At 63.7% G+C, this 226667-nt stretch carries 194 protein-coding genes, 3 tRNA genes, 1 pseudogene and 1 riboswitch (1 of these 199 running past the window's edge); of the genes and pseudogenes, 118 read left to right on the top strand and 80 right to left on the bottom strand.

The annotated features are described in order from the left end of the window. Both hrcA and grpE read left to right on the top strand, forming a co-directional pair. Positions 1-681: the 3' portion of a heat-inducible transcriptional repressor HrcA gene (gene hrcA, locus AC6CIG_RS12725; RefSeq protein ID WP_003527730.1), read on the top strand. Its footprint begins 399 nt before the window's first position; only the last 681 of its 1080 coding nucleotides appear in the window; its start codon lies off the left edge, out of view; it ends in the stop codon at positions 679-681. Between the two features lie 158 nt (positions 682-839). Beyond that, complete coding sequence (gene grpE / locus AC6CIG_RS12720) at positions 840-1466, top strand: nucleotide exchange factor GrpE (protein WP_437407955.1); 627 nt, start codon at positions 840-842, stop codon at positions 1464-1466. 121 nt (positions 1467-1587) lie between these two features. Here grpE and ptsN read toward each other — a convergent pair whose 3' ends face one another. From ptsN to lptC, 6 genes are all read right to left on the bottom strand, one after another. After that, entirely contained in the window at positions 1588-2052 is a 465-nt protein-coding gene (gene ptsN, locus AC6CIG_RS12715) for a PTS IIA-like nitrogen regulatory protein PtsN (protein WP_018093985.1), read from the bottom strand. Between the two features lie 174 nt (positions 2053-2226). Beyond that, positions 2227-2799 carry a ribosome hibernation-promoting factor, HPF/YfiA family gene (gene hpf, locus AC6CIG_RS12710; RefSeq protein WP_100669775.1) on the bottom strand — a complete coding sequence of 191 codons (573 nt, stop codon included), beginning with the start codon at positions 2797-2799 and terminating at the stop codon, positions 2227-2229. Between the two features lie 264 nt (positions 2800-3063). Further along, positions 3064-4608 carry an RNA polymerase factor sigma-54 gene (rpoN, locus tag AC6CIG_RS12705; RefSeq protein ID WP_437407954.1) on the bottom strand — a complete coding sequence of 515 codons (1545 nt, stop codon included), beginning with the start codon at positions 4606-4608 and terminating at the stop codon, positions 3064-3066. A 174-nt stretch (positions 4609-4782) separates the two neighbouring features. After that, on the bottom strand, positions 4783-5589 hold the full coding sequence (gene lptB, locus AC6CIG_RS12700; RefSeq protein ID WP_419183647.1) for an LPS export ABC transporter ATP-binding protein: 807 nt from the start codon (positions 5587-5589) through the stop codon (positions 4783-4785). 19 nt (positions 5590-5608) lie between these two features. Beyond that, positions 5609-6169, bottom strand: coding sequence for an LptA/OstA family protein (locus AC6CIG_RS12695; RefSeq protein WP_018093989.1), 561 nt, complete (start codon positions 6167-6169; stop codon positions 5609-5611). Positions 6170-6200: 31 nt separating this feature from the next. Next, a complete protein-coding gene (lptC, locus tag AC6CIG_RS12690; RefSeq protein WP_018093990.1) occupies positions 6201-6869 on the bottom strand; it encodes an LPS export ABC transporter periplasmic protein LptC in 669 nt (222 codons plus the stop codon). A 339-nt stretch (positions 6870-7208) separates the two neighbouring features. On the opposite strand from lptC, the gene sppA reads away from it, so the two are divergent. The 3 genes from sppA to AC6CIG_RS12675 all read left to right on the top strand — a co-directional run bounded on the left by sppA (position 7209) and on the right by AC6CIG_RS12675 (position 9119). Then, positions 7209-8168: a signal peptide peptidase SppA gene (sppA, locus tag AC6CIG_RS12685; RefSeq protein ID WP_437407953.1), complete on the top strand. Its 960-nt coding sequence runs from the start codon at positions 7209-7211 to the stop codon at positions 8166-8168. A 105-nt stretch (positions 8169-8273) separates the two neighbouring features. Then, entirely contained in the window at positions 8274-8585 is a 312-nt protein-coding gene (locus AC6CIG_RS12680; RefSeq protein ID WP_003527713.1) for an integration host factor subunit beta, read from the top strand. Positions 8586-8774: 189 nt separating this feature from the next. Further along, positions 8775-9119 (top strand): hypothetical protein, encoded by a 345-nt coding sequence (locus AC6CIG_RS12675; protein WP_018093992.1) that lies wholly within the window; start codon positions 8775-8777, stop codon positions 9117-9119. A gap of 27 nt (positions 9120-9146) precedes the next feature. On the opposite strand, the gene AC6CIG_RS12670 is transcribed toward AC6CIG_RS12675, so the two are convergent. Next, on the bottom strand, positions 9147-9605 hold the full coding sequence (locus AC6CIG_RS12670; RefSeq protein ID WP_018093993.1) for an SRPBCC family protein: 459 nt from the start codon (positions 9603-9605) through the stop codon (positions 9147-9149). A 171-nt stretch (positions 9606-9776) separates the two neighbouring features. Between AC6CIG_RS12670 and AC6CIG_RS12665 the strand changes: the two genes are divergently transcribed. The 5 genes from AC6CIG_RS12665 to olsB all read left to right on the top strand — a co-directional run bounded on the left by AC6CIG_RS12665 (position 9777) and on the right by olsB (position 15644). Beyond that, positions 9777-10952: a class I SAM-dependent methyltransferase gene (locus AC6CIG_RS12665; RefSeq protein WP_437407952.1), complete on the top strand. Its 1176-nt coding sequence runs from the start codon at positions 9777-9779 to the stop codon at positions 10950-10952. After that, positions 10949-11809 carry a TrmH family RNA methyltransferase gene (locus tag AC6CIG_RS12660; protein ID WP_437407951.1) on the top strand — a complete coding sequence of 287 codons (861 nt, stop codon included), beginning with the start codon at positions 10949-10951 and terminating at the stop codon, positions 11807-11809. The genes AC6CIG_RS12665 and AC6CIG_RS12660 overlap by 4 nt, the downstream gene beginning before the upstream one ends. After that, on the top strand, positions 11806-12306 hold the full coding sequence (gene lspA / locus AC6CIG_RS12655; protein ID WP_018093996.1) for a signal peptidase II: 501 nt from the start codon (positions 11806-11808) through the stop codon (positions 12304-12306). Before AC6CIG_RS12660 ends, lspA begins: the two co-directional genes overlap by 4 nt. Before the next feature lie 47 nt (positions 12307-12353). Next, positions 12354-14636, top strand: a complete 2283-nt coding sequence (locus AC6CIG_RS12650; RefSeq protein ID WP_437407950.1) for a hybrid sensor histidine kinase/response regulator — start codon at positions 12354-12356, stop codon at positions 14634-14636. A 117-nt stretch (positions 14637-14753) separates the two neighbouring features. Continuing rightward, positions 14754-15644, top strand: coding sequence for a l-ornithine N(alpha)-acyltransferase (gene olsB, locus AC6CIG_RS12645; protein ID WP_018093998.1), 891 nt, complete (start codon positions 14754-14756; stop codon positions 15642-15644). A gap of 278 nt (positions 15645-15922) precedes the next feature. Here the strand turns inward: olsB and AC6CIG_RS12640 are convergent, their stop codons facing one another. Continuing rightward, entirely contained in the window at positions 15923-18208 is a 2286-nt protein-coding gene (locus AC6CIG_RS12640) for an NADP-dependent malic enzyme (RefSeq protein WP_437407949.1), read from the bottom strand. Between the two features lie 102 nt (positions 18209-18310). Here AC6CIG_RS12640 and mutS point away from each other — a divergent pair, with 102 nt between their 5' ends. The 18 genes from mutS to trmB all read left to right on the top strand — a co-directional run bounded on the left by mutS (position 18311) and on the right by trmB (position 40073). Then, positions 18311-21061, top strand: coding sequence for a DNA mismatch repair protein MutS (mutS, locus tag AC6CIG_RS12635; protein ID WP_437407948.1), 2751 nt, complete (start codon positions 18311-18313; stop codon positions 21059-21061). 101 nt (positions 21062-21162) lie between these two features. Further along, positions 21163-24012: a [protein-PII] uridylyltransferase gene (locus AC6CIG_RS12630; RefSeq protein ID WP_437407947.1), complete on the top strand. Its 2850-nt coding sequence runs from the start codon at positions 21163-21165 to the stop codon at positions 24010-24012. After that, positions 24009-25616, top strand: a complete 1608-nt coding sequence (gene murJ / locus AC6CIG_RS12625; protein ID WP_437407946.1) for a murein biosynthesis integral membrane protein MurJ — start codon at positions 24009-24011, stop codon at positions 25614-25616. The genes AC6CIG_RS12630 and murJ overlap by 4 nt, the downstream gene beginning before the upstream one ends. Further along, positions 25613-26002: a VOC family protein gene (locus tag AC6CIG_RS12620; protein WP_437407945.1), complete on the top strand. Its 390-nt coding sequence runs from the start codon at positions 25613-25615 to the stop codon at positions 26000-26002. The genes murJ and AC6CIG_RS12620 overlap by 4 nt, the downstream gene beginning before the upstream one ends. A gap of 91 nt (positions 26003-26093) precedes the next feature. Then, positions 26094-27158 (top strand): tryptophan--tRNA ligase, encoded by a 1065-nt coding sequence (gene trpS / locus AC6CIG_RS12615; protein WP_437407944.1) that lies wholly within the window; start codon positions 26094-26096, stop codon positions 27156-27158. Between the two features lie 52 nt (positions 27159-27210). Continuing rightward, the gene (locus AC6CIG_RS12610) at positions 27211-27702 is read left to right on the top strand and encodes a universal stress protein (protein ID WP_003527692.1); all 492 of its coding nucleotides are present in this window, start codon (positions 27211-27213) and stop codon (positions 27700-27702) included. A gap of 156 nt (positions 27703-27858) precedes the next feature. After that, positions 27859-28425, top strand: coding sequence for a NifU family protein (locus AC6CIG_RS12605; RefSeq protein WP_437407943.1), 567 nt, complete (start codon positions 27859-27861; stop codon positions 28423-28425). A gap of 235 nt (positions 28426-28660) precedes the next feature. Next, the gene (gene tsaB / locus AC6CIG_RS12600) at positions 28661-29317 is read left to right on the top strand and encodes a tRNA (adenosine(37)-N6)-threonylcarbamoyltransferase complex dimerization subunit type 1 TsaB (protein WP_437407942.1); all 657 of its coding nucleotides are present in this window, start codon (positions 28661-28663) and stop codon (positions 29315-29317) included. Positions 29318-29377: 60 nt separating this feature from the next. Then, a complete protein-coding gene (locus AC6CIG_RS12595; RefSeq protein ID WP_018094008.1) occupies positions 29378-29881 on the top strand; it encodes a GNAT family N-acetyltransferase in 504 nt (167 codons plus the stop codon). Positions 29882-30101: 220 nt separating this feature from the next. Then, complete coding sequence (gene olsA / locus AC6CIG_RS12590; RefSeq protein ID WP_437407941.1) at positions 30102-30971, top strand: lyso-ornithine lipid O-acyltransferase; 870 nt, start codon at positions 30102-30104, stop codon at positions 30969-30971. 113 nt (positions 30972-31084) lie between these two features. Next, positions 31085-32503, top strand: a complete 1419-nt coding sequence (gene miaB / locus AC6CIG_RS12585) for a tRNA (N6-isopentenyl adenosine(37)-C2)-methylthiotransferase MiaB (protein WP_018094010.1) — start codon at positions 31085-31087, stop codon at positions 32501-32503. 4 nt (positions 32504-32507) lie between these two features. After that, positions 32508-33563 carry a PhoH family protein gene (locus AC6CIG_RS12580; protein ID WP_100669754.1) on the top strand — a complete coding sequence of 352 codons (1056 nt, stop codon included), beginning with the start codon at positions 32508-32510 and terminating at the stop codon, positions 33561-33563. 16 nt (positions 33564-33579) lie between these two features. Beyond that, positions 33580-34086 carry an rRNA maturation RNase YbeY gene (gene ybeY, locus AC6CIG_RS12575; protein WP_100669753.1) on the top strand — a complete coding sequence of 169 codons (507 nt, stop codon included), beginning with the start codon at positions 33580-33582 and terminating at the stop codon, positions 34084-34086. Positions 34087-34098: 12 nt separating this feature from the next. Next, positions 34099-35262 carry a hemolysin family protein gene (locus tag AC6CIG_RS12570; RefSeq protein WP_437407939.1) on the top strand — a complete coding sequence of 388 codons (1164 nt, stop codon included), beginning with the start codon at positions 34099-34101 and terminating at the stop codon, positions 35260-35262. 153 nt (positions 35263-35415) lie between these two features. Next, a complete protein-coding gene (lnt, locus tag AC6CIG_RS12565) occupies positions 35416-37011 on the top strand; it encodes an apolipoprotein N-acyltransferase (RefSeq protein WP_018094014.1) in 1596 nt (531 codons plus the stop codon). Positions 37012-37147: 136 nt separating this feature from the next. Beyond that, positions 37148-37567: a helix-turn-helix domain-containing protein gene (locus AC6CIG_RS12560; RefSeq protein ID WP_003527670.1), complete on the top strand. Its 420-nt coding sequence runs from the start codon at positions 37148-37150 to the stop codon at positions 37565-37567. Between the two features lie 302 nt (positions 37568-37869). After that, positions 37870-39150, top strand: coding sequence for a methionine adenosyltransferase (metK, locus tag AC6CIG_RS12555; protein ID WP_100669750.1), 1281 nt, complete (start codon positions 37870-37872; stop codon positions 39148-39150). A 224-nt stretch (positions 39151-39374) separates the two neighbouring features. Beyond that, a complete protein-coding gene (trmB, locus tag AC6CIG_RS12550) occupies positions 39375-40073 on the top strand; it encodes a tRNA (guanine(46)-N(7))-methyltransferase TrmB (RefSeq protein ID WP_026168515.1) in 699 nt (232 codons plus the stop codon). 131 nt (positions 40074-40204) lie between these two features. Here the strand turns inward: trmB and AC6CIG_RS12545 are convergent, their stop codons facing one another. Together AC6CIG_RS12545 and AC6CIG_RS12540 are read right to left on the bottom strand one after the other, a co-directional pair. Then, positions 40205-40462, bottom strand: coding sequence for a BQ00720 family protein (locus tag AC6CIG_RS12545; protein ID WP_018094016.1), 258 nt, complete (start codon positions 40460-40462; stop codon positions 40205-40207). Between the two features lie 48 nt (positions 40463-40510). After that, a complete protein-coding gene (locus tag AC6CIG_RS12540) occupies positions 40511-40942 on the bottom strand; it encodes an Hsp20 family protein (protein ID WP_437407937.1) in 432 nt (143 codons plus the stop codon). A 164-nt stretch (positions 40943-41106) separates the two neighbouring features. Here AC6CIG_RS12540 and AC6CIG_RS12535 point away from each other — a divergent pair, with 164 nt between their 5' ends. Then, positions 41107-42051 (top strand): nucleoside hydrolase, encoded by a 945-nt coding sequence (locus AC6CIG_RS12535; protein WP_018094018.1) that lies wholly within the window; start codon positions 41107-41109, stop codon positions 42049-42051. 80 nt (positions 42052-42131) lie between these two features. Here the strand turns inward: AC6CIG_RS12535 and AC6CIG_RS12530 are convergent, their stop codons facing one another. The 3 genes from AC6CIG_RS12530 to AC6CIG_RS12520 form a co-directional block, all read right to left on the bottom strand. Beyond that, the gene (locus AC6CIG_RS12530) at positions 42132-44498 is read right to left on the bottom strand and encodes a methyl-accepting chemotaxis protein (protein WP_437407936.1); all 2367 of its coding nucleotides are present in this window, start codon (positions 44496-44498) and stop codon (positions 42132-42134) included. Between the two features lie 347 nt (positions 44499-44845). Then, positions 44846-45745, bottom strand: coding sequence for a ribokinase (locus tag AC6CIG_RS12525; protein ID WP_018094020.1), 900 nt, complete (start codon positions 45743-45745; stop codon positions 44846-44848). 106 nt (positions 45746-45851) lie between these two features. After that, positions 45852-47057 (bottom strand): DNA recombination protein RmuC, encoded by a 1206-nt coding sequence (locus tag AC6CIG_RS12520; protein WP_437407935.1) that lies wholly within the window; start codon positions 47055-47057, stop codon positions 45852-45854. Positions 47058-47205: 148 nt separating this feature from the next. Here AC6CIG_RS12520 and def point away from each other — a divergent pair, with 148 nt between their 5' ends. The 3 genes from def to truA all read left to right on the top strand — a co-directional run bounded on the left by def (position 47206) and on the right by truA (position 49524). Beyond that, positions 47206-47730, top strand: coding sequence for a peptide deformylase (def, locus tag AC6CIG_RS12515; RefSeq protein WP_003527648.1), 525 nt, complete (start codon positions 47206-47208; stop codon positions 47728-47730). Positions 47731-47845: 115 nt separating this feature from the next. Further along, complete coding sequence (gene fmt, locus AC6CIG_RS12510; protein ID WP_437407934.1) at positions 47846-48781, top strand: methionyl-tRNA formyltransferase; 936 nt, start codon at positions 47846-47848, stop codon at positions 48779-48781. Beyond that, on the top strand, positions 48781-49524 hold the full coding sequence (gene truA / locus AC6CIG_RS12505; RefSeq protein ID WP_437407933.1) for a tRNA pseudouridine(38-40) synthase TruA: 744 nt from the start codon (positions 48781-48783) through the stop codon (positions 49522-49524). Before fmt ends, truA begins: the two co-directional genes overlap by 1 nt. Positions 49525-49610: 86 nt before the next feature. Here truA and AC6CIG_RS12500 read toward each other — a convergent pair whose 3' ends face one another. From AC6CIG_RS12500 to AC6CIG_RS12480, 5 genes are all read right to left on the bottom strand, one after another. After that, positions 49611-50207: a hypothetical protein gene (locus AC6CIG_RS12500; RefSeq protein ID WP_018094024.1), complete on the bottom strand. Its 597-nt coding sequence runs from the start codon at positions 50205-50207 to the stop codon at positions 49611-49613. Next, entirely contained in the window at positions 50194-51387 is a 1194-nt protein-coding gene (dapE, locus tag AC6CIG_RS12495) for a succinyl-diaminopimelate desuccinylase (protein ID WP_437407932.1), read from the bottom strand. The genes AC6CIG_RS12500 and dapE overlap by 14 nt, the downstream gene beginning before the upstream one ends. A 188-nt stretch (positions 51388-51575) precedes the next feature. Continuing rightward, a complete protein-coding gene (locus tag AC6CIG_RS12490) occupies positions 51576-54761 on the bottom strand; it encodes an efflux RND transporter permease subunit (RefSeq protein WP_437407931.1) in 3186 nt (1061 codons plus the stop codon). Between the two features lie 131 nt (positions 54762-54892). Continuing rightward, a complete protein-coding gene (locus AC6CIG_RS12485) occupies positions 54893-56107 on the bottom strand; it encodes an efflux RND transporter periplasmic adaptor subunit (protein WP_437407930.1) in 1215 nt (404 codons plus the stop codon). A gap of 51 nt (positions 56108-56158) precedes the next feature. Beyond that, positions 56159-56974 carry an alpha/beta hydrolase gene (locus AC6CIG_RS12480; RefSeq protein ID WP_338277828.1) on the bottom strand — a complete coding sequence of 272 codons (816 nt, stop codon included), beginning with the start codon at positions 56972-56974 and terminating at the stop codon, positions 56159-56161. Positions 56975-57113: 139 nt separating this feature from the next. Between AC6CIG_RS12480 and AC6CIG_RS12475 the strand changes: the two genes are divergently transcribed. Further along, complete coding sequence (locus AC6CIG_RS12475; RefSeq protein WP_437407929.1) at positions 57114-58022, top strand: LysR family transcriptional regulator; 909 nt, start codon at positions 57114-57116, stop codon at positions 58020-58022. A gap of 10 nt (positions 58023-58032) precedes the next feature. On the opposite strand, the gene AC6CIG_RS12470 is transcribed toward AC6CIG_RS12475, so the two are convergent. Then, the gene (locus tag AC6CIG_RS12470; RefSeq protein ID WP_198516588.1) at positions 58033-58437 is read right to left on the bottom strand and encodes a winged helix-turn-helix transcriptional regulator; all 405 of its coding nucleotides are present in this window, start codon (positions 58435-58437) and stop codon (positions 58033-58035) included. 87 nt (positions 58438-58524) lie between these two features. Between AC6CIG_RS12470 and AC6CIG_RS12465 the strand changes: the two genes are divergently transcribed. Next, entirely contained in the window at positions 58525-58842 is a 318-nt protein-coding gene (locus AC6CIG_RS12465; protein WP_018094031.1) for a DMT family transporter, read from the top strand. Between the two features lie 64 nt (positions 58843-58906). On the opposite strand, the gene AC6CIG_RS12460 is transcribed toward AC6CIG_RS12465, so the two are convergent. The 3 genes from AC6CIG_RS12460 to dapD form a co-directional block, all read right to left on the bottom strand. Then, positions 58907-60799, bottom strand: a complete 1893-nt coding sequence (locus tag AC6CIG_RS12460; RefSeq protein WP_437407928.1) for a DEAD/DEAH box helicase — start codon at positions 60797-60799, stop codon at positions 58907-58909. 152 nt (positions 60800-60951) lie between these two features. Continuing rightward, positions 60952-61338: a DUF805 domain-containing protein gene (locus AC6CIG_RS12455; RefSeq protein WP_100669739.1), complete on the bottom strand. Its 387-nt coding sequence runs from the start codon at positions 61336-61338 to the stop codon at positions 60952-60954. 2 nt (positions 61339-61340) lie between these two features. Beyond that, positions 61341-62198, bottom strand: coding sequence for a 2,3,4,5-tetrahydropyridine-2,6-dicarboxylate N-succinyltransferase (gene dapD, locus AC6CIG_RS12450; RefSeq protein ID WP_026168518.1), 858 nt, complete (start codon positions 62196-62198; stop codon positions 61341-61343). A gap of 294 nt (positions 62199-62492) precedes the next feature. Here dapD and AC6CIG_RS12445 point away from each other — a divergent pair, with 294 nt between their 5' ends. Next, a complete protein-coding gene (locus tag AC6CIG_RS12445; RefSeq protein ID WP_018094035.1) occupies positions 62493-63392 on the top strand; it encodes an LOG family protein in 900 nt (299 codons plus the stop codon). On the opposite strand, the gene AC6CIG_RS12440 is transcribed toward AC6CIG_RS12445, so the two are convergent. Further along, positions 63393-64106, bottom strand: coding sequence for a pyrimidine 5'-nucleotidase (locus AC6CIG_RS12440; protein ID WP_018094036.1), 714 nt, complete (start codon positions 64104-64106; stop codon positions 63393-63395). A gap of 102 nt (positions 64107-64208) precedes the next feature. Here AC6CIG_RS12440 and AC6CIG_RS12435 point away from each other — a divergent pair, with 102 nt between their 5' ends. Genes AC6CIG_RS12435 through AC6CIG_RS12425 form a run of 3 tightly spaced genes read left to right on the top strand, consistent with a single transcriptional unit; the run spans position 64209 to position 67117 of the window. Next, positions 64209-65123, top strand: a complete 915-nt coding sequence (locus tag AC6CIG_RS12435) for an EamA family transporter (RefSeq protein WP_324762803.1) — start codon at positions 64209-64211, stop codon at positions 65121-65123. 58 nt (positions 65124-65181) lie between these two features. Next, positions 65182-66309, top strand: coding sequence for a bifunctional transcriptional activator/DNA repair enzyme AdaA (locus tag AC6CIG_RS12430; RefSeq protein ID WP_437407927.1), 1128 nt, complete (start codon positions 65182-65184; stop codon positions 66307-66309). A 37-nt stretch (positions 66310-66346) separates the two neighbouring features. Next, the gene (locus tag AC6CIG_RS12425) at positions 66347-67117 is read left to right on the top strand and encodes an isocitrate lyase/PEP mutase family protein (RefSeq protein ID WP_437407926.1); all 771 of its coding nucleotides are present in this window, start codon (positions 66347-66349) and stop codon (positions 67115-67117) included. A gap of 99 nt (positions 67118-67216) precedes the next feature. Here AC6CIG_RS12425 and argB read toward each other — a convergent pair whose 3' ends face one another. Further along, positions 67217-68104 (bottom strand): acetylglutamate kinase, encoded by an 888-nt coding sequence (argB, locus tag AC6CIG_RS12420; protein WP_018094040.1) that lies wholly within the window; start codon positions 68102-68104, stop codon positions 67217-67219. Between the two features lie 289 nt (positions 68105-68393). On the opposite strand from argB, the gene AC6CIG_RS12415 reads away from it, so the two are divergent. Both AC6CIG_RS12415 and msrB read left to right on the top strand, forming a co-directional pair. Continuing rightward, the gene (locus AC6CIG_RS12415) at positions 68394-69107 is read left to right on the top strand and encodes an anti-sigma factor (protein WP_018094041.1); all 714 of its coding nucleotides are present in this window, start codon (positions 68394-68396) and stop codon (positions 69105-69107) included. A 504-nt stretch (positions 69108-69611) separates the two neighbouring features. Next, positions 69612-70106 (top strand): peptide-methionine (R)-S-oxide reductase MsrB, encoded by a 495-nt coding sequence (gene msrB, locus AC6CIG_RS12410; RefSeq protein WP_498322767.1) that lies wholly within the window; start codon positions 69612-69614, stop codon positions 70104-70106. Positions 70107-70179: 73 nt separating this feature from the next. Here the strand turns inward: msrB and AC6CIG_RS12405 are convergent, their stop codons facing one another. The 5 genes from AC6CIG_RS12405 to rpmH all read right to left on the bottom strand — a co-directional run bounded on the left by AC6CIG_RS12405 (position 70180) and on the right by rpmH (position 74003). Further along, on the bottom strand, positions 70180-70719 hold the full coding sequence (locus AC6CIG_RS12405) for a DUF1269 domain-containing protein (protein ID WP_437407924.1): 540 nt from the start codon (positions 70717-70719) through the stop codon (positions 70180-70182). A 127-nt stretch (positions 70720-70846) separates the two neighbouring features. Continuing rightward, the gene (gene yihA, locus AC6CIG_RS12400) at positions 70847-71500 is read right to left on the bottom strand and encodes a ribosome biogenesis GTP-binding protein YihA/YsxC (RefSeq protein ID WP_018094044.1); all 654 of its coding nucleotides are present in this window, start codon (positions 71498-71500) and stop codon (positions 70847-70849) included. A 164-nt stretch (positions 71501-71664) separates the two neighbouring features. Beyond that, positions 71665-73449, bottom strand: a complete 1785-nt coding sequence (gene yidC / locus AC6CIG_RS12395; RefSeq protein WP_437407923.1) for a membrane protein insertase YidC — start codon at positions 73447-73449, stop codon at positions 71665-71667. Next, the gene (rnpA, locus tag AC6CIG_RS12390) at positions 73449-73847 is read right to left on the bottom strand and encodes a ribonuclease P protein component (RefSeq protein ID WP_018094046.1); all 399 of its coding nucleotides are present in this window, start codon (positions 73845-73847) and stop codon (positions 73449-73451) included. The genes yidC and rnpA overlap by 1 nt, the downstream gene beginning before the upstream one ends. Positions 73848-73868: 21 nt before the next feature. Further along, a complete protein-coding gene (gene rpmH, locus AC6CIG_RS12385; protein ID WP_003531576.1) occupies positions 73869-74003 on the bottom strand; it encodes a 50S ribosomal protein L34 in 135 nt (44 codons plus the stop codon). A 306-nt stretch (positions 74004-74309) separates the two neighbouring features. Between rpmH and AC6CIG_RS12380 the strand changes: the two genes are divergently transcribed. The 6 genes from AC6CIG_RS12380 (at position 74310) to AC6CIG_RS12355 (ending at position 80923) form a co-directional block, all read left to right on the top strand. Further along, on the top strand, positions 74310-76307 hold the full coding sequence (locus tag AC6CIG_RS12380) for a methyl-accepting chemotaxis protein (protein WP_100669729.1): 1998 nt from the start codon (positions 74310-74312) through the stop codon (positions 76305-76307). Positions 76308-76551: 244 nt separating this feature from the next. Then, positions 76552-77352: a TVP38/TMEM64 family protein gene (locus tag AC6CIG_RS12375; RefSeq protein WP_437407921.1), complete on the top strand. Its 801-nt coding sequence runs from the start codon at positions 76552-76554 to the stop codon at positions 77350-77352. A 22-nt stretch (positions 77353-77374) separates the two neighbouring features. Further along, positions 77375-78796 carry a dihydrolipoyl dehydrogenase family protein gene (locus tag AC6CIG_RS12370; protein ID WP_437407920.1) on the top strand — a complete coding sequence of 474 codons (1422 nt, stop codon included), beginning with the start codon at positions 77375-77377 and terminating at the stop codon, positions 78794-78796. A gap of 21 nt (positions 78797-78817) precedes the next feature. After that, entirely contained in the window at positions 78818-80299 is a 1482-nt protein-coding gene (locus AC6CIG_RS12365) for an ATP-binding protein (protein WP_018094050.1), read from the top strand. Positions 80300-80418: 119 nt separating this feature from the next. Next, a tRNA-Arg gene (locus AC6CIG_RS12360) sits at positions 80419-80495 on the top strand. A 59-nt stretch (positions 80496-80554) separates the two neighbouring features. Continuing rightward, positions 80555-80923: a VOC family protein gene (locus AC6CIG_RS12355; protein WP_437407919.1), complete on the top strand. Its 369-nt coding sequence runs from the start codon at positions 80555-80557 to the stop codon at positions 80921-80923. Between the two features lie 174 nt (positions 80924-81097). Here the strand turns inward: AC6CIG_RS12355 and AC6CIG_RS12350 are convergent, their stop codons facing one another. Then, entirely contained in the window at positions 81098-81796 is a 699-nt protein-coding gene (locus AC6CIG_RS12350; RefSeq protein WP_437407918.1) for a TetR/AcrR family transcriptional regulator, read from the bottom strand. 196 nt (positions 81797-81992) lie between these two features. On the opposite strand from AC6CIG_RS12350, the gene AC6CIG_RS12345 reads away from it, so the two are divergent. The 9 genes from AC6CIG_RS12345 (at position 81993) to AC6CIG_RS12305 (ending at position 99580) form a co-directional block, all read left to right on the top strand. Beyond that, positions 81993-82481 (top strand): RidA family protein, encoded by a 489-nt coding sequence (locus tag AC6CIG_RS12345; RefSeq protein ID WP_437407917.1) that lies wholly within the window; start codon positions 81993-81995, stop codon positions 82479-82481. Between the two features lie 174 nt (positions 82482-82655). After that, positions 82656-82919, top strand: a complete 264-nt coding sequence (locus AC6CIG_RS12340; protein ID WP_018094055.1) for an antitoxin — start codon at positions 82656-82658, stop codon at positions 82917-82919. After that, positions 82916-83332: a type II toxin-antitoxin system VapC family toxin gene (locus tag AC6CIG_RS12335; protein ID WP_018094056.1), complete on the top strand. Its 417-nt coding sequence runs from the start codon at positions 82916-82918 to the stop codon at positions 83330-83332. Before AC6CIG_RS12340 ends, AC6CIG_RS12335 begins: the two co-directional genes overlap by 4 nt. After that, positions 83329-83946, top strand: a complete 618-nt coding sequence (locus AC6CIG_RS12330; RefSeq protein WP_437407916.1) for a hypothetical protein — start codon at positions 83329-83331, stop codon at positions 83944-83946. Before AC6CIG_RS12335 ends, AC6CIG_RS12330 begins: the two co-directional genes overlap by 4 nt. Before the next feature lie 91 nt (positions 83947-84037). After that, a complete protein-coding gene (locus AC6CIG_RS12325; RefSeq protein WP_437407915.1) occupies positions 84038-85183 on the top strand; it encodes an alpha-hydroxy acid oxidase in 1146 nt (381 codons plus the stop codon). 679 nt (positions 85184-85862) lie between these two features. Beyond that, positions 85863-88550 carry a hypothetical protein gene (locus AC6CIG_RS12320; protein WP_437408051.1) on the top strand — a complete coding sequence of 896 codons (2688 nt, stop codon included), beginning with the start codon at positions 85863-85865 and terminating at the stop codon, positions 88548-88550. Between the two features lie 54 nt (positions 88551-88604). Continuing rightward, a complete protein-coding gene (locus AC6CIG_RS12315; RefSeq protein WP_498322761.1) occupies positions 88605-94517 on the top strand; it encodes a hypothetical protein in 5913 nt (1970 codons plus the stop codon). Positions 94518-94823: 306 nt separating this feature from the next. Beyond that, positions 94824-98000, top strand: coding sequence for a DUF7933 domain-containing protein (locus AC6CIG_RS12310; protein ID WP_437411821.1), 3177 nt, complete (start codon positions 94824-94826; stop codon positions 97998-98000). Between the two features lie 1082 nt (positions 98001-99082). After that, positions 99083-99580 carry a hypothetical protein gene (locus AC6CIG_RS12305; protein WP_026168521.1) on the top strand — a complete coding sequence of 166 codons (498 nt, stop codon included), beginning with the start codon at positions 99083-99085 and terminating at the stop codon, positions 99578-99580. A 46-nt stretch (positions 99581-99626) separates the two neighbouring features. Here the strand turns inward: AC6CIG_RS12305 and AC6CIG_RS12300 are convergent, their stop codons facing one another. The 9 genes from AC6CIG_RS12300 to AC6CIG_RS12260 form a co-directional block, all read right to left on the bottom strand. Then, a complete protein-coding gene (locus AC6CIG_RS12300) occupies positions 99627-100097 on the bottom strand; it encodes an aminoacyl-tRNA deacylase (protein WP_018094065.1) in 471 nt (156 codons plus the stop codon). A 184-nt stretch (positions 100098-100281) separates the two neighbouring features. Then, positions 100282-100959, bottom strand: coding sequence for a methyltransferase family protein (locus AC6CIG_RS12295; RefSeq protein ID WP_437407912.1), 678 nt, complete (start codon positions 100957-100959; stop codon positions 100282-100284). Positions 100960-101425: 466 nt separating this feature from the next. Continuing rightward, the gene (locus AC6CIG_RS12290; protein WP_437411820.1) at positions 101426-101857 is read right to left on the bottom strand and encodes a DUF1810 domain-containing protein; all 432 of its coding nucleotides are present in this window, start codon (positions 101855-101857) and stop codon (positions 101426-101428) included. A 22-nt stretch (positions 101858-101879) separates the two neighbouring features. Then, positions 101880-102866 carry an aldo/keto reductase gene (locus AC6CIG_RS12285; protein WP_437407910.1) on the bottom strand — a complete coding sequence of 329 codons (987 nt, stop codon included), beginning with the start codon at positions 102864-102866 and terminating at the stop codon, positions 101880-101882. Between the two features lie 84 nt (positions 102867-102950). After that, positions 102951-103535 (bottom strand): IMPACT family protein, encoded by a 585-nt coding sequence (locus tag AC6CIG_RS12280; protein ID WP_437407909.1) that lies wholly within the window; start codon positions 103533-103535, stop codon positions 102951-102953. Positions 103536-103657: 122 nt separating this feature from the next. Further along, positions 103658-107359, bottom strand: coding sequence for a trifunctional transcriptional regulator/proline dehydrogenase/L-glutamate gamma-semialdehyde dehydrogenase (gene putA, locus AC6CIG_RS12275; RefSeq protein WP_437411818.1), 3702 nt, complete (start codon positions 107357-107359; stop codon positions 103658-103660). Between the two features lie 182 nt (positions 107360-107541). Further along, positions 107542-107856: a YkgJ family cysteine cluster protein gene (locus tag AC6CIG_RS12270; protein ID WP_018094071.1), complete on the bottom strand. Its 315-nt coding sequence runs from the start codon at positions 107854-107856 to the stop codon at positions 107542-107544. A 58-nt stretch (positions 107857-107914) separates the two neighbouring features. Next, a complete protein-coding gene (spdA, locus tag AC6CIG_RS12265; RefSeq protein ID WP_102761797.1) occupies positions 107915-108721 on the bottom strand; it encodes a 2', 3'cyclic nucleotide phosphodiesterase SpdA in 807 nt (268 codons plus the stop codon). Positions 108722-108832: 111 nt separating this feature from the next. Next, positions 108833-109306, bottom strand: a complete 474-nt coding sequence (locus tag AC6CIG_RS12260) for a hypothetical protein (RefSeq protein ID WP_018094073.1) — start codon at positions 109304-109306, stop codon at positions 108833-108835. Positions 109307-109503: 197 nt separating this feature from the next. Between AC6CIG_RS12260 and AC6CIG_RS12255 the strand changes: the two genes are divergently transcribed. Beyond that, on the top strand, positions 109504-110118 hold the full coding sequence (locus AC6CIG_RS12255; RefSeq protein WP_018094074.1) for a FecR domain-containing protein: 615 nt from the start codon (positions 109504-109506) through the stop codon (positions 110116-110118). Between the two features lie 37 nt (positions 110119-110155). Here AC6CIG_RS12255 and cyaD1 read toward each other — a convergent pair whose 3' ends face one another. Next, the gene (gene cyaD1, locus AC6CIG_RS12250) at positions 110156-112027 is read right to left on the bottom strand and encodes an adenylate cyclase CyaD1 (RefSeq protein WP_498322757.1); all 1872 of its coding nucleotides are present in this window, start codon (positions 112025-112027) and stop codon (positions 110156-110158) included. Positions 112028-112088: 61 nt separating this feature from the next. Further along, positions 112089-112793, bottom strand: a complete 705-nt coding sequence (locus tag AC6CIG_RS12245; RefSeq protein WP_018094076.1) for a Crp/Fnr family transcriptional regulator — start codon at positions 112791-112793, stop codon at positions 112089-112091. Between the two features lie 235 nt (positions 112794-113028). Between AC6CIG_RS12245 and AC6CIG_RS12240 the strand changes: the two genes are divergently transcribed. Continuing rightward, complete coding sequence (locus tag AC6CIG_RS12240; protein ID WP_018094077.1) at positions 113029-113466, top strand: DoxX family protein; 438 nt, start codon at positions 113029-113031, stop codon at positions 113464-113466. 68 nt (positions 113467-113534) lie between these two features. On the opposite strand, the gene AC6CIG_RS12235 is transcribed toward AC6CIG_RS12240, so the two are convergent. Together AC6CIG_RS12235 and AC6CIG_RS12230 are read right to left on the bottom strand one after the other, a co-directional pair. Continuing rightward, on the bottom strand, positions 113535-113963 hold the full coding sequence (locus tag AC6CIG_RS12235; protein WP_437407906.1) for an RbsD/FucU family protein: 429 nt from the start codon (positions 113961-113963) through the stop codon (positions 113535-113537). Positions 113964-113966: 3 nt separating this feature from the next. Then, the gene (locus AC6CIG_RS12230) at positions 113967-115196 is read right to left on the bottom strand and encodes an ROK family transcriptional regulator (protein ID WP_100669701.1); all 1230 of its coding nucleotides are present in this window, start codon (positions 115194-115196) and stop codon (positions 113967-113969) included. Between the two features lie 356 nt (positions 115197-115552). Between AC6CIG_RS12230 and AC6CIG_RS12225 the strand changes: the two genes are divergently transcribed. From AC6CIG_RS12225 to AC6CIG_RS12195, 7 genes are all read left to right on the top strand, one after another. Beyond that, complete coding sequence (locus tag AC6CIG_RS12225) at positions 115553-116578, top strand: sugar ABC transporter substrate-binding protein (protein WP_018094081.1); 1026 nt, start codon at positions 115553-115555, stop codon at positions 116576-116578. Positions 116579-116858: 280 nt separating this feature from the next. Beyond that, positions 116859-117941 carry an ABC transporter permease gene (locus AC6CIG_RS12220; RefSeq protein WP_018094082.1) on the top strand — a complete coding sequence of 361 codons (1083 nt, stop codon included), beginning with the start codon at positions 116859-116861 and terminating at the stop codon, positions 117939-117941. Then, positions 117941-118723: an ATP-binding cassette domain-containing protein gene (locus AC6CIG_RS12215; protein ID WP_018094083.1), complete on the top strand. Its 783-nt coding sequence runs from the start codon at positions 117941-117943 to the stop codon at positions 118721-118723. The genes AC6CIG_RS12220 and AC6CIG_RS12215 overlap by 1 nt, the downstream gene beginning before the upstream one ends. Further along, on the top strand, positions 118720-119340 hold the full coding sequence (locus AC6CIG_RS12210; protein ID WP_018094084.1) for a nucleoside triphosphate hydrolase: 621 nt from the start codon (positions 118720-118722) through the stop codon (positions 119338-119340). Before AC6CIG_RS12215 ends, AC6CIG_RS12210 begins: the two co-directional genes overlap by 4 nt. 188 nt (positions 119341-119528) lie before the next feature. Further along, a complete protein-coding gene (gene pyrC, locus AC6CIG_RS12205; RefSeq protein WP_379941546.1) occupies positions 119529-120572 on the top strand; it encodes a dihydroorotase in 1044 nt (347 codons plus the stop codon). 17 nt (positions 120573-120589) lie between these two features. Then, positions 120590-121288 carry an orotate phosphoribosyltransferase gene (locus AC6CIG_RS12200; RefSeq protein ID WP_324762831.1) on the top strand — a complete coding sequence of 233 codons (699 nt, stop codon included), beginning with the start codon at positions 120590-120592 and terminating at the stop codon, positions 121286-121288. Positions 121289-121342: 54 nt separating this feature from the next. Further along, on the top strand, positions 121343-122269 hold the full coding sequence (locus AC6CIG_RS12195; RefSeq protein WP_437407905.1) for a carbohydrate kinase family protein: 927 nt from the start codon (positions 121343-121345) through the stop codon (positions 122267-122269). Positions 122270-122407: 138 nt separating this feature from the next. On the opposite strand, the gene pgi is transcribed toward AC6CIG_RS12195, so the two are convergent. Together pgi and AC6CIG_RS12185 are read right to left on the bottom strand one after the other, a co-directional pair. Next, positions 122408-124033, bottom strand: a complete 1626-nt coding sequence (gene pgi, locus AC6CIG_RS12190) for a glucose-6-phosphate isomerase (protein WP_437407904.1) — start codon at positions 124031-124033, stop codon at positions 122408-122410. Between the two features lie 316 nt (positions 124034-124349). Then, the gene (locus AC6CIG_RS12185) at positions 124350-126050 is read right to left on the bottom strand and encodes a long-chain fatty acid--CoA ligase (protein ID WP_437407903.1); all 1701 of its coding nucleotides are present in this window, start codon (positions 126048-126050) and stop codon (positions 124350-124352) included. 335 nt (positions 126051-126385) lie between these two features. On the opposite strand from AC6CIG_RS12185, the gene AC6CIG_RS12180 reads away from it, so the two are divergent. The 6 genes from AC6CIG_RS12180 to AC6CIG_RS12155 all read left to right on the top strand — a co-directional run bounded on the left by AC6CIG_RS12180 (position 126386) and on the right by AC6CIG_RS12155 (position 132228). Continuing rightward, positions 126386-127600, top strand: a complete 1215-nt coding sequence (locus tag AC6CIG_RS12180; protein ID WP_437407902.1) for an MFS transporter — start codon at positions 126386-126388, stop codon at positions 127598-127600. 212 nt (positions 127601-127812) lie between these two features. Then, positions 127813-128988 carry an AI-2E family transporter gene (locus tag AC6CIG_RS12175; RefSeq protein WP_498322752.1) on the top strand — a complete coding sequence of 392 codons (1176 nt, stop codon included), beginning with the start codon at positions 127813-127815 and terminating at the stop codon, positions 128986-128988. Between the two features lie 93 nt (positions 128989-129081). Next, positions 129082-129747: a CDP-alcohol phosphatidyltransferase family protein gene (locus AC6CIG_RS12170; protein WP_018094092.1), complete on the top strand. Its 666-nt coding sequence runs from the start codon at positions 129082-129084 to the stop codon at positions 129745-129747. After that, positions 129744-130355, top strand: a complete 612-nt coding sequence (locus tag AC6CIG_RS12165; protein ID WP_437407901.1) for a lysophospholipid acyltransferase family protein — start codon at positions 129744-129746, stop codon at positions 130353-130355. The genes AC6CIG_RS12170 and AC6CIG_RS12165 overlap by 4 nt, the downstream gene beginning before the upstream one ends. Before the next feature lie 7 nt (positions 130356-130362). Then, positions 130363-131304 (top strand): phosphatidate cytidylyltransferase, encoded by a 942-nt coding sequence (locus tag AC6CIG_RS12160; RefSeq protein ID WP_437407900.1) that lies wholly within the window; start codon positions 130363-130365, stop codon positions 131302-131304. Positions 131305-131430: 126 nt separating this feature from the next. Continuing rightward, the gene (locus AC6CIG_RS12155) at positions 131431-132228 is read left to right on the top strand and encodes an extracellular solute-binding protein (RefSeq protein WP_437407899.1); all 798 of its coding nucleotides are present in this window, start codon (positions 131431-131433) and stop codon (positions 132226-132228) included. 349 nt (positions 132229-132577) lie between these two features. Here AC6CIG_RS12155 and AC6CIG_RS12150 read toward each other — a convergent pair. Then, a tRNA-Thr gene (locus tag AC6CIG_RS12150) sits at positions 132578-132653 on the bottom strand. A 76-nt stretch (positions 132654-132729) separates the two neighbouring features. Next, positions 132730-133740: an NAD(P)H-dependent flavin oxidoreductase gene (locus tag AC6CIG_RS12145; RefSeq protein WP_437407898.1), complete on the bottom strand. Its 1011-nt coding sequence runs from the start codon at positions 133738-133740 to the stop codon at positions 132730-132732. Between the two features lie 391 nt (positions 133741-134131). Between AC6CIG_RS12145 and AC6CIG_RS12140 the strand changes: the two genes are divergently transcribed. After that, positions 134132-135283, top strand: coding sequence for a biotin transporter BioY (locus tag AC6CIG_RS12140; RefSeq protein WP_437407897.1), 1152 nt, complete (start codon positions 134132-134134; stop codon positions 135281-135283). Positions 135284-135300: 17 nt separating this feature from the next. On the opposite strand, the gene ppk2 is transcribed toward AC6CIG_RS12140, so the two are convergent. After that, complete coding sequence (gene ppk2 / locus AC6CIG_RS12135) at positions 135301-136203, bottom strand: polyphosphate kinase 2 (protein WP_437407896.1); 903 nt, start codon at positions 136201-136203, stop codon at positions 135301-135303. 213 nt (positions 136204-136416) lie between these two features. On the opposite strand from ppk2, the gene phoR reads away from it, so the two are divergent. The 7 genes from phoR to phoB all read left to right on the top strand — a co-directional run bounded on the left by phoR (position 136417) and on the right by phoB (position 144229). After that, on the top strand, positions 136417-137679 hold the full coding sequence (gene phoR, locus AC6CIG_RS12130; protein WP_018094099.1) for a phosphate regulon sensor histidine kinase PhoR: 1263 nt from the start codon (positions 136417-136419) through the stop codon (positions 137677-137679). Between the two features lie 194 nt (positions 137680-137873). Then, entirely contained in the window at positions 137874-138908 is a 1035-nt protein-coding gene (locus tag AC6CIG_RS12125) for a substrate-binding domain-containing protein (RefSeq protein WP_100669686.1), read from the top strand. A gap of 90 nt (positions 138909-138998) precedes the next feature. Further along, the gene (gene pstC, locus AC6CIG_RS12120) at positions 138999-140483 is read left to right on the top strand and encodes a phosphate ABC transporter permease subunit PstC (protein WP_018094101.1); all 1485 of its coding nucleotides are present in this window, start codon (positions 138999-139001) and stop codon (positions 140481-140483) included. Then, on the top strand, positions 140480-141802 hold the full coding sequence (gene pstA / locus AC6CIG_RS12115; protein ID WP_437407895.1) for a phosphate ABC transporter permease PstA: 1323 nt from the start codon (positions 140480-140482) through the stop codon (positions 141800-141802). The genes pstC and pstA overlap by 4 nt, the downstream gene beginning before the upstream one ends. 13 nt (positions 141803-141815) lie before the next feature. Next, complete coding sequence (gene pstB / locus AC6CIG_RS12110) at positions 141816-142631, top strand: phosphate ABC transporter ATP-binding protein PstB (RefSeq protein WP_437407894.1); 816 nt, start codon at positions 141816-141818, stop codon at positions 142629-142631. Between the two features lie 89 nt (positions 142632-142720). Further along, a complete protein-coding gene (phoU, locus tag AC6CIG_RS12105) occupies positions 142721-143434 on the top strand; it encodes a phosphate signaling complex protein PhoU (protein ID WP_003530180.1) in 714 nt (237 codons plus the stop codon). A 111-nt stretch (positions 143435-143545) separates the two neighbouring features. Further along, positions 143546-144229 (top strand): phosphate regulon transcriptional regulator PhoB, encoded by a 684-nt coding sequence (phoB, locus tag AC6CIG_RS12100; RefSeq protein WP_003530178.1) that lies wholly within the window; start codon positions 143546-143548, stop codon positions 144227-144229. A 107-nt stretch (positions 144230-144336) separates the two neighbouring features. On the opposite strand, the gene AC6CIG_RS12095 is transcribed toward phoB, so the two are convergent. Further along, entirely contained in the window at positions 144337-144858 is a 522-nt protein-coding gene (locus AC6CIG_RS12095) for a GcrA family cell cycle regulator (RefSeq protein ID WP_018094105.1), read from the bottom strand. 409 nt (positions 144859-145267) lie between these two features. Here AC6CIG_RS12095 and AC6CIG_RS12090 point away from each other — a divergent pair, with 409 nt between their 5' ends. The 3 genes from AC6CIG_RS12090 (at position 145268) to AC6CIG_RS12080 (ending at position 148813) form a co-directional block, all read left to right on the top strand. Continuing rightward, positions 145268-146467, top strand: a complete 1200-nt coding sequence (locus AC6CIG_RS12090) for an aspartate aminotransferase family protein (RefSeq protein ID WP_324762844.1) — start codon at positions 145268-145270, stop codon at positions 146465-146467. 74 nt (positions 146468-146541) lie between these two features. Next, positions 146542-147453 carry an ornithine carbamoyltransferase gene (gene argF / locus AC6CIG_RS12085; protein WP_018094107.1) on the top strand — a complete coding sequence of 304 codons (912 nt, stop codon included), beginning with the start codon at positions 146542-146544 and terminating at the stop codon, positions 147451-147453. A 367-nt stretch (positions 147454-147820) separates the two neighbouring features. Next, positions 147821-148813: an Hsp33 family molecular chaperone gene (locus AC6CIG_RS12080; protein WP_437407893.1), complete on the top strand. Its 993-nt coding sequence runs from the start codon at positions 147821-147823 to the stop codon at positions 148811-148813. Between the two features lie 27 nt (positions 148814-148840). Here AC6CIG_RS12080 and apaG read toward each other — a convergent pair whose 3' ends face one another. Beyond that, positions 148841-149233 (bottom strand): Co2+/Mg2+ efflux facilitator ApaG/CorD, encoded by a 393-nt coding sequence (gene apaG, locus AC6CIG_RS12075; protein WP_018094110.1) that lies wholly within the window; start codon positions 149231-149233, stop codon positions 148841-148843. 110 nt (positions 149234-149343) lie between these two features. Here apaG and AC6CIG_RS12070 point away from each other — a divergent pair, with 110 nt between their 5' ends. Then, entirely contained in the window at positions 149344-149955 is a 612-nt protein-coding gene (locus AC6CIG_RS12070; RefSeq protein WP_437407892.1) for a CDP-alcohol phosphatidyltransferase family protein, read from the top strand. Between the two features lie 39 nt (positions 149956-149994). Here the strand turns inward: AC6CIG_RS12070 and AC6CIG_RS12065 are convergent, their stop codons facing one another. After that, entirely contained in the window at positions 149995-151179 is a 1185-nt protein-coding gene (locus tag AC6CIG_RS12065) for an O-succinylhomoserine sulfhydrylase (protein ID WP_437407891.1), read from the bottom strand. A gap of 43 nt (positions 151180-151222) precedes the next feature. After that, a riboswitch (SAM riboswitch) is annotated at positions 151223-151301 on the bottom strand. Between the two features lie 75 nt (positions 151302-151376). Between AC6CIG_RS12065 and AC6CIG_RS12060 the strand changes: the two genes are divergently transcribed. The 3 genes from AC6CIG_RS12060 to AC6CIG_RS12050 all read left to right on the top strand — a co-directional run bounded on the left by AC6CIG_RS12060 (position 151377) and on the right by AC6CIG_RS12050 (position 153461). Then, positions 151377-152474: a 2'-deoxycytidine 5'-triphosphate deaminase gene (locus tag AC6CIG_RS12060; protein WP_018094113.1), complete on the top strand. Its 1098-nt coding sequence runs from the start codon at positions 151377-151379 to the stop codon at positions 152472-152474. A gap of 49 nt (positions 152475-152523) precedes the next feature. Then, positions 152524-152598, top strand: a tRNA-Gly gene (locus AC6CIG_RS12055). 77 nt (positions 152599-152675) lie between these two features. After that, positions 152676-153461 (top strand): transporter substrate-binding domain-containing protein, encoded by a 786-nt coding sequence (locus AC6CIG_RS12050; RefSeq protein WP_018094114.1) that lies wholly within the window; start codon positions 152676-152678, stop codon positions 153459-153461. Positions 153462-153485: 24 nt separating this feature from the next. On the opposite strand, the gene AC6CIG_RS12045 is transcribed toward AC6CIG_RS12050, so the two are convergent. The 4 genes from AC6CIG_RS12045 to AC6CIG_RS12030 form a co-directional block, all read right to left on the bottom strand. After that, positions 153486-154298 (bottom strand): sterol desaturase family protein, encoded by an 813-nt coding sequence (locus AC6CIG_RS12045; RefSeq protein WP_437411811.1) that lies wholly within the window; start codon positions 154296-154298, stop codon positions 153486-153488. A 70-nt stretch (positions 154299-154368) separates the two neighbouring features. Further along, on the bottom strand, positions 154369-154779 hold the full coding sequence (locus AC6CIG_RS12040; protein ID WP_018094116.1) for a tellurite resistance TerB family protein: 411 nt from the start codon (positions 154777-154779) through the stop codon (positions 154369-154371). A 112-nt stretch (positions 154780-154891) separates the two neighbouring features. Next, positions 154892-155698, bottom strand: a complete 807-nt coding sequence (locus AC6CIG_RS12035; protein ID WP_437407889.1) for a thermonuclease family protein — start codon at positions 155696-155698, stop codon at positions 154892-154894. A 9-nt stretch (positions 155699-155707) separates the two neighbouring features. Continuing rightward, positions 155708-156364, bottom strand: coding sequence for a S24 family peptidase (locus AC6CIG_RS12030; protein WP_018094118.1), 657 nt, complete (start codon positions 156362-156364; stop codon positions 155708-155710). A 225-nt stretch (positions 156365-156589) separates the two neighbouring features. On the opposite strand from AC6CIG_RS12030, the gene AC6CIG_RS12025 reads away from it, so the two are divergent. Beyond that, positions 156590-157675 carry a calcium:cation antiporter gene (locus tag AC6CIG_RS12025; RefSeq protein ID WP_437411810.1) on the top strand — a complete coding sequence of 362 codons (1086 nt, stop codon included), beginning with the start codon at positions 156590-156592 and terminating at the stop codon, positions 157673-157675. Between the two features lie 122 nt (positions 157676-157797). Here the strand turns inward: AC6CIG_RS12025 and AC6CIG_RS12020 are convergent, their stop codons facing one another. Continuing rightward, the gene (locus tag AC6CIG_RS12020) at positions 157798-158307 is read right to left on the bottom strand and encodes a winged helix-turn-helix transcriptional regulator (RefSeq protein ID WP_026168525.1); all 510 of its coding nucleotides are present in this window, start codon (positions 158305-158307) and stop codon (positions 157798-157800) included. Positions 158308-158430: 123 nt separating this feature from the next. Between AC6CIG_RS12020 and AC6CIG_RS12015 the strand changes: the two genes are divergently transcribed. Continuing rightward, positions 158431-158910, top strand: a complete 480-nt coding sequence (locus AC6CIG_RS12015) for an SRPBCC family protein (RefSeq protein ID WP_437407887.1) — start codon at positions 158431-158433, stop codon at positions 158908-158910. Positions 158911-158988: 78 nt separating this feature from the next. Here the strand turns inward: AC6CIG_RS12015 and AC6CIG_RS12010 are convergent, their stop codons facing one another. The 3 genes from AC6CIG_RS12010 to AC6CIG_RS12000 all read right to left on the bottom strand — a co-directional run bounded on the left by AC6CIG_RS12010 (position 158989) and on the right by AC6CIG_RS12000 (position 164336). Beyond that, complete coding sequence (locus AC6CIG_RS12010) at positions 158989-161202, bottom strand: 3-hydroxyacyl-CoA dehydrogenase NAD-binding domain-containing protein (RefSeq protein WP_437407886.1); 2214 nt, start codon at positions 161200-161202, stop codon at positions 158989-158991. Between the two features lie 21 nt (positions 161203-161223). After that, the gene (locus AC6CIG_RS12005; protein WP_437407885.1) at positions 161224-162432 is read right to left on the bottom strand and encodes an acetyl-CoA C-acetyltransferase; all 1209 of its coding nucleotides are present in this window, start codon (positions 162430-162432) and stop codon (positions 161224-161226) included. 107 nt (positions 162433-162539) lie between these two features. Next, positions 162540-164336 (bottom strand): acyl-CoA dehydrogenase C-terminal domain-containing protein, encoded by a 1797-nt coding sequence (locus tag AC6CIG_RS12000; RefSeq protein WP_437407884.1) that lies wholly within the window; start codon positions 164334-164336, stop codon positions 162540-162542. A gap of 449 nt (positions 164337-164785) precedes the next feature. On the opposite strand from AC6CIG_RS12000, the gene AC6CIG_RS11995 reads away from it, so the two are divergent. From AC6CIG_RS11995 to AC6CIG_RS11980, 4 genes are all read left to right on the top strand, one after another. Continuing rightward, positions 164786-168439 (top strand): peptidoglycan-binding protein, encoded by a 3654-nt coding sequence (locus tag AC6CIG_RS11995; RefSeq protein WP_437407883.1) that lies wholly within the window; start codon positions 164786-164788, stop codon positions 168437-168439. Between the two features lie 338 nt (positions 168440-168777). Then, positions 168778-169704: a sulfite exporter TauE/SafE family protein gene (locus tag AC6CIG_RS11990; RefSeq protein WP_018094125.1), complete on the top strand. Its 927-nt coding sequence runs from the start codon at positions 168778-168780 to the stop codon at positions 169702-169704. Next, the gene (locus tag AC6CIG_RS11985; RefSeq protein ID WP_018094126.1) at positions 169704-170507 is read left to right on the top strand and encodes a TIGR02186 family protein; all 804 of its coding nucleotides are present in this window, start codon (positions 169704-169706) and stop codon (positions 170505-170507) included. Before AC6CIG_RS11990 ends, AC6CIG_RS11985 begins: the two co-directional genes overlap by 1 nt. A gap of 99 nt (positions 170508-170606) precedes the next feature. Continuing rightward, positions 170607-170843 (top strand): Lrp/AsnC ligand binding domain-containing protein, encoded by a 237-nt coding sequence (locus AC6CIG_RS11980; protein ID WP_018094127.1) that lies wholly within the window; start codon positions 170607-170609, stop codon positions 170841-170843. Positions 170844-170908: 65 nt separating this feature from the next. Here AC6CIG_RS11980 and pdeM read toward each other — a convergent pair whose 3' ends face one another. Beyond that, positions 170909-171637: a ligase-associated DNA damage response endonuclease PdeM gene (gene pdeM, locus AC6CIG_RS11975; RefSeq protein WP_437407882.1), complete on the bottom strand. Its 729-nt coding sequence runs from the start codon at positions 171635-171637 to the stop codon at positions 170909-170911. A 240-nt stretch (positions 171638-171877) separates the two neighbouring features. Next, positions 171878-174427: a ligase-associated DNA damage response DEXH box helicase gene (locus AC6CIG_RS11970; protein ID WP_437411807.1), complete on the bottom strand. Its 2550-nt coding sequence runs from the start codon at positions 174425-174427 to the stop codon at positions 171878-171880. A 107-nt stretch (positions 174428-174534) separates the two neighbouring features. On the opposite strand from AC6CIG_RS11970, the gene AC6CIG_RS11965 reads away from it, so the two are divergent. Continuing rightward, complete coding sequence (locus tag AC6CIG_RS11965; RefSeq protein WP_026168526.1) at positions 174535-175041, top strand: Rrf2 family transcriptional regulator; 507 nt, start codon at positions 174535-174537, stop codon at positions 175039-175041. A 38-nt stretch (positions 175042-175079) separates the two neighbouring features. Then, positions 175080-175541 carry a carboxymuconolactone decarboxylase family protein gene (locus AC6CIG_RS11960; RefSeq protein ID WP_100669660.1) on the top strand — a complete coding sequence of 154 codons (462 nt, stop codon included), beginning with the start codon at positions 175080-175082 and terminating at the stop codon, positions 175539-175541. Positions 175542-175629: 88 nt separating this feature from the next. Here the strand turns inward: AC6CIG_RS11960 and AC6CIG_RS11955 are convergent, their stop codons facing one another. Together AC6CIG_RS11955 and AC6CIG_RS11950 are read right to left on the bottom strand one after the other, a co-directional pair. Further along, positions 175630-176265, bottom strand: a complete 636-nt coding sequence (locus AC6CIG_RS11955; RefSeq protein WP_437407880.1) for a YitT family protein — start codon at positions 176263-176265, stop codon at positions 175630-175632. 111 nt (positions 176266-176376) lie between these two features. Then, the gene (locus AC6CIG_RS11950) at positions 176377-177315 is read right to left on the bottom strand and encodes a class I SAM-dependent methyltransferase (RefSeq protein WP_437411806.1); all 939 of its coding nucleotides are present in this window, start codon (positions 177313-177315) and stop codon (positions 176377-176379) included. Here AC6CIG_RS11950 and AC6CIG_RS11945 point away from each other — a divergent pair. The 4 genes from AC6CIG_RS11945 to AC6CIG_RS11930 are packed head-to-tail and all read left to right on the top strand — an operon-like array spanning position 177305 to position 179648. After that, the gene (locus AC6CIG_RS11945; RefSeq protein WP_411923389.1) at positions 177305-177436 is read left to right on the top strand and encodes a hypothetical protein; all 132 of its coding nucleotides are present in this window, start codon (positions 177305-177307) and stop codon (positions 177434-177436) included. The genes AC6CIG_RS11950 and AC6CIG_RS11945 overlap by 11 nt on opposite strands. 25 nt (positions 177437-177461) lie before the next feature. Then, positions 177462-177728 carry a DUF6460 domain-containing protein gene (locus AC6CIG_RS11940; RefSeq protein WP_003530117.1) on the top strand — a complete coding sequence of 89 codons (267 nt, stop codon included), beginning with the start codon at positions 177462-177464 and terminating at the stop codon, positions 177726-177728. A 2-nt stretch (positions 177729-177730) separates the two neighbouring features. Further along, positions 177731-178234, top strand: a complete 504-nt coding sequence (locus AC6CIG_RS11935; protein ID WP_437407878.1) for a CAP domain-containing protein — start codon at positions 177731-177733, stop codon at positions 178232-178234. A gap of 46 nt (positions 178235-178280) precedes the next feature. Beyond that, a complete protein-coding gene (locus tag AC6CIG_RS11930; RefSeq protein WP_437407877.1) occupies positions 178281-179648 on the top strand; it encodes an MATE family efflux transporter in 1368 nt (455 codons plus the stop codon). Here the strand turns inward: AC6CIG_RS11930 and AC6CIG_RS11925 are convergent. Together AC6CIG_RS11925 and AC6CIG_RS11920 are read right to left on the bottom strand one after the other, a co-directional pair. Then, a complete protein-coding gene (locus AC6CIG_RS11925) occupies positions 179624-180712 on the bottom strand; it encodes a quinone-dependent dihydroorotate dehydrogenase (protein WP_437407876.1) in 1089 nt (362 codons plus the stop codon). The genes AC6CIG_RS11930 and AC6CIG_RS11925 overlap by 25 nt on opposite strands. Further along, the gene (locus AC6CIG_RS11920; protein WP_437407875.1) at positions 180709-181056 is read right to left on the bottom strand and encodes a DUF952 domain-containing protein; all 348 of its coding nucleotides are present in this window, start codon (positions 181054-181056) and stop codon (positions 180709-180711) included. Before AC6CIG_RS11920 ends, AC6CIG_RS11925 begins: the two co-directional genes overlap by 4 nt. A 120-nt stretch (positions 181057-181176) precedes the next feature. On the opposite strand from AC6CIG_RS11920, the gene AC6CIG_RS11915 reads away from it, so the two are divergent. Together AC6CIG_RS11915 and AC6CIG_RS11910 are read left to right on the top strand one after the other, a co-directional pair. Then, the gene (locus AC6CIG_RS11915; RefSeq protein WP_437407874.1) at positions 181177-181614 is read left to right on the top strand and encodes a hypothetical protein; all 438 of its coding nucleotides are present in this window, start codon (positions 181177-181179) and stop codon (positions 181612-181614) included. A gap of 140 nt (positions 181615-181754) precedes the next feature. Beyond that, the gene (locus AC6CIG_RS11910; RefSeq protein WP_437407873.1) at positions 181755-182402 is read left to right on the top strand and encodes a response regulator; all 648 of its coding nucleotides are present in this window, start codon (positions 181755-181757) and stop codon (positions 182400-182402) included. 179 nt (positions 182403-182581) lie between these two features. Here AC6CIG_RS11910 and AC6CIG_RS11905 read toward each other — a convergent pair whose 3' ends face one another. Continuing rightward, positions 182582-186088, bottom strand: a complete 3507-nt coding sequence (locus AC6CIG_RS11905; RefSeq protein ID WP_437407872.1) for a hybrid sensor histidine kinase/response regulator — start codon at positions 186086-186088, stop codon at positions 182582-182584. A 218-nt stretch (positions 186089-186306) separates the two neighbouring features. Between AC6CIG_RS11905 and mscL the strand changes: the two genes are divergently transcribed. From mscL to galE, 3 genes are all read left to right on the top strand, one after another. Then, on the top strand, positions 186307-186735 hold the full coding sequence (mscL, locus tag AC6CIG_RS11900) for a large conductance mechanosensitive channel protein MscL (protein ID WP_018094141.1): 429 nt from the start codon (positions 186307-186309) through the stop codon (positions 186733-186735). Positions 186736-186868: 133 nt separating this feature from the next. Next, positions 186869-188035, top strand: a complete 1167-nt coding sequence (locus AC6CIG_RS11895; protein ID WP_437407871.1) for a pyridoxal phosphate-dependent aminotransferase — start codon at positions 186869-186871, stop codon at positions 188033-188035. A 182-nt stretch (positions 188036-188217) separates the two neighbouring features. Continuing rightward, positions 188218-189246: a UDP-glucose 4-epimerase GalE gene (galE, locus tag AC6CIG_RS11890; protein ID WP_498322741.1), complete on the top strand. Its 1029-nt coding sequence runs from the start codon at positions 188218-188220 to the stop codon at positions 189244-189246. Between the two features lie 18 nt (positions 189247-189264). On the opposite strand, the gene AC6CIG_RS11885 is transcribed toward galE, so the two are convergent. From AC6CIG_RS11885 to AC6CIG_RS11850, 8 genes are all read right to left on the bottom strand, one after another. Next, positions 189265-189570 (bottom strand): chorismate mutase family protein, encoded by a 306-nt coding sequence (locus AC6CIG_RS11885; protein WP_437407869.1) that lies wholly within the window; start codon positions 189568-189570, stop codon positions 189265-189267. Positions 189571-189802: 232 nt separating this feature from the next. Next, positions 189803-190807 carry a cytochrome d ubiquinol oxidase subunit II gene (gene cydB, locus AC6CIG_RS11880; RefSeq protein WP_018094145.1) on the bottom strand — a complete coding sequence of 335 codons (1005 nt, stop codon included), beginning with the start codon at positions 190805-190807 and terminating at the stop codon, positions 189803-189805. Continuing rightward, complete coding sequence (locus tag AC6CIG_RS11875) at positions 190797-192278, bottom strand: cytochrome ubiquinol oxidase subunit I (protein ID WP_437407868.1); 1482 nt, start codon at positions 192276-192278, stop codon at positions 190797-190799. Before AC6CIG_RS11875 ends, cydB begins: the two co-directional genes overlap by 11 nt. 217 nt (positions 192279-192495) lie before the next feature. Continuing rightward, the gene (locus AC6CIG_RS11870; protein WP_275596812.1) at positions 192496-193665 is read right to left on the bottom strand and encodes a M20 aminoacylase family protein; all 1170 of its coding nucleotides are present in this window, start codon (positions 193663-193665) and stop codon (positions 192496-192498) included. A gap of 1 nt (position 193666) precedes the next feature. Beyond that, positions 193667-194491 (bottom strand): ABC transporter permease, encoded by an 825-nt coding sequence (locus tag AC6CIG_RS11865; protein ID WP_018094148.1) that lies wholly within the window; start codon positions 194489-194491, stop codon positions 193667-193669. Beyond that, on the bottom strand, positions 194488-195213 hold the full coding sequence (locus AC6CIG_RS11860; RefSeq protein WP_018094149.1) for an ABC transporter permease: 726 nt from the start codon (positions 195211-195213) through the stop codon (positions 194488-194490). Before AC6CIG_RS11860 ends, AC6CIG_RS11865 begins: the two co-directional genes overlap by 4 nt. Positions 195214-195319: 106 nt before the next feature. Continuing rightward, positions 195320-196102 carry a transporter substrate-binding domain-containing protein gene (locus AC6CIG_RS11855; RefSeq protein ID WP_437407866.1) on the bottom strand — a complete coding sequence of 261 codons (783 nt, stop codon included), beginning with the start codon at positions 196100-196102 and terminating at the stop codon, positions 195320-195322. A gap of 35 nt (positions 196103-196137) precedes the next feature. Next, positions 196138-196911 carry an ABC transporter ATP-binding protein gene (locus tag AC6CIG_RS11850; RefSeq protein ID WP_437407865.1) on the bottom strand — a complete coding sequence of 258 codons (774 nt, stop codon included), beginning with the start codon at positions 196909-196911 and terminating at the stop codon, positions 196138-196140. 269 nt (positions 196912-197180) lie between these two features. Here AC6CIG_RS11850 and AC6CIG_RS11845 point away from each other — a divergent pair, with 269 nt between their 5' ends. From AC6CIG_RS11845 to AC6CIG_RS11810, 8 genes are all read left to right on the top strand, one after another. After that, positions 197181-197795 carry a TetR family transcriptional regulator C-terminal domain-containing protein gene (locus tag AC6CIG_RS11845; RefSeq protein WP_437407864.1) on the top strand — a complete coding sequence of 205 codons (615 nt, stop codon included), beginning with the start codon at positions 197181-197183 and terminating at the stop codon, positions 197793-197795. A gap of 23 nt (positions 197796-197818) precedes the next feature. Next, a complete protein-coding gene (locus AC6CIG_RS11840) occupies positions 197819-199009 on the top strand; it encodes a pyridoxal phosphate-dependent aminotransferase (protein WP_018094153.1) in 1191 nt (396 codons plus the stop codon). After that, complete coding sequence (locus tag AC6CIG_RS11835) at positions 199006-200619, top strand: 5-guanidino-2-oxopentanoate decarboxylase (protein ID WP_018094154.1); 1614 nt, start codon at positions 199006-199008, stop codon at positions 200617-200619. Before AC6CIG_RS11840 ends, AC6CIG_RS11835 begins: the two co-directional genes overlap by 4 nt. A 158-nt stretch (positions 200620-200777) precedes the next feature. Beyond that, positions 200778-201200 carry a hypothetical protein gene (locus AC6CIG_RS11830; protein ID WP_018094155.1) on the top strand — a complete coding sequence of 141 codons (423 nt, stop codon included), beginning with the start codon at positions 200778-200780 and terminating at the stop codon, positions 201198-201200. A 93-nt stretch (positions 201201-201293) separates the two neighbouring features. Further along, a complete protein-coding gene (gene secD, locus AC6CIG_RS11825) occupies positions 201294-203828 on the top strand; it encodes a protein translocase subunit SecD (RefSeq protein WP_018094156.1) in 2535 nt (844 codons plus the stop codon). Between the two features lie 547 nt (positions 203829-204375). Further along, a complete protein-coding gene (locus AC6CIG_RS11820) occupies positions 204376-204594 on the top strand; it encodes a hypothetical protein (protein WP_018094157.1) in 219 nt (72 codons plus the stop codon). Between the two features lie 293 nt (positions 204595-204887). After that, entirely contained in the window at positions 204888-205349 is a 462-nt protein-coding gene (locus AC6CIG_RS11815; protein ID WP_437407863.1) for an RrF2 family transcriptional regulator, read from the top strand. A 178-nt stretch (positions 205350-205527) separates the two neighbouring features. Further along, on the top strand, positions 205528-206541 hold the full coding sequence (locus AC6CIG_RS11810; RefSeq protein ID WP_018094159.1) for a KpsF/GutQ family sugar-phosphate isomerase: 1014 nt from the start codon (positions 205528-205530) through the stop codon (positions 206539-206541). On the opposite strand, the gene AC6CIG_RS11805 is transcribed toward AC6CIG_RS11810, so the two are convergent. The 5 genes from AC6CIG_RS11805 to AC6CIG_RS11785 form a co-directional block, all read right to left on the bottom strand. Next, complete coding sequence (locus tag AC6CIG_RS11805; protein ID WP_437411802.1) at positions 206511-207836, bottom strand: capsule polysaccharide biogenesis protein; 1326 nt, start codon at positions 207834-207836, stop codon at positions 206511-206513. The genes AC6CIG_RS11810 and AC6CIG_RS11805 overlap by 31 nt on opposite strands. A 24-nt stretch (positions 207837-207860) precedes the next feature. Continuing rightward, positions 207861-209477 (bottom strand): LTA synthase family protein, encoded by a 1617-nt coding sequence (locus AC6CIG_RS11800; RefSeq protein ID WP_018094161.1) that lies wholly within the window; start codon positions 209475-209477, stop codon positions 207861-207863. An 81-nt stretch (positions 209478-209558) separates the two neighbouring features. Next, complete coding sequence (locus tag AC6CIG_RS11795; protein WP_018094162.1) at positions 209559-210362, bottom strand: SDR family oxidoreductase; 804 nt, start codon at positions 210360-210362, stop codon at positions 209559-209561. A gap of 39 nt (positions 210363-210401) precedes the next feature. Continuing rightward, a complete protein-coding gene (locus AC6CIG_RS11790) occupies positions 210402-211817 on the bottom strand; it encodes an aminotransferase class I/II-fold pyridoxal phosphate-dependent enzyme (RefSeq protein WP_379941630.1) in 1416 nt (471 codons plus the stop codon). Continuing rightward, positions 211814-219322, bottom strand: a complete 7509-nt coding sequence (locus AC6CIG_RS11785; RefSeq protein ID WP_437407861.1) for a type I polyketide synthase — start codon at positions 219320-219322, stop codon at positions 211814-211816. Before AC6CIG_RS11785 ends, AC6CIG_RS11790 begins: the two co-directional genes overlap by 4 nt. Positions 219323-219725: 403 nt before the next feature. On the opposite strand from AC6CIG_RS11785, the gene AC6CIG_RS11780 reads away from it, so the two are divergent. From AC6CIG_RS11780 to AC6CIG_RS11765, 4 genes are all read left to right on the top strand, one after another. After that, positions 219726-220913 carry a polysaccharide biosynthesis/export family protein gene (locus tag AC6CIG_RS11780; protein WP_018094165.1) on the top strand — a complete coding sequence of 396 codons (1188 nt, stop codon included), beginning with the start codon at positions 219726-219728 and terminating at the stop codon, positions 220911-220913. Positions 220914-221313: 400 nt separating this feature from the next. Continuing rightward, positions 221314-221913, top strand: coding sequence for a bifunctional nicotinamidase/pyrazinamidase (gene pncA / locus AC6CIG_RS11775; protein ID WP_018094166.1), 600 nt, complete (start codon positions 221314-221316; stop codon positions 221911-221913). 116 nt (positions 221914-222029) lie between these two features. Then, positions 222030-223334 (top strand): nicotinate phosphoribosyltransferase, encoded by a 1305-nt coding sequence (gene pncB / locus AC6CIG_RS11770; RefSeq protein ID WP_437407860.1) that lies wholly within the window; start codon positions 222030-222032, stop codon positions 223332-223334. 133 nt (positions 223335-223467) lie between these two features. Beyond that, complete coding sequence (locus AC6CIG_RS11765) at positions 223468-223680, top strand: hypothetical protein (RefSeq protein WP_004435886.1); 213 nt, start codon at positions 223468-223470, stop codon at positions 223678-223680. A gap of 44 nt (positions 223681-223724) precedes the next feature. On the opposite strand, the gene AC6CIG_RS11760 is transcribed toward AC6CIG_RS11765, so the two are convergent. Then, complete coding sequence (locus AC6CIG_RS11760) at positions 223725-223871, bottom strand: hypothetical protein (RefSeq protein WP_437407859.1); 147 nt, start codon at positions 223869-223871, stop codon at positions 223725-223727. Between the two features lie 334 nt (positions 223872-224205). On the opposite strand from AC6CIG_RS11760, the gene AC6CIG_RS11755 reads away from it, so the two are divergent. From AC6CIG_RS11755 to AC6CIG_RS11740, 4 genes and pseudogenes are all read left to right on the top strand, one after another. After that, positions 224206-224583: a hypothetical protein gene (locus AC6CIG_RS11755; RefSeq protein ID WP_437407858.1), complete on the top strand. Its 378-nt coding sequence runs from the start codon at positions 224206-224208 to the stop codon at positions 224581-224583. A 94-nt stretch (positions 224584-224677) separates the two neighbouring features. Further along, the gene (locus AC6CIG_RS11750) at positions 224678-224905 is read left to right on the top strand and encodes a hypothetical protein (protein WP_324762875.1); all 228 of its coding nucleotides are present in this window, start codon (positions 224678-224680) and stop codon (positions 224903-224905) included. Continuing rightward, the gene (locus tag AC6CIG_RS11745) at positions 224902-226350 is read left to right on the top strand and encodes a TolC family protein (protein WP_437407857.1); all 1449 of its coding nucleotides are present in this window, start codon (positions 224902-224904) and stop codon (positions 226348-226350) included. Before AC6CIG_RS11750 ends, AC6CIG_RS11745 begins: the two co-directional genes overlap by 4 nt. A 14-nt stretch (positions 226351-226364) precedes the next feature. Beyond that, positions 226365-226667 (top strand): annotated as a pseudogene (locus tag AC6CIG_RS11740) (copper oxidase); the annotation flags it as partial.

The raw sequence follows: 226667 nt of genomic DNA, 5'->3' as shown, positions 1-226667 counted from the left end.
CGCGGCGCAGGTCTCGTCATCACCACCAAGAGCGACCCCGTTCTCAAGCATGTCGAGTTTATCCGGCTGGCGCCGACCAAGGCACTGGCGGTGCTCGTCGGCGAGCACGATCAGGTGGAGAATCGCATCATCGAGCTGCCGGCCGGGATCACCAGCGCCCAGCTCACGGAAGCGGCGAACTTCGTCAACGCTCACCTTGCCGGTCAGACGATCCCCGAATTGCGGACGCAACTGGAAAAGGTCAAGGAGACGGTGCGCGGCGAGCTCGACGCGCTCTCGCAGGACCTGGTCGAGCGTGGGCTGGCGATCTGGTCCGGAAGCGAGGGCGACGGCCAGCCGGCGCGGCTGATCGTCAGGGGCCGCGCCAATCTGCTCGAAGGATTGGAAGGGACGGACGACATTGAGCGGCTGCGCATGCTCTTCGATGACCTCGAAAAGAAGGACAGTCTGATCGAGATCCTCAACCTCGCCGAGAGCGGCCCGGGCGTGCGCATCTTCATCGGTTCCGAGAACAAGCTGTTTTCACTCTCCGGATCCTCGCTGATCGTCGCTCCCTACCGCGACAGCGACGACCGCATCGTCGGCGCGGTCGGTGTCATCGGGCCGACCCGGCTCAACTATTCCCGCATCGTTCCCATGGTCGATTACACCGCACAGCTCATGTCGCGGCTGTCGCGCTGAGCGAATCCTTTTGATCGATGCAGCAATCGACCCTTGATTTTTCGGGCCCAAACATCGATATCGGGCTTCAAATCCAGGCAACAGAACGTTCAAGCAAAGCGACTTCCGCTGGTTTGATGATGCCGAACAGAGCAAAAGACAGAAATTCGGAGAACGTCATGACCGACGAAACGAACAAGAACGGACCCGAGGCCGCGGCGCCTGAAGAATTCGAAACAGCCGCTGAGCCGCAAGCTGCGGAGAAGCCGGAGGCGGATGCTTCCACGACCGCGCCGGATCCGCTTGAGCTTGCCAGGGCCGAGAGTGCGGAACTGCGCGACAAATATCTTCGCCTGGCTGCGGAGATGGACAACCTGCGCCGGCGCACCGAACGTGACGTGAAGGACGCGAAGTCCTATTCCGTCGCGGGCTTCGCGCGCGACATGCTGGCGGTCTCCGACAACCTGCGCCGCGCGCTGGATGCGATTCCGGCCGACGCCAGAGAGGCGGGCGATGCCGGCCTGAAAGCACTCATCGAGGGTGTGGAAATGACCGAACGGTCGATGCTCGCGGCGCTCGAGCGTCACGGCGTGATGCAGCTGGACCCCACCGGCCAGAAGTTCGATCCGAATTTCCACCAGGCCATGTTCGAGGTCCCGAACACCGAGGTTCCGAACAACACGGTCGTCCAGGTGGTCCAGGCGGGATACACGATCGGCGAGCGCGTTCTGCGCCCGGCGATGGTCGGTGTTGCCAAGGGCGGCCCGAAAGCCGCGTCCTCTGAAAGCGAGACGCCTGCTGCCTGACGGCGCATGAATGCGATTTGCGAAGGGCCGCGCACTCTGCAAGGTGCGCGGCCCTTCGTCATTGTTCGAAATATCGCATGCTCTTCCAACCGGCTCCGGCAGGACAGCAGGCAGAAGATACTCAGGCAGCGTGCGATGTCGTGTCGTCGCTAAGCAGCGTGTAGATCGCGCTTGCCGAGTCGCTCGCTCGGATACGCGACACCATGTCGTGGTCGCGCAGCACGCGGGCGATGCGCGAGAGCGCCTTGAGGTGGTCGGCGCCGGCACCTTCCGGTGCAAGCAGCAGAAAGACGAGGTCGACCGGCTGGTCGTCCAATGCCTCGAAATCCACCGGCGTATCGAGCCGCGCAAAGATACCGACGATCGACGGCAGATTGCTAAGCTTGCCGTGCGGGATGGCGATGCCATTGCCTACCCCGGTCGAGCCGAGTCTTTCTCGCTGCAGGATGACGTCGAAAATCTCCCGCTCCGGAAGACCGGTGAGCTTCGATGCTTTTGCCGCCAATTCCTGAAGGAGTTGCTTCTTCGAGTTGGCCCTCATGGCCGGGATGATCGCATTTTGATGCAGCAAGCCTGCCAATGCCATTCTTTTATCCTCGTTCGCCGGTTAGAGCCTGGCAATCTCATCACAAATGCGCCGTGATGGCTCTACCCATCTTTGTCTTGGCGGGTCGAATGCACAGAAAAGTCGAGCTTTTCCGCCGTCCCGCTGATCGGAAAGACGGGGGACGCCAGTCCGGCTGGCTTCCCCCATCCCCACTCATGCCTTGATATTGGCGGCGTCGATCCAGCCAATATTCCCATCGTTGCGTCGATAGACGATGTTCAGGTCATCCTTGCCGGGGCTGCGGAACATCAGCACCGGTTCATCCGTCATGTCCAAGGCCATAACGGCATTGGCGACGGACATTGTTCTCAACTGTTTCGTCGTTTCGGCAACGATCGTCGGCGCATAATCGTCGGGGACTTCCTCGTCCTCAAAGGGCACCGAGTCCATCACTCGATAGGCCACTTCGGTGGCATTCTGCCCGTTGCCGTTGTGATGGTCCTTGAGCTTGCGCTTGTAGCGCCGGAGCCGCTTCTCGATGCGCTCCGAAGCCGCGTCGAAGGCTGACTGTGGCTCGTTCGCCTGGCCGTTTGCCTGCAATACCACGCCCGTATCGAGATGAAGCTTGCAGTCGGCGCTGAATCGCGACCCTGACTTTTCCACAGTGACCTGGCTCGAATATCCTCCGTCGAAATATTTGGTTACGGCCTGCTCGATCTGCTCGCCGATGCGGACGCGAAACGAATCGCCGATTTCCATATGTTTACCGGATACACGCACACTCATGGAGTTTCCTCTCTTGTTCGTGAATTGCGTGCCCAGTCTATTCCAAGCGCCCCCGTCATCCAAGCACTTCAGCGACGGGAGTCCCGAACAACCGAAATCGTGAGCGCGCGCTGCCTCTATGCAAGCGCGGCGGCCTCATATCCGCTGTACCGCGGAGAGTCAATTGCGCGTCGTGGGATTAAACGTTCATCGAGCCCCGGCGGTTCCGCAGGCGAGAGCCCAAAGCGCAACCCGGCTTACGCGCTTGCGGCCGCCCGGAAATGCTCAGAATGCCGAGGTTTTGGCCAGCGCGCGTTTCTCGCGGCGGCGCTGGACGGAGGAAGGGATGCTCATCGTCTCGCGATATTTTGCGACGGTGCGTCTGGCGATATCGACGCCGGCTTTCTTGAGGACGTCGACGATATCGTCGTCCGAGAGCACGGCATCGGCGCTTTCCTGATTGATCATCGTGCGGATGCGATGGCGCACGGACTCGGCGGAATGTGCATCGCCGTTTTCCGCCGAGCCGATCGAGACGGTGAAGAAATACTTCAATTCGAAGAGCCCGCGCGGGGTCAGCACGTATTTGTTGGAGGTGACCCGGCTCACCGTCGACTCGTGCATCTTGATCGCATCCGCGACGATCCTGAGGTTCAGCGGGCGAAGATGGCCGACGCCGTGGACGAGAAAGGCGTCCTGCTGCCGGACGATTTCGCTTGCCACCTTCATGATCGTCCTGGCGCGCTGATCGAGGCTGCGCGTCAGCCAGTTGGCATTTTGCAGGCACTCGTTGAGAAAGGCCTGTTCGCCGCTGTTCTTCCGGCTGGACCGTGATATTTCGGTGAAATAGTCGTGGTTGACGAGAACCCGGGGCAGGGCATCCGGATTGAGCTCGACCAGCCAGCCGCCATCGGGTGCGGCACGCACGACGACGTCGGGAACGATGGCCTCGAACACACCGGTTTCGAAGCTGGTGCCCGGTTTCGGATCGAGCTTGCGGATCTCGGCGAGCATATCGACCAGGTCTTCCTCGTCGATGCCGCAGATTTTCTTGAGACTTGCGAAATCGCGCCGTGCCAGGAGCTCGAGATTGGCCACGAGCGCTTCCATCGCCGGGTCGAGGCGATTGCGGGCGCGCAGCTGAATGGCAAGACATTCGCCGAGCGTGCGCGCAAAGACCCCCGGCGGATCGAACTGCTGAAGCACCTGCAGCACGCGCGCCACGTCCTCGACGGCCGCGCCCAGCTTCTCCGCCGTCTCGGCGAGGTCGGCGTGCAGGTAGCCGGCATCGTCGAGCTGGTCGATGAAATGCAGGGCGATCAGCCGATCGGAGGCAGTGCTGAGTGCAAAGGGCAACTGCTCGGCGAGAGCCTCCCTCAGCGTCTTGCGGCCGGCAACGAAATCGTCGAGATCGTAGCCCTCGGCGTCGCCGGCGCCCGGCATGGATTTCCATTGGCCGAGAAGCTCGGGCGCATCCGCCCGCTGCGGCGCCGTATCGTCGGGGAAGACGTTGGCGAAGTCGGCGTCGAAGCCTTCGCTGAGTCTCTCGCCGGATCTCGACATGGCGCTGTCGTAAAGATCGCTCTGACCTGCCGCTTCGTCGGTCTCGCCGCCGGTCTCAGCCGGATGCGGACTGGCATCCTCGCGATCCGATGTCGTTGCCTCATCGGCCGATTGGACCTCCAGCAGCGGGTTCTTCTCGACTTCCTGCGCGATGAAATGGCTGAGCTCCAGATGGTTCATCTGAAGCAGCTGGATCGACTGCATCAGCTGCGGCGTCATGACCAGCGACTGCGACTGTCTCAGATGAAGGCTGGCGGACAAGGCCATGCTGGCGTGAAACTCCCGTCGAGTTCTCCGAGCCGTGTCCGCTTGGACGGGCCCATTTTTTTATTGGCCCAAAAATTGCTTATTACTGGAATTTGGTCAAGCATGGACGGCGGCGGAGGTGCCGATTCAGCCGGCGGTCGTCCGTTCTGCCGGAATGCACGCCGCCGGCAGGTATCAGAGGCTGAAATTGTCGCCGAGATAAAGCCGGCGCACGTCCGGGTTGGTGACGATGTCGTTGGCGCGGCCATGCGTCAGCACTTCGCCGGCATGGATGATATAAGCCCGGTCGATCAGCCCGAGCGTCTCGCGCACATTGTGGTCGGTGATGAGGACGCCGATGCCGCGCGAGGTGAGGTGGCGCACGAGCGCCTGGATATCGGCGACGGAGATAGGATCGACGCCTGCGAAGGGTTCGTCGAGCAGCATGAAGGTCGGGTCGGTCGCAAGCGCACGGGCGATTTCGAGGCGCCGGCGTTCGCCGCCCGATAGCGCGATGGCGGGCGATTTGCGCAGGTGGGTGATCGAAAATTCACCAAGCAGATCGTTGAGCTTGCTCTCGCGGCGGTCGACGTTCTCGTCGTGAACCTCCAGCACCGCGCGGATGTTATCCTCGACCGTCAGCCCGCGAAAGATCGAGGCCTCCTGCGGCAGGTAGCCAACGCCCAAGCGCGCCCGGCGATACATGGGCATCGTCGTGACGTCGTTGCCGTTGATCTCGATCGAGCCCTCGTCCACCGGCACGAGGCCGGTGATCATGTAGAAACAGGTCGTCTTGCCTGCGCCGTTCGGACCAAGCAGGCCGACAGCCTCGCCACGGCGCACGACGAGCGAGACACCGTTGACGACGCGGCGCGAGCGGTATGATTTCGTAAGGTTCCGGGCAATCAGCGTGCCGTCGTAGCGCGCCTTGTCGACCGCGCGGGCAGCTGTCGCTGCCGCCGACGGCTTTTTGCCCCGTTTGCGTTTTTGGAGGAAAGGAATCTGCACGAGCGGGTCTATGTCAGTTCGTCTTGCGGGACTGCGGATCGAGCTGGATCTGTACGCGGCCGCCGCAGGCGTCGAGCTGCGCTTCGCCGGTGTCCATCTGGACGTTCAACTGGCAGCCCACGAAGACGTTCTTGCCTTCCGACAGCACGACCTTCTTGCCCTTGAGCACGATCGTCTGGTTGGTCAGGTTGACGATGCCGCTTTCGCCCGTGGCCTGCTGCGCACCGGAGCTGAGGAACACCTTGTTGCTGACCTCGATCCGATCGATATCGGCGTTGCCGCTGGTGACCGAGCCGCCGCCCGCCTTGTAGAAGACGGTCATGTTGCCGGCCTGCAGCGTCGTCGTGCCCTGGACGACCTTCACATTACCGGTGAAGATCGCCTTGCTTTCCGGATCCTTGATCTCAAGCTTGTCGCTCTCGATCTGGATCGGCTGGTCGTTCGAAAGCTGAAGGCCCTGCATGCGACTGGAGGTTGCCTGCGCCAGGGCGGCGGAAGCAATCAGCGAAGCGCCGAGCCCGGCCACGGCCAGAGCGGCTGAAATCCTTATGAGAGCGGCAGGTTTGACCGACATGGCTGCAGGGGATCCTGTTCTTGGGGTCCTGTTATTTTGCGTTTTTGCGAATGGCGCTGGGTTCGATATTGACCCTTACCATGCCTTCGAAAGTTACGACACGTCCCTTATCTGTCATTCGCAGCTTCTGCGCAATGATCGATCCGCCCTTCATGCTGATGGCAATCGGTTGTTTCGTCTCCATTTCGCCGGCATTGATGTCCAGATAGGCGGACTGGAAATCGGCATTGACGCCATTATTCATGGAAATCGTGAACGGGGCGTTCATATCGAGCGTATTCGCGCCGCGGTCGTAAATGCCACTCGTCGCATCCACCGTGGCGATCAGCGTATCGTTGACCGGCATCTCGGCGTGAATGGTCTCGAGTGTGATCAGATTCGGGTTGGCGATATCCTGAAGCGCCCGCGCGGCCTTCATCGAATAGCTGATATCCTGCTTGTTGCGGCCGGAAATCGCCGGGTTCTGCATGACGATCTTGCCGTTCTCGATCGTGGCCGTCTCGAGCTGCAGCTCTTCGGGCAGGAAAGCGCGCACGAAGGAAACGGCGACGAAGATCAGCGCAATCGCGCCGGCGATGAGCGGCAGCATGACTTTCAGGCGCCTTACGCGCGCCGAATGCCGCGCCGCCGAAGCATAGGCATCGGCAGAGCTCGTACCCACATCGGCAAAGATTGCGGGGGATCGGGCTTCGTTCAGCATCAAGGGCCTGTCAGTTTCCTCTGACCTCGGGCAGTCCGAGGGACACATATACATACATCGGCGTAAGCCACGGCGAATATGGTTATCTTGCTGCCGCCCAGCAATGGAGCGGTGCAAACTTTGCATTGTAAGACAATCCGGCCGCACTATTTCAATCCGCCGGGCATGCTCTACTCCATGCCGCGTCAAACCCCAAGGGGTTTCATACAGCAAGCCGCGTCGGCCCGGTACGTATTCCCGTGCGTCGCGTTGCAGACTGCCCTAGCTTGCCGCGTCTGAGGCGGATAGCATGTTCCGTGGGAAACTGACAGAACCCCTTACCACAAATCGGAGACACTCATGGACGAACTCGCCATTGCCGACCGCCGCAGACTGCGCAGAAAGCTGAGCTTCTGGCGTTGGGCGGCGGTGGCCGTTCTCGTCGCCGGCGGCCTCGCGCTGTTTGCCTTCTCAGGCTGGGGCGACGTGACGGAGCGCGCGCGCGATCACGTCGCGCGCGTTGCCGTTACAGGTCTTATCCAGGACGACCGGGAGCTTGTCGAGCGGCTGGAGCGGATCGCCGACAACCAGTCCGTCAAGGCGCTGATCGTGACGATCTCGTCGCCGGGCGGCACCACCTATGGCGGTGAGATCATCTACAAGGCCATCCGCAAGGTTGCCGAGAAGAAGCCGGTGGTCTCGGATGTGCGCACGCTTGCCGCGTCGGCCGGCTATCTGATCGCCCTTGCAGGCGACCGGATCGTTGCCGGGGAGACCTCGATCACCGGCTCCATCGGCGTCATTTTCCAGTATCCGCAGGTCAAGACCCTCATGGACAAACTCGGCGTGTCGCTTGAATCGATAAAATCGAGGCCTCTCAAAGCCGAACCGTCGCCGTTTCATCCTCCGAGCGACGAGGCGAGAGCCATGATTCAGGCGATGATCGACGACAGCTACGGATGGTTCGTCGATCTGGTGGCCGAGCGGCGCAAACTGCAGCGACCGGAAGCGCTGGCCCTTGCGGATGGCCGCATCTTCACCGGGCGGCAGGCGCTGGAAGGCAAATTGGTAGACGAGCTCGGCGGCGATGATGAAATCAGGGCGTTTCTGGCCGAACGAAAGGTCTCGAAGGACCTTCCCGTCCTCGACTGGGAAGCACCGAGCGGCGCGCTGTCCTTCGGCCTCGGATCGCTCCTGGCCGAAGCGGTCAAGGCGTTGGGATATGAGGCTTTTCCGACGATGAAGAGCCTCGAAAAGACCGGCCTGGACAAGTTGTTTCTTGACGGTCTTGTTTCGGTTTGGCAGGTTGAAGGGCATTGAGGAAGGCACGTGTGCTAGCCGCGTCACGAGGCCGTAGCTCCAGGCGAGCCTTCCCGAATGCGCAAACGCAGACAAAACAAGCCAAAAAAACCAAGGGGGGCGAACGTGATCAAGTCAGAGCTGGTGCAGATTGTGGCGGCGCGCAATCCGCATCTCTACCACCGCGATGTCGAAAATATCGTCAATGCGGTACTCGATGAGATCACGGACGCGCTTGCTGCCGGCAACCGGGTGGAGCTGCGCGGTTTCGGCGCATTTTCGGTCAAGAACCGGCCATCGCGGTCCGGCCGCAACCCACGCACCGGCGATTCCGTCTTCGTCGAAGAAAAGTGGGTGCCCTTCTTCAAGACCGGCAAGGAACTGCGTGAGCGGCTCAATCCGGGGATGAACGACAACAATAACGGCGAAGACGACTGACGAACGAGGCGCACAGGGATTGGCGCCTCTCGCGCGGGCGCCGAGTTCCACGTGTCGCGGCTCTCCGCCTCATAAGCGTGTCGAAACAAGGCGGCCCGCTTTATGTCACTATTCGTATGCATGTCGTTGTCGCGAAGCCGCCCCACAATTCCGGGCGACATGCATTAACATTCTGGTCGGAGCGGGTGCATGCTCAAGAAACTCATCAATATCGTCGTCTTCGTGCCGCTCGGAGTGCTGCTGATCGTCCTGAGCGTGGCCAACCGCCAGACGGCAACGCTTGCGCTGAATCCGTTCAATCCCGCCGACAGCGTGCTTTCGATCTCGGCTCCGTTTTTCGTATTTCTCTTTCTCGCCGTCATTGTCGGTCTCGTGCTCGGCGCTGCCGTGACCTGGTTTACCCAGGGAAAATATCGGCGTCGCGCGCGCAGCGAGGCCCACGAGGCGCTGAAATGGCATCGCGAGGCCGAAAAGCAGCGCGGCCAGGCGGAGAAGCTGGCGACGCAAGCGAGCCTGCCCGCGCCGCAAGGCTGAGATTGGTGCTGAACGCGTTCCGAGCCCTCAGCTCGCCGCCTCGGCCTTGCCGCTGACGGCCAGGTTGAAATCCGCGAAGAATTGCTGGGCGAGCTTGCGCGCCGTCGAATCGACGAGGCGCGAGCCAAGCTGGGCAAGCTTGCCGCCGATCTCCGCCGTGACGTCGTAGCGCAGCACGGTTTCCGCGCCCTCGTCCAGCAGCGTGACGTCGGCGCCGCCCTTGGCAAAGCCTGCTATTCCGCCCTTGCCCTCGCCGGATATGGTGTAGCTCGCGGGGGGATTGAGGTTTGACAGAACGACCGTGCCGTTGAAGGATGCGGAAACGGGGCCGATCTTGATCTTGACCACGGCCGCAAGCTCGGTTGGCGATTTCAATTCAAGAGACTGGCAGCCGGGAATGCATCGCTTCAGAATGTCCGCATCGTTCAGGCCACGCCAAACCGCGTCTCGGTCAGCCGCGATACGTTCCTCTCCGCTCATATTCATGCCGGTCCTCCCGTCCACTCTTGTTGGCGATCTTCGCAATCGGAAACGGCTTTGCCAAGAGCACCGGCGATGCTATTTGCAGGCTGAACATGCTACGGACGTGGCGAAGGCGCGTAAAACCGGTCGAGAGTGGCTGCGCCGAATGGTTGAACGAAGTCCAAGGATCAGCGCGTGAAGGAAAAAGACCGGCGATCGAAGAACGCATCGGTGACGGCGGCAAAAAGCCGGGGCGCCGAGGCGCGCGGCGGCCGCCACGAGCAAAGGCTGCCGCCCGCAAAAGGCGCCGGGCCCAGGACGAAGGGCGGGTCCAGGACGAAGACCGGGCCCAAGACAGCGGCAGGAGGGCCGCCGCCGGAAGCGGCGCCGCGCAAGAGCGAGCGGCCGTCTGTCCAGGAGAGTGCTCCGACGCGGCGCATCGAGCCGAGAAGCGGCGAGAAGCCGGCCGAGAGGGTGCCGCTTATCCTCGAGACCGCCGCTGCTGCGGGCTATCATCTGGTCGACAGCGGTGATGGGGAGAAGCTCGAACAATACGGTCCCTATCGTATCGTCCGCCCCGAGGCACAGGCGCTTTGGCCGAAGGCCCTGCCGGCATCGATATGGGAGCGGGCCGATGCCGTCTTCACCGGCGATACCGAAGAGGACGGCATGGGGCGTTGGCGTTTTCCGGGCGAGGTGCTCGGCGAGACCTGGCCGATGCAGCTCCTCGATACGGATTTCCTCGGCCGGTTCACCTCCTTCCGCCATGTCGGCGTCTTTCCGGAACAGCTCGCCCATTGGTCGTGGATGCGCGACCAGGTAGCCGCAGCCGGCCGGCCTCTCAAGGTTCTCAATCTTTTCGGCTATACCGGCGTCGCCTCCCTGATCGCCGCCAAGGCGGGCGCGGAGGTCACGCATGTGGATGCCTCCAAAAAGGCGATCGGCTGGGCGCGCGAGAACCAGGTCCTGGCGCGCGCCGAGACGTTGCCGATCCGCTGGATCTGCGACGACGCCATGAAGTTCATCCAACGCGAGGAGCGGCGCGGCAGCCGTTACGACATCATCCTCACCGACCCGCCGAAGTTCGGCCGCGGTCCGAACGGCGAAGTATGGCAATTGTTCGATCACCTGGCCGCGATGCTGGACATCTGCCGCGAGATCCTGTCGCCGGACGCCCGGGGCCTCGTGCTCACCGCCTATTCGATCCGGGCGAGCTTCTATTCGATCCACGAGCTCATGCGCGAGACCATGCGCGGGCGTGGCGGTCGGGTGGAATCGGGCGAGCTCATCATCCGCGAGGGCGGCCTCGACGGCACTGCACCGGGCCGCGCACTCTCCACCTCACTCTTCAGCCGCTGGGTGCCGAAATGATCAACGACAGAAGCGACCACGGCACGGCACGCGTCGGGCAGGTGAAGGAGGTCACCAGCCTCACCAATCCGATCGTCAAGGATATCCGGGCCCTGACGCAGAAGAAGCATCGCGACGAGACGCGCTCCTTCATGGCCGAGGGGCTGAAGCTCGTCATCGACGCGCTCGATCTCGGCTGGAAGATCAAGACGCTCGTCTATGCCAAGGCGGCGAAGGGCAAGCCTCAGGTCGAGCAGGTGGCGGCGAAAACGGTCGCCAGAGGCGGGCTCGTCCTCGAAGTCAACGAGAAGGTGATCTCCACCATCACACGACGCGACAATCCGCAGATGGTCGTCGGCATCTTCGAGCAGCGCTACTCTCCGCTCAAGGATATTCGTCCGCAGGAGGGGGAGACCTATGTGGCGCTCGACCGCGTGCGCGACCCGGGCAATCTCGGCACCATCATCCGCACCGCCGACGCGGCCGGGGCTTCCGGGATCATCCTGGTCGGCGAAACCACGGATCCCTTTTCGCTCGAGACCGTGCGGGCAACCATGGGTTCGGTTTTCGCCATGCCGATCGCGCGGGCGAATACGGAGGATTTCATCCGCTGGCAGAGAGCGGCCGGCGTTCAGGTGGTCGCGACCCATCTGGCGGGTTCCGTCGACTATCGCACGATCGACTACAAATCGAAGCCGGTCGTGCTTCTGATGGGCAATGAACAGGCGGGCCTGCCGGTGGAACTCGCGCGCGAGGCTGGCGCACTCGCCCGCATTCCGCAGGCGGGGCGTGCCGATTCGCTCAATCTCGCCATCGCGACCGGGATCATGCTGTTCGAGGCGCGGCGCCACCTCCTGTCTCTGGATGGCGGCCGATGAAGCAGGAGCAGACACTTTTCTCGCGACCGTTCCCGATCGCGCTCTTCATTCTGGTCGCGCTCGCCGCCGACCAGTTCATCAAATATCTGGTGGAGGCGTATCTGCCGTTCCAACAGGGCGTGCCGGTCGTGCCGATGCTCGCCCTCTACCGAACCTACAATTACGGCGTCGCCTTCTCGATGCTCTCCGGCATGGAGGGGTGGTTCATCGTCGGCATCCGGCTGGCGGTCGTCACCTTCGTGCTCTGGCTGTGGCGCCGCACGCCGAAGGACCGGTTCTTCGCCCATCTGGGCTACGCGATGATCATTGCCGGGGCGCTCGGCAATCTCGTCGACCGGCTGCTCTTCGGCTATGTCATCGACTATATCCTGTTCTACACGGCCACCTGGTCCTTTGCCGTCTTCAACCTGGCGGACAGTTTCATCACCGTCGGCGCCGGCGCGATCATTCTCGATGAACTGCTGCAGGCGAAAAAGGAGCGTTCCCTAAAACTTTAGGCACCGGCTGAAGGCATTCGGAAGGCTTGCCGTGCTAGTCCGCGGGCATGAGCGAGCGGATGTTTCGAGAGCGGATGAGGGCTGGCGCGGACACGGGGTCGGGCGCCGGCAGGACGGCCTCAGCGGCACCCACCGTGAAACTCGCCGCCGCCGTCATCCGGCAGCGCCGGTCGTTGGGCTACCCCTCGGCAGGGCCGCCGGTCACGCGCATCGCCTATGCTCTCGCCGGCATCGTTGCGGCAATGCTGCTCCTCGCCGTCGGTGCGAGCGCGGGTCTGCACCTGCTGCCGGCGATCATCGCGGCTGGCGGCATGGCCGGCGCCTTCCTGCTGTTGTCCGGCCGCGAGGAGGCGTCCGGGAAGTGGGTCGTCGGTGCCGGCGGGACTGCGCAGGACCCCGCACGGCATGGCGTTGAACCCGCGGCGCTTGCGACGATCCATGACGCCATGGGCGATCTCGCCATCGTCCGCGACCCTGATGGCAGGATCATGCAGGCCAATGGCGCCTTCCATGAGCTTTGCGGATGCGCGGACGCGCGAGGGCTGACCTGCGCGGAGCTGGGACTGCGCTTCGAGCCGAAGCCGGGCCCAGACCGCTACTTTGTGCATATCTATACGCCCGCGGGCACGCGGCTCTACGACTGGCACGACGTGCATGTCCGCGACCCGGCGCGCGGCCGGTTGATGCGCCACAGCATCGCTCGCGATGTTACCGAGGAAATGCTGGCGGCAAGCCGGAGGGAGGAGGCGCGGCGGCGCGCCGAGGAGGCGAGCCGGGCGAAGTCCCGTCTGCTCGCCACCGTCAGTCACGAAATCCGTACCCCGCTCTCCGGCATCCTCGGCATGAGCCGGCTGCTTGCCGAGACGCGGTTGTCGGAAGAGCAGAAGAACTATCTCGCCGGCATGCAGCAGTCCGGCCACACCCTGGTTCAATTGGTCGAGGACCTGATCGATTTTTCGTCGCTTGCCGCCGGACGGTTCCAGCTGCGCCCGTCGCAGGAGGATCTGCGCCAGACAGTCGAGAACGTGGTCGAGATGCTTTCGCCCCGCGCGCACGAGAAGAACATCGAGATCGGCGCAACGGTCGCCATCGAGGTACCCGAGCGGATGCTCTTCGACGCGGCGCGCCTGCGCCAGGTGCTGTTCAACGTGGTCGGCAACGCGGTGAAATTCACCGAGAAGGGCGGCGTCTTCGTCTCCGTCGACATCGAGAACGGTTCCGTGCGCATCCGGATCGACGATAGCGGCCCCGGCATGTCCGCCGACGAGCTCGCGCGCGTTTTCGAAGAGTTCGAGCAGGCAGGCGATGATGCCCAGCGTGCCAAAGGCACCGGGCTCGGCCTCGCGATATCCCGGCGGATCATGGAGGCCTTCGGCGGCAGCCTGACCGCCACGAGCATGTCCGGCGAGGGAAGCCGGTTCGAGATCCGCTTCCCGTTGGCTGGCGCCGGTCTCTCGACCGTTCCCGTTCGGCGCGGCATTCTGGCGGGTGCACAGGTGCTCGTCATGGCACCCGAGGGGCCCTCCTCGGCCGCGCTTGCCGCCACGATCCAGACGCTGGGCGGTACGTGCCATCGGGCTTCGACACTTGCAATCGCAGAACGGGTCGTCGCCGGCGCGCTCGGCAATCGGCTGCCGCTGACGGATGTCATCGTCGATCACCGTCATGCGGCGCAGTTTCGCGAGCTTCTTGCTCGCGAGCCGGCGGTAGCCGGCCTGCGATTGCGCAGAACCTATCTCATCAGTCCCGAGGAGCGCGCAAGCCATCCGGTGAGCCGGCTCGGCGGTTATGAGGCCTGGCTGATCCGCCCGCTTCGAGAGAGATCGCTGGTCGAGGTGCTGCTCGGGCGGCTCAGAGGAATGGAGAAACGCGACGCGATCAACGACAACAGACCGGTGTTGCGGGAGGAGCCGGCGGCGATGGTCGCGACGGCGGACATTCGCGCCATCCTGCTTGCCGAGGACGACCCTGTGAATGCACTCGTCCTGCGGTCGGTTCTCAGCCGTACAGGGCGTGCCGTCGATCATGTCGGTGACTTCAAGGCGCTCGAAGCCGCACTCCGTTCGGCCGGTTCCGCCCCGCCGCCGCTGATCGTCACCGACCTCAACATGCCGGGCGGAGATGGTCTCGACGTGCTCCGGCGTCTTCGTGAAGCGGAGGCCGCCGGAGGCAGGCGGCGGGTGCCGGTCCTCGTCCTGACCGCGGACGCGCGCGGCGATCTCGACGAGCGCCTTCGAGCCGCGGGAGCGGACGCCGTGCTGGCGAAGCCCGCCGACCCGCAGCAGCTCCTTGCCGAAGTCACCCGCCTCATGGATCCCGTTACGAATTAGAATCCCTCGCTTCGGGGCACCGGGCCGGGTCGGGGTTGTATACTGCCCTGGTGTCACTATGTTGTTGCAGAAACGTGGTCTAAGCCCGGCAGCAATGACGGTTCGGGATGACACGATATGACGATCGAACTTCTGGATTCGATGGGCGTGGTTGACACCTCCAATGCTTACATCCGCAAGGCAGTTGCGGCTCCGGCTGGCGATGTTTTAGGACGGATCGCCAATCTCGAGACCCGCCTTGCCCGTTCGGCAGCCGAGGTCGATGCGGCGCAGGCAGTACGCTACAGGGTGTTCGTCGAGGAGATGAAGGCGCAGGTGGCGCCCGAGGCCGGCCGACGCAAGCGCGACATCGACAGCTGGGATGCGATCTGCGACCACCTGCTGGTCCTCGATACATCCATCGAGGGCGATGCGGAGGAGCAGATCGTCGGAACCTACCGCCTGCTGCGCCAGGACGTTGCCGAGCGGACCGGCGGCTTCTACTCGGCCTCGGAGTTTGCGATAGGCGAACTTCTCTCGCGTCATCCCGACAAGCGCTTCATGGAACTCGGACGTTCCTGCGTGCTGCCGGAATATCGCACCAGGCGCACGGTCGAACTGCTGTGGCAGGGCAATTGGGCCTATGCGCTGAAGCACGGGATCGATGCGATGTTCGGCTGCGGTTCGTTTCCGGGCGTGGTTCCCGAAGAGCACGCGCTCGCGCTCTCCTTTCTGCATCATAACGTCCGGGTCCGGGACGAGTGGGCGGTTTCCGCCCGGCCGGAGCTTTACCGGACGATGGATCTGATGCCTCCGGAGGCGATCAACCCGAAGAAGGCGCTCGCGGCGCTTCCGCCGCTGATCAAGGGCTATATGCGGCTCGGTGCGATGGTCGGCGAGGGGGCGGTGGTCGATCAAGCGTTCCGCACCACCGACGTTCTGATCGTCCTGCCGATCAGCAATATTTCCGGCCGTTATCTGAACTATTACGGCGCCGATGCGGGGCGTTTCTCCTCGTCGGTGTCCTGATCGTCTATCGCCGCACCTCGAATTTTCATGACGGAAGCATATTGAACCATAAAGGAGAACATTCGCCGCTCTGCCTGCGAGGGTAGCTCCGCGAGCAAATCTCGACTTTTCATCACGAACGAAATTGGTCAGCCATGATACATTGAGCCCGCCTCCGTTCCCGGGAAGCGGGCTCTTGTTTTGAGCGCTCGCGCGATCTTGAGGCTTGCTCCAACCATAGCTTGGCGACGCGCAACAGCCGAAGTGTCAGCAGCTTTCCGGCTTTCCGCCGACCCGCGTCACGTCCCGGCGTTATAGGCAGCGATCGCGGCCAGGTTGACGAGGTCGGAGTCCTTTGCCGACATGGAGGCGATCTGGACCGACTTGTCGAGGCCGACCAGCAGCGGGCCGATCACGGTCGAGCCGCCCAGCTCCTGGAGCATCTTCGTCGAGATCGAGGCCGAGTGGAAAGCCGGCATGACGAGCACGTTCGCGGTGCCGGAAAGCCTGCAGAACGGATACTGCTCCATCACCCGCGCATTGAGTGCCACGTCGGCGGCCATTTCGCCGTCATATTCGAAATCCACACGGCGCCGGTCGAGGATTTTTACCGCCTCGCGTACCCGCTCCGAGCGTTCGCCGGAAGGGTGGCCGAAGGTCGAATAGGCGAGCATCGCCACCCGCGGGACATAGCCCAGCCGCTTGGCGAGGCCGGCCGCTTCCTCGGCAATATCCGCCAGCTCCTCGGACGTCGGCATGTCGTGCACCGCGGTATCGGCGACGAGCACCGTACGGCCGCGGCAGAGCGCAATGGACACGCCGATCACCCGGTGGCCGGGCTTTGGGTCGATGCAGCGGCGGACATCTTCGAGCGCGGTCGAATAGTTGCGCGTAAGGCCCGTCACCATGCCGTCCGCATCGCCGAGCGCCACCATCGAGGCGGCGAAATGGTTGCGATCGGTATTGATCAGACGCTGCACGTCTCGGAACAGATAGCCCTTCCGCTGCAGGCGCGAATAGAGGAAATCGGTATAGGCGCCGACGCGCTTCGACAGGCGCGCATTGACGATCTGAATGCCGGCGCGGTCGAGGTCGATGCCTTCGCGCTCGGCGGTTTCGCGCATCACTTCCTCGCGCCCGAGCAGGAGCGCCGTGCCGAGCTGCTGGTTGGCATAGGCGATCGCCGAGCGCATCATCTGCACTTCCTCGCCTTCGGCAAAGACGATCCGCTTCGGCTGGCGGCGAACGCGCTCGACGATGCGTTGCAGCGTCGAGGCGATCGGGTCGCGTCGCGCCGAAAGCTGCTGTCCATAGGCCTTGAGGTCCTCGATCGGCTTGCGGGCGACGCCCGTCTCCATGGCCGCCTTTGCAACAGCCATCGGGATCGCCGAAATGAGGCGCGGATCGAAGGGGACGGGAATGATATATTGCGGCCCGAAGCGCGGGCGGTTGCCCTGATAGGCAGCGGCGACGTCGTCCGGAACGTCTTCCTTGGCGAGATTGGCGAGCGCTTCCGCCGCGGCGATCTTCATCGCATCGTTGATCGTCGAGGCACGCACGTCGAGCGCGCCGCGGAAGATATAGGGGAAGCCGAGAACGTTGTTGACCTGGTTCGGATAATCCGAGCGGCCGGTCGCGACGATCGCGTCGTCGCGGATCAGGGCCACTTCTTCAGGCGTGATTTCCGGATCGGGATTGGCCATGGCGAAGATGATCGGTCGTGCGCCCATGGAGCGGACCATGTCCGCGGAAAGCGCGCCCTTGGCCGAAAGGCCGAAGAATACGTCGGCGCCGTCAAGTGCCTCGGCAAGCGTCCTGCGGTCGGTCTCGACCGCATGCGCGGACTTCCACTGGTTCATGCCGTCGGTACGGCCCTTGTAGATGACCCCCTTGGTATCGCAGAGGATGATGTTCGCCGGGTTGAAGCCCATCGCCTTGATGAGCTCGATGCAGGCGATCGCCGCCGCGCCCGCGCCGTTGCAGACGAGCTTGGCCGTCTTGAAGTCGCGGCCGGTCAGGGTCAGCGCGTTGACGAGGCCTGCCGCGGCGATGATCGCGGTGCCGTGCTGGTCGTCATGGAAGACGGGAATGTCCATGACTTCGCGCAGCCGCTGCTCGATGATGAAACAGTCCGGCGCTCTGATGTCCTCGAGATTGATTCCGCCGAAGGAGGGACCGAGAAAGCGGACGCAGTTGATGAATTCGTCGACGTTTTCGGTGTCCACCTCGAGGTCGATCGAATCGACGTCGGCGAAGCGCTTGAAGAGGACGGACTTGCCCTCCATGACGGGCTTCGAGGCGAGTGCGCCGAGATTGCCGAGGCCGAGGATCGCCGTGCCGTTGGAAATCACCGCAACCATGTTGCCGCGAGCCGTGTAGTCGTATGCCGTCGCCGGATTGTCGGCGATCGCCTTGACCGGAACGGCGACACCGGGCGAATACGCAAGCGAAAGGTCGCGCTGCGTCGCCATCGGCTTGGTCGGCGAGATTTCCAGTTTTCCGGGACGACCTTGAGAGTGAAAATCGAGCGCTTCCTGCGCCGTGACGCTGGTCATTGCGCGGTCGGTCTTGTCGATACCCGGCATGTTTCCTCAACCTCCTGTGGGCGACCCTCCTGGTCAGCCTCTTTGTTGTTGTCGTCTATAAATGCTTGCGGATAGTGTGACATCTCTTTTTTTGGAACAATCATGAATTTCCTGATGGATGCATCGAACCGTTCGGGCGACGTCCTTTCCGTGTCCGATCTCGCAAGCGAGGAGAGCCGCTCCACTGCCACGCCGATGATGGAGCAGTTCATCGAGATCAAGGCGAACAATCCGGATTCGCTCCTGTTCTACCGCATGGGCGATTTCTACGAGCTGTTCTTCCAGGATGCGGTCGAGGCCTCGCGCGCGCTCGGTATCACGCTGACGAAACGCGGCCAGCACATGGGGCAGGAAATTCCGATGTGCGGCGTGCCGGTGCATGCGGCCGACGATTACCTGCAGAAGCTGATCGCATCCGGCTACCGTGTCGCCGTCTGCGAACAGGTGGAGGACCCGGCCGAAGCGAAGAAGCGCGGCAGCAAATCGGTCGTGCGCCGCGATGTCGTGCGCCTGGTGACGCCGGGAACGATCACCGAGGAGAAGCTGCTCTCGCCTTCGGAATCGAACTATCTGATGGCGCTGGCGCGCATCCGGAGCGGCTCGGAGCCGGCCTACGCCCTTGCCTGGATCGACATTTCGACGGGCATCTTCCGCCTCGCCGAGACGGCGGAGAGCCGCCTGCTCGCCGACATATTGCGTATCGAACCGCGCGAGCTGATCGTGCCCGACACCGTCTTTCACGATCCCGATCTCAGGGCCGTCTTCGACGTGCTCGGGCGCGTCGCGGTGCCGCAGCCGGCCGTCCTCTTCGACAGCGCGACGGCGGAAGGGCGCATTTCGCGCTATTACGGCGTCGGGACGCTCGACGGTTTCGGCAGCTTCTCGCGCGCCGAGCTTGCGGCCGCTTCGGCGGCGGTCTCCTATGTCGAGAAAACCCAGCTCCAGGAGCGCCCGGCGCTCGGCATTCCGGAAAGGGAAAGCGCCGCCTCGACACTCTTCATCGATCCGGCGACCCGCGCCAATCTGGAGCTCGCCAAGACGCTTTCCGGCTCCCGCGACGGCAGCCTGCTCAAGTCACTCGACCGGACGATGACGAGCGGGGGCGCCAGGCTGCTCGCCGAACGGCTGATGTCGCCGCTGACCGACCCGGAGCGGATCAACCAGCGGCTCGATTCGATCGAGGTGCTGGCCGATCAGCCGCGGTTTACGACGGATGTTCGCGACGCTCTTCGCAGGGCGCCGGACATGCCGCGGGCCCTGTCGCGGCTCGCGCTCGGCCGCGGCGGCCCTCGCGATCTCGGCGCCATCCAGGCCGGCATGCGGGCCGCGGCGGCGATATCGGCGCTCCTTACGGGCGCCGAGCTCTCGGCGGAATTGACCGAAGCGCGCAACACGATCGCGGCCTTGCCGGGGGAATTGCTCGCGCGCCTCGACGCAACCCTTGCCGAGGAACTGCCGCTTCTGAAACGCGACGGCGGCTTCGTCCGCGAGGGCGCGAGCGCCGAACTCGACGAGATGCGGGCGCTGCGCGATCAGTCGCGCCGCGTGGTCGCAGGGCTGCAGCTGCAATATTGCGAAGAAACCGGCATCAAGTCGCTGAAGATCAAGCACAACAACGTGCTGGGGTACTTCATCGAGGTGACCGCCGGCAACGCCGGATCGATGACCGACACCGATGCCGGCCGCGCCCGCTTCATTCATCGCCAGACCATGGCGAATGCGATGCGCTTCACCACGACCGAGCTTGCCGAGTTCGAAACGAAGATCGCCAATGCCGCGGACCGGGCGCTGGCGATCGAGGTCGAGACCTTCGAGGCCATGACGCGCGAGGTGGTCGCCGAGGCCGAGGCGATCAAGGCGGCAGCGCTGGCGCTCGCGACGATCGACGTCTCGGCCGGGCTCGCGGTGCTTGCGGAGGAGCAGAATTACACGCGCCCTACGGTCGACCGCTCGCGAATGTTCGCGATCGAGGGTGGACGCCACCCCGTCGTGGAGCAGGCCTTGCGGCGCCAGGCTGCCAATCCTTTCGTCGCCAACGGCTGCGATCTTTCTCCGCCGAACGGCGAGCAGGGCGGCGCGATCTGGCTCCTCACCGGTCCCAACATGGGCGGCAAGTCGACTTTCCTGCGCCAGAACGCGCTGATCGCGATCATGGCCCAGACGGGATCCTTCGTGCCCGCGGCCGCCGCGCATATCGGCGTGGTCGACCGGCTCTTCTCGCGCGTCGGCGCTTCGGACGATCTCGCCCGGGGGCGCTCGACCTTCATGGTCGAGATGGTCGAAACGGCGGCGATCCTCAATCAGGCGACGGACCGATCGCTGGTGATCCTCGACGAGATCGGCCGCGGCACCGCGACCTTCGACGGTCTGTCGATCGCCTGGGCGGCGGTCGAGCATCTGCACGAGGTCAATCGCTGCCGCGGGCTCTTCGCGACCCATTTCCACGAGCTGACCGTGCTCTCCGAAAAGCTCGTGCGGCTGTCGAACGCGACCATGCGCGTCAAGGAGTGGGACGGCGACGTCATCTTCCTGCACGAAGTAGGCCCGGGCGCAGCCGACCGCTCCTACGGCATCCAGGTCGCCCGCCTTGCAGGCTTGCCGCCGTCGGTCGTCGCCCGCGCGAGGGATGTGCTCGCCAAGCTCGAGGATGCCGACCGCAAGAATCCGGCGAGCCAGCTGATCGACGACCTGCCGCTGTTCCAGGTTGCCGTCCGGCGGGAGGAGGCGGCGAGGGCATCGTCGGGTCCTTCGAAGGTCGAGGAATCCCTGAAGGCGCTCAACCCGGACGACATGACGCCGCGCGAGGCGCTCGACGCGCTTTACGCGCTCAAGAAGGAGCTTTCCAACCGCTGATTTCGCCGGGCTATTTCCCCTGTCATTCGGCCGGCAAAAGGGCTATACAGCGGCGCTTGCAACGAATGATCTAAGTCGGACAGGACGCCCCTCGGCACTTCATGGCCAGACACCAAACCTCCTTTCCCGAAATCCTGGACGTGTCGGCGCTTCGGGCCAGGTGCGACTTCATCGCCTCCGCTCATGCCGAACAGCGCGAACCGATGCGCCGGGCCTTGCTTGCGGCCTTCAAGGAGGCAAATGTCGCGGGCCGCGCCAAAGCGCGCGAACTGCTCGCCGCAGACGGCGCAGGAATAAAATGCGCGGAGCGCATCTCCTGGCTTCAGGACCAACTGATTACCCTCTTGCACGACTTCGTGCTGAACCAGATTTTCGACGCCGCGAAGGCTCCCGAGGCTTCGCGCATCGCGGTCACCGCAGTCGGCGGCTACGGCCGCGGAACGCTGGCGCCAGGCTCTGATATCGACCTCCTCTTCCTCCTGCCCGCCAAGAAGGCGGTCTGGGCGGAGCCGGCGATCGAATTCATGCTCTATATCCTGTGGGACCTCGGCTTCAAGGTCGGCCACGCAACGCGAACGATCGAGGAATGCATCCGCCTGTCGCGTGCAGACATGACCATCCGCACCGCAATCCTCGAATGCCGCTATGTCTGCGGGTCCGCGGCCCTGGCGAACGAACTCGAAACGCGCTTCGATCACGAGATCGTCCGCAATACCGGCCCGGAATTCATTGCCGCCAAGCTCGCCGAGCGGGACGAGCGCCATCGCAAGGCGGGCGACACGCGCTACCTCGTCGAGCCGAATGTCAAGGAAAGCAAGGGCGGCTTGCGCGACCTGCACACGCTCTTCTGGATTTCGAAATATTTCTATCGGGTCAAGGACTCCGCCGATCTCGTCAAGCTCGGCGTCCTTTCGAAGCAGGAGTACAAGCTCTTCCAGAAGGCCGAGGATTTTCTCTGGGCGGTGCGCTGCCACATGCATTTCCTGACCGGCAAGGCGGAGGAGCGCCTCTCATTCGACATCCAGCGCGAGATCGCCGAGGCGCTCGGCTATCACGACCACCCCGGGCTCTCGGCGGTGGAACGCTTCATGAAGCACTACTTCCTGGTGGCCAAGGACGTCGGCGACCTGACCCGCATCTTCTGCTCGGCGCTGGAGGACCAGCAGGCCAAGGACACGCCCGGGATCACGGGCGTCATAAGCCGCTTCCGCAATCGCGTCCGCAAGATCGCGGGCACGCTCGATTTCGTCGACGACGGCGGGCGCATCGCACTTGCGAGCACCGACGTGTTCAAGCGCGACCCGGTAAACCTCATGCGCCTGTTCCACATCGCCGACATCAACGGGCTCGAATTTCATCCGGCGGCGCTGAAGCAGGTGACCCGTTCTTTGAGCCTGATCACGCCGCACTTGCGTGAAAACGAAGAGGCCAACCGGCTCTTCCTGTCGATACTTACCTCGCGGCGCAATCCGGAACTGATCCTTCGCCGGATGAATGAAGCGGGGGTGCTCGGCCGTTTCATTCCCGAATTCCGCAAGATCGTCTCGATGATGCAGTTCAACATGTATCACCACTACACGGTGGACGAGCATCTCCTGCGCTCGGTCGACGTCCTCTCCCGCATCGAGCGGGGCCTGGAGGAGGAGGCGCATCCCCTGACGGCGATGCTGATGCCTGGCATCGAGGACCGCGAGGCGCTCTACGTCGCCGTTCTGCTGCACGACATCGCCAAGGGCCGCCCGGAGGATCATTCGGTGGCCGGCGCCAAGGTCGCGCGAAAGCTTTGCCCGCGCTTCGGGCTGACCCCGAAACAGACCGAAATGGTGGTCTGGCTGGTCGAGGAACATCTGACCATGTCGATGGTCGCGCAGACCCGCGACCTTAACGACCGCAAGACCATCGTCGATTTCGCCGAACGGGTCCAATCCCTCGAACGGCTGAAGATGCTGCTCATCCTCACCGTCTGCGACATCCGCGCCGTCGGGCCCGGCGTCTGGAACGGCTGGAAGGGCCAGCTCCTGCGCACGCTCTACTACGAGACCGAGCTTCTGCTCTCGGGCGGCTTTTCGGAACTGTCGCGCAAGGAGCGGGCGAAGCACGCCGCCCATATGCTGGAGGAGGCGCTCGCCGACTGGCCCAAGAAGGAGCGCCAGGCTTATGTGCGGCTGCATTACCAGCCCTATCTTCTGACCGTGGCGCTCGAGGAGCAGGTGCGTCATGCAGGCTTCATCCGTGAGGCGGACAATGCGGGCCGGACGCTCGCGACCATGGTGCGGACCCATGACTTCCACGCCATCACCGAAATCACGGTGCTGTCGCCCGACCACCCGCGCCTGCTGACCGTCATCGCCGGCGCTTGCGCCGCGGCTGGCGCCAACATCGTCGGCGCGCAGATACACACGACATCGGACGGCCGGGCGCTCGATACCATTCTCGTCAACCGCGAGTTCTCGGTCGCCGAGGACGAGACGCGCCGGGCGGCAAGCATCGGCAAGCTGATCGAGGACGTGCTCTCCGGCCGCAAGAGGCTGCCCGAGGTGATCGCCAGCCGGACGCGTGTGAAGAAGCGCAGCAGGGCCTTCACCGTGACGCCGGAGGTGACCATCAGCAATACGCTGTCGAACAAGTTCACCGTCATCGAGGTCGAAGGCCTTGACCGGACCGGTCTGCTTTCCGAAGTGACCGCGGTGCTGTCAGACCTATCGCTCGACATCGCCTCGGCCCATATCACCACCTTCGGCGAAAAGGTGATCGACACCTTCTACGTCACCGACCTGGTCGGCTCGAAGATCACCAGCGAGAACCGGCAGATGAACATCGCGGCGCGCCTCAAGGCGGTGCTGGCGGGCGAGGTGGACGAAGCGCGCGAGCGCATGCCCTCCGGCATCATTGCGCCGACCCCTGTGTCCCGCGTACCCCACGGTTCCAAAACGACAAAAGCCGAAACATGAGTCTGGTCAAGAAATTCGCTACCGTCGGCGGCGCAACGCTCGGAAGCCGGCTCTTCGGCTTCATCCGGGAAACCTTCATGGCGGCCGCGCTCGGCACCGGCCCGGTCGCCGACGCCTTCAACACCGCCTTCCGGCTGCCGAACACCTTTCGCAGGCTTTTTGCCGAAGGGGCGTTCAATTCGGCCTTCGTGCCGCTTTTCGCCAAGGAGATCGAGGCGCACGGCATGGAGGGCGCACGGCGCTTTTCCGAGGAGGTCTTCGGCGTCCTCTTCACCGTTCTCCTTCTCCTGACGATCGCCATGGAACTGGCGATGCCGTTCATCGTCGGGCAGTTGATCGCTCCCGGGTTTGCCGACGACCCCGCGAAATTCACAAGCACCGTCACCTTCGCGACGATCATGTTTCCCTATCTCGCCTGCATGTCGCTGGCGGCAATGATGGCGGGCATGCTCAATTCGCTGCACCGCTATTTCGCGGCAGCCATCGCGCCGGTCTTCCTGAACTTCATCCTGATCGGCGTGCTGGCCTATGCCTGGTACAGCGGCCAGGATGCGGTCGCGGTCGGCTATGATCTCTCCTGGGGGGTGCTGGCCGCGGGCCTCGTGCAACTGGCGATCGTCTGGGTCGCGGTGCGCAATGCCGGGATCCGCATCGGTTTTCGCCGACCCCGGCTGACGGCAAACGTCAAACGCCTGCTGGTGCTGGCGCTTCCCGCGGCGATCACCGGTGGCATCACGCAGATCAACCTCCTGATCAACACCAATATCGCTTCTGCAAAGGAAGGCGCCGTCTCGTCGCTGGTTTATGCCGACCGCATCTATCAGCTGCCGCTCGGCGTCGTCGGCATTGCCGTTGCGACCGTGCTTCTGCCCGAGCTTGCGCGGGCTCTGCGCGGCGGCAATCTCAACGAGGCGGCAAACCTGCAGAACCGTTCCGTCGAGTTCACGCTGTTCCTGACACTTCCCGCCGCGGCGGCACTGCTCGTCATGTCGGAACCGATCGTCCGGCTCCTCTTCGAGCGCGGCCAGTTCTCGCCGGAATCCACCGTCGTCGTCGGGCATATTCTGGCGATCTACGGCCTCGGCCTGCCGGCCTTCGTGCTGATCAAGGCCTTCATTCCCGGTTTCTTCGCCCGCGAGGACACCCGCACGCCGATGATCTTCGCCGGAATTTCCGTGGCCGTGAACGTCTCCCTGGCGCTGACGCTCTTTCCGTCGCTTGCCGCCAGCGGCATCGCGACGGCCGAAATCGTCGCCGGCTGGGTGAACGCCCTGCTTCTTTTCGCGACGCTCGTCTGGCGTGGGCACTGGGGGCGCGATATTCCCTTGCTGACGAGGATTCCCCGGCTGGTGATCGCCGCTGCCGTCATGGCGGCCGCGTTGTACTTTGCCGTGGATTGGCTCGCCTTGCCCCTTTCTTCCACCGCACCGCTTGCGACCCGCGCCCTTACCCTCTGCGGCCTGATCGCCGCCGCGATGGCGATCTATTTCGCGGTCGCGTTCGGGACCGGCGGCGCAAGCCTCTCGATGATCCGCCGCAGCGTCAAACGGGGGGCACCGGCCTCGTCCGCCGAGCGGGCGAGCGAAGGGGCGGATCGGCAATGAGACAGTCGATTGCCCGCGTCGCCATCGTCGTGCCCGATTACGACGAGGGCATCGCCTTTTACTGCGGCAAGCTCGGCTTCGACCTCCTCGATGACAGCGACCTCGGCGGCGGCAAGCGCTGGGTCGTCGTGCGGCCGAAAGGTGCGGCGGAGACCGCGCTCCTGCTCGCCAGGGCCGAGGGCGAAAGGCAGCGCGCCGCGATCGGCAATCAGACCGGCGGGCGGGTCGGCTACTTTCTCTTTACCGACGACTTCGGCCGCGATCACGCCGCCATGCTTTCCGCGGGCGTCACGTTCCTCGAGGCGCCCCGCCATGAGGTCTACGGAACCGTTGCCGTCTTCGCCGATCCCTTCGGCAATAGGTGGGATCTCCTTCAGCCCGCGTGACCATGCCTCTTGATTGCGCCCGGCCCGCCGTGCATAAGCGCGGCGGATATCAACTGGAGCCGGGCCCTCCACAAGCCCGATTGGGGACGACATGAACGAATTCAAGCCGCTCGTATTTTCCGGTGTTCAGCCGACCGGCAACCTGCATCTCGGCAATTATCTCGGCGCGATCCGCAAGTTCGTCGCCCTTCAGGAAAACAACGATTGCATCTATTGCGTCGTCGACCTGCACTCGATCACCGCGCAGCTCGTGCATGAGGACCTGCCGGGCCAGATCCGGTCGATCGCGGCGGCTTTCATCGCCTCGGGCATCGACCCCGAAAAGCACATCGTCTTCAACCAGTCGGCCGTGCCGCAGCATGCCGAGCTCGCCTGGATCTTCAACTGCGTCGCCCGCATCGGCTGGATGAACCGGATGACCCAGTTCAAGGACAAGGCCGGCAAGGACCGTGAAAACGCTTCGCTCGGCCTGCTCGCCTATCCGAGCCTGATGGCGGCCGACATCCTCGTTTATCGCGCCACCCACGTGCCCGTCGGCGACGACCAGAAGCAGCATCTGGAACTCACCCGCGACATCGCCCAGAAGTTCAACATCGACTTCATGGAGCATATCCGGACGCGGGGCTGCGGCGTCGACATCGTCGTCGGAGAAGAGCCGATCCATGCCTATTTCCCCCCGGTCGAACCGCTGATCGGCGGCCCGGCACCGCGCGTCATGTCGCTGCGCGACGGCACCAAGAAGATGTCGAAATCGGATCCATCCGACCTGTCGCGCATCAATCTGATGGACGATGCCGATACGATCCTGAAGAAGATCCGCAAGGCCAAAACCGATCCGGACGCGCTTCCGAGCGAAGCGGACGGTCTTAAGGATCGACCCGAGGCCGAAAATCTCGTCGGGATTTACGCCGCGCTCGCCGACAGGTCGAAAGAAGAGGTGCTTGCCGAATTCGGCGGCCAGCAATTCTCGACCTTCAAGCCGGCTCTGGCCGACCTCGCCGTCAGCGTGCTTTCGCCGATCACGGGCGAGATGCGCCGGTTGATGGGCGATACCGCGCATATCGACGCTATCCTGCGCAAGGGCGGGGAGCGCGCTCGGGAACGCGCCGAGAAGACCATGCGCGAGGTCCGCGAAATCATCGGCTTTTTGCAGTAGTTCACGAAAATGAGACCTTGCGGGCGCCGCGCGGCGTTGTAATGTTCACCGCATGGTTTCAACCCGACTCTCACGAATGGAAGGCCATCGCCGCAAGTTCATGGCGGTGATCGACGACACGCCCGAATGCGGCCGCGCCGTGCATTATGCCGGTATGCGCGCGAAGAATTCCAATGGCGGCCTCGTGCTGCTCTACGTGATCGCCGACGGCGACTTCCAGCAATGGCTGGGCGTCGAGGAGATCATGCGCGCCGAAGCGCGGGACGAGGCCGAGGCGACGCTGGCCAAGATCGCGCAGACGGTGCGCGAACGGATCGGCATCGAGCCGGAAATCGTCATCCGCGAGGGCATCGCCACGGAACAGATTCACGCCGCCATCGAAGAGGACCGCGACATCGCGATCCTGGTGCTGGCGGCCGGATCGGCGAAGGAAGGCCCGGGGCCGCTCGTTTCGTCCATTGCCGGGAAGGCCGCGGCCTTCCCGATTCCGGTCACGGTCATTCCCGACCTTCTCACGGATGAGGAAATCGACGCGTTGACCTGATCTCCACAGCGCTGCGCGTCCCATCATATGAGCAAAGGTCGCTGTAGCACTTTGAATCACGCTATTACGCCTTGCGGGCTCCACCCGAGGCTCCTATATTTTGGAACAATTCTAAAAAGCCGGTCGAGGAGCGCTCCCGGCAGAACGGAGTGAGACATGTTCATCCAGACCGAAGCCACGCCGAATCCCGCCACTTTGAAATTCCTGCCGGGCAAGGTGGTGATGGAGAACGGCACCGCCGAATTCCGGAGCGAAGAAGAGGCCCTTGCAGGATCGCCCCTTGCGGCTCGGCTCTTCGCGATTCCCGGCGTCACCGGCGTCTATTTCGGCTATGACTTCATAACCGTGAGCAAGGAAGCGCAGGAATGGCAGCACCTGAAGCCCGCGATTCTCGGCTCGATCATGGAGCATTTCATGTCGGGGCAGCCGATCATGTCGGGCGCCGGCCGTGCCGAGCAGACGGATGCGGAGGACGAGTTCTTCGACGAGGGCGACGAGGCGATCGTCGCCACGATCAAGGAACTGCTCGAGACGCGGGTTCGGCCCGCCGTCGCCCAGGACGGCGGCGACATCACCTTCCGCGGCTTCAAGGACGGAACGGTGTTCCTGAACATGAAAGGCGCATGCGCCGGCTGCCCCTCTTCGACCGCGACCTTGAGGCACGGCGTGCAGAACCTGTTGCGCCACTTCGTTCCTGAAGTCGAAGCAGTCGAATCCGTCTGATCCGAAGCGGGTCGAGGCGCGGAAGCCTGCATGGCGGGCCCGCGCATCCTTCGCTTCCAGTTCGGCTTCATTTTCCTTATATCGTTTTCCATATTCCTTACACCGGTGTGGTTTTTGGGATAGAATCACAGGTGTGATTCCGACGTGCCGCAGCGACTTGTAGATGCGGTAACTGCGGCTGCGCACCCTCGCAGCCGCACCGATCGCAGGACGCAGGGAGGAGACCGCGGCTGAAATGCTAGTTCTTGCCATTGATACATCCGGGTCCGGTTGTTTCGCTGCCGTCTGCGACGGCGGCTCCGGAGAGCTTCTGGCATGCGCGGGCGCGGAAATCGGACGTGGCCATGCGGAGCGCCTCATGGAATTCGTGGATGAGGCCTTGAGCGTCTCGGGCCGGGAACTCGGCGAGATCGATCGGATTGCCGTGACGATAGGTCCAGGATCGTTCACCGGGATCCGTGTCGGCGTTGCCGCTGCGCGCGGCCTTGCCCTGGCGCTCGGAAAGCCGGCAGTCGGGGTCACGACGCTTCAGGTCGTCGCCGAAAGCGCGCGGCTGAAACAGACAGGCCAGCCGGTGCTCGTCGTCCTCGACGCCAAACGGGACGAGCTTTACCTCCAGGCCTTCGATGCTTCGGGACGGCCGCAAGGGGAGGCGGAAATCCTGGCCGCCGAGGAAGCGCGCCGGCGCTTTTCCGATTTCGCCGGCATCGTCTGCGGCTCCGGTGCCCTTGCCGTCACCGGCGCGGCGGGCGGAAAGCCGGACGAGATCGATATGGCGACCCTCGCCCGGCTGGGCGCGGCGGCCGATCCGGCTTCTGCGCGTCCTAAGCCGCTTTATCTGCGCGGACCGGACGCCAAGCCCCAGGCCGGATTCGCCGTGACCCGTGCCTGACCGGAAGACGCCAAACGCCATTCGCCCGTATATTCTCCAGAACGTCCAAGAAACGCCCCGATGAGCCTTACCGACTATTTCACCCGCCGCGCCGAATTCGACATTTTCGCGCTTGAAGAGGCCGATCTCGGCGCCGCGGCCGCGCTGCATCGCCAGCGCTTTGCCGCCGCCTGGAGCGACGGCGAAATCCATGGGCTCCTGAGTCAGGAGACAGTGTTCGGATTCGTCGCGCGCCAGACCAATGCCAACGGCATGTTCCGGCCGGCCTTCGGCGGCTTCGTCCTGTCGCGGGCGGTCGCCGGCGAGGCCGAGATACTGACGATTGGGGTCGACCCCCGCTACGCGCGCTCCGGTCTCGGCTGGCGCCTCATGCAGGCGGCGATGCGGGAGGCCGCCGTCAAGGGAGCAGAGGCACTGTTCCTGGAAGTCGACGAGACGAACCAGGCCGCGATCGGTCTCTACGGAAAGCTCGGCTTCCGCAAGGTCGGGGAGCGGAAGGCCTATTACCAGGCGCGGCCCGGCGAGCGCAGCGCGGCGCTTGTCATGCGGCTCGATCTTCGTTAGAGCATCTCGCTGTTTCATGGAAACACTGAAATGCTCTAACCCTTTGGGCCAACGCACTTCCGGACGGAAAACCGTTACACACTTTTCCTGGAAATGCTCTGGAGCGAGATGAGGAAGGCGTGTGCGGTTTTCGCCGGTATCCCGCGTCTCAACCCACTGGAACAGATCACGTTCATGATTTCACGCAAACGGTGAAGCGCAGTTTGGAAGGTGCCTGCGGATGATCAATTGGGTGCGGGTCGCTCTTTGCGGCATGCTGCTCGTCATGGTCTCGCTGGTGCTGATGCCGGTCCAGATCCTTTGTCTCTGGCTCGATCTGAAACCGCGGCGCTGGCTGCCGCGTCACTGGCATCGCGTCGCCTGCCTGCTGCTCGGCCTGCGCGTCCGCGTCCATGGCGAGCTCGACCGCCGGCGTCCCTTGCTCCTCAGCGCCAATCACGTCTCCTGGAAGGATATCCTGGTGCTTTCCTCGGTGGCGGACGTCGTTTTCGTTGCCAAGTCGGACGTCAAGAGCTGGCCGGTATTCGGGCTTCTCGCCCGCCTTCAGGCATCGGTTTTCGTGGAACGCGAGCAGAAGCGCACCACCGGTCACCAGGTCAATGACATCGGGCGGCGGCTCGCCGATGGGGAAATCGTCGTGCTCTTCCCGGAAGGAACGACCTCCGACGGCAACCGGCTGCTCGACATCAAGACCTCGCTGTTCGGCGCGGCCGCTTCGGCGGTTCCGCAGTCGCCGACCGGCGTGGTTCATGTCCAGCCGCTGGCGATTTCCTACACCGGCATCCACGGCATGCCGATGGGTCGCTATCATCGGCCGATCGCCGCATGGCCGGGCGACATCGGTCTGGTGCCGCACCTTCTCGGAGTGCTCAGAGAGGGAGCCCTGGAGGTCGATGTCGATTTTGGCGAGGCGGTGGATTATGACCGGCACGCGAACCGCAAGGAAGTGAGCCGCCTCATCGAGCAGCGGATCCGCAAAATGCTGTCGGATCGGCTGCGAGGGCGTTCCCGATCCGCCGCGAAGGTCGAGCCGGCTGCCGCGCTCTCTGTGGCGCCGGACGTTCCGTCGGACGCGCGAAGGTCGCGGTAGCACTCTCAAATGCCTCAATCCGGGATCACCCTGAAAGGGTGACCGGTCGCGGCTCGCGCCGTGCCGGCCCGAAAATGCTTCAACTTTGGGGCGCTATGCACTAAAGAACCCGCATGACCCAGGAAACCGCTCTTCTGTCGACGTCGCCCGAGGCGGGCGACCTGAACGTTCCGGCGCGCAAGGTCTTCGTCAAGACCTATGGCTGTCAGATGAACGTCTATGACTCCGACCGCATGTCGGATGCGCTCTCGCGCGACGGCTATGTTGCGACCGATGTCCTGGAAGACGCCGATTTCGTGCTGCTCAACACCTGTCATATCCGCGAAAAGGCTGCCGAGAAGGTCTATTCCGAGCTCGGTCGCCTGCGCGAACTGAAGAAGGCCAAGGCGCGCGAGGGCCGCGAGATGCTGATCGGCGTGGCCGGCTGCGTGGCCCAGGCAGAGGGCGACGAGATTCTCCGCCGCGTCCCGGCGGTCGATCTCGTCATAGGCCCTCAGACCTATCATCGCCTTCCCGAGGCGCTGAAGCGGGCTCGCGCCGGCCAGCGTATCGTGGAAACGGACTATGCCATCGAGGACAAGTTCGTCCATCTGCCGGCGCCCGATAAGGCCAAGACCCGTGCGCGGGGCGTCACGGCTTTCCTGACCGTCCAGGAAGGCTGCGACAAGTTCTGCACGTTCTGCGTGGTACCCTACACGCGCGGCTCGGAAGTCTCGCGCCCGGTGTCACAGATCGTGGCGGAGGCGGAGAAGCTCGTCGAGGGCGGCGTGCGCGAAATCACCCTGCTCGGACAGAATGTCAACGCCTGGCACGGCGAGGGTCCGCATGGGCGCGAATGGAGCCTTGGCGACCTCTTGCGGCGCCTCGGCGAAATCGATGGCCTTGCACGCCTGCGCTATACCACCAGCCATCCGCGCGACATGGACGACAGCCTCATAGAGGCGCACCGGTCGATGGCGAAGCTGATGCCCTATCTGCACCTGCCGGTCCAGTCGGGCTCCGACCGTATCCTGAAGGCGATGAACCGGCGCCACACGGCTGCCGAATACCTGGCGCTCGTCGAGCGCATTCGTGCGGCGCAGCCCGACCTGGCGCTTTCGGGCGATTTCATCGTCGGCTTTCCCGGCGAGACCGATCAGGACTTCGAGGATACCCTTCGCCTTGTCGAGGAAGTGAACTATGCACAGGCTTTCTCGTTTAAGTATTCGACGCGTCCCGGAACGCCGGGCGCCGAGCTCAAGGAACAGGTTCCCGAGGACGTGAAGGCCAAGCGTTTGGAAATATTGCAGGCTTTGCTCGTAAAGCAGCAGCGCGGTTTCGCCGAGGCCTGTGTGGGTCGGGAGATCGACCTGCTCCTGGAGAAGCCGGGCCGCATGCCGGGGCAGCTCGTCGGCCGGTCGCCGTGGCTGCAGCCCGTGAATGTTGATGCAAAAGCATCGCAAATCGGTGACATTATCAGAGTGCGAATCACCAAGGCCGGGCCGAACAGCCTGTTTGCCGAGATGATCGGGGAATCGGACGCGAGGAGCTGACCGCTTGAACGGACACGAACTGATTTCTTCCTCATCTCGCCAGTCGAAGACATCCGCGACGGACGCCAATCACTTCGTGCTCACCTTCGAGAACAACCGCTTTGCGAGCGAGCTCTTCGGCCAGTTCGACCAGAATCTGAAATTGCTGGAAGAGCGATTGCGCATCGACGCCCGGCCGCGGGGAAACTCCGTCGCCATCTCCGGTGACGTCGTCGCAACCAATCAGGCGCGCCGTGCCCTCGACTATCTCTACGGAAGGCTGCAGAGTGGCGCTTCGATCGATACATCCGATGTCGAAGGTGCGATCCGCATGGCGGTCGCCGCCGACGATCAGCTACAGTTGCCGACGATGGAGCGCAAAGCCAAATTGACAATGGCGCAGATTTCGACGCGCAAGAAGACAATCGCTGCGCGCACGCCGATGCAGGATTCCTATATCCGCGCCATGGAGCGGGCCGAGCTCGTCTTCGGCGTCGGTCCTGCGGGTACGGGCAAGACCTATCTCGCCGTCGCCCATGCCGCCCAGCTCCTGGAGCGTGGCGCGGTCGACCGGATCATCCTCTCGCGTCCGGCTGTAGAGGCGGGCGAGCGTCTCGGATTCCTGCCCGGCGACATGAAGGAGAAGGTCGATCCCTATCTGCGTCCGCTCTATGACGCGCTGTACGACATGATGCCGGGCGACAAGGTCGAGCGGGCAATCACCGCGGGGGTCATCGAGATCGCGCCGCTCGCCTTCATGCGCGGGCGCACGCTTGCCAATGCCGCCGTGATCCTCGACGAGGCGCAGAACACGACGTCGATGCAGATGAAGATGTTCCTGACCCGTCTCGGCGAGAACGGCCGGATGATCGTCACCGGCGATCCGAGTCAGGTCGACCTGCCGCGCGGCGTAAAGTCAGGGCTCGTGGAGGCGCTGCAGATACTCAAGGGCGTGGAGGGCGTCTCGGTGATCCGCTTCAAGGATGCCGACGTCGTCCGTCATCCTCTGGTGGCGCGGATCGTCAGGGCCTATGACAGCCAGACGGCGGTTCACGACGAGAGCGAGCAGAGCGATCGCTGAGGCGGCCGCGTTTATCATGACGGCATTGGACATTCAGATTAGCGTCGAGGCAGGAGACTGGCCGCCCGAAGACGAGCTCCGGTCTTTTTGCGAGCGTGTTCTCGAGGCAGCGGCCGATTTTCTCGCGCGTGAGGAGAAGCAGCCGCTGCCCGCACAGGCGGCGGAACTGTCGCTGGTCTTCACCGACGATCAGTCGATCAGGGCGATCAACGCGGAGTGGCGAGGTCAGGACAAGGCGACGAATGTTCTGTCCTTTCCCGCTTTTCCGGTGACGCCGGGCAGGATGCCGGGGCCGATGCTCGGCGACATCGTGGTCGCCCATGAGACGCTCAGGCGGGAGGCGGTGGAGCTCGAAAAGCCCTTCGACGCCCATTTGACGCATCTTCTCGTTCATGGATTCCTGCATCTTTTCGGGTATGATCATATCGAAGACGACGAAGCGGAGAGAATGGAGGGGTTGGAGACTCGCATTTTGGCGCGTCTTGGCCTATCTGATCCCTACGGGGACCAACCCCCGCATTGACAGTTTGGAACGATGAGCGACTTCAAGACACAGCCGGCCGCTGTCGCGACCGAGGAGGCGGAAGCCTCCGGCGACACCGAGGCCGGTAGTAGTACCGCCGCCCGATTCGAGGGCAGCAAATCCACATCATCATTTTGGAGCCGTGCCGCGCGTCTTTTGCGCGGTGTGAGCCCGTCGAGCCTGCGCGAGGATCTCGCCGATGCGCTCATGACGGACGCCGAAGGCAATGCGGCTTTCTCGCCCGAAGAGCGGGCGATGCTCAACAACATCCTCCGCTTCCGCGAGGTTCGGGTCGAGGACGTGATGGTTCCGCGAGCCGACATCGAAGCGGTGGACCAGAATATCACCATCGGCGAGCTCATGGTGCTCTTCGAGGAGTCGGGACGCTCGCGCATGCCGGTTTACAGCGAGGGGCTCGACGACCCTCGCGGAATGGTGCACATCCGTGACCTTCTTGCCTATGTGACCAAGCAGGCGCGCAACCGCCGCCGCAACGGCAAAGCCCATGCGGCGGCGACGGCGAACGGCGACAAGCCCGAAAGGGCGCCCCGGCAGATGAAGGCAGGCTTCGATCTTTCTCGCGTCGATCTCGACAAGACGGTGGAGGAGGCGGGGATCGTCCGGCAGCTCCTGTTCGTGCCGCCGTCGATGCTCGCCTCGGATCTCATGCAGCGCATGCAGGCCGCGCGCATCCAGATGGCACTCGTCATCGATGAATACGGCGGAACGGACGGTCTCGTATCACTCGAGGACATCGTCGAAATGGTGGTCGGCGACATCGAGGACGAGCATGACGACGAGGAAGTGATGTTCGCGCGCAGCTCGGACGACGTCTTCGTCGCCGACGCCCGGGTGGAGCTCGAGGAGATCGCCGAGGCGGTCGGACCGGACTTCGACGTACGCGAGCAACTCGAGGATGTCGATACGCTGGGCGGACTCGTCTTCGCATCGCTCGGCCGGATTCCTGTCCGCGGCGAGGTGGTGCAGGCGATTCCCGGCTTCGAATTCCAGATTCTCGATGCCGATCCGCGTCGCGTCAAACGCGTCAGGATCATGCGCAAGCGTCCGCCGTCGCGCCGCCGCCTGCCGAAGGTCGAGAAGGAGCCGTTGCCCGATGCGTTCACCACGGCCGGCCCCACTGGGGCGGGTGTCCAGCCCCCGTCCTCGTTCGAATAGGGCCGGCTCGCCGTCGCCTTGAGAGGGGACAAGCAGCCACTTTTTTGGAAGACTGCCGCCGATTGATTCGGTCGTGCTGCGTGTGTCCTTGAATCCTCGAGGACAGGGTCCCGCGCAAGGTCTCCCCCACGTCCGGCGCCGACGGGAGGTTCAATGGAAAGACTGGCAGGCAGAATCATACTTCTCTCGGGCGTGTCCCGAACATTCGTCGGCTTTCTCGCCGGCCTTCTGGCGGTGCTTGCCCAGCCGCCTTTCGGCATTTTCGCGGCGGCTTTCGTCTCCTTTCCCGTCCTTGTCTGGCTGATCGACGGGGTGGCGCCCGACCCCGGCGACGGCGTGCTGCGGCGGCTGATGCCGCCCGCGGCGATCGGCTGGTCCTTCGGTTTCGGTTATTTCCTGGGTGGTCTCTGGTGGCTGGGCAATGCGCTTCTGGTCGAGGCGGACGCGTTCGCCTGGGCGCTGCCGCTCACCGTCGTCGGCCTCCCGGCCGTTCTGGGGCTCTTTTACGCGCTGGCGGTCGTCATTGCCCGCAGCCTCTGGTCGGACGGCTGGGGCCGGATCGCCGCCCTCGCGCTCGGCTTCGGCATCGCCGAATGGCTGCGCGGCTTTCTCTTTACCGGCTTCCCTTGGAATGCCATCGGCTATGCGGCCATGCCGATGCCCTTGATGATGCAGTCCGCCAGCGTCGTCAATCTTTCGACGATCAACATGCTGGCCGTTTTCGTCTTCGCCGCGCCGGCTCTGATCTGGACGGGCAAGGGCGCGCGCGCCGGTCTCGCCATCGCCGCAGCGCTCTTTGTGGCGCATGTCGCTTTCGGCTTTTACCGGCTCGCCCAGCCGGCACCGGTGCCGCTCCAGCCGGAGATGACCGTCCGCGTCGTCCAGCCGGTGATCGACCAGGCCAAGAAGCTCGACGACCGGGAGCGTGCGTCGATTTTCGAGGACCATCTCTCGCTGACGGCCGCCCCGGTCCAGGATGGCGCCAAACGGCCGGACATCGTCGTCTGGCCGGAAACGTCGATCCCTTTCATCCTCACCGACAATCCCGACGCCCTGGCGCGGATCGCCGACGTTCTCCAGGACGGGCAAGTTCTCGTCGCCGGCGCCGTCAGGGTCGAGGATGCCGGTGCCGGACTGCCGCCGCGCTATTACAATTCGGTCTATGTCATCGACGATCGAGGGCAGATCGTCGGTGCGGCGGACAAGGTGCATCTGGTGCCTTTCGGTGAATACCTCCCGTTCGAGGATCTGCTGACCTCCTGGGGCCTGAGCTCCGTCGCGGCCTCGATGCCGGGCGGTTTCTCGGCGGCCAGCACCCGCCCAATGCTGACCTTGCCGGGCGGCCGGCGGATCTATCCGATGATCTGTTACGAGGCGATCTTCGCCGACGAGGTGGACGGCAATGCCCGGCTCGCAGACGCGCTCCTCAACATCACCAACGACGCCTGGTTCGGCGATACCCCCGGCCCGCGCCAGCATTTCCATCAGGCGCAGCTCCGCGCGGTCGAAACCGGAACTCCGATGATTCGTGCCGCGAATACTGGTATTTCAGCAGTTGTTGATGCACGTGGTGTTTTAGTGCTAGTATTGGGCTACAATTACAGGGGGGTTCTAGACACAATTCTGCCGGGAAAACTGCCTACGCTCACAAATGTCGCAACGCGCAGCCAAATTTTCTGGCTGACGATGGGAATTCTATTTCTGGTTGCAGTAATATCGCGCTTAGGTTTTAATATTGGGAAGAATTGACGTAAAACCCCTAAAATTGCATAGTGTATTTCGCCATCAACCTTCGCCTGCCGCCGAGCGTGACAGGGTTGCCGCAGCGCATATTTTGCAACGCGGGGTTGCTGGTAACGTAAACAGCGTGTTTAGGAAGGCGAATATGATCGAGAATAAGAAGAAACCGAACCCGATCGACATTCATGTCGGTAGCAGGATTCGCCTTCGTCGGACGATGCTTGGCATGAGCCAGGAGAAGCTCGGCGAGAGTCTGGGGATTACCTTCCAGCAGATTCAGAAGTACGAAAAAGGCACGAACCGCGTCGGCGCGAGCCGGCTGCAGAACATTTCGCAGATACTCAACGTGCCGGTGTCGTTCTTCTTCGAGGATGCTCCGGGCGATGGCGGCGGCACCGGGCCGGGGATGGCCGAGGCGTCGAGCTCCAACTACGTCGTCGATTTCCTGTCCTCCTCGGAAGGGCTGCAGCTCAACCGGGCCTTCGTGAAAATTTCCGACCCGAAGGTCCGGCGCAAGCTGGTAGACCTCGTTAAAGCACTGGCCGCCGAGGCGGAGAGCGAATAGGCGGCAAGTCGCCCGGCACGAAAGAAGCGGCATCAAGCCGCTTTTTTCGTATGGAGACTGCTGTCCGAGCTCCAACCCTGCCGATGAGGACGGCGGCGCTTCGAGGCTGCGCATCCGACATGGCGCGCTGGCCGGCGGCGCGCTCCCGAGAGCGAAAATTTTCCCTCAATTCTGCATTTTCGGGAAAGCGGAACGTCGTGGCGATGCCGATATAAAGATATATTTATGTCGTTGTGTGCTTGTTTTTCACCGGCAAAACCACTAAACGTTTGACCGCTTCTTTCATTGAGGGGACTTCCCGCATGCGCGCAAACTACCTGTTCACAAGTGAATCCGTAGCCGAAGGTCATCCGGACAAAGTGTGTGACCGTATCTCCGACGAAATCGTGGATCTGGTCTACCGCGAAGCCGCAAAGACCGGCGTCGATCCGTGGACTGTGCGCATCGCCTGTGAGACGCTGGCGACGACCAATCGTGTGGTCATCGCCGGAGAGGTCAGGCTGCCGCCGAGCCTTCTCAAGAAAGACAAGAACGGCGTCGACGTCATCAATCCCTCGAAGTTCAAGTCGGCGGCCCGCAAGGCGATCCGCGACATCGGCTATGAGCAGGACGGCTTCCATTGGAAGACTGCGAAAATCGACGTTCTTCTGCACTTCCAGTCCGCACACATCGCGCAGGGCGTGGACAATGCCGCCGACAAGCAGGGCGAAGAAGGCGCGGGCGACCAGGGAATCATGTTCGGCTATGCCTGCCGCGAGACCGCCGAGCTCATGCCGGCGCCGATCTACTATTCGCACCGCATCCTCAATCTGCTCGCTGCGGCCCGCAAGAAGGGCGAAGGCGAAGTCGCCAAGCTTGGTCCGGACGCCAAGAGCCAGGTGACCGTGCGGTACGTCGACGGCAAGCCGGCCGAGGCCACCTCGATCGTTCTTTCCACCCAGCATCTCGACGAGAGCTGGGATTCCACCAAGGTCCGTTCCGTGGTCGAACCCTATATCCGTGAGGCGCTCGGGGACCTGAAGATCGCCGACGACTGCACCTGGTACATCAATCCTACCGGCAAGTTCGTCATCGGCGGACCGGACGGCGACGCGGGCCTTACCGGCCGCAAGATCATCGTCGACACCTATGGCGGCGCAGCTCCGCATGGCGGCGGTGCCTTCTCCGGCAAGGACACGACCAAGGTCGACCGCTCGGCCGCCTATGCGGCCCGCTACCTTGCCAAGAACGTCGTAGCGGCGGGCCTTGCCGAGCGCTGCACCATCCAGCTTTCCTACGCGATCGGCGTAGCCCAGCCGCTGTCGATCTATGTCGATCTGCACGGCACCGGAAAGGTCTCGGAAGATCAGGTGGAGAGCGCCATCCGCAAGACGATGGACCTGTCGCCGACGGGCATCCGCCGCCATCTCGACCTCAACCGGCCGATCTATGCCAAGACCTCCGCCTACGGCCATTTCGGCCGCAAGGCCGGCCGCGACGGTTCCTTCTCCTGGGAGAAGCTCGACCTGGTCAAGCCGCTGAAAGAGGCGATCGAGAGCGACTCGTCGTCCGTCAACGGAAGAGCGGCGAGCCGCGCGGCGTAAGCCCTGCCCGCGAGGCAGCTTCGGAAGAAGCCGCGTATTGAAGATATCGCAGCCGCCTGTTATCAGCCGTGGCAACAGTCAGGCGGGCGCTCCGGAGAGGAGCGTCCGCCTCCTTCATTGTGATTTCGGGCTCGGCTCGATCGGAAATCATGGATGCGGAGCTGGATGAGGAAAACGATGTGCGTCCTCTACCCGCAGCCTGCTTCATCTATGGGAAGAACGACATGACCGAAACGCGCGGTGCCAGAGCAACGGAGGCTTTCTTCGGCCGCCGCAAGGGCAAGCCCTTGCGGGAGCGGCAGGCGGCCCATCTCGAACACCTGCTGCCCCTTTTGAAGCTCGATCTCGGGAAGCCGGCACCGGCCGATCTGACGGCGCTTTTTCCCGAGCCCGTCGAAAGAATCCGCCTGGAGATAGGCTTCGGCGGCGGAGAGCACCTGATCCACCGTGCTGCGGAAGACCCGGCGACCGGCTTCATCGGGGTGGAGCCCTTCGTCAATTCGATGGCGAAGCTGCTCGGGCAGATCGAGGCGAAGGCGATCAGGAACGTCCGCCTCTACGATGACGACGCGACGCAGGTGCTGGATTGGCTGCCGGCGGCATCCGTCGACCAGATCGACCTGCTTTATCCCGATCCATGGCCGAAGCGGAAGCACTGGAAGCGGCGTTTCGTCTCCGCGGTCAATCTCGACCGCTTCGCACGCATCCTGAAGCCGGGCGGCGTCTTCTGCTTTGCCTCGGACATCGACAGCTATATCAACTGGACGCTCATCCATTGCCGCGACCACGCGGCTTTCGAATGGACGGCGGAGACAGCGGCCGACTGGCTGACGCCTTTCGCCGGATGGCCGAGCACGCGCTACGAAGCCAAGGCCCGCCGGGAAGGGCGCAGTTCGGCCTATCTGACCTTTCGGCGTAGGTGAACCAGGCGTCTGGAGTTTGGCCCCTCAGCCGGCCTGACGGCCACCTTCTCCCGCGCGCGGGGCGAAGGGGTTTCGCGGCCGCTGCTTAAGTCCCCTCTCCGTCTGCGAGGACAGGGGCAATTCTTACCCGCTCAATGCAAAGTGACGGTGCGAAGGTCGTCTTCCGCCGCCTTGAAGAAGGTGCTGGAGCGGTTGTCCGTCAGCAGGATAGGCGTTCCATCGGCGCCGAACAGGGCCCACAGATCGATTCCAGGCCCCATCTCGGGCGCTTCCGGAAAGCAACGGGAGACCTCCTCAGAACGCATCTTGCGGATATAGCCGACCTCGCCTGCGCCAAGATGCGCAAGGTCGTTCTTCGACAGCGATGTGTTGATGGCTTTCAGTCCCATGGTCATGCTCCGTGGTCGCCGGCGCAGGAAAAAATCTCGCCGGTTATCCTATTCTGGGACCGAAATATTAATTTTCTTTACCATACGGGGGGGCTCGGGGCGCACCAGGTCCACCGCAAGGAGGCCGTTCCGCAATTCCGCGCCGAGAACCTGCATTCCATCGGCCAGCACGAAGGTCCGCTGGAACTGCCGGGCGGCGATGCCCCGATGCAGATATTCCCTTTCGCCGGTCTCGATTTGACGGCCGCGGATCACGAGCTGGTTTTCCTCGGTCGTCACGTCGAGGTCTTCCTCCGAGAAGCCCGCCACCGCGAGCGTTATGCGCAGGCGTTCCGGCGCGTCGGCGGCAGAATCGCCGCGAATTCGCTCTATATTGTAGGGAGGATAGCCGTCATTGCCCTTCGCGATGCGCTCAAGGGTCTTTTCCATGCTGTCGAAACCCACCAGAAGCGGGCTCGTAAAAGGCGTTATTCTGCTCATTCTCCAAGCCCTTGCAGCTCAAGCGACCATGTGTCGGACCTGCCAAGCAGCATCCTGCCTGCAATATGGTGGCTGTGTGCAGTGAGTGCAAGCGGCTTGCCTCCGCAGGCCGCGCAAATCATAGTCCCTGACTTGAGAGCGACGGTCCTGCAGGGAGATGAAAAGTGTCAAGCGCAAGAAAAATCATCATCGACACGGATCCGGGCCAGGACGACGCGGCGGCAATCATGCTGGCCCTCGGCAGCCCGGAGGAAATCGAGGTCCTCGGCATCACTGCGGTTGCCGGCAATGTCCCGCTGACACTGACGGCCCGCAACGCCCGCATCGTCTGCGAGCTCTGCAACAGGACCGACGTGAAGATCTTCGCGGGTGCCGAGCGGCCGGTCGCCCGCCCGCTCGTCACGGCCGAGCACGTGCACGGGAAGACGGGGCTCGATGGCCCTGCGCTCGACGAGCCGACGATGCCGCTTCAAGAGCAGCACGCCGTCGACTTCATCGTCGAAACGCTGCGCGCGGAGGCGCCGGGCGCCGTGACGCTTTGTACGCTCGGACCGCTGACGAATATCGCGCTGGCCTTGACGAAAGCTCCGGAAATCGCGCCTTCGATACGCGAGCTCGTGATGATGGGCGGTGGCTTCTTCGAGGGCGGCAACATAACGCCTGCGGCGGAATTCAACATCTATGTCGATCCGGAGGCAGCCGAGATCGTCTTCCGCTCCGGCATCCCGATCGTGATGATGCCCCTCGATGTCACCCATCGCGTTCTGACGCGGAAGGTTCGCGTAGAGAAAATCCGCGCGATCGGCAACCCGGCGGCAGCGGCCCTTGCCGAGATGCTGGAATTTTTCGAGCGTTTCGACATCGAGAAATACGGCACCGACGGCGGGCCGCTGCACGATCCGACCGTGATCGCCTATATCCTGCGGCCGGAGCTATTCACAGGGCGGGACTGCAACGTCGAGATCGAAACGGCGTCTCCGCTCACCACGGGCATGACCGTGGTCGACTGGTGGCAGGTCACCGGCCGGGCGCACAATGCCAAGGTCATGCGGCACATCGACGACGAGGGCTTCTTCGAACTCTTGATCGAGCGGTTGGCCCGTCTCTGAGAGCCATGTACGCTTGCCTGGAAAAGAAGACGGCGCCCGATGAGGATCGGACGCCGTCTTGCAGCCGGTGCGGGCCGCGATCAGAATTCTTCCCAGTTGTCCTGCGCGAGTGCATTGGCGCCGGATGTTTTGGCAAGCACCTTTTGAGTCGAACTCGAGTAGGCGGGACTGCGCGGCGCCTGGGCGGGACGATTTTCCGCGGGGGCAGCCGCACGCATCCGCTCGGCCGTACCGCGCAGCATTTCGGCCGGGGCCTGGGCCTGAACGGCCTGCGGGGCGATCTGGAAACGGGCGACCAGCGCGCTTAAGGCGCGAGCCTCGTCGTTCAGCGCCATGCTGGCGGCCGTTGTCTCTTCCACCATGGCAGCGTTTTGCTGTGTCACCTGGTCCATCTGATTGACGGCGGAATTGATCTCCTTGAGGCCCACCGCCTGTTCCGAGGCGGAGCTTGAGATCTGGCGGATGAGCCCGTTGATCTGCACCACCTGCTCGGCGATCTTCTCGAGCGCGCCGCCTGCCTTGCCCACGAGGTCGACGCCCTCGCGAACCTGGCCCGCCGATGTATTGATCAGCGTCTTGATTTCCTTTGCGGCATTGGCAGAGCGCTGCGCGAGTTCGCGGACCTCCTGTGCGACGACCGCGAAGCCCTTGCCGGCGTCGCCGGCGCGGGCGGCCTCGACCCCGGCATTGAGCGCCAGAAGGTTGGTCTGGAAGGCGATTTCATCGATGACGCCGATGATCCGGCTGACTTCATGCGACGACTGCTCGATGCCATTCATGGCGGCGATCGCCTTCTGCACCACCTCGCCGGACTGTTCGGCGTCGCTGCTTGCGACCTCGACGGATTTCGCGGCGACCTTGGCGTTTTCGGCGCTGGCGTTCACCTGCGAGGTCAGTTCGTCAAGCGCGGCCGCGGTCTCCTCGAGACTTGCTGCCTGCTGTTCCGTCCGATGCGACAGGTCGTTGGCGGCACCTGAGATCTCGCTGGTGCCGCTGCCGATATTGACGACCGAGTGGTTGACGGTGCGGATCGTCTCTTCGAGGCTCTCCATCGTCGCGTTGAAATCGCGTTTCAGCTGGGCGTATTCGCCGGGGAAGTCGCCGGTAAGGCGGAAGGCGAGGTCGCCGGCGGAGAGATGCGACAGGGCCTTGCCGAGACGTGCGACGATGTCGCGCTGCAGAGCGCTGGCCTCGCTGCGTTCGTTTTCCGAACGTCCGCGTTCGAGTTCGGCCTGCTCTCTCTCGTGACGTGCCTCGCTTTCGAGCCGCCTGTTGTCGGCGAGCTGGTGACGGAAGCCCTCGAGCGACCTGGCGACGGCGCCTGTCTCGTCGGAGCGTTCCTGACCGGAAATCGGCCGGGTATATTCTCCGTTGCTGAGCGTCTCGACGTCGCCCACGAGGCCGGCAAGCGGCTTCTGGACGAAACGGCGAACGGCGAAATAGAGGCCGGCGAGCACCGCGCCGAGGACTATCAGACCGCCGACGATCATCATATAGGTCTGATCGCGCACCGGCGCATTGATGGCTGAGCGCGGAACATCGACCAGAACCAGCCATTGCGCGCTCACGTCGGGCAGGCTGAAAGGATAGACCACACGGTCGAAAGGCTCGTTCCCGTCGTAAGTCAGGTTCTCGATCATGCGGGGCGTGCCGGCGGAAAGGGCATCTTTCACCAACTCGGCGCCTTCGCCGTCATATTCCTTCATCAGCAGTTCGGGGATAGGTGCGGCGAGCCACTTGCCGCTCTGCGACAGCAGGTAGACCCGGCCGGAGCCAAAAGGCTTGACCGCCGAGAGACGGTCCGCGAGTGCGGCGAGCGAAATATCGACACCCGAAACGCCGATCATCCTTGCGTTCGACATCACGGGATAGGCGATCGACGTCATCGTGGTCGGGACATCGGTGCCCTCGGCGAGATATGGCTGGGTGATGGCGCCCTTGCCGCTTTTCGCCGCGAGGCCGTACCACTCGGCCGCATAATCGGCCTTGAACGTCGAGAGCTGGATATTTCCGTTGCGGTCCTTGGACCAATAGGGCGTGAACGCACCGTCGGCATTGCCGCCAAGTTCCGTGTTGTCGACGACGTCCTTCCCGTCATAGGCCTTGGGCTCTTCGGCGAACCAGCTGCCGAAGGCAAAGCCATGCTGCTCCAGGTTGGCCTTCAGGAGATTGATTGCGCCTGCACGGTCGGTGGACTGCCCGGCATGGCCGCGCCCGAGAACGCCCGACATGGTGCGCGCGGCGGCGGCAAGTTCGCCGACGCTTCCCGCGATGTCGGCCGCGATCGCCCGCGCTTCCGTCTTCGCGCCGTCGAAGACCAGCGTTTCGACACGATCTCGCGTCTGGGAGATAAGCACGTAATTCGACGCGAGCAGCACGAGGGCGATCGTGCCTCCCGTCACCGCGATCAATTTTGTCGCCAGCGATCTGGCTTGGAACTTGAACATGAAATCCTCACGCACTGAGAGGTCCGCAGGTGCTGAACCCGCGGCGCGACATATTCGGAACTGTGGGTGAAGCTCCCTCATGGAGCGCCAGATGCCGACCGGCATGGAGGAGCGGCCGAACCGGAGTTGGCCTTCTCGCTGACCTGATTAGACGATCAAAGATTAAAATACGGCCAACGCCGCACCGGATTCCGGGTTCAAGCGGCAGGATTTGCGCGTCGGCCTTGCCGGCGGGCGCTTATCTCACGGTATTTCAGCGCGTTTCAATGTTTCATGGAAACACTGAAACAGTCTGAACCTGTGCGCTTCCGGACGGAAAACGGTGGCACACTTTCCTGCAAGGTGCGCTAGAGCCGGGCGGCGACCTCGGCGGCAAGCGGTATCGAGGGCTGCGCGCCGGGCTTGAGGCAGGCCAGCGATCCCGCAACCGCGGCGCGGCGGAGCGCCTCGGAAAATGCGAGGCCGGCGTCGAGGCCGGCGGCGAGATAGCCGCAGAAGGTATCTCCGGCACCGACCGTATCGACGGGCTCGATCGTGAGCCCCTTCGCGCGATGGAGTTCGCCTTCGTGAATCGCCACCACGCCCTCAGCGCCAAGCGTTACGATCACGGTCTGGCGGGTCTCGGCGTGCAGCCCCTTCATAGCCTCTTCCCGCTCGGCGCCGGCGATGCCCGCTTTGCCGGCGAGCAGCTCGAACTCGGTCTCGTTGGCAATGACGATATCGGCCATGCGGCCGAGGCGCGCCGCATCCGGCGTCAGCGGCGCGATGTTGATGATCGATCGGACGCCGCGCCGTTTTGCTTCGGAGAGTGCCTTTTCCACCGAGGCAGCTGGAATTTCGAGCTGGAGCATCAGCGTGTCGGCAGCAGACATTCTTGCAACAGCGTTCACGGCGTCGTCCTCGCTCACGCGTGCGTTGGCGCTGGCGACCACAACGATGACGTTTTCGCCGTCGCCGCCGACGATGATGTGTGCCGTGCCGGTCGGCTCGCCGACGGTCTTCGTCAGATCGAGATCGGTGCCGGCCTCCTTGAGCAGCGCCAGCGCGCCCTCGGCGAAGGCGTCGGAGCCGACGGCACCTGCCATGCGCACCGAGGCGCCGGCGCGGCGCGCCGCGAGCGCCTGGTTTGCGCCCTTGCCGCCCGCCGCAGTGGAAAAGTCCATTCCGGCAACAGTTTCGCCGGGCTTCGGAAGGCGTGCGGTGGTGGCGATCAGATCCATGTTGATGGATCCAAAAACAGTGATCATGTGGAGGCGTCCCGTCGGCTTGCTTCTTTGTTTTTCGCCTGTCGTCATTCCAACCGCTGCACGGTTTCGCGCGACACACGCATTTGCCGGAGAGTGCCCGACGCCGTCAGTCCTCGTCAACCACTCTCAGCTTCAATTGCCCCATGCGCCCGTCCATCGGGCGCCCGCTGCCGTCGCCCGGCTTTTCGCCCTGTCTCGGATCGCCCTCGGCCTGCAGCTCGAGCGCCTCGATCTTGGCGCCCCGACGGGTCAGCTTGTCCGAGGAGATCAGGATGTCCTCGACATCCTTCTGCGTCATGGCGAAATGGCCCTGGAGCTTGCGTACGCGCTCATCGAGACGCGAGAGGTCTTCCATCAGCCGTACGACTTCGCCCTGGATCAGGTGGGCCTGCTCACGCATGCGGGCGTCTTTCAGGATCGCCTGGATGACCTGGATCGAGAGGAGCAGGAGCGACGGAGAGACGATGACGATCCGCTGGCGGTGCGCCTTCTGGACGATCGCCTCGAAATGCTCATGGATTTCGGCGAAGATCGATTCGGAAGGAACGAAGAGGAAGGCCGTATCCTGGGTCTCGCCCGGCAGGAGATATTTGCCGGAGATATCGCGGATATGCACCTCCATGTCGCGGCGGAAGGCCTGCGCGGCCTGTTGCCGCCGTTCGGCGCTCGCCGCGTCCCTCATGGAATTCCAGGCCTCGAGCGGAAACTTCGCGTCGATGACCAGCGGCGGCTGGCCGTTCGGCATGCGGATGGTGCAGTCCGGCCGCGCGCCGTTGGAAAGCGTCGCCTGGAAGGCGAAGGCGCCCATCGGCAGGCCGTCCGCGACGATCGCCTCCATGCGCGACTGTCCGAAGGCGCCGCGCGTCTGCTTGTTGGCGAGGATGCTCTGCAGCCCGGCCATATCCTTGGCGAGCGACTGGATGTTGTTCTGCGCGTTGTCGATCACCGCGAGCCGCTCCTGGAGCCGCCGCAGATTTTCGTGCGTCGCCTTCGTCTGCTCGCTGATCGAGGCGCCGATGCGATGCGTCATTCCGTCGATGCGCTGGCTGAGCGACTGGTTCAGTTCCGCCTGCCGGGCGCCCAGCACCTCGGTCATGGCCGCGATCCGTCCCTGCATCTCCGTCTGCGCCGCGATGAGCGCCGACATTTGCTCTTCGCGGTCGATCGCGCGAGCCGAACGGGCGCGCCGCACCATAATGGCCGAGAACAGCACCACGAGAAGGGCGGCGGCTGTGACGAGGAGGCCGGCCGTGACGGGCAGGGCGCCGATGAGGAACAGCGGCTGATCGAAGGAAAAGGGGATGGGCTCCATGGCCGCAGACTAACAGATTCGCGTGCGAAAACCAGATCAAAACGAGAACATACATTTTCGCGGCCGGTCGTTCCCCTTTGGAGCGCCACGGGTTTCGCAATGGCAATTTTCTTGCGCGTCGAGGGAAAGATCGGCTATGGGGATCGACATGACGATCAAGCCGCTCATCATTCTTCCCGATCCGGTTCTGCGCCAGGTGTCGACACCGGTGGAGACCATTGACGCCGATATTCGCCGGCTCGCCGACGATATGCTGGAAACCATGTACGACGCGCCGGGCATCGGTCTCGCCGCGATACAGATCGGCGTGCCGAAGCGCCTCCTGGTTCTGGATGTGACGAAGGAGGGAGAGGAGAAACAGCCGCTCGTCTTCATCAATCCGAAGGTCGTCCGCTCGTCCGAGGAGCGTTCGGTCTATGAGGAAGGCTGCCTTTCGATCCCCGACTATTACGCCGAGGTCGAGCGACCCGCCGCGATCACGGTCGAGTATGTCGATCGCGAGGGCAAGGAACAGGCGGTCGAGGCCGAGGGCCTGCTCGCCACCTGCCTGCAGCACGAGATCGACCATCTGAACGGCGTCCTGTTCATCGATTACATCTCCAAGCTCAAGCGAGATATGGTGATTCGCAGGTTCACCAAGGCGGCCAAGACGCGCGGCGCAAAGGCGATCTGATCCGTTCATGTCTTAGGTCGACCCGGCCCGAAACATCGTGATCTAGCGTCGCGGCCGCATTCAACCTGGAGCCGCCGCCCGCTCACGGGCAATCGAAAGAGACGGAGGCCGCCACTTGCCGCTTCGCATCATCTTCATGGGCACGCCGGAATTTTCCGTACCGACGCTCCTGGCGCTCGCCGGGGCGGGTCACGAGATCGCCGCCGTCTATACGCAGCCGGCGCGGCCGGCCGGCCGGCGCGGCCTCGACCTCAAGAAATCCTCCGTGCATCAGGCTGCCGAGCACCTCGGCATTCCGGTGTTGACGCCCGTCAACTTCAAGGACGCCGCGGACCGTCAGACCTTCCGGGATTTCGGTGCGGACGTGGCGGTCGTCGTCGCCTACGGGCTGCTGCTGCCGGAGGAAATACTCTCCGGGACCCGCTACGGCTGCTATAACGGCCATGCCTCGCTCCTGCCGCGCTGGCGGGGGGCGGCGCCGATCCAGAGGGCGATCATGGCCGGCGACCGTGAGACCGGTATGATGGTGATGAAAATGGACAAGGGGCTCGATACCGGTCCCGTGGCTCTCGCGCAGTCGGTTCCGATCGACCAGACGATGACGGCCGGCGAATTGCACGACCGGCTGATGCAGGTCGGAGCGGTGCTGATGACGGAGGCCATGGCCAGGCTCGAGGCCGGCGAGCTTCCGCTCGCGCCGCAGGCGCAAGAGGGCGTCGCCTATGCCGCCAAGATTTCGAAGGAAGAGACCCGCATCGATTTCTCCCGGCCGGCGGCCGAGGTGCACAACCATATCCGCGGCCTCTCGCCTTTTCCCGGCGCCTGGTTCGAACTCGACATTGCCGGCCGCCAGGAACGCGTCAAGGTGCTTGGCTCCGAGATGTCGGAAGGGAAAGGTGCTCCCGGAGAAGTGCTTGACAGTACTCTCAGCATCGCCTGCGGAAAAGGCGCGGTGCGGCTGACGAGATTGCAGCGTGCGGGCGGCAAGGCGCTCGCCTCGGCCGATTTCCTGCGCGGCACGCCCATCGCTGCCGGCGCGAGGATCGCCTGATGCCCCGCTATCGCCTGACCGTCGAATATGACGGTTCCGATTATGTCGGCTGGCAGAGGCAGGACAACGGTCCCTCGATCCAGGGTGCGATCGAGAAGGCGGTCCTGTCGCTCACCCGCGAGACGGTCTCGATCCGCGGCGCCGGGCGCACCGATTCCGGCGTTCATGCCAGGGGGCAGGTGGCGCATCTCGATCTCACGCGCGAGTGGAAGTCGTACACGCTGCAAAACGCCCTCAACGCGCATCTGGCGCTCGCCGGCGAGCGGGTCTCGATCCTCGATGTCGCGGAAGCCCCCGGCGACTTCGATGCGCGTTTCTCTGCAATCCGCCGGCATTATCTCTATCGGATCGTTTCCCGCCGGTCACCACTGGCGCTGGAGGCGCGGCGCGCCTGGTGGGTGCCGAAGCCGCTCGATCACGACGCAATGCACGAGGCGGCGCAGCGCCTCGTCGGCCATCACGATTTCACCACCTTCCGCTCGGCCCACTGTCAGGCGACGAGCCCCTTGCGCACGCTCGACCGGCTGGACGTGACCCGTGCGGACGAGCTCATCGAAATCCGCGCCACGGCACAAAGCTTTCTCCACAACCAGATCCGTTCCTTCGCGGGCTCCCTGAAGCTCGTGGGCGAGGGCAAGTGGACGCCGGATGACCTGCAGACCGCACTCGAAGCACGCGACCGCAAGGCTTGCGGCCCGGTCGCCCCGCCCGACGGGCTTTATTTCATGCGGGTGGATTACTAAGCTGGAACCAGCAGCCGCTCATCCGGCCTGCCGGCCACCTTCTCCCCATCATCTGGCGGATGCGGGGCTTTCACGAACGCCGCCGCTCAACCCGGCATCAAGCCGAGCAGGCGCTGCAGGAACTGCATGATCATCAGCGGTGACAGCAGAAAGATCGCGGCAAGGGCGGCGGCGAGCAGGTTCTGCTTGGCGGTAACGGTCCGCAAGAGGCGGAAGAGCAGCGCCGAGCTGGCGACGAGCAGCAGAAGCCACAACAGGGCTGCCATACCGGCGCTGCCGGGTATGACCAGCAGCAACGCGGCCGGAACCGCCATGGCATAGGTCAACGGGACCTGGAGCCAATTGGTCGTGACGATTACCGGCACCACCAGGACGGAAAAGCCGAGCGGGCGCGAGAGGACGGCAATCAGCACGATCGGCAGCAGCCAGCTCACGAGGTCGACGGCGAGAAGCTTCCCGAAGAAGCCGATGCCGACTGTCGTGCCGGTCGGCATCACCGAGAGATAATAGAGCCGCCATGAGGCCCAGCCGACGGCCAGCGCCGGCAGCGTCCAGAGGATCGCCGTGAAGGAGCGCCACAACCCGCTCTCGCTGATGTCCAGCCAGCGATAGCCTTCGTGGTTGCCCTGGATCAGCAGCCACAGCCCCTTGATATAGACAAGGACTTCCTCAAGCAGCGGCATGACCGAACCAGCGGGCGATGAAGGTTTCGTAGATCCCGGTCAGGGTTTCGAGATCGGCAAGGGCGACGCGTTCGTCGACCATGTGCATGGTTTTGCCGACGAGGCCGAATTCGACGACCGGGCAATAGTCCTTGATGAAACGCGCGTCCGATGTGCCGCCGGTGGTCGACAGCTGCGGCTGCCGCCCGGTGACGGCCTCCACGGCACCTGAAAGCGAATCGATGAGCGCGTTGTTGCGCGTCAGGAAGACATGGCTCGGACGCTCGTTCCAGACGATCTCGTATCTGGCCGGAGCGCGGCCGGGCCTCAGCGCGCTGTCGGCTGCTGCGCGGTCGAGACGCGCGACGATCTCCGCCATCAGGCTTTCGGCCGTCCAGCGGTCGTTGAACCGGATGTTGAAGGCGGCGCTAGCCCTCGCGGGAATGACGTTGACTGCGGAATTGCCGACGTCGATGGTCGTGACTTCGAGGTTCGAAGGCTGGAAATTTTCCGTTCCGTCGTCGAAGGGCGGATCCATCAGGGCCTTTGCGAACTGCAGGATGCTGCGCACCGGATTGTCCGCGAGATGCGGATAGGCCGCGTGGCCCTGGACGCCGTGAACGGTGATCCGGCCGGAAAGCGATCCGCGCCGGCCGATCTTGATCATGTCGCCGATGCCGTCCGGATTGGTCGGCTCGCCGACGAGACAGGCGTCCCAGCGCTCGCCCCTTGCCGCCGCCCATTCGAGGAGCTTAACCGTGCCGTTGATCGCCGGGCCTTCCTCGTCGCCGGTGATGAGGAAGGAGATCGAGCCCTTAGGCGCGCCATGCTTCTCGATATGGCGGGCGACGGCCGCCACGAAACAGGCAATGCCGCCCTTCATGTCGACTGCGCCGCGTCCGTACATTTCACCTTCGGCGATCGCGGCGGAGAAGGGCGGTCGACTCCAGGCGGCTTCGTCGCCGACCGGCACCACATCGGTGTGACCGGCAAACATCAGATGCGGTCCGTCGCCCCCGATCCGGGCGTAAAGGTTTTCGATGTCGGGCGTTCCGGGTTCCTTCGCCACGACCCGGTCGACCTTGAAGCCGACCGGTGCCAGCATGGCTTCAAGAGTGGCCAGCGCGCCTCCCTCGGCGGGTGTGACGGAGGGGCAGCGAATGAGGGCAGCGAGATTGGAGACGGGATCGGTCGGGAACATGGAAGGTATGCCTGCGAAGCCGGTGGGCCAGAAAAGGTAGTCCGAGAAACAGAGATTGCCGGTTTATCCGATCAGCCACCCGCTGTCACGTCCGATGACCCGGCGGGTTTCGCAGTGCGCTGAAAAGAGAACGGGCCGGACAGATGTCCGGCCCGCCATCGACCCCCTTTTTTGGTGGGCAGGAAAGGCTACTCGCCGGGGGCGAGATGCGGGGCTTCGATATGCGCTCCGGTGTGCTTCAGAGGCCTTTCGCCGGAAAGCTTGCGGATGAGCACATAGAAGACGGGCGTCATGAAGATGCCGAAGGCCGTGACGCCGATCATCCCGGCAAACACCGCCACGCCCATGGCGGAGCGCATTTCCGCCCCGGCGCCGGTGGAGGTGACGAGCGGCACGACGCCCATGATGAAGGCCATCGAGGTCATCAGGATCGGTCTGAGCCGGAGGCGGCTCGCCTCGATCGCGGCACTGACGGCATTGCTGCCGGACAGTTCCAGTTCGCGGGCGAATTCGACGATCAGGATCGCGTTCTTCGCCGACAGACCCACCAGAACGATGAGGCCGATCTGGGTGAAGACGTTGTTGTCGCCGCCGGTCAGCCAGACGCCCGTCAGCGCCGCCATGATGCCCATAGGCACGATCAGGATGATCGCGATCGGCAGCAGCAGGCTCTCATACTGGGCCGCAAGCACGAGATAGACGAGCAGCAGCGCCAGCGGAAAGACGAGGATGCCCGAATTGCCGGCGAGGATCTGCTGATAGGTCAGGTCCGTCCACTCGTACGAAATGCCGGGCGGCAGCGTTTCGGCCGCAATCCGCTCGATGGCCGCCTGCGCCTGGCCGGAGGAGAAGCCGGGTGCCGGTCCGCCATTGATGTCGGCGGCGAGGAAGCCGTTGTAGCGGATCGCCCGCTCGGCGCCGACCGTCTGCTCGACGTTGAGCAGGGCCGACAGCGGAATCATCTCGCCCGTCTGCGAACGCACCTTCAGCTTGCCGATGTCGTCGGCGTGGCTGCGGTAGCTCGCATCGGCCTGGATGCGCACGCTGTAGGTGCGGCCGAACGCGTTGAAGTCGTTGACGTAGAGCGAGCCCAGATAGATCTGCAGCGTCTCGAACACGTCCGTGACCGCGACGCCGAGCTGGCGCGCCTTGGTGCGGTCGAGGTCGGCATAGAGCTGCGGCACGTTGATCTGGTAGCTCGAATAGAGCCCGGCGAGTTCGGGTGCCGCCATCGCCTTGGCGAGGACGGCCTTGGTCGCATCGTCCAGCGTCCGGTAGCCGAGGCCGTTCCTGTCTTCGATCTGCAGCTTGAAGCCGCCGGTCGTGCCGAGGCCCTGGACGGGCGGTGGCGGGAACATGGCGATGAAGGCATCCTGGATCGCCCCGAACTCCTGGTTCAATTGCATGGCGATGGCGCCGCCCGAAAGTTCGGGCGTCGTACGCTCCTCGAACGGCTTCAGCGACACGAAGACGATGCCGGAGTTGGACGAGTTGGTGAAGCCGTTTATCGACAGGCCCGGGAAGGCGATGGCGTGTTCGACGCCCGGGTGCTTGAGGGCGATCTCGCTCATGCGCCGGATGACGTCTTCCGAGCGATCGAGCGTCGCCGCGTCCGGAAGCTGTGCGAAACCGATGAGATATTGCTTGTCCTGGGCCGGCACGAAGCCGCCGGGCACCGCGCGGAAGAGCACGAAAGTGACCCCGAGGAGGACGACATAGACGCCCATGACCAGCGACTTGCGGGTAAGGATGCCGCCGACGCCGCGGCCATAGGCCTCCGAACTCGCTCCGAAGAATCGGTTGAAGCCGCGGAAGAACCAGCCGAACAACCGATCCATGACCCGCGTCAGACGGTCCTTCGGGGCGTGGTGGTCCTTCAGGAGAAGGGCGGCGAGCGCCGGCGAGAGCGTCAGCGAGTTGAAGGCTGAAATCACCGTCGAGATCGCGATGGTCAGCGCGAACTGGCGGTAGAACTGGCCGGTGAGCCCGGTGATGAAGGCGAGCGGCACGAATACCGCGACGAGAACCAGCGCGATCGCGATGATCGGCCCAGACACCTCCTGCATGGCGCGATAGGTTGCCTGCACCGGCGAGAGACCCTGGGAGATATTTCGTTCGACGTTCTCGACGACGACGATGGCGTCGTCGACGACGATGCCGATCGCCAGCACCAGGCCGAAGAGGCTGAGCGCGTTGATCGAGAAGCCGAAGACATACATCACCGCGAAGGTACCGACGATCGAGACGGGCACGGCGACGAGCGGGATGATCGAGGCGCGCCAGGTCTGCAGGAAGACGATGACGACGACGACCACGAGCGCGATGGCTTCGAGCAGCGTGTGGATGACCGATTCGATCGACGCCCGGACGAACTGCGTCGTGTCGTAGACGATCTCGTAATCGACGCCATCCGGCATGGTCTGCTTCAGCTCGGCCATGACCTTGTGGACGTTTTCGGAGATCTGGATGGCGTTGGAGCCGGGCGCCTGGAACACGCCCATGCCGACGGCAGCCTTGTTGTCGAGAAGCGAGCGCAGCGAATAGTCCGCCGCCCCCATTTCGACGCGGGCGACGTCGCCGAGGCGCGTGATCTCCCCGCTATCGCCCGATTTGACGACGATGTCGGCAAAATCCTCGGGCGTCTTGAGGCGGCCCTGAGCGTTGACGGAGAGCTGCAGGTCGAGGCCGGGAACCGACGGCGAAGCGCCGATGACGCCGGCGGCTGCCTGGACGTTCTGTCCACGGACGGCGTTGGCGATGTCGCTCGCTGCAAGCCCGCGCTCTGCGGCCTTTTCGGGGTCGATCCAGACGCGCATGGAATAGTCGCCACCACCGAAGATCTGCACCTGGCCGACGCCGTCTACGCGCGCCAGCCGGTCCTTGACGTTCAGGACGCCGTAGTTGCGCAGATAGTTGATGTCGTATAGCCCGTTGGGCGAAATCAGGTGCACGACGAGCGTCAGGTCGGGCGAGCTCTTGACGGTGGTGACGCCGAGCCGGCGCACCTCTTCGGGCAGCCGCGGCTCGGCCTGGGAGACGCGGTTCTGCACCAGCTGCTGAGCCTGGTCCGGGTCGGTTCCGAGCTCGAAGGTGACGGTCAGCGTCATCAGACCGTCGGCGGTCGCCTGGCTCTGCATGTAAAGCATGCCCTCGACGCCGTTGATCTGCTCTTCGAGCGGCGTGGCGACGGTTTCGGCGATCACGGCCGGGTTGGCGCCCGGATATTGCGCCCTGACCACGATCTGCGGCGGCACGACTTCCGGATATTCGGAAATCGGCAGGCCGGTCATGCCGATCAGGCCCGCGACGAAGATGATCACGGAGAGAACGCCCGCGAAGACCGGGCGGTCGACGAAGAAGCGTGAGAAGTTCATGGCATCCCCCTTGGGAACTTCAGGCAAGCAGGGAGCGTCTGCGGCGAAAATGTTCGCTGCGAGCACCGGTGCATGCCGTAGGAATGTGTTTTGGGCGCCCTGCCTCTATGGTCCGGCAGGGCGCAGGCGCTTTATGGCTTGGCGATCGAGGCGGTCGCCTGTTCGGCCGGCTGCGGGGCAACCACGACTCCGGGGCGCACGCGCTGCAGGCCGTTGACCACGATGTTCTCACCCGGTTTCAGGCCGTTCTCCACGATCCGCAGACCGTCCGCGACGGGCCCGAGCGTGACCTGGCGGTACTCCACCTTGTTGTCGGCGCCGACGACCAGGACGAATTTCTTGTCCTGGTCCGAGCTGATGGCGCGGTCGCTGATCACCAGCTTTTCCTCGGGCTGCGGATCGCCGATCCGGATTCGCACGAACTGGCCCGGGATCAGGCGGCCATCGGCATTGGCGAGTTCCGCCCGAAGGCGAATCGTGCCGGTTGCCGCATCCACCTCGTTGTTGATGAGCTGGATATGACCGGTGATCGGCGTTCCCTCGTCGGCGGACGTGCCGACCTCGACGGGGATGCGTTCGATCGCCTCGGTCCTTGCCGCCGAGGCGGAAAGCTTCGCCAGGGCTGCCGCCACGACCTCTTCGCTGGCATTGAAGCTGGCATAGATCGGGTCGATGGATACGAGCGTGGTCAGCACCGGCGAGGCGGAGCCGGCGGAGACCAGATTGCCCGCCGTCACGTTGAGCCTGCCGACGCGGCCGCTGATCGGCGCACGCACTTCGGTGTATTCCAGATCGAGTCTGGCGGTCTGGAGGGCGGCCTTCGCCGAGCGGAGGTTCGCCCGCGCCTCGTCGTAGACGCTGAGCCTCTGGTCGACCCCGCTCTGTGGGATAGCGTTGGTGGTCACCAGTTTGCGGCCGCGTTCGAGTTCGGTCTTGGCCAGCGCGACACGGGCCTCGGCTGCGGCGACCTGAGCCTCGGCGCGCTCGACTGCTGCGGCAAAGGGCTCGGGGTCGATCGTCACGAGCAGATCGCCCTTCCGGACCAGCGCGCCTTCACGGAAATGGGCGCTCAGGATGGCGCCGCCGACGCGGGGACGGATCTCGACGCGCTCGATCGCTTCGAGCCGGCCGGAGAAGCTCTCCCAGGTCGTGATGCGGCGCGATTCGGCCTTGGCGACGGAAACCGGAACGGCCGGCGGGGTCGCTGCTGCTGCGGGCGCTTCGGTCGCGGCATCCGCCTGGAAACGCTGAGGCAGCCCGAAGAAGACGGCTGCGCCGCCGCCGACGGACAAAAGGATGCTCAGGCCGGCGCCCCACAGGACCCGGCGGGTTACTGTCGATGTCATGTTTTCTCCTCGCCGGTTGGGAGCCCGGCTCTGTGCTTACTGCCTTATTTGTTACTCTTTGGCCGGCTTCGCTCCCGCCTGCTTGAAAAAGCGGGAAAAGATGCCGGATAGGATTTCTTCATGCGATGGCAAGATTTCCTGCGCCGCACCGCCGACAGGCAGCCATGAGGCACGCCCCGGCAGCACATGCGTTTCCACCGGAACGCCGGCGTTGCGGAGACGCTCGGCATAGGCTTCGGCCTCGTCGCGCATCGGACACTCCTCGCTGGTGACGACGAGGGCCGGAACGAGACCGCCGAGCCGGCTGCAATGGCCCGGCGCCGCATAGGGATGCGTGAGCCCGCTGCGCTCGCCGAGATATTGTTGCCAGCCTTCGGCGATCGATTGCACCGAACTCTGCGGACAGAACTTGCGAAACGAAGCCGTTGCCAGGCATGGGTCGAGCAGCGGCGACAGCAGGATCTGGCCTTTGAGGTCGGTCAGAAACTGATCGCGCGCCATCAGCGCCAGGCCGGCCGCGAGATTGCCGCCCGCCTCTTCGCCGGCGACGAACAGCATCGACTTCTTGTGCGCGAACTGCGGACAGCGGCTGCGCATCGACGAAAGCATCGCATAGGCGCAGTCGAGTGCCGCCGGAAACGGGTTCATGCACGCCGAAGGATATTCCGGCGAGATGACGACCGCGCCCGCGGCCGCCAGGGAATTGGCCACGTTTTCGCCCGCCGCGATCGAATCGTCGACGAAGCCGCCGCCATGGAGATGCAGTACGATCGGCGGCGGCGCGAGCAGCGATGCGCCGCGGTAGACACGGGCGCGGCACGAGCCTTTGCTCGTCTGCATCGTCTCTTCCGTAAATTGCGCGTTCATCTCTCTTGTCTCCGCCACGGGTGAATCCCTAGATGAGGGACAACTCGCGATGTTTGCAGCATATCATTGTCTTTCGTCTGGAATAGTCCGCGGGTTGTGATTACACTATTCGGTATTTCGAACAATTCGGTTATTGAAAATGGACCAACTCACGGCCATGCGCGCCTTTCTTCGGGTTGTGGAGACCGGCAATTTTACCCGTGCCTCCGCCTCTCTCAACATGCCGAAGGCGACCGTCACCAATCTCATCCAGGGACTGGAGGCGCATTTGCGCACGAAACTGCTCAATCGTACCACGCGGCGCGTCCTGGTGACGCCGGACGGTGCGCTTTATTACGAACGCGCCGCACGGCTGCTTTCCGATCTCGACGAACTGGACGGCAGCCTCTCGACGGCCCAGAGCCTGCCGAAGGGGCGGCTGAGAGTCGAGACGGCAAGCGCCTTCGCCAATCTGGTAATCATTCCGGCGCTGCCCGAGTTCCACGAGAAGTACCCTGATATCCAGATCGATCTCGGGGTTTCCGATCGAACGATCGACTATCTCGCGGAGAACGTCGATTGCGCCATACGGGCCGGTACCCTGACGGATCAGTCGCTGATCGCCAGGCGCATCACGGAGATGAAGTTCGTCGCCTGCGCCTCGCGGGATTTTCTCGAGCGGCACCCGGTGCCGCAGCACCCTTCCGATCTGGAGAAGAATTGCTACGTGGTCGGCTATTTTCTGCCGAAGACCGGTCAGCAGATGCCGTTCCATTTCCGGCGCGGCAACGAGGAGATCGAGGTCAGTGGGCGCTATACGGTGGCTGCGAACGAATCGACCACCTATCTTGCCGCCGCCCGGGCGGGATTGGGCGTCATCCAGGCGCCGCTCTTCATGGTGCGCGAGGACCTTCGCAGCGGGACGATGGTTCCGGTTCTGCCCGAATGGCAGGTCGAGCCGATGCCGATCTATCTCGTCTATCCGCCGAACCGTCACTTGAGCAGCCGTTTGCGCGTTTTCGCCGATTGGGTCGTGAAGGTCATGGCGCAGTCGCAGAACGGCGAGTGACGACCCGTTCTCACCTGTTCGTCTGCGCGTCGTAGCGCTCGCGCGCGGCGTCGAGCTTCCCGAAATGCGTCTCCGCCCAGCGATCGAGCACGACCAGCGCTTCGCTCAGCGAGCGCCCCACCTCGCTCAGCCGATATTCGACATGCGGCGGCACGGTCCCCTTGTCCTCGCGGATCACCAGCCCGTTTCGCTCCAGTTCCTTCAGCGTCTGCGTCAGCATCTTCTGCGAGACGTCGCCGAGCCTGCGCATGAGCGCGGCGTTGCGCATCGGGCCGGACTCCAGCGCGGAGATGATCAGCATCGCCCATTTGCTGGCCACGAGCTCCAGCGCGTGACGCGAGGAACATGTCGGATCGAAAACACTGGGCGTCGATTGCATGGCGGTCGGGGGCGTGGAAGCCGGGTTCGCAGACATTTTGACGGTTACCAAAAGGTGCGTAATTGCACTTCGGTGCCCATGCTACAAGATTGACGCCAGAGTTCAAATCATTGGAGAACAGGAATGGCGTGGATCATGCTTGTGGCGGCGAGCGCCGTCGAGATCGTCATGGGGCTTGCGCTCAAATATGCAGACGGCTGGACCCGGCCGGTTCCCAGCATCATCGGCGTGGGCGCAGCATTGGGCAGTGTCTATCTGCTCACCATCGCGATGCGCGACCTGCCTGCCGGCACGGCCTATGCCGCATGGACCGGCATCGGCGCGGTCGGCATCACCGTGCTCGGCATGGTTCTCTTCGGCGATCCGGTGTCCTGGCTCAGGCTTGCCTGCATTGCCATGATCATCGTCGCCGTCGCAGGTCTGCGCTTTCTGGAGGCCTGATCCGCAGGGGATTCATCTCAAGGTTTCCCGCCGCGATGCCGATCACCCGGCGGGAAATGCCAGCTCAAGGCTGGCGCTTCTTGGCGTTGTTGCGCTTGGCACCCGGCTTGAAGTCGCCGGTTTTCTGCGCTTCGGGCTTGCCCTTCTTCTTGCTCCAAGGCTTCGCGCCCCGGCTGTCCGGATGCGCATCCTGCGCGACGGGAGGCTGCTTGTCGAACTTGCGCTTCGGCTTGAAGTCCTTGTGCTCGCGCTCCGATGCGGCCGCCGGCGGACGCCTTTTCTCGAAGTCCGGCTTGTCCTGCCGCGGCCTGGAGGTGTCCGGGGCACCGGGAAGGGTTTTGACGCGAATGCCCTTTTCCAGCAGCCGGTTCGGGCCGATCGCGGCAAGAAGGCGTTCTGCGCCGTCGGCCGTCATCTCGACATAGGTTTCCTCGGGCTGCATGCGGATCGCGCCGATATCGCGCTTGCTCAGCTTGCCGTAACGGCAAAGCATCGGGATCAGCCAGCGGGGCTCGGCGTTCTGCTTGCGCCCGACGGAGAGGGAAAACCACTGGCCGTCGGCGAAGTCGGCTCGCGGAGCGGGTTCGCTGTCGGCCGTGAAAGCCGGGCCGTCGCGACGGGGTTTCCTGCGATCGTCGTAGACGGCGACCTCCACGAGTTCCTCCGGAGCGGAACGGTTCGAGCGGAATTGCCGGACGAAGGCCGCGGCGATCTTTTCCGCCCCGTACCGGCTGATCAGCGTTTCGACGATCGCCTGTTCATCCTCGCGAGGCGCTTCGGCAAGGGCCGGATCAGCGGCGATGCGCTCGTCGTCGCGGCGTGCCACCTCGTCGGCAGACGGGGGCTTTGCCCAGGCGGCGGTAATCCGTGCGTTTTCAAGCAGCCGCTCGGCCTTGCGGCGGGCATTCACGGGCACGATCAGCGCGCTCACGCCTTTCTGGCCGGCGCGACCGGTCCGGCCGCTGCGATGCAGCAGCGTATCGGAGTTGGTCGGCAGGTCGGCATGGATCACGAGCTCGAGGCCCGGAAGGTCGATCCCGCGCGCCGCAACGTCGGTCGCGATGCACACGCGGGCGCGGCCGTCGCGCATGGCCTGCAGTGCGTGGGTACGTTCGTTCTGGCTGAGCTCGCCGGAGAGCGCCACGACGGAAAAGCCGCGATTGTTGAAGCGGGCGGTCAGGTGGTTGACCGCGGCGCGCGTCGAGCAGAAAACGATCGCGTTCCTCGCTTCGTAAAAGCGCAGCACGTTGATGATGGCATTCTCACGGTCGCTCGGCGCCACGAGCAGCGAGCGGTACTCGATGTCGCCATGCTGCTTCTGCTCGGAGGTGACGCCTATGCGGACGGCGTCGCGCTGGTAATTCTTGGCGAGCGTCGCGATCGAGCGCGGCACGGTAGCGGAGAACATCAGCGTGCGGCGATCCGCCGGCGACGCCTCGAGAATGAACTCCAGGTCCTCGCGGAAACCGAGGTCCAGCATCTCGTCGGCCTCGTCGAGTACGACGGCCTTCAGTCCGGATATATCGAGCGATCCACGGCGGATATGGTCGCAAAGCCGCCCCGGCGTGCCGACGACGATATGGGCGCCGCGTTCCAGCGTGCGCCGTTCGCTGCGCATGTCCATGCCGCCCACGCAGGAGGCGATGGTGGCCCCCGTCATCTCGTAAAGCCAGTCGAGCTCGCGCATGACCTGCAGCGCCAATTCGCGCGTCGGCGCGATGACGAGTGCAAGCGGTGCGCCGGCCTGCGCGAATTTCCTTGCCGAACCGATGAGCGTCGGCGCCAGTGCGAGGCCGAAGGCCACGGTCTTGCCGGAGCCGGTCTGGGCGGAGACGAGCGCGTCGGCGGTGCCGAGCGACGGATCCAGCATGGCTTGCTGAACCGGCGTCAGCGTCTCGTAACCGCGTTTTGCCAACGCCTCGGCGATCGCCGGCGCGATCCCTGCGAATTCTGTCATGTCTCTTCTTTCGGATTTCGGTTGTCGTCGGCGGAAGAGCGGACCTCGGTGCAGGCCGTCATCAGGCGTCGATTGCCGCGGCCAACGTGGTCGCGGCCCTATTCAGTTGCCGCGCTACATACTTGGTGAGCGTTGAAATGTACAGGGCGGAATCAATCTCCGGCCGGCGCGTTGCGGCGGCTGCCATACTCGTTTGCCCTGTTTGCGCCCGGCCAGAGGCAGAGACCGATGAAAACGATCGGGCTCAGAACCGGGATGAAGAGGCAGAGCGCCAGCGGACCGGGATAGCCGATATCGTGCAGGCGCTTGATCGCCAGCATGGCGATGGAGACGGTCGAAAGCACGCCGGAGACGATCAGAGCCAGCGTCGAGAACGCGAGCGCCGCGTCGTCCACCTCGTTCTTCATCATCTGCGCCAGGAAGATGGAGCCGACGGCGAACCAGAAGAGCCAGGCGAGGAGAAAGGGCAGGCGGCCGATACGGCCGGAGGGGCTGAAGAACAGCCACATCATGCTCGGCTGCCGCCCCTCCTTGGCCATCGTCAGTCCCGGAGCAGTTCGTTGATGCCGGTCTTGGAGCGGGTCTTCTCGTCGACCCGCTTGACGATCACGGCGCAATAGAGGTTCGGCGCCGGCTGCCCATTGGCCATGGTGGAGCCGGAAGCCATGGAGCCGGCGACGACGACGGAGTAGGGCGGCACTTCGCCATACATCACCTCGCCCGTCGCACGGTCGACGATTTTCGTCGATTTGCCGATGAAGACGCCCATGCCGAGCACCGAACCCTCGCGGACGATGCAGCCTTCGACCACCTCGGAGCGGGCGCCGATGAAGCAATTGTCCTCGATGATGGTCGGCCCGGCCTGCATCGGCTCCAACACGCCGCCGATGCCGACGCCGCCGGAAAGATGCACGTTCTTGCCGATCTGCGCGCAGGAGCCGACGGTCGCCCAGGTGTCGACCATCGTACCCTCGCCGACATAGGCGCCGAGATTGACGAAGGAGGGCATCAGTACCGCATTCGGTGCGATATAGGCGGAGCGGCGGACCACGCAGTTCGGAACGGCGCGGAACCCGGCCTTCTCGAATTCGTTGACGCTCCAGCCGTCGAATTTGGAGGGGACCTTGTCCCACCAGACGGCTTCACCCGGGCCGCCCTTGACGAGTTCCATCGGATTGAGGCGGAAGGAGAGGAGCACCGCCTTCTTGAGCCACTGGTTGACCGTCCAGGTGCCGTCCTCACCCCGTTGCGCGACGCGTACCTTGCCGCTGTCGAGCAGGTTCAGCGCCGTTTCCACGGCGTCGCGAACCGCGCCGCGGGTGCCGGTGTTGACGGCGTCGCGTCCTTCGAAAGCGGTCTCGATCGTCTGCGACAGGGAGGCGAGGTCGTGGTTCGTCATCGGAATTCCTTCGAGTTCGGCGTTGTGCTGCAAGCTCTACTGCATAATTCCCCGAATCGGAACCAGCTTCACGGATTATGCAGCGATTCAAGATGTCGCGCGGCTTCGCCGAAACCTGGCGCCCATGGAGCATGATCCTCAAAAAGTTGAAGGCCTTTTCGGCTCGCGCTCCTCAACGGGACTTGGCAAGTCTCAACTAATCCGGCAGTAGGGACGCCTCTATGACCGAGAAAGACCCGAAGGGACGCGTCCGGACGAGGTCTCGGGTGTTCGAAACGCGACGGGAAACGAAACATGGCACGCATGAAGAAGCGGACTCTGCGCCGCAAGGATGGGGTCTGGGATCCGCTGGCAGACAGCTCCCAGAGCAGGCAACGTGCATCGAGCGTGCCTTTGACGCCGCAATCGGCTTCGCCCACCTATCGTCTCGCCTATATCGACGACGATTTCCTGTGTCGTGAGGAACTGAGGCCCGTCCGCCTGCAGCTCGAGCTCCTGAAGACCGAGATGATGCTCGAGGAGCGCGGTATCAACTCCACGGTGGTGATGTTCGGCGGGGCGCGCATTCCGGAGCCCGGCGGCGAGGCCTGGGCCGCCAAGAACGACATTCAGCGCAAGAATCTCGAGGCTGCGTCGGTCTATTATGACGAGGCGCGCAAGTTCGCGCGATTGTGCTCGGAGCAGTCGGCAAAGCTCGATTACAAGGAATACGTGGTGGTCACGGGCGGCGGTCCCGGCGTCATGGAGGCGGGGAACCGCGGCGCAGCCGACGTCGGCGCACCTTCGATCGGCCTGAACATCGTGCTTCCGCACGAGCAGGCGCCGAACCAGTTCGTCACGCCGGACCTGTCCTTCAATTTCCACTATTTCGCCATCCGCAAGATGCACTTCCTGCTGCGCGCCAAGGCGGTCACGGTCTTCCCGGGCGGCTTCGGCACGCTCGACGAGTTGTTCGAAACCATGACGCTGATGCAGACCGGCCGGCTTGCCCTGGTGCCGCTCATCCTCTTCGGCGAGAAGTTCTGGCGCAGCATCATCAATTTCGAGGCGCTGGCCGAGTTCGGAACCATCGCGCCCAACGACATCGACCTGTTGCACTTCGTGGAGACGGCCGAAGAGGCATGGGAGATCATTGCAGGGTTCTACGAGAAGATCGACCCCCGCTCGGTCCCGATGGCGTCCGGACGGCGGTAGTTACGCCGCCGAAACCACCCTGCGGAGGAAAGCCGCCAGATCTTCCGTGACGTAGTCGATCTGATCGTCCGCGTCGCTCGACGTTTCCCAGGCCTCGGCAAATTCGTATTCGAGATTGCGCGGCACGAGCAGCACCGTCTTCATGCCGAGCGCCTTCGGGACGACCAGGTTGCGCGGCAGATCCTCGAACATGACCGCATTTGCCGTGTCGATGCGGTGAAGGCCCATGAACTTGTCGTAGGTGTCGCCGGCGGGCTTCGGTATGAAGCCGGCGGCGACGATGTCGAAGATATCGTTGAAATGGTCGAGGATGCCGAGCGCCCGCGCGGTCATCTCCGCATGGGCGACGCTGCCGTTGGTAAAGATGAACTTGCGTCCGGGCAGCGCCTTGATCGCCTCGCCGAGCGCCGGGTCGGCCGGCACCACGCTGTAGTCGATGGCGTGGGCTCTTTCGAGGAAATCGTTGGGGTCGATGCCGTGATGAAGCATCAGGCCCTGAAGCGTGGTGCCGTGGTCGCGGTAGTATTCCTTCTGCAGCTTCTTCGCCTCCGCAGGCTCCAGCGACAGGAGTTCGGCAACATAGGCCGTCATGTTGCGGTCGATCTGTGAGAACAGATTGACGTGATGCGGATAGAGCGTGTTGTCGAGGTCGAAGACCCAGTCGGTGACATGGGCGAATTCGGCGTGGGTCGGCAGGCGGTCGAGCTTCTTCATGGCGGGTTTATGACACGGGCGGCCTTGCGAAGCAAAACGGTTTGTTCACCTGTACCCCGATTGGCCATGGATTGTTTTCGGCCTGCGTGCTAGCGGGCAAATATGGAAACCTGGGTTCTCATCACCGTCGCCGCGGCCTTCCTTCAGAATGTCCGCTCCGCCATGCAGAAGCACCTGAAGGGCGTCATGGGCACCACCGGCGCGACCTTCGTGCGCTTCGGTTTCGGACTGCCTTTCGCGCTTCTCTACCTCGTCCTGCTTTGGCGCGTAGGCGGGCATCAGCTGCCGGTGCCGAACGGCACTTTCTATCTCTGGGCGGTGGTCGGCGGATTGGCGCAGATCGCCGCGACCTTCCTGCTCGTCCATCTCTTCTCCTTCCGCAATTTCGCGGTCGGCACGGCCTATTCCCGCACCGAGCCGGCACAGGCGGCGCTCTTCGGGCTGATCTTCCTCGGCGAAAAGGCGAGCCAGGGAGCGTTGGTTGCGATCGCCATTTCGGTGGTGGGCGTCATGCTGATCTCCGTCGCCCGAACGACGCTCAGCGCGCGCTCGCTGCTTGCATCGGTCTTCAGCCGCACGGCGGGCATGGGGCTGCTTTCCGGTACCTTCTTCGGTCTCTCGGCGGTGTCCTACCGCTCGGCCTCGCTGGCGCTGGAGCCGAGTCTGCCTCAGCCGGACTATGTGATCCAGGCGAGCTTCACGCTCGGCTTCGTCATCCTGCTTCAGACGATCGTCATGCTTTTGTGGATCGTCGCGCGTGAACGCGACGAACTGAAACGCATAGGCGCCGCCTGGAAGCCCGCTTTCGTCGTGGGCTTCGTCGGCGCCTCGGCCTCCTTCGGCTGGTTCGCGGCGATGACGCTGCAGCAGGCGGCGATCGTCAAGGTGGTCGCTCAGGTGGAGATGCTGTTCACCTTCGCCTCTTCCTTCTTCATCTTCCGGGAGTGGATCAACCGGCTCGAACTGCTCGGCTGCCTGCTCATCGTGCTCGGCGTGGTCATGCTGCTCGTCTTGTGAGGGCTCGGCAAGCGGCACGAATAGATGCCCGAATTTCGGCGGACGGCGCGTGTGGCTGATGCTACAAAGCAATATGCTTTTCGATCTGCCGAACGACGATATCCTTTACGATGCGCTGCTGGCCCGCAGTTCCGATTATGAGGGCCAGGCCTTCGTTTGCGTCAAGAGCACCGGCATCTTCTGCCGGCTCTCATGTCCCGCCCGCAAGCCGAAGCGGGAGAACACTTTGTTCTTCGACAGCATTTCCGCCTGCATCAATTCCGGCTTCCGGCCGTGCCGACGTTGCCGCCCGCTGGAAGATGCATCCGGGAAAGATCCGCTCGTCAAGGAGCTTGTCGAGCTGCTCGACCGCCGGCCGGAGCATCGCTGGACGGAGGGCGATCTCGTGCGGCGCGGCTTCGATCCGTCGACAGTGCGGCGCGCCTTCAAGCGATCCCTCGGCGTCACCTTTCTCGATCTCGCCCGCCAGCGGCGAATGGGCGAGGCCGCACGCCAGCTCTCCGGCGGCGCCAGTGTCATCGAGGCGCAGATCGATGCAGGCTATGAGTCGCCGAGCGGTTTTCGCGCCGCCTTCGGGCGGCTGATCGGACAGGCTCCCGCGAAATCGCAGGGGCGCGTGCTGCTCTTTGCCGATTGGATAGAGACGCCGCTGGGCCCCATGGTGGCGGTTGCCGACCAGACGCATCTTCACCTCATCGAGTTCCATGATCGCAAGGCCCTCCCGGCCGAAATGGAGAGCCTCAAGCGAAAGACGCACTCTGCGGTGGTGCCCGGCAGAACGCCGCCCATCGATCAGGTGGAGCGCGAGCTCAACGACTATTTCGCCGGGCGCTCGGCCGATTTTCGGACACCGCTCGCCCTCGACGGCAGTGCCTTCGAGCGTCAGGTATGGGCAGAACTCGTTGCGATACCCGTGGGCGAGACACGCTCCTACAGCGACATCGCGCGGAAGGTCGCCACCCCGCAGGCGGTGCGTGCGGTGGCCAGGGCCAACGGCTCCAACTGCCTCGCAATCGTCGTGCCATGCCACCGTTGCATCGGCGCTGACGGATCGCTGACGGGCTATGGGGGCGGGCTCCGGCGCAAGCAATGGCTGCTTCGCCACGAGGGCAGAATGCGTCCTGTGGGGCTTTTCGGAGAGTGGGACCGGGAGATGCCTGCGCGGGCCGCCGCTCCAACGATGTAACGGATACGATCAACCTGACGGACTGGGAGAAGATACGATGAGCCAGGAAGAAAGAGCGCTCGCCTTCGGGGCACTGCACCGGAAAGGCGATCCGGTGGTTCTGTACAACATCTGGGATGCAGGCAGCGCCCGGTGCGTGGCCGAGGCCGGCGCCAAGGCGCTCGCCACCGGGAGCTGGTCGGTCGCGGCGGCACATGGATACGGAGACGGGCAGAAGCTGCCGCTGCCTCTGCTGCTCGAGACCGTGCGCGAGATCGTCGCGGCAACGGACCTCCCGCTCTCGGTGGACTTCGAGGGCGCCTATTCGGAGGACCCGGCCCAGGCCGCGGCCAATGTCGCGCAAGTGATCGATGCGGGCGGGATCGGCATCAATTTCGAGGACCAGATGGTTGGCAGGGGCGGCGTCCATCCGATCGACAAGCAGGCGGCTCGCATCCGCGCGATCCGCGAGATGGCGGAGCGACAGGGCATCGCACTGTTCGTCAACGCCCGCACCGACCTCTTCCTGCAGGAAAGCGATGCGGCGCGCCACGCGGGCCTGATGGAGGACGCGATCGCCCGCGCCGAGGCCTATGCGGATGCGGGCGCGAGCGGCTTCTTCGCACCGGGCCTCGCCGATCGGGACCTCATCGCCAGGCTCTGTGCGGCATCACCTTTGCCGGTCAATGTGATGATGAAGCCGGGGGCGCCGGACATTGCCACGCTTGCGGCCGCCGGCGTCGGGCGGGTGAGCTATGGGCCGTTCCCATACCGGGAGATGATCGCCCGGCTGCGCGGCGAGGCGGAGAATGTTTACGGGACGAGGTAAGAGATTGGTCCCTCATCCCGCTGCCGCGACCCTTTCCCCGTCATGACGCGTCAAGACGGGAGAAAGGTTAGGGTAAGGGGCACGCCAACAAGGCGCGCCTCACGGCACGATCAGCGTGCCTGCGCCGTGCTCGGTGAAGATTTCGAGCAGCACCGAATGTGCCGTTTTGCCGTTGAGGATGACGACGCCCTGGACGCCGGCCTTGATCGCCTCGATGCAGGTCTCCACCTTCGGGATCATGCCGCCCGAGATGGTGCCGTCGGCGATCAGCGCCCGCGCCTCGGCGACCGAGAGCTGCTTGATGAGTTCGCCCTTCTTGTTGAGAACGCCCGGAACGTCGGTCAGGAAGAGAAGGCGCGTCGCATTGAGGGCGCCGGCGATGGCGCCGGCAAAAGTGTCCGCGTTGATGTTGTAGGTGTGGCCGTCCCGTCCCGGCGCCACCGGCGCGATCACCGGTATCATCTCGGAGCGGGCGAGCAGATCGAGAAGGGTGCGGTCGACTTCGACGACATCGCCAACGAAGCCGAGGTCGAGCACGCGCTCGATGTTGGAATCCGGGTCGCGGAAGGTCTTCTTCGCCTTTTCCGCAAAGACCATGTTGCCGTCCTTGCCGCAAAGGCCGATCGCCCATTCGCCCGTCTGGTTTATGAGCGCGACGATCTCTTTGTTGATCGACCCGGCAAGCACCATTTCGACGATCTCGACGGTCTTTTCGTCTGTGACGCGGAGACCGCCCTCGAATTTGGACTCGATGCCCATCCGGTTGAGCATGGCGCCGATCTGAGGGCCGCCGCCGTGAACGACGATCGGGTTGACGCCGGACTGCTTCAGAAGCGCGATATCGCTGGCAAAGGCGCGTCCGAGGTCGGCATTGCCCATGGCGTGGCCGCCGTATTTGACGACGATCGTCTTGTTCTCGTAGCGCTGCATGTAGGGCAGGGCCTGGGCGAGCAGGCGGGCCTGAATTTCACTTTCTGATGCGGACATGGCGGATCCTCGAAAAATACCGGCTGCTGTTTAGCGCAACTCTCTGACGGATGGAATGATCCGGGCGCAACATAAAGCCATTGTGACGGCGGTCGCCTGGCTGAGCCGAAGTGCTCGCAGCGTGCGCGGCATGGCCGAGAAGCCGATTGACGGCGCTGGCGATTTGACTGATCCTGCTTTGATCCGGAAAGGACCGCCGCAGTCCCGAGAATAGGCGCATCGACGCCTGCCTGGAAGAGATCGAAGGGAATCGTGCCGGCCTTCTAAAGCTGAGAGAGTGCAGGAAGCCATGACGACGCAGAAGCCCGAAAGCGGAGATTCCCGCCGCGACGAGGTGATCGCGGGAGAGTACGTGCTCGGCGCGCTGTCTGCCGAGGACCGTCGCAAGGCCGAGGCGCGCATGGCAACGGACCGAAACTTCGCCGCCATGGTCATCCGCTGGCAGAACAATCTTGCGGCCTTCGGCGACGCCTATGAATCGGTCGCGCCGCGCCGCAGGTTTCGCTCCTCCGAGCACGCGGTCTTCGAAGCGGGCCGGGGCGCAGACGACCCCCGCGGTATCTGGGGCTCGCTTCCCCTTTGGCGCAGCGTCGCGCTGGTATCGCTTTCGGCTGTCGTCGTAATGGCAGGCGCGGTGGCCGGACTTTTCAGCGATCGCCGAGGCGGTACGCAACTCGTTGCGAGCCTCGAAGCGCAAGGCAGCGCCGTCAACCTCGTCACGCACTTCGAACCGGCTACGGGGCGCCTCAGACTGTCGCCGGCCGCCGCCGGACAGATGGAGGAGAAATCGCTCGAACTCTGGCTGATCAAAGGTGACGATCCGCCGGTCTCGCTCGGCGTGCTGCCGCCGTCCGGCGAGGGGGAAATCGTGCTTGAGCCGGGAATGCGAAGCCGGATTGCCAGCGGCTCCAGGCTCTCCGTCAGTGTCGAGCCCCTGGGCGGCTCGGCGACCGGCTCGCCCACCGGTGAGGTCATCGCGCAAGGCACCGCGCGCGCTTTCTAAGTCTCCTTCCATACGGGCCACGCAGTCACGGCAGGAGTGCCGCGGCCGCTTTGAGCGCCGTGCGCCCGCGTGGACGCACAAAGTTTGAGTTCATGTCGGCTGCTGCAACTCTGGTCGGTTTGTCGGCACAGCGGCGCTGTGGGAACTTTCGGAGGACTGCAATCTCCCCTCTTCCTCATTCCTGTGCTTGTCACAGGAATCCAGCCAGTCCAAGTCCTTGGGCTGGAAAGGCTCTTCCGCGCCGCAGAGGCGGCGCTGCTCTCATCCTGTGACGAGCACAGGAATGAGGAAATCCAACCGGCCGTGGCGGGTATCCCGAATCTCAACAAGCCTTAATTCAATTTGTCGTATCGACGCATCGTGCTTTCCGGAAATCGATACCGATTTTCGGGCCGATGCGGTAAATTACGATATCAGGCCGGACCGGCTGCGGGAGGACGAGGCACTTCCGCCTCTCGCTCCAGATTCGGCCAATGCCAGTTGCATCGCCCGATGGAGGTTCCGATGATCAGCCGGCGCGACTTGCTGATGGCGGGCGCGGCCCTGGCCGCGGTGATCACCCTGCGCGGTCTGGTATGGCCCATGCGCGCCGTCGCCGGCGAAGCCTTCGAAATCACCAGGACCGACGCGGAGTGGCGGGCGCTGCTCGGCGAGGACCGCTATCGCATTTTGCGGGAGGAGGGCACGGAGCCGCCGTTCAGCAGCCCGCTCGACGATGAAAAGCGAAACGGCGTCTTTCACTGCGCGGGATGCGCCTTGCCCGTTTATTCCTCCGAGGCGAAATATGACAGCGGTACCGGCTGGCCGAGCTTCTGGCAGGCGCTTCCCGGCGCGATCGGCACGCGCGAGGACGATACCCTGTTCATGACCAGGACCGAATGCCACTGCCGCCGCTGCGGCGGCCATGTCGGCCACATCTTCGACGACGGTCCGCCGCCGACCGGCAAGCGGCACTGCATCAACGGGCTCTCCCTGTCATTCGTACCGGAAACTGCCTGAGCGCGGCGATCGTCCCGCCGGCTCCGGCGAGAAGATCGTTGTGCGACGAGGGCCGATCGCCTCCAGCAACCGATCAGAATGTTCCCGCCTGCGGCGACGGCGTCTGCGCCTCGGAAAGGGCTGCCTGAAGCTTCAGTTCCTGCTCCGGCGAGAGCGACGTCTTCAGTACGCGGCCGCGCAGGCCGGAGAATTCGGCCAGCACCTTTTCCGGCTGCACCTTGCGCACCAGGACGAAGAGCGCCGAGGAATTGTTCGGGATGGTGTTGCCGAGCGACTTGATGAAGTCGTCGTCGATCCCGTAATCGACAAGCGAGCCGGAAAGCGCACCGGCACCCGCGCCGATAGCGCCGCCGAGGGCGAAACCCGCGAGCGGATTGAGGAAGAGCAGCCCGACGAGCCCGCCCCAGAGGGAGCCGGAAAGGAGGCCGGACGTGGCTCCGACGGTGGTCAGATTCATGCTCTGCTTCAGATGCACCTTGCCTTCGGCGTCGCGGACGACGACGACCGCATCTTCCAGATCGATCAGATACTCCTTCCTCAGGCTGTTGAGCTTCAAGAGGACCTTGTCGGCCTCATCCGTCGAATCGAATCCCACGACAATCAAATCGGACATGTCTCTCTCCTGATCCTTCGGGCAGACAATCTGCCGCCGCGAAGCAGAGATAGAGCGCTTTTCATGTCAGGGTAGTGACGGAGGTCGAAGACGAGGGGATCGCCCTTCGGCGGCGCCGTTCCGCGCCTCAGCGCGTTACGGCAAGCTCGATCGCCGCGCGGAGGTCCTCGATGCCTTCGCCCTTTTCCGACGATGTCGACAGCACTTCCGGAAAGGCCGCCGGCCGCTTCTTGATCTTTTCGAGCGTTTCCCCGACGAGGCGCGGCACGCCGGCCGCCTTGATCTTGTCCGTCTTGGTCAGCACGATCTGATAGGAAACCGCAGCCTTGTCGAGGAGTGCCAGCACGTCCTCGTCATTTTTCTTGATGCCGTGGCGCGCGTCGATCAGCACGTAGACGCGCTTCAGCGTCGAGCGGCCGCGCAGATAGTCGAACACCAGCTTCGTCCAGGCGTCGACCTGTTCCTTGGGAGCCTGCGCGTAGCCGTAGCCCGGCATGTCGACGAGCGCCATCGGCGGCAGGTCGTCGGCTTCGCCGGAATAGCCGTCCGGCACGAAATAGTTGAGTTCCTGGGTGCGGCCGGGCGTGTTCGATGTGCGCGCAAGGCCCTTATGGCCCACGAGCGCGTTGATCAGCGACGACTTGCCGACATTGGAGCGGCCGGCAAAGGCGATCTCCGTCGGTCCCTCCGGCGGCAGGAACTTCATCGACGGCACGCCGCGGATGAAGATCCACGGCCGGCCGAAGACGCTTGCGGCATTCTGCTTGTTCGTCCCGGACATGTTCTGGCGTTCCTCTTTGGCCTCGGCATCATGCTTTTGCAGAGGCTTGTCAAGCTTGAGAGCGCCCGGGCGGCGCCGGCGGCGCTCTGGAAATCGAAAGGAAAAGCCCCGGAACGCGTCGCACCGGGGCTTCCAACTCTTTCACTGCGCTTCCTGGAAGTGCTCTATTCCGCCGGTTTCGGTTTCTTCGAGAAGAGCGACTTCAGATTGTCGAAGAGTTCGACCTTGACGCCCTGACGCTTCATGATGATGCCCTGCTGCAGGATCGACAGCGTGTTGTTCCAGGCCCAGTAGATCACGAGACCGGCCGGGAACGATGCCAGCATGAAGGTGAAGACCACCGGCATCCACGTGAAGAGCATCGCCTGGGTCGGGTCCGGCGGCGTCGGGTTCATGCGCATCTGCAGGAACATGGTGACGCCCATGATGATCGGCCAGACGCCGAGATGCAGGAAGGACGGAGCATCGAAGGGCAGGAGGCCGAAGAGATTGAAGATCGTCGTCGGATCGGGCGCGGAGAGATCCTGTATCCATCCGAAGAAGGGCGCATGCCGCATCTCGATGGTGACGTAGATCACCTTGTACAGCGCGAAGAACACCGGGATCTGGATGAGGATCGGCCAGCAGCCCGCCAGCGGGTTGATCTTCTCTTCCTTGTAGAGCTGCATCATCGCCTGCTGCAGCCCCATCCTGTCGTCGCCGAATTTCTTCTTCAGCTCCTCCATCTTCGGCTGAACCTTCTTCATGTTCGCCATCGATGCGTATTGCTTGTTGGCGAGCGGGAAGAAGATGAGCTTGACGACGATCGTGGTGATCAGGATCGCGATGCCGAAATTGCCGAAGAGACGGAAGAAGAAATCCATCATTTTGAACATCGGCTTGGTGATGAAGTAGAACCAGCCCCAGTCGATCAGCTTGTCGAAGTTGGGGATCGAATAGGCCACTTCGTAATTGTCGACGACCGGGACTTCCTTGGCACCGGCGAAGACGAGGTTCTTCAGCTCCACGGACTGGCCGGGGGCAACCGTCACCGCATCGCTCTTGTAGTCGCTCTGGTAACGGGGGCGCCCGTCGGCGAAATGCGAGAACCGGATGTCGAAGGGCGTCGCCTGCGGCGGCACGATCGTCGCGGCCCAGTATTTATCGGTGATGCCTAACCATCCGCCGGTCGACTTACCCGGTTCGACGGGCTCGTCGTCTTCGACCTTGGAATAGCCGACTTCCTGGAGGCCATGCTCTCCCGCAACGCCGACGAAGCCCTCGTGGAGCACGTAGATGCTCGGAGTCGTCGGCTTGTTGAAGCGCGTGACGCGGCCGTAGGAAGACAGGGAAACCGGCGCGGCGGTCTCGTTCTTGATGCTGTCGACCACCTGGAACATGTAGCGGTCGTCGACCGAGATGGTCCGGGAAAAGGTGATGCCCTTGTCGTTCGTATAGCTCAGCGTCACCGGCGTCGAAGGGGTGAGCTTGTCGCCGCCCGAAAGCGTCCATGTGGTCTGCGGCCCCGGAACCGATCCGGTCGCGTCCGATCCGATATAGCCGATTTCCGTGAAATAGCCGTCGGCGGTCTCCGCCGGGCTGAAGAGCGTGATGACCGGGCTCTTCGGGTCGACGGTTTCGTGGTAGCCCTTGAGCTTCAGGTCGTCGAAGCGTGCGCCGGTCAGGTTGATGGAGCCGGAAAGCGCCGGCGTGTCGATCGCCACGCGGGCCGATTTGCCGATTGCCTGATCGCGGCTTTCGCCTGCGCTCGGGATCGCACCGCCGGGCAGCGCCTGTCCAGGTGCAGCCGGCTGAGCGCCTGGCTGTTGCTGGGTCTGTTGCGCCTGCTGCGCCTGTTCCGCGGCAATGCGGTCCTTTTCCATCTTCGGGCTGACATAGAAGAACTGCCAGGCGATAAGGATCAGCACGGAAAGGGCGATCGCCACGAAATAATTGCGGTTGTTTTCCATCATGATTTCCTGGAACCGGCCGGTGGCCGCTTCTGTTTCGGCTTGTTTTCGATGCGATCCCGAAGCGCCCGAGTCAATGCGTCGAAAGGGGCATTCAGGAGATCGCGCCGGGCGACAATCACATAGTCGTGTCCGGGTTTCATTGCAAACCCGGCCGAAAGCCGCACGGCTTCCTTGAGGCGTCGGCGCATTCGGTTTCGCTCGACGGCATTGCCGTGTTTCTTGGTAACGGTGAAGCCGACGCGGGCTTCTCCCTCCGGATCGTTCCGGTCGAGAACTTCGAGGAGAAATAGCGGGCCTCTGCGGCTTTCTCCAGCCCGGACCGCCAAAAACTGCGGACGGCTTTTCAGCCGCCCGACAGCCGTCTTGTCTTTATCTGTCGTCATTTGCCCGGACATAAGGTTTCGGGCAGATTCGGCTTACGCCGAAAGACGCTTGCGGCCACGAGCCCGGCGGGCTGTGAGGACCTTGCGCCCACCCTTGGTGGACATACGTGCACGGAAGCCGTGACGGCGCTTGCGAACAAGCTTGGACGGTTGGTAGGTACGCTTCATTTATTTAAATACCGCGGTGTGCGGTCCTTCTTGGGTTTGCATGATGCAAGAGCGTTTACGCGCCGGGCATGGCTCCGCCAACGGGCGGCTCCACCGGACGTGCGCGGCTTATAGGGACAAAAACCCGATAAAGTCAATTCCCAGACGCCGGCGGCGTGCTCATGATCGCCGCATGACATCCTAAAATGAGTGGGCCCGATGGGTGCTTTGTTAACCACGCGCATTTTAGCATTTACTTAGTAGCGTGTAAGCCGTGAGTTACTTTCCCGTTTTAGGCGAGTATGCGGCTGGGGACAGGGACAGGACATGAAAATTCGTGGAAAGATAAACCTCATCGTCGGCATCATGAGTCTGCTGGCGATAGCGATCACCGGCATGTCGTTGCTGATCGTGAGCGAGTACAACCAACGGCTCGGTGAATACCAGAACGCATCCGACCGGGCCTTCAAGGGCGAGAGGCTCAATCGCCTGGTAACGGCGGTGGTGATGGAGGCGCGGGGTATTTATGCAGCGCCGACGGTCGAGAAGGCAAAGCCTTTCGCCGAGGGAATTCTCAAGAACCTCGACAAGATCGACGCGCTGCTCACCGAGTGGCGGCCGCTGGTGCCCGCCGACGTCCTGCCCGCCTTCGATACCCTCGTCCAGCGCGCGGAGGAATTCAAGACGTTCCGAAGCGAGACGGCTCGCCTCGGCACGCAGGTCGCGCCGCAAGCGGCCAACGAGCAGGGCAACAACGAGGCGAACCGGGCCAACCGCAAGGCGTTCCAGGCGGAAATCGACGTGGTCGTCGACGAGAACCTTGCCTCGCTTCAGACGATCACCGCGGATCTTGCCGACTACAAGCGCTCGATCGTGCTGATCGTCCTTGCAACGGCAGCACTCGGCATGCTGGCCGGGATCGGCGCCGCCTTCTATATTGCGACCAATCACCTCAGCCGCCCGATTCTCGATCTGACGGGCAAGATGAAGCTGCTTGCCGGCGGCGATCTCTCGGTTGATGTGCCCTTCGCCGGGCGCAAGGACGAGATCGGCGACATGGCGGCGGCGGTCGAAGTCTTCAAGCAGAACAGCCTCGCCGTGCGAGAGCTCAACGCCCAGGAAGAGGTCCTGCGCGAAAAGAGCGCGGACCTGCAGTCGAGCATCGCCACGGTCGTCGCGGCGGCTGCGGCAGGGGACTTCACCAGGCGCATCGGCAAGGACTACGACAACGACGACCTCAACCGTTTTGCGGCGAGCGTCAACGAACTGGTCAACAGCGTCGATACGGGCATCGCCGAGACCCGGAGGGTCATTGCGAGCCTGGCGACGGGCGACCTCACGCAAAGCATGAAGGGCCAGTTCCAGGGCGCCTTCGCCGAGTTGCAGACGAACGTCAACGATACCTTGCAGACCCTGCAGAAGACCCTGCGCGAGGTCCGCATGACGACGGACTCGATCAACGGGAACTCTACGGAGTTGCGCAGTGCCGCCGACGACCTGTCCAAGCGGACTGAACAGCAGGCCGCCGCCCTGGAGGAAACTTCGGCGGCGCTCGACGAGATAACCGCCGCGGTTCGCAATTCTACGGAGCGGGCCCAGGAAGCGACCGTCATGGTCACGGAGGCGAAGGACAGCGCAGCGGAGTCGGCATCGGTCGTCCGCAACGCCATCGATGCCATGGGCCGCATCGAACAGGCTTCGAGCGAGATCGGCCAGATTACCAACGTCATCGACGAGATCGCCTTCCAGACGAACCTGCTGGCCCTCAATGCCGGCGTCGAGGCGGCGCGCGCAGGGGATGCCGGCAAGGGTTTCGCCGTCGTTGCCCAGGAGGTCCGCGAACTCGCCCAGCGTGCAGCCAGCGCCGCCAAGGATATCAAGTCGCTGATTTCCAAATCGGGCGGCGAAGTGGCCACCGGCGTCAAGCTCGTCCAGGCGACGGGAGCCGCACTCGGTCAGATCGAGACGCGCGTCCTCAAGATCAACGATCACATCCATTCGATCGCGACGGCCGCACGCGAGCAGGCCACGGGTCTCGGCGAGGTCAGCACCGCGGTCAACCAGATGGATCAGGTCACCCAGCGCAACGCCGCCATGGTGGAGGAGGCGAACGCCGCCACGCATAAGCTGTCCGCCGAGGCCGACAATCTCGCCAACCTCATCGCCTACTTCAAGGTCGAGCGCGAGGCGGTGCGTACGGTCGCGCCGGCAAGGGAAGCGAGCCGCCCGGTGGCCTCGCCCGCCCGCCGCATGATGGGCACGGTTGCGCGCGCATTCGGCAACGGCTCCGCTGCGGTCGCTCGCGACGACTGGGAAGAGTTCTGAGTCCGCCTGCCGCGGCGCGCTCGAGTTGCGTAACAGGAGCTATGCTCGCGGCGATCTGGCGATCGCCGCGAGCGGAAATTCGCCGTGCGGGCCGCACTGTGAGAAGCTGCCGGCGCTTTCACGCGGGCGTGACTTGCCGCTGCGGCTCGGTCACGGCGTCGTTTGCCGGCGCGACCATTCGTTATTGGTTTCGGGGGTGAAATCCTTCTAACTCGAGGGCAGAATCGCACCGAAGGCAAATCGCATGACCCATAGTATCGGCAACGGGGCAAAAGAAGGTCCGGCTCTCGAACACGCATCGAGCAGGGGAGAGCTGGAGCCCGTTCGTCGCCGCTCTCCCTGGCGCTTCGTACCGATCACGCTTCTCCTTGCCGGCGGTGCCCTCGGCTATGCTTACGGTCTGCAGGACTATGTCTCGCTGTCTGCGCTCGCCGACCAGCATGAGACGCTCGCCGCCCATGTCGGCGCTCATCCGCTCCGGTCCGGTCTCATCTTCTTCGCTATCTATGTCGCGGCCGTGGTCTTCTCCATTCCGGCGGCATCGGTGCTGACGGTTTCGGCCGGCTTCCTGTTCGGGTGGCTTGCCGGCGCAGCCGTGGCGGTTCTCGCCGCAACCCTTGGAGCCTGCCTTCTTTTCGTCGCCGCCCGCGGCGCCTTCAGCGACCTTCTCAGGCGCCGCGCCGGCGGATTCCTGGAGCGCTTTGCCGAGGGGTTCCAGGCCAATGCCTTCTTCTATCTGCTCGTCCTGCGGCTGGCGCCGGTCTTCCCCTTCTTCGTGATCAATATCGCGCCCGCCTTTTTCGAGGTGAAGCTTCGCACCTATGCGATGGCAACGCTGGTCGGCATCGTGCCGGGAACTCTGGCCTATAGTTGGCTCGGCTGCGGCCTCGGCGACGTGATCGCCCTGGCATCCGAGAGCGGCCGCGAGCTCGCCCTTTCCGATTTCGTCACTACCGACGTTTCGCTGGCGCTCGTCGCTCTTGCGTTCATTGCGGCGTTGCCTCTGGCGTTCAGGCTAATACAGTCGCGCCGCAAGCAGGCGTGACGCAGTCGAGGGGCAGGCAAGCGTGGGCAGGATACTGACACCCGATATATGTGTGATAGGCGGCGGTGCCGCCGGGCTCTCCGTGGCCGCCGGGGCGGCCGCTTTCGGCGTGCCCGTCGCTCTGGTCGAGCACGGCCGGATGGGCGGCGATTGCCTCAATTACGGCTGCGTGCCGTCAAAGGCCCTGATCGCAGCAGCCAAGCATGCGGAAGCGATCCGCAAGGCTGCGGAATTCGGCATTGCCGCGGCGGGACCGGTCGTCGATCACGAGCGGCTGACGGCGCGCATACAGTCCGTCATCGAAGGCATCGCGCCGCATGATTCCGTAGAGCGCTTCACCAGCCTCGGCGTCGAGGTGATCAAGGAAACGGCCCGCTTCGTAGACGACCGCACGGTCGCTGCCGGCGACCATCTGATCCGCGCCCGCCGCTTTGTGATCGCCGCCGGCTCCTCCCCCGCCGTTCCCCCGATCCCTGGACTTGCGGAGACGCCGTTTCTCACCAACGAAACGCTCTTCGGCCTGAAACGCCTGCCGCGACATCTCGTCGTCATCGGCGCGGGCGCGGTCGGCCTGGAGATGGCCGCGGCTCACCGCCGGTTGGGCGCCGATGTCACGGTCGTGGACAGGGCCGCGGCTCTATCCGGCCAGGATCCCGAGCTGGCGGCGATCGTGCTCGACGGGCTGCGTGCGGAAGGCATGCTCCTGCACGAGCGCACGGAGATCCGCTCGGCGGAGCAAACAAAGACGGGCGTCCGGCTTTTCTGCGAGAACGAGAGCGGCCCTTTCGAGATCGAAGGGAGCGACCTGCTGGTGGCTGCCGGTCGTGCCCCCAATCACGGACCGCTCGATCTCGATGCGGCCGGCATCCGCCACGGCCCGAAGCACATAGAGGTCGGGGCGGACCTGCGGACGAGCAACCGCCGCGTCTATGCCGTCGGAGATGCGGCGGGCGGCCTCTTCACGCATCAGGCGAGCTATCACGCCCGGCTGGTGCTGCAGCAGATCCTTTTCCGCCTGCCGGGACGCGAGAGGACGGCCATCGTTCCGCAGGTGATCTTCACCGCGCCCGAACTGGCGCAGGTGGGGCTGACGGAGGAGCGCGCGCGGGAGACCGCCCAGCGGGGCAGAACCGTTCGCCTGGACTTTTCCGCGAGTGATCGCGCCCGCACCGACGGATTGGATCGAGGGCTGATAAAGATCGTCGTCGGCAGGCGCGGGCGGATACTCGGCGCCGCCATTGCAGGCCCTGGAGCGGGGGAGATGATCGGTCTCTGGGCCTTCGCCGTCGCCAACCGCCTGACCCTCAGGCATTTCCAGACTTATGTCGCACCCTATCCGACTCTCTCGGAGATTGGAAAACAGGCGGCTATCTCCTATTATTCCCCCATGGCGCGAAATCGCCTTCTGCGGACCGCTATCCGGTTTCTGCGGAATTTCGGCTGATCCAGGGAATCTTTTGGGCTTATGGTAGAAGACGCACGTCCGGCCAATGCGAGTGCGGCACCTCGAGGGGCGGTCGGCTTTCTTGGCGGGCTTTCCGGCAAATTGCTGCTGCTTACGGTCGCCTTCGTGATGCTGGCCGAGGTACTGATCTTCGTGCCTTCCGTCGCCAATATGCGCATACGCTGGCTTCAGGACCGCCTGAACACCGTGGCGGCGGCCGCCGTCGTGGTCGACGGGCTTCAGAATGTCGAGCTGCCCCGCGCCGTGCAGCGCGAAACCCTGATGGCGACCGGGACGAAGGCCATCGTCATCCGCCGCAAGGACGCCTCCCGGATGATCGCCAGCGTCGACATGCCCCCCGCGATCGACGGCGAATACGACATAGCCAACTTCACGGCTCTCGGCGCGATCCGGGACGCCTTCGACACGCTCATCTTCGGCGGCAACCGGGTGGTGCGCGTCTATGGCCCGCTGGGCGAAGGCGATGCGACGATCGAGCTGGTGATGAAGGACGCCAAGCTGCGCACGGCCATGCTCGTCTATTCGCGCAACGTCTTCCTCCTGTCGATCGTCATCTCGCTGATCACCGCGGCGCTGATCTTCCTGGCCATCAATCGCATGCTGATTCTCCCGATCAGGCGGCTGACCAAGAGCATGCAGGAGTTTTCGGACGAGCCGTCGAGCCCCGAGCGCGTGCTGGTCCCGCCGAAAGGCAAGGACGAACTGGCGGTCGCCGGTCAGCACCTGGCGAGCATGCAGCGCGAATTGCAGAGAACCCTGAAGCAGCAGAAGAGCCTTGCGGAGCTCGGCCTTGCCGTTTCCAAGATCAACCACGACATGCGCAACATCCTGTCCTCCGCGCAACTCATTTCCGATCGCCTGGCCGATGTCGACGATCCCGTGGTCAAGCGCTTCGCGCCGACATTGCTCCGGACCATCGACCGCGCTGTCGGCTATACGCGCGAAGTGCTCTCCTACGGCCGCACGACGGAGGCCGAGCCGCATCGCCGTTTCCTGGCGCTGCGGCCGCTGGTCGAGGACGTAGCCGAACTGCTCGCCGTCGATCGCCAGGACGGTATCGAGTTCGAGATACAGATCCGCGACGACATCGAGGTCGACGCGGACAGCGAGCAGCTGTTCCGTATCGTCCACAATATCTGTCGCAACGCGGTCGAGGCGCTGGCCAATTACAAGCCGGAGGATGGCTCCGAGCGGCGGATCTCGGTTTCCGCGTTGCGTACCGGCAGCGTAGTGACCATTTCGATCGACGACACGGGCCCCGGCATGCCTGCCAAGGCCCGCGAAAATCTCTTCGCCGCCTTCCGCGGCTCGGCGCGCTCCGGCGGAACGGGCCTGGGTCTGGCAATCGCCCGCGAACTGGTGCTTGCCCATGGCGGAACGATCGCGCTCGTCGAAAAGCCCACTCCCGGCACGCTGTTTCGCATAGAACTGCCGGACCGCCCGGTGCGGCTCGATGCCTTCCGCGCCAAGGGACGTTCCTGAGATTCCGTCCCTTCCCGGCATCGTCGTAAAAATGAAATTTTTTCCCGAAGGCGCTTGCAATCGCCGAAAGGACGCTTTAGAGGATCGCCACGCAAGCGGTGGTCACCGCTTCCAGGCACGCACCCGTAGCTCAGCTGGATAGAGCACCAGACTACGAATCTGGGGGTCAGGAGTTCGAATCTCTTCGGGTGCGCCATTCTTTCCACATCATCTCCGCCCTCTTCACTCTCCGAATAGGTCTGTGGGAAAGTTGCCATGAAATTCGTGAATCCTCTGCCTTTTGTGGCTGACATCGGCCGTGCGAAAAGGTTCTACTCTGAAGTGTTACAGCTTCGGATATTGGAAGATCATGGCGACTTTGTCCGTTTCGACGATGGGTTTGCCATTCACGAAGGCACCTCATTGCACCAAACAGTTTTTGGAGAGTGCCGGGACGAAGATGCTCCCTATGGGCGGCGGAATCTCGTTCTCTATTTTGAGGACGAAGATCTCGACGCGGCGTTCAAGCGTATCGCTGAGCATGTCGACCTCATTCACGAGGTCAGGCGACAATTTTGGGGGCAACGCGTGTTCAGGTTCTTCGACCCGGATGGGCACATAATCGAAATCGGAGAGCCGATGTGACGACCGTCACGGCCGAAATCCAAATGGCCGTTACCGTCCGCTTCTTGCCCGTTCACGTCCAAGGGCGTCGACGCGAATTTCCACCCGAAACGGTCACTCAGGCCGCCCGCGGAACTCTCTGTCCAACATCCATTCACATGATCATGCCGCAACGGCCTCAGCAAACCCGAACGCTCAGTGTCTCGGCGCGAGGCCGTCTAGCAGGAAGTCGAGGCCCTTCCGGAAGGCGCCGTCCCAATCGTTGTCCAGCAGCAGACGGGAGCGTCCGATCGTCGCGTAGTGTTCGTTGAGGCATGTAAGGCGCTGCTGTGCCGCGGCCCTGTCATCGTCCGAGACGTCGAAGCTCGCCCGGGTGACGGTGGCGCCCATCACATAGTTCCAGAGCGACCATATCGCGACGTTCAGATCTGCGTCGGCTACACCGGCTCCGGACAAGGTTCTGCCCAGCAGTTCCAGGCGGCCGAGGATGTTCGGGCCGAGCGCCCGGCGCGGCAGCAGAGATGCCGACCAGGGATGGCGCAGCATGCTGGCGCGCCAGTCCTCGAGCATGTGAACGACTTCTCCGCGCCAGTCGTGAGACCCGACCGGCTGTGGCGGTCTCCGGTATTCGAGCACCGAGTCCAGTGCCAGATCGAAGACATCCTCCTTGTTGTCGACGTGCCAGTACAGGCTCATCACGCCCGAGCCGAGGCGATCGGCCAGCCGACGCATCGTCAATCCGTCTATTCCCTGAGCGTCCAGCAGTTCTACCGCGGTCGCCACGATACGCTGCCGGGAGAGAGAGGGTTCACTGCGCGCCTCCTGCGCGGGCGGTGGCGATACGCCTGTCCGCTGAGGCCGTTTGCTCCGGGCGCCGCTGCGTTTGGCCGTCATCCGTCTTCCTTGCTGATCAGAATGCCGATTTAAGCCGACAAGGCGACGAAAGTCGATCCTGAACGGTTGACTCGTACTATGTACGATGCGAGTGAATGGTACACCGTACGAGTCATCAGATCATGCGGCAGCAAAAGTTCAAATCCCGAAGGCGGCGAGGCCCATTGCGCGCAGCCCCGGACCCGAGAGAAAAAACATGTCACGCGCAATCACGCATCTGCTTATCGGAGGGCTGATCATCATGACCACCGGCGTCCCCACTGCCACGACAGCGAATGAGAATGATCTCAAGCTGACCATCGTCAACCCGCAAAACCTCTACGACCCGACGCCGAACGGCTACAGCACGGCAGTGATCGTGCCCCGCGAGGGCCGGTTGGCCTATATTTCCGGGCAGGGCGGCCAGGACAGCAGCGGAGCCTTGTCGCCGGACTTCGCTGTCCAGGTCGAGCAGGCCTATGCAAATCTGCGCACGGCCCTCGACGCGCTCGGTGCCAGGCCGGATCAGGTCGCCAAACTCACGATCTTCGTCGTCGATCACGACATGTCCAAGCTTGAGGTGCTGACCAGCAACGTCAAGAAAATGTTCGGCGCGGCGCTGCCGGCGCAGACTTTGGTTCCCGTTCCCAAGCTTGCAATCGACCCCATGCTCTTCGAAGTCGAAGCCGTTGTCGTTCTGAAATAGTCGCGACGAGATATCAGGCGCGTGCCAACGGGGGCGGGTGCCATGGGTAGAAATGCCGAACGCCGCCGACCTGGACGGATCGGCAGCGTCTCGAAAGTCCCCCTCGATGTCCTGCGCTTGATAGGTATCTTCTGCTGGTATATATCATGATAGATATCGAAAGCGGAGGTTACCATGGCAACCAAAACAGCCAAGATATTTGCCAGCGGCCGCAGCCAGGCCGTCAGGCTCCCTGCAGAGTTCCGCTTCGAGGGCAGCGAGGTGTTCGTTCGTCGTGATCCGAAGACCGGTGATGTCATTCTGTCACGCAAGCCGGATTCATGGGACGGTCTTTTTGAACTCTATGGCAAGGATCAGGTCGGGGACGACTTCCTGGGGCCGGCCGACCGCAAGCAGCCTTCGCAGGATAGAGATCCGTTCGAGGGCTGGAAGGAATGAGCCTGTGGATGCTCGATACCAACATTGCCAGTCATGTCATCAAGGGTGACCGCCCCGAGATCCTCGATCGGTTGGTTTCGCTTCCCATCTCGGACATTGTCGTATCATCCGTAACCGAGGGGGAGTTGCTCTACGGTCTCGCCAAGCGAGGCGATCCCAGGACGCTATCTGAACGGGTCAGGCAATTCCTTCTTCGTGTAGACGTGTTGCCTTGGGATCGCGCCGCCGCCCGAAGCTATGGCGACCTGCGCGCTGCCTGTGAAGCCAAGGGCGCGGCTCTCGCGCCCCTCGATATGATGATTGCTGCCCATGCGATCGCGTTCGAAGCGGTCCTTGTGACCCGCGACAGAGCTTTTACACGGGTTGCGGAGTCCCTGAAGACGGACGACTGGACGGACCAAAAACTGAAATGAACCGGATCGAGAAGCTGCCGCCTGCCTTTGAACGCTTCGATGACATGCTGGGTGTCCTCGATTTCGCGGTCTTCGAGAATGCAGGCGGTACGGCGGAGGAGGTGCTTTCGGCAATCCCGCAGGCGTTGCGCCACTTCCATAGGTACGATGCGGGGAAGCTGCGCGCTCTGGGAAGCCGGCGCATCACCGAAAAGGCATTCTTCGGCGATTGGTACGACCCGGACAGCGGCAACCTGCTGAGGCTCGGCCGTTATAAGACCGCCGACGGATCGCAGCTGACGGATCCGGTCTTGAGCTCGCTTGACGGTGTGAAGATCATCTCGGGCGCAAGCGCCTGCCCCGAAACCGGCGGGCAGTTCGCCTACGCTTTCTCCAGTCCGCCCTATCCGCTCGACGCCAGGCCCGGCGAGGTGCAGGCGGTGTTCGAGGAGATCAGGGACTTCATATTGCCGCCGCACCGCGCGAGCGAAATTCTCGACTGGTCCGACATGCGGCTGCCGGAGGTTTCGGACTATTTCGATGACGGCGCCGAATGGTGGGGCGTCTTCCTGTTCAGTATCCACATACCATCCATGCGCCGCCTCACCATCATTGCCGGCTCGACGACGGACTGAGCGCCGGATTCCCGCCGGGGCTCGTTTGATTTCCTCATTCCGCTCTATCGAAAAAGTGCTATTGATTCCGCCGTTCGGGTCCGAGGGGCAGATGCGTCTGAAAGATTGTTATAATTTCCACGATTTCCGTCGGATGGCAAAGCAGCGCCTGCCGTCGCCGATCTTCAACTACATCGATGGCGCGGCCGATGACGAGGTCACCTACCGGCGCAATACGACTGCGTTCGAGGGCTGCGATCTGGTTCCGAATGTCCTGCGCGGCGTCGGCGATATCGACATGTCGGTGACGGTGATGGGCCAAAGGCTGGCGATGCCCGTCTATTGCTCGCCGACCGCGCTTCAGCGTCTGTTCCACCATCAGGGCGAACGCGCGGTGGCGGCAGCGGCGGCGAAGTTCGGCACGATGTTCGGCGTCTCCTCGCTCGGCACCGTCAGTCTGGAAGAGGCCCGGCGGATCTGCGACGGCCCGCAGGTCTACCAGTTCTACTTCCACAAGGATCGTGGGTTGAACCGCGAGATGATGGCGCGCGCCAAGCAGGCCGGCATCGAGGTGATGATGCTGACGGTGGACAGCATCACCGGGGGCAATCGCGAGCGCGACAAGCGCACGGGGTTTGCCATTCCTTTCAAGCTCAATCTCGCCGGCATCACGCAATTTGCGATCAAGCCCTCCTGGGCGGTCAATTACGTTCGCCATGAGCCTTTCAGGCTGCCGCAGCTGGAAAGCCATGTCGATATGGGCCGCGGCGCGATGTCGATAAGCCGCTACTTCACCGAGATGCTCGATCCGTCGATGTCCTGGGACGACGTCGCCGAGATGGTGCAGCACTGGGGCGGCCAGTTTTGTCTGAAAGGCGTGATTTCGGTCGAGGATGCCAAGCGCGCTGTCGAGATCGGCTGCACCGGAATCGTGCTCTCCAATCACGGCGGGCGCCAGCTTGACGGTTCACGCACCGCATTCGACCAGCTTGACGAGATCGTTCAGGCCGTTGGAGACAGGATAGATGTGATGATGGACGGCGGCGTGCAGCGCGGCACCCATGTGCTCAAGGCGCTCTCGCTGGGAGCGAAGGCGGTCGGCCTTGGCCGCTACTATCTCTTCCCGCTCGCTGCGGCAGGACAGGCCGGCGTCGAACGGGCGCTGGAACTGATGCGCATCGAGATCGAACGCGGCATGAAGCTGATGGGCTGCTCGTCGGTCGACGAGCTTACAAAGGAAAACCTGCGTTTCCGGTGAGAATGCACCTTGCATTGCCGCGGCGCATGCGGATGACGCAGGCGGACTGAAGCCTGCCTCGTAAAAATTTTCCGAATCATCTCTCACCTTCGAGGGCAAGCGGCTTTTGGGGATGCTCACTCCCGCGGGAAGCGCGTCCTGCATCGCCATATCCATGACGGCAATCGCCCTCTGAGCGCCACTGCCAGGCAGGACCGACGGCCTCACGAGCGGAAACCGGCGTTTCGGCGGCAACACCGGGCACGCTCCATATGTCCGCCTATGACCTGAGCCCGCGGAACGCGGCTGATGTCTTGCGGATCACGAAACCTGCAAGAGGAAGCGGTTATTCCGTCATTTTCGAGAACGATTCCAAGGTTGTACCGGCGCACGAAGACGGCTCGTTACTGTGCGCGTGTTCTTCCTTAGGTTGAATGAAGGTTCGCTGATTTGCGCTTCGGCGGAGCCGGCAAAGGCGCCGAGTTCTGGCGACGGTGACGAACTATCCCGCAATCAAACCCCCTAAAATGTTCTGGTTATTTGCATATAAGCGGCGATTCCCGCAATTCCCGTTCGAAATCGGTCAGGGGAAGGCGACTGCATGCGAGCAAATTCTAGAATCTTGGAAATGGGCGACCGGCGCGCGAACCGGTGGGGCAGGATATTATCGACGCATCTTTTGGTTGCGTCCGCAGGTCTGCTGGCGATGGCGCCGTCGGCATCCGCCGCGCCGCCCGCGGCCGGTACGGTCATCGGCAATCAGGCGGTTGCGACGTACCAGTCGGCCGGACAGACCTTCTCGGTCACCTCGAACCGTGTCGAGACGACGATCAAAACGATCGCCGGAGTCCAGATCGAGAACGATACGAGCAAGGACGTCATTGCCGGCGGCAATGCGTTCTTCCCGCATACCGTCACCAACGTCGGTAATGCCGCCGACAGATACGATCTGACGACCTCCGATCTCGGGTCCGGTCTTTCCGTGGCCGGCATCTATGCCGACGACGACTGTGACGGCGTCCCGAACACGCTGACGGCGATCACCCGGACGGGGTCGCTCAACCCGGGCGAAAGCGCCTGCGTGGTCGTAGAGGTCAATGTCGCGCCGGGGGCGACCGGCAGTCCCACGCTCAAGATCACCGCCGCCAGCACGCTCGAAACGGCTGGCAATTTCGTTTCCGGCACGCCGAACCAGCCGAACGACTCCGATACGGACACCGTAAACGTCGTGGACGGCGCCGTTCTGCAGTTCACCAAGAACATGAGCCTCGCCGCCGATGGAGATAGGGACGGCTCGGGCTCTCTCACACCCGGCGACAGGGTGCGTGTCCGTTTCAATTACTCCAATACCGGCGGAGCCGATGCCACGCAGGTGGAAATCTCGGACGTCCTGCCTGACGAGCTCGTCTACGTGGCGGGAACGGGCAAATGGTCGGACGGCGGCACGATGAACGATGCGGGCGGAGCGATAGACCACAAGAACGGCCAGGGCCACACGATATCCTATTCCTTTGACGAGGCCCTGGGCCTCAAGGCGGTTATCTCCGCCCTCCCGGTCGGCAAAACGAGCTACATCGAATTCGAAGCGAGTATCGCGGACGGTGCGGCCGGCACGATTGCGAACACCGGTACGATCGATTCGGACCAAACCGATCAGCAAAGGTCGAACGAGGCACGGATTACGGTCGACAACGGCGACGCAATCGCCGTCACGCTGGCCGATCGTTCGGCCACCGACCCGGCCTATGCCGGCCGCTCGACGAGCGACCTGCCGGACGACAATCTCGGCGGCAGCGTGATATCGGCTACGGACGGGGACGGGGAGGCAAACGACACCGTCGCCTATGTGGAGGGCTATCTGCCCTCGAGCACACCGGTGCCCTTCGAAGTGATCATCACGAACCATTCGAATACGGCGCAGCGTTTCAACCTTTCCGCCGCGCCGGGCAATTATCCCGCCGGGACGACCTTCACTTTCGTCGCGGACGGTGCGCCGATCCTGGATACGAACGGTGACGGCCAGCCGGACATACAGGTGGCTGCGAACACCGTGTCGAAACTCTCCGTGCGCGCAAACCTTCCTTCCGGCTCCGCCCGGTCGGCGGACGCGGAGGCATGGGAGGCCACGGTGACGGCCACCGCGATCGCCAACCCGGCCGTGTCGAACCGGACAAGGCTGCAGATCAAGTCCGCCGTCGGCGGCGGCACCGTCGATCTGCAGAACGCCGACGGGAAGGCCTCGGGAGGCGCCGTTGACGATGGGGGCGAGCCCTGGACGACCGTCGAAACAGACCCGGGGGAGGCTGCAGAATTCACCCTCGTCGTGGTCAACAAGCGTTCGGTACCCGACAGCTTCAACCTGTCCTTCAGCGAAACGAACTTCGCACCCGGCGCTATGCCCGCCGGGTGGCAGGTCGTGTTCACAAACGGCAGCGAAACGGTGACCAATACCGGTGTGATCGGTCCCGGCGCCTCGGCGACGTTCACGGCGCGGGTCACGCCTCCGGCGTCTGCTCCGCCCAGTTCACTCGGCGAAACGGATATCTACTTCCGTGCCGCTTCGACGAGCAGCCCTTCGGTTGTCGATACGAAACTGGACCGGGTCACGGTCAGGCAGCGGATCGATCTCGCGATCAGCACCGACCAGACCGCACAGGCGGCGCCGGGCGGCGTGGTGGTGATCACCCACGTGCTGGAGAACCGCGGTAACGTGTCGATCAAAAACGGCGCGATCGGCTATGATCCGGCATTTCCGAGTTTCGCCGAGTCCCTTTGGCACGACATCAACGGCAACGGAGTATGGGATTCGAGCGATAAGCTCGTAAACAGCCTGGCCGATATCGTCGGTGAGGGGAGTCTCACTCCGGGAGATACCGCGCTTCTGTTCTCGCGGGTCCAGGTGCCTTCCACCGGGGCGAGCGGACTTTCCGAGAGCGCGAAGATCGTCGTCGGAACCAATCTTACCGGGCCTGGCGGCGCATCGGTAACCGATCAGAACACGGGCAACAACGCGGTCACTGAAACCGTCACCGTTGTGTCCGGCAATGTCGCCGTCGCCAAGGTTCAGGCGCTCGATGCCGAATGCAACGGCGAGGCCGACGTCGACTTCAGCCCACACCCGCAGGCTGCCTCTCCCGGCGAATGCATCGTCTACCGGGTCACGGCAGTCAATGTGGGGACCGCAAACGCCGATGGATTGAGGATCGACGACGCGGTTCCCGCATACACCACCTATGTCGGCTCGTCGGCGGCGGCCGCAGGCGGTTCCGAGGCGTCCATATCGCAGCAGCCGGGCGACGGCGCGACCGGCGCCATTCAATCGAAGCACGGCACATTAAGCCCCGGCCAGGAAGCGACGCTCACGTTCCGAGTCCGGATCGATCAATAGCTTCGCCGAAGATCGAGCGGGCGGGTCCCGTCCCGTCCGCTCGAAGGTCGCTGCATGAGGATAATCGGAAAGACAATGCCGGTAATGTATCGGGCACTTGGCAGATTTATCGTCGTCCTGGCGGCGCTTGCCTCGATGTTCCCGGCTGCCGCTATCTCCGCCCCTCCGCCCGCCGGGGCCAGGATCGAGGCGCGGGCGACCGTTACGTATTTCAACGCCAAGCTGGGCATTCAGGAGTCCGTATCGACCAATATCGTGGTCACCAAGGTCAAGGAGGTGAAGAGCATCGACACGGTCTACGATCAGACCGTCTATCTGGCGCCCGGTTCGACCGGTCAGTTCGCTTTCTACGTTCGCAACGTCGGAAACGCGATGGCCCGCCCGTCGGCCGTTACCGAACAGCTTTCCGGCGACGATGCCGACTTCTCCGACCTCGTCGCCATCATAGACCAGAACCGCAACGGCGCCGCCGACCCGGGCGAATGGGAACTCACGCCCGACATGGCGATCGAGCTCGCAGCCGGCACCGAGCTGCCCGTGATCGTGCAGTTCGAAACGCCGGCTGCCGGGAAGGAGGGCGACAGGGCAGGCATGCGGCTGAGCGCCAGAGACGGCGATGCTGCCGGTGCGGCCAACGGCGTGGTGGTGATTTCCTCCGCCGGCCTCGTTCTCGAAAAATCGGCCAACCGGGACGAAGTTCCCGCGGGCGGCCCGCTTCGCTACAGCCTGCGTCTGCGAAACAACGGCGTCACTGCCGCCCCCGGCTACTCGCAGATCGAGGGAAACGCCGTCCGGGTGGACGGGTCGCCGGTGTCGGGCGTTCTGGTGCGTGATCCGCGGCCGCTCAACACCCGCGTCACCGCGGTGTCGGCGACGGGCGGCTTCAACGAACTCTATCATATCGAAGGGCAGCCGCAGCACAGCTATGTGACGGCGCCTCCCGCGGATATGTCGAGGGTGGATGCGGTCGCCTTCTTCAGGGCGGGCGATTATCCGGCCGGTTTCTCCGCCAATCTCGAATTCGAGGTCGCCGTCGCCGGGAACATGCAGTCGGGCGCGATCCTCAATACGGCTTCCACCTGGCAGAAGATCGGTGGCGACTGGGTCGAAATAAGCTCCAACCTCGTCAAGACACCCGTCAAGGGCGGCAGCGCCGCGCTGACCTACACGGCACCCGACGGAACCCCGATCACCAGCGCGGCGCTCGACAGCAACGTGCGGCTGAAGCTGGATGCGGCTGCGTGCAACACCACCGACGGTGTGGACCGAATTCCAATCAGAATTGCCACCGATCCGGAGGCCGATCTCGAGACGGTGCTGGCGACGGAAACGGGGGCGAATACGGGCCTTTTCACCACCACGCTCATCCCCATCCAGCGGGTGCTGCCGGCGGTGGAGGGCGACAACATCCTGTCGGGGGACCGGAGCACGAAAGCTTCCGCAAGCGCAACGTGCGGCGGGCAAAACGTATCCGCCGTACTCACCGTCAATCCCGGCGGTTTCGTCTTTCACTCCGCCAGCAACGCGGCGGTCTCCGGCGCAACCGTCATAGTCCGCAATGCGTCCGGCGCCGAGATAGAGCGTACCGTGTCCGATGTGAGCGGCTTCTACGTCGTAAGCGCTGCCGAGACTGCAGGCACGTACCGGATCGAGGTGCTGCCGCCCGAGGGACTGTCCTTCCCCTCGACGCGAACGACCTTTCCCGCCTGGGGCCGCAACCTGGACCCGGATGCCTCCTACGGGCGGCCGTTCAAGACGACAGGCTCCTTCACCGGTGTCGATATTCCGGTCGATCCCGACGGTTCCACGGCGCTGCGGCTGGAACAGTCGGTCGACCAGGCCATCGCAGCGCCCGGCGACATTCTGGTCTATACGCTCACCCTGACCAATACCGCCGGCATAGGGCTTTTGGACGCCTTCATCCATGCGGGCTTGCCGAAGGGCATCACCTACCTGGAAGGCACGCTCCGCCTCGACGGCAAACCCGTCAAGGTCTCGGGATTTCCGGGCCGGAACCTCGTCTTCGACGTCGGATTCGTCGGACCCAACGGTACGGTGACCCTGACCTACATGGCGGTCGTCGACCCGACTGCCAGCGGTCAGCTCGCCAATATCGCCCATGCGTCGGGTCATCTGGCCGGCAGGGGGGCCGTGCGTTCCAACGATGCGCGCGCCGTGGTGCGCATCGAAAGGGACGGCGGCGTCTTCAGCGATGAGGGCGTCGTCCTCGGCAAGGTCTACATCGATTTCAACGAGAACGGGCGGCAGGACCGTTATCTGCCGACCGGGCGGGATGCGGCGAAAGGCGCTCTCGAGCGTGCGGAGCCCGGAATTCCCGGCGTCAAGCTTCAATTCTCGACCGGGGCGAGCGTGGTGACCGACATCGAAGGGAAATATTCGATGCCGGGATTGCCCCCCGGGGCGCATGTCGTCGCCATTTCGACGGCTACGCTGCCGGCGACCGTCGAATCCCGCTCGACGTCGGCGCGCGACGCGCTGAGCCCCCGCAGCCGCTATCTGCGCATGCTGCCGGGGCAGGTGGCGAGCGAATATTTCGCGGTCACGCCCCGAAAGGGTGTCAGCCGCGACGACGTTCTCGCCGAACTCGAAGCCCGCAGGCGGGCCTATGCCGAAAATGTGGACCCGGACCGGAATGGTCCGGTTCCGGAACGGCTGGAACTCGGCGGCGAGGAGTGGGTCGACTACTTCGGGCGCCTGTCGTCGTCCCGCGGCGAAGCGACGAAGAACACCGAAACGCAGATCGTCGCGCGGGACCGGTCCGAGAACGGAAAGCCCGCGGCCGCGAATACCGACACCGGCGCGCCGAAAGCGCTGGCTCTCGAACGCACGCGAGATCTGGAGGCCGAGATCAAGGGGCTGTCCGCCGAGCTCGGCTTTCTCGACCTGGAATCCGACAGCCTGCTCAACAGCGACATCGTTTCCATCCGCGTGAAGGGGCCGGCCGACGGCAAGCTCGGGCTCAACCTCAACGGCGAGCCGGTTTCCGAAGGGCAGGTCGGTCAGCGCGTCGTCTATTCCGCAGGAGGCGTTCAGGCGGCGGAATATGTCGCGGTCCGTCTCGAAGGCGGCCGCAACACGCTCGAGGCCACGTTCGCGGATCCTTTCGGCAATGTCCGCGGGCGCAGGGAAATCACGGTCCTTGCGGCCGGCCGCCCGGCGAGGATCGAACTCGTCGCGCCGCCCGCCGCCTTCGCCGATCCGGCCTCGCCCATCCCGGTTCTGATCCGATTCGTCGATGCCGAGGGCGTGGCCACCGAGGCCTCCATGGACGTGACGCTCGAGGCGTCCGGTCAGGGCCGGTGGGGAGCCGACGACATCCGCAGCACCGAGCCGGGGGTTCAGATCTTCGTCGACAAGGGGGAGGCACTCGTCGACTACTATCCGCCGGCGCTCTCCGGCACGCACAGGATCGCCGTGCGCAACGGCCTCGGCCGTTTCGAGACCGAGGTCAAGCTTCTGGCCGACGACAGCAGGAGGATCATCGCCGGTGTCGTCGAGGGCGTGGTCCGGCTGCCCGGCAGCGTCGAGCCCGCCACGGGACTGGAGGGCTTCGACGCCTCCACGACGGGTGTCGACGGCGAGCTCTATCTGCAGGGCAAGATCAAGGGCGATGCTCTGCTGACGCTGCGTTACGACGGTGATCTCGACACCGAGGAGCGGCTGTTCCGCGACATCGATCCGGAGCGCTACTATCCCGTTTACGGCGATGCGTCGGAGCGCGGCTATGACGCCCAGTCCCGGTCCCGGCTCTACGTGAAAGTCGAGAAGGGTCTCAACTACGTTCTCTACGGCGACATAGACATCTCTCCGCAGGCGAGCGAGTTTCAGCTCGGCTCCCATAGCAGGCTGCTGACCGGTGCCCGGGCCCATGTCGAAGCCGGTCCCGTCACCATCGATCTCTTCGCCGGGCGAACGGACCAGAGCCAGGTCATACGCGAGTTCCGTGCCGAGGGGTTGTCGGGCCCTTACGATCTGGACCTGACGGGCTATGCGGAAGGCTCGGAACAGGTCGAGGTGATCACGCGCGACCGGCGCCAGCCCTCGCTCGTCGTCGATACCGTGCTCCTCAAGCGCTTCGACGACTATCGGCTGGACTATTTCGGCAACGCGATCATCTTCAATACGCCGGTCCCGGCTTTCGACGGCGACGGCAACCCGAACTTCATCCGCGTCACCTACGAGCTCGAGACGGACGGCGACGCCTACTGGGTCTATGCCGGAGAGGCGCGCTACCGGGTGAACGACCGCATCGCCGTCGGTTACCGCGAAATACGCTCCGAAGCGGAGCGCAGCTTCGACGATCGCCGCACCGTGCGCGCGGGATATGTGTCGGCCGATCTCGGCGCCTATGGAAAAGCCGAGGTCGAAGTAGCGCAGACCGTCGACAAGGATGGCGAGACCGGCCTTGCTTCGCGTCTCGGCTACGAGGTCAAGAGAGAGCGTGTCACGCTCCGCGTCGGCGCCGCCCGGGCCGACGAGGATTTCGCCGAGGGCTCGTCTCTCTCCCCCGGCAGTGCCGAGGTGAACGTGTCGGCCGACTGGAACGTCTCGCCCCGCCTCAAGATCACGACTTCGGCGCTCTACGACCAGCAGATGCCTTCGGGCAACGAACGCTTCGGCGTCGAAGTGCTGCCGAGCTGGATGATCAATCCCGAGCTTACCATCTCGGCCGGCATGCGCTTCGTCCGCCTCGAACCGGGCGACGGCGAGGAGCCGCGGTCAGTGCCCTCGGGCGTTCTCGGCGCCGAGTGGAGCCCGGCCGCCCTGCCCAGCCTGGCCCTCAAAGGCGAGGTCGAGGCAGACCTCACCGACTTCTCGCATCTGCGTGCTCTCCTGGAGGCATCCTATCAGGTGAACGAGCGCGTGAAGGTCTATACGGGCGTCGATTGGGCTACGAGCGGATCGGAATTTCTCGATTTCTCCAGCGCCGACGGTGCGACCGGAACGATGAAGACCGGCGTCGAATACCGTTTCAGCGACGACGTGAAGACTTTCGGGGAGATGCGTGGCGGTTCGCAGACCGGCTTCGCGGGCGGTGTCGCCGGCGACTGGGAGATCGGCCATTGGGATCTGCCGGGCTGGATCGCTGGCGAGGACACGCGCGTCTATGCGAGCATCGAGCGCTTCCAGCCCTACGATCTCGACGAACTGATCGGGCTGCCTTTCGGCGTGGACGACGACGAGGACACGCCGCAGACCACGTTAGCGGCCGGCTACCTCGCAACGCTCCGCGACGGAAACGCGCGGCTTGGCCTCGGTGCCGAACTGTCCTTCAAGGACGGTGGCTATACGGCTTACGGCCAGCAATATTGGAGCCAGCGGGCCGGCGAGTGGACCTGGGCCATCGAAAACCGCCTGGCCACGGCGGACACCGACACGCAACAGCGCCTGCGCGATCACCTGCGCATCGGCGCCGCGCTCAGGCCCGACGAGGAGAGCATCGACGCCCTGTTCCTCGGCGGCATCAGAGTGGAGCGCGACTTCGCCACGGATATCAATGCCGACACGGCTTACTGGTCGGCCGCCGGTTCCTGGGCGCTCGGCACGGATATGCGCATCACCGCCAAGCAGGCCGGGCAGTACCAGGCGAAGTCGGTCGGCGACGTGACCGGTGACACTTTCGTCCTTCTCGCGCAAACGGGCATCGAGCGGGACTTCGAACTGGAGGATGAACTGCGCCTGCGGCTGGGCGTCAACGGCACGCTCTTCCACGATCCGCCCACCGGCCAGAGCCATAGCGGCTTCGGGGCGGAGATCGGCTTCGTGCCGACGAAGAACGTGCTCCTCGCCGCAGGCTATAACCTTACCAAGGTGAATGCCTCGAGCGTCTCGGAAATTTATACGGCCGGCCCCTATGTCCGGCTGTCGATCAAGCTCGACGATTCGCTCTGGGGCTTTTTCGACCGTGCGGGTTTGACGGTGCCGGTCGAAGGGGAGAGCAGGTGATGACCGGGCACTCGGAAACGTCTTCCGGCCAGGAGCCTCCGCCCTCCCGCTGCAGACGGATACCATACGGGGCAACGATGTGGGCGATCGCCGCCTCGCGCAAGCTTCTTGCGCTCGGCGAACCGGCGACGCCGGATTTGAGGTCAGGATCGCGAACCAGATGAACCATGCGGAAGGAAAGCAATTTTTGATGATCTCTCTGCCCCGTTTTGCCAAAAGCGCAACCGCCTCTCTCGTCAATGACGGCCACCGGGTATATTTCGCCTGCTTCCGTGAGACGTTGCCGGGCAGCGGGCCGGTCCTGATATGATCGCGGGGTCCGCAGCCGTCTCCCGGTTGGCGCGCTTTGCCGCAAGGGAGGCCCGTGCGCCGGGCTCCTGGTTCGGGGGCACGGCGCGGGTGGTCTCTTCATGTGCGCTCGCGGCACTGGCCGTCATCGACCTTCTGGCGCTCGTGACGTCGGCGCAGGCAGAGACCTTCGGTCCCGGATCGTACACCTACACGGTCCCGCCCGGCGTGACCCGCGTGAAGGTACGGGTGGTCGGCGGTGTCGGCGGCGCCGGTAACGAGTTTATCGATACCGGCTACAGCAGAGGCGGCGCCGCCCATATCATCGATGCGATCGTGAACGTTGTCCCCGGCGACACGATCAGCGGTACTGTTGCGCGCGGTGGCGAAGGCGGCTTTCTGCCGGGCGATTATGCAGAAGGAGGCACCGGCGTGGGCCGCGGCGGCGATGGCGGCGGAAGGACGGTCATAACCGGGGGCACCTTTGGCGGCGGCGGCGGCGGCGGCACCTCGCTCGCGCTAAATGGGACAAGCATACTGAAGGCGGCCGGCGGCGGCGGCGGCGGCGGCGGCGCTGGAGACTCGAACTTTATCTACCGCTCTCCCGAACACGGTGGAAACGCCAGCGGGTTCGTATCGAGATCCAACTGCAACACCTCAGGCAATGGCGCGTCAGCGGCTAAAGTTAACAGCGGCGGCAGCGGCGGCGGCGGCGGAGGTGGGTATGCTGGAGGCGTAGCCGGCTCGGGATATGCGTACAATGCCTCCGACAACGGAACTCCCTCGACGGGCGGAAGCTCATGCAGAAGCAATCAAAGCAGCCTGTTCGCGACGGGTCCTTCCACCTCGTCGACCGCGACCAATTCCTCTAATGGCCGCAACGGTGCCGACGGCTATGTGCAAATCCTCGAGCTGAAACCGTCCCTTTCCAAGAGTTTCGCGGCAGGTTCGGTGAAGAAAGGCGAAAACGTTGCGTTGACCCTCACGATCACCAATCCGGCAGGTGCGGCCGCGCAAAACGGGCTCTCTTTCACCGATACGCTGCCGAGCGGTCTCGTAGTGGCCGGCGTGCCGGCGGCATCCCAGTGCGGGGGCGAGGTATCGAGAAGCGCCGACGGCAGCACGATCGGCCTCAGCGGTGGCAGTCTGGCAGCGGGGCCGAGCAGCTGCACGGTGACGTTGCAGGTCACGGCGGCGGCGTCGCAGGGCTCGGCATCGTGCCCCAATCCGAGCACCACCAACGGTCCGGGCAATATTTCCGGGCTTTCGTCCAACCTGGCGAACGGCGTAACGGATCAGTGTGTCAGCATCCGGCTGACACCCTCCCTGACCAAAGCGTTCGGCGCCGCTTCGATCAAGAAAGGCGAGGCGACGACGCTGACCTTCACGCTGTCCAACCCGAGCGGTTCGGGCGCGCAGACCGGGCTCTCCTTCACCGACACGCTGCCGAATGGATTGACGCTCGCCAGTGCACCGGCTGCCTCGCAATGCGGCGGCACGGTCACCGGCAGCGCCGACGGCAAAACGGTCACCTTGAGCGGTGGCAGTCTGGGAGCGGGACCGAGCAGCTGCACGGTGACGGCGCAGGTCACGACGGCGACATCGCAGGACCCGGCCTCCTGCGCCAATCCGAGCACGACCAATGGTGCGGCCAATATCACCGCGATCTCGGCCAATCTCGCAAACACGGTGACCGACCAGTGCCTCGGTGTCACGCCCGTCACGCCGGTCGTGACGATCGCGAAGATCTCCGATGGCGGTACGGGGACCTTCACCTTCAAAGGCACGGCGGCGAACCACAACGGCTTTCCGACCGACGGCAGCTACAGCCTTGCGACGTCGGCGCCGGGGACCGCGGTGACCGGAAATCCGGTCACGCTCGCCGCGGCGGATGTGCCGACCGCGATCGAGGAGTCCCTGCCGCCCGGGTGGCGGCTGGGCTCGGCGCGCTGCGAGGATCAGAACTGGCAGCAAACCGGCAATCCCCGGGGAGAAGTGATAGGCTCGGTTGCCGACGGCAGAACGCTGGTGATCCCGGCGGCGAACGCCAGGGCCGGCGCCAAGCTCGTCTGCAGCTTCACCAACCGCTTTGTCGGCTTCACTCTCTCCGGACAGGTGATCCGCGACGACGGCACCGGCGGCGGCACCGCCCACAACGCCGCACTGGACGGCGGCGAGGCAGGCCTCGGCGGCGTTCCTGTCCGCTTCACCGATTGCGGGGCCACTACCTATGCCAGCACGGTTACGGCCGGCGACGGCACGTTCTCGCTGCCGCTTGCCGGGCCTGCCGGCGGGGCCAGCGTCTGCGTCGTGCGCGATCCGGTGACCGAGCTTGTCGGGGTCAGCGGCGGAGCCGGCAATACCGGCGGCACGGTCGCGACGCCCGGATACGATGCCGTCGCCTTCACCTACAATACGACGACCGACTATCATTCCGTCCGTTTCGGCGTCATCGAGAAGCCGAGACTTGCTGATGACGGCGCGGCGACGGTGGCGCCGGGCGGCACGGAGTTTCTGGCGCATCGCTACACGGCCACGACCGCGGCGACGGCCAGCTTCTCCATCGCCAATGCCATCGGCCGGCCCGCTCTGTCCGCCTTCACCTACACGCTCTTTCGGGATGAAGACTGCTCGGGAACGCTCGATAGCGGCGAAACCGCGGCGGCCGGAGCGGTCAGCGTCGCCGCGGGCGAGGAGGTATGCCTGATCGTGCGGGTGCAGGCGTCGGCCGGTACGGCCGGGGGCGCCGCCCTCGAATACGACGTGACCGCCGACACGGTGCTTTCGGGCACGCTGGCGTCGCTGGCACCGCTCACCGATCACGACGTGCTCACGGTTCCGGCAGCCGGCACGATCAGCCTGGTCAAGCGGGTGCGCAACATCACGTCGGGCAGCGGCTTCGCGGTCTCCTCGGCCGGCGCGCCCGGCGACATCCTCGAATACCGGATCGCCTTCACCAACCCGTCGGCAGAGGCGGTGTCCGACCTCTCGATCCACGACGAGACGCCGGCCTATACCAGGCTCTCCGGTCCCCCCGCTGCCGCAGTCGCACCATCGGGCATGAGCTGCACCCTGGCCGTTCCGGCCGCCGGAGGCGTGAGCGGCTATGCAGGCCCCCTGCGCTGGTACTGCAAGGGAACCATGAGCCCCGGCGCCACAGGCAACGTCGCATTCCAGGTCAGGATCGCGAACTAAGGGCTGTTGAGCGGTTTTGTCGGCACGCATGGCGATGCGTTTGAATTCCTTGAGTACCGACGGTGCGCCACTGCATGTGTCCCTGATCGTAGCCGATCAAAGGACAAAAACATGCAGCAGCTCAAAGTGCTTTTCGGAGGACTGCGATCTCTCCTCACCTCATCCCTGTGCTCGTCACAGGGATGAGAGCAGCGCCGCGTCTGCGGCGCGGGAAGCGTTCTTTCAGCCCAACGACTTGGCCTGGCTGGATTCCTGTGACAAGCACAGGAATGAGGGGGACGGGGACGTGCGGCGACTACGACTTTCGCTTGCGAATATGCGAGGGAATGGTCAACCCGTGCAGCAATGAAAGATGACGTCTACATCTCGCATCGAAGCGAAGCGGGACGCTGTACACGGGCCTGACCCGCGACCTTCCGCGCCGCCTCACTATCTTCACGGTTTATGAAGCGCGCCGAGCGACCGCACCCTCTCCACCTCATCCCTGTGCTCGTCACAGGGATCCAGCAGCGCCGCGTCTGCGGCGCGGGAGAGTTTCTCCAGCCCAAGGACTTGGTCTGGCTGGATTCCTGTGACAAGCACAGGAATGAGGGACGGGGACATGCGGCGACTACGACTTTCGCTTGCGAATGTGCGAGGGAATGGTCAACCCGTGCAGCAATGAAGATTACGTCTACATCTCGCATCGAAAGCAGAGCGGGACGCTGTATACGGGCGTGACCCGCGACCTTCCGCGCCGCCCCACTATCTTCACGGTATGAAGCGCGCCGAGGGACCGCACCCTCTCCACCTCATCCCTGTGCTCGTCACAGGGATGAGAGCAGCGCCGCGTCTGCGGAGCGGAAGAGCCTTTCCAACCCAAGGACTGGTCTGGCTGGATTCCTGTAACAAGCACAGGAATGAGGAATCAAACAAGCGGCGCGAGGGGCAGTCTTATTTGCGCATAAGCGGGCATTCGTGGCCTAAACGGGTGTGAAATTCACGCTGGCCGGGAGCGATCGGCGCCCCGGCCGTGCGGCAAATCGTGCGTCGTATTGCCATTCTGCAGCCGGCAGATGGACGGCGTTTCGGACGGAGGCACTGTGAGGCACTGGATCATATCATCGCTCTTGGCGGCCGGGCTTGCCTTGGCCTCGTGGAACGTGGCCGCGCAGGAACAGGCGGCGCCGTTGTCGGTCAGCCTTGCAGCGCAAAGCGTCGAGACCGGGGAGGACGGCAAGGAGACCTTCTCGTCGGCCGATGCGGCTGCTCCGGGTGCTCTCCTGCAATATACGGGACGTTACAGCAACGTGTCGAAAGAACCGCTTTCCGGCTTGATCATCAATGGGCCGATCCCGGCCAACACCTCGTTCATAGATGCGGGGCTGGCGGTTTCGCAGAAGGCGGCCTTCGAGGTGCTGATCGAGGGTGAATCCTGGCAGAGTATCCCGGCCTATAAGACGGTCGTTCTGGCAGACGGGACGAAGAGCCGCGTCGTGGCCGAGGCATCGGATTACCGCCAGATCCGCTGGCGGCTTGCGGAAGCTCTCGCGCCGGGCGCAACCCTGGTCACCGTCTACCGCGTGCAGGTCGGGCAGTAGCAAAGAAGGCTGAGCGGCATCGGGCCTGCCTGTGCCGCTGTCCCGATCATGACGGGTGGCTGAACCGGGCGACCCGCGCGTCCTTCGTGAGGTTGCGAAAATTGGTGCCGCTCATATGCACGAGCGTCCTGTGGTCGCCGCCCTCGAAATAGACGTCGTTTGCCCTGTCGAGGCTCTCGTCGAGAATGACCGGCACGCCATAGGCCTCCCCGATTGGCGGGACGGCTCCGGTCTCGCAATCGTTGAAGAGCTCGCTGACCTCTTCCTCCGAGGCGAGGCCGAGACGGCGGTTCATGACGTCCTGCAGGGTGGAGAGCTCGACCCGATGCGTGGCCGGGACGACGGCGAGCGCATAGCCCATCTCGTGGTGAACGACCACGGACTTGGCGAGCCTGTTGCCCGGCACATGGGCGGCTTCGGCGGTCTGACTGGTGGTTGCGGTACGGTGATGCGCGAGGGTGTCGTAGGTGATCCCTTCGCTGTCGATATAGTCCTGAAGTCTCCTGGCGATCGTCATCGTAGGCGCCTCTCCTATCCTGCTGCAGTCTCCCCAAGCCGTTTGGACTCAAGAAAAAAATGCAGCGCTTCAAAGTGCTACAGCAGCTTTCGGGCGTCCGGCGGGACGCGGGGCACTGTAGTGACGCGGAAGATGACATTCTCCTCTCATCATCGGAGGAGTCAACGGCCAACGGCCGGGTCTGCTACCACACGTAGGGCACGAGCCGGTAGCGCACGCGTTCCGCATAGGCAGCGTAGCCGGAGAGCCCCGTACGCAGCGCCTTTTCCTCTATGCCGACCCGGATCGCGAGCAATGCCGCCAGTCCGAGTGCCACGAGCAGCCCCCACCAGGAGCCCAGGAACAAAGAGGTTGCGGCGACGAAGAGAAGACTGCCCGTATAGAAGGGATGACGGACGTAACGATAGGGTCCCGTGGTGATCACGCTTTGCGCACGCTCCGTCTGCACCTTGACGACCGGCGATGCGAAGCTGTTTTCGCGCAATGTCCGATAGCTGAATCCGATGGAGAGGACGAGAAGCAGCGCACCCAGAGCCTGCACCCAGACCGGCATGGAAGACCATTTGAATCTCGCTGCATCGAGGGCCATGAAGGCGAAGCCGGCGACAAGGAACAGGAGGATCACCGAAAGGAGCACCTTGTCGGCGAGCGGCTGGCCTTCCTGGATTGGGGGAGCCAGCCTTTCCTTGAGCAGCGCGGGATCGTGCCGGGCAAGGAGCAGCCCGACGAAGAACGAAAGCGCAAGCATGAGGAACAGGTAGCTCCACGCCGCGGGCCAGGCGAGCGTTCCGGCGGAAAGAAAGAGGACGGCTCCGATGAACCCGAACCAGACGATCGTCTGTACGGTCAGCCTGACAAGCATGAGCAAGCTCCTGCGTAGTTTGTGCGATGAAGGGCGCTTTAGAGCGATGGACTCCTGGAGATAGTGTTCCGGCCAGCGCTCGCAACTCTCATCTCAGGCGGGTGAAGTGGTATTGAACGGGGCGCGCCCGCGACGTTCCATCGGGTGCTTGCCAGCGTTCACACACTTGTGCTTCGCGCGGAACTTAAAGCCGCATAACGGATTCCCATATTAGATCCGCTGCACCTTCGCTTGGGCCATGACCGGCTCAGGATCAAGGCATGCGGCAATGCGAAGCACTACAGCCCCTTGCACGTCGAACAGGACGTGCGGTGCTGGAGCAGCACTCGCCGTCCGCAAAGGAGGGACGCGATGTATCGCTATATGATGAAGGAACTGATGCTCATCATCGCCGGCCTGACGGTCTGTGCGGTGCTGTTCCTGCTCGTCCTGTCGCAGGGAGCGGCCGCGTCCTTTTGAGCGCGGTTCAGCTCTTCCCGAGAATCTCGATCGTCCTCGGGTCCCGGACGCCGTCGAAGTAAAGGTCGAGTGCCCGGGTGAAGGCGCCGACATCAGGCGCCGCCGCTTCGAAGAGCGTCATCGATGAGCAAAACTTCAGATCGTCCGGCCGGCCGAAGATCTCAAGAGCGTTGCGCCCCCTGACCCCATTGACCGCTTCCGTGCATTCGAGGATGCGTCGGCCGAGAAGCGGATGTTCGACATAGGCGCGCGCCTCGCCGAGGCCCGACAGCGCATAAAATCGGGCCGTCGGCGAATGGCCGAGGCCCGCGATCTGCGGAAAGATGAACCACATCCAGTGGGTCCGCTTGGCCCCGGCACGAAGCTCCGCAAGGGCAGCCGGATAGGTGCTTTCCTGCGCCGCGACGAAGCGTTCGAGATCGAATGCCTCCCTCGTCATCACCCTCTCACCGGTTCATCCATCACCAGCGCTGATGAACATGAACCTTGACGAGCCGCTCGTAAAGCGCCTCGATTGCCGCGAGCGTCGCGCCCTCGATCGGCGCAAGGGCGCTGGCGGCGGCGTTCGACTGCGCCTGCGCGGCATTGCGGGCTCCGGGGATAACGACGGAAACGGCGTCCTGCGCGAGGATCCAGCGCAAGGCGAATTGCGCCATCGGCACGTTGGCGGGCACCAGCGTACGAAGCTCGTCGACCGCCTGCAGCGCCACGTCGAAGGGCACGCCGGCAAAGGTCTCCCCGACGTCGAAGGCTTCGCCGTCACGATTGAAGTTGCGGTGGTCGTCTGGAGCAAAGACCGTATCTTTGCCGATCTTGCCCGAAAGCAAGCCGGACGCCAGCGGCACACGCACGATCACGCCGACATTCCTTTTTTTCGCCTCGGCGAAGAATAGGTCCTGCGGCCGCTGGCGAAAGATGTTGTAGATGATCTGGACCGTGGCGATTCCCGGATATTCGATAGCCTTCAGGGCCTCTTCGACCTTCTCGACCGAGACTCCGTAATGGCGGATCTTGCCCTTGGTCACCAGCCCATCGAGCGCGCCGAAGACCTCGGGCCGGTAGTAGACCTCCGGCGGTGGGCAGTGGAGCTGGACGAGATCAAGCGTTTCGACGCCGAGATTTGCGAGGCTGCGGTCGATGAAGGCCTCGATATTGCCGCCCGTATAGCCCTCCACCACGTGCGGATTGAGCCGGCGTCCCGCCTTCGTGGCGACGAATGGTTTCTCCCCGCCCCGTTCCCGCAGCACCGCGGCGATGATTTTTTCGGAACGCCCGTCGCCATAGACGTCCGCCGTGTCGATGAAGGTGACGCCGCTGTCGAGGGCGGCATTGAGCGCGCGCTTGCCATCCTCCTCGCTGACGTCGCCCCAGGAGCCGCCGATTTGCCAGGCGCCGAAACCGATCTCCGAAATCGTGGCGCCCGTTCGTCCCAAGATCCTTGTTTTCATCGAATGTATCCTCTCCATCTTGCTGCCGGAACTTCAGCTCCGGGTGGTTGGCATAACTATGACGAGAGTGGCGCAGATGAAAGCTCAGTCGCAGAGTGTCACGAGCGCCTTGCCGCGACTGAGATCGCTCACCAGGGCGAGCACGTCGTCTAATGAGTCTTGCCGTATCCCGACCGACAGCACCGCACCGGTGCCGGTAAAACTCTCGGAGGCGATCGACACGCCGCGCGCTGCCAGCCGCGCCTTGATGAGCGCGAGATCGGCGAAGTCGCAGGCGATCTCGGCGCGCTGGCGCTCGATGAGCTCCATCTTCCCCGCCGCCCGCAGGCAGAGCGCCGCCGTACCGCCATAGGCACGGACCAGTCCACCGCTGCCGAGCAGAATGCCGCCGAACCAGCGCGTCACGACGACGGCGACGCGATCCAGCGACTGACCGTCGATCGCCGCAAGGATCGGCTTGCCCGCCGTCCCGCTCGGCTCGCCGTCGTCGCTGAAGCGATAGCTCTGGCCGACCCGCCAGGCCCAGCAATTGTGATTGGCCGCAGTGTCCGAGTGGGCGGCAATGAAGGTCTTGGCCGATGGTTCGTCCACGATCGGCCCGGCAATCGCGAGAAAGCGGCTCTTCTTGATTTCCTGTGTCGAGGTCTCGATGCGCTGGAGCGTGAACATCCGCTTTGTCCCGATTCTTCCAGCGGTCATAGCGGACGGATGGCGCACCGTCATCGTCAAGGTCACCCCTCCCCAACCCCTCTCCACAAGGGGGAGGGATGGGGAGGGGCAAATCGGAGCGCTCAGCCGATCGCCATCAGGCTGGCATTGCCGCCGGCTGCCGCTGTGTTGATCGAGGCGGAAACCTCTTCCACGAGCCAGTTCAGGCAATAGGCGTCCGGGTTGCGGGCGATCTCCTCGCTCGATGCGGCCTGGACGAGCAGGAGCGGGCCGGGCAGGGCGGCGATGGCCTTGTTGACGGCGCGGACGCGCTCGGCGTCACCTTCGACCAGCGCGCCGGCGAAGGGCCCGTCGGCGGCCCAGTCCTTTGACCAGGAGACGCGCAGGCCAACCGTTTGCGGCACGTTCTTCAGCGAAGCCTGCAGACCGGAGGCGGCATCGATCGCGACGCTGTTGCCGGTCGCGAGCGCTGCGGCGAGCTGGTGGTATAGCCCGCTCTCCGTCGCCGGGACGAGGAGGATGCGGCCGCGCGCATGGAGGGTATAGAGATTGCGTTCGCCGACCGGGCCGGGCAGTTCCAGATCCAGGCCAAGGGCCGAGCTGCTGCCGGCGTTGCGGGCCGCTTCGGCCTCCGCGCGCGCACCTTTGCCGTCGAGCCACTTGGCGAAGTCGAGAAGGACCGGATCCGTGTGCACCGAGCTGTGCTGCGGCGGAACCGGTGCGGTCGTAACCAGGCGGCCGAGATAAAGCGGACCGCCGGCCTTGGGACCGGTACCGGAAAGACCGCGCCCGCCGAAGGGCTGAACGCCCACCACCGCGCCGATGATGTTGCGGTTGATGTAGAGGTTGCCGGCCTTGATGCGGCTCGTCACATGCGCGATCGTCTCGTCGAGGCGCGTGTGGAGCCCGAAGGTGAGGCCATAGCCGGTGGCGTTGATGTCGTCCACCAGCCGGTCGAGATCGTCGCGCCGGTAGCGGATGACGTGCAACACCGGCCCGAAAACCTCGCGTTGAAGATCGGAAAGCTTCTCGAGTTCGATGATCGTCGGCGGCACGAAGGTGCCCACTCCGGTCTCCGAGGCAAGCCCGATCTGCTCGACCTTGCGGCCGAGCCCGCGCATCCGCTCTATGTGCTTCTCGATGTTGTCCTTCGCCTCTGACGTGATGACCGGCCCGACATCCACGGATAGCCGATCGGTGCGGCCGATATCCAATTCGTGCAACGCGCCCTTCAGCATCGTCAGGATGCGGTCGGCCACATCCTCCTGCAGGCACAGCACACGCAGGGCCGAGCAGCGCTGGCCGGCACTGTCGAAGGCGGATGTGATCACGTCGCCGACCACCTGCTCGGCAAGCGCCGAGGAGTCGACGATCATCGCATTCTGGCCTCCGGTTTCGGCGATCAGCGGGATCGGCCGGCCGGCAGGCGAAAGGCGGTCGGCAAGCTGTGCCTGGATCAGCCGCGCGACTTCCGTCGACCCGGTGAACATCACACCCGCGGTCTCGGCTGCGGCGACCAGCGCCGCACCCACGCGTCCGTCGCCCGGAAGAAGCTGCAGCGCGCTTGCCGGGATGCCGGCCTCATGCAGGATGCGCACACCCTCGGCGGCGATCAGCGGCGTCTCTTCCGCGGGTTTGGCGAGCACCGGATTGCCGGCCACGAGTGCGGCGGCGATCTGCCCGGTGAAGATCGCCAGCGGGAAGTTCCACGGGCTGATGCAGACAATCGGCCCGAGCGGCCCGTGACCGGGGCCGAGCGTGCGGCGCGTCTGTTCGGCATAGTAGCGCAGGAAATCGATCGCCTCGCGCACCTCGGCAATGGCGTTCAGTGCCGATTTGCCCGCCTCGCGGATGATCAGTCCGAGAAGCGTTGGCATGCGGGCCTGCATCAGCTCGGCGGCGCGGTCGAGGCAGGCGGCCCGTTCGGACGGCGGCACGGCCGCCCAATCCGGCGCCGCTTCGGCGGCAAGGCGCACGGCGCGCCGTGCGTCCTCTTCCGAGGTCTCGGTCACCGAGCCTACGACGTCGCGATGATCTCCGGGATTCAGAACCGCGCGCGTCTCGCCGGCAGCGGGACCGGTTGCGAGCCGCGGCACGGCGCTCCACTTCATGGCCGCGCTTTCCTTCAGCGCTTCCGTAAGCGACGCAAGCGTTTCCTCGTTGGAAAGGTCGAGGCCTGCGGAATTGGTCCGCGCATCGCCGAAGAGCTCGGCCGGCAAGGCGATCCTGTCGTGCTTGGCGCCGACGACCGGCATGGCGCGGACGACTTCGACGGGATCGGCGATCAGTTCGTCGATCGAAACCTTCGGGTCGTTGATGCGATGCACGAAGGAGGAATTGGCGCCGTTTTCGAGCAGGCGCCGGACCAGATAGGCAAGCAGCGTCTCATGGGTGCCGACAGGCGCATAGATTCGGCAGGGACGATCGAGCTTGCCGCGGCCGACGACCTCTTCGTAAAGGGGCTCGCCCATGCCGTGCAGGCACTGGAATTCGTATTTGCCCACCTGAAAGTCCCTGCCTGCCATGTGATAGATGGCGGCGAGCGTCTGGGCATTGTGTGTCGCGAATTGCGGGAAGACCACATCGGTCGCGGCAAGCAGCTTGGCTGCGCAGGCGATATAGGAGACGTCGGTGTGGATCTTGCGCGTGAAGACCGGGAAATCCGCGAGCCCGTCGAGCTGCGCCCGCTTGATCTCGGCATCCCAATAGGCGCCCTTCACGAGCCGCACCATGATGCGCCGCCCGGAGCGCCGGGCGAGATCGATGATGAAGTCCAGAACGAAGGGGCAGCGCTTGCCGTAGGCCTGCACGACGAAGCCCATGCCGTTCCAGCCGGAGAGCTCGCCGTCGAGGCAGAGCTCCTCGAGGAGGTCGAGCGACAGTTCCAGCCGGTCGGCTTCCTCGGCGTCGATATTGAGGCCGATATCGTAATTCTTGGCGAGGAGAGCGAGCGCCTTGACCTTCGGCAGCAGTTCGCCCATTACGCGCGCGGCCTGCGCGCGGCTATAACGGGGATGCAGCGCCGAGAGCTTGATCGAGATGCCGGGGCCTTCATAGATGCCGCGGCCGGCGGAGGCTTTGCCGATCGCGTGAATGGCGCTCTCGTAATCCCTGTAATACCGTTCCGCGTCGGCGGCCGTGGTCGCGGCCTCGCCGAGCATGTCGTAGGAGTAGCGGAAGCCCTTTTCCTCGAGTTCCTTCGAACGCTTCAGCGCTTCCTGGATCGTCTCGCCGGTAACGAACTGTTCGCCCATCATCCGCATGGCCATGTCGACGCCGCGCCGGATCACCGGCTCGCCGCAACGCGAAATGAGACGCGTCAGCGCCGCCGACAAGCTGCGGTCGTTGACCGTCGAGGTCAGCTTGCCGGTGACGACGAGACCCCAGGTCGCGGCATTGACGAAGAGCGAACGGCTGCCGCCGAGATGCGATTTCCAGTTGCCGTCGGCGATCTTGTCGCGGATCAGCGCGTCACGCGTCGCCGTATCGGGAATGCGCAGCAGCGCTTCCGCAAGGCACATGAGTGCCACGCCTTCCTGGCTGGAAAGCGAATATTCCTGCACCAGGCCTTCGACGCCGGAGCCGCTGTGCTTGCCGCGCAGCGCCTCGATCAGCTTGCGGGCCGTTCGTGCGGCCGCGTCCCGTGTTTCCTTCGATTGCGTGGCCGCCTCGACGAGCGGCGGCAGGCATTCCGTTTCCGGGCGGCGGTACGCGGCCGTGATCGCCTGACGCAGTGTGCTTTGCGGCCGGACCGGCGGTGCGAAGTCGGCGAACGGCGCCGGGGCGACCTCGGCCGGGGTTTTTTGAAGCGGGCTCGGGCTCATTGAACGCTGTCCTCCACGGAACGGTAGCGGGCGCTATCGACGCCCTGATGTCGTGGCAGAAAATACGCGTGACATCGCCGAACATCCATCCGGCAAATTAGCACTATGACCGAATGTTTCTCCACGGCAGGCCAGACAAAAGGAGAACTATACGGAGCGCAGGCGAATGTTCCGGACGAAAATCAGCATGCAGTCCCGAAAAGTTGCTCCCGCGCCATCAGGCACTCGTCGTCCCCCGGCATGCAGGTGCGGCAGACGATGGGGCGTATATCGTAGACCTTGCACGCGACGGAACGGCCGAGCTTGCCCTCGAGCGCCGTGCAGCGGCCGCTCTCGCAACGCATGCCGCCGAGATCCGCAGCCACATAGTCTGCCGGTATGCGCTCGAGCTCTTCCTCCGTCTCGAGCGAAAAACGCGGCCAGTCGGCCGAATAGGCGCAGCAGGCGCCGCAGCTCTGGCAGTCGAAATTCTGATTGGCGGGAACGGACTGGCTCATGGCATCAGCCTATCACGAAGCGGGTGGCGCCGGAATGCCTGCCGCTCGCGCCGGAAGGTCACGCCCCCACCGCGTCGCGCCTTGCTATCTCGTAGTCTTCCGTATGCACGAGCACGCCGTCGCCGGTCACCAGCGCTATGCCGTAGGCCGCCGGCTCGTCCACCGAAAGAGATGCGTCCGCCGTGTCGAAGGGCATCGGCTGCTGGTGCACGGGGCTTTTGAAGATCGAGAAGGGAATGCCGCGACTGGAGCCGCTGATGGTGCGGTGAACATGACCGGCGAAGATATGACGAACATTGCCGTGCCGCTTCACCAGGGCGTAGAAATCGTCTTCGTTGATGAGGCGGATCATGTCCATACCGGCAAAGCCGCTGACATGCGGCGGGTGGTGCATGAAGATGAGCGTCGGCCGGCCGCCGGCCTCTTCGAGTTGCCGGCCGAGCCACGCAAGCCGCCTGTCGCATAGGTGACCGGCGTGACTCACCGGATAGTCGTAGGGCGGTGCAAACAGCGTATCGAGCAGGATCGCGCGGCAATCGGGGAAATCGAGCACCTGCTGGACGAAGCCGTTCACGTCTGTCGCCGTCTCGGTGAAGACGTCGAGAAACACCTCGCGCCGGTCGTGATTGCCGATCATGAGCGCCGCCGGTGGGGTGAGTTCGGCTATAAGAGTCTTCAGCCGCTCGTAGGAAGCGCGGTCCGCCCGATGCGTCAGATCGCCGGCGAAGATCACCCGGTCGGCATCCGCATGATAGCGGTTGACGTGGGCGATGCCGTTTGCGAGCCGCCGGTACGGGTCCAGTCCGATGATCGTCTCGCCTTCGGGCACCATGTGGAGGTCGGAGAAAATGATGAGCTTCGTCATGTGCGTCCCGCGTTGATGTCTCACGGGTCACGCTCCTGCGCCTGCTCGCAGGCGTCAAGCGGTATTTTCGGGCGGGTCGGACCTATGCGGGAGACCGGACCGCCGCCCTCATCACTGCAACCGGTCCACGGTTGCCTGCGCGAAGCGCCGGGCGGTCAGCAAATCGCCGGAGGACTTACCGGTCATGCCGCGCTCGGCGAGGAGATGGGCATAGCTTGCCATTGCCAGAACGTGGCCGTTCGCGGCGGCTTCGGCGAGAATTCGTGCCGACTGCAGCTTCTGTCCAGCCTTGTCGAGAACGCGTGCGAGCTGGAACTGCGTCCGGGCGCCGCCGTTCTGATTATAGGCCTCGCGGCAGGCGGAAAGCGCCACTCCGATGCGGATGTCCTGCGTCGCAACGGCCGGGAAAGCCCTGTTGCGTTCGAGATCGAATTCGCTGCCGGCCTCGCGGTCGCATTGCTCGGCGGCTGTGAGATCGCTTGCACGCGCCGCGGAAGGCATGATCGCGAAGAGGGGCAGGAGCACGGCCGCCGCAAGCAGATGATGCAGGCCGGTGCGAAGGCTCGATTCAACGTATTTCGTCATGGTGCGCTCCCTCTTGCCCGCACATTCTAGGGTCGCTCCGGCCCGGTATCTGTTCCGCGGGAAACAGCGGCGAAGGCGATGAAACGGTGAGTTCAGGCAGACCCCAAGATGCGCCTTGCATCGGGGACGCCTCGGTCTATCCTCGTGAGGAGCCGGAGGCCGAACAGGGAGCGCTGCGAAACCCAGCGGAGAAGCCGATGCGGCAGTTCGAGGTGAGGAGACGGATCTTTCTTGGCGGGCTGTTGCTTGCCGCCGTATCGGGCGGCCGTTCGACGGCAGCAGCTCCGGTCGTGGGCAAGGCCGCAAAAATCCGCGGCAACGTCCGCCGTCGGCAGGGCGGGGACGAGGAGCGGCTGGCGATCGGCGGCGCGGTTCTCGACAAGGATTATGTCCTGACGAGCAGCAACAGCTTCGCCGATCTCGCCCTCAGCGAAACGCGTATCCTGCTCGGTCCGCAAACGGAACTGCTGATCGACAGCTACATCGCCGGCCAGGGCGGAACCCTGGAGCTGGGACTGGGCCGGATGGTCTTCGACCGGCCCGAAGGCTTGCCCAAGACGGACGTCGCGGTGCGCACCGCATTCGGCATGATCGGCGTTCGCGGAACGAAATTCTTCTGCGGCCCGAGCCGAGCGGCGTTCGCGGTCTTCGTTGAACATGGCGTGGTGTCCGTTCGGGGCGGCGGCGTTACACGGACAGTTGCGGCCGGCCAGGGCGTCGATATCAGCCGCCCGGGCGCCGCTCCCAGCGAACCGACGCGCTGGGGAGAAGTGCGGATTCGTCAGGCCTATGCGAGCGTCGGGTTGAGGTAGCGGCGATGGCCGGCATCCCGCGCTGCGGTGGCGGTCCTCATTCCGCTCGAAGGTGCTTGTTCAGCCCATCGCTCGCTACCGTAAATAGCTCCATCGATCCGAAGCCTCTGATATCGTGGCGTCCAAGGGATCTGAGCGCCGCATTCGACTGCGCAGCCGCCGCCGGGCCGATGCAGATGGCGGTGCCGAGAAACTTGTTTGCCTCCTGAAGGCGAGCGGCGAGGTTCACCGCATCGCCATGGGCGGTGTAGTCGAGCTTCCCTCCGGCGCCCACCTCTCCCAGTACCGCCGGCCCGGTTTCGATGCCGATCCGCGTCCTGCCGAAGCCGTGTTCGGCAAATTGCGGGCGTCTGCGCATCTCCTCGGTCAGGACATGGATGGCCGCGGCGCAGCCGATCGCCTTGTCTACATGGTCGGGCAGGTCCTCAGGCGCATTGAAGAGAGCATGGACGGCATCCCCGACGACCTTGTCGACCATGCCGCCATGCCCGGCGACGAGCGCGTTCACCTCGGCGAAATAGACGTCGAGCAGGGCCACGAGTTCGCGGGGACCAAGCTTTTGCGAAAGTGTCGAGAAACTCTCGATATCGGTGAAGAGCGCCGTCACCGGGCGTTCCTCACCGGCCATGCGCCCGCGATCGGGCTCGTCTATGTAACGCGCCACCACGGACTGCGGCAGATATTGCGAGAATTTCCGCCGGGCGATCGCCTCTGCGCGCCGCGTGCGCGCGAACTGCAATGCGCTGGTGACGACGAGCACCGCAACCAGTGCCAATGATGTGCCGACTGCGTCGAAGAGCCAACCGGTGGAGGCATAGATCGCACCGGCAAAGGCGATGATGGCGAGCACCGTCGCAGCGCCCAGCATAAGGGATGCCATTGGGCGAAGCCTGGTTGCTGCATATGCTGCGGCGACTCCCGCTGCGAAGGCGAAGACCGCCTCGATCAATGGCAGATTGCTGCCGCGGTAGGGCACGAACCCCGTCATGATCGCATTGGCGATATCGGCGTGGATCTGAACCGACGGCTGGAGCGGCATGGAGGCGGTGGGCCGAAGGCCGCCAAGGCTCGGCATGCTGCTGCCGATCAAGACGAGCCTTCCCGCCAAACGACTTTTCTCCCAGCGACCGGCGAGGACTTCGGCCGCAGAGATCGTGCGGGCGGCGATCGCCTCCTCGGAACTTGCGGGGAAGCGCAGGTTGCCGTTCTCGTCGAGGGGGATGATCGCGTGATCAAGCCTCAGCCAGGCGGGTTCTCCGCCGAGAACGGGCGTGCTGCTGTCGGCGGCAAGCCGCCCCGCTTCGATGCCGAGTGCCGGGTAGGCATCGTTGCCAAGTATGGCGAAAGCCTGAACGCGCCGGACCCGCGCGTCTTCGTCGCCGACGAGAAAAGCCGCCGTCGCAGCCTTCGCCCGGTCCATGAAGGCCGGGCAAGAGGTCTCTGCCCCTTCGATAAACCACTGCGCGGGGACGGCCAGCTGGCGCCGGAGGGCCAGAGGCGGCACGGGGCGCGGTCGTTCGAGAACGCGGTCGGCCGCCAGGAAGCCGAGGGCCGCGGGTGCCCTGCCGATCGCCGCGGCGAGCGCGGCGTTTGCGGGCGAAGCCGGGTCGCAGGCGGAACTGAAAACGAAATCGACGGCGATCGTCTTCGGCCCGGCCGCGGCCAGGCGTGTAATCAGATCGGCGGTTGCGGCCCTGTCCCAGCTGCCGCCACGCGCTTCATAGGCCTTGCGATCGACGTCGACGACGATGATGTCGGGCGACCTCGGCGAGGGGACCCATTGGGTGAGATTATCGAAAAAGAGCTCACGCTGGGTGTCGAGGATGGTTCCGGCAGAGAGATAGAGCAGCAGCGCCGCGGCAAGGCTGGCGATGATTCCTCCGGAAAGCGGGGTTATGCGGTGATGCATCCTCGGCCTTACGCTCAACCGCTCCAAGTTTTTTAAACCGCCCGCTTTCAGGCGAGCGGCATCAATCCTCCTCAGGATCGGCGATGCTCAGCAGGCGGCCGACATTGCAGCAGATGATGCCGTCCGCTCGCTTGATCGCGCCGCTCTCCTCCAACGACAGGATCGCGCGGTTCACCTTCGGCCGGCTCGCTCCGAGAATCGAGGCGATGTCCGTCTGGCTGAGCGTCAGCCGGAGATTGGCGCTTTGCGGCATCTCGCTGCCGTGGATCTGGCGAAGCGTCGCCAGGAAGAAGCGGGCGACGCGGGCGTTGAGATCGTAGAGCGCGATGGTTTCCAGCCGGTCCGTCGTGTCGCGCAATTGCGCGCAGAGAAAGCGGATCACCGCTTCGGCGGTCCTCGGCCTTTGCGTGATGAGGGCGAGGAAATCCTTCTTGCCGATCACATAGCCTTCGGCGTTGGTGACGGCCGTCGCATCCGCCGATCGCGGCTGTCCGTCGAGCAGCGCCATTTCGCCGAACAGCGCCCCTGCCTCGTGCTGCCGCAACATGAGTTCGCGGCCTTGCGGCGTGAACAGCGAAAGCTTGATGCGCCCGGAAACCACCACGATCATGTAGTCGCCTTGGTCGCCGCGTTGGAAAATGACCGTGCCCGCGGACCATTTGCGATAGCTGGCGATGCCCGAGAGCTCGCACAGGGTTTCGCTGTCGAACTCTTCGAATATAGGGAAGGACCGCCAGAAGGCGGAACTCCGGATGACTTCAGCCATTGCGATTACCCCTGCGTTCCCCTTTACGCGTCGGGGAGTTTTGACTCTGTTGCCTCATCTTGCAACAGAAAAGCGCTCGATCGGCCGACCGAAGCCAAAGCGGTAAGGCATCAGTTGACGACGAATCGATTCCGTCTCTAGATTGTGAACGATCTGTCGCCGGGTGGGCGGCTAGAGGATTTCGAAAATCTTGTTATCTCTGCTGCCAACACGTTTTCCAACAGGAGCCTTGCGCATGTCCCAGAATGTCATCGTGCTCATCGGGCGCATTCTTCTCTCGATCATCTTCATCACCTCCGGCTTCGGCAAGCTCACCGACCCGTCGGCGACGGCCGGCATGATCACCGGTGCCGGTTGGCCTGCCGCAACGGCGCTCGCCTATCTCGCCGGTCTCTTCGAACTCGTTGCCGGTCTTGCGATCCTCGTCGGCTTTCAGACCCGCATCGCATCCTATCTGCTCGCCGCCTTCTGCGTGGTCACCGCCTTCGTCTTCCATAGCGGCGCAATCAACGTCCCGGACTTCCCGCCGGCTGCAAACGGGCTGCTGACGGTCTTCAACCAGATCATGATGATGAAGAACATCACGATCGCCGGCGCCTTCCTGGTGCTGGCAGGCTTCGGCCCGGGCGCGCTCTCGCTCGATGCCCGCACCGGAAACACGGTCGCCGCTTAACGCAGGCACCCCTGATCGAGAAGAACCCGCCGGCTCGCCGGCGGGTTCTTTGTTTAGGCGTCACGTTCTCAAGGATAGATGACGCCCTTGCGCAGGATGACGTTGCCGTAGAGCCGCGGTTCGCTGGTCTGCACCACCGCATGAGCAGCCTTCACCCGCTGATAAAAATCCGCTCCGAGCAAAGGAACGACCGGCTGTGTCGGCTCATGTTTCCGACAGCAGGAGATGATGTCCCGATGCACCGGGTCGAGCGCATCGCGGTCCTGTTTGACCGTTGCCCGAAAGATCGCCTCCGGCACGAAATCGTCGATCGGCAGGATGCTCAAGACGGCGTCGAGCACGGGGACAAGCGGGTGCCCGTCCAGCCGGATGAGCCGGCGCGCGTGCTCCAGCCCGGGATAGTTTCCGTCGACGAGTGCAATCTCGTCGCCGTGCCCCATCGCTCTCAAGGTGGAGAGAAGCTCCGGGCTCAGAATGGGGCTTATTCCTTTCAGCAACGGTCAAAGCTCCTTGAAGAGGACATTGGTGTCCAGAAGATAGCGGGAGAAGAGCGGCAGGCTTGCGCCGCCGATCGCGCGGGCGTGACTGCCGACGGTGCCTTCGACCAGGTCCGGAACCGTGACGCCCTGCAGGTCGAGCGTCTGGAGGGCCTTGCGCGTCGCGGCAAGAAGGCGCGCCCGCACCCAGGGCGGAAAGCCGCCGTCGATCACGGCCGCCGAAAAATCGACGACGGAAACCGCGGAGACGACGGCTTGTGCAAGCGCCGCCGCCGCATCCTGGATCCATATTTCGAGCGGCTCGCCGAAATCGATCCAGTCGTCGGCCGAATACCAGAGCGGCTCCGGGTCGATGCCGCGTTCGCGGAGCAGCTTTTCCAGGACGAAGACCGAGGCGATTTTCAGCAACTGCGTCGACTTGCCGTCCTTGCCGGCGACAGGCAGCGGGCCGACGGCGCCGGCGGTGCCGGTTCGGCCGGAAAAGAGGGCGGAGTTGATCACGACGCCGCCGCCGATAAAGGAGCCGATATAGAAATAGACGAAATCGGGGTAACTGGCGCCGACACCGAAGGCGAGTTCGGCGCCGCAGGCGCTGGTTCCGTCGTTCTGAAGGAACACCGGATGCCGGATGCGCGAGGCGACCGCCGCCTGCAGGTCGAAATCACGCCACCTGTCCATCTCTTCGCGCGGGGCGCCGACCTCCTCCGACCAGTTCCACAACTCGAACGGCGTAGCGATGCCGACGCCGGCGATGCGGCCGCGCTCACCGGTGTCAAGCTGTCCCTCGAGCTTGCCGATGCCCCCGACGATGAAGCTGACGATCTCCTCTGGGAGCGGATAGGTGTGGATCTGATGCAGGTGCAGCCGAATGGTGCCGAGGAAGTCCATCAGCACCAGATCGGCGCTGCGCCGGCCGATCTTCACGCCGAAGGAATAGACCGCATCGGGATTGAGCCGCATGGGGATTGAGGGCTGTCCGACGCGGCCGCGCACCGGCGCGCCGCGGACGAGCAGCCCGTCGGCTTCGAGCGACCGCATGATGACGGAGGCGGTCTGTGCCGAAAGACCGGAGCGGCGCGCGATCTCGGCCTTGGACAAGCTGCCGTGACGGCGCACCAGCGACATGACCAGCCGTTCGTTATAGGCGCGCACGCGCGTTTGATTGGCCCCGCCGCTCGGGTCGACCACATCCGGCTGCGGCGGCCCCGTATAGGGGCCATCTGTCAGTGACATGCCACCGTTTCCTCCCATTGGTACCGTACGGTTCCTCCCCGATCCGGGTACGGCCATGCAGTACCTAAAGCTGTACCGCGACCGCACCCGATCGCGGCACCCTGGCGCCGCTCGGTTCGCGTGGGCCTCTCCGCATTCGGCCCGCGATTGTCAATGCCCGATCCGCTCGATTGGACGGAAGCGACATTACGCGCAGAATGACACAACGAGATAATAATTCAATTTGATTTATTTATTGACAGGCTGGATTTTTGATGCTTGATTGACCGTCGGAAGCGCCGTCTGCAGCCGAGGAGAATGCTGCAGCGGGTCCTGAAAGCCGGCGCGCCGGCATTTTTTATCCTTGGGAGGATTTAATGAAGAAGACAGTTCTTTCTGCCGCATTCGGCGCGCTCGCCATGGGCGTTGCTTTCGCATCGCCCTCGCAGGCAGCCGACGTGTCGGCATGCCTCATCACCAAAACCGACACCAATCCTTTCTTCGTGAAGATGAAGGAGGGCGCGGCCGCCAAGGCCAAGGAACTGGGCGTCACCCTGAAGTCCTATGCCGGCAAGATCGACGGTGATTCCGAAAGCCAGGTCGCTGCGATCGAGACCTGCATTGCCGATGGCGCCAAGGGTATCCTGATTGCCGCCTCCGATACCCAGGGTATCGTGCCCCAGGTCCAGAAGGCACGGGATGCGGGCCTTCTGGTCATCGCGCTCGACACGCCGCTCGAACCCCTCAATGCCGCCGACGCCACTTTTGCGACGGACAACCTGCTCGCCGGCAAACTCATCGGCCAGTGGGCGGCCGCAACGCTCGGCGATGCCGCCAAGGAAGCCAAGGTGGCCTTCCTCGACCTGACGCCGTCGCAGCCCTCCGTCGACGTGTTGCGCGACCAGGGCTTCATGATCGGTTTCGGCATCGACCCCAAGGACCCGAACAAGATCGGCGACGAGGATGACCCGCGCATCGTCGGCCACGACATCACCAACGGCAACGAAGAGGGCGGCCGGACCGCGATGGAGAACCTCCTCCAGAAGGATCCGACCATCAACGTCGTCCACACGATCAACGAGCCGGCCGCCGCCGGCGCCTATGAGGCGCTGAAGTCCGTCGGCCGCGAGAAGGACGTGCTGATCGTTTCCGTCGACGGCGGCTGCCCGGGCGTCAAGAATGTCGCCGAGGGCGTGATCGGCGCGACGTCGCAGCAGTATCCGCTGATGATGGCGGCGCTCGGCATCGAGGCGATCAAGAAGTTCGCCGATACGGGCGAGAAGCCTACGCCGACCGAAGGCAAGGACTTCGTCGACACCGGCGTCGCGCTTGTCACCGACAAGCCGGTATCCGGCGTCGAGTCGATCGATACCAAGACCGGCATGGAGAAGTGCTGGGGCTGATCGGCCACGCGCACAGGCGTGAGGGGAAGGGCGGCCCCGGCCGCCCTTTCCGCAAGTGCCGAGGTCTTTGACAAGGCATAGAAAACCTGCGCAATTTTCAGGGCGGGGCGAGGAAAGCACGAGATGCTTCTTGCCCGCGTTCCGCTCTGGCTTCTCAGAACCGATCGCGGCGCAAGCGGGATTGTCGTCGAGCGTTCTGAGGCTCGCCGCTTCGACCGGTGGGCCGCGCATCCTGCAGCAATGCACCCCCTCTTGAGCGGGGTTCACGGGAGGAGTCCCCATGGGCGAAACAAACACGGCCGCACAGCCATCCCAGGAATTCGAAAAGGTCCTGGCCGACAGTTCGACGGACGTAGCGTCTTTCGACGCGCATGATAAGACGCTGCTTCAGAAGCTGCAGCACTTCCTGCATTCGAGCCCGGCCGCGGTGCCGCTGATCGTGCTGGTTCTGTCGCTGATCGCCTTCGGGGTCATTCTCGGCGGCAAGTTCTTTTCCGCCTTCACCATGACGCTGATCCTGCAGCAGGTGGCAATCGTCGGTATCGTCGGTGCCGCTCAGACGCTCGTGATCCTGACCGCCGGTATCGATCTTTCGGTCGGCGCCATCATGGTGCTCTCATCCGTCATCATGGGGCAGTTCACCTTCCGCTACGGCTTCCCGCCGGTGCTCTCCGTCATCTGCGGTCTTGGGGTGGGGGCGCTCTGCGGCTACATCAACGGAACGCTCGTCGCGCGGATGAAGCTGCCTCCCTTTATCGTCACGCTCGGCATGTGGCAGATCGTGCTCGCCTCCAACTTCCTCTATTCCGCCAATGAGACGATCCGGGCTCAGGATATTTCCGCGAATGCCCCGATCCTGCAGTTCTTCGGCCAGAACTTCCGCATCGGCAATGCCGTCTTCACCTACGGCGTCGTGGTGATGGTGCTCCTCGTCTGCCTTCTTTGGTATGTCCTGAACCGCACGGCCTGGGGGCGCTATGTCTATGCCGTGGGCGACGACCCCGAGGCTGCCAAGCTCGCCGGCGTCAACGTCACGCGCATGCTCATCTCCATCTATACGCTCTCCGGTCTCATCTGCGCCCTTGCCGGCTGGACCCTCATCGGCCGCATCGGCTCCGTCTCCCCGACAGCGGGGCAGTTCGCGAATATCGAATCGATCACCGCCGTGGTGATCGGCGGCATCTCGCTCTTCGGCGGCCGCGGATCCATCATGGGCATGCTCTTCGGCGCGCTGATCGTCGGCGTCTTCTCACTCGGCCTGCGCCTCATGGGCACCGACCCGCAATGGACCTATCTCCTGATCGGCTTGCTGATCATCATCGCCGTTGCAATCGACCAGTGGATCAGAAAGGTAGCAGCCTGATGGCACAGGAACCCATTCTCACCGCCCGCGGCCTCGTCAAGCGCTATGGCCGCGTGACTGCCCTCGATCGCGCCGACTTCGACCTCTATCCCGGTGAAATCCTGGCCGTTATCGGCGACAACGGCGCCGGCAAGTCCTCGATGATCAAGGCGATATCGGGCGCCGTCACGCCGGACGAGGGCGAGATCCGGCTGGAGGGCAGGCCCATCCAGTTCCGCTCGCCGATGGAGGCGAGGCAAGCCGGCATCGAAACGGTCTATCAGAACCTCGCCCTGTCGCCGGCATTGTCGATCGCCGACAACATGTTCCTCGGCCGGGAAATCCGCAAGCCGGGAATCATGGGCAAGTGGTTCCGCTCGCTCGACCGGGCCGCCATGGAAAAGCAGGCGCGGGCGAAGCTCTCCGAGCTCGGTCTGATGACCATCCAGAACATCAACCAGGCGGTCGAGACGCTCTCGGGCGGACAACGCCAGGGCGTCGCGGTGGCACGCGCCGCCGCTTTCGGTTCCAAGGTCGTCATCATGGACGAGCCGACTGCGGCGCTCGGGGTGAAGGAAAGCCGGCGCGTGCTGGAGCTGATCCTCGACGTGCGTCGCCGCGGTCTGCCGATCGTGCTGATCTCGCACAACATGCCGCATGTCTTCGAAGTCGCGGACCGGATCCACATCCATCGTCTCGGCCGCCGCCTCTGCGTCATCAATCCCAAGGATTACACCATGTCCGATGCGGTGGCCTTCATGACCGGCGCGAAGGAGCCGCCGCGCGAGGCGATTGCGGCATGAGCGTCAAATCCCTTGCGGATGAAATCCTGAAGCGGGCGGTCGTTTCCGGCCGCTTCATCGTCGCCATCGCCGGTCCGCCCGGCGCCGGCAAGTCTACGCTTTCCGAAACGCTTGCGGAGGCGATCACGCAGGCGGGCGAAAAGGCGGCGGTGTTGCCCATGGACGGGTTTCACATGGACAATGCCGTTCTCGAAGAAAAAGGGCTGCTTGCCCGCAAGGGGGCACCCGAGACCTTCGACGTCCGATCCTTTCTCGCAACGCTTGCTGCCGTGCGCGCCGATGACGGCGAGGTTCTCGTTCCGGTCTTCGACCGCTCCCGGGAACTGGCGATCGCCTCGGCGAGGATCATCGCGCCCGAGACGCGTATCGTGCTTGCCGAGGGCAACTACCTGCTGCTGGAGGAAGCGCCCTGGAACGGCCTCGACGGCGCCTTCGACTATTCGATCTTCATAGATCCGGGTCTGGAGGTGCTCGAGCGGCGGCTCCTGCAGCGCTGGTACGATCACGGCTATGACGAAGACGCGGCGCGCAGCAAGGCCTATGGCAACGACCTGCCCAATGCCCGCCGGGTCCTCGACAGCCGCAGGCCGGCGGATGTCGTGATCAGGGACTTTTAGAGTGCTCGGCATTCGTCCCGCAGTTTCCGGCCGCGGACTGCGGTGACCTTTCGAATCGCCATTGTCTTCGGCGGCGCAATGGTGTTATCGAGGCGCGGTTTCACCACATGAGTTGCCGCCCTTCGAGCGCACCGGTACGCCTGATGCCGGCCGCGCGGATCGGGCGCGAGCATCGGGAGAACGCTGATATGCAAGACCTCGTTATACGCCGCCCTGACGATTGGCATCTTCACCTGCGCGACGGCGGCATGCTGCGCGGCGTGATCGCCGATACGAGCCGCCATTTCGCGCGTGCCATCATCATGCCCAATCTGGTGCCGCCGGTGGTGACCTCGGCCGATGCGGCCGCCTATCGCGAGCGCATCCTCGCCGCCATTCCCGCAGGGGACCGGTTCGAGCCGCTGATGACGCTTTATCTTACCGAGGGCACCGATCCGGGCGATGTGGAAGCCGGGTTCAGGAGCGGCCTCGTCAAGGCGGTCAAGCTCTATCCGGCTGGCGCCACCACCAATTCGTCGAGCGGGGTCCGCGATATCGACAAGGCCATGCCGGTGCTCGAGCGCATGGCCGAGATCGGCCTGCCGCTCTGCGTCCATGGCGAGGTGACGACGGCCGAGGTCGATATTTTCGACCGTGAGGCAGTCTTCATCGAAACCGTTCTCGACCCGCTCCGCCGGCGACTGCCCGATCTCCGGATCACCATGGAGCATGTGACGACGAAGGACGGGGTCGATTATATCCGGGAGCACGCGGCCAATCTTGCCGGCTCCATCACCACCCATCACCTGATCATCAACCGCAACGCCATCCTCGTCGGCGGCATCAAGCCGCATTACTACTGTCTGCCGGTAGCGAAGCGCGAGACGCATCGGCTGGCGCTTCGCCAGGCGGCGATCTCGGGCGACGTCCGCTTCTTCCTCGGAACGGACTCCGCCCCGCATGTCGACCCGCTCAAGGAATGCGCCTGCGGCTGTGCCGGCATCTACACATCGATCAACACCTTGAGCTGCCTCGCTCACGTCTTCGAGGAAGAGGGCGCGCTCGACCGGCTGGAAGCCTTCACCTCGCTGAACGGGCCAGCCTGGTACGGCCTGCCGGCAAATGAGGAAACGATCACGCTGCACAAGCAGGAGGAGCCCGTCCGCTATCCCGCCAAGATCGAAACCGAGGCCGGCCCGGTCACTGTCTTCGACCCGATGTTTCCGCTTCATTGGGCCGTCGTCCAGCCCTGATTGCAGAAGGAGAATCCATGTTTTCGAACGCGTTCACCGATAAGGCGGTGATGGCCGAGCTGGTCGCGAAGATGCTCTGGGAAATCAAGGCGGTGCATTTTCGCGCCGACGAGCCCTACAAGCTCTCTTCCGGCATGGCGAGCCCGGTCTATATCGACTGCCGCAAGCTGATCTCCTATCCGCGAATCCGTTCCGCAGTGATGGATTTCGCCGCTGCGACGATCCTGCGCGAAGCCGGATTCGAGCGGTTCGACGTGGTGGCCGGCGGCGAGACTGCCGGCATTCCCTTCGCAGCAATGCTTGCCGAGCGTCTCGGCCTGCCGATGATCTACGTGCGCAAGGCGCCGAAGGGACATGGCCGCAACGCCCAGATCGAAGGCCATATGCCGGAGGGCGCGCGCGTCCTGGTCATCGAGGATCTGACGACCGCCGGCGGCTCGATGTTCAAGTTCATCGACGCTATCCGCGCGGCCGGCGGCGTCGTCGAGCACGGCATCGCGCTTTTCTACTACGACATCTTTCCGGAAGCCCGCGGCGACATGAAGTCGAAGGGCGTCGACCTGCACTACATCGCCACCTGGCGCAACGTGCTTGCCGTCGCGCGCGAACTGGCGCTGTTCGACGATAAGACGCTCAACGAGGTCGAAGCCTTCCTCAACGCTCCGCTCGGCTGGTCGGGCCGTAACGGGGGCGTCAGCGCGCTCGCGGTCCAGTAGCGAAGGGCTTGGCGCGATTGCCGGATCGATGAATATGTGTGGGGAGGAATGGATATGATCGTTTGCTGCGGAGAGGCCCTGATCGACATGCTGCCGCGGGAGACGGCGGCGGGCGAGAGCGCCTTTGCGCCCTATGCGGGCGGCGCGATCTTCAACACGGCCGTCGCGCTCGGCCGGCTCGGCGTCCCCACAGGCTTCTTCACCGGCCTCTCGGACGATATGTTCGGCGACATCCTTCGCTCGACGCTCGAGGCCGCGAATGTCGATTTCGCTCCCTGCGCCACGCTGCCGCTGCACACGACGCTCGCCTTCGTGAAGCTCGTCGACGGGCATGCGAGCTACGCCTTCTTCGACGAGAACACGGCCGGCAGGATGATCACCACGGAGCACCTTCCGGCGCTCGGAGATTTCTGCGAGGCGCTGCATTTCGGCGCGATCAGCCTCATTCCCGAGCCCTGCGGCTCCACTTACGAGGCGCTGATGGCGCGGGAGCACGAAAAACGGGTGATCTCCTTCGATCCGAATATCCGCCCCGGCTTCATCAAAGACCGGGGGGCGCATCTCGGACGCATGAAGCGAATGGCTGCCATGTGCGATATCATCAAGTTCTCCGACGAGGACCTCGCCTGGTTCGGCATGGAGGGCAGCCACGACGCGCTCGCGGCCGAATGGCTGAAACGCGGCCCGAAGCTGGTGCTGATCACCCGCGGCGCGGACGGCGCGGTCGGTTATACGGACGGCCACAAGGTCGAGGTCGCGAGCGAACGGGTCGAGGTCGTCGATACTGTCGGCGCGGGCGACACTTTCGACGCCGGTATACTGGCGTCGTTGAAGTTCAACGGCCTCCTGACCAAGGAGAAGGTGGCAAGCCTGACCGACGAGGCCATCCGTCAGGCCCTGACGCTCGGAGCGAAGGCGGCGGCCGTCACTGTTTCGCGCGCAGGCGCCAACCCGCCCTGGCGGCACGAACTCGGGCTGTGAGGTCGGTGCCGGCGACGCCGGGTCTCGGCGGGTCCAAGCAGCACGCGCGGCCGTCTATGCCCGCTCTGGCTTCCTCCATCTCCCCCGCAAGGGGGGGAGAATCTGCGCGGCTGACCGATCACTCCGATCGGTCGTCGATCAGCGTGCCGCCTTCAACAGTGCAGCAACCAGTCCGGCGGTTGAGGAATCGTGTCCCTCGGTGCTTTCCTTGCCTTCGATGACGGGCAGCAGGCCGGTCGCCAGTTCCTTGCCGAGCTCGACGCCCCACTGGTCGAAGGAATTGATGTTGAAGAGCGCGCCTTCCACAAAGACGCGATGTTCGTAAAGCGCGATCAGACGGCCGAGCGCGAAGGGGTCGAGCTGATCGTAGACGATGGTCAGCGACGGCCGGTTTCCGGTGAAGACGCGGTGGGGTGCGATTTTGTCGGCCTTTGCCTCGTTCATTCCCTTGGAGGTCAGCTGCGCCTTGGCTTCCGCCAGCGTACGCCCTTTCATGAGGGCTTCCGACTGCGCCAGGCAGTTCGCCATCAGGAGCTGGTGCTGGTGACGCAGGTCCTTTTCGTGGCCGTTCGCCGCGATCATGAACTCGGCGGGAAAGATATCGGTTCCCTGGTGGATGAGCTGATAGAAGGCATGCTGCCCATTGGTGCCGGGCTCGCCCCAGACCACGGGACCGGTCGCGAATTCGACCGGCTGGTTGTCGAGCGTCACGCCCTTGCCGTTCGATTCCATGTCGAGCTGCTGCAGATAGGCCGGGAAGCGCGTCAGCCGCTGATCGTAGGGCAGGATCGCCCGCGACGGATAGCCGAGAACGTTGCGGTGATAGAAGCCGATGAGCCCGAGGAGCATGGGGATGTTCCGGCTAAGCGGCGCGCTGCGGAAATGCTCGTCCATGGCGTGGCCGCCATCGAGGAAGCGGCCGAAATTCTCCTTGCCGATCGCGATCATCAACGGCAGTCCGATCGCCGACCAGATGGAATAGCGTCCCCCGACCCAGTCCCAGAAGCCGAAGACGCGGGCGGCATCGATGCCGAAGGCGCCGACCTTATCCAGGGCGGTGGAGACGGCCGCGAAGTGATGACCCACCGCCGCCTCGCCGAGCTTGCCGGCGATGAAGGCGCGGGCAGTCGCCGCATTGGTCATCGTCTCGATCGTGGTGAAAGTCTTGGAGGCGACGATGAAGAGAGAAGTCTCGGGATCGAGGAGCTTCAGCGTGTCTGCGATGTGGGCGCCGTCGACATTGGAAACGAAGTGCAGCCGCGGACCGTCATGGAAGGGGGCAAGCGCCAGCGTCGCCATGACAGGGCCGAGGTCGGAGCCCCCGATGCCTATATTGACGACGTCGGTGATTTTCTTGCCTGTGGCTCCTTTCAGGGCACCGGAGCGGACGTCGTCAGCGAACTTGCCCATGGCCTCCAGCACGGCATTGACGTCCGGCATGACGTCCTTGCCACCCACGAGAACCGGCCGGTTCGACCTGTTCCTGAGCGCCGTGTGCAGAACCGCGCGCTCCTCGGTAATGTTGATGATATCGCCGCGGAACATCGCATCGCGCTTTTCCTCGACCTTCGCCGCCTTGGCGAGCGCTTCGAGGCCGTCGATCACCCGGTCGTTCACGGCGCATTTGGAGTAGTCGAAGAGGAGGTCGTCGAACGCCGTGCTGAAGCGCGAGAAGCGGTTCGGATCGGCCGCGAAGGCGGCACGGATATCGGTCGCATCGGTTTCGCGTGCAGTGGCTTTCAGGTTTTCGACAAGCGCTTTCATCGCAGGGCTCCTTGCATCGCAACTGGGGCATGGGAATGAGGGCATTGGAATTTGGCTGCGATAGCTAGTCGGTTTAACCGCGGCAAATCAAGGGCAGGTGTGCGCTGCAGCGAAAAAAGGTGGCCGCATCGCTCCATCGGAAGGGCGGCGAAAACATCCCCTCACCCTAACCCTCTCCAGGCAGGCGGGCAGAGGGGACTCGGACGCACACGCGGCGGCAAAATGGAACGAGGCGGTGCCACGAGTCCCTTCTCCCCGTCCAGCGGGGAGAAGGGGGCCGACAGGCCGGGTGAGGGGCGTTTTCGCGCCCAAGCCGTTACCCGCGAAGATCCTTGCGCAGGATCTTGCCGACGTTGGACTTGGGCAGTTCCGTGCGGAACTCCACGTGTCGCGGCCGCTTGTAGTTGGTGAGGTTGGCGGCGCAGTGGCGCTTGACCTCTTCTTCGGTGAGGTTCGGGTCCTTGCGCACGACGAAGAGCTTGACCGCTTCGCCGGAATGAGGGTCGGCAATACCGATTGCGGCGCATTCGAGGATGCCGGGATGGGTCGCCGCCACCTCCTCGATCTCGTTGGGGAAGACGTTGAACCCCGAGACGAGGATCATGTCCTTCTTCCGGTCGACGATCTTCGTCAACCCCTCGGCGTTCATGAAGCCGACATCCCCGGTGCGGAAGAAGCCGTCCGGCGAAATGGCCTTGGCCGTTTCCTCTGGGCGCTGCCAGTAGCCCGCCATGACCTGCGGGCCGCGAATGCAGATCTCTCCGATTTCGCCCGCGGGAAGCGTGCGCCCGTCCTCGTCGCGGATCTCGATCTCCGTCGAGGGCAGCGGCATGCCGATCGTGCCGGTGAAATCGTCGGTGTCGAGGCGGTTGGCGGTCGCGACCGGCGAGGTCTCGGAAAGGCCGTAGCCTTCATGGATCGGGCAGCCGGTCAGCTCCAGCCAGCGCTCGGCGACGGGCCGCTGCACCGCCATGCCGCCGCCGAAGGTCAGGATCAGGGACGAGAAGTCGAGTTTGCGGAATTCGGGATTGTTCATCAACGCGTTGAAGAGCGTGTTCAGCCCCGGAAAGATGTTCGTCCTGTGCCTGCCGAGCTCCTTGACGAAGGCGGGGATGTCGCGCGGGTTCGGTATCAGGATGTTGTTGCCGCCGGTTGCCAGCCCCATCAGCGAATTCACCGTGAGCGCGAAGATATGATAGAGCGGCAACGCGCACATGAAGGTGAGCCTCTCCGGGCGCGGTTTGCGCAGGAAGGCCGTGTTCAGCCACAGTTCCATCTGGGCCATGTTGGACAGGAGATTGGCGTGCGTCAGCGTTGCGCCCTTGGAAACACCGGTGGTGCCGCCGGTATATTGCAGGAAGGCGACATCTCCCGGCGCCACGTTCGGCCGCTTGAAGCCGAGCGTCGCGCCCTTGGCAAGAACCGACTTGAAAGAAAGGTGACCTGGAATCGACCAGGCGGGGACCAGCTTCTTGACGCGGCGCACCACCAGATTGACGATTGTTCCCTTCGGACCAAGCATGTCGCCCATGCTGGCGACCACGACATGCTTGACCTTCGTGCGGGGCAGCACCTGCTCGACCGTATGGGCGAAGTTCTCGAGCACGAAGATCGCCTTGGCGCCGGCATCCACCAACTGGTGCTCCAGTTCGCGCGGCGTATAGAGCGGATTGACGTTGACGACGGTGAAGCCGGCTCGCAGGATTCCGTAGACGATGACGGGATTTTGAAGGATGTTGGGCATCATCACCGCAACCCGATCGCCGTTCGCGAGCCCCAGCGACTGGAGCCAGGCGGCGATTTTCGCCGAATGCGCATTGAGATCGGAGAAGGTCAGCGCCTTGCCCATGCAGGTGAATGCGGGCCGCCAGGAATATTGCGCAACCGCGTGATCGAAGAATTCGCCGATGGAGCGATAGGTGAGCGGGCCGATGTCGGCGGGCACGCCCGGCGGGTAGGATCCGAGCCAGATCTTCGCCGTACCGGAACCCGACTGCTGGGTGCTTGCTTCCGCCATGACCTTCCTCCCTCTGGTCGCCAATGAACGGCCGTCATCGCGGCAAAGAAAAATCCCTCCCGATCTTCCTCTCCGTCGAAGATGCTGCTTTTAGCTCGCCTCTTCAAGCCGTAATCCGGATTATATAACTTTGACGTAAACGTCAACAATCGGCAGACATGCACCGGTTGTGAAATATTCATGTGCCCTGCAGCACAGTTCTTGCAGGTGCAGCGGGCCCGCCTATACTGCACTGCAGTATAACCTGCCACGACATCGGCTGCGCCGACGTCCCCAAGATATTTTACAAGATCCCTCCCAAGCGGCGGCCGATGGTCCGCGAGCCAAGGTAACGCATGTCCGAAGACGTCCTTTCCGCCGATATCGGCCCCACCCATATAGGCAAGTCCCGCAACAGAGTTTCCGCGGCGGAAATCGCGCTGGCTGTCGGCGGATTCGGTATCGGTACCGGCGAATTCGCCATTATGGGTCTGTTGCCTCAGGTCGCCGACGACGTCGTGGTGTCGGTGCCGGCGGCCGGCGCCGTCATCAGCGCCTACGCGCTCGGCGTCGTCGTCGGGGCGCCGTTGATCGCCGTGCTTGCGGCGCGGTTCGCCCGCTTTCATGTGCTGCTGGTCCTGATGGCGGTCTTTGCATTGGGCAATTTCGCGTCCGCATTTGCTCCAAGTTTCTACCCGCTCGTCGCCGCGCGCTTTTTCGCGGGCCTGCCGCACGGGGCCTATTTCGGCGTGGCGGCACTGGTCGCGGCAGGACTTGCGGCACCGAACCAGCGGGCGCGCGCGGTCGGGCGGGTCATGATGGGGCTGACGATCGCCACCCTTTTCGGCACGCCGCTCGTCGCCTGGTTCGGCCAGGCGCTCGGCTGGCGCAGCGCCTTTGCGATCGTCGGCGGCATCAGCCTTATGACGATGGTCCTGATCTGGCTTCACGTGCCGCGGGACAGGGGCGATCCGCAGGCGACGCCGCTGCGGGAATTGAGCGCGCTGGGAAGCCTCCAGGTCTGGTTGCTGCTGGGTATCTGTGCGATCGGCTGCGGCGGGATGTTCGCCGTCTTCACCTATATCGCACCGGCGCTGACCCAGGTCGCGGGCGTTTCCGTCGCCAATGTACCCGTCATGCTGTCGGTCTTCGGCGCAGGCATGATCCTCGGCAATATCGTGGGTTCGCGGCTCGCCGATTGGTCGCTTACACGCGCCATCGGCATCGCGCTCGTCTTCAACGTCTTCGCCTACATCCTCTTCTATTTCACCATGACGAGCCCCTGGATGGCGATCGTCAACGTGCTTTTCATCGGCGGTGGCTTCGCCGTCGTTCCGGGCGTGCAGACCCGGCTGATGGACGTCGCCGGAAAGGCGCAGACGCTCGCGGCAGCCCTCAGTCATTCCGCCTTCAATCTCGCCAATGCCCTTGGGGCCTGGCTCGGCGGCATTGCCATCGCCGCCGGCTATGGCTGGACTTCGCCGGGGCTCGTCGGCGCCGTGCTCGGCATCGGCGGTTTCGCCATATTCCTCGCCTCGGTGCTCGTGGATCGCCGGAGACGGGACGCGTAGCCTGACTGCGCGCGAAACCGCACGCGCTTTTCCTCAGCCGCTCTAATCTCCCTGTCACGTCCGCTTGCTAGGTGAAAATGCGCGCGTTCTGGCGTAAAGCGCCGATTCGGAGCCGGCCGCCATCATTGCGCCGGAAACCGCGTCCAGCGGAGCGGAACGGGCTGGCAAGGTTGCGGGTTTGTTGTAAGGTTCGAAGAGACGGAGGAGAATTGGTGCAATTGGGCAATCGCGAACGAGAGAATCTACCTGTGGAGCCGCGGCTCTTCGGGCAGCCGGCCCATTCACGCTCCGCCCTCGTCGTGCCGATTTCGGCGGCCCGGTGGCTGCTCGTTCTCATTCTGCTTTGCGGCGTCTATTTCTTCCATGGTTTCCTCGTGCCGGTGCTTGCGGCGGTGGTCATCGGGTTCGCGAGCTGGCCCATCTATTGGCGGCTGCTTCAGGGCGTGAACGGCAACCGCACACTTGCTGCGACGATCGCCATCATTTCCGTCGTCGCCTTTATCGTCGTGCCGATCTCGCTCGTCGCGATCTATGCCGTTGACGAAGTGCGCGATTGGCTCGTCTGGGCGGTTGCGACCAATGCGAACGGCGCCCCGGCGCCTGCCTGGCTGGCGACGATCCCGGCCGTGGGTGCCTGGCTCGGCGAACAATGGGTCAAATATGTCGGTCACCCCGGCGCTCTCGGGGAGTTGGTGCAGCTCGTGAGCGGCTCCAATATCGGCAATATCTATCGCGGCGTGCTCGTGGTCGGTGCCTCCGCCTTCCAGTCCTTCCTGACGCTCCTTTTCATGCTGATCACGCTCTTCTTCGTCTATCGCGACGGCCAGTCCTTTTCGAAGCAGCTCGACCATCTTGGCGAACGGATCTTTCCCATGCGCTGGGAGAGGCTGTCGCGCGTGGTGCCCCTTACGATCAGTTCGACGGTCACCGGCATGGGCATCATCGCGATCGGCGAAGGCATTGTGCTCGGCGTCGCCTATTGGCTGGCCGGCGTACCGTCGCCGGTGACGCTCGGCATCATCACCGGCGTCATGGCGCTCGTGCCGGGCGGCGCTCCGCTCTGCTTCACCCTGGTCTCGGTCTATCTCGTTGCTAGCGGCTCGCCCGCCCACGGCGTGGCGCTGTTCACCTGGGGTACGACGGAGCTCTTCATCGTAGACAAGACATTGCGCCCGAGGCTCGTCGGCGGCCCGATCAAGCTGCCCTTTCTGCCGACGTTTTTCGGCCTGGTCGGTGGCGTCAAGACGATGGGGTTTCTCGGTCTCTTCGTCGGCCCGGTCCTGATGGCGCTGCTCGTCGCCATCTGGCGCGAATGGCTTCGCGAGGTGACGAGCCAGCCGGAGCCGACGGTCAACGGTATACCCAGGGTGGATATTTCCGCCAAGTGAGACCGAAGCCGGCCACGCGGCGATATGGCATTTGCATGGAAGTTGTTTTAAGACAGACTGCAATCATTCATTTGTAGGCCGTACCTCTCGAACATGAGTGTCGCACCCGACGGCGAAGACGCAGACAGGCCGGGCGTGGATCGTCGCCCCATCGCCGCGCGCGACAGCGGCTACGCGCGGCGCTTGACGGCGTTGCTTCTGAAGACGTCGGTCACGCCGAACCAGATCTCGCTTGCAAGCGTCGTCTTTGCCGCGCTGGGGGCAGGGGCCCTCCTTTCCGCAGTCCGCTGGCCGTTCCTTTATCCCGTGGCGCTCGCCGCTATCCAGTTGCGCCTCCTGTGCAACCTTCTCGACGGCATGGTGGCGGTCGAGGGCGGGCGCGGTTCGCCGGTGGGAGCGCTCTACAACGAGTTTCCCGACCGGGTCGCCGATACCTTGCTCATCGTTGCACTCGGCTATGCCGCCGGCGCGGGATGGCTCGGCTGGGCGGGAGCGCTTGCGGCCGCCTTCACGGCCTATGTGCGCGTCTTCGGCGGGTCGCTCGGCCAGGCTCAGGACTTCCGCGGTCCCATGGCGAAACAGCACCGCATGGCGTTGATGAGTCTCGCCTGCGTGCTGGCATTCGGGGAAGCGTTTGTGATGACGGAGCGCCTCGTGCTTTACGCCACGGCTTGGATCATTCTTGCCGGCGCGCTCGTCACATGCGCGACCCGCACGAGGGCCATCGTCGCGCGCATTCGGGAAGGCGCGAAGCCGTGATCGACCTGGCATTGATCGGCCTCACGCGGTTCATCGCCGGCGGGCAGGCGCACTGGATGGGCTCGCGGCCGGAAATGCGCCAGCGAATCTATTTCGCCAATCACGCGAGCCATCTCGACACGCTGCTGATCTGGTCGGCGCTGCCGCGTGCGTTGCGCGCGTCGACGCATCCGATCGCCGCGGCGGACTATTGGGGCAGGGGGGCCGTGAGGCGCCATATCGGGCTAAAGGTGTTGAACGGCGTGCTCGTCGAGCGCTCGACGCAGGGGCCGCCCGGAGCGGCTCTCGCACCCTTGCGCAACGTGCTCTGCGAGGGTGAGTCGCTCATCCTTTTCCCGGAGGGCACGCGCGGCAGCGAGCGGTTGCCGGGGCCGTTCAAGAGCGGGCTCTACTGGCTGTCTCAGGAATTTCCCGACGTGGAACTGATCCCGACCTATCTCGACAATCCCTCGCGCGCCTTTCCCAAGGGAACCTTTTTGCCCGTCCCCATCAGCTGCACGGTGCGTTTCGGACCGCCGGTCGCGCGCCACACCGGCGAAGAGAAGGAGGCTTTTCTGGAACGCGCCCGCGCAGCGGTCGCCGCACTTGCGCCGGAACCCATCGGATGAGGCTTCCATGTCCTTGAACGACAAACTCTTTATCCTCTTTGCCGGCATAGGCGCTCTTCTCGGAGCGGCATCGCTGATCGGCTTCGTGCTGTCGCGCCGCGCGACGTCCGAAACGGGGCGGGCGACGACCGACAATCTCAATGCCCGTATCAGGGCATGGTGGGTGATGATCGCCATATTCGCGGTGAGTTTCGCTCTCGGCCGCGGCGTCACGCTCGTGCTCTTTGCTCTCACCTCCTTCTACACGCTGCGCGAGTTCGTCTCGCTGACGCCGACGCGTGCCGCCGATCACCTGCCGCTCGTCGCTTCCTTTTACGTTCTGCTGCCGCTGCAATACTGGCTGATCTCGATCGACTGGTATGCGCTTTTCACCATTCTGATACCGGTCTACGGCTTCCTCCTCCTGCCGAGCCTTTCCGCGCTGAAGGGCGACACGGAGCAGTTCCTGCTGCGCGTCTCGCGCATCCAGTGGGGGCTGATGCTGACGGTCTATTGCATCAGCCACGCACCGGCCCTCCTGACGCTCGACATCCCCGGCCGGCCGGGCGAAGGCTTTCTGCTGCTCTTCTTCCTCATCACCATCGCGCAGTTCAGCGATGTCATGCAGTATGTCTTCGGCAAGCTTTTCGGCCGGACGAAGATCGCACCGGTCGTCAGCCCGTCGAAAACGGTCGAGGGACTTGCCGGAGGCGGGCTTTCGGCAGTGGCTGCCGGCGCGGCCTTGTGGTGGATAACGCCCTTCACGCCGCTACAGGCGGCCGCCATGGCCCTCGCCATCGTCGCCATGGGCTTTCTCGGCGGACTGGCGCTCTCGGCCGTGAAGCGCTCGATGGGCGTAAAGGACTGGGGCTCGATGATCAGCGGCCATGGCGGCGTACTCGACCGAATGGATTCGCTGAGCTTCGCGGCACCGGTGTTCTTTCACCTGACGCGATATTTTTACACGTGATGTGTGACGGGGGATCACGGTTTCGTGTTCCTCCATGAGGGAAGGATTGTACCCGTCGAAGAGTCGTTTCTCCTGCCGCGCCGTCGAAAGACTGCTGCGGTCCAACACGCATAAAAGGAGAAGCCCGTGCGAATTGCGTTTCTGATTGTCCTGACAACGATCCTTGCCACGCCTGCTTCGGCACAGGACACCGCACTCCATGACCCTTCGATCAGCCGCGATGCCCAGGATGGGGTGATCCGTCTTTACGGTGCAGGCGGTCCGCACACCGCCATCCGGAAAGTCGCGGACGTCTGGACGAAGGAGACCGGCCGCAAGGTCGAAATCACCGCCGGGCCGGAGAAGACATGGTCGAAAAAGGCGCAGGCCGATGCGGACGTCATTTGGGGTACCTCCGAGCAGGCGATGACTGCTTTTCTCGAGACGTATCAAGGATTTTCGTCGGATCAGGTCGCGCCGATTTACCTTCGTCCAGCAGTGATCGCCGTGAAAGCGGGTAATCCCAAGGGGATCGCAAGATTCGAGGACCTTCTGGCGGTCGGGACGAAAATCGTCGTAACCGAGGGGGCTGGCGTCGCCAACACATCGGGGACGGGTGTATGGGAGGACATCGCGGGCCGCCTCGGCCGGCTGGAGGATGTCGCGGCGTTCCGCAGGAACATTGTCGCTTTCGAACATGGTTCGGGCGCGAGCTTTAAGGCGTTCAAAGCGTTGGATGCAGACGCCTGGATCACCTGGCCGAATTGGCCGGTTTCGAACCCCGACACCCTGGAAGCGGTGATGCTGTCGAGCGATCGGGCAATATGGCGCGACTTGAGCGTGGCGCTGGCCCCCGACGCCGATCCCGAAGCAAAAGCGTTTCTGGACTATCTGATCTCCGATGAAGCGCAGAAGATCATGTCCCGCGAAGGCTGGATACGCTGAACTGTTTTGGTGTGCCAGCACGGCCACCAGTCGCGACGGCGTGATCGTGGACGACCGTCCGCTTAAAAGATCAGCGGCGTTCGCGGGGGCGATCGATAATGCCGGGGCGTGGCCATTTTTTCTGCCGCCACGCTCATGGCTTTCGCACGGTCGGACGGCCGAAAAGAGATTTCCCTTCTTTGCACATCCTGCGATCACCGCGGCCGGCGAGGCATACAGCAGCGGTTAGAAGACGCTTAGACTAGGTCAGCAGCCTGTGTATCGCTCGAGCTTTCGATAGAGCCATATGTCAGCCTATCAAACGGGCGACCCAGGAGCCGCCCAAAAACACTTTGATCTCTGAAGAAAATGGTGCCGCTTACGTGACTCGAACACGTGACCCCATCATTACGAATGATGTGCTCTACCGACTGAGCTAAAGCGGCCCTTGGGGCGGTTCCGCGAACGTCGCGGAACGAATGTGAGGCGCTGATAAACGCAAAGCGGCGAGATTTCAAGCCATCAGTTTCGAGAACTTGAAAATTCCTGGGCCCGCGGCCCTTCGGAATTGGAAGTGAAGCCGAGGCGTGCGCGTGCGGCGTCGTATTCCTGTTCCAACCGGTCGATAAGGCGGGCGACGGTGCCGACTTCGCGCACGGCGCCTATCCCCTGGCCGCAGCCCCAGATGTCCTTCCATGCCTTGGCGCCTTCCGTTGCCGTGCCGAAGTCCATCTTGGAGGGATCGGCTTCCGGCAGATTGGCTGGGTCCATTCCGGCGGCAAGAATCGACGGTTTCAGGTAATTGCCGTGAATGCCGGTGAAGTAATTGGAATAAACGATATCGGCGGCGTTGCTGTCGACGATCATCTGCTTGTAGGCGTCGCTCGCGCGGGCCTCTTCCGTGGCGATGAAGGGCGAGCCGATATAGGCCATGTCGGCTCCCATCGCTTGCGCAGCGAGCACTGCGCCGCCAGTGGCGATCGCGCCCGAGAGCAGAAGCGGCCCGTCGAACCAGGCGCGGATTTCCTGTACGAGCGCGAAGGGCGAGAGCGTTCCCGCATGGCCGCCAGCGCCTGCCGCGACTGCGATCAGCCCGTCTGCGCCCTTGCGGATCGCGGAATTCGCATGGCGGTTGTTGATGACGTCGTGGAGAACGACACCGCCATAGGAATGGATGGCGGCATTCACCTCCGGTACGGCCCCGAGCGAGGAGATGACGATCGGAACCTTGTACTTGACGCAAAGCATCAGATCCTGTTCGAGCCGGACGTTCGATTTGTGTACGATCTGGTTCACCGCGAAGGGTGCCGCCGGGCGCTCGGGGTGTCTGGCATCGTGGTCGGCCAGTGTCTCGGTGATCTCCGCCAGCCATTCGTCGAGCTGCGATTGCGGGCGGGCGTTGAGCGCGGGAAAGGCGCCGATAATGCCGGCCTTGCATTGTGCGATCGTCAGCCGGGGATGCGAGACGATGAAAAGCGGCGCCCCTACGACCGGCAGCCTCGTTTTCCCTGACAGGATTGGCGGCAACGACATCGAAAATCTCCATCCCAATTTTGACGTTCTCGTAAACGTCAAAATTGATAGCAGCAACGGACGCGCTTGCCTACTGCATCGTTCCTGAAGTCCACCGGTGCGCAAGGACATGCAGCAACCCCGAAGACACCAGCGACCTTTGCGCCTCCGATACGACGCCGCGACACCGCAAAGCGGTGCGCGCTCCGGCAATTCGGCCACGCTCGCCCATGTTTTACCTGGGGAACGCCGGACGAAGTCGCGGCTGCACTTGCGAATTCGCAATGCAGCGGTTACCCAATCCTTAATAAAACCAACGGCGTGTGACGGGAAGAGGCGGGGCTCGTCGCGAGAAAGGCACATCCGGCAGCTTATTGCGGCAACCGGAAGACTTCGCGCAGAAGGATTTGACGTGAGCGGACTTGAGACAGCGATCAGGAATGCGCTGGAAAGATCGGATCGAAGCAATGCGGAGATCCGGGCGCGCATCTATCAGTCGGCGCGTCAGGCGCTGGAAAACGGTCTGCAGAAGCAGCAGATCGAAGATCCGGAGGTCATCTCCGTGCAACGTCACCGGCTCGAAGCGGTCATCCGCGCGATCGAGATGGAAGAGCGCGCCGCCCTTAAGGAGCGCGCTCAGACGCCGGTGGTGAGCCTTGGCGAAGTGAAGGCGAGGGGCGAGAGGGTAGAGCGCGCTTCCGAGGCGCCAGCACCTGCCGCACCACGGAGCGAGCCGGCATTGAAGCCGGAAGGAGGCGCCCCTGCTCAGGCGGATGGGGGTCTCGGCGCTTTGCGTCCCGAACGCGACGGCTCGCCGGCGGCTTTCAGAGCGACGGCGGACGAGGGAAGAATAGACCCCGCGCGCAAGCCTGCTCCCGATCCGGGCGTCGCCGACCAGCGACCGCGCAAGCGCAGGCGCAGCCGGTTCTTCTCCTATGCGATGATCGTTGCGACGCTTGCAGCGGCGGCGGGCGTCGCCGTCTGGTGGGTTCAGACGAACGACCTCCTCCGGCCGCCGACGGACACCGGCGTCGCCAATCCGCCCGCGACGGTGGATGCGGAGGATTTCGACGGCGCGGCCGGCCTGCAGACCCTCGGCGCCCAGGAAGGCTTCTCCGGCGATTGGATAGAGATCTTTGCTCCCGGAGAAACTGCGGCGGTCACGCCGGGGCCGCGAGCCAGCGCGGAACCGTCCGGCGGTGATGCAGGCGAGCGCCTGCGGTTGATTTCGGCAGCGGCCTCCAAGGAGGGCGATGTGGCGATCGAAATTCCCGCGGATGTCCTTGCCCAGCTGTCGGGCAAGTCGTCGACACTCGCCCTGACGGTCCAGGCGGCCCCGGGCAAGGCGACCGAATTCTCGGTCGAATGCGATTTCTCGACGCTCGGCGACTGCGGCCGGCACCGCTTCACCGTGCACGACGAGCGGGTCGACATGCTGTTGAAGGTCAATTTCGAGCGCGGCTCGGCACCCAGCAGCCCTGGAAAACTGGTGATCAACAGCGATCTCAGCGGCGGCGGCAACAGCCTCGATCTCTTTGCGATCCGGGTGCAGCCGGGCGGCTGATCGTCAGCGCGTCGGAATCACCTGAGAAAACCGGGGCCGGAGCCGAGGATCTTCTCGTCGACATCGCCGATCGCCGCCTCGTCCTTGCCGTCATAGTCGAGCTTCGTCAGCATGTGGCGGATCACGTTGATGCGGGAGCGGCGCTTGTCGTTCCCGCGGATGACGGTCCATGGCCCGTGCTGCGTGTGCGTTTCCTTCAGCATACGGTCGCGTCTTGCGGTGTAGTCGTCCCACTTGTTCAGCGCCGCGATGTCCATCGGCGAAAGCTTCCAGATCTTCAATGGGTCGTGGCGCCGGTCATGGAAGCGCTTCAGTTGCATCTCCCGGCCGATATTGATCCAGAACTTGAAGAGATGGATGCCCTCGTTCGCGATCATCTCCTCGAAACGCGGCGTCTCTTCGAGGAATTGCTCGTACTGGTCGGCGGTGCAAAAGCCCATGACCGGTTCGACACCGGCGCGGTTGTACCAGGAGCGGTCGAATAGGACGAACTCGCCGGCGGTGGGGAAGGTTGCGACATAGCGCTGGAAATACCACTGACCCCGTTCGGTCTCCGTCGGTTTCGTCAGTGCGACGACGCGCGCGGAGCGGGGATTCATATTGGCCGTCGTCGCGTGGATCGCGCCACCCTTGCCGGCAGCGTCGCGGCCCTCGAAAACCGCCATTACGCGCTTGCCGGTCGCCTGCATCCAGAATTGGACCTTGACCAGTTCGATCTGCAGCTTCGTCAGCGTTTCTTCGTACTCCTCCCGATCGAGCTTTTTCTTGTAGGGATAATCGTCGGAGCCGAAGGCTTCCTCGTCGATCCATTTCGGCAGGTCCGGATCGTCGATGTCGAAGATGCGGCTTCTGCCGTCAATCTCCAGTTCGACCGCCCGGCTCCCCGGCCTTGCTTCGGCCGGTGCTTCGTGGCGTGCCATCTGTTTCCTCCCGCTCGCTCGATTTCTCCGGAGGAGGCCATAATTACATTGCGGATTCAAGCATGTCGTGAAAATCATGTCATGAAGCAACGCTATCTCTGCGCCCTTATGGCCGGATTCGGATGGAGGCTTTGAGGCGATTACCCTCACTTCTGCGGCATCCGGGCCGCTGGCTGGATCAGCAGCAGTCGTCGAGGTGCAGGAGGCAGCGAATTGAGGAACGAGGGTATCGTGTTGGATGGCGCGAAGGTGTTCTGGCGCACCCTGCTGCCGAGGTTGAAGGCGGAGCGCGGCCTTCTCGGCCTGTCCGTCGTGCTCGCCTTCCTTGCCGCACTCGCGGGCATCCATCCGCTGGCCGTTCTGCCTTTCTGGGTCGTGCTCGTCGCGGCCATCCTCAACCGGGGGGCACCGCCAGTCCAGGCAGCGCCGGCGAGCGTCGGCGCTGCCGTGGAATCCAAGGGCGACCCGCTCGCTCCCCTGCTCGACGCACTCGACATGCCGGTGCTCGTCGTGGCGGCCGACGAGACCGTCGTCTTCCAGAACGTTGCCGCAGAGAAGGCCTTCGGAACCATCCCCCAGGACAGCTATCTTTCCGCCCGCGTCCGTTCGCCCGGCATTCTCGACATGGTGCGCGAGACGATCGCGACAGGCAAAGTCAACCAGATCGAGCATGCGGAACGGCTGCCTTCGGAGGCGGTCTACGTAGTTCGCGTCGCGCCCGCGGACATAGGTTGCGAAGGTTCCGGCCGGCGCATCTTCCTGCTGACGTATCGCGATATCTCGCAGGCCCGCCGCATCGACCGGATGCGCTCCGACTTCGTCGCCAATGCCAGCCATGAGCTGCGCACGCCGCTCGCATCGCTGCGCGGCTTCATCGAGACGCTGCAGGGCCCCGCCCGCGACGACCGGAAGGCCCAGGAGAAATTCTTCGGAATCATGCACGAGCAGGTCACGCGCATGAGCCGGCTCGTGGACGACCTCCTGTCGTTGTCGCGGCTCGAGTTGAAGTCGCACATCGCGCCGGACGATGCCGTCGATCTCGGGCCGCTGCTCGGACACGTGCGCGACAGCCTGGCGCCGCTTGCGGGGGAACTCGACGTGACGATCGCGCTGGAGGTTCCGCAGACGCCGGTTTTCGTCCAGGGGGATCGGGACGAACTGGTGGAGGTCTTCGAAAACCTTATAGAGAACGCCTGCAAATACGGCCAGGAAGGCAAGCAGGTCGATGTCCGGCTGACCGGCGGGAACGGTCATCAGGCGGAGGTGACGGTTACCGACCACGGTCCGGGAATACCTGCCGAGCATGTCCCGCGCATCACCGAACGCTTCTACCGGGTCAATGTCGAGGCGAGCCGGTCGAAGAAAGGCACCGGCCTGGGCCTCGCCATCGTCAAGCATATCCTCACGCGTCACCGCGCCCGCCTGCTCATCCATTCGGAGGTGGGGAAGGGCACGGTCTTCAAGGTCCGCTTCTGACACACCACGCCGCGCTGAAATATTCCTACGAGGAAATCAGGAAGTATTTTCAGCATGTTAGCCTGTCATAAATGTTTCACCGAATTGACATAAAAGCTGTAGCCATCGGCGGCTAACTAGGGGCGGCCGATGAAACGGCGAAGAGAGCGCTGATCCCTGGCGCACCAACACAAGCCCATTCCGGGAGAACATTCATGAAATCTCTTAAACTCACTGTAGCGGCGCTGGTTGCATCCGCCGCCTTCGCGGGCGTTGCTGCGGCTCGCGACCAGATCCAGGTCGCCGGCTCCTCGACCGTTCTTCCCTATGCCAAGATCGTTGCCGAGAATTTCGGCGAGACCTTCCCCGACTTCAAGACGCCGGTGGTCGAGTCCGGCGGCTCCTCTGCCGGCCTCAAGGAATTCTGCAAGGGCGTGGGTGAAGACACGATCGATATCGCCAATTCTTCCCGCAAGATCAAGGACAGCGAAGTCGAGGCCTGCAAGGCTGCCGGCGTGACCGAGATCCAGGAAGTGAAGATCGGCTATGACGGTATCGTCTTCGCCACCGACGCCGGCAATGCCGACCTCGCCCTGAAGCCGGAGCATATCTACAAGGCGCTCGCCGCCGAAGTCGTCGTCGACGGCAAGCTCGTCGCCAATCCCTACAAGAAGTGGTCGGAAGTCGACGCATCGCTGCCGGACGCCGAAATCGCCGCCTATATTCCGGGCGAAAAACACGGCACGCGCGAAGTCTTCGAAGAGAAGATCCTTGCCGCCGGCTGCAAGGACACCGGCGCTCAGGACGTCATCAAGGCCGCCGTCAGCGACGAGAAGCAGCAGCACAGCAAGTGCATCGCGGTGCGCAAGGACGGCATGGCCGTCGATATCGACGGCGACTACACCGAGACGCTGGCCCGTATCGACTCCAACAAGAACGGCATCGGCGTCTTCGGTCTCTCGTTCTACGAGAACAATGCCGACAAGCTGAAGGTCGCGACCGTCAACGGCGTCGTTCCTTCGACCGAGACGATCGCTTCCGGCGAGTATCCGGTTTCCCGCCCGCTGTTCTTCTACGTCAAGAAGGCGCATATCGGCGTGATCCCGGGCCTCAAGGAATATGTCGAATTCTTCGTCGACGATCAGATGATCGGCCCCGACAGCCCGCTTGCCGAATACGGCCTCGTTGCCGCTCCGGACGCCGAGCGCGAGGAAATCCGCACGTCCTTCGAGGCAGGCAACCTGCTCTGATCATGACAGGCTCCGGCGCTGCGCAGCGCCGGAGCCGCATTCTTCCGAATTTGTCGGGGCTTACGATAAGCCTGTCGCGGAGACGTGCCGATGAGTACTTCGCTCCTTCTCCTGATCATCGCTTTGATCGGTTTCATTGCGTTTCTTGCCGGCCGTGCGCGCTCGTTCGCCCGGTCCGGAGGCAAGCTCGCCAGCCTGCATTCCCTGCCCGGATATCACGGCAGCTACGTCGCCATCTGGGCGATGCTGCCGGCTCTTCTTCTGCTTGCGGTATGGCTCGTCGCAGCTCCGATCTATGTCGATTACACCGTTCGCTCGTCTCTTCCGGAACCGGTGCAGAACCAGGGGGCAGCCACCGTTCAGCTCGCGCTCGGTCAGGTCAAGTCCGTGGCCGCGGGCTTCGAACGCCTGAATGCGGGCGAGATCGCTGCAATCGAGAATGGCTCGACCAACATGCGGGAAGCCCTGGCCGCCAAGGGCGTGGCGCTTGCCGGCGAGGGCGAGCCTTACATGATCCAGTCCGCCCAGCAGTTCAATGCGATGCGGCAATATAGCCGTTGGCTGATGAGCGCCGTCGTGCTGCTCGTTTCCGTTGCCGGCGGGCTCTACGCCATCCGCAATATCGACGTCCGTTTCCGTGCCCGCAATCGGGTGGAGCGCGTCATGCTCGGCTCGCTCATCTTCGCCTCTTCCATAGCCATTCTGACGACGGTCGGCATCGTCGCCTCGATGCTCTCGGAGGCGGGCCGCTTCTTCACCATGGTCTCGCCCTTCGAGTTCTTCTTCGGCACGGTCTGGGATCCGCGCTTCGCGGCGGCCGGAAGCGGCGGCGCCTCCGGCCAGTTCGGCCTGCTGCCGCTCCTTGCCGGCACCCTGTATATCGCCTTCGTGGCGATGCTTTTCGCGGTGCCGATCGGGCTTTTCGCCGCCATCTACATGGCCGAGTATGCGAGCCCGCGGCTGCGTTCCACAGCCAAGCCTCTTCTGGAGGTGCTCGCCGGCATCCCGACGATCGTCTACGGCTTCTTCGCGCTGGTCACCGTCGGGCCTTTCCTGCGCGACATCTCCGCGCAACTGAACGGTCTCGTCACCGGCAACTACCAGAACTTCATTCAGGCCCAGAGCGTCATCACCGCCGGCATCGTCATGGGCATCATGCTCATCCCCTTCGTTTCGTCGTTGTCCGACGACATCATCACCCAGGTGCCGCGGGCGCTGCGTGACGGTTCGCTCGGCCTCGGTGCGACGCGCTCGGAAACGGTGAAGAAGGTGATCCTGCCTGCCGCACTTCCCGGCATCGTCGGCGCGCTGCTTTTGACGGCCTCGCGCGCGGTGGGCGAGACGATGATCGTCGTGCTCGCTGCCGGCGTCGCGGCGCGCATGCAATTGAACCCCCTCGAGCCGATGACCACGGTGACGGTCAAGATCGTGAATCAGCTGACGGGCGACCTCGAGTTCACTTCGCCGCAGACGCTGGTCGCCTTTGCGCTCGGCATCACCCTCTTCGTCATCACGCTCGGCCTCAACATCTACGCGCTCTACATCGTGCGCAAATATCGGGAACAGTACGAATGACCGAATTTGCCTCCCCCACGGTAAGGGTCTCCACCCGACCTGCCGCAAGCCGACGCGATATCGGCATCAAGCGCCGCTATGCCGCGGAGCGCCGCTTCCGTGCCTTCGGAATCAGCGCCATCGCCATCGGTCTGTTCTTCCTCGCGGTTCTCCTCTGGAGCGTCGTTTCGAAGGGCTATACCGCCTTCCAGCAGACGACGATCACGTTGCCGATCGAGTTTTCCGAGAAGGTGATCGATCCGAAGAACGAACGGGCGACCGATCCGAAGCGGCTCTATACCGCCAACTATCCGCTGCTCGTGCGGGAGGCTCTGGTCAAGCAGCTCGGCCTCGATCCGTCGAAGCGGCCGCTGGTGAAGCAGGCGACCGATATGGTCTCCGCCAGCGCCCGGACGCAACTGCGTGACATCGTCGTCGCCGATCCGTCGGTGATCGGCAGGACGATTCCCGTCACGCTGCTTGCCGAGGCGAACATCGACTCCGCCTTCAAGGGCCAGATCGACCTGTCGGTCGACGAAGCCAAACGCAAGGTGAAGGATGAGCAGGTCGCGTGGATGAACCAGCTTGCCGAGGCCGGCGTGCTCAAGAAGAGCTTCAACACCGGCATCTTCACCTTCGGCGCATCCAGCCGGCCTGAAGCGGCGGGTGTCGGCGTCGCCCTTCTCGGCTCGCTCTACATGATGCTGATCGTGCTCGTGCTGTCGCTGCCGATCGGCGTCGCTGCCTCCATCTATCTCGAGGAGTTCGCGCCGAAAAACCGGCTGACGGACCTGATCGAGGTGAACATCAACAACCTGGCGGCCGTACCTTCCATCGTCTACGGCCTCCTCGGGCTTGCCGTCTTCATCAACTTCGCGGGCATGCCGCGCTCGGCAGCACTCGTCGGCGCCTTCGTGCTGACGCTGATGACGCTACCCACCATCATCATCGCTACCCGGGCGGCCCTGAAGGCAGTGCCGCCGTCGATCCGCTCCGCCGCACTCGGCCTGGGCGCATCGAAGATGCAGACCATCTTCCATCACGTGCTGCCGCTTGCCATGCCCGGCATCCTGACCGGCACGATCATCGGCCTCGCCCATGCGCTGGGCGAAACGGCGCCGCTGCTTCTGATCGGCATGGTCGCCTTCGTGGTCGATTTTCCGGGGTCGCCGCTGGAGCCATCCACGGCGCTGCCGGTGCAGATCTACATGTGGGCGAACGAGGCAGAACGTGCCTTCGTCGAGCGTACGTCCGGAGCGATCATCATTCTCCTGATCTTTCTCATCTTCATGAATCTCGGCGCAATTCTCTTGCGGCGTCGCTTTGAGCGTCGCTGGTAGTGGGGTAAGGACTATGAACATCATGTCGGAAGCTGCAGTCGAAAAGGCTCTTGAGCAGAAAATGAATACGGTGCCTTACAAGATGATCGGCAACGATGTGTCGGTCTATTACGGCGAAAAGCGTGCGCTCTTCGACGTCAACCTCAATATCCGCGAGAACACGGTCACGGCGCTGATCGGTCCGTCCGGGTGCGGCAAATCGACGTTTCTGCGCACCTTGAACCGCATGAACGACACGATCGAGAACTGCCGCGTAACGGGCAAGATCACGCTCGACGAGGACGATATCTACGATCCGTCGATCGACGTGGTGGAATTGCGTGCCCGCGTCGGCATGGTGTTCCAGAAACCCAATCCGTTCCCGAAGTCGATCTACGACAATGTCTCCTACGGCCCGCGCATCCATGGCCTGGCACGCACCAAGACCGAACTCGACGAGATCGTGGAAACGAGCCTGCAGAAGGCCGGGCTCTGGAACGAGGTGAAGGATCGGCTGCAGGAGCCGGGCACCGGACTTTCCGGCGGCCAGCAGCAGCGCCTCTGCATCGCCCGCGCCGTTGCCGTCAGCCCGGAAGTCATTCTGATGGACGAGCCCTGCTCGGCGCTCGATCCGATCGCGACCGCGAAAGTCGAGGAACTCATCCACGAATTGCGGGCGAATTTCACGATCGTGATCGTCACCCACTCGATGCAGCAGGCGGCGCGCGTGTCGCAGCGCACGGCCATGTTCCATCTCGGCAATCTCGTCGAGGAGAACGATACCGATAAAATGTTCACCAACCCGGACGATCAGCGCACCCAGGACTACATCATGGGCCGCTTCGGCTGATGGCCGGAGAGGGGCGGCGCTTTTCCGTCCCTCCCGGTCAAGACCGAACGAGGCCCATTCAGAACAGCGCGTCCCCCGAGGAAACGAATATGTCTCACGCACACATCATGTCCGCCTTCGACGAAGAGTTGAAGTATCTCACGCGCCGCATCTCCGAGATGGGCGGTCTTGCCGAGCAGATGGTCGCGGACTCCGTCCGTGCGCTCGTCAATTCCGATCTCGCCCTGGCCCAGAAGGTGATTTCCGACGACACCATTCTGGACGACGCGGAACGGCAGATCGGCGAAAAGGCGATCGTCACCATTGCCAAACGCCAGCCCATGGCCTCGGATCTTCGGGAGATCATGGGTTCGATCCGCATCGCCGCGGACCTGGAGCGCGTGGGCGACCTCGGCAAGAACACCGCAAAGCGGGTGATTGCCGTGGCCGGTTCAGGCATACCGCGCAAGCTTGCGCGCGGCCTCGAACACCTGGCTGAGCTCGCGCTCGTTCAGTTGAAGGAAGTCCTGGACGTCTACGCGTCCCGTTCGCCGGAAAAGGCGAACAGCATTCGCGAACGCGATGAAGAGATCGATGCGATCTACACGTCCCTGTTCCGGGAACTGCTGACCTATATGATGGAAGATCCGCGCAACATCACGCCGTGCACGCATCTTCTTTTCTGCGCCAAGAACATCGAGCGTATCGGCGATCACGCGACCAATATCGCCGAAACGATCTACTATATGGCGACAGGCGCCCAGCCGCAGGGCGAACGGCCGAAGGACGACATGACGTCGACATTGGGTTCCGTGACGGACTGAGATCGCCCGGCAGCCGGTGCCTATGCAGAATTTGTTCCGGCCGCCTTGGCGCGGCCTACCACCGTGCGCGGCGGCATGACGGCTGTCGTGCGTAGGAAGGAGTCCTACTGAATGTTGCCGAAGATTGCCGTAGTCGAAGACGAGGAAGCCCTGAGCGTTCTCCTGCGCTACAATCTCGAGGCGGAAGGCTTCGAGGTCGATACGATCCTTCGCGGCGACGAGGCGGAGATCCGCCTGCAGGAGCGCCTGCCCGACCTTCTCATCCTCGATTGGATGCTGCCCGGGGTTTCCGGTATCGAGCTCTGCCGCAGGCTGCGCCAGCGGCCGGAAACGGAGCGCCTGCCGATCATCATGCTGACCGCGCGCGGCGAGGAAAGCGAGCGCGTGCGGGGCCTTGCCACCGGCGCCGACGATTACGTCGTCAAGCCCTTCTCGACGCCGGAACTGATGGCGAGGGTCAAGGCGATGCTCAGGCGCGCCAAGCCCGAAGTTCTGTCGACGCTCCTGCGCTGCGGCGATATCGAGCTCGACCGGGAGACGCACCGCGTCCACCGACGCAGTCGCGAAGTGCGCCTTGGCCCGACGGAGTTCCGGCTGCTGGAATTTCTAATGTCCTCACCGGGGCGCGTCTTCTCTCGTTCACAGCTCCTGGACGGTGTCTGGGGACACGACATCTATGTCGACGAACGGACCGTGGACGTTCATGTCGGGCGGCTGCGCAAGGCACTGAACTTTTCCAACATGCCGGACGTCATCCGGACGGTGCGCGGCGCTGGCTATTCGCTGGAGAGCTGAGGCCGAAGGTCGCTGGCGCCCGTGCCGGCTTGCGGCATGGCAAAGAAAAAGGGGCCTTTCCGGCCCCGATTTTCGTCGTGCATCCAGAGCGGGATGAGCAAGGCGCCTCAGCGCATGCGCCGGCGCTCGGCGGAGGGCTGGTAGGCCAGCCGGGCATGGAAGGTGCAATAGGGAGAGGCTTCCGGGGAGTCGTTGCCGCAGAAGTGGAACTCTTCCTTGAGCGGGTCGCCGATCGGCCACTTGCAGGTGCGTTCGGTAAGCTCCGTGAGCTCCAGCCGCCGCGACATCGGCAGGACGATGTTCCTGTCGATCTGCAGCTCCTGGTCCATTTCCAGGTCGACTGCGAGCTCTTCCTTGAGCGCGGTCGCACCGGCCGTGCGGGTCACGGTGCGGGTTACGGAACGCGCAGCATAGTTCGGCGCGCGCGGGGCAGACGTCGCCCGTTTGGGCCGGGCTGCAGCGGTCGTGCTTCCTCCGGCCTTGGCGCGCCCGGGCAGGCTCAGCCGATGAACCTTTCCGATGACCGCGTTGCGGCTGACGCCGCCCAACTGCGCCGCGATCTGGCTGGCGCTCAAGCCCTCCGACCACAGCTTCTTCAGTTTCTCGACCCGCTCGTCAGTCCAGTTCATCTCTGCACTCCCCGTTCTCGGCGTTGGGATGGCGGAATCCGTCACCGCTCTCCGGGAAAAACCCGAAGATTCAACGCGATAATACTTTTGGTGACTAGGTCCGCCGCATGCGTCTAGTAATTGAATGTTAACCTACCGGCAGGGTGACTCCGTGGCAAGAGTCGCCGGAATCGCGCCGAATCGATTTCGCGGTTTTCCCCAACTTGCTGTCGGAGCGTTGCATTTTTGCAAGTCCCAGAGTGTGATTTTTTCGCGCTTCGGAATCGGCATCCGCAAAGCGCCTGCAAACCTTGGTTTTGTTGACATCGCGGTGCGAAATGGGAATAGTGCCTGTCGCCGCCGCAAGGCGGCATTTTTGATTTTTATCGGGCCGAATGGTCCGTGCCGCCGGAATGAAGGAGAGCTCGACATGGCCGCAACCACGCCGCTTTACGACACCTATCTGCGCGCGCCGTTGCGTTTCGAGCGAGGTGAAGGCGTTTGGCTGATCGCCGAAGACGGCACGCGCTATCTCGATTTCGCTGCCGGTGTCGCCGTGAACTCGCTCGGCCATGCCCATCCTCATCTCGTCGAGGCGCTGAAGGCGCAGGCCGACAAGGTCTGGCATCTGTCCAATCTCTACGAGATTTCGGGGCAGGAAAGCCTTGCACGGAGGCTGACCCAGGTGACCTTCGCCGATCGGGTGTTCTTCACCAATTCGGGTGCGGAAGCGCTCGAATGTGCGATCAAGACGGCGCGGCGCTATCATTTCGCCAAGGGGCACGTCGAGAAGTTCCACGTCATCACCTTCGAAGGTGCTTTCCACGGCCGCACGCTCGCAACGATTGCCGCCGGCGGACAGCAGAAATACATCGAGGGCTTCGGGCCGAAGGCGCCGGGCTTCTATCAGGTCCCCTTCGGCGATATCGCGGCGGTCAAGAACGCGATCAATGAAGAAACCGCGGCGATCCTCGTCGAGCCGATCCAGGGCGAGGGCGGCATTCGGTCGGCATCGAAGGAATTCATGCAGGGGCTGCGCGAACTTTGCGACGAGTTCGGCCTGCTTCTGATCCTCGACGAGGTACAGTCCGGTGTCGGCCGGACCGGCAAGCTCTTCGCTCATGAATGGGCGGGCATCAAGCCGGATATCATGGCCGTAGCCAAGGGCATCGGCGGCGGCTTCCCGCTCGGCGCTTGCCTCGCGACGGAAGCGGCGGCCGCCGGCATGGTGGCGGGCACGCACGGTTCGACCTATGGCGGCAACCCGCTCGCAATGGCGGTCGGAAATGCCGTGCTCGACGTCGTTCTCGCCGAAGGCTTCCTCGATCAGGTGCGCGAGGTGGCTCTCGTCTTCCGTCAGGGGCTCGCCTCGCTGAAGGATCGTTTTCCGGACGTGATCGAGGAAATCCGCGGCGACGGGCTGATGCTCGGCATCAAGGCCAAGGTGCCCTCCGCGGACCTTTTGAAGGCGATCCGCGCCGAGAAACTGCTCGTCGTCCCGGCCGGCGAAAACGTGCTGCGCCTGTTGCCGCCGCTGATCACCACCGCGGCCGAGGCGCGCGAAGGACTGGCACGGCTCGAACGCGCCGCGGAGGCGGTGAGTGGCAAGAGCGGCAACGCCGCGGCTTGAATGCCCCGACGTTTCGGATCGATCCGGCCCGGGCGGGGCCGATAAACGGATTCTACGACAGGAAACAAGGCAGTATGACCAGACACTTCCTCGATCTCTCGGCCATGACGGCCACCGACCTCAGGACCATCATCGACGATGCCCGCGTCCGCAAGTCGGCGACCAAGGCAGGGACTGCCGAGAAGCCGCTTGCCGGCAAGATGCTCGCGATGATCTTCGAGAAGCCGTCCACCCGCACGCGTGTTTCCTTCGATGTCGGCATGCGCCAGCTCGGCGGCGAGACGCTGTTTCTGTCGGGTACGGAAATGCAGCTCGGCCGGGCGGAGACGATCGGCGATACGGCGAAGGTCCTGTCGCGCTATGTCGACGCGATCATGATCCGCACGACCGATCACCGCCGGCTTCTTGAAATGGCGGAGCATGCGACCGTGCCGGTCATCAACGGGCTCACCGACGATACGCACCCGTGCCAGATCATGGCCGATATCATGACTTTCGAGGAGCACCGGGGACCGGTCAAGGGCAAGACGATCGCCTGGACCGGCGACGGCAACAACGTGCTTCACTCCCTGATCGAGGGCTCGGCGCGCTTCGGCTACCGCATGAACATGGCCGTGCCGCTCGGCTCCGAACCGCATGACAAGTTCCTGAACTGGGCGCGCAACAACGGGGCCGAGATTCTGCTCAGCCACGAGGCGGAGCAGGCGGTTGCCGGCGCACACTGCGTCGTCACCGACACCTGGATCTCGATGAACCAGGAACATCGCGCCCGCGGTCACAACGTCTTTCAGCCCTACCAGGTCAACGGCGCACTGATGAAGCATGCAGCGCCGGACGCGCTGTTCATGCATTGCTTGCCGGCGCACCGCGGCGAGGAAGTGACCGATGAGGTCATCGACGGCCCGCAGTCAGTGGTCTTCGACGAAGCCGAGAACCGGCTGCACGCGCAGAAATCGATCCTCGCCTGGTGCATGGGCGCGGTGTGACGGCTGAAGGCGGGCGCGAGGCGTTCTCTTGAAATCTGGACGGTGCAACACGATTTAGAGCGGTGAGCGGGGCCTTCCGATCATCAAATCGGCCAATCGCCCCACGCCGGCTATCCTGCGCTTGGCGCCCTGCGGGGTGCTTTAAGGCAGAGCAAATGCCGACGGAGAAATTCGTCCATGACGGGATCAAATGGAATGGCGGGCGGTTGTACCGGTGCGCGCCGGTGCACTCGATGCAAGCCGTGCCGGAAATCAAGAGGAACGAGCGGTTTCCATCCGCATCCCGCATGCAGTTTTTGGAATGGGTCATGGCCACATCCCGGATTGAATCGATCCGCGTGACCATGGTCGAGGCAAGGAGCAAGCGATGACAGAAACAGCGCCGGGACTTGGCGAGTTCGATTTTGCCGGTGACGATCACGTCGTGCCCTTTCAGGTCGAGGGACTCGACGTGCGCGGCCGCGCCGTCCAGCTTGGTCCGATGCTCGATGCCATTCTCGAGCGGCACGGTTACCCGCTTCCTGTCGCGCGGCTTGTCGCCGAAACAGTGGTGCTGACGGTCCTGCTCGGCACGTCTCTGAAATTCGAAGGCAAGCTGATCGTTCAGACACAGGGCGATGGACCGGTCGATCTCGTGGTTGCGGATTTCTCGACGCCGGACCGCGTCCGCGCCTATGCGCGCTATGATGAGGAGGCGCTCGCCGACGCCGAAAAGAGCGGGCGCGTCCAGCCTCATGAATTGCTGGGCAACGGCGTCCTCGCCTTCACGATCGACCAGGGTGCGCATACGCAGCGCTATCAGGGTATCGTGGCCCTTGACGGGGCAACGCTCGAGGACATCGCCGGCGCCTATTTCCGCCAGTCGGAACAGATACCGACCAGGGTGCGCCTCGCCGTTGCCGAGCTTCTCGACAAGGACGAGAACGGCAAGCCGCGGCACCGCTGGCGCGCCGGCGGCATGGTCGCGCAGTTCCTGCCCGACGCGCCGGACAGGATGCGCCAGGCGGATCTGCCGGGCGGCGATGGTGACGAAGGCCACGAGGATTTCTTCGACGAGGACGACCTCTGGGCGGAAGCCAAGGTGATGGTCGAGACGATCGACACCGATGAACTCACCGATCCGACGGTCGGTACCGAGCGATTGCTGTACCGTCTGTTCCATGAGCGCGGCGTGCGCGTCTATGAGCCGCAGGCGGTCTACGATCGCTGCAGCTGCTCGCGCGAGAAGATCAAGGACGTTCTGGTGGGGCTCGGCAACGAGGATATCGAAGCCAGCGTCGAGGACGGCCTGATCAAGGTGACCTGCGAGTTCTGCTCGACGACCTACCGCTTCGAGGCGAGCGAAGTCCGCCCGCAATAGGGCAGCCGCGCTGAATTGCGCGCTGGATCAATTAAGCGTGCGGACGAGGCCCGGTGAATCGAGCGAGAAGGCGGGAATGGCGACGTCGAAAGTCTCCCCGCCTTCCGCCTCCATGCTGTAATGGCCGAACATCACGCCCGAGGGCGTATCCAGCGGGCAGCCGGAGGAGTACTCGTAGGTATCGCCGGGGTTGAGCAGCGGCTGCTCGCCGATCACGCCGGGGCCGCTCACCTCGTCCACCTGACCGTTCTCGTCGGTAATGTGCCAGTAGCGGGTCATCAGCCGGACCGCGCGCCCGGAATGGTTCGCTATGATGATGCGATAGCCCCAGACATAGCGGCTGTCGTCGGGGTCCGACTGTTCTTCCAGGTAGTACGGCTCGACCGTCACTTCGATGTCGCGTGTCAGCGCGCGGTACATGTGCAACACCCTGTTTCAAATCCGTACGCGTATTCTACAGCAATATGGTTTCGTCAAGAATAACGGCGAGATTGTGCGAGTGGTATCAAATTTCCCAGGAGGCAACGGCAATGCTTGACGGCGCGCTTCGCAGGCGGCTCGATCCGGTTCTGGACAGGTTCGGCGCCGCACTGGCCGGCCGCGGGGTCAGTGCCGATGCCGTCACCATCCTCGGCCTTTGCCTTGGCCTTGCGGCAGCCCTGCTCATCAGTCTCGGCGCTTATCTGCCCGCCGCCGCCCTGATCCTTGTGAGCCGGCTCTGCGACGGCCTCGACGGAGCCGTCGCCCGCGCGAGCCGGAAAACGGATTTCGGCGGCTTTCTCGACATCGTTCTCGATTTCACCTTTTACGGGGCCGTCCCACTCGGTTTCATCATCGCAGATCCGGCCGCAAACGGTCTCGCCGGCGGATTTCTGCTCTTCGCCTTCTATGTCAACGGCGCGAGCTTCCTCGCCTATGCCGTGATGGCCGAGAAGCGCGGCCTGACGACCGAGGTGCGTGGTGCGAAGTCGCTCTACTTCACGACGGGGCTCGCAGAGGCGACGGAGACGATCGTCTTTTTTCTGCTGTCGTGCCTGTTGCCCGGGTGGTTCCCCTTGTTCGCAACCGTCTTCGCGCTCGTCTGCCTCTATACCGCGCTGTCGCGGATCGTTCTCGCAAGACTGACGTTTCGGCGAGACTGACGACAAAGCCCGCTGACGCGGGCTTCGTCATGGTGTCGGTCAGGCGTTTACGGCCTTCAGCGCCCGTGCGAAATCCTCGATGAGGTCTTCGCTGTCCTCGATACCGGCCGAGAAGCGCACCGTTCCGGCGGAAATGCCGAGTTCGGCGCGGGCTTCGTCGGTGAGGTTTTTGTGGGTGGTCGTCGCCGGATGGGTGATCAGGCTCTTGGAATCGCCGAGATTGTTGGAGATCCGGATGATTTCAAGCGCGTTCTGCAGGGCGAAGGCTGCTTCCTTGCCACCCTTGAGCTCGAAGGCGACCAGCGTCGAGCCGCCGCTCATCTGCTTCGCAATGATGTCGGCCTGCGGGTGATCCTTGCGGCCCGGATAGATGACGCGGGCGACCTGCGGCTGCTCCGCAAGGAAATCGGCGATGCGGCGGGCGCTTTCGGTCTGCTGCTTGACGCGCAGCGGCAGGGTCTCGATCCCCTTCAGCAGCGTCCAGGCGTTGAAGGGCGACATGGCCGGGCCGGTGTGACGGAAATAGTCGTGCAGGTTCTCGTCGATCCACTGCTTGTCGGAGAGCACCACGCCGCCGAGGCAGCGCCCCTGGCCGTCGATGTGTTTCGTCGCGGAATAGACGACGACATGGGCGCCAAGCTCCAGCGGTTTCTGGAACAGCGGCGTCGCGAAGACGTTGTCGACCACCACCTTGGCGCCGATCTGATCGGCGAGCTTGGCGACGCCGGCGATGTCGATCACTTCAAGCGTCGGGTTGGTCGGGCTTTCGAGGAAGAAGACCTTGGTGTTCGGACGCACCGCGTCTTCCCAGTTCTTGAGATCGCGACCGTCGACCAGGGTGCACTCGACGCCGTATTTCGGCGCCAGCGTTTCCACGACCCAGCGGCAGGAGCCGAAGAGCGCCCGGGCCGCGACGATGTGGTCGCCCGCCTTCACCTGGCACAGGATTGCCGCGGAAACCGCCGCCATGCCGGAGGCTGTGGCGCGCGCCTCTTCGGCCCCTTCGAGCATGCACATGCGCTTCTCGAACATGTCGTTGGTCGGACTGCCGTAGCGCGCATAGATGAAACCGTCGGTCTCGCCCTTGAACCGGGCCTCCGCCGCTTCGGAGCTGTCGTAGACGAAGCCCTGCGTCAGAAAGATTGCTTCGGAGGTCTCGCCGTACTGGGAGCGGAGCGTTCCGCCGTGGACGAGTTGGGTTGCCGGGCGCCAATTCTTGCTCATGAGAACGTCACTTTCAAAAACAAAAAAACCGGCCGCGAAACGACCGGTTTGACACCCGGCCTTTTTAGCTACTTGTTTAACGTGGCTGCAAGCCGACCGGCCAAATCACCACGGGATAAAGCTCCAATACTGCCTGGCCGCGCTTGCGTCAATTCCCGGAGTTTGGTTTTGTCTGGCAACTGTAAATGAGGATCGGAATGGGGCGCGACACAGGGATTTTGGCCGACCGCGCAATTGCTGCGCTGTATGCCTCGGGACGACTGAAGAGCGAGAAGGCGCTGGATGATGACCAGATCCAGCCGGCCAGCCTCGATCTTCGCCTTGGCTCCAAGGCGTTCCGCGTCCGGGCGAGCTTCATGCCCGGCCCTTCTCATCTGGTCGCCGACAAGCTCGACCGGCTCAAGCTGCATGTCGTCGATCTGAGCGAAGGCGCCGTGCTCGAGACCGGCTGCGTCTACATCGTGCCGCTGATGGAAAGCCTGTCGCTGCCGGCAGACATGTCGGCCTCCGCCAATCCAAAGAGCTCGACCGGCCGGCTGGATATCTTCACACGCGTGATTACCGACAGGGCGCAGGAGTTCGACAAGATCCCGGCGGGCTACAGCGGACCGCTCTATCTCGAAATCAGCCCGCGAACCTTTCCGATCGTCGTCAGGCGCGGTTCGCGGCTTTCGCAGATACGCTTCCGCATAGGCCACTCGGTTCTTTCCGAGCAGGAGCTGCTGGCCCTGCACGAAAGCGACGTGCTCGTCGCCAGTGACCGGCCGAACGTTTCCGGCGGCGGCATTGCCCTTTCCATCGATCTCAAGGGCACCGGACCGGACGGCCTGATCGGCTACCGCGGCAAGCATCACACGTCGGTGGTCGATGTCGACAAGAAAGCCCAGCATGCCGTTTTCGACTTCTGGGAGCCGCTCTACAGCCGCGGCCGCGACGATCTCGTGCTCGACCCGGACGAGTTCTACATCCTCGTGTCCCGCGAAGCCGTCCATGTGCCGCCGCGCTATGCCGCCGAAATGACACCCTTCGACCCGCTCGTGGGCGAGTTCCGCGTCCATTATGCCGGCTTTTTCGATCCCGGATTCGGCCATGCGTCGGCCGGCGGCAGCGGCAGCCGGGCGGTGCTCGAGGTCCGCAGCCATGAGGTACCGTTCATTCTGGAGCACGGGCAGATCGTCGGCCGTCTCGTCTACGAGCACATGCTGGAACGTCCGGAGGGACTTTACGGCCTCGATCTCGGCTCCAATTATCAGGCGCAGGGCCTCAAGCTCTCCAAGCATTTTCGCGCCGAGTGAGCATTGTGCTTGACAGATCGCGGCTGTTGAGGAAATTTCCGGTTCTGTCGCGGGTGTAGTTCAGTGGTAGAACGCCAGCTTCCCAAGCTTGATGTCGTCGGTTCGATCCCGATCACCCGCTCCAATTCCTCCATTCATAGAGGCGCCATAGCGCTGCGGATTCTCTGGATATTGGTACTGTCGGCCGTTCTCGCCCCGGGTTTGGCCTTGGCACAGCCGAAGGAACTGCCCCGGCTGTTCGATGCCCGCGAACGGATTGCGAAGCCGGACCTCAGCGGCCTTGCCAGGCTCCGTTTCCTGACCACCGTCGACTTCCCGCCCTTCAACTTCATCGACCAGTCGGGCAAGCTGTCGGGCTTCCATGTCGACCTCGCCCGCGAGATATGCCGTGAGCTGGAGATCGAAGCCAAGTGCCAGATCCAGGCAGTGACCTATCCGGAGCTCATGCCGGCCCTCGAACAGGGGCAAGGGGAAGCGATTGCCGCCGGCATTGCCGTGACTTCGGAGCTGAGGCAGAGTTTCGCCTTTTCCCGCGCCTTCATGCAACTTCCCGCCCGCTTCGTCGTCAACACCAAGGCCGCCGGCGCAATCACCGGTCCTGGCGATCTCGCCGGGAAGCCCGTCGGCGTCGTCTCCGACACCACGCATGAGGCAATGCTCAAGGCATTTTTCCCGAAACTCGAAGCCAAGGGCTTTCCGGACCGGGACGCACTGCTCTCCGCGCTTCGCGGGGGCACCGTCGCGGCCGCGTTCTCCGACGGAATGCAATTGTCCTTCTGGGTCTCCGGCAACCTCGCCGGGGGATGCTGCGCCATGCTGGAGGGCTCCTATTTTTCCCAACGCTTCCTGGGCGAGGGACTGACGATCATGAACCGCAAGGCCGAGCCGGCTCTGACCCAGGCGATCGACCACGCCTTGCTGGCACTCTCACGCAGCGGCAGGCTTGAGGAGATCTATCTTCGCTATTTCCCGAACGGGATTTATTGAGGCGGCTCCACTCGCAGCTATGCCCTAGCGACGCCGGAAGGGGAGTATCAGCGACCACAGGAGCTTCACGGGTGCAACGCGCCCGTAGGCCTTCAGCCCGGTCTCGATCGCATCGTCTCCGCGCGATGGATGGGCGACGTAGGTCGAGAACAACCGATCCCAGACCGAAAGATTGAAGCCGTAGTTTGAATCGGTCTCCCGCTTTTCCACGGAATGGTGGATGCGGTGCATGTCGGGCGTGACGATGACCTGGCGCAACAGCCTGTCGGCGCCTTTCGGGAGCCGCAAATTGGCGTGGTTGAACATCGCCCCGGCATTGAGCACGATTTCGAACAGGAGAACGGCGAGTGCGGGCGCGCCGAGCAGGATGATAACCGCGCTCTTCCAGATCATCGACAGCAGAATTTCGAGGGGATGAAAGCGAAGGGCCGTGGTGACGTCGACACCGGGATCGGCATGGTGGACGCGGTGGATGCGCCACAGGACAGGTATCTTGTGAAACACGACGTGTTCAAACCAGATGGCGAAGTCCAGCGCGATGAAGGCGATCAGGCCGGCAAACGGCGGGATCACGCCAAGAGCCGGGAGCACGCCGTAGCCGTGCCCCTGAGCCCAGATGGCAACGCCGGTCGCGGCAGCGGGAAAGGCGACGCGAAGCAGGAGGGAGGATAGGACGAGAATAGACAGGTTGGTGATCCAGCGGCGTGCCTTCAGTGCCCGCATCAGCTCCGGCCTCTCCAGCCGCGGATGAAGGAGCTCGAGCGCTGCCAACGCGGCGAAGGCGGCGGCAAAGGCCGCGAGCCGCCAGACCGGTTCGGCGAGACCGAAATAGAGCATGCATCGATCCCCGTTGCATCGAACCCGGCCCGTTCCGTGCCGGAAACGGGCAAGGACCTTTTTCCGAAGCCTACTTGCGGAAGCGCGCGATGGCTCCGCGCTCGATTGCTGCGCAGGCGAGTTTGTCGAGGCCCAAACGGTCCCGCAGCAGCTGCAACAACCGGATTTCCTCGTTGCGGATACGCTGATCGGCGGCAGCGATCTCGACCGCAAGTGCATAGGCCGTCTCATAGAGCCGCTGCGGCAAAGCTTCGCGAACCATTTCAAGCGCCACGTCGAGGCCCTCCGGGGCCGCAAGCTGGGCGGCGCATTCGCGGCTGATGTGGATCAGATGATCTTCGTCGAAACCGTCGAAGGCCGGGAGGAACCGCACGAGCACGCCGATGCGTGCAATCTCGTCGTCGGTCATGTTCCGGTCGACGGCGGACATCATGACCATGACGTGAACAAGGGCTTCGTGCTGGCTGAGACTTGCGGACATCCTGCCTCTCGATCCTTTCATCGTTCTCATTGGGGCCGCGATACACGACGGGTGCATAGCGGGTTGGACGGACCTGCAGTGGTGGGTGACAGTTAAGGACTTGCTCCAAGCCTTACAAGTCCGGCGCGGCGGCTTCCGGGGCGATGCTCGCAGCCGGATCGTCGAGCGCGAGAGGCGCTCGGGCAAGACCGCGCGGGTCGTCCCCGAAGAAACCGAGCCTGGCGCCCCGGGCTGCCTCGGCCTTCGCCTCGAGCGCCGTGCCCGGCAGCGGCGTCGCCCAGCCGTTGCCGACGAGCCATTCGGCCACGTCCTGTCCGCCGACGCTGCACCGCGCGTTCAAGGTCTCCGAGGAGCCATCCGCCGCTTCGCAGACGAGTGCGCGGCCCCGCAAAAAATTGCGGAACGCCGTACGCGCGACCATGCCGCAAGGCCAGCTCCTGCCATCCGCTTCGCAGACCTTCTCGGGCGTTTCGGGTTCGATATCCTTGAGCTGCAGAGTCGTCTCGCCGGACCGGACAAGCCCGGCCGCAAGCGCAACCGGGCGCGGGAAGACGGCGGAAGCGGGCTTTTCCTTTTCCTCAGGCTTTGAAAGCGGCGGTCTCGGTGCGATCCGTTCCAGCGGTTTGGCAATGCCGTCCTCCGGCTGGGCGAAGAGACCCGGCTCGACCGGCCTGGCCGCCACGCGCGAGCCTTTGCCAGGGGCGGTATCCGGTTCGGGGGGAGGGGGAGCTGCTTCGGTCTCGGCGGGAGGCTCCACCGAAATCGGCTCGTCGACCGCTGCTTCCGGCGTTTCGAGCACGAACTCAGGCGTTGCGACGCTGTCGCGGTTGCGGATGATCGCGGCCCCGGCCATCAGAATGCCGGCATAAAGGGCGAGGGCGGCAAGCCCGCCGGCGATGGTGAAGAGCCTCGGCCGCATCGAAGGATCCTATTGGCTGGCCCAGATGATCCGGGCAATCCATTCTACGTCGTTCATCTCGAAATTGCGGTTGGGGTGGTCGGGGTTGAGCGAAACGAGCTCGATGCCGCGGGGCGTCTGCCGGGCCAGCACCTTCGCCATCACCTCGCCTCCGCGCGTCTTGACCACGACGCGGTCGTTGCGGCGCACCTGCGCGCTCGGGTCGACGATCAGGACATCGCCGTCGCGATAAAGCGGCAGCATGCTGTCGCCCTGAACCTCCAGAGCGTAGGCACCGCCCTGCCGCCGCTCGGGCGTGGGAAATTCGATCGTGTCCCAGCCCTGGCCGACCGGAAAGCCGCCGTCGTCGAAAAAACCACCGGCGCCGGCCTGCGCGAAACCGATCAGCGGAATGCCCGGCGCTGCCGATGCTTCTTCCCTTTCGCGGCCGGCGGCATTGGGCTCCATCAGCGCCAGGAACTGATCGACGCTCGCTCCCGTGGCATGCAAGATCTTCGCGATCGACTCGGTGGAGGGCCATCGGTCGCGCCCGTCGGTGGACTGGCGCTTCGACTTGTTGAAGGAGGTGGGGTCCAGGCCGGCCCGCCGTGCAAGGCCCGACGGCGAAAGCCGGTGGCGCTCTGCCAAGGCGTCGATCGCGCGCCAGATGCTGTCATGTGAGAGCATATCGACCCATCTTCGGAAGGAGAGACGATGCGGGCGGCACAGCAAGCCGTTCCGCGGTCTGCGAATACATTAGCCAAGCGCCTTACGACCGTAAAGCACAGTGAGGAAAATAGTCCTTCCTATCCAATCAAAGGACGGCATACAGCAGATGCAGCGGTCTTCAGGGGTGAACTCTTCAGCAGCTGTGCTAAATAAAACAGCTTCACTCCGGGCCAAGAGGCGTGCTTGCTTGCAAACCTGAGATCGGAACGGCATCTCGTCGCCGCTTTTCTCGCTGCTCTTGCCGGCGTCGCGGTCGAGCATCATCTGCTCGAGGCCGGTCGCGCCGCATCGCTCATCGGTGCGGCCCTGATGGTGGCGGCGATCGTGCTTGCTTCCATGCGGGTCGCCCATCATGCCGAGGTGCTTGCCGCCAAAGTGGGTGATCCCTACGGCACGATGATCCTGACGCTTTCGGCGGTGCTGGTCGAGGTCGTCATCCTCGCTATCATGATGACCGGCGAGACCTCGCCGACGCTGGTGCGCGATACGATCTATTCGGCAGTAATGCTCGATATCAACGGGATCCTCGGACTTGCGGCGCTGCTCGGCGGCCTCAAACATGGCGAGCAGCCCTATAACGACGATTCCGCGCGCACTTACAGCGTCATGATTCTCACGGCCATGGGCATTTCCATGCTCGTCCCCGAATTCGTGCCGCAGTCGAAATGGCATTACTATTCCGCCTTCACCATCGGCGCGATGATCGTGCTCTATACGTTGTTCCTGCGCATGCAGGTTGGCGTCCACAGCTACTTCTTCAGTTACAGCTATCCGCGCGCCAAAGCGGGAACCGCGGCAAGCCGGCTCGAGGACGAGCCGGTGCTTCCTTCCGTCGTCGTGCTCATCCTGGGCGTGGTGGTGATCGGCTTTCTCGCCGAAATCATGTCCGGGCTGCTGTCGGCCGGGATCAAGGGCACGGCGGCGCCGCCGGCCCTGGCCGCGATCGTCGTCGCGGTGATCTCCGCTTCGCCCGAGGTCATGACGGCAATGCGCGCCGCGCTCGCCAACCGCATGCAGGCAGTGGTGAACATCGCGCTCGGCGCTTCGCTTTCGACCGTGATCCTGACCGTACCCGTCATGGAGGCGATTGCCCTTTATACGGGCCAGCCCTTCATCATGGCCATGTCGCCGGTGCAGACGGTAATGGTTGCGGTAACGCTCATCGCCGCCGCTATCAATCTCAATGACGGTCAGACCAATGCCATCGAAGGCATGGCGCATTTCGTGCTGTTCGCCACCTTCATCATGCTGTCCGTCCTCGGGCTTTAGAGCACTTCCAGGAAAAGTGTGTAACGGTTTTCCGTCCGGAAGTGCGTTGGACCGAAGAGCACTTCCAGGAAAAGTGTGTAACGGTTTTCCGTCCGGAAGTGCGTTGGATCAAAGGTTAGTGCTCAGGCCGGCTGCTCTTCCATCGCCTTGCGCGCCACAACGCGGTCATAGGCGGCTTGAAGCGTTTGCCGCACGGAGGGTCCCTCCGGTCTGGCATCGCCGAGGTGTTCGGCGCGCAATTCCCGCATGAAACGCTCCCAGAGCTCGGGGCCGCCCTCCTCCATCAGTTGGGCTCGGATGCTGAGTTCCTCGCTGACCGGCAGGTAGCGCCGGCCCCAGGCGCCGAGATGGGCCATGATCGGCACAAGCGCGATCGCCATTTCCGTCAGGCTGTAGATCGCCTTCTGCTTGTGGCTCGGATCGTCCGCTTTCGTCAGCATGCCGATCTCGACAAGCGTTTTCAGCCGGTCGGCGAGGATATTGGTGGAAATCCCCTCCTGCGAGCGCAGGAGCTCGCGGAAGTGGCGTTTGCCGCCGAAAATCATGTCGCGAATGATCAGGAGGCTCCATTTGTCGCCGAATACTTCGAGCGAGAGATTGATCGGGCAACCCGAGCGATGGTCATCGGTCATTTTGGTCTCTGCAAAACGCGAGCGGAGCATCCGCTCTGAAACTGCTTGCATTATTGCACCAGTGAAGTTAACCTGCAACTGCTTTCATATCGCAACCAGTTTCCGAGCGAAGAGGAGAAGATCATGACCAAAGCTTCTGTCGAACATGCGGATTTCACCATCGAACGCGTTTTCAATTCACCCCCTGAACAGGTCTTCGAGGCCTTCGCCGATCCTGCTGCGCATGACCGCTGGTTCGTCAAGGCCGACAACTGGCCGGTCGCCGAATATAGCCACGACTTCCGCATCGGCGGCCGGGAAAGCGGCCGGTTCAGCCAGGACGGGAAGGTTTTTTATTTTAATGAAACGATCTATCTCGACATCGTCGAGAACCGGCGGATCGTCTCGGCCTATACCATGGCGAAGGACGAGCAGCGGCTTTCCGCGTCGATCGCCACCGTCGACCTCATACCGGAAGGCACCGGCACACGCGTCGTCTTCACGGAGCAGGGGGCATTCCTGGATGGGCTCGACAAGGTGGAATATCGCCGCGAAGGCTGGGAGCAGCTGATCGGATTTCTGGCGGCCGAGCTCGGTGAGAAGGCTGAAGTGGCTGAAGCCTGAACGTTTCTCTCCGGTCATGCGCGGTTACCGAGAATGACCGGAGAGACAATATTTGCGCCGTGCGGCTGACCTGGCGGCTTATGCCGCCTTCTGGCCCGCGCCATAAGGGTCGAAGCGCCCGTAGAAGGTCTCGCCCTTTTCGGCCATCTCCTTCAGAAGCGGCGTCGGCCGGAAGTGGTCGCCATGGTCTGCGGCGAGCTTTTCGCAGAGCTCGACGAAGGCTTTCGCGCCCATGCCGTCGATGTAGGAGATCGTGCCGCCGGTGTAGGGTGCAAAGCCGAAGCCGAGGATCGAGCCGACATCGGCTTCGCGCGGATCTGTGACGATGCCTTCCTCGATCGTGCGCGCGGCTTCGAGTGCGATCGTCACCAGCAGGCGCTGCTTGAGCACGCCGACCTCGATCTCGCCGGCATCCTTCTGCGGGTAGAGCTCTTTCAGACCCGGCCAGAGATATTTCCTGGCCGGCTTTGCCGGATATTCGTAGAAGCCCTTGCCGTTCTTTCGGCCGCGCCGGTCGAGCTCGTCCACCATCTTGTCGATCAGCGCCATGTGTCTGGGATCGACGGCCTTCTCGCCGAGATCGGCGACGGCCGCCTTCAGGATCTTCTGGCTGAGGTCGATCGCCACCTCGTCGTTGAGCGACAGCGGTCCGACCGGCATGCCGGCCATCTTGGCGGCGTTCTCGATCATCGCCGGCGGTACGCCCTCGATCAGCATGTCATAGGCTTCGTGGATATAGCGGAAGACGCAGCGATTGACATAGAAGCCGCGCGTGTCGTTGACGACGATCGGCGTCTTCCTGATCGCCGCCACATAGTCGAGCGCGGCCGCGAGCGCGCGGTCTCCGGTCTCCTTGCCGAGGATCACCTCCGTCAGCATCATTTTCTCGACCGGCGAGAAGAAATGGATGCCGATGAACCGGTCCGGCCGTTTGGAATTCCTGGCGAGACCGGTGATCGGCAGCGTCGAGGTGTTGGAGGCGAAGATCGCGTCCTCGGCGATCACCGCTTCGACCTTCTCGATCACGTCCTTCTTGACCTGCCGGTCCTCGAAGACCGCCTCGATGACGAGGCCGGCATCCTTGAGATCGCCGTAGTCCGCCGAAGGTGTGATGCGCGAAAGCAGCGCTTCGCCTTCCTCCTTGGTCAAGCGTCCCTTGCCGATCGCGTCCTTGACGAGGCCTTCCGAATGCGTCCTGCCCTTTTCGGCAGCTTCCATGTCGCGGTCGATGAGGGTGACGGGGATGCCGCCTGCCGCGGTTACATAGGCGATCGAGGCGCCCATGAAACCGGCGCCGACGACGCCGACTTTCTTGAGCTCGGTCTTCGGTAGGCCGGCCGGTCGGCGCGCGCCCTTGCCGAGTTCCTGCATCGAGACGAACAGCGACCGGATCATCGAGAAGGCTTCGGTCGTCTGCAGGATTTCGGTGAAGTAGCGCTGCTCGATCTTCAAGGCCGTATCGAAGGGAACCTGCAGCCCCTCGTAGACGCATTTCAGGATCGCGATCGCGCCGGGGTAATTGCCGTAGGTCTCGCGGCGCAGGATGCCGGAGGCGGCCGGCCAGAGCTGCGCGGAGGCGGGCGTCCAGATGCCGCCGCCCGGGAGCTTGAAGCCCTTCTCGTCCCAGGGCTGCACCGGTTTCAGGCCGTTCTTGATCATCGCCTTGGCGGCCTCGATCAGTTTGTCCGGGTCGACCACCTCGTGAACGAGCCCCATGGCCTTTGCTCGCGCCGGCGTAAGCGAGGAGCCGGTCGTCATCATCTGCAACGCGTCCTGCGTATTGGTCAGCCGTGGAACGCGCTGGGTGCCGCCGGCACCCGGGAAAATGCCGACCTTGACCTCGGGAAGCGCGATCTTCACCGATTTCGCATTGGAGGCGACACGGCCGTGGCAGGCGAGCGACATCTCGAAGGCGCCGCCCATGCAGGTGCCGTTGATGGCCGAGACCCAGGGCTTGCCCGAGGTTTCGAGCTTGCGGAAGAGACCCGTCATCCGGCCGACGAGGTCGAAGAGTCTCCGGGCCGCGTTGTCCGGGTCCTTCTTCTTCTCCTCCGCCTGGAAGGTGAACATCGACTTGATCATCGAAAGGTCGGCGCCGCCGGAGAAGGAGGATTTGCCGGAGGTGACGACCACGCCCTTGACGGCAGGATCCGCCGTCGTCTGATCGATGATGGCGTCGAGTTCCTTCATCACCTCTTCGGTGAAGACGTTCATCGACTTGTCGGGCATGTCCCAGGTGACCAGCGCAATGCCGTCGGCGTCGGTTTCGATCTTGAAGTTCGTGTAAGACATATTCTCTCTCCCGGGATCGGATCAGACGCGTTCGATGATCGTGGCGGTGCCCATGCCGGCGCCGATGCAGAGCGTCACCAGCGCCGTGTTGAGGTCGCGGCGCTCCAGCTCGTCGAGCACGGTGCCGAGGATCATCGCCCCGGTCGCGCCGAGCGGATGGCCCATGGCGATCGCGCCACCATTGACGTTGATCTTGTCGTGCGGGATGTCGAAAGCCTGGCAGTAGCGCAGCACGACGGCCGCGAAGGCCTCATTGAGCTCGAAAAGATCGATGTCTGAGAGCTTCATGTCCGCCCGCTTGAGGAGCTTCTCGGTGACGTCGACCGGTCCGGTCAGCATCAGGGCCGGGTCGGAGCCGATATTGGCGAAGGCGCGGATGCGGGCGCGGGGTTTGAGCCCCATGGCTTCGCCGCCGGCCTTGGAGCCGATGAGCACGGCCGCGGCGCCATCGACGATGCCGGAGGAATTGCCGGCGTGGTGGACGTAGTTGATGCGCTCGATCTCCGGATGCGCCTGGATGCCGACGGCCTCGAAGCCGCCCATCTCGCCGGGCATCTGGAAAGAGGGGTTCAGCGAGGCCAGTGCCTGCATGTCGGTGCCGGGGCGCATATGCTCGTCGCGGTCGAGGATGACCAGGCCGTTCTGGTCCTTGACCGGGACGACCGAGTTCTTGAAATAGCCCTTCTCCCATGCATTGGCGGCGCGCTTCTGGCTTTCCACCGCATAGGCGTCGACGTCGTCGCGCGAGAAACCGTATTTCGTGGCGATCAGGTCGGCGGAAACGCCCTGCGGCATGAAGTAGGCGGGCAGGTTGACCGAGGGGTCCATGAACCAGGCGCCCCCCGACATGCCGAGGCCGACGCGGGACATCGACTCCACGCCGCCGGCGATCACGATATCGTCCGCTCCCTGGGCGATCTTCGCGGCGCCGAAATTGACGGCGTCGAGGCCGGAGGCGCAGAAGCGGGAGATCTGTATGCCGGGCGCACGCGTCGAATAACCCGCCTCGAAGGCTGCGGCTTTCGGGATGACCGCACCCGCATCCATGACCGGGTCGACGCAACCCATGATGACGTCGTCGACCGTCGAAGTGTCGAGCCCGTTGCGATCGCGCACGGCCTCGAGCACCTTGGCGGCGAGCCGGACGGAGGGCACCTCGTGCAGCGCGCCGTCCTTCTTGCCACGGCCGCGCGGCGTGCGCACGTGGTCGTAAACGAAGACTTTCGTCATCTCTTGATCTCCCTTTCGGCGGCGTTTCCTCGGGCCGCGCATTATCAATCGGAGCGGGATTCGGGCGGAAGACCGCTTCTCGCTTTCGATCCGGCTCCAGTCTGAAATCAGAACGCGGCCGCGTCCAGCGCCATCATCGTGTCGGCGCCCGTTTCGATGCGGATCTTGCGCAGCGCCGTTTCAGGCAGGACGCGCTCCATGAAGAACCTCGCCGTGATCAGTTTGTTCTTGAGATAGTCCGCGCGCTGCGTTTCGCCAGCGGCAAGCTTCTCCTCCGCCGTCTTGGCCATCTTCGCCCACATATAGCCGAGGACGACGAGGCCGAAGAGATGCATATAGTCGGTGGAGCCGGCTCCGGCATTGTCGGGTTTGGCCATGGCGTTCTGCATGAACCACATGGTCGCGGCCTGCAGGTCGTTCAGCCCTTTCTTAAGGGCCTTGGTGTAGCCGGAGAGCTTTTCGTCGCCGCGGTTCTCCTCGCAGAAGTCGCCGATCTCCTTGAACAGAGCCATGACGGCGCGGCCGCCGTTCATCGCGAGCTTGCGGCCGACCAGGTCGAGCGCCTGGATGCCGTTGGCACCCTCGTAGATCATTGCGATGCGGGCATCGCGCACATACTGGCTCATGCCGTGCTCTTCGATATAGCCGTGGCCGCCAAATACCTGCTGCGCCATCACCGCGTGATCGAAGCCCTTGTCCGTCAGCACGCCCTTGAGGATCGGCGTCATCAGGCTGAGGATGTCGTCCGCCGCCTGGCGCTCCTCTTCGCTGTCCGAACGATGGGCGATGTCCGACTTCAGCGCCGTCCAGAGCGTGAAGGCGCGGCCGCCTTCGTTGAAGGCCTTGATCGTCATCAGCGTGCGGCGGATGTCCGGATGGACGATGATCGGATCGGCCTTCTTGTCCGGCGCCTTGGGGCCGGACAGGGAGCGGCCCTGAATGCGCTCGCGCGCGTAGCTCGCAGCATTCTGATAAGCGACTTCGGCAATCGAAAGCCCCTGCATGCCGACGGCAAGCCTGGCCTCGTTCATCATCACGAACATGGCGCTGAGGCCCTTGTTCTCCGGGCCGATCAGATAGCCGGTCGCCTCGTCATAATTCATGACGCAGGTCGCGTTGCCGTGTATGCCCATCTTGTGTTCGATCGCGCCGCAGGAAACGCCGTTGCGTTCGCCCGGCTCGCCGCCGGCGTCGAGCTTGAATTTCGGCACGATAAAGAGCGAGATGCCCTTTACACCGTCAGGCGCGCCCTCGATGCGCGCCAGCACCAGATGGACGACATTTTCCGCCATGTCGTGCTCGCCGGCGGAGATGAAGATCTTCTGGCCGGAGATCCTGTAGGAGCCGTCGCCGTTCGGCACGGCCTTGGTGCGCAGCAGGCCGAGGTCGGTGCCGCAATGGGGCTCCGTCAGGTTCATCGTGCCGGTCCAGGTGCCGTCGACCATTTTGGGCAGATAGGTTCGCTTCTGGTCTTCGGAACCGTGCACCAGGATCGCCGCGATCGCCCCCTGCGTCAGGCCCGGATACATCATAAGCGACATGTTGGCCGCGGACATGAATTCGCCGACGGCGGTGTGGAGCGTGTAGGGCAGGCCCTGGCCGCCGAATTCTTCCGGGGCGGCAAGACCAAGCCAGCCGCCTTCGCGATAAAGGTCATAGGCTTCCTTGAAGCCCTTGGGCACGGTGACGGAGCCGTCCTCGTGACGCTTGCAGCCCTCCTGGTCGCCGGAAAGATTGATCGGGAAGAGGACCTCTTCCGCGAGCTTTGCGGCCTCGCCGAGGACCGCGGCCGTCATGTCCGGCGTCGCATCCGCAAAGCCCGGGAGATTGTGGTAGCGCTCGATGCCGAGCACGTCGTTGAGGATGAACAGGGTATCGTCGACCGGAGCCTTGTAGATGGGCATGCTTTTCCTCGCCTTGATGTCCTTTCGGGCCGCGCCGCACGGCAGACCCGCTTCCCACTGTGTCGAGCGCACACCGGTGGCGGTGTGCGACTTGGACGGATGCTATCGAATTTTGACGTTTGCGTAAACGTCAAAAATTTCCGAAAGGCGAAAGTTTCGCTCCTGCGGCGCGCCGCTCCAAATGCCATATGGCGGGGGGCGGCGGCGTACCGGGCGACAATAATCGTTAAAAATCGGATCGGTTAACGGCTTATTTACCACGTTTAATGAATTGTGCGCTTTGAGATGGTCAAAGCTGCAACCGGTCCCGTCTTTGCATTGTTGCGGTTTTGCCCACATCGGCGGTGCCGCCGAAAATCGGAGCGAAAGCCGGGGAAGCCCGGGCTCCTTCGGCGGCTTCGATGACGGTCGAATTTATAGGGCCAAAGCGACACAGGGGCGAAGAGGCAATGAACGGATCGCGATCCACTTCTCAGCGCATGGGCAGCCCGTCCTATGGCGACCGGCCGTCGCTCGATGCCCTGAACCGCACCATCGAAGGGCTCGAAGCGCGCATCGAGGGGCTCATGAGCAGCGTCAGCCGCGAGACGCGGCAGCCCGAGCGGCCGCGTCCGGCCCCAAGCGAAGCGGTCTCCGAAATCATCGACCGCCAGCGGGCGCTCAATGCGGCGCGCGAGCGGTCGCCGCTGCGCGAACGCGCTGCGTCGGGCGACCTCGATCGCCTCGCTACCACCCGCCTCGCGGCAGAGCCACGCTACCAGCCCTCTCAGGCAGCAGCCGCGCCATCGGGACGCTCTTCGGCTGCAGCGGATATCGCCGAGGCGCTCGTCGGTCTGCGGCATGAGCTGAAGCGCGATCTCGATGACGGCCTGTCGCGCGAGATGCATGCGCTGCGGTCGGAAATCCGCGGCATCAAGGCCGAAGCCGCCCAGGACCGCCGTTTCGCCGAGGACGTGCGGCACGATATCGAGCGGCTTTCGGCTGGCATCAAGGAACTTGGCCGGCAGGCTTCGCCCGCCGAGGCCGATGCGCTCAGGATCGAATTCGATGACCTGAGGTCCATGCTCGAAGGCCTCGCGCGCGAAGACAGCATGCGCCGCATGGAAAACCGCTGGACCGGCGTCGAGGATCGCCTGAACGCCTTCGACCAGAACCGCGACGATGAGCTGGTGGCGCTTGCCTACCGGCTCGACGAGATCAAGGCGCAGATCAATTCCCTGGACAGGGGCACCGGGATCGAGGTGCTGGAAAGCAAGCTCGTCGCGGTCGCCCAGGCGATCGAGATGCTCGGGCGCCAGATCCAGCCGGACGAGAGGCGCCTGGCGCCGCAATTCGCCGACCTCGGCAAGCGGCTCGATGAGATCAGCCGGGCGATCGCCGCAGGCAGCGGTAATGTGGCCGGCACCGACGGTTCGTTCGTTGATCGTCTGGAGAACAGGCTCGGCGATCTGTCCCGGCAGATCGACACCCTCTCCAATCCTGCCGATTCCGGCCTCGGCGCGCGGATCGAGGCGCTGGCAGCTCGCGTGGAGGACCTTGCCGGCGAGAAGGGGGCGGCCAGATTGGAAGAGCGCCTGGACCAGCTTTCCGCGGTGCTGGAGCACAACCGGCAAGGCGCGGAGCCGGATCTTACAGATCGTCTTGCCGACATTTCCCGGAAGATCGAAGCCCTCTCGGGCGACAGCGTCACCGATGCACTGGCTGAACGGCTCGACGATCTCGCCCGCCGTATTGACGGGCTTGCGCGAAATGTCGAGCCCTCGGCGGACCCGCGCTTCGATCGCCTCGAGGATCGCTTGGCAGGTATCGCCCAGCGCCTGGAGGAGACGCATGCCGCGCCGTTCGACGACCGGCAGGCGCTGCGCAATCTCGAAGCTCAGATCGGAAATCTCTCGACGCTGATCAGCCAGTCCCACGGTGAGACGGCAGGCGTGCCGGCGGAATTCGAGAGCCGCATGAACACGCTGGAAGACTATCTCGCCACCAGCGACGAATATATCATCGAAGCTGCCCGGCAGGCTGCGGAAGCCGTGATGGAGGCATATTCCAGGAACACCGCACCGCAGATGGCGGCGAGTACCGACATGGCGGCGATCTCGGCGCTCGCCGAGGATCTGCGTACATTGGAGGAACTCAGCCGTTCGAGCGACGAACGGACGGCACGCACCTTCGAGGCGCTGCATGAAACGCTCGTCCATATCGCCGAGAAACTGGAGCGGCTTGAAGAGCGGGAGCCCCCGGCTTCTCATGGTCCGATGCCCAAGGCTGCGCCCGTCGAAGCCGCGGGCACTTTGACGATGGCGGAACGCGACGAGGACGTGGAACGCGCGCCACACGCGTTCGCGGCCGCAAGCGAAACCTCCATCCACGCACCGGTGCCGGCCGCAGCCGAGGCGAATGATGCCGCCGAAGTCGCAATGGTCGAAGACGGCGAGATCAAGGTGGAGGCCCGTGCGGCGAAGACGAGCCTGCTTGCCGGTCTGACTCGGCGCTTCGCGCCGAGGCAGAACGAGGGAATGCCGATCCAGGCGCGGCAGATGGTCGAGCCCACCCCCTCGATCGACCCCTCCGAAATGCTCGCTCCCGAGGACGCCAATCAGCTCCTCGAGCCGGGCTCCGGCGTGCCGGACGTCAAGAAGATACTCGAACGTGTCCGTGCCGGTCAGATGGCCCGTGGCGCGCAGGAGGCGAACGACGGCGAAAAGGCGGACTTCATCGCCGCCGCGCGGCGCGCGGCGCAGCTGGCCGTCGAGGAATCCGATACGCTCAATCGCGTCAAGGAAAGCAAGGCACCATCCGCCGTCGGCGGCGCGCTCGCCCGCCACCGCCGTCCGATCCTGATCGCGGTCGGTGCCGTGCTGCTCGCGATCATGTCCTATCCGCTCGTCAGCACGGTGCTGAAAGGCAAGGAGGCCCCGAGCGCTCCGCCGGTTGCAGCGATCGAGCGCAAGGCAGAGGTTGCGGAGCCGGAGGCCGCCGTCGAGCGCCTCGCCCAAACGGCAGCTACCGCGAAGACTGGAGAAGAGCCCAGGGCTCCGGCTGGCGTGGAGAAGACGGATGCGCCGGCGATAGCGGCAAAGCAGCCGCCAGCCACTGCCGAAGCCGGCAAGGTTGACAAGGCCGTTGATGGCGCTGGCGACGGCCAGGCGGCCTTGATGCGGCCGGCGGAGGCACGAACGCCTGGACCCGTCTCGACCTTGCAGCCGCCTTTAGAAAGTTCAGCCGCTGAGCCGGCCAGGATGAGCGAGATCGTTCTGCCGGAGGGCTTCGGACCGCCCGCGCTCGTAACCGCGGCCAAGGGCGGCGATCCTCTCGCCTTCTACGAAATAGGCGCCCGCTTCACGGAAGGGCGGGGGGTCGAGGAAGATCGGGCGGAAGCCGTCAAGTGGTATCAGCGCGCCGCCGACGCCGGCGTGATTCCGGCCGCGTACCGGCTCGCCAACCTTTATGAGAAGGGCGCGGGCGTTCAGCGCGACGCAGCAAAGGCCAAGGCGCTCTATCTCAAGGCGGCTGCAGCCGGCAACGCCAGTGCGATCCACAATCTCGCCGTTATGCTCGCCGGCGGCCGGGACGGCGGGCCCGATCTCGCCGAAGCGGCCAAATGGTTCGAGAAAGCCGCCAGTCTCGGCGTTCGCGACAGTCAGTTCAACCTCGCCGTCCTCTATGCGCGGGGCGACGGTGTGGCCCGCAATCTGGAAGAATCCTATAAATGGTTCGCAATCGCGGCCCGCGACGGCGACAAGGACGCGGCAGAAAAGCGCGACGAGATCGCCAAGGCGCTGAAGCCGGACGAGCTTTCCAGTGCCAAGGCGAAAGTCGACGCCTGGAAGGCTCAGCCTGTCGACGCCGAAGCAAACACGGTGGAGGTCCCGGATGCCTGGGTCGGTCCGCCGACCAAGACGGCCACCGTCGATATGAGCAGAGCCGTTCGCAACATCCAGGCGATCCTCAACAATAACGGCTTCGATGCCGGCAAGCCGGACGGCCAGGTAGGCCAGAAGACGATTGCCGCCATCAAGGCCTTTCAGACTTCGGTCGGCCAGGAGCCGACGGGTGAGATCACCGATGGGCTGGTCCGGGAGCTTCTGAAGCGGAACAGCTGAACCGTTTCGGCCGTACCGCGCATGACGTGGTGCCACAAGGTCGCAGGCGTGCCTGCGGGGCCGCGCATGTGCCTGAAAAGGTTGACAGCTCTGGTCCGGGAGCGCATGAGAGAAAGTGTCGCCCGTTTCTCCCTCGGGGGCGCGAACGGTCCACCCATATACCCCCCGTCCGTGGTTAATCATGTACCACTTCGAAGGACAGCGCCGTGCGCCTCTTCGAGCGCGTAAGGCTTGAGAATAGTGAAACATTGCACAATTCCTCAATTGTTTGCGGTTAGGAATTGTGGAGGAGCAATTTCCGCCCGCAATGCGGGCCGCTGGCATATCGAGGTTCGGCCGTGACGGTCTATCTGCCCATTGCTGAGTTGTCGGTGAACATCTTCGTCATTCTCGGCATGGGCGCGGCCGTCGGTTTTCTGTCCGGCATGTTCGGCGTCGGCGGCGGATTTCTGATCACGCCGCTTCTGATCTTCTACAATATTCCGCCCGTCGTGGCGGTGGCGACCGGCGCCAACCAGGTGGTCGCCTCGTCGATATCAGGGGCGATCGCCCATTTCCGCCGCGGCACCATCGACATCAAGCTCGGCACGGTGCTCTTGTGCGGCGGCCTTGTGGGCGCGACCGTCGGCGTCTGGCTGTTCTCGCTGCTCAGGAGCGTCGGCCAGCTCGATCTGGTGATCTCGCTGCTTTATGTGGTGCTTCTCGGCTCGGTCGGCGCGCTGATGCTGTGGGAGAGCATCGGCGCAATGCGCAAAGCAGCGAAGAACCAGCCGGCGCAGCTCAGACGGCCCGGGCAGCACAATTGGATCCACGGCCTGCCGCTGAAGATGCGCTTCAAGAAGTCGAAGATCTATCTGAGTGTCATCCCTGTGGCGACGCTCGGCTTTTCCATCGGCGTGCTGACCTCGGTGATGGGCGTCGGCGGCGGCTTCATCATGGTGCCGGCCATGATCTATCTGTTGCGCATTCCGACCAGCGTCGTCGTGGGCACATCGCTCTTCCAGATCGTCTTCGTCTCCGCCTATACGGTGATCGTCCAGGCCTCGACCAACTACACCGTCGACATCGTGCTGGCCTTCGTGCTGATGATCGCGGGCGTCATCGGGGCGCAATACGGCGTGCGCGTCGGCCAGCGGCTGCGCGGCGAGCAGCTCAGGGCACTGCTGGCGCTGCTCGTTCTCGCCGTCGGCATCCGCCTGGCGGTCGAGCTCGTCATCCCGCCGAAGGACATTTACTCGGTCGTATCCGCGGGGGCCGGCTTCTGATGCGCTCGCTTCTCCTTCACCCGATCGTCGCCCTGGTCCTCGCCGTCGCCACCCCGGCCGCAGCGCAGGTTCTGGAGCGCCAGGTCACCAATTTCACCGAGAAGCTCGAGATCGGCATCTCGACGGAAGAGATTGCCATCACCTCCGATTTCCGCGGCGCCGACCTGACGATCTTCGGCGCCATCGATGGTTTCGACGCCAGCCTCCTGGCGCAGGGCAAATACAATATCATCGTCGCGCTGGAAGGGCCGAAGGACAATGCGACGGTGCGAAAGAAGGAGCGGGTCTTCGGTATCTGGGTCAATACCCAGTCGATGACCTTCGAGCTCGTGCCGGAGGCCTACTCACTATCGAGTACCCGCGCCATCGAGACGATCGCGCCGCGACGCGACATCGCCAATATGGGCATCGGCGTCGACCACATGCGGCTGGTGCCGCTCGGCTTCGTCGGCGACGGCAGCACGCTCGGCGAGTTCCGCAACGCCTTCCGGACGATTCGCGAGACGAGCGGCGTCTATCAGCGCGATCCGGGCGGGGTGCAGTTCATCAGTTCGAGCCTGTTCAAGGCTTCGGTGCGGCTGCCGGCCAACGTCCCGAACGGCATCCATGTCGTACGCGCCTATCTCTTCCGCGACGGCGTCTTCGTCGCCGCCAAGGCTCTTCCGCTCAGGGTGGTTAAGACCGGCCTCGAACAGGCGATTACCCGCGCCGCGCACGATCAGCCGGTGATCTACGGCCTCCTGGCCGTAACCCTCGCCGTCGTCACCGGCTGGGGTGCCAGCCTGCTCTTCCGCAAGGAGTGAGGGAAGCCGGCAAACCGAGTTGGCGTTCCATTTTGCGTTATGGCGGTTTAAGGAAGCACGGGCATCGGTGGCAAGCGATGCGAAACTTGAGGAAACCCCATGAAACCGATTTTCGTGCAACTGCAATGCGCCCCCGGCAAGACCTATGAGGTGGCCGACGAGATTTATCGCAGGGAGATCGTCTCGGAGATGTATTCGACCAGCGGCGACTATGATCTGCTTCTGAAGGTCTATGTCGAGGAAGGCCAGGATATCGGAAAGTTCATCAACGACAATATCGCCAGCGTTCCGGGCATATCCCGCTCGCTGACGACGCTGACTTTCAACGCGTTCTAGAGCCGTGAAACTACGCACTTCCGGACGGAAAACCGTTACACGCTTTTCCTGGAAGTGCTCTAACCTCACCCGAGAAGGTTGGCGAAGCGCACCGAATAGATCCGGTCGCGGCCAAGCATATGGGCGACGAGCTGCTGCCGGTCGAAAAGGCCGCTCATCTCACGATGCCTGAGGTCGAGACCTCCCGTCGTGACCCCGAAAGCAGGCATGACGAGGCGCTTGCCGTCGGTCGCGAAGCAGGCGCGCCTCACCGATCTTTCCCGTCGCCTCACGGTCGCCGAAGGATGCAGGTGGCCGGCGATCTCGCCGATGCCGTCGCGTCTCGAAGGCTCGTGCCGGAAGACCAGGCCCGCGTGGCGGAGCTCGTCCATGGAGGCGCCGGGCAGCCCCTGTGCGCCGTCCGGATCATGATTGCCGTTGATCCAGATCCATTCGCGGCCGCAGGCCATGGCCGCGATCATCTGGCGGAAGGTTTCCGGCATTGCAGCCGATCCCTTCCGGTCGTGGAAATTATCGCCAAGACTGATGACGGTCGCGGGGTCGTGGCGGGCGATGACCGCCTCCAATATCCTGAGCGTCGCAAGCGTATCGTAGGGAGGCAGCATCATGCCGCGCCGGGCAAAGGCGGAGCCTTTTTCGAGATGCAGGTCGGATACGACGAGCGTGCGGCTTTCGGGAAAATAGAGGCCGCCGAGCGGATCGCAGATCGCGGCGATTCCATTGATGGACGTGCGCGCGTGCAGGGATGGGCTGACGGCAGGTGATGTCGCGTAGATGAGCCGATGCATGGTCATTGCGGTGTTCTTGCGTGTTGGCGAAAAAGGCTCCTTTCCTCCCGCTTGCCCCTCACACTAACCCTCTCCCCGCACGCGGGGAGAGGGGACGTGCCCCACGATACCGGTGAAAACGGTAGCGGCGGCGCTTGCCGCGGATCCCTTCTCCCCGCCTGCGGCGAGAAGGTGCCGGCAGGCGGATGAGGGGCGCCGCGGAGGGGTTGGGGGCTTGGGGAGGATTTTCGCTCTCTCATAATTCTCTCATCCATCCTTAGCGTGGCCGCTCATCGCCTCGTTGATCAGGTCGTCCGCCGCTTCCGTGAGCAGGAAGTCCTGGGCTTCTCCATGCACCGATTCCCGTCCGATCTCCAGCATTACCGGGATGGCAAGCGGCGAGATCTGATCGAGCCTGCGATGGGTGATATGGCCCTTGATCCGCTTGAGCATGGAGCCGAGGCGGCCGATGTCCAAAAGTCCCGTGGCCGCATCGTTGCGCGTCGCCTCGAGGAGAATGTGATCCGGCTCGTGCGCGCGCAATACGTCATAAATGAGATCGGCGGAAACGGTGATCTGCCGCCCGGTCTTCTCCCTGCCGGGGTGGCGCTGCTCGATGAGCCCGGCGATGACCGCGCAATTGCGGAAGGTACGTTTCAGGAGGAAGGATTCGTTCAGCCACGCCTCCAGATCGTCGCCCAGCATATCCTCGTCGAAGAGCTGCCCGAGCGACGGCGCCCGCGCCCGGAACGCCGCGCCCATGTCGTCGAGCGCCCAGATGGCGAGCGAATAGTCGGTCGCCACGAAGCCGAGCGGCTTCAGGCCGGCGCGGTCGAGACGACGGGTAAGGAGCATGCCGAGCGTCTGGTGGGCGAGCCTGCCCTCGAAGGCGTAGATGACCATGTAGTGCCGGCTGCCCCGCGGGAAGGTCTCGATCAGGAGTTCGTCGTCGCGCGGAAGCATCGACACGTCGCCCTGCAGCGCCAGCCAGTCCCTGACCTGGTCGGGCAGACCTGCGCGGCGGGCCGGATCGGCGACCATCTTTCGCACCTGTGCTGCGAGATAGGTGGAGAGCGGAAACTTGCCGCCGGCATAGCTCGGCACCTTGGGATCGAAGGAAAATGCCTGCGAGGCCAGGCACTCGTTCTCGCGGATGCCTTCGAAGCGCAGCACCTTGCCGGAAAAGACGAAGGTGTCGCCCGGGGAAAGCATTTCGAGGAACGACTCCTCGACTTTGCCGAGCGACATGCCGCCGCGGCCAAGCGAACCGCGCTGGTTGCGCTTGACCATGCGGATGTTCAGCATCGGCGACTCGACGATCGTCCCGACATTGAGGCGGTATTGCTGAGCAACCATCGGGTTGGAGACCCGCCAGAGCCCGTCCTTCGTCTTGCGGATGCGGGCATAGCGCTCGTAAGTGCGAAGCGCGTAACCGCCGGTGGCGACAAGATCGACGGCGCGCTCGAAGGTTTCCCAGGGAAGCCGGGCATAAGGCGCAGCGCTGATCACCTCTTCATAGAGTTCAAGCGCATCGAAAGGCTGCGCGCAGGCCATGCCCAGGATATGTTGCGCCAGCACGTCGAGAGCACCCTTGCCGATCGACGGCGTGTCCTGAGCGCCGACGTAATTGGCGTCGAGCGCCGCCTGGCACTCCATAACCTCGAAACGGTTGGCCGGAACCAGAATCGCGCGGCTCGGTTCGTCCATGCGGTGGTTGGCGCGGCCGATGCGCTGCGCAAGCCGGCTTGCTCCCTTCGGCGCCCCCACATGGACGACCAGATCGACGTCGCCCCAGTCGATGCCGAGATCGAGGGTCGACGTGGCGACGACGGCGCGCAGGCGGTTTTCGGCCATTGCCGCCTCGACCCTGCGGCGCTGGGCGACATCGAGAGAGCCGTGGTGCAGAGCGATCGGCAGATTGTCGTCGTTGATTTTCCAGAGTTCCTGGAACAGCATCTCGGCCTGGCTGCGGGTATTGACGAAGAGCAGTGTCGTCCGGTGTTTCTTGACGGCAGCGTAGACATCCGGGATTGCATAGCGGGCCGAATGCCCGGCCCAAGGCACCTGGTTCTCGGTCCGCAGGATGGAGATCTCGGGCTTTGCGCCCCCGGAAACGGTGATCAGTCCCGCATGGTTCTCCTTGGCGAGAGATTGAGCGACCAGCCAGCGCTGCAGATCCATCGGATCGGCGACCGTAGCCGAAAGACCCGTCGTCTGGAGACGGGGCGCCAGGCGGCGCAGCCGCGCGAGGCCGAGCGAGAGGAGGTGGCCGCGCTTCGACATCACCAGCGAATGCAGCTCGTCCAGCACCACATAGCGCAGGTCCTTGAAGAAGCGCTCCGCCTCGCCATTGGCCAGAAGCAGCGCGAGCTGCTCCGGCGTCGTGAGCAGTATGTCGGGCGGGTTGAGCTTCTGCCTCTGCCGCTTGCCCTGCGGCGTGTCGCCGGTGCGGTTTTCGATGCTCACCGGCAGCCCCATCTCGCCGACCGGTTTCATGAGGTTGCGCTCGATATCGACGGCAAGCGCCTTGAGCGGCGAGATGTAGAGCGTGTGAATGCCGGTGAAGGCCGCGCCGGGCGGGATCCTGCCGCGCCTGGTGATGTCGACGAGGGAGGGCAGAAAGCCGGCAAGCGTTTTGCCGGCTCCGGTCGGCGCGATCAGAAGCGTGCTCTCGCCCGCCTCGGCCCGTGAGAGAAGTTCGAGCTGATGGGCGCGCGGACGCCAACCCTTTTCGGCGAACCACCGGAGAAAGGGTGAAGGCAACGTCAGGGCGTCGCCTTCCGGCGACGGAGAATCGATCCTGTCCACGCAGAACAAAGGTAGATCAAACGCGGCAAAAGAGAAGCCGGCATTCTTCGTGCTGCTGCAAGGATTGACTCGAAGCGCGAATCATGGATAAACTTTATCTACGATAGGAGATGCAGATGAAACTCGGCGACGGCGTCGAACAGGCCATTCACAGCGTCACGATGCTGAGCTGTCTTCAGCCGGGCAGTACCCTGTCGGCCGCAGCGCTCGCCGAGTTCCACGGCGTCTCGACCAGTTACCTGCTGAAGCATCTGCAGGCGATGTCGGGGGCCGGACTGCTCGAAGCCGTGCCGGGGCCGAAGGGCGGCTACCGGCTTGCGCGCGCGCCCGAGAAGATCACCCTGCTCGATATCGTCCTCGCGGTAGAGGGGGCGGAGCCCGCTTTTCGCTGCAACGAAATCCGCCTTCGCGGCCCCAATCCTTATTCCTGCAAGCCGGCCGCGCCGTGCACGATCAATGTCGCGATGCTCAGGGCCGAGCAGGCCTATCGCGCCGAACTCCGGCGCGTGACCATCGCCGGTATCATGGCCGACCTGAAAGCTATCGACCGCGACGGGGCGATCGCGGCGCGAACGAACGGTTTTCTCGCCCTTCATGAACGGAAATCGGGCAACGCCGCCTGATGTGAACCACCACCCAAACAGCCAAACAGGAGAAGATCATGCAGTCACGTCTGAATTTTGCGAAAGCCGCTCCGGACGCCTACAAGGCGGTCGCCGCGCTCGACAGCTATGTCAAAGGCTCCGGAATCGAGCCTCGCCTTATCCACCTGATCAAGCTGCGCGCCTCGCAGATCAATGGCTGCGCCTATTGCGTGGACATGCACACCAAGGAGGCGCGCCACAGCGGCCTCAGCCAGCAATGGATCAACCTCGTCTGCGTCTGGCGCGAATCGCCGCATTTCGACGAGCGCGAACGGGCGGTCCTCGGCTGGACCGAGGCGCTGACCAATGTGGCCGAGACACGTGCGCCCGACGACGCCTATGAGGCGCTCAAGGCGCATTTCAACGAGGAGGAAATGACCAAGATCACCGTCGCGATCGGCGCCATCAACGTGTGGAACCGGCTGTGCGTCGGCTTCCGCGCCTTGCCCCCGATCGACGAGCCGGCAGTGGCGGCTTAGAGCGGGATGAGGAAAGTGTATGCGGGTTTCGGTCCGCACCACGCTCTCTAACCACTGAGACTACAAATTCCCGGAAGCGATAGGGCTGTTACAGCGCGATGTAGCGGTCGGCGCGGTGGTTGATCGCCACGAAAAGGTTGAGGACGACCGCGCCGAGCACCGACCAGATGACGACCGCCGGCGTCGTCACGAAGAATGCTGCCGCCAGAACGATCATGTCGATCGCGAGTTGCACGAGACCGGCGCGAATGCCGAAGCGCTCCTGCAGGTAGATGCCCAATATGCCGACGCCGCCGAGGCTCGCGCGGTGGCGGTAGAGCGCCAGGAGACCGTATCCGAGGAGTAGGCCGCCGATGAGAGCGGCCCAGCCCGGGTGAATCTGCCCGATCTCGAAAAGACGCGCTTGCATGTCGGTCAGGAACGAGGTGAGCGCGATGGCAATGAAGGTCTTGAGCGTGAAGGCCGGACCGAGCCGCTTCAGCGACAGGTAGAAGAACGGCAAATTGAGCAGGAAGAAGGTGAGACCGAAGTTCACGCCCGTGGCGTAATGCAAAAGAAACGCGACGCCGGCGGTGCTGCCGGTCAGAAGTCCGGCGCTCGCCAGGAAATAGAGACCGAGGGCGGCGACGAGGCTGCCGGAAAAGACGCCTTGAACGTCCTCCACGGGCGTGTGCCGTGTGGGACTTGTATTCCAGAGACCGAAAACGCTGCTTGCCTGTGCCATGGTTGACCCTCAGATCGCGACGACATCACCATTGCTGCAGCGCACAAAAAATTCAAGCAAAATATGTAAGTAATGCTGACCTATTTTCGCCGCTCGCGTAGGGGAGCTGCATCAAGACAGCTTGCGGGCGAGGAATAATATTCCGGCGACGGGCTCGCCGGCATCCCTGCGGATGGTCGTGCGCTCGGTCCCGATCATGGACAGACCGCTCTCTTCGCAGAGGGAGGCGATATAGGTTTCCGGATGCGCGTAGCGCAGCGACGGACGCAGCACGAAGCCGTCGGCCCCGCCTGCATCCTCGGCGGAAAACGCGAAGAGCCCGCCCGGTGCGAGCAGGCGGTCGGCGATGACGAAGACACCTTCGAGATTGCCGAGATACATCAGAACGTCCGCCGCGCTGACAAGGTCGGCACGCCGCTGCTCCAGCCCGCCGAACACGCCCGAATCCTCGGGAGCCAATGAAAGGTCCGCCTGGGCGAGGCGGTCATAGACACCCTTCGCTTCGGCCTTGGCGAGCATATTGGCGGAAAGATCGAAACCCTCGAGGAAATCGGCGCGATCGCGGATGCGCTCGCCGAAGAGCCCGGTGCCGCAGCCGAGATCGGTGACGTGGCGAAAACGCCCGCCGCCGTTCACCCGGTCGATCAGGGCCGCAAGTTTCTCCGGGACGCTGTAGCCGAGCTTTTCGACGAGCGCGTGGTCGAAGCGCTCGGCATAGTCGTCGAAAAGGCGTTCGACGTAAACGCTCGGCGGCTGTTCGGGCGTCTCGGTCGCGCCGAGCAAAGCGAGCTTGAGGCTGGCGCCGAAGATGTCTTCCGGATTGAGCCGAAGCGTATTGCGCAGCGCGTCGACGGCTGCCTCTATTCGGCCCGATTTCTCTTCATAGTCCGCCAGCCGGAACCAACCGGCCGCCCATTCCGGGGCAAGCTCCAGCGCCTGGGCCATGAGTTCCGCCGCACCTGGCGCATCGCCCGCTTCCGCAAGCATCTTCGCATAGTCGGCGCGGCGGTCGGCGATCAGGTCGCCGGAGGAGAGCTGGTTGAAGGTCATGGAGATCGGCTTGGTTGCGATGGACGCTTCTGACGCCGCAAAAGGCAAAATACAAGCGGATTCTGAAAGCGGCACCTCGGGCCGTCATGCCTTGCACGCTTGGGAATGGCGGCTTATGTGAAGGGAAACAGGAGAAGTTCTCGCTGATGTCGGACGGAATAAATAAATTTTTGGGGGACTCGCCGCTACGCGTGCTCGTCAAGCTGCTGGTGGTGTCGATCCTGGTCGGCTTCGTGATGACGGTCTTCGACTGGTATCCGGCAGATATCTATTACGGTATCCGAAACTTCCTCCTCGATCTCTGGCGGACCGGGTTCGCAGCTCTCGGACGGGTGGGCGACTACCTGCTCCTCGGCGCGGTCGTCGTCATTCCGCTCTTCATCATTCTGCGTCTCTTCAGCTATCGACGGTAAGCATGCACGATCAGATATTTGTCGCCCGCAGACGGCTGCTTCTGCGTGCCGGTGCCGTGGTTTCCCTCGGTCTTATCACCGGCTGCACCACCTCGAACCTCCTTTCTCCGGGCAGCGGTACGGGCAGCGACCAGACCGAAGCGACGCTCGGTTACGTCAACACGTTGCGCAAGGGCAGGGGCCTTCCTGCGCTTTCCGGCGACCCGGTCGCTTCCGTTGCGGCCATGCATCAGGCGGCACGCATGGCGAGCGCGGGCAAGATGCGGCACAATATCGGCTGGCGGGACAGTTTCTACGATCGGATGAAGGGGCAGGGCGTCACGCTGCCGGCCGCCGAAAACATCGCCGTCGGTCAGAAGGACGCCGGGCGCGCCTACGATGCCTGGTTCAATTCTCCGAAGCATCTTGAAAACATGCTCGGCAATTACCGGGGGCTCGGCGTCGCCGTGGCGCAGAATTCCGCTTCCGGAAACCGCCCCTATTGGGCCATGGTGCTCTGCAGCTGAGCTGATTCCCGGGTGACCTACGGAATCGGACCGTAGGGACAGGATCATGACGGCTACGCAAAGCCTCGAACGCGACACGGACAACCCCGAAGCCGGACCTTTCCTGGTCACCAACCGGCTTATCTTCTCGATCGCCCTGCCGATGACGCTCGGCTTTCTGACGACGCCGCTGCTCGGCCTCGTCGACACGGCCGTCGTCGGCCGGCTCGGCAAGGCAGAGCTGCTCGCAGGTCTCGCGGTCGGCGCGGTGATGTTCGACCTCATCTTCACCACTTTCAATTTCCTGCGTGCCGCAACCACCGGTCTCGTCGCGCAAGCCTATGGAGGGGGAGACCGGCGCGAACAGCAGGCGGTCTTCTGGCGTTCGCTCATGATCGCGCTCGTCACCGGCGGCACCATCGTGCTTATATCGCCCATCCTGCTTTCCGCCGGCCTCTGGCTTATGGGGCCTGGTCCGGAGGTTGCGGAGGTGACCCGGACCTATTTCCTCTATCGCATCCTTTCCGGCCCGGCCGCCCTCGCCAACTACGCCATCCTCGGATTCGTGCTCGGCCGCGGCGAGGGCACGCTCGGCCTGATGCTGCAGACGCTGATCAACGGCACCAATATCGCACTCTCGATCCTGCTCGGCCTCGTACTGGGCTGGGGCGTGGCCGGCGTCGCGATCGGCACCGTGGCGGGTGAGGTGATGGGCGCGCTTGCGGGTTTTGCAGTCGTCTACGGCCGCTTCGACAGGAAGGACGCGCCCGGTTGGGCGATGATCTTTGCCGGCGACCGCCTGAGGAAACTATTCGGCCTCAACCGCGATATCATGATCCGCTCGTTCGCCCTTCTGGCCGCTTTCACGCTCGTGACCCGGATCGGCACGTCCTTCGGGCCGGTCACGCTTGCGGCAAACGCCGTGCTGATGACGATCTTCCTTGTGGCCGGCTATTATCTCGACGGGCTCGCCACCGCGGCCGAGCAACTGACGGGCCGGTCGATCGGTGCCGGTTATCGCCCCGCTTTCGACCGGGTTCTGCGGATGACTGCCCTTTGGTCGCTCGGCCTCGCCGCATTGACCACGCTCGTCCTGCTCGCTTTCGGCAACACCGTGGTGAACATGCTGACGACTGCGCCGGACGTGCGCGCGCTCGCCTATGAATATATGCCATGGGCGGCCGTGACGGCGCTGACCGGCGCACTCGCCTTCCTGATGGACGGCGTCTTCATCGGTGCCGGCTGGTCGCGCGACATGCGCAATATGATGCTGGCCGCCTTCATCGGCTACGTGGCGGCACTTGCCGTGCTCGTCCCTACCTTCGGCAATCACGGCCTCTGGGCCGCGCTCAACCTTTTCCTGCTGCTGCGCGGCGCTTTCCTGCTGCTGATGGTGCCGCGCCGGGCGGCTCAGACGTTCCGGCCGCTCCAGTAATCGAGCCGGCTGTCGCGGATGTCGCGGATCGAGGCAAGTTTCTCGCGCTCGCAAAGGGCCGAGAGGCCGCGCACGATCCGTCCCGGCAATCCCGGTCCCTTATAGACCATGCAGGAATAAAGCTGGACGAGATCGGCTCCGGCGCGCATCTTTTCCGCTGCGGTTTCCGCCGAGCACACGCCGCCGACCCCGATGATCGGCAAGTGCGGTCCCACCCGCTTGCGCATCCGGGCGAGCACTGCCGTCGATTTCTCGAAGAGCGGCTTTCCGGAAAGGCCGCCGGCTTCGTTGGCCTGGCGCCGGTCCTTCAGACCCTCGCGCGAAAGCGTCGTGTTGGAAACGATCAACCCGTCCAGACGATGCGCCAGCACCTCGGCTGCGATGTCGTCCATGCCTTCTTCGGTCAGGTCCGGAGCGATCTTGAGGAAGACCGGAACCTGCCGGCCGCTTTTTCGCGCCTCATCGTCCCGGGCGGAAAGCACGGCCGAAAGCAGCGCCGAGAGACTCTCGCGCGCCTGCAGATCGCGCAGGCCCGGCGTGTTGGGCGAGGAGATGTTGGCGGTGAAATAGCGTGCCACCGAATGGAAGGTATGGATGCCTGTCACGTAGTCGGCGATCCGGTCGGCGCTGTCCTTGTTGGCGCCGATATTGACGCCGATCAGCGCCTCGCGCGAGCAGGCCTTGAGCCGCGCCAGCGCCGCCCCGTGCCCGTCGTTGTTGAAGCCGAGCCGGTTGATGACCGCCTCGTCCTCGACGAGCCGGAAGAGTCGCGGCTTGTCGTTGCCCGGCTGCGGCCTCGGCGTCACCGTGCCGATCTCGGTAAAGCCGAAGCCGATCTTCAGCAGCGCTTCCGGGACTTCGGCATTCTTGTCATAGCCGGCGGCCATGCCGACTGGGTTGGGAAAAACGAGGCCCGCCACGGTTTGCCTGAGCCGGGGGTCCGCCGGCGCGGCGCAGCTCGGCACCAGGCCGCCTTTCAGCGCCTTGATCGAAAGGCCGTGCGCCGCTTCCGGATCGAAGAGGAAGAGGCCGCGCCGTGCGAGGTGCTCCAACCGGCGGATCATGGGGCGAGTTCCGGGAAGCTGTGCTGACCGTCCGGCCGCAGCGGCAGGGGCTTCTCCCACAATACGGCTTCAAGCGGGAGCGGAGCGTAGAGATGCGGAAACAGCGCGCCGCCGCGAGAGGGCTCATAGACGAGTTTGTCGCCCAGCGCCGTCGCGTCGACCGCAACGAGCAGCAGGTCGTCCTGACCCTCGAAATGCCGGGAGGCGGTTTCGACGACCTGGTCCCGGGTCGAAAAATGAATGAACCCGTCGGCGAGATCGACGGGGGCCCCTGCAAACGCGCCGGTCCGCCGCGCCTCCTGCCATAGAAGTGCCGGAACGATCTTGTATATGGTAGCGTTCATCTTTGTTCGCTTATCCGTCGTGAGCATGAGTGATGGCCTTGCCGCAAATATCGGCGCCTGTCCACCGCACAGCATGAGATCGAGGCGGATTTTCCGTAAGCATTCAACGGAGAGAACGTCATGAGACAGGCAGTCGCAATACTCGCAGTCGGGTTGGGGTTCGGTCTCGTTGGTCCGGCGGCTGCGCAGGAAGCCTCGCCCGGCCGCTACAGCATGCAGAAGTCGGAAACGGGATTAGCCCGGCTCGACACCGAGACCGGCGAGGTCACCTTGTGCCAGGAAGAGGCCGGGGAGCTCATCTGCAGGATGGCGGCCGACGAGCGAGCCGCATTCGAGCGCGAACTCGATCTCCTCACACGTCGCATAGAAGCTCTGGAAAAGGCCGTGGAAAGCGGTGAAACCGCGGCCGAACCGGCGCTACCCGACGATGAAGAGATTGACCGGGCAATGAGCATCATGGAAAGAATGGTGCGCAAGTTCATGGGGATCGTGAAGGAATTCGAGGACAAGGGCAGCGATTCCGCCGACGAGGGCGAGAATCTGCCGCAGAAGACCTGAAAACGAGCGGTGACGTGCTGGAGGGCACGCGCCGCGCATGTTTCCCTGAAACAGGGATCATTTGGGAATAAGATGATACGGCAGATCCACAGCGCAAAGCTGCAGGATGGCAGCCGAGGCTCTTGGGAGGGAGCGTCATCATGCCGGAAATGACCATCATCATCGCCGACGACCACCCGCTCTTTCGTGGCGCAATGCGCCAGGCGCTGAGCGGCATGGCGGGCGCACCGGCCGTCGTCGAGGCCGGAGATTTCGCCGCTGCGCGCAGGTCTGCGGCCGACAACCCGGACGCCGATCTGATGCTGCTCGACCTGACGATGCCGGGCGTCAGCGGGCTTTCGGGGCTGATCGCGCTGCGTGCCGAGTTTCCGAGCCTGCCCGTGATGATAGTCTCGGCCCATGACGATCCGGCGACCATCCATCGTGCGCTCGATCTGGGAGCGGCAGGGTTCCTGTCCAAATCGGCCGGTATCGAGGAAATCCGTGAAGGCATCGCAAAGGTGATGGCCGGCGAGGTGTTCGTCCCGGCCGGTTACGATCAGAACCAGGAATACGAGCCGGAAGTTGCCGATCTGCTGCATCGGCTGCAGACACTGACGCCGCAGCAGTCCCGCGTCCTCTCGATGCTCGCCGAGGGGCTGCTCAACAAGCAGATCGCCTATGAACTCGGCGTCTCCGAGGCGACGATCAAGGCGCATGTCTCGGCGATCCTCCTGAAGCTCAACGTCGACAGCCGTACACAGGCGGTGATCCAGCTATCGAAGCTGGGGACGGTCGCGGCGGCCTGAGCGGCCGCTCCCCACGCTGGAGATTTTTGCCCCTCATCCCGCTGCCGCGCCCTCTCCCCGTTTTTGAGCGGTGAGGGTGCGTCAGGAGTTGGCGGCTTGTCCCTTCGCCCCGCCTGGGGGAGAAGGTGGCCGGCAGGCCGGATGAGGGGCGATCCCGAGCTAAGCCAATTATTCCGCCGCTATTCCGCCGCGGCGCGTCCCGCCGCGGCAAGCTGCGTGAGCCAGGCGCGCAGCGCGGCCGGGCGGACGGGCTTGTGCTGCAGCGAGACGCCGTCCCGTTCGGCGGCGCCACGCACTTCCGGTGACCGGTCGGCCGTTACCATGAGTGCGGGGATACTCTCCTGCCAGAGGCCGCGGATCGCGGCGATCGCCTCGACACCGGTGCCGTCGCCGAGGTGATAGTCGGCGACGATCGCGTCGGGACGCACGCTCAGTCTGCCGGGCGCCATTTCAGTGCAGGCGGCGAGCGACTCGGCGGTCGTCACGCTGCAGCCCCAGCCGCCGAGCAGCAGGGCCATGCCTTCGAGAATCTTCGGCTCGTTGTCGATGCAGATGACGTTCAGCCCAGCCAGTGCTTCGCTCGTTTTCGCCGCTGCGACGGGTTGCGGTCTGACCCTGCCGCCGGCGCTCTTGTCGAGCGGCACGCTGACCTTGAAGCCGGTGCCTTTCCCGGGCTTCGATTGCAGGCCGACCGGGTGATTGAGAACCCGCGAGATGCGGTCGACGATGGAGAGACCGAGGCCGAGCCCCGACGCGGTTCGCGCGCCTTCTTCGAGGCGCGCGAATTCCTTGAAGACGGTGCGGAATTTCGATGTTGGAATTCCGATGCCCGAATCGAGAACTTCGATCGTCGCCGTCTGTCCGTGCCGGCGCACGCCCACCAGCACCTTGCCCCGGAGTGTGTATTTTATGGCGTTCGATACGAGGTTCTGGACGAGGCGCCGGAGCAGGTTCGGATCGCTGCGCGCTGCGAGCGATGTCGGCATGATGACGAGTTCGATATCCTTCGCCCTCGCCATCGGCGCGAAATCCGTCTCGATCCGCCTGAGCAATTCGTCGAGCGGTACGGATTGCAGGCGCGGCTTCATCGCGCCGGTGTCGAGCCGCGAAATGTCGAGCACGGCGCCGAGGATGGCTTCCACCGATTCCAGCGATGAATCGATGTTCTGCACCAGCGCCCGGTTGTCGGAATCTCCGAGTCGCTCGACCAGCGACGAGGAGTAGAGCCGTGCCGCGTTCAAGGGCTGCAGGATGTCGTGACCGGCAGCGGCAAAGAAGCGGGTCTTGCCGATATTCGCCTCCTCGGCGGCCGCCCTTGCCTCGCCCAGCTCGCGGTTGACGCGTGTGAGTTCTCCCGTCCGCTCGGCGACGCGCAATTCCAGCGTTTCATTCGCCTGTTTGAGCGCCATGTCGGCCGCGACGCGCTGGGTTATGTCGGTGTAGGTCGTGACGATGCCCTTGTCGGGCATGGCATTGCTTCTGACTTCGAGGATGCGGGCGCCGCCTTCGAGTTCGAGCAGGAACGGCTTGTCGAGCGTCAGGAAGTTGGCGATCAGCGCCTTCTCCTCATCCTGGCGGACATCCCCGCGGCGGGCTAGAATCGCGACGATGTCGGCCAGCGGAAAGCCCACCTGTCCGGCGGCCTCGGGGAGATCCAGGAGTTCGCGGAAGCGGCGGTTCCAGATGATGAGATTGTTGGCGTTGTCGAAGACGGCAATGCCCTGGTCCATCTGCGAGAGTGCCGTATGCAGCATGTCCTGGTTGTATTGGAGCGCCTCGCTTGCCTGATCGAGCAGCCAGGCGGTGTCGGAGGAAGTGTCGTCCATGCGCTGCAGGACGAGTGAAAGGACGAGCCGGGCGGAGGACGAGCCGATTGCGCTGCCGAGCAATTGTTCCGAGAAGTGGACAAGCGCCATGTCGGCGGAGGCGTTATCGTCGAGCCAGCGGCCGGATTGCTGTTCATAGGTATGGAAGGAGCGCTGCATGCGCTCCTCGCCCATGTAACGGCCGATCGTCGTCTTGAGGTCGCGCACCGTCACTTTGGTCTTGCGCCCGCGGAAGGTCCGCTCGGTGCGTGAGCGGCGGGTGATGAAGACGCCTGCCTGGAAACGCTCCAAGGGTTTGGGCGCGCGCGTCAGCGAACCCACGATATAGGCCGCGACATTGACGAGCATGCTGAGAGCCGTCGCATTTACCAGCGGGTCTGACTGGGCGCCGGAGAAGAGATCGGTGAAGGGCAGCAGGAAGCTGAGCACCGTGGAGGCGATGTGGGAATTGTCCGGCCCGCCGAGGCTCGGCAGGAAAAGGACGTAGGCCCAGACGAGAAAGCCGCTGACCATCCCCGCGATCGCGCCGCGGGCATTGGCCTGCCGCCAGACGAGACCACCGAGGAGCGCCGGCGCCATCTGCGCGATGGCGGCGAAGGAGAGCAGTCCGAGCGAGGCAAGCCCGGCGCTGATATCGGCGGCGCGATAATAGCCGTAGCCGAGGAAGAGGACGACGAAGATCGCCGTTCGGCGGATATTGAGGAGCGTACCGGCCATGTCCTCCTGGAGAGAGCCGCGGGTGCCGAGCCTGCGGCGCAGGAATACCGGCATGACGATGTCGTTCGAAACCATGATCGAAAGCGCGACCGAAGCGACGATGACCATGGCGGTCGCTGCGGAGAAGCCGCCGATGAAGGTGAAAAGCGTGACGAGCGGCACGTCGCCGGCAAGCGGCAGCGCCAGAAGATAGAGATCCGCATTGCCGGAGCCGGAGAAGGTCAGGATGCCGGCGATCGCGATCGGCAGGACGAAGGCGTTGATTGCGATCAGATAGAGCGGGAAGAGGATGCCCGCCGTGCGCAGTTCGTTATCGGTGCGGTTTTCCACGACCGTCACGTGGAATTGCCGGGGAAGCATGATGATGCCGAAGGCGGAAAGCGCGATCATCAGAATCCAGCGCGCGACCGGCGTCTGGTATTCGAGCGCGGCGAGCACCGTGGGACTCTGCTGCGCTTCTGCCCACAGATTTGCAGGCCCGCCGAACAGGAAGAAGACGATATAGATGCCCACCGTGAGCATCGCCACGAGCTTGACGACCGATTCCATCGCGATCGCGAGGATCAGGCCGTCCTGGTGTTCCGTCGCATCCGTGTGGCGCGTACCGAAGACGATCGCGAAACAGGCGAGAAAGAGCGTGACCAGAAGCGGCAGGTCGACGAAGTTCTCGCCCGAGCCTATGCCGTAGTCGCTGGTGTCGATCATCGTGGCGACCGAACTCGACACCGCCTTGAGCTGCAATGCGATATAGGGAATGGCCCCGACGAGCGAGATCAGCGCGACGATTGCCGCAACGGCCGGGTTCTTGCCGTAGCGCGCAGCCACGAAATCGGCGACGGAGGTTAGCTTTTCGGTCTTGGCGAGCCGGACGATGCGGCGGATCAGCGGCATGCCGAACGTGAACATCAGGATCGGGCCGATGTAGATGCCGGTGAATTCGAGTCCGCGCTCCGCCGCAAGGCCGACGCCACCGAAATAGGTCCAGGAGGTGCAGTAGATCGCCAGGCTCAGCGCATAGACGAGCGGCCTGCCCTTCTCGGCAATCTTGTTTCGTCTGGCTCGCCGGTCGCCATAGCTTGCAACTGCGAAGAGCAGCAGCAGATAGGCGAAGGCCGAGGCAAAAATGACCGAACCCGAAAGCATGCCTCACTCCTCCGCTGCCAGCATAGGGCAAGTCCATTTGGTTGGAAATCGGCGGTGCATCAGTCTTAAGTTCAAGATAACGCGCCGATATCCGCAGCGCTTGACCAAATGCAAGGAGTGCGATTTCCTCACGCGGGGCTTTGGTCTAGATTCCTACCGTCGGTTGCCGCGCAAGACAGGTGCGGGTGGACGTTCGGGGGTATTTCCAGGAGAGAGGCATGCTGAACGAATTCAAGGAGTTTATCGCCCGCGGCAACGTCATGGACCTTGCGGTCGGCGTGATCATCGGTGCGGCCTTTAGCAAGATCGTCGATTCGGTCGTCAACGACCTCGTCATGCCGGTCGTGGGAGCGATCACCGGCGGCGGCTTCGACTTCTCCAACTATTTCCTGCCGCTCTCCGCCAGTGTTACCGCGCCGACGCTCGCAGCAGCACGCGAACAGGGCGCGGTCTTTGCCTATGGCAATTTCATCACGGTGCTCATCAACTTCCTGATCCTCGCCTGGATCATCTTCCTGCTGATCAAGCTCGTGAATCGCGCGCGTGCTTCGGTGGAAAGGGATAAGGCGCCGCCCCCGTCCGCCCCTCCGCCGCAGGACATCCTGCTTCTCTCGGAAATTCGCGATCTCCTGAAGCAGCGCGCCTGAGACGCGGATCACGCGGCGGCCCGGTGCCGCCGAGTGATGGAAACATCACAAAATTCGATAAACAGGTCAGAGAAATTCGCGTGATCGCCGACGCCAAAGCGTCTAGAAACGGCGGGCAATCAGGAGCCCGCCGATGACGATCATGACCAGTCTCAGCCCCCGCGCGACGGCAGCGCCCGAAAGCGGCATCGTCGAAGTGGTCAACTATGCGCGCGGGCGCGAAGGACTGATCCCGCTCTGGGTCGGCGAAGGTGATCTGCCGACGCCGGATTTCGTCAGTCGCGCGGCGGCTGACGCGTTGATGGCCGGCGAGACCTTCTACACCTGGCAGCGCGGCATCCCACCGCTGCGCGAGGCACTGGTCCGCTATTACCAGCGCCGGTTCCAGAAGGCGCTTTCGCCTGAGAATTTCTATGTTACCGGTTCGGGAATGCAGGCGATCAAGCTTGCGATCGAAGCGGTAGGCTCTCCCGGCGACGAGGTGGTCCTGCTGACGCCCGCCTGGCCGAATTTCGCGGCCGCTGCGGACCTCTCCGGCGTTCGCCCGGTCGCCGTTCCGTTGCAGTTCGAAGGCGGCAAATGGCAGCTCCATCCCGAACGTCTTCAGGCGGCGATCGGGGAGAGGACGCGGGCGCTGTTCATCAACACGCCGTCCAACCCCACCGGTTGGACCGCCACTTACGAGGATCTCAAGGCCATTCTGGCGCTCGCGCGTAAACATGGACTCTGGATCATCGCCGACGAGATCTACGCGCTCTACTATTATCTCGGCGGCCGGGCGCCGTCCTTCCTCGACGTGATGGAGGAGGATGACCGCATCCTCTTCGTCAATTCCTTTTCCAAGAACTGGTCCATGACCGGCTGGCGTATCGGGTGGATCGTCGCGCCGCCGGCGATGGGGCAGGTGCTCGAAAATCTCATCCAGTATTCGACCTCCGGTGTCGCGCAGTTCATGCAGCGCGGGGCAGTCGCCGCGCTCGATGAAGGCGACGGCTTCGTCGACGAGAACATTGCCAAGGCGAAGCGCAACCGCGATACGCTCTGCGACGCGCTGATCGCGACCAACCGCGTCGAAACGCTGAAACCCGATGGCGCGCTCTACGCCTTCCTGAAGATCGACGGCGTCACCGACTCGCGGGCCGCGGCGCTCGACCTCGTCGACCGGACCGGCGTCGGTCTGGCCCCGGGGACGGCCTTCGGCGAGGGCGGAGCGCTTTTCATGCGCGCCTGCTTCCTGCGTGATCCGCTCCAGATCGCCGAGGCCGCGGAGCGCTTGCAGCGCTACATACTCAGCCGTTGACGGGGCATTTTCGGCGAGGATACGGCCAATCGGTAAAATCCGAGCGATCGGTGCGGCAGACCCTTAACCACCCCACCGAGAATAGCCGCTGCGTGCCGGCAAACAGCGCTCTGATTTAGAATTTCTGAAACGCGAACGCGTCTTTTCTGATCCTGCATATGCTGAGGACAGGGGACGGGGAAATGGCCGTATTGGTAACAGGCGGAGCAGGTTATATCGGCAGCCACATGGTATGGTCGCTGCTCGACGGCGGCGAAGCGGTGGTGGTGCTCGACTGTCTGTCGACTGGATTTCGCTGGGCGGTCGCACCGGAGGCGCGCTTCTACTTCGGCGATGTCGGTGACCGGGCGCTGCTCCAGCGGGTCTTTGCCGAGAACGACATCGACTCGGTCGTCCATTTTGCGGGCTCGGCCGTCGTACCGGAATCGGTCGCCAACCCGCTTGCCTATTATGAAAACAATACGGCCAATACGCGCACGCTCATTGCCGCAACCATCGAGGCCGGCGTTCGCCATTTCGTCTTTTCTTCGACCGCCGCCGTCTATGGAACCCAGGATACGTCCGACCCGGTCGGCGAGACGGCCGCCCTGCGGCCCCAGAGTCCCTACGGCCGCTCCAAGCTGATGTCGGAGATGATGCTGCAGGACGCCGCGGCCGCGCATGATTTCCGTTTTGTCGCGTTGCGCTATTTCAACGTGGCCGGGGCCGACCCGCTCGGGCGCGCCGGCCAGTCCACCTTCGGCGCGACGCATCTGATCAAGGTCGCCTGCGAGGCGGCGCTCGGGAGGCGTCGAAAGGTCGATGTCCTGGGTACGGACTATCCGACGGCGGACGGTACCGGCGTCAGAGACTATATCCATGTGAGCGATCTCGTGGCGGCACACAGGAGCGCGCTCGCCTATCTGCGGGCTGACGGTGAACCGTTGGTTGCCAATTGCGGTTACGGCCACGGCTTCTCGGTGCTGCAGGTGCTCGATACTGTGCGCCAGGTCTCCGGCCGCGATTTTATGGTGGACTACGCGCCCCGGCGCCCGGGCGATCCGGCGCAAATCGTCGCCGACTCTTCCGTAGCCCGGCTGAAGCTCGACTGGGTCCCGACGCATGCGAGCCTCGAGCATATCGTCCAGAGCGCCTTCGACTGGGAAAGCCATCTCGGCCGCAAGAACAGCTTCGACGAGGAACAGGACGAGCGGTCGATCGCGAACGGCTGAGCCCGTCGGGTGAAGCCTTCAGGCGTGGTCCTCTCCGAGCAGTTTCCGCTCGTGCGCAATGGCACGTTCGACGAGTTGGCCCCAGAGCCGTTCGTAGAAGTCCGGATCGAGGCCGAGCTCGACCGCGTTCCGGCGCGCGTTTTCCTTCACCTCCGCCACCCGTGCCGGGATGTCCGCCTTGAGGTTGAGCGGGCGTTTGATCTCCGCGGCGCGCTCGATATAGCCCCAGCGTTCGGCAAAGAGCGTTATCAAAGCGCGGTCGAGGCGGTCGATCTCCGCACGTATATCGTCCATCGTCGTGCATTCTGCCGGTGTTTTCTGCATGTCGGATCCTCGCGGAGCGGCGGCGGCCCCCTTTGATAGCGCCGAACTGCTAGCAAAGGGGACGCCGGCTGAGAAGGGGTTAAACCGACGCAGCGTGACGGCTCCGCTGCAGCGGGGGGTCACGCACCGAGAGCAAGCTTGATCGCAAGACCGACAATGCTGACTGCCGCGACGCCAGCGGCCCATAGGCCCACGAACCAGAGAAGCTTGCGGGCAGTGCCGCTCGAGCGCGTCAATGATAGCCCTCCTCCGGATCGACCTTGCCGCGGAAGACCCAGTAGGCATAGGCGGTATAGGCGAGAATCATCGGCACGAGCACAAGCGCGCCGACGAGCAGGAAGGCGAGGCTCTCGTCCGGCGCGGCGGCATCCCAGATCGTCAGCGAAGGCGGCACCATGAAGGGATAGAAGCTGATGCCGATGCCGATATAGCCGAGCACGAACAGGCCGAGCGCGGCGATGAAGGGCTGGACATCGTGCCGGTCGCGGATGCCCTTGAGAAGAAGGTAAAGGCAGCCGAGGACGAGCAGCGGCACGATGACGCTGAAGATCGCCGTCGGCCATCCGAACCAGCGCTCCAGATAGACCGGCTCGAGAAACGGCGTCCAGAGGCTGACGACGCCCATTGCGGCAACCGTGGCGAGAGCGGTTCGAAGCGCGACGCCGCGCGCGCGTTCGGCGAGCTCGCCACGGGTCTTCATGACCAGCCAGGTCGCTCCGAGAAGCGCATAGCCGATCACGATCGCCACCCCGGTGGCGATTGAAAACGGCGTCAGCCAATCCCACCAGCCGCCGACATAGGCCCGGTTCTCGACCGGGATGCCCTGCACGAGGGCGCCGAGCGCCAGGCCTTGCGCGAAGGCAGCGAGCATCGAGCCGCCCGCAAAGGCCCAGTTCCACAGGAATTCGCCGCGCTGCGTGCGCCAGCGGTACTCGAAGGCCACGCCGCGGAAGATGAGGCCGATCAGCATGGCGATGATGGGTGCGTAAAGTGCGGGCAGGATCGTCGCATAGGCGAGCGGAAACACGGCGAGCAACCCTCCGCCGCCGAGAACGAGCCAGGTTTCATTGCCGTCCCATACGGGAGCCACCGAGTTCATCATGACGTCGCGATCATGCTTTTCGGGGAAAAACGGAAACAATATCCCGACGCCGAGGTCGAAACCGTCGAGAACGACATAGGCAAGCACCGCAAAGGCGATGATCGCGGCCCAGATCAGTGGCAGATCAATGGCCATGATGGCCTCCCTGGTTGGCTGTTGCCGGCCCGGGCGTCACTCCGGCCGTGCGCAAGGGTCCTTCGTCGAGATCCGGCCTCGCATCGCGCGGCAGGCGTGCCATCAGCCGCAGGATGTAGAAGGTGCCGGCGCCGAAAACGAGAAAATAGACGATGATGAAGGCGACGAGCGAGGCGCCCACAGCCGGCGCTGCGATCGGGGAAATCGAGTCCGCCGTCAAAAGGTGCCCATAGATCGTGTAGGGCTGCCGCCCGACCTCCGTGGTGATCCAGCCGGCAAGCACTGCCACGAAGCCCGCCGGGCCCATGAGCACCGCCGCGCGGTGGAGCGCGGCACTCGTGTCGAGCGTGCCGCGCAGCCGACACCAGAGGCTCCAGAGGCCGAGACCGAGCATGGCGAAGCCGATCGCCACCATCACGCGAAACGACCAGAAGACGATGGCGACCGGCGGGTGCCGGTCCTCTGGTATGGTGTCGAGACCGGCAAGCGGCGCATCGAGCGAGTGCTTCAGGATCAGGCTCGAAAGCTTCGGGATCTCGAGCGCGTAGTCGACGCGCTTCTCGGCGGAGTTCGGAATGCCGAAGAGGATCAACGGCGCGCCTTCCGGATGGCTTTGATAATGCCCTTCCATCGCCATTACCTTTGCCGGCTGATGTTCGAGCGTGTTGAGTCCGTGCTGGTCGCCGGCGAAGATCTGGATCGGCGCGACGATCGCCGCCATCCACATCGCCATTGAGAACATCGTGCGGGCGCGCCGCGGCGCGGTCTTGCGCAGGAGGTGCCACGCCCCGCAGGCGCCGACGACGAAGGCCGTCGTCAGATAGGCGGCGAGCACCATGTGCGTCAGCCGATACGGGAAAGACGGATTGAAGATGACCGCCCACCAGTCGTCGGGAATGAACTGCCCGACCTCGTTAACGGAGAAGCCGGCGGGCGTCTGCATCCAGGAGTTCACCGCGAGGATCCAGGTGGCCGAGATCAGCGTGCCGAGCGCGACCATGGCGGTTGCGAAAAAATGCAGCTTCGGGCCGACCCGGTTGAGGCCGAAAAGCATGACGCCGAGAAAGCCCGCTTCCAGGAAGAAGGCGGTCAGCACCTCGTAGCCCATCAACGGCCCGATTACCGGCCCGGCCTTGTCGGAAAACACGCTCCAGTTGGTGCCGAACTGGTAGGACATGACGATGCCGGAGACGACGCCCATGCCGAAAGCGACGGCGAAGATCGTCTTCCAGAAGTTGAAGAGCTCCAGATAGACCTCGTCCTTCTTCCAGAGCCAGAGCGCTTCGAGAACGGCCAGATAGCTGGCAAGCCCGATGGAGAAGGCCGGGAAGATTATGTGGAAGGAGACGGTGAAGGCGAACTGTATGCGTGCAAGGACAGTTGCGTCAAAGGCTTCGAACACGGCGCTGATCCTTTCGGGCGGAAACCGCAAGCTCAGACGCGAACGGCGTCCGGCATTTGCGATCTGCATCGTGTGATTGAATCTGACGCAATATTGCCAAAGGTCAATGACGGGCGGATCGTCACGTTGTCACACTGCGGCAATCGTTCGCCCGCGGCACTTTGAAGCGCGTGCCCATCAGGGCAGCCGCGCGTGCGACAGCGTCGTCTACGCAGCCTGCCGTGCCTCGCTTTCGAGCCTCATCCCTGTGACGTGCACAGGGATGGGAGGAAAGCACTCCGAGAAATCACCGGCGCGCGAGGTAGGCCTCGGCGAGCTCGGTCCAGAAGGCAGCGCCGATGGGCAGCAGATCGTCGTTGAAATCATAGCCGGGGTGGTGGAGCGATTTTTCCTCGCCTGTCACCCGCGAGCCCAGGAAGAAATAGCTGCCGGGCCTTTCCTTGAGCATATAGGCGAAATCCTCGCTTCCCATGAACGGCCGGGCGAGATCGACGACCTTGTCGGCGCCTGCGAAGCGGATGGCGGCCTCACGGAGGAAATCGGTCTCCGCCTTGTGGTTGATCGTCGCATCGTAGCTTCGCTCGTAATCGACGGTTGCGCGCATGCCGAAGCTTGCCGCTTGAGCCTCGGCGATCATCCGAATGCGGCGTTCGAGCTCGTCGCGGACACCCGGATCGAAGGAGCGTATGCCGACGACGATCTCTGCGCGCTCCGGAATGATGTTGCTGGCGGAGCCGGCATGAAACGCGCCGACGGTCACGACGGAGGGATCCATCGGATGGATGTTGCGTGCGACGATGGTTTGCAGCGCCATGACCATGCTGGCGCCGCAAACGATAGGATCAGCGGTCTCCTGCGGTTCGGCGCCGTGGCCGCCGCAGCCGTGAACGGTGATCCGCGCCTCGTCGACCGCCGCCATGATCGGCCCCTCGCGCAGAGCGAACTGGCCGAAGGGCAGGTTCGGTTCGTTGTGGAGCGCGAACACGGCATCGCAGGGAAATCTGTCGAAGAGACCCTCGTCGACCAAGATCTTCGCACCGCCCGCATTCTCCTCCGCCGGCTGGAAGATGAGGTGGATCGTGCCGTCGAAATTCTTTCGCTCGGCAAGCGCACGGGCCGCGCCGAGCAGCATCGTCGTATGGCCGTCATGACCGCAGGCATGCATCAAGCCCGGCTTCGTGCTTGCATAGGCGGCCCCGGTTTCCTCCTGGATCGGCAGCGCATCGATATCGGCGCGGATGCCGATCGAGCGCGACCCGGTGCCGGATCTCAGCGTGCCGACCACGCCTGTCTTCGCCAGGCCCGTCGTCACCTCATAGCCGAGTGCTTCAAGATGGCGGGCGATGAAGGCGGATGTCCGCGTTTCTTCAAGCCCAAGTTCGGGATGGGCGTGCAGATCGCGCCGGATGGCCACGAGTTCCGGCATGGCATTGTCTATGGAGGCGGAAAGCTTCATGTCAGGCACCACGGGTGGGTATTCGGTTTTCGAAGTAGCGGAAGGCCACGACCAGTATGGCCGTCAAGCACATGTAGATCGCCGCGAGCAGCAGGAGCGGCTCATAGGTCAGGAAAGTTTCCTGCCGCACCTTCGAGATCACCGCATAGACGTCGACGACTGTGATTGTCGCGACGAGCGGCGTGGATTTCAACTGCAGCACGGTCTCGCCGTTGAGGGTGGGCAGTGCGCGGTGGATCGCCCGCGGCAGCCAGATGCGCCGGAACATCGTCCAGCGGCCCATGCCGTAGGCACGGGCGGCCTCCAGCTCCCCGGACGGCACGCCGGCGAACGCGCCGCGCATGACCTCGCCCTCATAGGCGGCGAAGGATACCGTAAGCGCCGCCACCCCATAGGGCCAGGCCTCGCGCAGATACGGCCAGAGAAAGGATTGCCGGATCGCGGGGAACTGCGGAAAGAGCGAGCCGAGCCCGTAATAGAGAAGCCATAGCTGCAGCAGCAGCGGCGTACCGCGGATGACGGTACAGAAGATGCGGGCTGGAGCCTTGAAGAACCAGGGGCCGGTCACCTGGGCGAGGCCGAGCGGCACGGCCAGGAGGAAGCCGAGGATCGCGGTGCTGAAGAGCATCGCCAAGCTTACGAGAATGCCGGAGCCGAGCCTCGGCAGGTAGCGCGGCAGCCAGTCCCAGCGCATGAAGACCGCGACCGCCACCACGAGCGCCGCGAAGAGAAGCATCAGCACGATGCGATGGGGCTTGAGGAAACTCTCCTTTCTCGGGAGGTCTTCCGGCGTGTATGCGAGCGCGTGGGTGGTTTCGTCGGTCATCGTTGCTCCGCGAAGCCGCGTCGCGCACGGCGTTCGACCATGCCGATGAAGACATTGGAAACGAGCGTCAGCGTCAGATAGAGCGCACCGGCGGCGCAGAAGAAGAGGAGATAGGCCTTGGTGGCGCCTGCCGCCTGCCGGGTGACCAGCGTCAGCTCGCTGAAACCGACGACAGCGAGCAAAGCCGTGTCCTTGGTGGCGATCAGCCACAGATTGGCAAGCCCGGGGATGGCATAGGGCAGCATCGCCGGAAGCGTGATGCGCCGCAGCACCAGGAGCGGCGACATGCCGTAAGCGCGCGCCGCCTCGATCTGGCCGGCGGGAACCGCCTTGATCGCTCCGCGAAGCACCTCCGTCGAATAGGCCCCCTGCACGACCCCGATCACGAAGATGCCTGCCACGAGCCCGCTGATATCGACGGCTCCGACCCCGATGGCGCCCAGGAACTGGTTCAGAAGATCGGTGCCGGCATAGTAGAGAAGCAGGATGAGTACCAGTTCGGGCACCGCGCGAACCACCGTCGTGTAACACTCCAGAAGATCGCGAAGCACCGGCCCGCCATAGAGCTTGCCGAAGGCCCCGCCGATACCGAGTGCGAGCCCGAGCGCATAGCCGCCGACTGCGATCTCGATCGAGCTGAGGAAACCCTGCAGCAGGACACCGCCCCAGCCGGGCGCCGAGAGCGAAAGCAGGCTCCAGTTGATAAAGGAATCACCGAGCACGGCAGCCTCTTAAACAGAGCGGGATCATGGACGATGTCCGCAATCCGCATCCCGCTCGAACAGGAATTCAAGGCCGGCGATCGCCCCGACCGCCGGCCGCTTGCGGTTATCCGCCGTAGATGTCGAAGTCGAAGTATTTCTTCGAGAAGGCGTCGTAGGTGCCGTTCTCGCGGATCGCCTTGATCGCCGCGTTGATCTTTTCCTTCAGTTCCGTCTCTCCCTTGCGCAACCCTACGCCGACGCCGGGCCCGATGACGTCGACGTCCTCGGCGACCTCGCCCTTGTAATCGCAACACTGCTTGCCCTGGTCGCTTTTCAGGAAGGCATCGAGGGCGATCGCGTCAGCCTGGACGGCATCGACGCGGCCGGCGGCGAGATCCTGGTTCGCCTCGTCCTGCGTCTGATATTCCTTCACTTCGACGCCGGCCGGCGCAAAGTGTTTCACGGCATAGGCCTGGTGCACGGTCGACACCTGCACCCCGATCGTCTTGCCGGCGAGACCCTCCGGCGTCGGCTTGATGTCGTCGCCCTTGGCGCCGATGATGCCGGTCGGCGTATTGTAGTACTTGTCGGAGAAGTCGATGGTCTTCAGCCGCTCCGCGGTGATCGACATCGAGCCGATGATCATGTCGATCTTCTTGGAGGTCAGCGCCGGAATGATGCCGTCCCAGGCAACCGGGGTGACGACGCAATCGAGCTTGGCCTCGGCGCACATGGCGTTCATGAACTCGATCTCCCAGCCTTGCCAGTTGCCGCTGGCGTCAGGCGAAGTGAAGGGCGGATAAGGCTCTGCCGCGATTCCCACCTTGACCTGTTGGGCCAAGGCGGCGGCCCCACCCGTGATGGCCAGGGCGGCGGCGAGCGCCACGAGTTTCAATGTCTTCTTCATGCCGTTCCCTTTTTGGTTGTTGAGCATTGCGGAATTCAGTGAATGGAGCTGATGAACTTCTTGAGCCTTTCGGATTTCGGAGCGCCGAAGATCGCCTCTGGCGGACCCTGTTCCTCGATCACGCCGTTGTGCAGGAAAACGATGTGCGTGGCGACGTCACGCGCGAATTTCATCTCATGGGTCACGAGCACCATCGTCCGCTTTTCCCGCGCCAGATCGCCGATGACCGAAAGCACTTCGCCGACGAGTTCCGGATCGAGCGCAGAGGTCGGCTCGTCGAAGAGCATGACCAGCGGCTGGATCGCAAGCGCCCGGGCAATGGCGGCGCGTTGCTGCTGACCGCCGGACAGGAAGGCCGGATAGGCATCCCGCTTCTCGTAAAGGCCGACCCGGCGGAGCAGCGCCTCGGCCGTCTCAACCGCTTCGGCCTTCGTTTTGCCGAGTACGTGCACCGGCGCCTCGATGACATTCTGGAGAATTGTCATGTGCTGCCAGAGATTGAAGCTTTGGAAAACCATGCCGAGCTGGGTGCGGATCCGCTGGACCTGCCTGCGGTCGGCCGGCATCAATCCGCCGTGTCCGTCCGGCTTCATGCGGATCTCTTCTCCGTGCACGCTGATCTGACCGGCCGAGGGCAGTTCCAACATGTTGATGCAACGGAGAAGCGTGGATTTGCCGGAACCGCTGCCGCCGATGATCGCGATGACGTCGCCCTGCTGCGCGCTCAGCGATACGCCCTTCAGCACTTCCAATGGCCCGAAACGCTTGTGGAGGTCGGTAACCGCGATTGCCTGGGCCGCATCCGTCATCGGCGCGCGGCTCCTCTCGTTCGCGGAACGTTCGTTGAAGCCATAAAAACAGTTCCCCTGGTCGTTCTCTCGTGCAGCATCTTCGGCTTGTCACGCTGTTTCTGGAGGGCATCGTTGCACTTGTGTCGCTATTATTCAAGCGTATAATAACACCCGCGTCGATTTTCTGACGCTCCTCGCAACAACGGTCATTCCCGGGAGCAACGCATGAGCCCAACCGGTTCGCAGGCAATGACGATCTGGCTGAACGGCACGGTGCGGGGCACGCGGTGAACCGGCGCAGCTTCTATCGCGCCCCCGAGGGCGAGCGGCGCCAGGAACTGATCGAGGCGACGCTGGACTGCATCTCGGAATTCGGCCTCAAGGGTGCGACCGTGCGCCAGATCGCCGTTCGCGCCGGCGTTACCGCCGGGCTCGTCCGTCATTATTTCGAATCCAAAGACCAGATGGTTGCGGAGGCATACCGCGCCGTCATCGCCTCTCTCACGGAGAAGGCGAAGAACGTCGAGGGCGATCCGGCGACGCGTCTCAAGGATTTCATCGCCATCAATCTGACCGAACCGGTCGCCAACAGCCGCAGCATCTCTCTCTGGGCCGCTTTCATCAGCCAGGTGCGGGTCGATCCGGTGCTCTCAGAAATCCATCGCGACGGCTACCTCGCCTTCCGCAACGCGTTGCAGGAGTTGCTCAGCGATTTTCTTGCGGCGAAGGGCCGGCCCGCCGGTCCCGAGGAGTGCCGCCGCTACGCAATCGCGATCAACGGCCTCGTGGACGGGCTCTGGGTCGAAGGCTGCCTCGCCGGCGATCTTTTTCGCGAGGGCGAACTGGTCGGCATCGCCATGGCCTCGGTTGAGGCCCTGCTCGGTCTTCGGATCGAAAAATAGAAAACGAATGAGGGAGTGAATACTTGCGCTACGCGTCGATCACATCACGTCTTGCCGAGCTCGGTTCCGGCAAATGGACGCTGCACACCCGCGCACGTCAGCTGAAGGCGAGTGGCGCCGAGCTCATCGAGCTGACAATCGGCGAACCGGATCTGCCGCCGGACCGCGCGCTTCTGGAAGCGTGCCAGCGGGCGATGAACGCGGGACGCTACCGCTATTCAAATGGTCGCGGAGAGCCGGCGGTCGTGGCGGCGCTTACCGAAAAATACCGTCGCCGCCGTGCCGCCGTGACCGCGGAGAACATTCTTTGCTTCCCGGGAACGCAGACGGCGCTCTTTGCGGTGATGTTCGCGCTTGCCGAGACGGGCGACGGCGTGCTCGTCGGAGACCCCCTGTACGCGACCTATGAAGGCGTCATCCGATCCACGGGGGCCCATCCGGTATTCGTACCGCTGGACCCGGAAAACGGCTTCCACATGCGGGCGGAGGATCTGGAAAAGGCGGTCACGCCCGAATGCCGCGTGCTGCTCCTCAATACGCCGCACAACCCCACCGGCGCCGTTTTGACGGCGGAGGAGATTGCGGCGATCGGTGAGGTCGCGCGCCGTCACGATCTCTGGATCGTCTGCGACGAGGTCTATGAGGAGCTCGTCTTCGATGCGCTCTTCGCTTCGCCGTTCGACAATCCCGATCTTGCCGAACGCACGGTGGTCGTCTCGTCCATCTCGAAGTCGCATGCAGCACCCGGCTTTCGCAGCGGCTGGGCCGTCGGCCCGGCCGAGTTCACCGAGCGCCTCTTGCCGATCTCCGAGACCATGCTTTTCGGGCAGCAGCCGTTCATCGCCGATATGACCGCTTACGCGCTGACGCATGACATCGATACGGCGAGGCAGATGCGGAAATCCTACAGCCGGCGTGCCCGGCGGATCATCGACGGTCTTGCGGGGGTGTCCGGGGTTTCGGTGGTGCCGCCGGAGGCGGGTATGTTTGCGCTGATCGACGTCTCCGGCACGGGCCTCTCCGGCGAAGCCTTCGCCTGGGCGCTCCTGGAAGAGGAGGGAGTTGCGGTCATGCCGGGGTCGTCCTTCGGCGACAAGGCACGCAACTTTCTGCGCGTGAGCCTCACCGTTCCGGATGCCGCTATCGAGGAGGCCTGCCGCCGCATCGCCGCACTCGCCGAACGCTGCACCACCCGCAAGGAGCGCCGCGCATGACCGTCGAATCGAAAACCGTCGGCGAGACCCTTGTCGATCTCCTGGAGGCAAACGGAGTGGAGGTCGTATTCGGCATTCCGGGCGTGCATACGGTCGAACTTTACCGGGGCCTTGCCGCATCGAATATTCGCCACGTCACGCCGCGCCACGAACAGGGTGCCGGCTTCATGGCCGACGGTTATGCACGCGTCAGCGGCAAGCCTGGCGTGGCCCTCGTGATCACCGGTCCGGGCGTTACCAATACGATCACCGCCATGGCGCAAGCCCGGCAGGACTCGATCCCGATGCTGGTGATCTCCGGCGTCAACCGCCGGGATTCTCTCGGACATGGCCGGGGGCTGCTGCACGAGCTGCCCGATCAGAATGGAATGATGAAGACGCTGGCGCTCTATTCGCACACGCTTCTCAACCCCGCCGATCTGCCGCTCGTCGTCGACCGCGCCTTTGCCGTGCTGCTTTCCGGCCGGCCGGGCCCGGTCCATATCGAAATTCCGACCGACGTGATGGCCCTGAAGATCGAGGGTCGTCCGGCAAAGCCGGCGGCGGCGACCCGCCCGCGCTCCGACAGCGAAACGCTGCAAAGGGCGGCGATCCTCTGCGCCGAAGCCGTCCGGCCCGTCATTCTGTGCGGCGGCGGCGCCCTGACGGCGGAAGCGGAAGTGCGGGAACTCGCCGAGCGGATCGGTGCGCCGGTGGTCACGACGGTCAACGCCCGCGGCATGCTTGCCGGCCATCCGCTCCGGGTACCGGCAAGCCCGAGCCTCAAGGCGATACGCGAGCTGTTGCGGGAGGCGGACCTCGTGCTGGCGCTCGGCACCGAAATGGGCCAGACCGATTACGATCTCTACGCGGATGGCGGCTTTCCGCTGCTGAAGAACCTCATTCGCACCGACATCGATGCGGCGCAGCTCGCGCGCGGACCTCAAGCAGCACTTTCGATCCTCTCCGGCGCGAAGGCTGCGACTGCGGGCATTCTGGGCTTCCTGCCGGACCATGCGTCAGCCAAGAATGGAGCCTTGCGGGCGGAGGCCGCGCGCAAGCAGGCGCTGAAGGAGCTGACACCGAAAATGCTTGCGGAAATCGGCGTCGTCGAGGCGATCTACCGGACGCTCCCCGACTGCACCATCGTCGGGGACTCGACCCAGGCCGTCTATGCCGGCAACCTCTATTGCGACGCACCGCGGCAAAGGGCGTGGTTCAATTCGGCGACGGGCTACGGCTCGCTCGGTTATGCGCCTCCCGCCGCGGTAGGCGCTGCGGTCGCCGATCGGGGGCGGCCGGTCATATGCCTCGTCGGCGATGGCGGGTTCCAGTTTTCTCTGGCCGAGATCGGTTCGGCGGTGGATGCCCATGCCAGGGTCGTCTTCCTCGTCTGGAACAATGACGGATACCGGGAAATCGAGTCCTACATGGTCGAATCGGGGATCACGCCGGAGGGTGTAAAACCTTCCGCGCCCGATTTCCTGCTGACCGCCAAAGCCTACGGCCTGCCTGCAGAGCGGCTGGCGACCGTGGAGGATTTGCCGCGCGCTCTCGCCGATGCGGCGTCGCGCCCGGGGCCTTCGCTCATCGAAATCCACCAGGAGAGAACCGCCGGCGCTACAGCGTGACGGCCCGGATTTGACTTTTCCGGCCCGGAGTGATGTTAAGAGCGCACATGCTCGAATCCGGCCACGTTCTTCGTGTAGCTTGGTGCTCGGGCTGAATTGTCTCGCTTGCGTTCGATCGCGGATAGACCGGACGCAAAGAGAAAGGGACCGCGTCCTAGATGGACCTCATGGGTGGTGGCAGCAGGAGCATGCACGCCAGCCGGCTTCTCGCCGTGCTGTGGCTGTTCTGCGCCTCTCTTTCCATGCAGGTCATTGCGGTCGGCCATAGTGCGGCAAGCCGTGCGGCCGGAGCGCCGGCCGGCAATGTCGCTCAACCCGATACAGGTTCCTCCGATCGGCCGATCGCCCGCCAGATATGCAGGGCGGTTGCACTGCCCGACCTCCGTTTCAACGGCGAGCGCGCGGACGGCAAGTCGATGGTCGGCGGCGATCCGGCGCCGTTCATCCAGCTCCAACGCGTCGCGCTCGCTGCGCCCGAGGCTTCTCCTTCTCCAACTCTGCCGCGAGCCGTAATCGCAGGCGGTGCACTGTGTCAGAACGAGTGCATCCGCGCGCCGCCACCGCCGGCCGCCCTCGTTTGAGTTCGGCAGGGCTTTCGATCCCGCCTCAGCCATTGATGAAAACCCAGCCCGGACGCTGATCGAAGCGCGTTCAGGCGTTTATGGAATTCCCACATGCGTACATCCAGATGGGCGGTCCTCGCCTATGTCGCGATCATCATTTTCGGATGCCTTGCGGCGCTGCCGAGCGTTTTGACGCCGGCTATGAGGGAGCAGGTCACTTCCGTTCTCCCGTTCAAACCTGTCACGCTCGGCCTCGATCTGAGGGGCGGTTCGCACCTCGTTCTCGAGGTGGACGGGGCGGGGCTGCAGAAGGCTCGCATCAACTCGCTTCTCGACGATACCCGTCGCGTCCTGCGCGGTGAGCGCGTCTCCGCCTCCTCGGCGCGCATCAGCGGCAACAGCGTGACCGTAAGCATCCCCGATGCTCAGGACCGGGAAAAGGTTCTGCCGAAGCTGCAGGAACTGGCGACGCCCGTGAGCACTGTGGGTTTTGCCGCCCCCGCTCCCGAGGTCGAGGTAACGACGGCGGGCGATGTCATCACCCTGGCCATGACCGAGGCGGGTCTTGCCGACCGCATGACCAAGGCGGTCGAGCAGAGCCTGGAAATCATCCGCAACCGCGTCGACCAGGTCGGCGTCGCCGAGCCGCTGATCCAGCGCATCGGTTCCAACCGCATTCTCGTCCAGCTGCCCGGTCTCCAGGATCCGACTCACCTGCGCGAGCTTCTGGGTTCGACGGCACAGATGAGCTTCCACATGCTCGACCAGGCCGTCGACGTCACGCAGCCGGCGCCACGCGGGGTCGACATTCTGCCGGGCGCCAATGATGGCAACCGCTATCCGGTCGAAAGCCGCGTCGCCATTTCCGGCGAGCGCCTCGACGACGCCAAGGTCGGCTTCGATCAGCGAACCAACCAGCCGGTCGTCGATTTCAGCTTCGACTCACTCGGCGCCCGCCAGTTCGCCGACATCACCCGCGAAAACGTCGGCCGGCCGTTTGCGATCGTGCTCGACGGCAAGGTTCTGACGGCACCGGTCATCAACGAGCCCATTCTCGGTGGCCGCGGCCAGATCAGCGGCAGCTTCACGGTCGAGGAGGCGACGGTTCTTTCCGCGCTCCTGCGCTCCGGTGCGCTGCCGGCACCGCTGACGATCATCGAAGAGCGCTCGGTCGGTCCGAATCTCGGCAGCGACTCGATTCGTATGGGCCTCTATACCGGTCTCGCCGGTTTCGGCCTCGTCGTGGTCCTCATGGTCGTCCTCTACGGCGCCTGGGGTATGATTGCCAATGTCGGTCTGGTGCTGCACACGATCATGACGATCGGCGTACTCGGCCTGATCGGGTCGACGCTGACCTTGCCCGGTATCGCCGGTATCATTCTCGGCATCGGCATGGCCGTGGACGCTAACATCCTGATCAATGCGCGCATCCGCGAAGAGTCCGAGGCGGGCGCCGGAGCGATGAAGGCGCTGGATATAGGCTTCAACAAGGCTTATGCGACGATCATCGACTCCAACGTCACCACGCTTGCGGGCACGGTGCTTCTCTTCTGGTTCGGCAGCGGGCCCGTGAAAGGCTTTGCCGTCACCATGATGCTGGGCATCGGCATTTCGATGTTCACATCCGTTACGGTCGTGCGCCTGCTGATGCGCGAGGTCGTCGTGCGCCGCAAGATGAAGAAGCTGGAAATCCCGTCGCTTTTTGGCAAGGTGCCGCAGCTGCCCAACTTCTCCTTCATGAAGGGCCGCTTCCTCGCGATCGGCTTCTCGGCATTCCTGTCGATCAGCTCCGTCATCCTGTTCTTCACGCCGGGCCTCAACTACGGCATCGACTTCATCGGCGGCATTCAGGTCGAGGCGGTTTCGAAGGAGAAGATCAGTCTGCCGACGCTGCGTCAAAGCCTCGCGGAGCTCAATCTCGGCGAGGTGGCGCTCCAGGACTTCGGCGGCGGCCAATCGGTGCTGATCCGCGTGCAGCGGCAGCCGGGCGGCGAGCAGGCGCAGACGGTGGCACTGAACAAGGTCAAGGATGCGGTGACGACCGCCATCCCCGGTGCCAGCATGGAGCGGACCGAGGTCGTCGGTCCGACGGTCAGCGGCGAATTGGCGCGCTCCGGCTTCCTCGCCGTGGCCCTGGCCATGGTGGCGATCCTGCTCTACATCTGGTTCCGCTTCGAATGGCACTTTGCCGTCGGCGCCATCGCCGTGCTCTTGCTCGACATCACCAAGACCGTCGGGTTCTTCGCGCTTACGGGCATCGACTTCAACCTGACCGCGATCGCAGCACTGCTCACGATGATCGGCTATTCGGTGAACGACAAGGTCGTGGTCTACGACCGCATGCGCGAAAACCTGCGCAAGTACAAATCGATGCCGTTCTCCGATCTCATCGACATGAGCATCAACCAGGTGATCGCGCGATGCATCTTCACCTCGGCTGCAACGGCGCTTTCCCTGGTGCCGATGGCGATCTGGGGCGGCGAGGCGGTGCAGAGCTTCGCATGGCCGATGATCTTCGGCGTCATCGTCGCCACGACTTCGTCCATCTATATCGGCGGCCCGATCCTGCTGTTCCTGAGCCGCTGGTGGAAGGAGCGGGAAGCCGCTCGCTCCACCGGGCAGCAGGCGGAAACGCCGACGGCCTGACGGCCCCGCGCCGTTGACGGATGCGGGCGGAAAACCGTCCGCGATTTTGCTGATGCCGCCGTGTCGATCGCGGCAAAGGGGCAGCCTCTCCGGGGGCTGCCCCTTTTTCGTCGGAAATAACTGCCTATATTCGACCCGTCCCTTGCACGGCGATTCGGCGCTACCTAGATAGCGAGATAGCCCGGACAGGCGAACGGATTTGCCGAGACGGCAGCTACGGAAACGAGATGGGGAATTATTTTTCGCGTTCTCGTTTCTTCAGTTGACGAAATTGGTAGATTATTTTAGCTTGCCATCGTGGGAAGCGGAAGGATTCCGCTTCGATTTGTTCATGAGCGCCTGGCGTCCTGTGCCGGGCCAGCCAAAGGAGAGTGACATGTTCGAATTCTCGACCGCCGCTTTCTGCGGCTCACGTTCCCATTGTCGTGCAACGGTTAAAGGTCTCATTCGCCAACTTCGCCGAATGTGACCGTTCAAACTTACCGAGTTCATCCTTTGCCGAGAATTGAATTATCCGCGCCCGTGGGTGCGGAGGAGCGTTATTTACATGAGCAAGCAAGTTATCGAATATGGTGGCGAAGCCGTCGGAGTCGTCGTTCCTGACCAAGACCGTCTGAAGTTCCTGGCGGTCAAGTATCACGTCTGGGACCTGGACGCTCAACGCTTCCGTTCGGTCGATGAAGCACGCGCGGCCATTGGCCGGCTCCTTTCCGCCCAGGGCGGGCGGAATCTTACCAGCCGGCCACCCGGCATTGCCGCCGCGTGAGGGCAGAAGTCGAACTGCTTCAGAACCGAATACTCCCAAGAGTACGCACTTCCCGACGGAACGCCGCTGCACAGTTTCGCTGGAAGTGCTTTAGTCCCCATTATCGTTTCAGGACCGCGGGCGGGATGCGAGCGTAATATACGCGCGCTCCCGCTCCTTGCGTCTTGATTGCCCGTCATCTCCCGGTTGTCGACTATAGCTGTGTTGGCAGCGCATTCTTGTGCTATGCCAGGACAAGATTGTATCCGAGGGCGGATCCGGCGATTCTGCGGGATCGGGGAGAATTGGCTCGAATGCTGACGAAGAAGGGAAAATACGGACTGAAAGCATTGGTCGACCTGGCACGGCTTCCACCCGGGCAGACTGCCTTCATCACCGAAATCGCGCAGCGCAACAACATTCCGAAGAAGTTTTTAGACACCATACTCCTGGAACTGCGCAACGCCGGCGTGCTGCGCTCGAAGAAAGGACCGGGCGGCGGTTATTCCCTGTCGCGACCGGCCTCCGAGATTCGCATCGGCCATGTCATAAGGACGCTCGACGGCCCGCTGGCGCCGATACGCTGCGCCAGTCGCACGGCCTATGAAATGTGCGATGACTGCAATGATCCGGAGACCTGCCGGGTGCGCATCTCGATGACCTCGGTGCGTGACGCGATGTCGTCCATCCTCGATTCGATGACGCTCGCTGAGTTTGCCGCCGGCGGAGTCCTCCCCCCCCGAGACCTCGGCCGAAAAGCGCATCGGCTGACCTGACGGTCCCGAAAAGTCGCCGGTTTGGTACAAATGGCCGCCGAATGACTTGGTTTGTCCGTGAAAAGAGCCTATCTGGCCTCTATCTTGCTGCGGCCCGCTGACGAGGCCGTTTTTTTGCTACGCACTTCCGGCGGAAAACCGTGACACACTTTTCCCGGAGGTGCCCTACAGGGGGGCGATGATGGGTGTGAGACACGCGACGGCGGATGCGCATGCCGGTGGCACCGTGCTGGAGTCGATCGGGAGGACGCTGACGACTGCCTCGAACGGCATCAAGGCCCTTGCAGACCATCTGACCGGCGACCAAGCCTTCGCGGCCGCCCTCGTCGATGCGGTCGAACTGATGGGCGACGGCGATGGCCGGGTCGTCGTTTCCGGCGTCGGCAAGAGCGGGCATATCGGCCGCAAGATTGCAGCCACGCTCGCATCCACCGGCACCTCGGCCTATTTCGTCCATCCGACCGAGGCAAGCCACGGCGACCTCGGCATGATCACCGCCCGGGATGCGCTGGTGCTGCTCTCCTGGTCGGGCGAAACGGCGGAACTCGCCAACATGCTGACCTACGCCAAGCGCTTCAAAGTGCCGATCATCTCGATCTCCTCGAACCGCGAGAGCACGCTTGCACGCAATTCCGAGATCGCCCTCGTGCTGCCGAAGGTGCCGGAGGCCTGCCCGCACGGCCTGGCGCCGACGACCTCGGCCATGCTGCAGCTTGCTGTCGGCGATGCTCTGGCGATCGCGCTCCTGGAGCGGCGCGGCTTCTCGGCCGAGGATTTCAAGACCTTCCATCCGGGCGGCAAGCTGGGCGCGCAGTTGCGCCTGGTTCAGGAGCTGGCGCATGGCACCGGGCAGATGCCGTTGCTCTCCGTAGGTCGCCCGATGAGCGAGGCGGTCATCGAAATGTCGGCCAAGGGCTTCGGCGTCGTCGGCATAAAAGATGAAAGCGGCAAGCTGGTCGGCGTCATCACCGACGGCGACCTGCGCCGTCACATGACGGGCGACCTCCTGGCGCAACCCGTCGAAGAGGTGATGTCGCGCAATCCGCGGGTGATCAAGGGTGATGTCCTTGCCAGCGCCGCCATGGAATTCATGCAGGACCACAAGGTCACCGTGCTGTTCCTCGTCGACGAAGCGGGCGCGCCGGCCGGCATCCTGCACATTCACGATCTGCTGCGTGCCGGCGTCGCCTGATCTTCGCTGACTTTCGCCGGCTTTTGCCGGGGCGGCGGGTCGACGAAGGCGCCCGGTTCATTGACGTCGTTGCGGTGCAGCCGCTCCGCGATCGCCTTGGCGCCGGCATCCGTACCCGCACGGGAATAGAAGTTCCCGCGCACCTGGATCGAAGCGGCCATCAGCCTGAACATTGCCCCGCTCAGCACCGGATCCGGGGCTTCGGGCGCCGTCCAGAACGCGTCGAGCGGCTGCTGGTCGGTGAGACCGGCAATGTCGAAGACGGCCGTCCCCAGGACCTTAACGGGCTTGCCCTGCTTCAGAGCATGCAATCCGGCGGTGGAGTTGACCGTTACCATTCCGCAGCTGTGCTGCGTAAGCGAATCGAGATTGCCGCCGTCGAGATAGAGGACCCTGTCGCCGACACCGAGCGAGGCGGCCTTGTCCGAGGCGATCCTGCGCCAGGGGATCAGGCTGTTGTCGAGCGGGTGCACCTTGATGGCGAGACTGGTTCCTGCCGGCGCATGTCGCGCGAAAGAGGCAAGAATGCCGTCGATCGCTTCCCGCTGGCTGCGGAAGGGTGAATGCGCACGCAATTGAAAGTCTGTTTCAAGTTGAAGCGGATAGACGAAATACGGCGCATTTTTCGCCGAAAGCGAGCGGATCAACGCATCCGCGCGCCGCTGCTCGCCTTTGCCGGCCGCCAGCCGCCGGATCCACCCGGCATATTCGGCGAGCGGATGAAAGATTCCGTGCCGGCGGTAGCCGGGAAAGAGGAAAGAGAAAAACACGTTCGGCAGGTTGTACAGGAGGTCGTATGCAGCCTCTGCAAGAAAGCTCTGCCCGTAGCGCCGCTGCCAGTCGGGCTCGGGCAAACCCGTTGCCGCGCGCAGGATTTGCGCGGGATCGACCGGAAAGTGCGAGTTGGACGACATGCCGCCGCGCTCGAGAGTCAGCCAGTCCGGCCTGAGATAGCCCATCTCGACCACGAAGACGCGGATGCCGGCTGTTTGCGCCGCAGCTGTGGCGGTCCGGTGATAGGGGCGCTCTTCGCCGAGCAGGACGAGGTCGGTTACGGCGTGGCGGCGGATGAAGGCTTCGACATAGGCCGGCCACCGCGCCGACGAGCCGCGGTAGTTATGGGCGCCCCGGCGTCGCCAGAATATCTGGTCGCCGGGATTGAGGTTGATGCGCAGACAGCAATGGCCCAGGGCTTCGAGATGCCCGGCGACCTTGGCGAAGACCGGCGACGCCGGCCCCTGCAGGAACAGGAAGGTTCTTGGCGGCGCGGGATCGAAGGTCGTATCTGCTGTCATCGGGCGGATTTCCGGAAGACGCTGCTATTGCAGCGCGTCCTTGTGCAGATTGGCGTGCTTCAGCATGGAGCCGAGCAGGTTCCAGGGATCCTCGTCCTTCGCTCGCTTCGGGCTGTGGGCCGCAGTGCGCGCCTTGGCGAGCGGCACGATGAAATAATCCGTGCGGGGATCGGGGAAGGGATCCGCGAAGGATTTCAGAAGGGGCGCGTGGTCGCCGTAAAAGACGAACCAGACCGGCCGGTCGAGCTTGTTGAGGCCGTCGATCAGCTGCTTCAACGCAGCGTCAGACTGCTCGAGGATCGCCAGGTAGATATCGACGGGATTGGTGAGCGTGCCGACACGCCCCGGTTCCCAGGGTCCGTGATTGGCCATCGAGGCGACGAAGAAAAAGCCGCTCTCCTCTTCCGGCAGCTTCTCGACTTCGGCGAGCACGCGGGCTGCCAGCGTGGCGTCCGAGACATAAAGCCCGTCGCGCTCCGGTTTATGGTCGAAGGCATCGAGCATGGTAAGCTTCTCGAATCCGAGGAGGGGCATCGCCTTGTGCCGCAGGAAGAACGTCCGGTCATAGGGATGAATGAAATGCGTGCGCCAGCCGGCGCGCTTGAGCTTTCCGGGCCAGACGACATCGGCATAGTGCGCGGCACGGAGATAGGGATAGCTGGCATCGACGTGGATGTCGTCGGGCACAAGACCGCTCAGGACGGCAAATTCGGTGCGCAGCGTGTAGCCGCCCTCGAAGACATTGCTCAACCGCCCCCATTGCACCGCCTGCTTGCGCAACCGGTCGACCGTCGGAAGTTTGATCGAATCGACACCGAAATGCCGCATGTCGATGAAGGACTCCGACTGCCATACGACGATCAGCGGGGCCTCCTCGTGGCCGATGAGGTCGTGTACCGCGGCGCGCAGTATTTCCGACAATTCGGCGACGATCTTGTCGCGCTTGACGCCGAGCCAGATGATGAAATGGAAGACGACGGAAGCGAAGGTACCGAAACGCACCGTGTTCATCTTGACGTTGATCGCCTTCACCAGTCTTTGCACGAGAGCGGCCGTCGGGCGGTTCACCGGCCCGTAAAACAACAGGCCCCAGGGTCCGGCGGCGATCCCCACCATCATCAGAACCCAGAAGAGCCTGCTTCTTTCGGGCAGGATCGTCGGCTCGAAATACATGTAAAGCGCCGATACGCCGAACACGTAAAGGAAGGCGACGATCCAGAAGACGACGTTCAGCGAGCTCGCATAGAAGATCGTCTTGTACTTGAAGACATCCGCGACCAGGGCAATATCGGAAAAGACCAGCGGCTCGCGGATGAACTTGAACTTCGCGCGGGAAATGCCGGTGAAAATGATGAAGAAGCTCATCGTGCCGGCGGCGGCATAGAGGGGCCGCCACGAGATCGCGAAGAAGCCGGCAAAGACGAGCGCGATGACCGGCAGCCGGGCAAGACGGTCGATCCTGTCCTGATAGCGCCCGTATTTCGGTGCATTCTTCCTGCGTTCGCGCGCCGGAAGGGCGAACCGGTCGGTATAGAAGATCACCGCGCAGGACAGCAGGTAGCACCCGAGGGTCAAGGCTATCGGGTAGTCGTGCAGGTGGAAGGGAATGAGCGCCAAGCCGATACCTTTGAGCCATTTCACCGTCGCCGCCTCGGCAGAAGGCTTCTCCCGACACTTAAAGCCTAATATTGGCTGGCACAAGCATGGCCGGGGGCGCCGCCGTCACAGTCCACTGTTGCGCGCGATCGCCCGATCGAACCACCAATTGAGGAAAGGCCTGACCGCCGGCCCGAAGCGGCCGAGAAGATATAAGATCGCGCCGAAATAAATCTCGAATCGCCGCCGGTCGATCCCGTCGACGATCTTTCGCGCAACCGCCTCGGCCGTCCATGGGCGGACGGTTCCCATGATCAGGCTGGCCTCCTGCGGCCGGGCGGCAAGCTCCCTCGTGAATTGCGGCGTCACGGTATCGGGTGGAAAGCAGATCGATATGCCGACGTTGTGGACGCGTGCTTCGCTGCGCAATGCCTGGGCGAAGCCGCCGAGGGCGAACTTCGAGGCGCAGTAGGCCGTATAGCCGTAGATTCCGATCAGGCCGGCGCCCGAAGAGACCATCAGAATATGGCCGCTGCGCCGCTCCTTCATGTCCGGATAAACGGCGCGCACGGCATGCACCGTGCCCGAAAAGTTCGTTTCCATCTGTCGCTGGAAGGCCGCGCCCTGCATCGCCTCGAAGGACGCCGGTTCGACGACGCCTGCCGAGGTCACGAGAACGTCGCAGGGCCCGAACGTCTCCACACAGCGCAAGATCGCGGCCTCGATCTCCTCTCCTTTGGAAACGTCGGCGGCCTCGATGCGGACCGCTTCGGCTTCGAGGCCGTGTTCGGCCACCAGCTTCTGCGCTGCCTGTTCCAGAAGATCGCGCGAGCGTGCGACAAGAGAGAGCCTCGCTCCCCGGGCCGCGTAGATCGAGGCGACCGCGAGGCCTATTCCGCTCGAGCCGCCGGTGATGATCACATGTGTCATGGACGCACCCGTTGGCGGCCCGCTTGCGGCGGCTCGTGGTCAGCGCGCCGAGAGCGCACTCAGCATCTTCTCGATATCGACGCCGCCGAGCCCGAAATTGCGGTCGGTAAGATCCTTCAGGCGTTCGGCCGTCAATGTGACGGTGCGGCGGATCTGTTCCTCCGTGTGGTCGCAGGTGATGAAGAAGCGCAAGCGCGCCTGTCCTTCCGGCACCGCCGGGTGGATGATCGGCAGCACGTTGACGCCGGCGGCGAGCAGGTCGTTCGAAAGCTGGACGGCGCGCAGCGAATCGCCGACGATCACGGGCACGACCGAAAAGCCGCCGCTCAGCCCCGTATCGAGGCCGGCCTCCTTGGCCAGCTTCAGGAAAAGGCTGCCGTTGCGTCTCACTGCCGCCGTGCGTTCCGGTTCGCTTGCCAGCACGTCGAGGCTGGCGACCGCGGATGCGGCAAGCACGGGCGCGAGGCCGACGCTATAGACGAAGCCGCCGGCAGATGCCTTCAGGACGGCCGCCAAAGCGGCGCTTCCTGCTATGTAGCCGCCGCAGCTCGACGTGGTCTTCGACAATGTTCCCATCCAGATGTCGACTTCGTGCGGATCGGCCCCGAAATGTTCGGCGAGGCCCCTGCCGTGCCGGCCGAGGACTCCCAGCGAATGCGCCTCGTCGACCATCAGCCAGAAGCCGTATTCGGCCCTGAGCTTCAGAAGCGCCGGCAGATTGGCGACGTCGCCGTCCATCGAGTAGATGCCCTCGACGATCACCAGGATGCGCCGGTAGTCACCGGCGACGGTGCGCAGGACATGTTCGAGATCCGCGGTGTCGTTGTGCTTGAAGAAGCGGCGTGCCGCGCCTGAAAGCTTGATCCCGGCGAGCGCGCTGTTGTGGATGAACTCGTCGTGGATGACGAGGTCCTTCGGCCCCATCAGGCAGCTGATTGCGGCGACATTGGTCAGGTAGCCGCTTACGAAACAGACGGCGGCATCGACGCCGTAGAACTGCGCGATCTTTTCTTCGAGCTCCACATGCTGCGGCCGTTCGCCGGCGACGAGGCGGCTTGCCGACGCGGAAATCCCGAAGCCGGCGATCGTCTCGCGCGCACGCTCGAGGACGTGAGCATGCCGGTTGAGCCCGAGATAGTCGTAGGAGGCGAAGTTGATCAGCTTGCGGCCATCGATCATCGTCGTCGCACCGGCCGCCGTCTGATGCGGCCGGTAGAACGGGTTGGCGATGCCGAGTTGCTCGCTGGCGATCTTCTGGGTAAGGACCTGCTTATATTCGGGCAGATCCTCGAAACGCGCCTGCTGGCGACGCGGAGCCGGCGGCAGCTCCCGCTCCGAGCGCGCCATCCGGTTGCGCTCGGACGATTGATGCGTGTTCCGCATCCTGTCCAGCAGACTCTCCTTGAGCGTGCTGTTCATCTTCGGGAAAGTCTGGCCGTTTCCGTCGCTGCTCATTGGCTCAGTGCTTTTTTCTTGTCCGCTCCGACATGGCGTTGCGCAAGTTCGGTCACGAGCTTGTCGTCCCCGGCCTCGTTCTCGTTGCCCTGATCGCGCTTGCTTACCTTTTCATGAAGCTTGCGTGCAATGTCACCGACAGTGGTATTATCCGCGACGCCGCTCAAAGGCATGTCGAAGCCGGTGTTCTGCTGGAAACTCATGCCGAGTTCAACGGCCATGAGGCTGTCGAGACCGATCTCCTTCAATATTTTTCCGCGAGTGACCGTATCCTTCGACACGCGGAGGATGGCGGCGATCTCGCTCGCAACCAGATCGAAGAGGATGTCCTCGGCCTCCTGAGGCGATTTGCCCTCGATCATCGCGACGAGGTCCATCTTCGTGCCTTCGGCGCCTGTGGCATGCTGATCGGCGCTGCGCAGGATCACCTCGAAGAGCGCGTTGCGGGCGACCGGCAGATTCCGCGCAGCTGTCCAGTCGATCTCCGAAATCATCACGACGGCCGCGTCGACCGTGCCCGGATCCGCGGCGATGTGGTTTTCCACCATGTCGAGCGCCACCTGGGCCTTCAACGCCGTTTTGCCGATGCGCTTGGCGAGCAGGTCGTTGACGTCGGCGTTCTGCGTCAGGTAGCCGGCATCGGCAATCGCGCCGAAGCCGACGGCGAGCCCTGCCAGGCCCTCCTGGCGCCGTGCGCGGGCGAGGCCTTCGAGATAGCCGTTGGCGGCGACATAGTTCGCCTGGCCAGGATTGCCGACCAGCGTCGTCGCCGAGGAGAACAGGATGAAGTTGTCGAGCCTGTCACCACGGGTAAGGCGATCGAGGATCGCCGCGCCCTTGGCTTTCGTGTCGATGACAGGCCGGTTGCGTTCGCGGCTCAGATTGCTGATCAGCGCATCGTCGAGCACCATCGCCGCGTGAACGACGGAGCGAAGCGGTGCTTCCGAACGAAGCGTCGCCAGAAGCGTCTCCACGGCCGCGGCATCCGTGATGTCGCAAGCATGGACCGAAGCCGCAACGCCGCCATTTTGCCAGCGCTCGATCATCGCGTGCGTTTCCGCGTCCGGCTGTCCCCGGCGGGAGCAAAGCGCAATCCGGCGGGCGCCTTTCTCGACGAGCCAATTGGCGGCGACGAGGCCGAAGCCGCCGATGCCGCCGACGACGAGATGGACGCCGTCCGGGTCGACCTTCATACCCCTTAGAGCCTTCGCGGTCACCTCGTGCCGGCCGGCAACGGGCGGCAGCACCACGATCTTGCCGATATGCCCGGCATTCTGCATCAGCCGGAAGGCATTGCCGATTTCATCGTAGTCGAAGGCGCGATAGGGAAGCGGCGTGAGCTTGCCTTCCTCGAAGAGCGCTCCGATCTCCATGAAGATGCGCCTGGTCAGATCCGGCGCATTCACCAGCAGCTGATCGGCGTCGATGCCGAAATAGCTGACATTGCGGCGAAACGGCCTGAGCCCGATCTTGCTGTCGGCGTAATAGTCGCGTTTGCCGAGCTCCAGGAACCGGCCGAAGGGTTTTACCAGCGAGAGGCTCTGCTCCATCGCCTCGGCGAAAAGCGAGTTGAGCACGAGGTCGACGCCTTCCCCGCGGGTGACCGAACGGACATCGTCGACGAAGCCGAGCGAACGCGAATCGAAGACATGATCGGCGCCGAGCATCGTCAGGAAGCGCCGCTTTTCGCGCGTTCCCGCCGTGGCGATGACCTTGGCGCCCTTGAGCTTTGCGACCTGGAGCGCGGCGAGGCCGACGCCGCCGGCAGCACCGTGAATCAAAATCGTCTCTCCAGCCTGAATGCGGCCGAGTTCGACAATGGCGTAATAGGCGGTAAGGAAGGCGACCGGCAAGGTGGCCGCGGCCACCGGGCTCATCGCTCGGGGCAGCTTGGCAATGCCGGCGCGCGCGACGACCGCATGGGTCGAGAAGGCGGCGGAGGCGATCGCCATCACCGCATCGCCGACCGCGAGATCGTCGATCCCTTCGCCGACCGCGACCACGTGGCCGGATAGTTCCATGCCGATCGTCGCCCCGGCAAAGCCGTCTTCCAACGCCTCTTCCGGCAACAGGCCCATGGCCCACATCACGTCGCGGAAATTCAAGCCGGTTGCCGCGACGGCGACGACCACCTCGCCGGATCCCGGCTCCGGTACGCTCGCCTCTTCCCAGGCGATGCTTGCAACCTGCGAACTGACGCGCTGGCGAATGGTCGCGGCCGCAAACGCGCTGGTTTTCCCGTCGGCCTTGTTCGTTGCGCCGGGTACGGCCCGAAGCTCCGAAAGCAGGCCCGTCTTCTGGTCCAGCAGCCATTCCCGGTTCTGTCCCGAAACCGTCAGCAGGGAAAGCGCTGCGGCAAGCATATCCTTGCGGGCGATGTCGGCAGCGCCGGCAACATCGAGCGCATGAATGTCGATGAACTCATATTCGTTCTGAAGGACGCGGGCGAAGGCCCACAATCCGGAATTCAGCCCGGAGCTTGCCGAGGCTGACAGGGGAGCGCCGCCCGGGGCCACGAGCACGAGGCGCGGCCGGTCGTCGCCTTCCGGCTCGACGCCGGCGAGATGCTGTTTCAATGCCTCGGCAAAGGCGCTGAGCGCCAATACGCGCGTCTGCAACAGGTCCGAACCGACGCCGCCGGCGCGCTCCGCCTCAGACGTGAAAACCGCGCGCAACGGTCTGTCGCCCATGGCTTCTAGGGCTGCGCGGAGCGTCGCCATGTCTGCGGCAAGGTCGCCTGTCACCCGGACGGGAATGGCACTTCTTCCAGCGGTCGCGACCGGTTTCGGGGCAGTGGCAGTCTCGATCAGCAGATAGGGTGTCGCGGCTTCGCCCGGCTCGGCGCCTGAGCCTGCCGCCGCCGTGCCCCGGGCCTCGATCAGGATAGTGTTCCCATGCGGGCATTCGCGATCCGTCACGACCACGTCGCCGAGGTCGAGATCTGCGAGACACTTCTGCCAATGGGGTACGGCAGCGATCCTGCCGATCGGGAATTCTGCCGTCTGGCTGCGCTCGAACCATCCGCCCGAGAGACCCAGGGCGAAATCGGCGAAGATCGACGGCGCGCTTACGGCCGCGACGAGCCCGCTTCCGGTGAGCATCGAGCGAAGGGCCGTGCGCACCCCGCTCTCCTCTTCGATCAGCTGGTAGAGATTGTCCGAAGCGCTGACCGCGAGGTCGAACGGACCGATATCTGCGAATTCGCTCTTCTTCAGAACGCGCACATGCGCATCCTCCTCGAAGGCGATTTCCAGACCCCGTTGTGCATTGTCGCGCGGCTCGAAAATCGAAAGTACCGCACCGTTGCGCGCCGCGAGATCGGCCAGCCGGCGGCTGAAGCCGGCAGAGACGCTGCCGAGTTCGATGAGCCGCAGGCGGGCGCCTGCCGGTTGCGCCGCGAGAACGCGTTCGACCGTGTGAAGCACCTGGTCCATGCGCGACCGGCTCGCCACGGAATGCACGGCCTGATGGTCGAGCGTCGCTTCGCTGACGAAACCGGCATTGAACGAAGCCGCGTCGTCACCTGCAGGTAGGGGAGCAAGCAGCGCGTCGAGACGGCTGAGCGCTTCCGCATAGGCGTTGTTGACGAGCACCGCTTCGACCGCACGGTCGGGGCGGTCGCCATAGAGCTCGCCAAGGATCTCCGGCACGGTCGGAAGCGTGAATTCCCGTGCGACCTTCCAGTTGCCGTTCTGATGTTCGCAAAGACCGGCATCCTCCAGCGTCAGGAGGCAGCTCGTCAGGAAGCACTGGAAAGCGAAGTCCCCGGGCAGCGCGTCGGCTCGCACTGTGGCGGTCCCCTTGCCGAGCTTCAGGGCAATTTCCTGGCAGGCGCGATAGATGGCCGCGTTGAAGAGCAGGGTCGCGTTGTCGACGCCATCGCCGTCTATCGGCTCGGCCAGCGTCGCAGGCATGGCCGTCGCAACTTTCGTGCCGGGCACGGCCGCGTTGGACAGAACTGCCTCATAATGGAAGGACAGGCCTTCAAGCGTCTTGTGCTTGCGCAGATAGGTACGGCGGAAGCGGCAATCCTCGAAATGTGCGATCGCGACGCCGGTCTCGTCGAAGAAATGGAACCGTGCCTTGATCGAGTTGGCGCTGACCCGCTCGATCTCGATCGTCGCGCGAGTGATCGCCCGGCCGGCATTGACCACGCGTACGGAGCCGAAACGGACAGGAATATAGGGGGCGCCGCCCCTGTCGCCGGTGAAACGGTCGAAGAGTGCGACCAGGCCGTGGAAGGTCGCGTCGACCGAGATCGGATGAAGGGCGTAGGTGACGTGGGGGTGCCCCGACGCCTGAGGATGCTTCAACTCGACGTCGATGAGCCGGTCGCCATAGGCCACGGCTTTGGAGAGAAGCTGGAAGTGCGGGCCGTAGTCCAGCCCGAACTGCTTCGCCGTTTCATAGGCCTTGGCCGCCGTCACGGTCGCCGTCTTCGCCAGGCCTTTGGTGGACGGACAGCCGTTGCTCGTCGTCGGCAAGGGTTTGCGGCTTCGCGCGACGGCATGCACCGTCCAGTCGTCCTCCGAGAGACGCTCGCGCGACCGGATCTCGATGTCGCCGGTTTCCGGCGACAGGATGGTCGAGAGTTCCATGATGCGGTTGTCGCTCAGTTCGAGCGGGCGGACGATCTCCAGATTGGTGATCTCGACTTCGTCGCTGCCGTGAAATTGCTGTGCGGCGGAAACGGCGATTTCGATGAAACCGCTGCCCGGGAGGATCGCCTTGCCGTCGACCACGTGTTCGGCGAGATCGGGAAAGAGATGCGCGTCGACGTGGTTTTTCCAGCTTCCCGCATTGGGGTCGCCGCGCCAGCCGTTGAGGCGATAGGGCTTTGCGGAGCGTCCGAAGAGATCCGTCGCATCGGTCGTGACTGCCGGTCGCAGCTCTACCGGCTCGAAAGGCAGCGCGGGCAGTTCGATGAATGCGTCCCGCTTGCCATAGACACGCGACCGGTCGACGGCGGCACCGTGGGCGACGGCGCGCGCCATCGATGCCGAGATCGGATCGTGGCCGTTCTCGCCGGCATCGCGCAGCAATGTCGCCACCACCGAAGCCGGCACCGCCGCCTGCTTGATCGTCTCCTTGACGTAAGATCCGAGGATGGGACGCGGCGAGATCTCGATGAACAGCGTGCAGCCGAGATCGAGCGCGGCCTCGGCAGCGGCCTGGAAACGCACCGGCTCGCGAACGTTCTTCCACCAGTAGTCGGGATCGAGCGCAGTCCCGTCGAGCGCGGCACCCGTGACGGTCGACAGATAGGCCAGCTCCGTCCGGCGGGGGGCGATATCAGGGATGTCGGCGAGAAACGCCTCTTTCGCCCGATCGATGATCGGATGATGGAACGGATAATTGATGTCGAGGATCTGAACCGGGATTTTAGCCTTGCGCGCAGCGTCGCGGAACGCCGAAATCTCGTTCGCCGGGCCGGAAATCGTCACCGAATTGTGAGCGTTGATGGCTGCGACGCAGACATCGTCGAGCCCGCGCTCCGCCGCGAAGGCCTTGGCTGCCTGCTCGCCCAGCATAACGGCAGCCATCGTGCCCTGGCCGGCCAGAAGGTCCTGGTGCAGCGATCGTTTGGCGACGATCGACACGGCGTCGACGAGGGACAGCGCCCCTGCCGCATAAGCGGCAGCGATTTCGCCGACCGAATGACCGAAGACGGCGGTCGGCTTGATGCCCATGGCCACGAGCGAGTCGGAGAGCGCGGCCTGTATCGCGAAAAGCAGCGGCTGGGCCACCTTCGTGTCCGCGAGCTTCCTGTCGAGTCCAGGGTCGGTCAGGAGATCGGTGAGAACGATATCCGAATGGAACCTGAAAAGGGCGCTGACCGAGGTGAACGACTGACGGAAGTGCAGATTCTCGCGGAACGCCTCGACACCCATGCCGGCCCATTGCGAGCCGTTGCCGGAGAAGACGAAGGCGACCTTTGCTTCCTTCGCTGACGCTTCGCCCGTCTCTCCGATATCGGAGCCGGGCTTTTCCAGGTGGTTGGCAATCGCCCGGACGATATCTTCGGGATGATCGCTGCGTGCCGCGAACCGATGGCGCATATGCGTCCGGTTGGCGCCGGAGGCGGCGACGATCGCGCGCGTCTCTTCCTTCGTCGCGCCCGCAAAGGCGGCCTTATAGTCTCTGAGCAGGTTTTCGAGGCTCGACGCGGTATGGGCGCTTGCGAGAAACACGTGGCCCGCCGGAGAGGTCGCAGTCTTTTCCGCCTGTGCCGGATCCGGATCGCTGATGACGACATGGGCGTTGGCGCCGCCGAAGCCGAAGGAATTGATGCCGGCGAGCCGCGCCCGCTTGCCCTTCAGCAGCTCGATCGGATTGGCCGTCACGCGGACATTGAGTCCGTCGAAGTCGATCTGTTCGTTCGGCGTCTCGAAATGCAGCGAGGCCGGCAGATAATTGTTCTCCAGAGCCAGAACCGCTTTCAGCATCCCGAACAGGCCTGAGGCCGGCTCGGTATGGCCGATATTGGACTTTATCGAGCCGATCGGCACCGGAGCCCGGCGCTTCGCGCCGATGACCGTGCCGATGGACCATACCTCAGCCGGGTCGCCGACCTTCGTGCCGGTACCGTGGCCTTCTACGAAGGCGACCTGGTTGGCGTCGATGCCGTTGCCTTCGTAGATCATCCTCAGCAGATTGGCCTGCGCCTCGCGCGAGGGCAGCGAGATGCCGTTGGTGCGGCCGGCCGAATTGACGCCGGTGGCGACGATCCGCGCATAGCTCCGGTCGCGCTCGCGTTGCGCCCGGTCCGTGCGGCGCAGGACGAAGACGACGCCGCCCTCGGCGCGCACATAGCCGGCGCCGTCGTTGTCATAGGCGCGGCAGAGCCCTTCGGGCGAGAGCATGCGCGCCTGGGCGAAGCCGACGAAGGGAAGCGGGTGGGCGAGGATATTGACGCCGCCGACGATGGCCGTGTCGATCTCTCCGGCGTTCAGCGCCCGCATCGCCTGATCGAGGGCCACGAGCGAAGAGGAACAGGCCGTGTCGACGGTCATGCTCGGACCGCTCAGGCCGAAGACGTGGGAAATACGGTTGGAGACGATCGACAGCGTGTTGCCCGTCATGAAATAGGGGCCGGCGGCAGCCGGATCGTCGACCGTGAGATTGGCGTGATCGAGGCTGGAGGCCCCGACATAGACGCCGACGTTTTCACCGTGCAGCGAGGCGACGGAAATATTGGCGTCCTCGAGCGCACGCCAGGCGAGCTGCAACAGAACCCGCTGCTGAGGGTCCATATACATGGCCTCGCGCTGCGACATCCCGAAAACGGCGGGATCGAAATCGTAGATCTGGTCGAGGACGCCGGCGGCAAACGAATAGGTCTTGCCGGGCGTGCCCATGACCGGATGCCAGAATCGCGCAAGGTCCCAGCGGTCCGAAGGGACGCGGGTCACGGTGCACTTGCCCTGACGAAGGATTTTGAACAGCGCCTGCGGAGATTTCGCTCCCGGGGCAAGGCATGCACGCCCTATGATTTCAACCGTCATGTAAGATCGAACGCTCTGAACTGCCGTTAAAATTGTCTTAGCCCATTGCAAGGTCAAACGTAAATTGCAATCGGCGACATTCCTGCTCTGTGGGTATCCCCGGGTTTATCCCCTGCGCTGTATTAGTGAGCTTTTAACTCATAGTGCCTAGCTTTCAACCCCGAAGGGCTAGATATACGTCTCCTGCGATCCGTCCAATACAATTACCGCGACGGTTCGTAACCAAGATCGAGGCGGTATGGCCGGAAGAGCGCAGTCGCGATTATTTTGCCGGCTGTCGCGGCGAGGTGGCTTGTTGTGGGACGGCCTTTGTGCTTTTCAGAGACCGGCGGATTCCCTGCCGGGAAAATGCGGCGCAGATATCTGTATGGAATCATTGCTGCGCCGAACACGGAGTGTCGTAGTGAAACGAGTGACTGCCCTTCTGCTTTGTACCGCGCTTGCGGGATGCCAGGCCGTGCCGGGCGAGGGCCCTCTGACAACCGATATCGTTTCGGATGCCGGCCAGTCCGGCTCGGAGATCGGCAGGAGGAACGCGACGGTATTTGATATTGTAGATGTCGATGGCCAGTCGGCGCGGCTCGTTTCCGAATATGTTTCCACAACCCTCAGCCGCCGCTTCGGCATTGGCGGCGGCGTCGGTCAGGTGGTCATCGGCATTGGCGACCAGTTGAAGGTGACGATCTTCGAGGCGGGCAGCGACGGGCTGTTTTCCACAACTGAATCGAAGCAGACGAGCATCGATCTCGTCGTCCAGCCCGATGGCAAGGCGGCAATTCCTTATGTCGGATCGGTCCGTTTTGCCGGCCTGACGCTCGAGCAGGCGCGCCAGGCGATCCTCGATGCCTTGAAACAGAAGGCCGTCGAGCCGGATGTGATCGTGACGTCGACGTCGACGGCGTCGCGCATCGTCACGGTCTCCGGCGCCGTCGGCCGTCCTTCGGTCGTGCCTCTCAATCTCGTCAGCGAGACGATCAACGAGGTCATCGCGAAGGCGGGCGGCCCATCGGCGCAGCCCTACGAGACCTATGTGACCCTGGTGCGCGGCAAGAAGACCGGCACGGTCCTGCTGAAATCGATCATCGAGAGCCCGTCGGAAAACATTCACGTAAAGCCGGGCGACCAGATCTTCGTGACGCGCGATCCGCGGACCTTCACCGTGCTCGGCCAGGTCCGCGCAAATCAGCGCGTCGAATTCGGCGCCAACGATCTCAACCTGCTCGAGGCCGTGGCGCTCGCGGGCGGCGGCTCGGACCGGACGGTGGATGCCAAGGGTTACTTCGTCTTCCGCTACGAGGAGCCGGACATCGTCATGAGCCTGCTTGGACAGGAGCGGTTTCACAAGCTGTTGAGCAAGGGCATGAAGGCCGACCGCGTCGGGCGCTATCCGGTCGTCTACCGGTTCGATATGACGAAACCGGACAGCCTCATCGTCGGTCAGACCTTCCCGGTCAAGAATCGCGACGTCATCTATGCCTCGCGCCATCCTTCTGTCGACATCACGAAATTCCTCGATTTCGTCGCAAGGCCGATCGGTATCGTCAATTCCGGCGTGAACGTCGCCGACAATCTCAGCGATTTGAACAACTGACCTTGGGGCGCGCGACACCGGGCGTTGGCCGGTGTCGACGCGCCTGCCGCTGAACGCTTTCGGCCGGCATGCATTAAGATCTTATAATCAATCACCTTTATAAGGTTCGCCCGTTCGCCGCGAGATTCACGTCACGAGCGCCGAACGTGCTTGCCGCGTTGCGCGTTCTATGGTTGATCTGGTTTAGAGCGGGATGAGGAAAGGTGTATGCGATCTTCCGCCCGCATCCCGCTCTAACTTGGAGCGGGATGAGGAAAAGTGTATGCGGTTTTCCGCCCGCATCCCGCTCTAACTTATTAGAATCGATCACGTTCATCACTTAGGTCGATCCGACCTGAACCATCGTGATCCAGATCGATTTGTTGATGGCCGATGCGGCTCGGCCGGATTGCGAGAGGCAATGCCTGACGACGCCCTGATCGTTATCGACTTGCAGAACGACTTCTGCCCCGGCGGTGCTCTCGCGGTCGAGGGCGGCGATGAGATCGTGCCTGCCGTCAATCGCCTCATCGACGCGTCGCCGCATGTCGTCCTGACCCAGGACTGGCACCCGGCCGACCATTCGAGTTTCGCCTCGACGCATCCGGGCAAGGCTCCGTTTCAGACCGTGGCGATGCCTTATGGAGAGCAGACGCTCTGGCCCGAGCATTGCGTCCAGGGGAGCCTCGGTGCCGATTTTCATCCGTCCCTGCGATGGACCTCGGCGGAACTGGTCATACGCAAGGGCTTCCGCCGCGAGATCGACAGTTATTCCGCCTTTTTCGAAAACGACCACCGGACCCCGACCGGACTTGCCGGTTACCTTCGCGAGCGCGGCATAAAGAGCGTGACGCTTTGCGGCCTGGCTACCGATTTCTGCGTTGGCTTCTCGGCACTCGATGCGGTCGCTCAGGGCTTTTCGACGTCGGTGGTGCTCGGTGCCTGCCGCGGCATCGATCTGAACGGCTCTCTCGCGGCCATGACCCTGCGCATGCGCGATGCCGGCGTCCGGCTGATCTAGTCGCCCCGGGACGGGGAAGCACGGCATCGGCCGCATCCCCGCCCGGACTTAGGATATCGACCACGATCGCCTCGCCACAGAGCGGGTCATGACGGTCCAAGAGGAGCGTATTGCAGATGCCAAAGACCGATATCGCGCGACGGGTCTATAACCATACCTGGAAGCTCGATCCGATCGTCCGCAGCCTGCTGGATACGGATTTCTACAAGCTTTTGATGCTGCAGATGATCTGGCAGCTCTATCCGGGCGTGGACGCGACCTTTTCGCTGATCAACCGCACGAAGACGGTGCGCCTTGCAGAGGAGATCGACGAGCAGGAACTGCGCGACCAGCTCGACCACGCGCGCGGCCTGCGCTTCACCAAGAAAGAGATGATATGGCTCGCGGGTAACAGCTTCTATGGCCGCACGCAGATATTCTCGCCGGAATTTCTGGCCTGGCTCGCAAAATTCCGCCTTCCGGAATACGAGCTGTCGCGTCGTGATGGCCAGTTCGAACTGACGTTCCGTGGCCGCTGGGCCGAGACGACGATGTGGGAAATCCCCGCGCTCGCGATCATCAACGAGTTGCGCTCGCGCGCGGCGATGAAAGGGCTCGGCCCGTTCACGCTGGACGTCCTCTATGCCCGCGCCAAGGCCAAGATGTGGTCGAAGGTCGAGCAGCTGCGCGAGCATCCGAACCTGCGCATCTCCGACTTCGGCACGCGCCGGCGGCACAGCTTCCTATGGCAGCGCTGGTGCGTCGAGGCGCTCAAGGAAGGCATCGGCCCGTCCTTCACGGGATCCAGTAACGTGCTGCTGGCAATGGACAACGACCTGGAGGCGGTCGGCACCAATGCGCACGAGCTGCCGATGGTGGCCGCGGCGCTTGCCCGCAACGACCGCGAGCTTGCGGCCGCGCCCTACAAGGTTCTGCAGGACTGGAACCAGCTCTATGGCGGCAACCTCCTGATCGTGCTCCCGGACGCGTTCGGGACGGCCGCGTTTCTCAGGGATGCGCCCGACTGGGTGGCGGACTGGACCGGCTTCCGGCCGGACAGCGCCCCGCCCATCGAGGGAGGCGAGAAGATCATCGCCTGGTGGAAGAAGATGGGCCGAGACCCACGGGAGAAGCTCCTGATCTTCTCCGACGGCCTCGACGTCGACACGATCATCAAGACCTACTGCCACTTCGAAGGGCGCGTGCGCATGAGCTTCGGCTGGGGAACCAACCTCACAAATGATTTCGCCGGCTGCGCTCCGACCGAAATCAAGGGCCTCAACCCGATCTCCATCGTATGCAAGGTCAGTGAGGCCAATGGCCGCCCGGCCGTCAAGCTCTCGGACAACCCGCGCAAGGCGACGGGGGATCCGGCCGAAGTCTCGCGCTATCTGAAATTCTTCGGCAGCGAGGATTTCGTGGAGCAATCCGTACGGGTGTGACGCGGGAAGAAGCCGGAGTCTGCGGCTTCCAATCCCTCAATCATATGACTTATTGCGGTACCTCACTATTTCCTTGAATTTCCCCCCGATTGCCCCATGATGAGGTCGTTGAGGTACACCTTGGGAGGGGTTCGTGCGTCAGGCCTATTCTCCGGATGACGTGGACGTCATGCGCGGAGCGCTCGATATCTGGTGCGCTCTGCACAATGTCGGCAGGGATGGTGTGGAGGCCAACAGGGCCGCCAAGCGCATTCTCGACCTGATGGACACGAAGAAGTGTTCCTGCGACGAACTTCTGGCTCAGCTGGGAGATTTCGGCCCGGAGCAACGTCGCCGCGTTTCATGACGCATGTCCCCAGGCGATCTTTGCGCCTGACAAGGCGGCCGCTTTCATCGTGGTATCGATGAGGTGACTTCGTGCGACACGGCGGCATTCGCCTCCGGGCGATAGCTGGACAGCGCAAAATGCAGGATGCCGCTGACTGTGATGGACAGCGCGAGAACCGCGACAGTGACGCCGAGACCCGATTTGATCATGTCCACCTTCTCCGACCGTTGCTTGGTTGCACGTGCGAAAGACCGCGGAATAGAGTTATTCCTGTGGCGCCGGTCGGACTGTTCCCCGAGGAACGGAGAATATGGTTAACAATCTCCTGACCGTGGCGGGCATGCCACGCCACCTGAGGCTTTCAATTGCTTCTCTTCCCTGAAATTTTTCCGATTGACCTTGCCATCGTTGTAAGCCCTAGAACTTGAAAATCGGGTTGCAGCGGCGAAGTTCGCCCGTTGTGGCCGCGCCACACTCGATGCGCCTTGCGCGTCAACGTGAGCTGAAGATTGAAAATTTTGGGCCCGATGATAGGCATTGAACATGGGCATGCTTCGAATCACGACGCAGAAGCTGTTGATTCTGTTCCGCCTGGTGATTTTCGTGTCACTGGCGGCATACGCATTGCCGAGTTCCTCCGCAGCCATGCACGGCGACTGGTCCCAGTCTGAAATCGCGCAGTCGGGCGATCATTCCGATATGGCGAGCGGCGCGCATTCGCACGGCGATCAGGACTCCTCTGCCGCAGGCGACGAAAAGCCCGCGAAGCAGCAATGCTGTAAAGACGTTTGTGCCGGCATGGCGATTCTGGCGGCGACCGACACTATTGGCAGACCCCGCCTATCCCCCGTCCGGGAATTCGTCGACGAGGCCGGGACCACGGGCGAATTGCCGCTGCTGCACCGCCCCCCAAGCGCCTGAATAGGATGCGCCCGTCCGCTTGACGGGTCGAACGCGTGTTCGCGAGCAAGCCTTGCTCTCGAGCGCTGCCGCAATCTCCTATTCGGATAAATCCATGAAACATCTGCTTTTCGTGGCCGTCCTGCCGCTTTTTGCGAGCGGTTGCGCCGCCACCTTGCCTCCCGATGTGATCGCCTCGGGCGAACTCCCGGCCAGCGATGCCGGGGTGCGCCCCGTTGCCTATACGAGTCCTGTCTCGGGCTATACGGACCGCAGGGCCGTCGATCCCAAACCATGGCGCGACCAGAATGATGCGCAGGCTCCGAAAGGAGGCGGATCATGATGAAAGCCAAGATGAGACTGGCGGCGACGCTCGCACTGCCGCTGGTGCTCGGCGGCTGCGTTACGGCTGGCGAGTACGCAGTTAAGAATGCCGGATTTTCCCTGGTCGCGGCGACAACGGCCGAAGCCGCCGGCAAGCAGACCGTGTGGGTGCAGAACCAGGAACAGGCCCGATCCGTCTCCAAGCGGGTGAAGGCGCTGATGGCGAAGAAGTCGATCGACGTCGAGACGGCAGTCCAGGTCGCGCTACTCAACAACAAGGGGCTGCAGGCGGCCTATGCCGATCTCGGCGATTCGGCGTCCGACGCCTGGCAGGCGACAATGCTCGTCAACCCGACCGTGGGTGTCGGGCTGACGGGCATCGGCACGCCAGGGCTTACGGCATTCCGGACGGTCGAGGGCGCGATCGTCTCCAATATTCTTGCGCTCGTCACGCGCGACAGGAATATCGCGCTCGCCGACACCGAGTTCCGGAAGGCGCAACTGGATGCCGCTTCGCGCACCTTGCAGCTTGCTTCCGAGACGCGGCGCGCCTGGATCAATGCCGTAGCGGCTTGGGAAACGGTGGGCCAGCTCAACCGGGCGCAGGCGGCGGCCGACGCAGCGTCCGCGCTTGCCGAAAAGCTCGGCGAGAGCGGGGCCATGACAAAGGGGGCGCAGGCCCGCGAGCATGTCTTCTACGCCGAACTGGCGGGAGAGGGGGCCAAGGCGCGGCTCCAGGCGCGTCTGGCCAAGGAGGAACTGACGCGGCTGATGGGCCTCTGGGGTTCGGACGTCAAGTTCCAGGTGCCGAACCGGCTGGCTTCCCTGCCGAAGGGTCTGATGAAGCGCGACCAGATCGAGGCGGAAGCTCTGCGGCGGCGGGTCGATCTCCAGATTGCGAAGCTCGAGTTGGAGGCGACGGCCAGATCCTCCAATCTGACCGAGGCCACCCGCTACGTCACCGACCTCAACCTCCTTGCTGGCTTCGAGACCGAGCGGGCAAAGGAGGACGGCGACATCTCGTCGGAGACGACGGGCCGGGCCGATCTCGAATTCGTCATTCCCATCTTCGACAGCGGCAAAGCGCGCATGCGCAAGGCCGAGCTCGCCTATATGCGGGCGGCGAACCTTCTCGCCGAGAAGGCCGTCAATGTCCGCTCGGAAGCACGCTCGGCCTATCAGGCCTACCGCGCCAACTACGACATCGCCCGGCACTACCGCAGCAGCGTCGTGCCGCTGCGCACCGAAATCGAGGAACAGTCACTCCTCACCTACAACGGGATGATCACCAGCACCTTCGAACTGCTCGCCGACAGCCGCGAAAAGGTCGATGCGATCCTGCTCGCGATCGATGCCAAGCGCGACTTCTGGCTGGCCGAGGCGGATCTGGCTCCGGCGATCTACGGCGGGGGCGCGGCTTCCCGCGAAACCGAGGTCGCGGCGGCCGCCGAAAACGGCGAATGAGAAAGGCACGCAAAATGTTCAACAGACGACAGTTACTCGGCGCGAGCGCCGCACTGGTATCCACCGCCGCCTGGGCGAAAACGTCGAATATGGGCCTGCCGGAGGCGGCATTCATGGAGACGGCGGATACGCAAGGCCCCGTCCGGCCTTCCTCCGGGCCCGACTACAACCCGGTGGTGACCATCAACGGCTGGACCGCACCCCACCGGACGAACAGCGGCGTCAAGGAGTTCCATCTCGTCGCCGAGCCGGTCGAGCGCGAGATGGCGGAGGGCATGACCGCCTATCTCTGGGGCTATAACGGCCAGTCGCCGGGT

The organism is Sinorhizobium sp. GQ132, from assembly GCF_059758575.1.
This window is presented reverse-complemented; position numbering and strand designations above follow the sequence as displayed.

What these genes read in the sequence shown, in the direction of transcription:
- grpE (WP_437407955.1), top strand. Translation starts at nt 840, where the DNA reads ATGACCGACGAAACGAACAAGAACGGACCCGAGGCCGCGGCGCCTGAA.
- ptsN (WP_018093985.1), bottom strand. Translation starts at nt 2,052, where the DNA reads ATGGCATTGGCAGGCTTGCTGCATCAAAATGCGATCATCCCGGCCATG.
- hpf (WP_100669775.1), bottom strand. Translation starts at nt 2,799, where the DNA reads ATGAGTGTGCGTGTATCCGGTAAACATATGGAAATCGGCGATTCGTTT.
- rpoN (WP_437407954.1), bottom strand. Translation starts at nt 4,608, where the DNA reads ATGGCCTTGTCCGCCAGCCTTCATCTGAGACAGTCGCAGTCGCTGGTC.
- AC6CIG_RS12695 (WP_018093989.1), bottom strand. Translation starts at nt 6,169, where the DNA reads ATGTCGGTCAAACCTGCCGCTCTCATAAGGATTTCAGCCGCTCTGGCC.
- lptC (WP_018093990.1), bottom strand. Translation starts at nt 6,869, where the DNA reads ATGCTGAACGAAGCCCGATCCCCCGCAATCTTTGCCGATGTGGGTACG.
- sppA (WP_437407953.1), top strand. Translation starts at nt 7,209, where the DNA reads ATGGACGAACTCGCCATTGCCGACCGCCGCAGACTGCGCAGAAAGCTG.
- AC6CIG_RS12675 (WP_018093992.1), top strand. Translation starts at nt 8,775, where the DNA reads ATGCTCAAGAAACTCATCAATATCGTCGTCTTCGTGCCGCTCGGAGTG.
- AC6CIG_RS12670 (WP_018093993.1), bottom strand. Translation starts at nt 9,605, where the DNA reads ATGAATATGAGCGGAGAGGAACGTATCGCGGCTGACCGAGACGCGGTT.
- AC6CIG_RS12660 (WP_437407951.1), top strand. Translation starts at nt 10,949, where the DNA reads ATGATCAACGACAGAAGCGACCACGGCACGGCACGCGTCGGGCAGGTG.
- lspA (WP_018093996.1), top strand. Translation starts at nt 11,806, where the DNA reads ATGAAGCAGGAGCAGACACTTTTCTCGCGACCGTTCCCGATCGCGCTC.
- AC6CIG_RS12650 (WP_437407950.1), top strand. Translation starts at nt 12,354, where the DNA reads ATGAGCGAGCGGATGTTTCGAGAGCGGATGAGGGCTGGCGCGGACACG.
- olsB (WP_018093998.1), top strand. Translation starts at nt 14,754, where the DNA reads ATGACGATCGAACTTCTGGATTCGATGGGCGTGGTTGACACCTCCAAT.
- AC6CIG_RS12640 (WP_437407949.1), bottom strand. Translation starts at nt 18,208, where the DNA reads ATGCCGGGTATCGACAAGACCGACCGCGCAATGACCAGCGTCACGGCG.
- mutS (WP_437407948.1), top strand. Translation starts at nt 18,311, where the DNA reads ATGAATTTCCTGATGGATGCATCGAACCGTTCGGGCGACGTCCTTTCC.
- AC6CIG_RS12630 (WP_437407947.1), top strand. Translation starts at nt 21,163, where the DNA reads ATGGCCAGACACCAAACCTCCTTTCCCGAAATCCTGGACGTGTCGGCG.
- murJ (WP_437407946.1), top strand. Translation starts at nt 24,009, where the DNA reads ATGAGTCTGGTCAAGAAATTCGCTACCGTCGGCGGCGCAACGCTCGGA.
- AC6CIG_RS12620 (WP_437407945.1), top strand. Translation starts at nt 25,613, where the DNA reads ATGAGACAGTCGATTGCCCGCGTCGCCATCGTCGTGCCCGATTACGAC.
- trpS (WP_437407944.1), top strand. Translation starts at nt 26,094, where the DNA reads ATGAACGAATTCAAGCCGCTCGTATTTTCCGGTGTTCAGCCGACCGGC.
- AC6CIG_RS12610 (WP_003527692.1), top strand. Translation starts at nt 27,211, where the DNA reads ATGGTTTCAACCCGACTCTCACGAATGGAAGGCCATCGCCGCAAGTTC.
- AC6CIG_RS12605 (WP_437407943.1), top strand. Translation starts at nt 27,859, where the DNA reads ATGTTCATCCAGACCGAAGCCACGCCGAATCCCGCCACTTTGAAATTC.
- tsaB (WP_437407942.1), top strand. Translation starts at nt 28,661, where the DNA reads ATGCTAGTTCTTGCCATTGATACATCCGGGTCCGGTTGTTTCGCTGCC.
- AC6CIG_RS12595 (WP_018094008.1), top strand. Translation starts at nt 29,378, where the DNA reads ATGAGCCTTACCGACTATTTCACCCGCCGCGCCGAATTCGACATTTTC.
- olsA (WP_437407941.1), top strand. Translation starts at nt 30,102, where the DNA reads ATGATCAATTGGGTGCGGGTCGCTCTTTGCGGCATGCTGCTCGTCATG.
- miaB (WP_018094010.1), top strand. Translation starts at nt 31,085, where the DNA reads ATGACCCAGGAAACCGCTCTTCTGTCGACGTCGCCCGAGGCGGGCGAC.
- ybeY (WP_100669753.1), top strand. Translation starts at nt 33,580, where the DNA reads ATGACGGCATTGGACATTCAGATTAGCGTCGAGGCAGGAGACTGGCCG.
- AC6CIG_RS12570 (WP_437407939.1), top strand. Translation starts at nt 34,099, where the DNA reads ATGAGCGACTTCAAGACACAGCCGGCCGCTGTCGCGACCGAGGAGGCG.
- lnt (WP_018094014.1), top strand. Translation starts at nt 35,416, where the DNA reads ATGGAAAGACTGGCAGGCAGAATCATACTTCTCTCGGGCGTGTCCCGA.
- AC6CIG_RS12560 (WP_003527670.1), top strand. Translation starts at nt 37,148, where the DNA reads ATGATCGAGAATAAGAAGAAACCGAACCCGATCGACATTCATGTCGGT.
- metK (WP_100669750.1), top strand. Translation starts at nt 37,870, where the DNA reads ATGCGCGCAAACTACCTGTTCACAAGTGAATCCGTAGCCGAAGGTCAT.
- trmB (WP_026168515.1), top strand. Translation starts at nt 39,375, where the DNA reads ATGACCGAAACGCGCGGTGCCAGAGCAACGGAGGCTTTCTTCGGCCGC.
- AC6CIG_RS12545 (WP_018094016.1), bottom strand. Translation starts at nt 40,462, where the DNA reads ATGGGACTGAAAGCCATCAACACATCGCTGTCGAAGAACGACCTTGCG.
- AC6CIG_RS12540 (WP_437407937.1), bottom strand. Translation starts at nt 40,942, where the DNA reads ATGAGCAGAATAACGCCTTTTACGAGCCCGCTTCTGGTGGGTTTCGAC.
- AC6CIG_RS12530 (WP_437407936.1), bottom strand. Translation starts at nt 44,498, where the DNA reads ATGTTCAAGTTCCAAGCCAGATCGCTGGCGACAAAATTGATCGCGGTG.
- AC6CIG_RS12525 (WP_018094020.1), bottom strand. Translation starts at nt 45,745, where the DNA reads ATGATCACTGTTTTTGGATCCATCAACATGGATCTGATCGCCACCACC.
- AC6CIG_RS12520 (WP_437407935.1), bottom strand. Translation starts at nt 47,057, where the DNA reads ATGGAGCCCATCCCCTTTTCCTTCGATCAGCCGCTGTTCCTCATCGGC.
- def (WP_003527648.1), top strand. Translation starts at nt 47,206, where the DNA reads ATGACGATCAAGCCGCTCATCATTCTTCCCGATCCGGTTCTGCGCCAG.
- truA (WP_437407933.1), top strand. Translation starts at nt 48,781, where the DNA reads ATGCCCCGCTATCGCCTGACCGTCGAATATGACGGTTCCGATTATGTC.
- AC6CIG_RS12500 (WP_018094024.1), bottom strand. Translation starts at nt 50,207, where the DNA reads ATGCCGCTGCTTGAGGAAGTCCTTGTCTATATCAAGGGGCTGTGGCTG.
- dapE (WP_437407932.1), bottom strand. Translation starts at nt 51,387, where the DNA reads ATGTTCCCGACCGATCCCGTCTCCAATCTCGCTGCCCTCATTCGCTGC.
- AC6CIG_RS12490 (WP_437407931.1), bottom strand. Translation starts at nt 54,761, where the DNA reads ATGAACTTCTCACGCTTCTTCGTCGACCGCCCGGTCTTCGCGGGCGTT.
- AC6CIG_RS12485 (WP_437407930.1), bottom strand. Translation starts at nt 56,107, where the DNA reads ATGACATCGACAGTAACCCGCCGGGTCCTGTGGGGCGCCGGCCTGAGC.
- AC6CIG_RS12480 (WP_338277828.1), bottom strand. Translation starts at nt 56,974, where the DNA reads ATGAACGCGCAATTTACGGAAGAGACGATGCAGACGAGCAAAGGCTCG.
- AC6CIG_RS12475 (WP_437407929.1), top strand. Translation starts at nt 57,114, where the DNA reads ATGGACCAACTCACGGCCATGCGCGCCTTTCTTCGGGTTGTGGAGACC.
- AC6CIG_RS12470 (WP_198516588.1), bottom strand. Translation starts at nt 58,437, where the DNA reads ATGTCTGCGAACCCGGCTTCCACGCCCCCGACCGCCATGCAATCGACG.
- AC6CIG_RS12465 (WP_018094031.1), top strand. Translation starts at nt 58,525, where the DNA reads ATGGCGTGGATCATGCTTGTGGCGGCGAGCGCCGTCGAGATCGTCATG.
- AC6CIG_RS12460 (WP_437407928.1), bottom strand. Translation starts at nt 60,799, where the DNA reads ATGACAGAATTCGCAGGGATCGCGCCGGCGATCGCCGAGGCGTTGGCA.
- AC6CIG_RS12455 (WP_100669739.1), bottom strand. Translation starts at nt 61,338, where the DNA reads ATGGCCAAGGAGGGGCGGCAGCCGAGCATGATGTGGCTGTTCTTCAGC.
- dapD (WP_026168518.1), bottom strand. Translation starts at nt 62,198, where the DNA reads ATGACGAACCACGACCTCGCCTCCCTGTCGCAGACGATCGAGACCGCT.
- AC6CIG_RS12445 (WP_018094035.1), top strand. Translation starts at nt 62,493, where the DNA reads ATGGCACGCATGAAGAAGCGGACTCTGCGCCGCAAGGATGGGGTCTGG.
- AC6CIG_RS12440 (WP_018094036.1), bottom strand. Translation starts at nt 64,106, where the DNA reads ATGAAGAAGCTCGACCGCCTGCCGACCCACGCCGAATTCGCCCATGTC.
- AC6CIG_RS12435 (WP_324762803.1), top strand. Translation starts at nt 64,209, where the DNA reads ATGGAAACCTGGGTTCTCATCACCGTCGCCGCGGCCTTCCTTCAGAAT.
- AC6CIG_RS12430 (WP_437407927.1), top strand. Translation starts at nt 65,182, where the DNA reads ATGCTACAAAGCAATATGCTTTTCGATCTGCCGAACGACGATATCCTT.
- AC6CIG_RS12425 (WP_437407926.1), top strand. Translation starts at nt 66,347, where the DNA reads ATGAGCCAGGAAGAAAGAGCGCTCGCCTTCGGGGCACTGCACCGGAAA.
- argB (WP_018094040.1), bottom strand. Translation starts at nt 68,104, where the DNA reads ATGTCCGCATCAGAAAGTGAAATTCAGGCCCGCCTGCTCGCCCAGGCC.
- AC6CIG_RS12415 (WP_018094041.1), top strand. Translation starts at nt 68,394, where the DNA reads ATGACGACGCAGAAGCCCGAAAGCGGAGATTCCCGCCGCGACGAGGTG.
- msrB (WP_498322767.1), top strand. Translation starts at nt 69,612, where the DNA reads ATGATCAGCCGGCGCGACTTGCTGATGGCGGGCGCGGCCCTGGCCGCG.
- AC6CIG_RS12405 (WP_437407924.1), bottom strand. Translation starts at nt 70,719, where the DNA reads ATGTCCGATTTGATTGTCGTGGGATTCGATTCGACGGATGAGGCCGAC.
- yihA (WP_018094044.1), bottom strand. Translation starts at nt 71,500, where the DNA reads ATGTCCGGGACGAACAAGCAGAATGCCGCAAGCGTCTTCGGCCGGCCG.
- yidC (WP_437407923.1), bottom strand. Translation starts at nt 73,449, where the DNA reads ATGGAAAACAACCGCAATTATTTCGTGGCGATCGCCCTTTCCGTGCTG.
- rnpA (WP_018094046.1), bottom strand. Translation starts at nt 73,847, where the DNA reads ATGTCCGGGCAAATGACGACAGATAAAGACAAGACGGCTGTCGGGCGG.
- rpmH (WP_003531576.1), bottom strand. Translation starts at nt 74,003, where the DNA reads ATGAAGCGTACCTACCAACCGTCCAAGCTTGTTCGCAAGCGCCGTCAC.
- AC6CIG_RS12380 (WP_100669729.1), top strand. Translation starts at nt 74,310, where the DNA reads ATGAAAATTCGTGGAAAGATAAACCTCATCGTCGGCATCATGAGTCTG.
- AC6CIG_RS12375 (WP_437407921.1), top strand. Translation starts at nt 76,552, where the DNA reads ATGACCCATAGTATCGGCAACGGGGCAAAAGAAGGTCCGGCTCTCGAA.
- AC6CIG_RS12365 (WP_018094050.1), top strand. Translation starts at nt 78,818, where the DNA reads ATGGTAGAAGACGCACGTCCGGCCAATGCGAGTGCGGCACCTCGAGGG.
- AC6CIG_RS12355 (WP_437407919.1), top strand. Translation starts at nt 80,555, where the DNA reads ATGAAATTCGTGAATCCTCTGCCTTTTGTGGCTGACATCGGCCGTGCG.
- AC6CIG_RS12350 (WP_437407918.1), bottom strand. Translation starts at nt 81,796, where the DNA reads ATGACGGCCAAACGCAGCGGCGCCCGGAGCAAACGGCCTCAGCGGACA.
- AC6CIG_RS12345 (WP_437407917.1), top strand. Translation starts at nt 81,993, where the DNA reads ATGTCACGCGCAATCACGCATCTGCTTATCGGAGGGCTGATCATCATG.
- AC6CIG_RS12340 (WP_018094055.1), top strand. Translation starts at nt 82,656, where the DNA reads ATGGCAACCAAAACAGCCAAGATATTTGCCAGCGGCCGCAGCCAGGCC.
- AC6CIG_RS12335 (WP_018094056.1), top strand. Translation starts at nt 82,916, where the DNA reads ATGAGCCTGTGGATGCTCGATACCAACATTGCCAGTCATGTCATCAAG.
- AC6CIG_RS12330 (WP_437407916.1), top strand. Translation starts at nt 83,329, where the DNA reads ATGAACCGGATCGAGAAGCTGCCGCCTGCCTTTGAACGCTTCGATGAC.
- AC6CIG_RS12325 (WP_437407915.1), top strand. Translation starts at nt 84,038, where the DNA reads ATGCGTCTGAAAGATTGTTATAATTTCCACGATTTCCGTCGGATGGCA.
- AC6CIG_RS12315 (WP_498322761.1), top strand. Translation starts at nt 88,605, where the DNA reads ATGAGGATAATCGGAAAGACAATGCCGGTAATGTATCGGGCACTTGGC.
- AC6CIG_RS12310 (WP_437411821.1), top strand. Translation starts at nt 94,824, where the DNA reads ATGATCGCGGGGTCCGCAGCCGTCTCCCGGTTGGCGCGCTTTGCCGCA.
- AC6CIG_RS12300 (WP_018094065.1), bottom strand. Translation starts at nt 100,097, where the DNA reads ATGACGATCGCCAGGAGACTTCAGGACTATATCGACAGCGAAGGGATC.
- AC6CIG_RS12295 (WP_437407912.1), bottom strand. Translation starts at nt 100,959, where the DNA reads ATGCTTGTCAGGCTGACCGTACAGACGATCGTCTGGTTCGGGTTCATC.
- AC6CIG_RS12290 (WP_437411820.1), bottom strand. Translation starts at nt 101,857, where the DNA reads ATGACGAGGGAGGCATTCGATCTCGAACGCTTCGTCGCGGCGCAGGAA.
- AC6CIG_RS12285 (WP_437407910.1), bottom strand. Translation starts at nt 102,866, where the DNA reads ATGAAAACAAGGATCTTGGGACGAACGGGCGCCACGATTTCGGAGATC.
- AC6CIG_RS12280 (WP_437407909.1), bottom strand. Translation starts at nt 103,535, where the DNA reads ATGTTCACGCTCCAGCGCATCGAGACCTCGACACAGGAAATCAAGAAG.
- putA (WP_437411818.1), bottom strand. Translation starts at nt 107,359, where the DNA reads ATGAGCCCGAGCCCGCTTCAAAAAACCCCGGCCGAGGTCGCCCCGGCG.
- AC6CIG_RS12270 (WP_018094071.1), bottom strand. Translation starts at nt 107,856, where the DNA reads ATGAGCCAGTCCGTTCCCGCCAATCAGAATTTCGACTGCCAGAGCTGC.
- spdA (WP_102761797.1), bottom strand. Translation starts at nt 108,721, where the DNA reads ATGACGAAGCTCATCATTTTCTCCGACCTCCACATGGTGCCCGAAGGC.
- AC6CIG_RS12260 (WP_018094073.1), bottom strand. Translation starts at nt 109,306, where the DNA reads ATGACGAAATACGTTGAATCGAGCCTTCGCACCGGCCTGCATCATCTG.
- AC6CIG_RS12255 (WP_018094074.1), top strand. Translation starts at nt 109,504, where the DNA reads ATGCGGCAGTTCGAGGTGAGGAGACGGATCTTTCTTGGCGGGCTGTTG.
- cyaD1 (WP_498322757.1), bottom strand. Translation starts at nt 112,027, where the DNA reads ATGCATCACCGCATAACCCCGCTTTCCGGAGGAATCATCGCCAGCCTT.
- AC6CIG_RS12245 (WP_018094076.1), bottom strand. Translation starts at nt 112,793, where the DNA reads ATGGCTGAAGTCATCCGGAGTTCCGCCTTCTGGCGGTCCTTCCCTATA.
- AC6CIG_RS12240 (WP_018094077.1), top strand. Translation starts at nt 113,029, where the DNA reads ATGTCCCAGAATGTCATCGTGCTCATCGGGCGCATTCTTCTCTCGATC.
- AC6CIG_RS12230 (WP_100669701.1), bottom strand. Translation starts at nt 115,196, where the DNA reads ATGTCACTGACAGATGGCCCCTATACGGGGCCGCCGCAGCCGGATGTG.
- AC6CIG_RS12225 (WP_018094081.1), top strand. Translation starts at nt 115,553, where the DNA reads ATGAAGAAGACAGTTCTTTCTGCCGCATTCGGCGCGCTCGCCATGGGC.
- AC6CIG_RS12220 (WP_018094082.1), top strand. Translation starts at nt 116,859, where the DNA reads ATGGGCGAAACAAACACGGCCGCACAGCCATCCCAGGAATTCGAAAAG.
- AC6CIG_RS12215 (WP_018094083.1), top strand. Translation starts at nt 117,941, where the DNA reads ATGGCACAGGAACCCATTCTCACCGCCCGCGGCCTCGTCAAGCGCTAT.
- AC6CIG_RS12210 (WP_018094084.1), top strand. Translation starts at nt 118,720, where the DNA reads ATGAGCGTCAAATCCCTTGCGGATGAAATCCTGAAGCGGGCGGTCGTT.
- pyrC (WP_379941546.1), top strand. Translation starts at nt 119,529, where the DNA reads ATGCAAGACCTCGTTATACGCCGCCCTGACGATTGGCATCTTCACCTG.
- AC6CIG_RS12200 (WP_324762831.1), top strand. Translation starts at nt 120,590, where the DNA reads ATGTTTTCGAACGCGTTCACCGATAAGGCGGTGATGGCCGAGCTGGTC.
- AC6CIG_RS12195 (WP_437407905.1), top strand. Translation starts at nt 121,343, where the DNA reads ATGATCGTTTGCTGCGGAGAGGCCCTGATCGACATGCTGCCGCGGGAG.
- pgi (WP_437407904.1), bottom strand. Translation starts at nt 124,033, where the DNA reads ATGAAAGCGCTTGTCGAAAACCTGAAAGCCACTGCACGCGAAACCGAT.
- AC6CIG_RS12185 (WP_437407903.1), bottom strand. Translation starts at nt 126,050, where the DNA reads ATGGCGGAAGCAAGCACCCAGCAGTCGGGTTCCGGTACGGCGAAGATC.
- AC6CIG_RS12180 (WP_437407902.1), top strand. Translation starts at nt 126,386, where the DNA reads ATGTCCGAAGACGTCCTTTCCGCCGATATCGGCCCCACCCATATAGGC.
- AC6CIG_RS12170 (WP_018094092.1), top strand. Translation starts at nt 129,082, where the DNA reads ATGAGTGTCGCACCCGACGGCGAAGACGCAGACAGGCCGGGCGTGGAT.
- AC6CIG_RS12160 (WP_437407900.1), top strand. Translation starts at nt 130,363, where the DNA reads ATGTCCTTGAACGACAAACTCTTTATCCTCTTTGCCGGCATAGGCGCT.
- AC6CIG_RS12145 (WP_437407898.1), bottom strand. Translation starts at nt 133,740, where the DNA reads ATGTCGTTGCCGCCAATCCTGTCAGGGAAAACGAGGCTGCCGGTCGTA.
- ppk2 (WP_437407896.1), bottom strand. Translation starts at nt 136,203, where the DNA reads ATGGCACGCCACGAAGCACCGGCCGAAGCAAGGCCGGGGAGCCGGGCG.
- AC6CIG_RS12125 (WP_100669686.1), top strand. Translation starts at nt 137,874, where the DNA reads ATGAAATCTCTTAAACTCACTGTAGCGGCGCTGGTTGCATCCGCCGCC.
- pstC (WP_018094101.1), top strand. Translation starts at nt 138,999, where the DNA reads ATGAGTACTTCGCTCCTTCTCCTGATCATCGCTTTGATCGGTTTCATT.
- pstA (WP_437407895.1), top strand. Translation starts at nt 140,480, where the DNA reads ATGACCGAATTTGCCTCCCCCACGGTAAGGGTCTCCACCCGACCTGCC.
- pstB (WP_437407894.1), top strand. Translation starts at nt 141,816, where the DNA reads ATGAACATCATGTCGGAAGCTGCAGTCGAAAAGGCTCTTGAGCAGAAA.
- phoU (WP_003530180.1), top strand. Translation starts at nt 142,721, where the DNA reads ATGTCTCACGCACACATCATGTCCGCCTTCGACGAAGAGTTGAAGTAT.
- phoB (WP_003530178.1), top strand. Translation starts at nt 143,546, where the DNA reads ATGTTGCCGAAGATTGCCGTAGTCGAAGACGAGGAAGCCCTGAGCGTT.
- AC6CIG_RS12095 (WP_018094105.1), bottom strand. Translation starts at nt 144,858, where the DNA reads ATGAACTGGACTGACGAGCGGGTCGAGAAACTGAAGAAGCTGTGGTCG.
- AC6CIG_RS12090 (WP_324762844.1), top strand. Translation starts at nt 145,268, where the DNA reads ATGGCCGCAACCACGCCGCTTTACGACACCTATCTGCGCGCGCCGTTG.
- argF (WP_018094107.1), top strand. Translation starts at nt 146,542, where the DNA reads ATGACCAGACACTTCCTCGATCTCTCGGCCATGACGGCCACCGACCTC.
- AC6CIG_RS12080 (WP_437407893.1), top strand. Translation starts at nt 147,821, where the DNA reads ATGACAGAAACAGCGCCGGGACTTGGCGAGTTCGATTTTGCCGGTGAC.
- apaG (WP_018094110.1), bottom strand. Translation starts at nt 149,233, where the DNA reads ATGTACCGCGCGCTGACACGCGACATCGAAGTGACGGTCGAGCCGTAC.
- AC6CIG_RS12070 (WP_437407892.1), top strand. Translation starts at nt 149,344, where the DNA reads ATGCTTGACGGCGCGCTTCGCAGGCGGCTCGATCCGGTTCTGGACAGG.
- AC6CIG_RS12065 (WP_437407891.1), bottom strand. Translation starts at nt 151,179, where the DNA reads ATGAGCAAGAATTGGCGCCCGGCAACCCAACTCGTCCACGGCGGAACG.
- AC6CIG_RS12060 (WP_018094113.1), top strand. Translation starts at nt 151,377, where the DNA reads ATGGGGCGCGACACAGGGATTTTGGCCGACCGCGCAATTGCTGCGCTG.
- AC6CIG_RS12045 (WP_437411811.1), bottom strand. Translation starts at nt 154,298, where the DNA reads ATGCTCTATTTCGGTCTCGCCGAACCGGTCTGGCGGCTCGCGGCCTTT.
- AC6CIG_RS12040 (WP_018094116.1), bottom strand. Translation starts at nt 154,779, where the DNA reads ATGTCCGCAAGTCTCAGCCAGCACGAAGCCCTTGTTCACGTCATGGTC.
- AC6CIG_RS12035 (WP_437407889.1), bottom strand. Translation starts at nt 155,698, where the DNA reads ATGCGGCCGAGGCTCTTCACCATCGCCGGCGGGCTTGCCGCCCTCGCC.
- AC6CIG_RS12030 (WP_018094118.1), bottom strand. Translation starts at nt 156,364, where the DNA reads ATGCTCTCACATGACAGCATCTGGCGCGCGATCGACGCCTTGGCAGAG.
- AC6CIG_RS12020 (WP_026168525.1), bottom strand. Translation starts at nt 158,307, where the DNA reads ATGACCGATGACCATCGCTCGGGTTGCCCGATCAATCTCTCGCTCGAA.
- AC6CIG_RS12015 (WP_437407887.1), top strand. Translation starts at nt 158,431, where the DNA reads ATGACCAAAGCTTCTGTCGAACATGCGGATTTCACCATCGAACGCGTT.
- AC6CIG_RS12010 (WP_437407886.1), bottom strand. Translation starts at nt 161,202, where the DNA reads ATGTCTTACACGAACTTCAAGATCGAAACCGACGCCGACGGCATTGCG.
- AC6CIG_RS12005 (WP_437407885.1), bottom strand. Translation starts at nt 162,432, where the DNA reads ATGACGAAAGTCTTCGTTTACGACCACGTGCGCACGCCGCGCGGCCGT.
- AC6CIG_RS12000 (WP_437407884.1), bottom strand. Translation starts at nt 164,336, where the DNA reads ATGCCCATCTACAAGGCTCCGGTCGACGATACCCTGTTCATCCTCAAC.
- AC6CIG_RS11995 (WP_437407883.1), top strand. Translation starts at nt 164,786, where the DNA reads ATGAACGGATCGCGATCCACTTCTCAGCGCATGGGCAGCCCGTCCTAT.
- AC6CIG_RS11985 (WP_018094126.1), top strand. Translation starts at nt 169,704, where the DNA reads ATGCGCTCGCTTCTCCTTCACCCGATCGTCGCCCTGGTCCTCGCCGTC.
- AC6CIG_RS11980 (WP_018094127.1), top strand. Translation starts at nt 170,607, where the DNA reads ATGAAACCGATTTTCGTGCAACTGCAATGCGCCCCCGGCAAGACCTAT.
- pdeM (WP_437407882.1), bottom strand. Translation starts at nt 171,637, where the DNA reads ATGACCATGCATCGGCTCATCTACGCGACATCACCTGCCGTCAGCCCA.
- AC6CIG_RS11965 (WP_026168526.1), top strand. Translation starts at nt 174,535, where the DNA reads ATGAAACTCGGCGACGGCGTCGAACAGGCCATTCACAGCGTCACGATG.
- AC6CIG_RS11960 (WP_100669660.1), top strand. Translation starts at nt 175,080, where the DNA reads ATGCAGTCACGTCTGAATTTTGCGAAAGCCGCTCCGGACGCCTACAAG.
- AC6CIG_RS11955 (WP_437407880.1), bottom strand. Translation starts at nt 176,265, where the DNA reads ATGGCACAGGCAAGCAGCGTTTTCGGTCTCTGGAATACAAGTCCCACA.
- AC6CIG_RS11950 (WP_437411806.1), bottom strand. Translation starts at nt 177,315, where the DNA reads ATGACCTTCAACCAGCTCTCCTCCGGCGACCTGATCGCCGACCGCCGC.
- AC6CIG_RS11940 (WP_003530117.1), top strand. Translation starts at nt 177,462, where the DNA reads ATGTCGGACGGAATAAATAAATTTTTGGGGGACTCGCCGCTACGCGTG.
- AC6CIG_RS11935 (WP_437407878.1), top strand. Translation starts at nt 177,731, where the DNA reads ATGCACGATCAGATATTTGTCGCCCGCAGACGGCTGCTTCTGCGTGCC.
- AC6CIG_RS11930 (WP_437407877.1), top strand. Translation starts at nt 178,281, where the DNA reads ATGACGGCTACGCAAAGCCTCGAACGCGACACGGACAACCCCGAAGCC.
- AC6CIG_RS11925 (WP_437407876.1), bottom strand. Translation starts at nt 180,712, where the DNA reads ATGATCCGCCGGTTGGAGCACCTCGCACGGCGCGGCCTCTTCCTCTTC.
- AC6CIG_RS11920 (WP_437407875.1), bottom strand. Translation starts at nt 181,056, where the DNA reads ATGAACGCTACCATATACAAGATCGTTCCGGCACTTCTATGGCAGGAG.
- AC6CIG_RS11915 (WP_437407874.1), top strand. Translation starts at nt 181,177, where the DNA reads ATGAGACAGGCAGTCGCAATACTCGCAGTCGGGTTGGGGTTCGGTCTC.
- AC6CIG_RS11910 (WP_437407873.1), top strand. Translation starts at nt 181,755, where the DNA reads ATGCCGGAAATGACCATCATCATCGCCGACGACCACCCGCTCTTTCGT.
- AC6CIG_RS11905 (WP_437407872.1), bottom strand. Translation starts at nt 186,088, where the DNA reads ATGCTTTCGGGTTCGGTCATTTTTGCCTCGGCCTTCGCCTATCTGCTG.
- mscL (WP_018094141.1), top strand. Translation starts at nt 186,307, where the DNA reads ATGCTGAACGAATTCAAGGAGTTTATCGCCCGCGGCAACGTCATGGAC.
- AC6CIG_RS11895 (WP_437407871.1), top strand. Translation starts at nt 186,869, where the DNA reads ATGACGATCATGACCAGTCTCAGCCCCCGCGCGACGGCAGCGCCCGAA.
- galE (WP_498322741.1), top strand. Translation starts at nt 188,218, where the DNA reads ATGGCCGTATTGGTAACAGGCGGAGCAGGTTATATCGGCAGCCACATG.
- AC6CIG_RS11885 (WP_437407869.1), bottom strand. Translation starts at nt 189,570, where the DNA reads ATGCAGAAAACACCGGCAGAATGCACGACGATGGACGATATACGTGCG.
- cydB (WP_018094145.1), bottom strand. Translation starts at nt 190,807, where the DNA reads ATGGCCATTGATCTGCCACTGATCTGGGCCGCGATCATCGCCTTTGCG.
- AC6CIG_RS11875 (WP_437407868.1), bottom strand. Translation starts at nt 192,278, where the DNA reads ATGCAGATCGCAAATGCCGGACGCCGTTCGCGTCTGAGCTTGCGGTTT.
- AC6CIG_RS11870 (WP_275596812.1), bottom strand. Translation starts at nt 193,665, where the DNA reads ATGAAGCTTTCCGCCTCCATAGACAATGCCATGCCGGAACTCGTGGCC.
- AC6CIG_RS11865 (WP_018094148.1), bottom strand. Translation starts at nt 194,491, where the DNA reads ATGACCGACGAAACCACCCACGCGCTCGCATACACGCCGGAAGACCTC.
- AC6CIG_RS11855 (WP_437407866.1), bottom strand. Translation starts at nt 196,102, where the DNA reads ATGAAGAAGACATTGAAACTCGTGGCGCTCGCCGCCGCCCTGGCCATC.
- AC6CIG_RS11850 (WP_437407865.1), bottom strand. Translation starts at nt 196,911, where the DNA reads ATGACGGATGCGGCCCAGGCAATCGCGGTTACCGACCTCCACAAGCGT.
- AC6CIG_RS11835 (WP_018094154.1), top strand. Translation starts at nt 199,006, where the DNA reads ATGACCGTCGAATCGAAAACCGTCGGCGAGACCCTTGTCGATCTCCTG.
- AC6CIG_RS11830 (WP_018094155.1), top strand. Translation starts at nt 200,778, where the DNA reads ATGGACCTCATGGGTGGTGGCAGCAGGAGCATGCACGCCAGCCGGCTT.
- secD (WP_018094156.1), top strand. Translation starts at nt 201,294, where the DNA reads ATGCGTACATCCAGATGGGCGGTCCTCGCCTATGTCGCGATCATCATT.
- AC6CIG_RS11820 (WP_018094157.1), top strand. Translation starts at nt 204,376, where the DNA reads ATGAGCAAGCAAGTTATCGAATATGGTGGCGAAGCCGTCGGAGTCGTC.
- AC6CIG_RS11815 (WP_437407863.1), top strand. Translation starts at nt 204,888, where the DNA reads ATGCTGACGAAGAAGGGAAAATACGGACTGAAAGCATTGGTCGACCTG.
- AC6CIG_RS11810 (WP_018094159.1), top strand. Translation starts at nt 205,528, where the DNA reads ATGATGGGTGTGAGACACGCGACGGCGGATGCGCATGCCGGTGGCACC.
- AC6CIG_RS11805 (WP_437411802.1), bottom strand. Translation starts at nt 207,836, where the DNA reads ATGACAGCAGATACGACCTTCGATCCCGCGCCGCCAAGAACCTTCCTG.
- AC6CIG_RS11795 (WP_018094162.1), bottom strand. Translation starts at nt 210,362, where the DNA reads ATGACACATGTGATCATCACCGGCGGCTCGAGCGGAATAGGCCTCGCG.
- AC6CIG_RS11790 (WP_379941630.1), bottom strand. Translation starts at nt 211,817, where the DNA reads ATGAGCAGCGACGGAAACGGCCAGACTTTCCCGAAGATGAACAGCACG.
- AC6CIG_RS11785 (WP_437407861.1), bottom strand. Translation starts at nt 219,322, where the DNA reads ATGACGGTTGAAATCATAGGGCGTGCATGCCTTGCCCCGGGAGCGAAA.
- pncA (WP_018094166.1), top strand. Translation starts at nt 221,314, where the DNA reads ATGCCTGACGACGCCCTGATCGTTATCGACTTGCAGAACGACTTCTGC.
- pncB (WP_437407860.1), top strand. Translation starts at nt 222,030, where the DNA reads ATGCCAAAGACCGATATCGCGCGACGGGTCTATAACCATACCTGGAAG.
- AC6CIG_RS11760 (WP_437407859.1), bottom strand. Translation starts at nt 223,871, where the DNA reads ATGATCAAATCGGGTCTCGGCGTCACTGTCGCGGTTCTCGCGCTGTCC.
- AC6CIG_RS11755 (WP_437407858.1), top strand. Translation starts at nt 224,206, where the DNA reads ATGGGCATGCTTCGAATCACGACGCAGAAGCTGTTGATTCTGTTCCGC.
- AC6CIG_RS11750 (WP_324762875.1), top strand. Translation starts at nt 224,678, where the DNA reads ATGAAACATCTGCTTTTCGTGGCCGTCCTGCCGCTTTTTGCGAGCGGT.
- AC6CIG_RS11745 (WP_437407857.1), top strand. Translation starts at nt 224,902, where the DNA reads ATGATGAAAGCCAAGATGAGACTGGCGGCGACGCTCGCACTGCCGCTG.